Here is a 221,604-nt window from a genome sequence, read left to right as displayed (position 1 = left end):
CGAAACCCCTGTTTGCTAACGCGAACAGGGGTTTTGTTTTGTCCGCAGGAAAGTGGCCGCAGCATCACCTTATAGCCTTCAAGCTGTCACCGCCTGCCGACAATGCTAAGGTCTGCCCCTAGCATTTGTATTTTTCCAAGGAAGCCTTTATGCCGGACGCGACGTCCCTCAATGCTGGTTTTATGGTGGTTCATGGGAACCGCCTCGACGAGTTGCGCAGCTTGGTTGTGAGCTGGATGCGACGTTACCCGTTGGCTCCCTTGGAAAACGAAATAGCCCTGGTACAAAGCAACGGCATCGCCCAATGGCTGAAGCTGGCGTTGGCTGAAGACCCTGAAGAAGATGATATGGGTGGCTGCGGAATCGCCGCTGCGATTGACGTGCAGCTCCCCGGCAGCTTTATGTGGCAGCTCTATCGCATGGTTCTTGGGCGCGATGAAATTCCCGCCAAGTCCTTGCTTGATAAAGCCCCACTGACTTGGCGGTTGATGCGCCTGCTTCCACAGGTGATCAATCAGCCACATTTTGAGCCCCTTCAGCGCTTCCTTACCCATGACACCGACTTGCGCAAACGCTATCAACTGGCTGAGCGTCTGGCGGACCTGTTCGACCAATACCAGGTCTACCGGGCCGATTGGCTTGAAGATTGGGCAGAGGGCCGTCATCAGCTGCGAAATGTCAGAGGCGAAGGAGCGCCGCTGGCCCCTGCCAACTGTTGGCAAGCGGAGTTGTGGCGTGCACTGTTGCTCGATGTGGGTGAGCAAGGCATGGCGCAGAGCCGGGCAGGCGTCCACCAACGGTTCATTGAACGCATCAACAGCCTCGAAGCAGCGCCCCCCGGATTGCCTTCACGGGTGATCGTTTTCGGGATTTCCTCGCTTCCGGCCCAAGCCCTGGAAGCACTCGCCGGACTGGCCCGTTTCAGCCAGGTTCTGCTGTGTGTCCATAACCCATGTCGTCACCATTGGGCTGACATCGTCGCCGATAAAGACCTCTTGCGGCACCAATACAAGCGTCAGGCTCGTAAGAGTGGCATGCCGGTTGTGCTCGATCCGCAGACACTCCATCAACACGCTCATCCGCTGCTGGCTGCATGGGGCAAGCAGGGGCGTGACTACATCAACCTCCTCGACAGCTACGACGATCCCAGCAGTTATCGATCTGCTTTCCGAGAGGGCCGGATTGACCTGTTCAGTGACATTCACCCCCTGAACATGCTCAATCAGTTGCAGGACGATATTCTCGAATTACGCCCTTTGAACGAAACACGCGAGCGTTGGCCAGCTGTCGATCTTGATGATGACAAGTCGATCCGTTTTCACATTGCTCATAGCGCCCAGCGTGAGGTGGAAATCCTCCACGACCAATTGCTCGCACGCTTCAGTGCTGATCCCGATTTGAGACCGCGGGACGTCATCGTGATGGTGCCGGACATCGACAGCTACGCGCCGCATATCCGCGCCGTGTTTGCTCAACTTGAACATAAAGACCAGCGCTTCATCCCGTTCACGCTCGCAGACCAGGGGCAACGCGGCCGTGATCCGCTGCTGATCGCTGTCGAGCATCTGCTTAAACTCCCCGACAGCCGTTTCCCCGTCAGCGAAATTCTTGATCTGCTCGACGTTCCCGCGCTGCGTGCGAGATTCGGCGTTGAAGAGCGCGACTTGCCGACCCTGCATCGCTGGATCGAAGGCGCCGGAATCCGCTGGGGCATGAATGCCGAACAGAGAGCAGGCCTCGGTCTGCCCACGGAACTGGAACAGAACAGCTGGCGTTTCGGCCTGCGACGGATGTTGCTCGGTTATGCCGTGGGAAGCGCCAGTGCCTATGAAACCATCGAGCCCTATGACGAAATCGGCGGTCTGGACGCCGCGCTCATTGGCCCGCTGGTCGCACTGCTGGATGCGCTTGAAATCGCTCATCATGAACTCACCCAACCCGTCGCACCTCAGCAATGGGCTGTTCGTTTGCAAGCGCTGCTGCAACTGTTTTTCCAGGCCAGCAACGAGCATGACGACTACCTGCTGGGCCAGCTTGAAGAGTTGCGTGAAACCTGGCTGGAGACGTGTGAGTCCGTCGGCCTGCATGACGAGTTGCCGCTGACCGTCGTTCGTGAAGCCTGGCTGGCCGGTCTTGATCAAGGCCGTTTATCCCAGCGGTTTTTGGCGGGCGCGGTCAACTTCTGCACGCTGATGCCCATGCGTGCGATCCCGTTCAAACTGGTCTGTCTGCTTGGAATGAATGACGGGGATTACCCGCGCGCCCAACCACCCCTGGACTTCGATCTCATGGGCAGTGATTACCGCCCTGGCGATCGTTCCCGGCGCGAAGACGATCGCTATCTTCTTCTAGAGGCGCTGCTGTCGGCGCGTGATCAGCTCTATATCAGCTGGGTCGGCCGCAGCATTCGCGATAACAGCGAACGTCCGGCTTCGGTGCTGATTGGCCAACTCCGTGATCATCTTGCCAGTGGGTGGCGACTGAAAGATGACCGGGAAAACCTGCTCGAAGCCTTGACTCAGGAACACCCACTGCAACCCTTCAGCGCCCGTTACTTCCTGGAAGGCGATGAGCTATACAGCTACGCCAACGAATGGCAGGCGCTCCATCAAGCCCGTGAACAAGTCTCCGATGTCGAAGTGCTTGAAGCCTACACATTGGACGAACCGCTTAGCCTTGGCCAGCTGCAGGATTTCCTGCGAAACCCCGTGCGACATTTCTTCAGCCAGCGCCTGAAGGTCTTCTTCGAAGCCGCCGAAGTGCCCTTGGCTGATGAAGAGCCGTTCGTGCTCGACGCTTTGCAGCGCTACAGCCTGAGCAGCAGTTTGCTCGATGCCGCGCTCAGCCAGCCCGATCAGTCTGATCAGACACTGGCGTCGCACGCTATTCGCCTGCAAAACAGTGGGCTGCTGCCAATGGCAGGCTTTGGTGAATACTTGCAACGAGAGCTGATCGAACCCCTGCCGGATCTGCTGCTGCGCTATCAGCAACTTCTGACGTTGTGGCCAACCCCGCTCACCAGTGCGCTGCCGGTTAATCTGGAGTTGCAAGGTATGCGACTGGAAGGTTGGCTCAGCGGTCTTCATCAGCGCGCAGACGGTGGGCTGCTTTCAGTCACCACAATTCCCAACAGCATCGGCGCGATCAAGTCGCGCAAATGGCATCGCCTCATACGGCCTTGGGTAAATCATCTGGTCGCTTGCGCCAGTGGCCTGCCGATGACCACCGCTCTGGTGGCCAGTGATGACAGCCTGCTGCTCGCCCCTCTGGAGGAGACGCAAGCAGTGCGATTGCTCGAAGACCTGCTGCTCGCCTGGAAAAACGGTATGCGCCAACCTCTGCCGATTGCCGTGAAAACAGCCTTCGCCTGGCTCGGGCAAACCGATCCCGTCAAAGCGGATGCTGCCGCTCGCAAAGCCTATGAAGGTGATGGCCTGACGACTGATGGCGAACGTCGTGAGAGCCCGGCGTTGGCTCGTCAGTTTGCCGACTACGACGCCCTGATCGGCGACGAATCATTCCCTGGATGGTGCGAAGCGTTATACCGACCACTGCTGCAAGCTCCATGGCGATCATTGACCAGCGAGGAGGCTCGTTCATGAGCACAAAACCACCCCTCGCCCTGGCGTTCCCGTTGCGCGGCAGCCAACTGATCGAGGCCAGCGCCGGGACCGGAAAGACCTTTACTATTTCTGCCCTTTATCTGCGCCTGGTCCTTGGTCACGGTGGCGAAGCCAGCGGTTTCGGCCGCGAGTTGCTGCCGCCGCAAATACTCGTGGTGACCTTCACCGACGCGGCTACCAAGGAGCTGCGCGAACGTATACGTACGCGTCTGGCGGAAGCGGCAAGGTTTTTCCGTGACGAAATAACCGCTCCCGATACGCTCATTGCCGACCTTCGCGATGAGTACTCGGAACAGCAGTGGGCTGGTTGTGCAAATCGTCTGGACATCGCCGCACAATGGATGGACGAAGCGGCCGTCTCGACCATCCACAGTTGGTGCCAGCGGATGTTGCGCGAGCATGCCTTCGACAGTGGCAGCCTGTTTACCCAGACCCTGGAAACGGATCACAGCGATTTGCTCGGCGAAGTCTTGCGCGATTACTGGCGGCTGTTTTGCTATCCGATGCAGGGCGATGCATTGAGTTGGGTGCGCGGCAATTGGGGAGGCCCGGCCGCACTTCTGCCTCGATTAAGAGGTTTGTTCGCCAGCGAGCGTGAAAGCGCTGAAGGCAAGGAGCCTGCCGAGCTGATCATCGAGTGTTTGCAGGAACGTCGCGCTGCGCTGCTCGAGCTCAAGATGCCATGGCAACAATGGGCGGACGAGTTGCTCGCGATCTGTCACCAAGGCGTTGCAAGCAAGAGCGTCGATGGGCGCAAGATGCAGGCTCGTTACTTCGAGCCCTGGTTTGAAAAAATCAAAACGTGGGCCGAGGACGAACTGGCTGAACAGCTGGACATTGGCACCGGCTTCACGCGGCTGACGCCCGACGGCATGGCCGAAGCGTGGAAGGGCGAAGCCCCCCGTCATCCGGGGCTGGACGCCATGCCTGGCTTGAAGGCCAGCCTCGATGGATTGCCGACACCTGACGCAGCTGTGCTGCAACACGCCGCCCATTGGGTCGGTGCACGGTTCGAGGAAGAAAAGCGTCGCCGGGCAGAAATGGGTTTCGACGACATGCTGCTGCGTCTGGATGCAGCCTTGCAAGCTGAAGGCGGCGAGCGTCTTGCCACGTTGATCCGCGAACAGTTTCCGGTGGCCTTGATCGACGAGTTTCAAGATACCGATCCGGTGCAGTATCGAATATTCGAAACCATTTATCGCATCGAAGACAACAACCCTGAGTGCGGCCTGTTCCTGATCGGTGACCCGAAGCAGGCGATTTATGCTTTCCGCGGCGCCGACATCCACACCTATCTGCGCGCCCGCCAGGCCACGACTGGCCGGCTGCATACCCTGGGTACCAACTTCCGCTCCAGCCATGGCATGGTCGGCGCGGTGAATCACGTGTTCGAGCGTGCGGAGTCGCGCGTGACCGGGCGCGGCGCGTTCCTGTTCCGTGAAAAAGATGGCACGAATCCGGTGCCCTTCCTGCCGGTGGAATCCCAGGGACGTAAAGAGACCCTGTTCGTCGATGGCGAAGGCGTTCCCGCTTTGAACATTTGGCACCTTCCTGCCGAACAACCACTGTCCGGTGCGGTTTACCGGCAACATCTGGCCTCGGCATGCGCGAGTCAGATCACCGCGTTGCTCAACGGCGGGCAACAAGGACAGGCGGGATTTGTCCAGGAAGGTAAAGACTTCAGAGGTCTGCTGCCCGCCGACATCGCAATCCTGGTGCGCGACGGCAAAGAAGCCCAGGCCGTGCGCGCTGAACTCTCGGTGCGTGGCGTGCGCAGCGTTTACCTGTCGGACAAGGACTCGGTGTTCGCCGCCCAGGAAGCGCACGACGTGTTGGCCTGGCTGAAGGCCTGTGCCGAACCGGATGTCGAGCGCCCACTGCGTGCCGCACTGGCCTGCATCACCCTGAACTTGTCCCTGGCAGAACTCGAGCGATTGAATCAGGACGAGTTGGCCTGGGAAGCGCGGGTCATGCAGTTCCGCGGTTATCGCGAGCTGTGGCGCAAGCAAGGCGTGCTGCCGATGCTGCGTCGATTGCTGCACGACTTCAAATTGCCTCAGGCATTGATCGCCCGCAGCGACGGCGAGCGGGTGTTGACCAATCTGCTGCACCTGTCGGAACTGTTGCAACAAGCCGCCGCAGAGCTCGATGGCGAGCAGGCGCTGATCCGTCATTTATCCGAGCATCTGGCATTGTCCGGCCAAGCGGGAGAGGAACAGATCCTGCGCCTGGAGAGCGATGAACAGTTGGTCAAGGTCGTGACCATCCACAAGTCCAAGGGCCTTGAATATCCCCTGGTGTTCCTCCCGTTCATTTGCTCGGCCAAACCGGTGGACGGCAGTCGTCTGCCGTTGCACTACCACGACGCCAACGGCAAGGCACAGGTGACGTTGAAGCCAACCGCCGAATTGATTGCGCTGGCGGATGATGAGCGTCTGGCCGAAGACTTGCGGTTGCTCTACGTGGCGCTCACCAGGGCGCAACATGCCTGCTGGCTTGGCGTGACCGATCTCAAACGCGGCAATAACAACAGCTCGGTGCTGCACTTGTCGGCACTGGGCTATCTGCTGGGTGGCGGTGCTGTACTGGCCGAATCCGCCGGCTTGAAACGCTGGCTGGAAGACCTTCAGCAAGATTGCCCGGCACTCCGCTATGCAGAGATGCCCGAGGCCACTGCCGAGCATTATCATCCGCCGCGCAACGATGCACGCTTGCTCGCTCCGCTGATTCCCAAGCGTAAGGCCAGTGAAAACTGGTGGATTGCCTCTTACAGTGCTTTGCGCATTGGCGACAGCCTGAGCATCGGCAGCGACGAAGCGCCCGAAAACCCGCAAGCGCAAAAACTTTTCGACGACGAACGCCTGGATCCGAACGCACCACGAGAAGTGGCGGCCGGTGGCGCGGACATCCATCGATTCCCCCGTGGTCCAGGCCCCGGCACCTTTCTCCATGGTTTGCTGGAGTGGGCCGGTGATGAAGGTTTTTCTGTCAGCCCGCAAGCGGTCGAGGATGCGATCGGGCGTCGCTGCAATCGACGAGGCTGGGAAGGCTGGATCATCACGCTGAGCGACTGGCTGCAACACCTGCTCAAATCGCCGCTGCACCTTGGCGCCGGGCAATCGCCGGTGGTGTTCGAGCAGTTGACGCAGTATCGCGTCGAGATGGAATTCTGGTTCGCCAGCCATAAAGTCGACGTGCTTAAACTCGATGAACTGGTGCGCCAATACACCCACAACGGTGTGGCGCGGGTGGCGGCCGAACCGGTGATGCTTAACGGGATGTTCAAAGGCTTCATCGACCTGACGTTCGAACACGAGGGTCGCTATTACGTCGCCGATTACAAGTCCAACTGGCTCGGTGTCGATGACACGGCCTACACCGATCAGGCCATGGAGCAATCGATTCTCGACAACCGATATGACCTGCAGTACGTGCTGTATCTGCTGGCCCTGCATCGCCAACTCAAGGCGCGGCTTGCCGATTACGATTACGACCGACATGTCGGTGGTGCGTTGTACCTGTTCCTGCGCGGCACGCGTGCGTCCAGCCAAGGTGTATTTTTCGCACGACCGCCCCGTGAGCTGATTGAACGACTGGATCGTCTGTTCCAGGGCAAACCAGAGCCCAAGGCCGAGCCAGCTTGGGAACAGGGAGTATTGCTATGAGCCGCACCTTCGCCGATCTGCTGCCCACCTCACTGGCAGCAGACAGTCTCGCGGAACTTGATCCGCTCCGTCGGGCCGATGACTTGCTCCTGTTGCTCACGCGCTGGGTCGAGCGCGGCTGGTTGCGCGCACTCGACAAAGCGTTTGTGGCCTTTCTGCATGAACTGGCGCCCGATGACGATCCCTTGGTGCTACTGGCTGCCGCGTTGACCAGCCACCAGTTGGGCCATGGTCATGTGTGCCTTGATTTGTTCGAAACCTTGAAAGAGCCGGATTTTGCCCTGTCGCTGCCGCCGGAAGGTGATCTGCAAGGCGGTGCGATGGTCTTGCCCTCGCAGTTGCTCGAGGCGCTGGACGGTGCGCATTGGTGCAAGGTGCTGGCTGCCAGTCAGCTGGTCGCACTGGCGGCCGATGGTAGTAAAACGGCGCAGCAAAGACCTCTGGTGCTGTCGGGCAAACGCTTGTACCTGCGCCGTTACTGGGCTTATGAAAGACGCATCGACCAGTCGTTGCGCCAGCGTCTGGCCGAGCACGAAACAACGCCGAGTGATTTGTCCGAGCGTCTCACGGGGCTGTTCGGTCCCGCCAAACCGGATGACGTCATTGACTGGCAGAAGCTCGCCTGTGCGCTGGCTACTCGCAGCGCGTTCAGCATCGTCACCGGCGGTCCCGGAACCGGCAAGACCACCACGGTCGTGCGGTTGTTGGCATTGTTGCAGGCGCCCGCGGTCGAGGCGGGAAAACCGCTGCGCATCCGTCTCGCCGCACCCACGGGCAAAGCCGCTGCACGGTTGACCGAGTCCATCAGCCAGCAAGTTCGAACACTCAAAGTCAGCGAAGCCGTCAGGGAGAAAATCCCCTCGGACGTCACCACCGTGCACCGACTGCTCGGTAGCCGTCCCGGTACCCGGCACTTCCGTCACCACGCTGGCAACCGCTTGCCTTTGGATGTGCTGGTGGTGGATGAAGCGTCGATGATCGACCTGGAAATGATGGCCAATCTGCTCGATGCCATGCCAGCCCACGCACGCCTGGTGCTGCTCGGCGACAAGGATCAGCTGGCGTCGGTAGAGGCCGGCGCCGTGCTCGGCGATTTGTGTCGCGATGCGGAGGCCGGCTGGTACAGCCCGCAGACTCGCCAGTGGCTGGAAGCGGTCAGTGGTGAAAGCCTGGCGGGCAGCGGTTTGCACGAAGACGCCCACGGCACTCACCCACTGGCCCAGCAGGTGGTGATGCTGCGCCACTCCCGACGGTTCGGCGAGGGCAGCGGCATCGGTCAATTGGCGCGCTGGGTCAATCAGCAACAGCCTGATGAGGCGCGCAAGCTGTTGACCGCGCGTAGCCATGACGACGTGTTCTCGCTGTCGCTCAAGGGCGAGCAGGACCGTGCACTGGAACGCCTGCTACTCGAAGGTCATGGCGATGGTCCATTAGGTTATCGGCATTACCTGAGTCTTCTGCGCACCCAGCGCCCGGCACTTGGCCGGCCACTTGATGATCCGTGCTGGACCGAATGGGCTCGCCAGGTCCTGGAAGCCTTCGACGCATTTCAGTTGCTGTGTGCTGTACGTAAAGGTCCTTGGGGCGTGGAGGGTTTGAATCAGCGAGTGACGTCAGCGCTGCTCAAGGCTCGACTGATCGACAGTGATCACCAATGGTACGAAGGCCGCCCCGTGCTGATGACGCGCAACGACTACGGTTTAGGGTTGATGAACGGCGACATCGGCATCGCCCTCAAGCTGCCGGAACGTGACGGACCCGAGGCGGGAGCACTGGTGCTGCGCGTGGCGTTCCCGCGAAATGACGGTCAGGGCGGTGTGCGATTCGTACTGCCGAGCCGGCTCAATGATGTCGAAACCGTGTACGCCATGACCGTGCACAAATCCCAGGGCTCGGAGTTTGCTCACACCGCGTTGATCTTGCCGGACGCCCTCAATCCCGTGCTCACCAAAGAGCTCATCTACACCGGGATCACCCGAGCCAAAAACTGGTTCACGTTGATCGAGCCCCGTACAGGCGTGTTCGAAGAAGCGGTTCGGCGCAAGGTCAAGCGCTTGAGCGGTTTGATGCTGGAGCTGGAAGAGGGGCCAACCCAAACGATTGACCCGTAACGGAATCTGTCCGATGTGGCGCAGCGCTTGCCCTCGCTGGCAACAGGGCACTGTGCTATCGTTGCGGCATCATTTCGCTACATCACGAGAATCCCCGCATCATGAAGCTGGCTGTCTGGACGACAGGACGCGTCGCTGTCTGCAAGCATCTGTTGCTCGCCGGGGTTCTCTGTTTCTTGACCAATCTCGCTTTCGCACAGCCGCAAGCACCGGTAAGCATGGCAGACCAACGGGCCAGCGCCGTTACTCAAGTCGTGCTGGGCATCCTCAGCTATGCCCGCTGGCCGGTTGAACCTGCGCAACTGCGCCTGTGCATCGTAGGCCCCACCGAGTACACCGACGACCTGGTCAAGGGCACCACTCAAGCCACAGGCCGTCCCGTTGCCGTGCGCCGGTTACTCGCCGCCAATCCGTCCATCGCTACTGAATGCAATGCCGTCTACATCGGCAAACTGACCAGCGACGAACGCAGTCGACTGTTTGCTTCGCTGGCCGGGCTTGCGGTGTTGAGCATCAGCGAAGCCGACGATCCATGCACCGTTGGCAGTCTGTTCTGTCTGCGGGTCAGCGATGATCAGGTGTCTTTCGAGGTCAACCTCGACTCCGTCGCCCGAAGCGGTGTACGCATTCACCCGAGCGTGCTGCAACTGTCGCGCCGCAAACCGGCGGCGCCATGAACCTGTTTAAAGCTGACACCCGTCCCACGTTGCGCTCGGTCATTGGCCGCGGTCATTTGGTTGTCGCGCTGGTGGCCCTGGCCATGGCCAGCGTCTCGCTGACCCTGCTCGGCGTATTGGCCTTGCGGGTCTATGCCGACCACAACCTGCACCTGATCGCACGCTCCATCAATTACACCGTGGAGGCGGCCGTGGTGTTCAACGACAAGGCCGCAGCCACCGAAGCCCTGGCGTTGATAGCCTCCACCGAAGAAGTCGCCGATGCTCAGGTGCTGGATAGTCACGGTCGGTTGCTGGCGCGTTGGCAGCGACCTGAAACAGGTCTGTTTTCCGAGCTGGAAGTCCAGATTGCCAAGACCTTCCTGGAAAAACCGATCAGCATGCCGATCGTCCATCAAGGCCGGGAGGTCGGCAGCATCGAACTCACCGGTCATGGCGGCAGCTTGTTGCGGTTCCTGCTCAGTGGCCTGATGGGCATCATGTTGTGCACCGCCGTCAGTGCGTGGGTGGCGCTCTATCTTGCCCGCCGGCAACTGCGCGGGATCACCGGTCCATTGCGCAGCCTGGCGTCTGTGGCGCACGCGGCTCGCAGCGAACGCGCCTTCGACCAGCGCGTCCCCCCGGCCGACATTGCCGAACTCGACGACCTGGGCAACGACTTCAATGCCTTGCTCGATGAACTCGAATCCTGGCAAACCCATTTGCAAAGCGAGAACGAAACCCTCGCCCACCAGGCCAGTCATGACAGCCTCACCGGATTACCCAACCGGGCCTTTTTCGAAGGTCGCTTGATGCGCGCACTGCGCAACGCCAGCAAGCTCAACGAGCGCGTCGCCGTACTGTTCCTCGACAGTGACCGGTTCAAGGAAATCAACGACAACTTCGGCCACGCCGCGGGCGATGCGGTGCTGGTGGCCGTCGCCAACCGGGTGCGTGCACAGCTGCGCGAAGACGATCTGGTCGCGCGCCTGGGCGGTGACGAGTTTGCTGTCCTGTTGACGCCGCTGCACAAAACCGCAGACGCCGAACGGATCGCCGACAATATCCTCGCCAGCATGGAAGAGCCGATCCTGATTCCGGGCGATGCCCACGTATTTACGTCCCTCAGTATTGGCGTCGCCGTTTTCCCCGATCATGGCGTCTCGCCGGGTGCGCTACTGCATGCCGCCGACGCCGCCATGTATCAAGCCAAGCGCCTTTCCCGAGGCGCGCAACACACCGCAGAGTCGGAGCACTCTGCCGTCGCAGTTCAAACCAGGAGCTAACCCCCGTGTTCTCAATGACCCAACGATCCCTTCATTTTTTCACCGTTACGCTGTTCATGGCGGTATTGGCGTTGACCGGTTGCCAGACGGCACCCCAGAAAGGCCTGACACCTGCGCAGATTGCGGTACTGAAACAACAAGGGTTCGAATTGACCGACGAGGGTTGGGCCTTTGGTCTGTCCGGCAAAGTGCTGTTTGGCAGTGACGACGACAGTTTGAATAGCGCCAGCACCGACATCGTTGAGCGCATCGGCAAGGCGCTTCTAGGCGTCGGAATCAATCGGGTTCGGGTTGACGGCCACACCGACGCGTCGGGCAAAGAGGCCTATAACGAACAGCTTTCCGTGCGTCGCGCCACAAGCGTCGCCAAGGTCCTGAGCACCGTCGGCATGAAGGAAGAAAACATTCAATTACGCGGCCTGGGCAGCAGCGTCCCGGTCGCCACCAACACCACCACCGCTGGCCGAACCGAGAACCGCCGCGTAGCAATCGTCGTGTCCGCCGACTAATCGGCGAACAGCGTTTCCCGACTCTCGCCCATCAACAAGCCCTGATTCTGCTCAGTCACCGCGCGGATGTAATCCCACAACAGGGTGATCCGCTTGAGCTTGCGCAGGTCTTCGCGGCAGTACATCCAGAACTGCCGGGTGATGTTGATTTCTTCCGGCAACACCGGCAGTAACCGTGGGTCCTGGGCTGCTAGGAAGCACGGCAGAATCGCCAGTGACCGTCCTTGCTGCGCTGCCACGAACTGCGCGATCACGCTGGTGCTGCGCAGGTTGGCGCTGGCGCCGGGCAGTGCGTTCGCCAGATACAACAGCTCTGAACTGAACGCCAGATCATCCACATAACTGATGAAGGCATGCTTGCCCAGGTCTGCCGGGCGGCGTATCGGTGGGTGTTTGTCGAGATAGTCCTGGGTCGCGTAAAGCTGCAATCGATAGTCGCAGAGTTTGCAGCACACATAAGGACCGTGCTCCGGTCGTTCCAGGGCGATGACGATGTCTGCTTCGCGCTTGGACAAGCTGATGAAGTGCGGCAGCGGCAGGATGTCCACCGAGATCGCCGGGTAGGCATCGACGAAGTGGCTGAGCTGCGGGGTAATGAAAAAGCTGCCGAACCCTTCGGTGCAACCCATGCGCACGTGACCCGACAACGCCACGCCCGACCCCGACACCTGCTCGCACGCCATGTGCAGGGTGCTTTCAATCGATTCGGCGTAACCCAGCAGGCGTTGGCCTTCTGCGGTCAGGACGAAACCGCTGGTCCGGGACTTTTCGAACAGCAACGTGCCCAATGCCGATTCCAGCGAACTGATGCGCCGCGAGACGGTGGTGTAGTCCACCGCCAGACGCTTGGCGGCGGTGCTGGCCTTGCGGGTGCGGGCGACTTCGAGGAAAAACTTGAGGTCATCCCAGTTCAACGAACCTAGAGACGTGATGTTTTTTTGCATGATGGACCGGCTTTTATGTGCGTTCTTATTAGAAGTTTGCACATCTATACTCCAAAAACCGTCCGATCACCAATTCGCGACACACGCCTCATCTCAAGGCGACTTTCTCGCCTTGGCTCCCTGATAACAACAAGTCCAGGAGACCCAACATGAACGCATCGCTCACGCCTAACGAAACCACCGTGCAAAAGGTCAAACTGTTGATCAACGGCGAGTGGGTCGAATCCCAGACCACCGAATGGCACGACATCGTCAACCCGGCGACCCAGCAAGTGCTGGCCAGGGTTCCGTTTGCCACCGCCTCCGAAGTCGACGCCGCCATTGCTGCCGCCCATAGCGCCTTCCAGACCTGGAAGCTGACGCCGATCGGCGCACGCATGCGCATCATGCTCAAGCTACAGGCCTTGATCCGCGAACACTCCAAGCGCATCGCGGTGGTGTTGAGCAACGAACAGGGCAAAACCATCGCCGACGCTGAAGGCGATATCTTCCGCGGCCTGGAAGTGGTCGAACATGCCTGCTCCATTGGCACCCTGCAAATGGGCGAGTTCGCCGAAAACGTTGCCAGCGGCGTCGATACCTACACCTTGCGCCAGCCCATCGGCGTGTGCGCCGGCATCACCCCGTTCAACTTCCCGGCGATGATTCCGCTGTGGATGTTCCCGATGGCCATCGCCTGCGGCAACACTTTTGTCCTGAAACCTTCCGAGCAAGATCCATTGTCGACCATGCTCCTGGTTGAGCTGGCACTCGAGGCGGGTGTGCCGGCGGGCGTCCTCAATGTCGTGCATGGCGGCAAGGACGTGGTGGACGCGCTGTGCACCCATCAGGACATCAAGGCTGTCTCCTTCGTCGGCTCGACGGCGGTGGGCACTCACGTTTACGACCTTGCCGGCAAACACGGCAAGCGCGTGCAATCGATGATGGGCGCGAAGAACCACGCGGTGGTACTGCCGGACGCCAATCGCGAGCAGACCCTCAACGCCTTGGTCGGTGCCGGTTTCGGCGCGGCCGGTCAGCGTTGCATGGCGACCTCTGTGGTGGTGTTGGTGGGCGCGGCCAAGCAATGGCTGCCGGACCTGAAAGCACTGGCTCAGAAACTCACGGTGAATGCCGGCAGCGAGCCAGGCACTGATGTCGGGCCCGTTATCTCCAAGCGTGCCAAGGCGCGGATTCTTGATCTGATCGAAAGCGGCATCAAGGAAGGCGCCAAGCTGGAACTGGACGGTCGTGACATCAGCGTCAAGGGATACGAGCAAGGCAACTTTGTCGGCCCGACCCTGTTCTCCGGTGTGACCACCGACATGCAGATCTACACCCAGGAAATCTTCGGCCCGGTGCTGGTGGTGCTGGAAGTCGACACCCTCGACCAGGCCATTGCGATGGTCAACGCCAATCCGTTCGGCAACGGCACGGGCCTGTTCACCCAAAGCGGTGCGGCGGCGCGTAAATTCCAGAACGAAATCGATGTTGGCCAGGTGGGTATCAACATCCCGATTCCAGTGCCGGTCCCGTTCTTCAGCTTCACCGGTTCACGCGGTTCCAAACTCGGCGACCTCGGTCCGTATGGCAAGCAAGTGGTGCAGTTCTACACTCAGACCAAGACTGTCACCAGCCGCTGGTTCGATGACAACAGCGTCAACGACGGTGTGAACACCACCATCAACTTGCGTTAAGGAGCCGGACATGAAAATTGCTTTTATCGGTCTCGGCAACATGGGCGCGCCGATGGCGCGCAACCTGATCAAGGCCGGCCATTCGCTGAACCTGGTCGACCTGAACAAAACCGTGCTGGCTGAGCTGGAGCAACTGGGCGGCAGCATCAGCGCCTCGGCGCGTGAAGCCGCGCAAGGTGCTGAACTGGTGATCACCATGCTGCCGGCTGCTGTGCATGTGCGCAGCGTGTGGCTGGGTGAAGATGGCGTGTTGGCGGGAATTGCCAAAGGCGTGCCTGCGGTGGATTGCAGCACCATCGATCCGCAGACCGCGCGTGAAGTGGCCACCGCCGCCGCCAAGCAAGGCGTGGCGATGGCCGATGCGCCGGTGTCCGGCGGAACGGGTGGTGCGGCTGCCGGTACGTTGACCTTCATGGTCGGTGCCACACCTGAGCTGTTCGCCACCTTGCAACCGGTGCTGGCGCAAATGGGCCGCAACATTGTCCATTGCGGCGAAGTCGGCACCGGTCAGATCGCCAAGATCTGCAATAACCTGCTGCTCGGCATCTCCATGGTCGGCGTCAGCGAAGCCATGGCCCTGGGTGATGCGCTGGGTATCGACACGGGCGTGCTGGCCGGCATCATCAACAGCTCCACCGGGCGTTGCTGGAGTTCGGAGATGTACAACCCGTGGCCAGGCGTGGTCGAAACTGCACCAGCCTCGCGCGGCTATACCGGCGGATTCGGAGCCGAGTTGATGCTCAAGGATCTGGGACTGGCCACTGAAGCGGCACGTCAGGCGCACCAGCCGGTGGTACTCGGCGCGGTGGCCCAGCAGTTGTATCAGGCGATGAGCTTGCGCGGTGAGGGTGGCCAGGACTTCTCGGCGATCATCAATAGCTATCGCAAGCCGCAATAAAGCAGCTGCTGTTTTAATCAGGGTTGTTGTGGCAGGGGAGCTTTTGTGGCGAGGGAGCTTGCTCCCGCTCGAGTGCGCAGCACTCGCAAATGCCAGGTCCGCTTCGCGCCCCAGCGGGAGCAAGCTCCCTCGCCACAGGGTGATCTATCAATCCTAAATAACCAATTTTCCGGGAGACCACGTCGAGTGATCTCCCGGTTTTTTTGCATCAAGCAAACACGAAATACTTGCGCACGGTCTCAACCACTTCCCACGTGCCTTTCATGCCCGGCTCGACCACGAAAATGTCACCCGCGCGCAGATGGATCGGCGCCATGCCTTCCGGGGTAATCACGCAGTAGCCTTCCTGGAAATGGCAATACTCCCACTTCACGTATTCCACATACCATTTGCCCGGCGTGCAGATCCAGGTGCCCATGATCTTGCTGCCGTCTTCGCTGGTGTAGGCGTTGAGGTTGACGGTGTGCGGATCGCCTTCGAGTTTTTCCCATTTGCAGGCGTCGAGTACCGGCAGCGGGTGAGTGTCGCGAAGAACGGTAATAGGTGCGGTCATGTGGACTCCAGGCAATGGATGCAAGAACGAAGTCGCACCCTATAGCGCCCCTCGCACGATCAGTTGTCTGTGCTCGACATCGGGGTGTCCAGAAACGCGCAGTACCCTTAAAGACTCTCCAGCGGGCAATCGGCTCTGGCCTGTTCGATGCTGTGTTCGAACGCGACCAATTGAGCATGTTGCCGCCCTAACACCTCGATCCGTTCGCTGATTTCGAGCTTTTTGCTCGCGATGGCCTGATGCGCCAATGCCCAAGGCACTTCCTGACCTTGATGGCCGCTGAAGACCGCTTGCAACTCCTTCAACTTGAAGCCCAGTTGCTGAGCGCATTTGATGAAGATCAGCAGATCGATACTTTGCTGGTCATACACGCGGTATTTCCCCTGACGCAGGGGAGCAGGCAGCAGGCCGATTGCTTCGTAGTGACGGATGCTTTTGATCGTGGTACCGGAACGTTGCGCCGCTTGGCCGATGTACATGAAAAATCCCTTTTATCGAGTCGGCTGCATTATCGGCAGACTCAGCCGCAGGCGATAGCCTCGGCTTGCTTGAGCCACCGCTCGCGCTGCGTCGGCTTGGAACCGAGGATCGGACCGAAGGTGAGGGTTTTGGTGGGTTTGATGCCACAGAGTTCCAGGGTGGTCTTGCGCATTTGATGCAAGCCGGGCATGCGATAGAACCAGCGGTAGTACCAGGGCGGTGTGTCCATGGTCACCAGCAAGTGCGCGCTACGGCCGCGCAGAAGCTTGTCGGGAAATGCTTTGCCTTCGCGGTATTTGAACGCGAAACCTGGCAGGAACACCCGATCGAGAAAACCCTTGAGCAAAGCCGGAATCCCGCCCCACCAGATGGGATAAACCAGCGTCAGTTGTTCCGCCCACAGGATGTCCGCCTGGGCCTGGCGCAAGCCGGCTTCCAGCGGTTGGACCTGTTGATAGCCTTCCCGCAGTACCGGATCGAAATCCAGTTGACCCAGAAACAACTGGCGCACTTCATGTCCGGCGCTCAACGCCGATTGGGTGTAGCGCTCGACCAGTCCCGCGCAAAAGCTGTTGCTGGAAGGATGGCCGAGAATCACCAGAATACGCTTGCCCATTGTCACCGACCTTGAAGAGGAAAGCGCAAGGGTAAAGTCTGCCCCTCAGGGGAGAGTCAAGGCGTTCAGCAGCGCCTTCGCGTATCCGGGCAGCAGCGCAAAATCCCGGGCGCACAGCAGCAGTTTGCGCTGGGCCCAGGGTTCTTGCAGCGGGACGCTTTTGAAGGGGCGTTCACCTGTCCAGCGGGTGACGGCGGCACGAGGCACGACCGCCAACCCGACGCCGCGAGCCACCATGCGCAGCACACCGTCGAAGCCATCGGCACGGATGCGGATCTGCAAGCGTGAACCGCTGTGCAGGGCTTGTTCTTCCAGGTAAATCGCCAAGGCGCTGCCGGCATTCAGACCGACATAATCGTGCTGCAAGGTGTCGCTGAAGCTCAAGGCTTCGAGGTCGGCCAAGGGGTGGGTGAGGGGCATGATCAGTACCAGCGGATCGTCACGAAACGCGCGGGTCTGCAAGTCATGAGTGTCGACGGCGTCGGAGATGATTCCGAGCTCCGCCGCGCCCTGGCGCAAGGCGTGGGTAATGCGGGCGCTGGGCAGCTCTTGCAGGTCAATGTCGAGGTTGGGGTGGGTGCACAGAAAATCCGCGAGCAATTCCGGCAGGTACTCGGTGATTGCCGTGGTGTTGCACAACAATCGAACCTGGCCTTTCACGCCCTTGGCGTACTCCGCCAGGTCTTGCTGCAGGCGCTCGGCCTGTTGCAGCAGGAGCCGGGCGTGATGCGCCAGTGCTTTACCGGCGGCGGTCGGCGTGACACCCCGGCGACCGCGTTGCAGGAAATCAATCCCCAGTGACGCCTCCATGGCGCGGATCCGTGCACTCGCCGCCGCCAGGGACAAATGACTGCGCGCGGCACCGGCGGTGATGTTGCCGGTGTCTAGGACGTTCAGGTAGAGGCGCAGGTCGGTGAGGTCGAAGTGCATGGTTTTTCCCTTGAGTTGTCTGTTGCGCACACCTCTGTAGGAGCTGCCGAGTGAAACGAGGCTGCGATCTTTTGATCTTGCCTTTCACAATCAAGATCAAAAGATCGCAGCCTCGTTTCACTCGGCAGCTCCTACAGAGAGCGGGGTTGCTCGCGCTGGCAGGCCTGCAGAAATCCAAGCCTCAATCAAATCAAGAGGCAACCTCAGTATAAACCAGCTTTTCAACTCCCCCATCCAGCCCCACGATAACCCCATGAATACTCTCGTCGCGTTCTACCAGAATCTCGGCCTGGCCCTGTCGCTGATGGTCATCGCCACCTTCCTCCTGGCCGGCACGATCAAAGGCGTGATCGGCCTCGGCCTCCCGACCATCGCCATGGGTTTGCTCGGTCTGGCTATGGCTCCTTCGCAGGCTGCTGCGCTGTTGATCATTCCTGCGACATTGACCAACGTCTGGCAACTGGCATTCGGTGGTCATCTGCATCGATTGATCAAACGGTTGTGGCCGATGTTGCTGGCGATTTTCATCGGCACGGGCGCGGGCACGCTGTGGATCGGCATGGCCGGTGGGCATTGGGTCGTACGAGGATTGGGCGCGGCGTTGCTGCTGTATGCGTTGAGCGGCTTGTTGCTGCCGACCTTGCACGTCGCCCCGCGCACCGAGCGCTGGCTGGGTCCGCTCTGTGGCGTACTGACGGGCGTCATCACCTCGGCCACCGGCGTGTTCGTGATCCCAGCCGTGCCGTATCTGCAAGCGCTGGGGTTGAACAAGGATGAGTTGGTGCAGGCACTGGGGCTGTCATTCACCGTCTCGACCCTCGCGCTGGCCGCCGGCCTGCTGTGGCGCGGCGCCCTCGGTGGAGGCGAGTTGAGCGCGTCGCTGCTGGCGTTGATCCCGGCAGTCGCTGGCATGCTGCTGGGTCAATGGTTACGCCAGCGCATCAGCGCCGTATTGTTCAAGCGTGTTTTCTTCATTGGCCTCGGCGTGCTCGGCGGCCATTTGCTGATTAACGGCTAGCGGATGACGGGCTGAGCATATCAATGGCGCGGATGTCGAAATCCCGCTCCAGATACTCCATGCGCATCTCCCGAAACTTCGCCATGTGCGGCAGGTTCGAGTGCACGTCGAGGTGAGCCTGGGACTGCCAGATCTCATAGAAGATAAACAGTGTCGGGTCCTGTTTATCGCGCAGCATGTGGTACTCGATGCAACCCGGTTCGGCGCGACTCGCTTGCACGTAGCCGCTGAAAAGTGCCTCGAACGCGTCCGACTTTTCCGGACGGGTCTTGGCCTGCAGGATGAAGCCTTGAATCTCACTCACTAAAAAATCCTCGATTAAGAATGAGTGCCAGTCTAAAGCAACAATACGCGGTCGATTCGTGCGCTCAGGTCAAATGAGTTTTGCGAATTCAGCGGTTACTCCGCGCGAGGCCGGTCGATATTCTGCCGCCATCGAATTCCAGACTTTATGAGAACTCCCCATGAAAAAAGTCCTGTTGCTCAATGGCGGTAAAAAGTTTGCTCACTCCGATGGCCTCTACAACACCACCCTGCATGAAGCCGCACTGAGCGTGCTGGACCGCGGCGGCATCGACGTCAAAGCCACTTACATCGATGAGGGGTACGACGTCGCCGAAGAGGTCGCTAAATTCCTTTGGGCCGACGTGATCATTTACCAGATGCCCGGCTGGTGGATGGGCGCTCCGTGGACCGTCAAAAAATACATCGACGAAGTGTTCACCGAAGGCCATGGCAGCCTGTATGCCAGCGACGGTCGTACCCGTTCAGATGCCTCGCAGAAATACGGCAGCGGCGGCCTGGTGCACGGCAAGCAATACCTGTTGTCGCTGACCTGGAACGCGCCGCAGCAAGCGTTCGACGATCCGACCGACTTCTTTGAAGCCAAGGGCGTAGACGCGGTGTACTTCCCGTTCCATAAAGCCAACGAGTTCCTCGGCATGACTCGCCTGCCGACGTTCCTCTGTGTTGACGTGATGAAACGCCCCAACATCGAGGCGGATGTGGCGCGTTATGAACAGCATCTGGCCGAGGTGTTTGGCCTGTCAGCCTAAGTGTTTCAGGCTACTATCGGTCGCAACGATTGAAGAGATCGCAGCCTGCGGCAGTTCCTACAGAGTGATCATTTCCCTGCAGGAGCTGCCGCAGGCTGCGATTTTGGCGATAAGTGCAACGCTGAGAGGACACACGTGAAAGCCAGATCCGATGAATTGCAGATTTTCGTCTGCGTGATTGAATGCGGGTCGATTTCCGCTGCCGCCGAGCAGGTCGGGCAGACGCCCTCTGCCGTCAGCCGCACACTGTCGCGGCTGGAGGCCAAGCTCGACACCACCTTGATCAACCGCACCACGCGGCGCATGGACCTGACGGAGGAGGGCAAGTACTTCTTCGAGCATGCCAAGCGGATTCTCGATCAGATGGACGAACTCGAAGAGCGCCTGACCTCCCGCCAGCAAACGCCGTCCGGGCGTCTGCGCATCAACGCCGCGTCGCCCTTCATGCTGCACGCGATCGTACCGTACATCGACGAATTCCGCCGCCTCTACCCGGACATCCAGCTTGAGCTCAACAGCAATGACCTGATCATCGACCTGCTCGAACAAAGCACCGATATCGCCATTCGCATCGGCACCCTGGCCGACTCGACGCTGCACGCCCGCTCCCTGGGTTGCAGCCCGCTGCACATCGTCGCCAGCCCGGCTTATCTGGAACAGCACGGCGCGCCCTTGGCGGTTGCGGACCTGACCGAACATAACCTGCTGGGCTTCACCCAGAACGAAGGTTTGAACCAATGGCCGTTGCGCTACGTGCATGGTGACCGCTGGCCGATCCAGGCCTCGATCAGCGCCTCCAGCGGCGAGACGATCCGGCAGCTGGCACTGGAAGGTCAGGGCATCGCCTGCCTGTCGCACTTCATGACCATCGAGGATATTCGCGCCGGTCGCCTGCACGTGCTGCTGGCGGATTTCAACAGCGGCTATCGCCAGCCGATCAACGCCGTGTACTACCGCAACTCGCAACTGGCCCTGCGGATTCAGTGCTTCCTCGACTTCATCCAGGGGAAACTGGCCGCGTACGCACTTGCAGATTTCAACGGCTGATTCGTGATCCCTGCGCAAGAGTGATTTGGGCTGCACCGTCTGTTTCCAGAGGGCCAGGTCCTCAATACTGGACACATCACTTATTCACGCAGGGAGTTTCTCCATGAACGTATTCGTTACCGGCGCTGCAGGTTTTATCGGCGGTTCTATCGCTACCGGTCTGGTCCGGGCTGGTCATACCGTCACGGGGCTGGTTCGCAGCACTGAACAAGCCAATGAGTTGAAGGCGCTGGGGATCACTCCGGTCATCGGGACGCTTGATGACAGCGCACTGCTGACCGAGCAAGCCCAGGCGGCCGACGCCGTCATCAATGCCGCCAGTAGCGACCATCGCGGCGCAGTGCAAGCCTTGCTCGACGCGCTGCGCGGTTCCAACAAAGTGTTCCTGCACACCAGCGGTTCGAGCATCGTCGGCGATGCGTCGGGCGGCAAATCCAGCGACGTCATTTACTTCGAAGACAACCTGCCGGAGCCTACCGTCGACAAGGCGGCGCGCGTGGCCATCGACAACCTGATCCTCGCGGCAGCGAAAGACGGCGTGAACTCGGCCGTGATCTGCAACACCCTGATTTACGGCCACAGCCTGGGCGTCAATCGCGACAGCGTGCAATTGCCGCGCTTGCTGAAACAGGCGCGTAAAAGCGGTGTGGTGCGTCACGTCGGCAGCGGCCAGAACATCTGGTCCAACGTACACATCGAAGACGTGGTGGCCCTTTATTTGCTGGCGCTGACCAACAACGTTCCGGGTACGTTCTATTTCGTCGAAAGTGGTGAAGCGTCGTTCATCGACATGACCACGGCGATGGCCGAAGCGTTGAAACTGGGCGCGCCGCAAGACTGGCCGCTCAAGGACGCCGAAGCCGAATGGGGCTATGAAATGGCCAACTATGGCCTGGGCTCCAACAGCCGTGTGCGCGGCAAACATGCGCGCGAATTGCTGGGCTGGGTACCGAAACGCACGTCGGTGGTTGAATGGATTCGTGACGAAATGGTGTGAGTTCGCTGTAGACCGCGTCATCGTTCATCGCTAGCAAGCTAGCTCCCACAGGGGGCTTTGTTGAACACAAAATCTGTGTTCGGCAGAGATCAAATGTGGGAGCCAGCCTGCTGGCGATGGCATTTTCAGCCTCCCCGCAACTGGCCGAATTGCCCCCAATTCCGTAACATCCCCACCCTCGTTTCCGGCCACGTCCTGCGGCCCGTACAGTCTGGGTAACCCATGAAACCACAACGTCTGCGCGCCGATGTCCTGGCCGGACTCACGACCTCGTTCGCCTTGCTGCCTGAATGCATCGCCTTCGCGCTGGTAGCCCATCTCAACCCATTGATGGGCCTGTATGGCGCGTTCATCATCTGCACCCTGACCGCACTGTTCGGCGGCCGCCCGGGCATGGTCTCCGGAGCCGCCGGATCGATGGCGGTGGTCATCGTCGCGCTGGTGGTGCAACACGGCGTGCAGTACTTGCTGGCGACCGTGCTGCTGGGGGGGCTGATCATGCTGGCCTTCGGTCTGCTCAAACTGGGCAAGCTGGTGCGCATGGTGCCGCACCCGGTGATGCTCGGCTTCGTCAACGGCCTGGCGATCATCATTGCCCTGGCGCAACTGGAGCATTTCAAGAGCGGTGAAGCCTGGCTGAGTGGCGCGCCGCTGTACCTGATGACCGGCCTGGTGGCTGCGACGATGGCGATCGTCTACCTGCTACCACGTCTGACCCGCAGCGTGCCGCCCGCGCTGGTGGCGATTCTCGGCGTGGGGCTTGCGGTTTATCTGCTGGGCCTGCCGACCCGCACCCTCGGCGACATGGCCCACATTGCCGGCGGCTTGCCGACCTTCGCGCTGCCTGACATTCCCTGGAATCTCGAGACCCTGCGCATCATCGCCCCTTACGCCCTATTGATGGTCATGGTGGGGCTGCTGGAAACCCTGCTGACACTGAATCTCACCGATGAAATCACCGAGAGCCGTGGCTACCCGGATCGGGAATGCGTGGCGCTGGGGGCGGCCAATATGGTCTCAGGGCTGTTTGGCGGCATGGGCGGTTGCGCGATGATCGGGCAGACCGTGATCAACCTCAGTTCCGGCGGACGTGGGCGGTTGTCCGGGGTGGTGGCCGGCGTACTGATTCTGTTGTTCATCCTGTTTTTGTCGCCGCTGATCGAGCGCATTCCGTTGGCCGCGCTGGTGGGCGTGATGTTTGTGGTGTCGCAGCAAACGTTCGCCTGGGCGTCGTTGCGGGTGCTGAACAAAGTGCCGCTGAACGACGTGCTGGTCATCGTCGCCGTGACGGTCATTACGGTGTTCACCGACCTTGCCACCGCCGTGCTCTGCGGCATCGTCATCGCAGCACTCAACTTCGCCTGGCAGCAGGCCCGCGAACTGTACGCCGACGCGCACATCGAGGCCGACGGCAGCAAGCTTTACCACCTGCACGGCACACTGTTCTTCGCCTCGACCACGCCCTTTCTCAATCAGTTCGATCCCGCCAATGACCCGGCCGTGGTGACGATCGATTGCCGTCACCTGAGATTCGTCGACTACTCGGCCATCGCCGCACTGAAAACCCTGCGGGAACGTTACGCCAAGGCCGGCAAACACCTGCGCGTGTTTCACCTCTCGGAACGCTGCAAGCAAATGCTCAAGCGCGAAGGTGCCGAGTTCGCCTGACACGAGAACGCCAAACATTACAGCAGACAGTCATCGCGAGCAGGCTCACTCCCACGATGGATCTCTGTCGAACACACAATCTGTGTCCACTGAAGATCCACTGTAGGAGTGAGCCTGCTCGCGATGAACGATGACGCGGTGACCCCTGTTACTGATGAAAATCCGCAGCGTCTATTTTCATTACCTGCGACGCCGCATGCCTCTAAACGACAATCCATATCCCTGAACGAAAATAAATTTCATGCGGTTTGAAAATCACGTCTCGAAATGATTTAAGAGTTTCACAACCCATTCGACGTGACCCTTTCGAGGAGTACCGCATGACACCGTCCTTCGGCTATTGGCTGCTGGTTTACGCCGCCATCGCCATCATCGCGCTGATCGTTCTGATCGCCCGTTACCGTCTTAATCCCTTCATCGTAATCACCTTGGTGTCTATCGGCCTGGCCTTGCTGGCCGGGATGCCACCTTCCGGTGTGGTCGGCGCTTACGAGGCCGGCGTCGGTAAAACCCTGGGGCACATCGCGCTCGTGGTCGCGCTGGGCACCATGCTCGGCAAAATGATGGCCGAGTCCGGCGGCGCCGAGCAGATGGCGCGCACGCTGATTGATCGATTTGGCGAGAAGAACGCGCACTGGGCGATGGTCTGCATTGCATTCCTGGTCGGACTGCCGCTGTTTTTCGAGGTCGGTTTTGTCTTGCTGGTGCCGATCGCCTTTACCGTAGCGCGGCGTGTGGGCGTGTCGATCCTGATGGTCGGCTTGCCGATGGTCGCCGGCTTGTCCGTGGTGCACGCCCTGGTGCCGCCGCACCCGGCCGCCATGTTGGCGGTACAGGCTTATCAGGCGTCCGTGGGGCAGACCTTGCTCTATGCGATTCTCATCGGTATTCCGACGGCGATTATCGCCGGTCCCCTGTACGCCAAATTCATTGTGCCGCGCATTCAACTGCCGGCGGATAATCCGCTGGAGCGCCAGTTCCTCGACCGCGAACCGCGGGACCGTCTGCCGGGTTTCGGCATCACCATGGCGACCATTTTGTTGCCGGTGGTCCTGATGCTGATCGGCGGCTGGGCGAACCTGATTTCAACGCCAGGCAGCGGCTTGAACCAGTTTCTGCTGTTCATCGGCAACTCGGTGATCGCCCTGCTGCTGGCGACCGTATTGAGTTTCTGGACCTTGGGCATCGCTCAGGGCTTCAGCCGCGAATCGATCCTCAAATTCACCAACGAATGCCTGGCACCCACCGCCAGCATCACCCTGCTGGTCGGCGCCGGTGGTGGCCTTAACCGGATTCTGGTGGACGCGGGCGTCACCGACCAAATCGTCGGCCTGGCCCAGGAGTTTCATCTGTCGCCACTGCTCATGGGCTGGTTGTTTGCAGCGCTGATGCGCATTGCCACGGGGTCGGCGACGGTGGCCATGACCACCGCTTCCGGCATCGTAGCCCCGGTGGCCATTGGTCTGGGATATCCCCATCCGGAGTTGTTGGTGCTGGCGACGGGCGCGGGGTCGGTTATCTTTTCCCACGTGAACGACGGCGGCTTCTGGTTGATCAAGGAATACTTCAACATGACCGTCGCCCAGACCTTCAAGACCTGGACCGTACTCGAGACCATCATCTCGGTGGTTGCTTTCGGTCTGACCGTGGGTCTTTCCTACCTGCTTTGACCGGAGCCGCCCGCCATGGACATCCTCTACCACATCCGAGCCCGTCAGGATTCCTTCAGCGCTGGCGAAGGACGCATCGCCCGGCTGATGCTCGATGACGTAGGGTTTGCCGCGTCCGCCAGCCTCGATGAACTGGCGCAACGCGCCGAAGTGAGCACCGCGACGCTGTCTCGTTTTGCCCGCACGGTGGGCTGTCGCGACCTGCGTGATTTGCGCCTGCAACTGGCCCAGGCCAGCGGTGTCGGCAGCCGTTTTCTCGACCCGGCGGGCACGCCAGAGCAGTCGGCGTTCTACGGGCAAATCGTCGGCGATATCGAGTCGACGCTGCGCCAGCACTTGTCGGCGTTCGACGAGTCGCGCTTCGCCGATGCGGTCAAGTTGCTCGGCCAGGCGCGGATGATTCACGCCTTCGGCATGGGCGGCTGTTCGACCTTGTGCTGTGACGAGTTGCAAGTTCGACTGGTGCGTTTCGGTTACCCGATCGCGGCGTGCCACGACCCGGTGATGATGCGCGTCACCGCCGCCAGCCTGGGTGCGGAACACACGGTTATCGCCTGCTCCCTGACCGGCATCACCCCCGAATTGCTTGAGGCCATTGAACTGGCGCGCAACTACGGCGCGCGGATTCTTGCCATCACCCGGGCCGACTCGCCGCTGGCGCAATTGGCCGATGTGGTGATACCGCTGCAAGGCGTTGAAACTTCATTCATCTACAAACCCACCGCAGCGCGCTTCGGCATGTTGCTCGCCATCGACGTGCTCGCCACCGAGGTGGCACTGGCCAATCCTGAAGACAATCAAGAGCGTCTGCGGCGGATCAAACTCGCCCTGGACGATTACCGCGGCGGCGATGACCATTTGCCGCTGGGAGACTGACATGAAGTACGACACGCTGATTCGCAACGCCCTGATCATCGACGGCAGCAACAGCCCTGGCTACACCGCCGACGTAGCGATTCTGAACGGGCGCATCGAGCGCATCGGTGACTTGCAACACGACTCGGCCAACGAAGAAATCGACGCGGCAGGTCGGGTGTTGGCCCCAGGATTCATCGACGTGCACACCCACGATGACACCGTGGTCATCCGCCAGCCGCAGATGCTGCCAAAACTCAGCCAGGGCGTGACCACGGTGATCGTCGGCAATTGCGGGATCAGCGCCTCGCCAGTGAGTTTGCGCGGCGATCCGCCCGATCCGATGAACCTGCTCGGCACCGCGTCAGCGTTTGTTTACCCGACATTTCGCGATTACCGCGCCGCCGTCGAAGCAGCGCAAACCACGCTGAACGTCGCCGCGCTGGTCGGCCACACGGCGTTGCGCAGCAACCACCTCGACGACCTGTTCCGCACCGCCACGCCGGATGAAATCAGCGCCATGCGCGAACAGCTGCGTGAAAGTCTGCAAGCCGGTGCCCTGGGTTTGTCCACCGGTCTGGCCTACGCCAGCGCCTTCTCGGCCTCCACCGATGAAGTGATGCAACTGGCCGAAGAACTGACCGCCTTCGGCGCCGTCTACACCACCCATTTGCGCAGCGAATTCGAACCGGTGCTGGACGCCATGGACGAGGCCTTCCAGATCGGCCGTCATGCAAAAACGCCCGTGATCATCTCCCACCTAAAATGCGCTGGCGCCGGCAACTGGGGACGCAGTCCGCAACTGTTGGCAGCGCTTGAAGAGGCGGCGAAGACTCACCCGGTGGGCTGCGATTGTTATCCCTATGCGGCCAGCTCTTCGACCCTGGACCTCAAGCAAGTCACCGACGCCCATCGCATCACCATCACTTGGTCGACGCCGCATCCGGAGCTGGGTGGTCGCGACCTGATGGACATCGCTGCCGACTGGGGTGTGCCACTGCTGGACGCCGCCCGCAAGTTGCAACCGGCGGGTGCGGTGTACTACGGAATGGACGAGGCCGATGTGCGCAGAATCCTCGCGCATCCGCTGTCGATGGTGGGCTCTGACGGATTGCCGGAAGACCCGTTTCCGCATCCGCGTTTGTGGGGCGCTTTTCCAAGGGTGCTTGGGCATTTCAGTCGCGACGTCGGTCTGTTCCCACTGCACACCGCCGTGCACAAAATGACCGGGCTGTCCGCCGCACGATTCGGCTTGAAGGAGCGGGGTGAAATCCGTGAAGGGCACTGGGCGGACCTGGTGTTGTTTGATCCCCTGACGGTTCGCGATGTCGCGGATTTCACTGATCCGCAACGCGCGGCGCAAGGGATCGACGGCGTGTGGGTCAACGGTGTGTTGAGCTATCGCGACGGCCAGGCGAATGGCCGTAGGGAAGGGCGGTTCTTGGCGCGGGAAGGAGACCTGCGGGTGGGTTTTAAATAAGCGCAGTGGAGTCAAAAGATCGCAGCGTGCCGCAGCTCCTACATTGACCGGGTCCAGCCGGTTGTCCACGATCCCCGTAGGAGCTGCGGCACGCTGCGATCTTTTGATCTTCTACTTACACTGTCATGCCGGCGATTCGATGCGATCCAGCACCCGATTCACCGCCAGCTCGCCCAGCATGATGACTTGCGCAATTCCCAACAGCGCATTACGCGACGTCCCCTCCAGATGATCCACCAGATCAGTGGCCATGACATTGGCCGACGCCAGCGACTCGCAGGCATAGGCCAGCAGGGTTTCGGTATCGGCCTCGGGATTGACCGTAAAGAGGGAGCAGAGTTTGTGTGGGGTGGCTTTGATGTCGGCGAACGAGGGTGTGTTGTTTGGAGTATCTGAGACGGGTTCGTCTGATGGTGCTGCCGGATCTGCGTCTGGCGGATTGGGGGTAACTTTGACCATGGGATCTTTCCTTTAGTAGGCCGCAACCGTCTCGCGACTAAACGAAAGGGAGGCGGCTGTGCGCAAGTTAGTCGACCGGTAAAGAACCCAAATCCGGCGCATCCGAAGACGCCTCGCGCACAGCCACCATCAAGTGCAGGTAGATGCCTGACTGATGAACGTGTGCAACCGTTGGGAACTATCCGGGCGACTAAACCCGATCACTGAAAATCAGTGACCCGAACCAAGTTACCGACCCACCCCAAGGCGCACAAGCCGGCGGATTCTGGCGTACCTGTAGGTATCCACGCAAGAAACTGTAGCTTTCAAGACGTGAAGCTGACACCGATTAAACAAGCCCCGCGCGCTCCAGAACACACATGCCCAACTGTGAGCGCGAGCCTGCTCGCGATGAGGCCCGAACACCCAACTCAATCAACCAGGCAAGCCACATAATGCTGACCCACACCCGGATTCATCCTACGTATCAAACGGAAAACTCCTGCCGTCCACTGCTTGAAAGTTTCAGTCATCAACCGCCACCCGATGAGTCTGCCGAAATTCCCCCGGCGGTATCCCGCGACGGCTCTTGAACGTGCGATGAAATGAGCGCGGTTCGGTAAACCCCAAGTACTGGGCAATGTCCTGAATCGGCAGGGCGCTATTGAGCAGGTAGTGCTCGGCCAGCTCCTGGCGCAAATCATCGAGGATCTGCTGGTACGACGTGCCCGCCTGATGCAGCTGGCGTTGCAGCGTGCGAACTGACACGGCGAACTGTTCAGCAACCTGTTCTTTGCGTGGCAGCCCTTCCTTGAGCAACTGGCGCAGGATGCTTTTGACGCGTTGCTCCAGCGACGCGTCTTCCAGCGTGGCCATCAACCCCTGCGCATGTTCTTCCAGGGTACGCAGCAATTGCGCATCGGCCTGGCGCAATGGCAGCTGTAAATAGGGCAACGGCACAATCAGCGCCGAATAGGGCTGCTCGAACAACACGGGGCAGTCGAAGAATTCCTCGTACTGCGCCAGCGTTGTGTCGTGGGGCTGTGAATGTTCAAGCCAGACAGCAGCCGGAGACAGCTGGGTATCGGCAATCCAGCGCGCATATTGCAGCCACGAACCGAGGACATTCTCCACCAGGTGCCGGCGGATTCGCGGGCGTTGATGGCGGCACGTCCAGATCAGGTGCACGTGTGGGTCTTGCACTTCGGCGCGGCTGACGCCCATGTCCCCCACCAGTTTCTCGAACGGCATGATGCGGCTCATGGCGTCGCCCAATGTCGCGCAATTCATGGTGATGTAGCCCAGTACGCTCCAGGAGTTGGGCAATACAAAACGCGCTGCATTGAGGCCGAACAGCGGGTCATTCGAGTGTTCACAGAAATAATCGAGCAACCGTTCATGGACCTCGCCCGGCAACCGCAGGCTGTTGTCGCTCAACTGGTGCGACTGCAACCCGGCGGCCGTCAGCGCAGGCTCAATGGCAACGCCCAGCTGCTCGGCGTAGCGCAGGTACTTGAGCAACGGGGGAACTGAAGTGAAGCCGAGGGATTGCATGATCGTGTTCCTTTGATCAAGGCCCGCTTGCGCGGATGAATGCCCTGAAAGGTAGTTTGAAACCACAGCTAAAGTAAATGACTTAAACCGGCGCGGGTTTGACTCAATTGGCTACTCGAACTGGCCGGATACGACCGTGACACTTTCCAGCGGCTGGCTAGTATGGGGGCCTGAAAGATCACTGATAAAAACGATAAAAGGACACACGCATGCGACGCTGGAACGGCTGGGGAGATGCAACCACGGTGGTCGAGCTGCCGGCTCAGGGCGCGGGATTTCTCGCCGAGCGAGTGGGTGCCGGTCGTGCATTGCCCGATGCAACGCTTGAGGCAGCACTGGCCAGGGTGCCGGTCTCGCGATTGGCGGCGCACGGGCTCTACAGCGTCGAACCGCATGATCGCCTGCTGCATGCCCGAGGCCAGAGCCTGCCGGACTGGCTGGCGTTGCGCGAAGGAGCACCGGGGATTTATCCCGACGCCGTGGCGTTCCCTGAAAGTGCCGAACAGATCCGCCAGTTGCTGACACTCGCCGAGACCCGGGACCTGTGCCTGATTCCTTATGGCGGGGGCACGTCGGTGGCCGGGCACATCAACCCTCCGAACTCCACGCGGCCCGTGGTTACGGTGTCCCTGGCCCGCATGAATCGCCTGACCGACCTTGATGAGCAGAGCTTGCTGGCCACCTTCGGTCCCGGCGCCAGTGGCCCGCAAGTGGAAAGCCAGCTTCGTGCCCGTGGTTATACCCTGGGGCATTTTCCGCAGTCGTGGGAGCTGTCGACATTAGGCGGTTGGGTCGCCAGCCGCTCCAGCGGCCAGCAATCGCTGCGCTATGGGCGAATCGAGCAACTGTTCGCCGGTGGCACCCTGGAAACGTTTTCCGGCCCCCTGGAAATCGCCACGTTTCCGGCCTCGGCTGCCGGTCCCGACATGCGCGAAGTGGTGCTGGGCAGTGAGGGTCGTTTCGGGATCATTTCCGAGGTCAAGGTGCGGGTCAGTGCGCTGCCCGCCGATGAGCGTTTCTACGGGGTGTTTTTGCCCGACTGGCCGCAGGCGCTGCAGGCGATCCGGCAGTTGGCCCAGGCGCGCGTTCCACTGTCGATGCTGCGCCTGTCCAATGCCGTGGAGACCGAAACCCAGCTGGCACTGGCCGGTCACCCTCAGCAAATTGCCTGGCTGGAAAAATATTTGGCCCTGCGTGGCGCCGCTGCAGGCAAATGCCTGCTGACGTTCGGCGTGACCGGCAATCGGCGGCAAAATGCGCTGTCCCTCACTCAGGCCCGACAGCACCTGAAAGCCTTCGGCGGGGTGTTCACGGGCACCTTGCTGGGCAAGAAGTGGGCGCAAAACCGTTTTCGTTTCCCGTACCTGCGCGAGAACCTGTGGAACGCCGGCTATGTGGTGGACACCCTGGAAACCGCTACCGACTGGAGCAATGTCGACAACCTGCTGAACCGTATCGAAACCAGCCTGCGCGATGCCCTGGCCGCTGAAGGCGAGCGTGTGCATGTGTTCACTCACCTGTCCCATGTCTACGGCGAAGGTTCGAGCATCTACACCACTTACGTGTTTCGCCCGGCGGCGGATTACCCGGCCACGCTTGCACGTTGGCAGGCGCTCAAACAGGCGGCCAGCCAGACGATCGTCGACAACCACGGCACCATCAGTCACCAGCATGGCGTGGGCAAGGACCACGCGCCGTATTTGCTGCGGGAGAAGGGTTTTCTGGCGATGGACACGTTGCAGGCCCTGAGTCGGCACTTCGATCCGGCCGGGCGGTTGAACCCTGGCACGCTGTTGCAGGAGTGACGGCATGAGCCATGACTGGAATGCCGCGTGGCGACAGCGCGTGCTGCCGACACTGGGGGATGAAACCTGGGACCTGATCGTCATCGGCGGTGGTATCAGCGGCGCCGGCATCCTGCGCGAGGCCGCACGCCGTGGCTGGCGTTGCCTGCTGCTGGAACAGCGCGATTTCGCCTGGGGCACTTCCAGCCGTTCTTCGAAAATGGTCCACGGCGGCTTGCGTTATATCGCCAAGGGGCAGTGGCGCCTGACCCGTGACTCGGTCCATGAACGCCAGCGCCTGCTCGACGAAGCGCCAGGACTGGTGGAGCCCATGAGTTTCATGATGCCGCATTACCGTGGCGGCTTTCCCGGGCCACGGGTGATGGGCGGTTTGTTGACCGTCTACGACGCACTGGCCGGGCGACGTGACCATCGTTTTCACAATGCGCAACAGCTGCGTTATCTGGCGCCGGGTGTGAGGGAAGATGGCCTGTTGGGCGGCACCTGTTTCGTCGATGCCCTCACCGATGACGCGCGTTTGGTGATGCGTGTCCTGAGCGAGGCCCGGGCCGATGGCGCTACGGTGATTAACGGCCTGCGGGTGCAGCAGGTTGTACGTGAGGAAGGGCGGGTGTGCGGGGTTCAGGTCGAGGATTGTGAAGGCGGCGGATCGATGCAGCTGCGTTGTCGCGTCTTGGCTGTGGCGACGGGCGCCTGGGCCGAACGTCTTCGCCCATCCGACGTCCCTCGCCAGTTGCGTCCGTTGCGCGGCAGCCATGTGTTGCTGCCGGGCTGGCGCTTGCCGGTGGCTCAGGCGTTTACCTTTTTGCACGACAGCGACCGTCGCCCCGTGTTTGTTTTTCCTTGGGAAGGCGCCACGGTGGTGGGCACCACGGACCTGGACCATCACGAAGACCTGGACCAGAGCGCGAGCATCAGCGCTGAGGAACTCGACTACCTGCTGGCCGCCTGCACACAACAGTTTCCACAGGCCCAAGTGATCGCCACCGATGTGCTGTCGACCTGGTCGGGCGTGCGCCCGGTGGTGGGCAGCGCCGCAGGTGAGCGCCAAGGCAAACCCTCGAATGAAACCCGCGAGCATGTGCTGTGGCAGGAGCCCGGTTGCGTGACGCTGGCCGGTGGCAAGTTGACGACCTTTCGCCCGCAGGCCATCGAAGTGCTCAAGGCGTGCGCGTTGATGCTCGAACGACCTTTCGAAGATGACGGCGCACCGGTGTTCGCCGCCGTCCCTGACCTGTTGATTCCGGGGCTCAGTGGCAGCCAGTGGCGACGCCTGGCCGGGCGTCATGGTCGTGACCTGCCGAGGCTTGCGCGACTCATCGAAGCGTTGGGTCATGACACCGTTGGCGCGACGGACACCTTGTGGGCTGAACTGGCCTTTGCCTGTGACACAGAGATGATTTTGCACCTGGATGACCTGCTGTTGCGTCGTACCCGCCTGGGCCTTTTGCTGGCCCGAGGCGGCGAAGATTTCATGCCCGCCATTCGCCACCTCTGCCAGCCCCGGTTGGGCTGGGACGATGAGCGATGGCATCAGGAGGAACAGCGCTACCAGACGTTGTGGCAACGCCATCACGGCTTGCCCGGCACCCCGTTGTTGAACCAATAGGACCACTGCATCTGTTGCGCTGACACTCCCGAACACCTGTAGCCGCTGAGGAGCGAAGCGAGGCTGCGTTCGGCTGCGAAGCAGTCGTCAAATGTTGGATGGCGAGGACGTTGTCCTCGAACGCAGCCTCGCTTCGCTCCTCAGCTGCTACAGGTTCAACGGCTGCCCTCAACTGCAACCCCAGCATTTCAGGAACGTGCGTCACCCATGCCCATTGAAGAGAGCTCCATGGATAACCACTCGAACAAGCGTTACCTGCTGGCCATCGACAATGGAACCCAAAGCGTGCGCGCGTTGCTGTTCGATCTTCAGGGCAATCTGCTGGGCAAAGGCAAGGTCGAGCTGCAAGCCTATTACTCCACGCAACCCGGCTGGGCTGAACAGGACCCGGATTATTATTGGGCGAAATTGGGGGAGGCGTGCCAGCAGGTGTGGGCGCAAACCGGGATCGATCGCACACAGATTGCCGGCGTATCCCTGACCACCCAGCGCGGCACGCTGATCAACGTCGACGCCGAGGGCAAAGCGTTGCGCCCGGCCATCCTGTGGCTCGACCAACGTCAGACCGAGGTCGAAGGCGGCATCAAAGGCCCTTGGGGCTGGTTGTTCAAATTGGTCGGCGCCCAAGCCACTGTGGATTATTTTCGCGCCCAGGCCGAGGCTAACTGGATTGCTCGCCACCAGCCTGATGTGTGGGCAGCGACCGACAAATTCCTGCTGCTCTCGGGGTTTCTCACCCATCGATTGTGCGGACGCTTTGTCGATTCGGTGGGCTGCTGCGTGGGCTATCTGCCTTTCGACTTCAAGCGCTTGCGCTGGGCCGCGCCCTCCGACTGGAAATGGCAGGCGCTGGCCGTGCGTCCCGAGCAACTGCCCACGCTGCTCAAACCTGGTGAGACCCTGGGCTACATCAGTGCCGAAGCGAGCCGTCACACCGGCATTCCCGAAGGACTGCCCTTGATTGCCGCCGGTGCCGACAAGGCGTGTGAGGTGTTGGGGGCCGGCGTGGTCGACACCAGCACGGTGTGCCTGTCCTACGGCACCACAGCCACAATCACCAGTACCCGGTCGCGCTATCTGGAAATCGTCCCGCTGATTCCTCCTTACCCGGCGGCGGTGCCGGATCAATACAACTGCGAGGTGATGATCTATCGCGGCTACTGGATGGTCAGTTGGTTCAAGAACGAATTTGGCCTGCGGGAAATGCAGCAGGCCAAAGAGCAGGGCGTGGAGCCGGAGCAACTGTTCGATGCCTTGGTCAACGCCGTGCCGCCGGGCTCCATGGGCCTGATGCTGCAACCCTACTGGTCGCCGGGCATCCGCGAGCCGGGTGTGGAAGCCAAAGGCGCGATGATCGGCTTCGGCGATGTGCATACCCGCGCGCACATTTATCGGGCGATCCTCGAAGGCCTGGCGTATGCCTTGCGTCAGGGCATGGAGAACATCGAGAAGCGCTCGAAGACTCCCATCAAGTGCTTGCGGATTGCCGGTGGCGGTTCGCAAAGCGATGCGGCCATGCAACTCACGGCAGACATTTTCGGCCTGCCGGCGGAGCGTCCGCATGTCTACGAAGCGTCCGGTCTTGGCGCCGCGATTTGCTGCGCCGTCGGCCTTGGCCTGCACGCCGATTTCCCTTCGGCGATCGCCGCGATGACCCGGGTCGGCGCGGTCTTCATGCCTCAGCCCGAAGCGCATCAGACCTACGAACGCCTGTACAAGGACGTGTATTTGCGCATGTACCGTCAGCTTAAACCCCTGTACCAGAGCATCCGGGAAATCACCGGCTATCCCGCCTGAAGTACCTGCCTGCACGCATCACCGAATACTGTGGGAGCCCATGTGGCGAGGGAGCTTGCTCCCGCTGGGTCGCGAAGCGGCCCCAAAAGCTTCGCGTCTGCTCCGCAGCCGAGCGGGAGTAAACTCCCTCGCCACATGGGCTTGCTTCCACAGGTGATCTGATTGTTTCCATGCATCATCGCCTTCGAAGGAAAGGTGGTTTTTTGCGCCTTAGGGCGTGGCGCTATCGGAGAGTTTTTTTGGCGAGATTGGACAGTGTCAGGGGTGGGGGCGGTTGTTAGGCTCAACCCACTGCACATCCAATAAGAATTAAAAGCGATGAAGCTGACATTTTTCCTGCTACTGCTGTGTGGAACGGCTCCGGCGGCTTGGGGTTGGTCCAATCACACGGTGGGCAGCTACCTGGCCTTGCAAGACCTGCCCGCTTTGCGCGAAGCACCCCAGGTGGACGTTGAAACCCTGGAACAGTTTCTCGCTCAACAATACGGCGCGGTAGCCGAGTTGCTGGAAGAACAGGAGCGCTTCGCCCGTCAGCACTTCGCTCAATACCCGCCACGCCCCGACAGCCTCAAGCTGCCCGCCGTGCCAGGGGACCATCTGCAACAGGCATTCCTCAACGCCCTGCGCATCAACCCGCAGATTCATCTGGCCATGGTCATTCAGCCGATGCCGGGCAAGGATTTGCCAGAACGCGAACACCTGAAAGCCGAGCAGGTGATGGTCGAGCAGACCCTCTCGCCCTGGAATCGCCAGCGTTTTATCCGCGTGGCACACGGCGAAAAAGTATCGGCCCTGGCGGTGCTGGCCAGTGCCGCCGACGAGCCGGATTACGGTCACGACATCAACCTGTTCAGTGATAACCCCGGTGAGGTCGCCGGGCGGTATGGCTTCGGCCCACAGCCTTTCGGTGATCCGCGTTTTCAATACAGTTCTCAGGCGCCCTTCCACATGGGCTTTTTCCATGAGAACCCGGTGGTGTACGCCGCCGCCGATTTCCTGCAGCGCAGCTGGCCGGACTGGCGTGCCTATCAGTACATGGGCCTGGCGCGCCTGGCGTTCGCCACGGGTCATCCGTATTGGGGTTATCGCTTTCTCGGCTGGGGCCTGCACCACATTCAGGACCTGACCCAGCCGTATCACGCCAAACCGCTGCCAGGCGTAGAGCTCGCCAGCATGCTGTTGATGGAAGGCAAAGCCCTGGCGGGTTTTGACAGCGACAAACACGCGGCCATCGAGCGCGTCGCCACCCGCCATATGGAAGTGGAAAAGTATCAGTCCGCCTGGCTCCGTCGTTTGCTGCGGGCCGGTCAGGCACACCCGATGCTGGAGGCCTACGTCAATCTCACAGAGGACGCCAGTTACCCGCCTTACTCGGTGGATTACTTGCGCGAGGTGGTCAGCGCACAGTCCGCTGAACAGTCCGCTGCGTTTGATGAGGCCATTGGGCAGTGGCTGGAAACAGCGCCGGTCACCACCGATTTCAGCGCCGGCAATCAGGTCCAGCGCGAAGACTACAACCATCCGGCTCTCAATCAGCAGCTGTTCAGGTTACTCGGGCATTTCGGTGCGCACAGCCGGATTTACGTCAGCGCGGGACTGGTGCCGTAGTCGTTGCGGCGTCGTTGTCCAGGCAAACAAAAACAAGATCAGGGAAGGGAGAAAGATGATGAGGACTCGACTGCGCCTGTCCGGCGCGGCAATACCCGGCGTGGGCCTGGCAGGACTGCTGCAATTGTGCACGGTCGAAGGAGTGCAGGCGGTGGAGTTCAGCGTGCTGGACCAGCAGGTCACCGGCTCGTTCGACAGTACCTTGTCTTACGGGCGCTTGTGGCGGGTGCAGGGGCGGGACAAGACCAATGATGACGTCAACACCAACGACGGCAATCGCAACTTCGATACCGGGCTGGTTTCCGAGGTGTACAAGATCACGTCGGAGCTGGAGGCCAACTACCAGAACTACGGGTTGTTCATGCGTGGCACGGCGTTTTACGACACCCAGCTGATGGATAAGCGCAACGATTATTACCGCAACAACAGCCCTTCGCAGCCGAGCCAGAGTTACCCGCAGGACAACCATTTCACCGACCAGACCCGCGACATCGCCGGTAACCGGATTGAGATGCTCGACGCCTACCTTTATGGCAATTGGGACGTAGCGTCGATGCCGGTCACGGCGCGGGTCGGGCGCCAGGTGTTCAACTGGGGCGAGGGCATTTTCTACCGCGGCGGGATCAACACCACGAACCCGGTGGACGCCGCCAAGTACCGCTTGCCGGGCGCCGAGGTCAAGGAAGTGCTGATACCGGTGGAAGCGCTCAGCTTCAACATCGGCCTGACCGATTCCCTGACGGTGGAAAGTTTTTACCAGACCAACTGGAAGGAGACACGCATCGATCCGGTCGGCACGTTCTATTCCCAGACCGACTTGTTCGCCGATGGCGGCAACACCGCTTACAACAACTTCACCGGCACCGCGCTGGACACACCGGTACCGGGCTTCGGCAATGTGATCGATCTGTACACCGCATTGGGCAACAACCCATTGCTTAACCAGGCCCTGAGCACGACTGGCCTGTACGCCAACGGCGTGACCCCGTCCTTCGGCAATACCCTCAAGGTCGCCTCGGTGGGCAAGGACTACAACGCCCGCAACGACGGCCAGTTCGGCTTTGCCTTTCGCTACATCGCGGAAGCACTCAACAGCACCGAGTTCGGTCTGTACATGGTCAATTACCACGCCAAGGAACCGACCATCTCCGCCGATCTGGGCGGTTATCAGGGGATCGACATGGCCGCCCTGACCAACCTGTTGTCCGGTGTCGCCGGCAGTCAGGCCGGGCAACTCGCCAACGGTCTGGCGACGGCGGATGTGCTGGGCAATATTCAGGCGCATCGCCGCTATGCCGAAGACATTCGCATGTATGGCTTCAGCTTCAACACCACGGTGGGTCAGGCGTCGGTGTTCGGTGAAGTGGCTTATCGGCCGAACCTGCCTATCGGTGTCGCGGCAACCAATGACCTGATCGGCGACCTGGCCAATGGCGCTGCTGCAGCGGCTGGTGGGCAGACCATCAACATTGGCGGGCAGATGGTCACGCTCGATAGCCAGATCAACAACGCGGAGCGGGTCGAGGCGTTCAACACCTCCCTGGGCACCATCTACAACTTCGGCCCGGGCCTGTCGTTCGACTCGATGTTCGGAGTGTTCGAACTGGCGTCCGAGCACCTGCGCGGCAGCAGCCTGCATTACACCGCGTATGACGGCAGCACTCGTTACTACGCGGGCACCGGTAACTATTCCTACGTGTCCGGCGGTGATCGTGGCGATCAGGTCAACCGCGATTCCTACAGCTATACCGCGATGGTCAACGGCACCTGGAACGATGTGTACGCCGGGGTCAACGTCTCTCCGTATGTCGTCTACAAGGACGACTTCAAGGGCAACAGTTATCAGGCGGGCAACACCATCGAGGGGCGCAAGGCTTACACCCTCGGGATCAAGGCCAACTACCAGAACAAGCTGGAAGCCGAGCTGCAGTACACCGAGTTCTACGGCGGTGGCCAGAACAACGGTATTCGCGACCGAGACAACGTCGGCTTCAACCTCAAGTACTTCCTGTAACGGCTGCACGCAAAACAAGTGTGGGAGCGGTCTTGTGTGGCGAGGGGATTTATCCCCGTTCGGCTGCGGAGCAGTCGCAAACATCTGATGCATTACGGAGTTTGGGGCCGCTACGCGACCCGACGGGGTGGTGCGGCATTCCGATAAATCCCCTCACCACAAAGGCTCGCTCCCACAGGTTTCCATTTCGGAGAACGTTCATGTTTCCTACGTCACGACTGATTAAAACCACACTGTCACTGGTCCTGAGTCTGGCGGCCGGCAGCGCGCTGGCGGCGATTACGCCCCAGGAAGCGCAGCAACTGAAAACCACGCTGACCCCGCTGGGCGCCGAACGCGTGGGCAACGCGGCCGGCACCATTCCGGCGTGGGACGGTGGCATTACCCAGGCGCCCAAGGGCTATACGCCTGGCAAGCATCACCTTGATCCGTATGCGACAGACAAGCCGTTGTTCACCATCACCAAGGCCAACCTGGAGCAATACAAAGCCCATCTCAGCGCTGGCCAGATTGCGCTGTTCAACAGTTACCCCGACACCTTCCAGATGCCGATCTACCCCTCTCGCCGTTCGGGCTCGGCGCCGCAGTGGCTGTACGACAACACGTTCAAGAATGCTACGTCGGCGAAGCTGCTCGACGGCGGCACCGGTTTTGCCGATGCCTATGGCGGCGTGCCGTTTCCGGTGCCCAAGGATGGGGTTGAAGCACTGTGGAACCACATCACCCGCTATCGCGGCATCTACGTGGTCCGCCGCGCGTCCGAAGCACCGGTGCAGCGCAATGGCAGCTTCGCGTTGGTGACCTCGCAGCAGGAAGCGCTGTTCAACTACTACCGTCCGGGCGGGCAATTTGCGGACCTGAAAAACATCCTCTTTTACTACCTGGCCTTTGTTAAGAGCCCGGCCCGTCTTGCCGGTGGTGCGGCGCTGATCCATGAGACCCTGGACCAGCTCAAGGACCCGCGTCAGGCCTGGATCTACGACGCCGGCCAACGCCGGGTGCGCCGTGCGCCGAACCTCGCGTATGACACGCCAATCGCCTCGTCCGACGGCCTGCGTACCGCCGACGATACCGACCTGTTCAACGGCTCGCCGGATCGCTACGACTGGAAGCTCAAGGGCAAACAAGAGATCTACATTCCCTACAACAGTTACAAGGTCGGCAGTCCTGATGTGAAATACGCGGAATTGCTGACACCCGGCCATCTCAACCCGAAATACACCCGTTACGAGCTGCATCGGGTCTGGGTGGTCGAAGGCACGCTCAAGCCCGGCTCGCGGCACATTTATTCCAAGCGTGTGTTGTTTCTGGACGAAGACAGCTGGGGCGCTGCCCTGGTGGATCAATACGACGGACGAGGGGAGTTGTGGCGGGTGTCGATGGGTTACCTGAAAAACTTCTACGACCTGCCGACCACCTGGAGTGCACTGGACGTGTTCCACGACTTGCAGGCGCGCCGCTACTACGTGCAGAACCTGGATAACGAAGAACCCGCCACCGTGGATTTCGCCCAGCCGATTCCGGAGGACGCGTATTTCATGCCGTCGGCGTTGCGCCAGCGCGGGACTCGCTAAAAGCAGACTGGCCGTTCGGGAGATTGTCCGATATTGGCAAGAGAGGGTGTGCTAGCCTGCAATCAATGATTTCATTGATTGCAGGAGGCGTTATGGCCAGCATCACCATTCGAAACCTTGATGAGGCGCTCAAGGAGCAATTGCGTATCACGGCGGCGCATAACGGACATTCCATGGAAGAAGAGGCTCGCCTGATTCTTGGCCGGGCCTTGGCAACTGTTGATCGCTCCGGTGGACTTGGAAGCCGGATCCGCAACAGATTCAGCGCTGTCGGTGGATTGGACCTCGAGCTGCCAGAGCGATCAGAAAAGGCTGCTGCGGTGGACTTCTCTGAATGATAGTGCTCGATACCAATGTTCTATCTGAGTTCATGCGCGTTGAACCCGATGCAAAGGTTCTGGATTGGGTCGATGCGCAACCGACGATGGAACTGGCGATCAGCGCCATCACGGTGGCTGAGATTCTTCACGGCATTGCGCGTCTGCCGTCCGGCAAGCGCAAACAGAAGCTTGAGTCTCATGCGATGGCAATGTTTGAAGAGGACTTCGCGGGAAGGATATTGCCGTTTGATGCTCATGCTGCCGTCGAATACGCGACGCTGGCCGCAGGCGCCGAAGCAAAGCGTCGAACGGCGGCCATGGCTGATGCGCAAATTGCCGCCATTTGCCTGAGTCATGGCGCTTCGATTGCCACGCGTAATGTGCGGGACTTCGAGTTTTCCGGAGTCGAAGTGATCAATCCGTGGGATGCCTGAAGGTTAATGCCGTCCGTTTAAACGCACTCACACGCAGCGCCGCTTCGACATGTGATTTGTGAGTGAACGCGATCCCTGTAGGAGCTGCCGCAGGCTGCGATCTTTTGACCTTGCTTTTGATTGTTCAAAGCGAGAATCAAAAGATCGCAGCCTGCGGCAGCTCCTACATGACGTGTTGAATTTTGCGGGCATGCCGCTGATTTCACACGTTGATGAAAATTAGACGCGGAAGTGGCTCACCATCTGTTGCAACTGACCACCCAAACGCGCCAGTTCAACGCTCGACTTTGCCGTTTCATCGCTGGCGGCGGCGGTCTGTTCGGAGACGTCGCGCACGTTGACGATGCTGCGGCTGATCTCTTCGGCGACGGCGCTTTGCTGTTCGGCAGCCGCGGCGATCTGCTGGTTCATCGACTGGATATTCGACACCGTACGGGTGATGTTCTCCAGTGACAGGCCGGCCTTGCGCGTCAGTGCGACGCTGCTGTCGGTCAGGGTGCGGCTGTTGTGCATCACCGTCGACACTTGCTGGGTACCGTTCTGCAAACCGGCGACCAGGCCTTCGATTTCCTCGGTGGATTTCTGTGTGCGTTGGGCCAGGCCCCGCACTTCGTCGGCCACCACGGCGAAACCACGACCGGCTTCACCGGCGCGGGCGGCTTCGATGGCGGCGTTGAGGGCCAGCAGGTTGGTCTGTTCGGCGACGGCCTTGATCACGTCCATGACACTGCCGATCTTGTCGCTCTCTTGCTGCAGCACACTCATCGCTTCAGTGGAGCGCGCCACTTCGGTGGCCAGGCGTTCGATCTGTGCAATGGCTTCACTGACCACCTTGTCGCCTTCACGCGCTTCGCCGTCAGCAGCCGCTGCCGCCTGGGAGGCTTGTTCAGCATTGCGCGCGACTTCCTGCACCGTGGCGGTCATTTCGTGCATGGCCGTGGCCACCTGATCGGTCTCGATTTTCTGGCTGTTTACACCGGCGCTGGTTTGTTCGGTCACGGCGGACAATTCTTCAGCGGCGCTGGCGATCTGCGTGACGCCATCGCGGATACCGCTGATCAAGTCGCGCAGGGTCACGCCCATCCGTGCGATGCCTTGCTGTAACACACCGAGTTCGTCCCGGCGCGTGACCTTGACGTCCTGGGAGAGGTCGCCGCTGGCGATGCGCTCTACCACGGCCAGGGTGTCCCGCAGCGGACCGGTGATCTGGCGGGTGATGAGCACTGCAGCAATGACGCCCACCAGCAACGCCAGCAAGGTGCTGATCAGTTGCAGGGTGCGGGCTTGTGCGCTTTCGATGTCGCGGCGGTCAAGCTGGATCTGATACAGCTGATCGCTCAGGGACACGATGGCGGCGCCCTGGTCGGTCATTTCCTTGCGCGCCTGCACGGCATCGTTGCTGGCATTTTTATAGGCCAGCAAAGAGCTGCGGTAGTTGCCCAGCGCGGTCTCCAGCTGACGCAAGGCGTCGAGTTGGGTGTCGGCAAAATGCACATTCAGCGATTTCAGGCTGGCAATCGCCGCGTCCAGTTGGTTGACGGCTTTTTGTTCGGTCTCGGCATTGGTGGTCGCGGTGTAGCCGCGCACTTCGTAACGAGCCAGCAGGAACGCTTCCTTGGCGGCAGTGATGGCCAGGAATTGTTCGAAGCGCTGATCGCTCAGCGGCGTTTGCTGCACGTGGGTGTAAAGGGTGTTGATCAGCGTGTTGGCGGTTTCAGCGTTGGCGCCCATGGCGTCGCGGGCGCTGTTGCCGGTGCGGTAGGCGCTGCGCATTTTGTTCAGGGACGTCTTATAGGCATCGATCTCGGCGCCTTGCTCCCTGAGCAACTTGAGGTTTTCCGGGCTCTTGAATTTCGCCAGCAGCGCTTGTTGCTGGGCGGAAAACGCATCAAGCGTGGTTTGTACATTCTGTGCGGCGGTTTCGTCGCCGTTGGTCAGCATGTACTGCAGGCGAACCACACGCAGCTTGGTCAGGCCGGCGTTGAGTTGGGTGATATCGCTCATCCAGTTGCTGCGGTCAATCAGCCCGCCAAGGCTGGTCCAGCCGGTCAGAGCGAGGACGCAGGTCAGCGCCAGGACCAGGCCAAAACCCAGGCCCAGTTTCAGGTTGACGCTGATGTTACCGAACCAGCTATTCATCAAATTCCTCCAGGAACGTTGTCTGTCTTGATCGTCGGTTGGCTGGAAGATTGTTGTTTTTGAGAGCCAGCAAAAATGGGTAGCAGGTGTGTATCGGCCGCACGTTGGGTAACTGAAGATCAAAAGATCGCAGCCGATCTTTAAGCTTTTTTTCACAACCGTTTCACTCCCCGCCGACGCGGCCCTCTCTACCCTCGCGGCATCGAATGAAAGTGGTGCATGCCGACGGGGCGGCTTGATGTGGAATTAAGACTGAGTCTGTTCGGGATAAAACGCTCGATTGATGTGGGCTGGCTGAGCCGTTATCGAAACACCGCCGTAGTGCTGGCCTCGGCGCTGCTGGTCATCCCGTTGACGATATGGCTGTTGGCGCCGGCTGCCGCGCCGGACCTGTCCCACGGTAACGTCGCGGGCGCCCGGACATTGGTCGACGGGTGGGCCAAAGGCGACATGATCGTGCTGGTGCGCCACGTCGAACGCTGCGATCACTCCAGCGCCGTGTGCCTGAATGGTTTCGACGGCATTACTGATCGCTCCCGCAGCGTCGCAGTGAGCGTTGGGGCGCGGTTCGAGCAGTTGGGGCTGGAAAAAGCCGATGTCTACAACAGCCCGTTGCTGCGCACGGCGCAAACGGCCGGGTACATGTTCAATAAAGTGGGCGTGGGCGAAGACTGGCTGATCAATTGCCGGGGCACCATGCTGCGCGATGCGCTGAAGCACAAAGTGCCGGGTCGAAATCTCATTCTGGTTACCCACAGTGAATGCATGTCGCAACTGGAAAAAGACCTCAAACTTCCGGCCTCGACACTCGGTTATGGCGCGTCTTTGTTCATCACGGCAGAAGCGTTCAAAGCTCCGCGCATGCTCGGTTTCGTTGAAGCGTCGGATTGGCAATCGGTGTCCACTCAATGAGCAAATCCATGCGCTTCTATGGCTTCAATTTCGGTATTCCGCTGGCGCTCGCCGTCGTGGTGTTCCTGCTGTTCGACCTGACCCGAATCGACATCGCCTTCAACGATCTTTTCTATGACCCGGTCACGCAGACATTCCCGCTGGACCATGTGCACTGGTTCGAAAAAATCACCCACAAGTGGGCGCGCATCATTCCGAACTGGACCGGCGAAATTGCCATCATCGGTGCCTTGCTGTCGTTTTTATGGCCGCGCCTGAAGGCTGAGAAGCATTCGAAAATCATCGCGTTCCTGGAGAAGATCAACGTTGGCCCGGTGCTGCGGTTTGCCACCAGACACCGTCGGGACTTTCTGTATGTGGTGTTCGCGTTCTCCATCAGTACCGGCGTGATCCACTACCTCAAGGGTCACACCAGCGTGTACTGCCCCATTGAAACGACGCAGTACGGTGGGAAGATCGAGCACAAGGAGTGGTATCAGAATTTCGACTTGCTGAAAGTCGCGGGTGACGGGCGCTGCTGGCCGGGCGGACATGCCTCGGGTGGCTTTACCATGCTGGCGCTGTACTTCGTCGCGCGTCGCTATCGCTGGCGCTATTCCAAAGCGCTGATGTACGGCTCGCTGGCGCTGGGCTTCGTCTACGGCACCACACGTGTCCTGCAGGGCTGGCACTACATGTCCCACACATTCTGGGCCGGGATCTTTGTGTGGCTGGCGTGTTTGCTGACGGCGCTGGCGTTTTACGGGAGAGCACGCTTGGAGCTGCCGGTGGAGCACGCATCCGTGCACTCTGCTGGTCATGCGTTATCGCAAGCAGGCGCACTTCCACGGTAGAGATGTGTTGCGCAAGAAGGCTTCGTCGAACAAGCCGGTAATGCTCAGGCGAGACGTCGCGTCCAGCGCTGATCCGGTGTTTCAAAACGCTGATTGACCAACGCGGTCAGCACGTGATCTTGCCAACGCCCGGCGATGCTTAAAAAAGCCTTGGCGTATCCCTCTCGTTCAAAGCCCAGGCGCTCCAGCAGTTGCGCACTGCGCTCGTTGCCGGGGATGTAGTTGGCCATGATCCGGTGCAGGTTTTGTTCATCAAACATGTAATCGATAGCCCTGACCAAGGCTTCGCGCATCAGGCCCTGGCCTTCGTGTGATACGTCGATGTGGTAACCCAGGTAGCAGGCCTGAAAAGCGCCACGCACGATACTGCTGAAGTTGCAGGCCCCGATCATTTGGTTGCCGTCGTTGTTCAGTACAGCGAAATGCACCGCCAGGCCGGCTTTGAACGCGCTGGCCTGAATTTCAAGCCGTCCGCGGGTTTTTTCAGCGCAGTGATAGTCCGTCGGACGAATTGGCGACCAGGGTGCAAGGTGTTTTTGGTTGCGTTGGTAGAAGTCGCTTTCCAGGTCTGCCTGGTCGGGGCTTAGCACCGCCAGCGTCAGGCGTTGGCAGGGGAGGGTCAGCAGTGACATGGAGCGCTCCGCAAGTGAGGGGTGCCCCAGAATTGCCTAAGCGGTTGTAAAACTCAAATGACAAGCTGGTTTTCTCCAGGCAAAAAAAAGCCCGCGGGAGGGCGGGCAAACCGTAGTTTCTTGAATGAGCGAGGGCAATGTACCGTTTGACGAGGCGCGATGGGGTGAAGAAAAATTCATCTGCACGGCGCACCGTTTGCACAATGCGCTCGCTCATTCCCGTTGGCCGCTATCAGAAGTCGTACTTGAAACTGGTCATGATATTGCGCGGTGCGCCGTAGTTGGCCGACAGGGCTGGGGAGCTGTAGTACTCGCGGTCAAACACGTTGTTCACGTTCACCGACGCCGTCAGGTTACGGGTGATGTCATAGCGCGCCAGCAAGTTGGTAATCGCGTAGCTGCCTTGGGTAAAGGTGTGCAAGTCGTTGCCGGTTTTGCTCTGCCAGTTGACGCCACCGCCGAGGGTCAGCTTGTCCAGCGGGCCGTGCAGGCGATAGCTGGTGAACGTCTTGACGCTGTTGCGGGGCATCATGGTGCTGATGCGGGCGTCGTCCGCGTCGGTGGTCACCGAGTAGGCATAGCCTGCAGACGCTTGCCAGCCTTCAGCCAGTTCACCGTTGAGCTCCAGCTCGATGCCTTTGGACGTGGTGTCCTGCTCGGAGCTGTACACGTTGTCGTGTTGCCAGATCGCCAGGTTGTCCTGCTCCAGTTTGAAAAGCGCAACGCTGGAGTTCAGCTTGCCGTCAAGGTGCGTGCCTTTCAGGCCGATCTCGTAGCCCTTGCCTTCCATCGGGTCGAGGGGTTTGTTGTCTTCGTTTGTGACCCACGAGGCTTGCGGGCTGAAAATGCTGGTGTAGCTGGCGTACACCGACCAGGTGTCGTTGAGGTCGTAAACCACGCCGGCGTAAGGAATGAACACGCCGTTCTCTTCACGATTGACCTCGGTTTCGGGTGCGCCATAAGGGCGGTCCGTGGTGTCGCGTTTCCAGTCGATCAGTCGGCTGCCGAGGATCAGGCTCAGGTCGTCGGTCACGCTGAAACGTGAGGTCAGGTAGGCCGCGTATTGGGTTTCGTCCATGGACGATTTGCCACTTTCGATGAAGTCGGGCTTGGGTGAGTTGCCGTCCCAGGTGAACAGGTTGTCGATGGCGCCTCCCGCAGAAGAGGCGTAGTCGTATTGCCAGCCGCCCCAGCCCGGAACACTTTCCTTGTATTTGGAAAGGGTCATCCCGCCGATCAACTCATGCTCGCGACCAAACAGTCCGAACGGGCCGGTGACGTACAGGTCGAGGTTGTCCTGCCTTGGCGTACCGGAGAACCGCACGGGCAATTGTGAAGTGCCGCTGCCGTCCTTGTTGAGATCGCCCATCACATAGTTGAAGGCTTCATCGAATTTGTTTTCCGCGTGGGTGTACTCGATCTTGCCGCTCCAGCCGTTGGCGAATTGCTGCTCGATGGAGGTGAAGAACGTGGTCTGTTCGTGATCGTTATAGGACCAGTCCGGCGCCCCGTTGATCGAGCGCTTGAGGTCGGTGCGTTCGCCGGTGCTGAAGCGCGAGGGCAAGCCCGTGCGCAGCGGCGAGTCGACGTCGGTGCGCTGGTAGCTGAAGCCCATGGTCAGCAGGGTGTCTTCGCTCAGGTCGAATTCGCTGATGCCGTAGAGCAGTTGCGATTGCAGGTTGAAGCGGTCGATCCAGGCATCCTGGGTCTTGTAGTCCGCCACCAGGCGCCCACGCACGTTGCCGCTTTCGGTCAGGGGGCCGGACACGTCGAAGCCGCTGCCGTAGCGATCCCAGTTACCGGCTTCACCGGTGATGCTGGCCCGGGCCTCGGCGGTCGGGCGCTTGCGAATCAGATTGATGGTCGCCGAGGGGTTGCCCATGCCGCTGATCAGGCCGGTGGCGCCGCGAATGATCTCGACGCGGTCGTACATCGCCATGCTCTGGGTGTAGTTGTCCAGACGCGTGTTGGTGGGCACGCCGTCGATCTCGTAGTTCTGGATAACGAAGCCGCGGGAATAGTAGGTGTCAGTCTCCGCACCGAGGCCGTCACGAACGACGGTGATGCCTGAGGTGGCATCCATGGCGTCGGTCAGGGTTGTCAGGTTCTGGTCATCCAGACGTTGGCGAGTCATCACCGTCAACGACTGCGGGGTTTCACGCGGGGTGAGGTTGAGCCGGGTCGAACTGCTGGACGAGTAGGTGGTGTACAGGCCGGTGCCTTCGGTGGTCGACCCCGGCGCCTTGCCGGAAATGGACACCGCGCTCAGCTGCAACGCATCGCCGGAACTGGCCACCAGCGAATAGTTGCCGTTGGCGCCACGGCTGGCTTCCAGGCCAGTGCCCGCCAGGAGCATCGCCAGGCCTTGGTCCACGTCGTACTGGCCGTTGAGCCCTGGTGTTGTCTGGCCTTCGGTCAACGGGGTGGAGTAGGACAGCAGGATGTGCGCCGTTTGACCAAAGCGCGTCAGGGCAGGTGCCAATGGCCCGGCTGGAATATCGAACGACTGCAACGTTTGTTCGGCGGCCTGCGCCCAGTTCGGGGCGATCATCAATGATGTGGTTGCCGTCATGCAGGCGATACCTTGAACCACGGCGCCGGCCAGTTTTTGCTTGAGGGATAAGTGCCAGAGCTGGCCGTTGCGAGCGGTGAAGTCCACGAGTTGTTCCCCATTGAATATAAGTGTCTGGGGTTTAAGTCTCGCGAGATTCGAAAACGGACCACCCAATCGCAAAAAAAAAGTGGTGTCAGGTCAGCCGTGGTTTCAGCGTGACCCAATAGCGGGTGAACTGCTGAACGTCGAGTTGCAGGGTGTCGGCGACGGCGAAAATGATCCGCTCGGTGTTGGCCAGGGGAAATGTGCCTGATACGCGTACGTCGGCCAGGCTCGGATCACAGGCCAGATGCCCGCGCCGGTAGCGGCTCAGTTCACCGAGGAAGTCTTGGAGTGGCTGCCCCTGGGCAACCAGCATGCCCTGGCTCCAGGCGGGAGGCGTGAGTGCCACGGCTTGACGGGTAATCAGGCCCTGGGCGTTGAAGCTGAGCTGTTCGCCTGCCTGTAAAGTCATTGCCAGTTGGCGTTGCGCCGACGGATTAATGACCAGCGAGCCCTGATAAACGCTGACCTGTGTAATGCCCGAGCGCTGCCGGACGCTGAACCGTGCCAGCGCCACATCGAGACGACCTTCGGCAGTTTCTATCGACAGGGGACGGCCGTCGGCAATCTTGTCCCGGGTGATCAATATCTCCCCGCGCAGCAGCTTGATGCGTCGTACTTCTCGTTCGAACACCACGTTGATCGCACTGTCGGTGTTGAGCTGTACGTGTGTGTTGTCCGCGAGCGCGATACGTAGTTGCTCGCCGATTCGACTGTGGTAGTCGGCGGTCAAGTCCTGCAGGAGCGCGGCGTCCTTCATGCTCCAGGCTCCCGCGCCTGCAGCCATCAATACACCGAGTTGCTTGATCGCCGTGCGCCGAGACATCGTCGGGCGAAGGGCGGCGTGGGCCAGCGGGCGCTGGTTCGGGGAGCGGATATCGCTCATGCGTTGAGAGAATGCTTCGGCACGCTGCCATGCGTGCTCGTGAACGGGGTGTGCCTGGCGCCAGTTCATCCAAGCAGCCAGGGTGTCTTCGCTGACGTCGCGTTCCTGCAGTTCCAGATGCCAGTGCATCGCTTGTTCGGCGACGTCGCCGGGGATGGGCGGCTTCACTGCAAATCCAGGCTGTCATCGAACATGATGCACAGGGCGCCTGCTTTGACGATGTAGCGCTTGACGGTGGTGATGGAAATGGCGAGCCGATCAGCGATTTCGCCATGGCTCAGCCCATCCACCTGCGACCACAGAAAAGCTTCGCGAACCGGGCGCTCAAGGCATTCCAGTGCGGCATCGAGGGCGATCAGGGTTTCCAGCAGGATGGCCTGCGTTTCAAGACTGGGTGCGGTGAGCTCTGGCATGGCTGCCAGTGCTTCAAGATAAGCGCGTTCAAGTTTTTGCCGGCGGTAATGATTGGATAAAACGCTTTGTGCCACCTTCGCCAGAAACGTGCGTGGCGCATGCAACTCCGGTACCTGCTCTTTGGCCAGCAGTCGCATGAAGGTGTCCTGTGCCAGGTCAGCTGCACTTTGCGAACAGTTGAGCCGGCGCCGTAACCAGTTCTGCAACCAACTGTGCTGTTGTCGATACAGCACGGCCACGTCGCAAAAGCCGGTTTGAGAGGGTGAGGACATGATCTGATAGCGCCGGATGAGTAAATATCACAAATGATAATACTTATCATATAGATCGGCCGGGTGTGGCTGCAAGGGCGGTGTTTGATTGCTCGGGCAAATGGTCGGTCGCATGCGCCTGTTGACCCGTCACAGGAATGTCAGGGCAGGAAATAGGGCGTTACCCAGGATAAAATCTTTAGGTCGCGCGAATGTTATGTATGCGGTACATTTATTGACAAATGTTACGGATATTGAACATGGATTACGCTCTTCTTGTAGATCGTCTCGGCGAACAGATACGCGAAAAGCGCATCAATCGCGGCTTGACTCAGGCACAGGTCGCTCAACTCGCCGGTTTGACACGGCAGAAAGTCATTGCTGTAGAGAAGGGTACATTGTCGGTGAGCATGCTCGCGTTTGCCCGGGTGTTGGGTGCGCTGGATTGTGAGTTCGAGGTGGTTCCAGCCCGCATGCCCACTCTAGAAGAACTGGGGGACATGTTCTAATGAAAATGACCTCGCTGAACGTCAGTACTCCCGAAGGCAATAGCGGGAGGGTCTTCGCCAGTGCAGCAGATTTTGTGTTCCGCTACGACGACGATGCGCGCTCCGAAAGTGCGATCAGCTTGTCGATGCCTGTGCGACTAGACGATTTCCGTCGGCGGGATCTGCATCCTGTTTTCCAGATGAACTTGCCGGAAGGGTATGTGCTGGAGCAGTTGCGTAATCGCCTGGCTAAAACAACCAATGTTGATCCGTTTCTGTTGCTCGCGCTTTCCGGTAGCAGTGCACCCATTGGTCGGGTTCACGTGCGCTCAAAAGCAGTTGATGCGCTGCTGGGGGAGCAGAGATTTGCCGGGGAAAATCTCGAAGAGATTCTGACGTGGGACGGCACGGAAGATATTTTTGCCGACCTGCTGGATCGCTACATTCTGCGGGCAGGCATTTCAGGTGTTCAGCCCAAAGTCATGGTTCCTGAATATCAAGGAGTTGACTTGCCACGCGTCACCTCCAAAACCTCTGACTTGATTATTAAAAGTGGCCGTGATGAGTTTCCCGGGCTGGCAATCAACGAGTTCCTCTGTATGTCGATGGCCAAGGAGGCGGGCATCCCCGTCCCGCCGTTTTACCTTTCGGAAAACGCCAAGCTCTTTGTCATGCGTCGATTAGATCGTGACGATCAGCTCAACCCGATTGGATTCGAGGACATGGCGGCGCTGATGGGGCTTTCAGCCGATCAAAAGTACAGCAAAAGCTACGCAGCGATTGCCAAGGCAGTCCGAGTATTTTGCCCGGCGGTGCACATCAGATCGTCATTGGACCAGCTATTCGATAGCGTCGCGTTGAGTTGTATTGTCGGAAATGGTGATGCGCATTTGAAAAATTATGGCTTGCTCTATTCCGAGCCGACCCAACGCGACGCGCGACTGGCGCCGGCTTATGACATCGTCAACACAACGGCCTACATCCCGGAGGATGTTCTGGCGCTGGATCTGGCGGGTAACAAATCACTGTTTGCTTCACGCCAGGGGCTATTGGAGTTCGCGCAGACATGCGAGGTCGAGCGACCTCAGGAGCGAATTCAGCACCTGCTTACGGCTGTTGAAGGGGTGCTAGAGCGCTACCCCCAGTATCGGGAGCAGGCGCCTAATGTAGTGGGAGCAATTCAACGAGCGGCAGCACCTTTCGCACTCACGTTCGGGTAGTGTTTGGTCGACAGCCAGTTTAAAGGACGGCTCACCTGGTTACTTGGATGCACCGAGCCCGAATTTCAGCCCGCCCCAATTCCACTCCTTCGATTGCTTCACATAGCATCCGGGCTGATTGGCGGGGGTAGCATCACAAGCGATACGACCACCCTTGCTGGTGTCGGCCGTGCGGTCGTTGTAGTGCGCGCAGCCGGAGGCCATCGAAAATAACAGCGCGACGATCAGGGTTTTTAGGGGCATGACAGCATCCTTGCAGGTGGATCTGAAGCATAGGTCCTGATGTGTCGGGCCGTCCAGGGACTCTTCGAAAGGTAGGGACGCCCCGGGATTACAAACCTCCAGATGCAACAAAGCCCGCACTGGGCGGGCTTTGTTGGTGCTTCGTATTTGGTGGAGCCGGGGGGATTTGAACCCCCGTCCGCCAGTACTCCGCTGTCGGTACTACATGCGTAGCCGTTTCTATTAAGTTAACCCTCAGCGACCCGAAGAGCAGGGTGCTTTGGGCGAGTTGTGTAAGTTTTAGCCGCTTCGTCCACAACGTACTGCACGGCGATTCTGTTCTATATGACAATCACTTCGGGTTTACAGACATCCCCTAGTGATTGCTGGACCCGAAGGTACCAGAAGCTCAGGGCTAAGGCTGCTTACGCAGCGAGAGCGAATTCCTGGCCGTAGTTTTCGTCATTGGCAACTATAAGTAGTTGCAACAGTGGATTTACGAGTTCTGTTACCAACTCGGCATGCACCTAAAGTTTCGCAACCGGCGTCGAATCCTAAACGGCCCCGAGTCTGTTGCTCGGTGTATCAAGTGAGCAACAGACCTGCGCAGTGTACGCCAACGCGACTCAGAAGGCCAACCCGAAGGTTGGCCGCGAGTGATTATGTGCTCGCTGCTCAGTTTGCCATCGACAATGCCTGGGTGGCCTCAGTGGCGCATTTTTTTTCATCATTGGCAGCCTGTGAAGCTTTGGCGCTGGCCAGCAACCTCCTGATCTCCGGTGCGTTGGCGGAGGTCGCTGGCAGCGAATTCACTTTGGCTTCGAGTTCCTGCAGCTTGCTCGTACACAGGTTGTTATCCGCAGCAAATACAGGAGAGGTCAACATTGCAGCGGACATGAACAGACCAGCCAGTGCGGTACGTTTCATGGATATCTCCTAAGAATGATGGTCTCGTTGCTATCGCATGAGCGGGCTCGGCCGAGGTCGATCGACCGGCCGCGATGCTTGAGGCCTACTCAAAAGACCACGCCACTGCAAAGTAATTCGGTTTTAGAGAATCGTGAACGACGACAGGCCTGTTGCTCTGTCAATCGAGATGGGCAACAAGCCTGTGTGATTTACATCAGCGTCGGCGAAGCAGGCCATCCCAAAGGTTGGCCTTGTCGGGACTACTGCTTGCCGCCATCACTGGACTTCTGAATATCCTGAATCGTTTGGGTCGTTTCGGCGATGCAATCTTCCGTGCCTTTTTTGGTACCCGTCGCGTGATCAGCTTTGGCTTTTTCGACGGACGCCTGCACCTGTTCAGTCATCTCCGGAGAGATTTGCGACTTGGCATTTTCGATAGTTTTCAAATTGACCGCACAGAGGTCTTCGGCTGCGAACGAAGTGGACGCCATCATGGAAGCAGTAACGAACAGACCTAACAGTACAGAACGTTTCATGTGTATCTCCTTGAGCTGAGGGTCCAGGCATTTGCTGGCCATCAGGACGGGCTGCCGATTGGGGGAAGCCCGGCGATGTCCGGGCTTAATCTGTGGACTACAGCGGCGCGTCAGGGTTCTATTTTTTCTTCAGGTGACCTCGACCGTGTCACCCGGTCCACCAGATAGACAAGGCTGTGGTAGTCAATTCCACCGTGTTGTGTCAGACCAATCTCACAGGTGCGGCTCGTGGAAATCCCTTCGCTGCATTGTTGCACCGCATCCTTGAGCGTTCGCAGTGAATGAGCGTTCAGCTCCGGGGTGGTAAAGCCTTTGTCGCCGGCGAACCCACAGCAGTGAATGCCTTCGGGAATGACCACGTTTTTGCTGCACTTGCGCGCCAGATCGATCAGCGCCTGGCTCTCGCCCAGGTGCTGGGTGCTGCACGTGACGTGAACGGCGATCGGCGCTTCCTGTGGGGTGAAGTCGAGGCGATCCATCAGGTGGGTGCGGATAAAACGTACCGGGTCGTATAGGTCCAGGCGCACATCGCCCACATCCTGGACCAGGCGCAAGGTGCAGGGGCTGGTGTCGCAGTAGATGGGATCGAGCCCACCTCGACTGGCGTGCAGCAGCGCGCCGATCAGTTCCTGGCGTTTGTGCTCGGCCTGCTCTGCGTAGCCTTTGGATGCGAAGGGCTGGCCACAGCAGAGGTTGTCCTGATTGTCCGGAAAGACAACCTGGTAACCGGCTTTTTCCAGCAGCCCACGGGTTTTGTCGTACAGCGACATTTGTTCGCTATCGCCAGCTGCCGGTCCCATGACTCGCGAAACACATGCCGCCAGATAAACCACCCGAGGGCGCTCGTCCGAGACGGTCGGACTGAAGCGAATGGCTTTTTCCGGTTGCGGCATGGCGCTGGTCCATTGCGGGACCTGGCCTTTGGATAATCGGTTCAGCGTCGCCGACAGCTTTGCCAGGCGCGGCGCCCCCAGCATCATTCGTGCACCATTGGCGACGTGCAGGGTAAAACGCGCCCCTTGCAGTGCCGTGGCGAAATTACCTTCAAGCCAGTTGGCAGTTTTCGTATGCGTCGCCTTACGGCTGCGGAGCTTTTTCACCAGCTCGCCGGTATTGATTCCTACAGGACAACGCTGCGCACACAGCCCGGTGGCGGCACACGTTTCGATGCCTTGGTATTCGTAGGCCGCTTCCAACTCGGTAGTGTCCACGCCGGCACGCTTCTTCGCCTGAATATCGCGCCATATCACGATGCGCTGGCGCGGGCTCAAAGTCAGGCCCTTCGACGGGCAGACGGGTTCGCAGAAGCCGCACTCGATGCACTTATCCACAATCTCATCGGCGGCCGGCAGCGGCTTCAAGTGCTTGAGATGAATTTGCGGATCGTTGCTGAGCACAACGTCGGGGTTGAGAATCCCATGGGGATCGAGCAGACGTTTGAGTTGCCACATCAACTGGTAGGCGTCGCTGCCCCATTCCAGTTCGACGAAGGGGGCCATGTTGCGCCCGGTACCGTGCTCGGCTTTTAAAGAACCGCCGAATTCCACTGCAACCAGCTGTGCAACGTCGTCCATGAAGGCCTGATAGCGTGCGACTTCTTCCGGGCTGTTGAAGCCTTGGGTGAAGACGAAGTGCAGATTACCTTCCAGTGCGTGTCCGAAAAGGATGGCTTCGTCGTAGTGATGCTTGTCGAACAGCTCGATCAAGCGGTTCACGCCGATCGCGAGTTGTTCCACCGGGAACGTCACGTCTTCGATGATCACCGTCGTGCCGGTTTGGCGTACGGCGCCAACGGCGGGAAAGGTGTCTTTGCGGATCGCCCAGAGGCGCGCGTTTTCGACCGGATCTTCAGTGAAATCGACTTGCTTCTCTACGGGAAAACCGGCCAGCGACGCCATGATTTGCCCGAGCTGTTCCTGCAACAGCGAGGACGATGCGGCGCGGGATTCGATCAACAGAGCGCAGGCACTATTCGACAGTTGTTGTACGAAAGCGGGCATGCCGGGTTTTTCCTGCACTGAGCGCAGGCTGCGACGGTCCAGCAGTTCCACGGCGGACACCGGTTGGGTTTTCAACACGGTGACAGCGTTGCAACAGGTTTCCACGTCCGGGAACACGATCAGCGCCGACGCCTTGTTTGGGTGGTCGATGACGGTGTCGTAGGTCACAGCGCTGATGAAACCAAGGGTGCCTTCGGAGCCGACCAGCAAATGGCTCAAGATATCCACAGGCTCATCGAAATCGACCAAGGCATTGAGTGACAGGCCCGTGGTATTTTTCAGACGGTATTTGTGGCGAATTCGTGCGGCGAGTTCGGTATTGGCGCGTGTCTCACGGCCCAGGGTTGCCAGACGTTCCAGCAATTGCCCATGGCTTGTGCGAAAGGCTGCAACGCTGGTTGCATCCTCGGTGTCGAGACGGCTTCCGTCTGCCAGCACCAAACGAATGCCAGCCAGCGTGTGGTAGGTGTTTTGCGCAGTGCCGCAGCACATGCCGCTGGCATTGTTGGCAACGATGCCGCCGATTTTGCAGGCGTTGATCGACGCCGGGTCCGGCCCGATCTTGCGTCCGAAGGGGGCCAGCCAGGCGTTCGCCTGCGCGCCGATAACGCCCGGTTGCAGGCGGATCTGCAGACCCTCGCCGCGGATCTCGCGCGCGTTCCAGTTATCCCCGAGGACGATCAATACCGAGTCGCTGATGGCCTGGCCGGAGAGGCTGGTGCCTGCGGCGCGAAACGTCACCGGGACCTGATCCCGTTGCGCCAGTTTAAGCAGCGCCACTACCTCATCTTCGGATTCGACGCGGATCACCAGTTTCGGAATCAATCGGTAGAAACTGGCATCGGTGCCGAAGGCCAGGGTCGACAGCGGATCATCGAAACGCCGGTCCTGGGGAATCAGTTGCTGCGTATCTCGCAGGAAAGCCGTCGGTAAACTCATTGATCCTCCAGGATCAGCACCACAAGGTCTTTCGGCCCGTGCGCGCCGTACGCCAGCACTTGTTCGATATCGGCAGTTTTCGAGGGGCCGGACACCAGCAGCGCGTTGGTCGGCATGCCCTTGGCCCATTCGAACTCTTGCTGCACCTGATAGAAGTTGTCGCGGATTTCGCTGGCCTTGAGCAGGGCGAAATGCACCGGCGGTACCAGGCTCATCAAGCGCGGTTCTTCTCGCGTCGGCCAGATAATGAGGCTGCCCGTGGCAGCGATTGCACCGAGTGTAGTGGTCAGGCTGGCCGGAGTGTCGTTGAACAATTCGGCTTTCCATTCCTCGACCGGGCGGTCGTAGGCTTTGAGCGTTGGAAGCGTGGGATTGTTCGCCCAGTGCTGAGTGACACGTTCGCCGTGGGGCGTCGTGGGTGCGATCAGCAGGCTCGGCAATTGACGATCCTGCAGCAATTGCGCGAGCAGTGTTGGCCACTCGGCACCTGAAGTCAGGTGGATTTCCGTGTGCACCGCTTCCATCTGTTTGCGCAGTTGCGCGATGCGTTGTTCGGGGGCGTAGGTGTAAGGCGCTGTCACCAGTTCGACGTCGAAGTTGTCAGCCACCGGCGTGGTGCCGGTCAGACTGTTGCGCAATTTGGCGAGGATGTTGTGCTTGGCGCTCATCAACGGTCTCCCTGTTTGGCCAGGTGCGCGCGGGCCATGTCATGCAATGAGCGGGCGGCGGGTTTGGGTGCGCTGTGGTTTTGCGTCCAGGGCCCGACATTGTTCGGCGTCAGCGCGCGCAGGCGTGTGGCGAAGAAACCGAACAGCCGATAGAGCGTCGGCGAGCTATTGAGCCTTGCCCAGGCATTCCAGATAAACCGTTCCTTGCGTGAATATTTGCTGCCTTGGCCGCGCATCACTTTATGGGGCGTATCCGGGGCTTTCACGTTCTCTTCCCGTAGGCGCCTAAGCAAGGCTGGGATAGGAATTTTTACCGGGCAGACTTCGCCGCAGGCGCCGCACAGTGACGAGGCACTGGGGTGGTCCGGAACTTTTGCCAGCCCGACCATGTGAGGGGTGATGATCTTTCCGATAGGACCCGGGTAGACCTCGCCGTAGGCATGACCGCCGATTCGGGTATAGACCGGGCAATGATTCATGCAGGCGCCGCAGCGGATGCAGTTCAAAGTCTGGCGCAACTCACTGTCGGCAAAGGCCTGGCTGCGACCGTTGTCGAGCAAGACCAGGTGCACTTCCTGCGGGCCGTCGAGTTCATGATCCTGGCGTGGGCCGGAAATCATATTGACGTAGGTGGTGATCGGCTGGCCGAGGGCGGAGCGGGTCAACAGGGACAACAGCGGGACAACGTCGCGCAGGTTTTCGACGACTTTTTCTATGCCGGTGACCGCGATGTGAACCGGCGGCACGGTGGTCGACATGCGCCCGTTGCCTTCATTTTCCACCAGCAGCAAGGTGCCGGTTTCGGCCACTGCGAAGTTGACGCCGGAGACGCCGATGTCCGCTTCGAAGAATTTCTGCCGCAGGACTCTGCGACCGATTTGAATGAGTTGGTCAACGTCCTTGGTGTATTCCACGCCAAGTTTGTCGTGGAACAAGGACGCGACCTGACCGGCATTCTTGTGGATCGCCGGCATAATAATGTGTGAAGGCTTCTCGTGGTCGAGCTGGACGATGTACTCGCCCATGTCCGATTCCAGGCATTCAATGCCACGATCAGCGAGGAAATGATTCATTTCCATTTCTTCGCTGACCATCGATTTGCCCTTGATCACTTGCCGCGCCTCGTGAGCCCGGATGATCGAGAAGACGATGCCATTGGCTTCGTCCACCGTTTCCGCCCAATGCACTGTCACACCGTTGCGGGTCAGGTTGTGTTCAAGCTGCTCGAGCAGGTCGGGCAGCTTGGATAACGCACGAGCGCGGACAGCGTTGCCCAGCGCTCGCAAATGTTCCCTTTCGTGGGCATCGCTGAAAGACGCTGCCCGTTTTGTCATCAGTGAATCCATCGCCGAGCGAAAGTTGTTTCGCAACTGCGTGTCACCCAGAGCCTCGTGAGCCCGAGTGCGGAAATCTTCTTCTACGGCAACCGTAGGAATAATCGCGGAAGCGTTCATAGAACACCTCCGGTTCGTTGCCAGAGGAAGCTGGCCAGGTGTTGGCCGCGCAACGCTTCCTGCTGTTTTTCCAGCGAGCCGTTGATGTTCATCAGGCAACCGCAGTCGGCACTGAGTACCTTGTGCGCACCGGATTCCTTCAACGACCGGGTCTTGTCAGCCACCATCGCGCCGGAAATGTCTGGCATACGGACGCTGAACGTCCCACCGAAGCCACAACATTCGCTTTCGTGACCGTGCTCGACCCGCTCCACGTTGCTCAGTTGCGACAACAGCTCGCGACCGTGCAGGTGGGTGTTCATCTCACGACGCGCCGAACACGAGGTGTGCAGCGCCACTTTGATCGGCGCACCGCTGTCCTTGAGCTGCACCTTGCAAACGAACAGCAGAAACTCGGCCAACTCGTAGGTCCGTGCCGCCAAGGCCTGGACCTGTTTCAACGTGTGCGGCTCATCCTTGAATAAGTCGGCGTAGTGCTCGCGCAACATACCCGCGCAAGAACCTGACGGCACCACCACCGGGTAGTCTTCGGCGAACAGCGCCAGCTGCGAGCGCGCTACGGTCCGGGCCTGTTCGGTGTAACCCGAGGTGTAGGCCGGTTGTCCGCAGCAGCTTTGCCCTTGCGGATACTCGACACGAATGCCTTCGCGCTCCAGCAGGTGGATCGCATCCATCCCGGCTTCGGGGTAGAACAAATCCACCACGCACGTCCCGAACAGGTAGACCCGCTGCGGTTTTTCGCTGGGGTATTGCCGTGGCTCGGGCAGTGGCGGGGCGACTCGGGTCGCGTTCGGCACAGCGTTGTAAAAAAGCTCGCTCATCAGGCGTGTCTCCGGGTTGTCCCGGTTATCCGTCCGCTGAGGCTGCTGAATATAGTGAGGGAAGCTTTCAGCAGCCTTACAGACCGGGTTGTGAATAGCTGACGCCGTAGTCGTGGTACGGCGTCGGTTTAATGCGTGCAGCGTGTAGTCCTTAGTGCACCAGCATGCCGGTGAACCAGTAGGCCTGGGCCAGGGTGATCAAGCCGACAATCGTTGCAAAGAACAGGCTGTGCTTGAGGGTGAACCGGAACAGGTCGGATTCCTTGCCCACCAAGCCGGTCGCGGCGCAGGCCACGGCGATCGACTGAGGCGAGATCATCTTGCCGGTGACGCCACCGCTGGTGTTCGCGGCGACCAGCAACACATCGCTCACGCCGATTTGGTGTGCCGTGGTGGCTTGCAGCGAGCTGAACAGTGCGTTGGAAGACGTATCGGAACCGGTCAGGAATACGCCCAGCCAACCGAGGAACGGCGAGAAGAACGGGAACGCTGCGCCTGTACCGGCCAATACCAGTGCCATGGTCGAAGACATGCCTGAGTAGTTGGTGACAAAGGCGAAGGCCAGCACCATGCCAATGGATAGAATCGGCCAGCGCAACTCGTAGAAGGTCTCGCGCAAAGTGGTCAGACCAGTTTTGAAGTTGATCTTCAGCACCAGCATCGAGATCAGCGCGGAGAAGAATATCGCCGTGCCGGTGGCGGAAATCGGGTCGAGCTTGAACACGGCGGGAAGAGCGGTCGGAGCGGTCACGATCGGAGCGACCTTGATCACCATCTGGTCCAGGTGCGGAATGGCGAAGTTGAACACCCAGCTGTACATCGAGCCGCCCGCCGCGAACATCGCCTTGAACGGTTTCAGGGTCCAGATAGTCACCAGCACGGTGAGGATCAGGAAGGGAGACCAGGCTTTGAAAATCTCACCCAGGCTGTAGGGAGAGGCCACGGTGCTGCGCGGCAAGCCGAAACCACCGGCGCTGGCGGTTACGACAGACGCGGAGACTGCACCGGCGATGTGTTGGCCGGCGGTGCGTTTCGGCTGCCAGACTTTCAGGAACAGCGTCAGGGAAATCAGGCTGGCGAGCGCCGAGGTGATGTCCGGCAGCTCAGGCCCGATGAAGTTCGACGTGAAGTATTGGGTGACAGCGAAGCTCAAGCCCGCCACCAGTGCCGCAGGCCAGGTTTCGCGGACGCCACGCATGCCGTCCATCATGAACACCAGCCAGAACGGCACGAATAGCGACAGCAGCGGCAGTTGGCGACCGGTCATTGCGCCGATCTTGAAGGCGTCGATGCCGGTAACTTGCCCGGCGACAATAATCGGAATGCCCAAGGCGCCGAAGGCCACTGGCGCCGTGTTCGCAATCAGGCATAACCCGGCAGCGTACAGCGGGTTGAACCCCAGTCCTACCAACAGCGCGGCGGTAATCGCCACAGGTGCGCCGAAACCGGCTGCGCCTTCCAGGAAGGCACCGAAGCAGAAGCCGATCAACAGCACCTGCAGCCGCTGATCGTCAGTGATCGACAGCACGGAGCTGCGGATCACTTCGAACTGGCCGCTTTTGACCGTCAATTTGTAGAGGAACACCGCTGCCACGATGATCCACGCGATGGGCCAAAGGCCGTAGGCGAAGCCATACCCGGCTGCGGCGAACGCCATGTCGACCGGCATCTGGAAGGCAAAGATCGCTACTGCAATCGACAGGGCCAGCGTAATGCTGCCTGCCACATGGCCTTTGAGGCGAAACACTGCCAAAGCGAGGAAGAAAAACACGATGGGAATGACGGCGGCGAGTGCGGACAGGCCGAGGCTGCCGAGCGGACTGTAGAGCTGTTGCCAGGTTTGCATATGGGGTGGCCCCTAATTGTTGTTGGTCAGGCACTGATGAGCGTTCTTGGTTAATTGGTAATACCAATTTACAATCGCTGTTGGCTAGGGTAAAAGCCTTGTAGGCGGTGTGTCAATTTGTCGCCCTAAAACTTTTGTCGCAGGCAGGGTGCAGAGGCTGATTTGTTTACGCTGTCGAGCGTCGTCTGGTAGGTGCTGCTGCAGCGCGGATAGGCCAGAATAGAGACCCCGGCGAGCTGCCGGGATCGTGGAGAATTGAGTTATGGGGTTTGATCAGATTCGTCAGCGCCGTTTGTCTGACGATATTGTCGAGCAACTCGAGGAGATGATTCTTGAGGGGACGCTGAAGTCCGGCGAGCGTTTGCCTGCCGAACGTGCACTCGCCGAACAGTTCGGGGTGTCACGTCCTTCGTTGCGTGAGGCGATTCAAAAACTGGCGGCCAAGGGCTTGCTGGTCAGTCGCCAAGGCGGTGGCAACTATGTGGTGGAGTCGCTGGGGTCGACATTCAGCGATCCGCTGTTGCACCTGCTGGAGAGCAATCCCGAAGCCCAGCGCGATCTGCTTGAATTTCGCCACACGCTGGAAGCGTCCTGCGCCTATTACGCAGCGTTGCGCGCCACTGATGTGGATCGTGAGCGGCTGACTGCTGCGTTCAATGAACTGCAGGATTGCTATACCCGTCACGACGAAGTCAGCCGGGCGGAGGAGGGGGCCGCTGATGCGAAATTCCACCTCGCGATTGCCGAGGCCAGTCATAACGCGGTTTTGCTGCACACGATTCGTGGGCTGTTCGATCTGCTCAAGCGCAACGTGGTGACAAACATTGGCGGGATGTACAAGCAGCGAACGGAAACGCGCGACATGTTGATTACTCAGCACCGTGAGTTGTACCTGGCGATTGTCGAGGGACGGGCGGAGCAGGCGCGGGAAGTGTCCAGTCGGCACATTTTGTACGTGCAGGAAGTGCTGGAGGAGGTGCGGCAGGAAGTTCAGCGCATGGCTCGAGCGGAGCGGCGCAAGGGGACGTAGTCAGTCAGAGTTTGTGTCGGGTTTGCAATCGCCATCGCGAGCAGGCTCGCCCCCACATTTGTTTGTGTCGTTCACAAATCCACTGTGGGAGCGAGCCTACTCGCGATGGTGGCCTCAGGCAAAAGGAGGATTAATCTTCCTTGCCCTTGTTCCGCACTGCACGCTGCAGCTCTCGGCCGGCATCGCGTTCGCGCTCGGTATCACGCTTGTCGTATTCCTTCTTGCCCTTGCCCAGAGCGATCTCGCACTTGACCATGTGCTTGCTCCAGTACCAGGACAGGCATACGCAGGCATAACCCTTTTGCTGCACGGCAGAGGCCAGCTTTTCCAGCTCGCGCCGGTTAAGCAGCAATTTGCGGGTGCGGGTCGGATCGGCGATGACGTGGGTGCTTGCGGTCATCAGCGGCGTGATATGACTGCCGAGCAGCCAGGCTTCGCCATCCTTGAGCAGTACATAACTGTCAACCAGTTGCAGCTTGCTCGCCCGCAAACTCTTTACTTCCCAGCCGGCCAGGACCAGACCAGCCTCGAACCGATGTTCGATGAAGTAATCGTGTCGCGCCTTTTTATTTTGCGCGATGGTCCCTGTGGGGTGTTTCTTCTGTTTAGCCATAGGGGCGGCATTATAGGGAGTTGCGCGCGAGTCGGCTACGGTATCGCTACGTGCTTGAGCAGGTTGATTGAATCCCGGACAATGCGCCCTCTTTTTTGAACGCTTGGGCGTGATAACGATGTCGACAGACAAGGTTTCTGTCCACGGCAGTTGGGCTAGCCGCTGGGTCTTCATACTCGCCGCGACCGGTTCGGCCGTGGGCCTGGGTAGCATCTGGAAATTCCCTTACATGGTCGGCGTCTATGGCGGCGGCGCCTTCGTGCTGATGTTCCTGGCCTGTATCGCGCTGATCGGTGTGCCGGTCATGCTGGCTGAAACCCTGATCGGCCGTCGCGCCCGGCAAAGTCCGGCCAATGCCTTGAAGGTGCTGGCAATAGAAGCGGGGCATTCGGGCAAGTGGTCCTGGGGGGCATTCGCCGGGATGATCACGGCGTTGCTGATCCTGTCTTTCTATAGTGTGGTGGGCGGCTGGTCGCTCGATTACATCATCGATATGGGGCGTGGGGACTTTCAGGGCGTCACGCCAGACCAGGTCGGCGCGTACTTTGGCAATGTAATCGCCGACCCTTGGCGCCTGACACTTTGGCACACGGTTTTCATGCTCCTGTCAGCCGTTGTGATCGCCAAAGGCGTGGTTGCCGGGCTTGAGCGCAGCTTGCGGATCATGATGCCGTTGCTCTTTGTGATGATCCTGGTGCTGTTGGGTTACAGCATGACCACCGGGCATTTCATGGAAGGCGTACATTTCATGTTCGACTTCCATCCTGAAAAAGTACTCGATGGCTTGCTGCCAGCGATGGGGCACGCCTTCTTTTCCCTGAGTGTCGGCGTTGGCTCGATCATGATCTACGGCGCCTACATGCCGAAGAATTCGTCGATTTCCGGTACGGTTGTGGGTGTGGCGCTGCTGGATACGTTCGTATCCCTTGTCGCTGGTCTGGCATTGTTTCCAATTGTGTTCGCTGCGGGCTTGAACCCAAGCGAAGGCCCGGGCCTGATGTTTGTCAGCCTTCCTTTTGCTTTTGGCAACGTGGCTTTCGGTCAGTTGATGGGCGTCGTGTTCTTCGTGCTGGTCGCAGTTGCAGCCTGGAGTTCGGCGATTTCGTTGCTGGAGCCGATGGTGGCTTATCTGGTTGAACGAACCAAAGTCCGACGCGCCTGGGTGACTTTCTGGTTGGCGTTCACCTGCTGGTTTGTAGGGTTGGGCACGGTTTTTTCTTTCAATATCTGGAAGGAAGCCAAGTTTTTCGTGAACGAAGGCGGAATGTTCCACCTCTATCAATGGGGTGCGGCAGGCGGTCTGGACTTCTTCGGCGTGATCGATTTCTTCACCTCGCGGATCATGCTGCCTCTCGGTGGTTTATGTTTCGTGGTGTTTGCAGGCTGGGTGATGGGCCGTGAGGCCGTGCGTGATGAGTTGTCGATCCGCAGTCCGGTACTGTTTAACCTGTCCTTGTTTTTGATGCGCTATGTGGCGCCCATCGGCATTCTTGTAGTGTTTGCCGCCCAGCTGTGGAAGTGACGCTGACATGACGACACATATTCAACGTTCGGCCCTGCTGCCTTACCCGGCACAAGCGCTGTACGACCTGGTAAACGACGTGGCGCGTTACCCGGAGTTCTTGCCGTGGTGCTCGTCAGCGGAGGTGCTGGAAAGCTCGCCCGAGCATATGCGCGCGAGTGTCGGTGTAGCCAAAGGTGGCCTCAGCCAGCATTTCGTAACGCGCAATACGTTGGTGCCCGGTCATTCCATCGAGATGAATCTCGAGGAAGGGCCATTCAATCAGCTGCATGGTGTCTGGGTCTTCAAGCCTTTGAGCGATAAAGCCTGCAAGATCAGCCTGGACTTGTCGTTCGACTACGCCGGGCCGATTATCCGCGCGACCTTGGGACCGTTGTTCAATCAGGCGGCTAACACGTTGGTGGATGCGTTCTGTCAACGTGCCAAGCAAATGCATGGTTGAGGACATGATCGAGGTCGAGGTGGTTTACGCCGCCATTGATCGTCAGGTGCTTCTCAGTGTGAAGGTGCCGGCGGTGGCGACAGTGCGAGAGGCGTTGCAGCAGTCAGGTGTTGGAAAGGAATTTCCAGAGCTGAATCTCGCCGATTGTCCTGTCGGGATATTCGGCAAAGTGATCAGCGATCCGGACAGCCGTTTGGTGAAAGCGGGTGACCGGATTGAAATTTACCGACCATTGCTCGCCGATCCGAAAGAAGTTCGCCGGTTACGTGCAGCCAAGGCCGCCGAGGCCAAGGCTCGAAACCAGTGATCTGCTAAACACCAGACAATAAAAAACCCGGACAAGCCGGGTTTTTTAATGCGTCGCAAATTATTGCGGCGTGGTGTCCAGTGGTTCTGGAGTCGGGACTGGTACGGTTTCTACGCCGTCCACGTCCTTCTGGATCTGATCCAGCAACGAACCTGGTTTGACCGGTTTTTCCGGTTTCGGCTTCTCGACGTTTTCTGCAGGCGCGGTCACATTTGTGTCGCTATCCTTACCGAGAATGGCTTCGTCACGGCTCACGCCCGGCATGAAATCGCCGGAGAGGCTGACAAGTTGATCATTTGGGTTGAAGATAACGCTAATGCGTTCCTGTTGGCGTTCACCGCCACCCGGTTGCAGGCTGTACAGATAATCCCAGCGATCGGCATGGAACGTGTCGGTCAGCAGAGGGTTACCCATGATAAACCGTACTTGCCGACGGGTCATTCCCGGGCGTAACTGGTCTATCATGTCCTGCGTGACGACATTGCCCTGCTGGATGTCGATTTTGTAAACCCCGGGGAATGAACAACCGGCGAGTGCGAGCAGTCCCACAAAGGTGAAACTGGTTAGCAAGAGCTTGGTGTTTTGCATCGGTGGGCGACTTCCACTATCTTGGCTGGGACAACGTAAACGCCGATCATACCCGCATTAAGAGAAGCTGCGAAGCAGCATCGCGAGAAAGCTGACCATGGTTGAAAATAGCGAACTACGCAAAGCCGGCCTCAAAGTGACCCTTCCACGGGTCAAAATTCTGCAAATGCTCGATTCCGCCGAGCAACGCCACATGAGTGCCGAGGATGTTTACAAGGCGCTGATGGAGGCTGGTGAGGACGTCGGTCTGGCCACGGTTTACCGTGTACTGACTCAGTTCGAGGCAGCTGGCCTTGTGGTGCGGCACAACTTCGACGGAGGCCATGCGGTCTTCGAGCTGGACGACGGCAAGCATCACGACCATATGGTCAACGTCGAAACCAGCGAAGTGATCGAATTCTTCGACGAAGAAATCGAGCGTCTGCAGAAAGCCATTGTCGATAAGTATGGCTTTGAGATGGTTGATCACAATCTTGTGCTGTACGTACGCAAGAAAAAGTAAGCATGTCGCGCGAACTTAAGGTTCGCGAAACGAGCGAAGGCGACCCCAGGGTCGCCTTCGTGCTGTCTGCCTTCTTTAAATTTTCGCGGTAACTACCATCTTCTTAGCGTGTGCCAGGGATTCCTTGGTCAGGTCGATGCCACCCAGCATCCTCGCCACCTCTTCGACACGGTCATTTTTGCTTAGCTTGGAGACGGCTGTACGGGTTGCATCTTCGCCACGCACCTTATGCACGAATAGATGCTGGTGTCCTTGGGCTGCGACTTGCGGCAAGTGAGTCACGGTCAGTACCTGGCCACGTTCTCCGAGGCGTCGCAGCAACTGGCCGACAATCTCGGCTGTTGGTCCACCGATTCCCACGTCCACTTCGTCGAACACCAGCGTAGGCACGCGTGAGGTCTGGGCAGTGATGACCTGAATGGCCAGGCTGATTCGTGACAACTCGCCGCCAGATGCTACTTTCGCCAGCGCTTTAAGCGGCTGCCCGGGGTTGGCGCTGACCAGCAGTTCAACCTGTTCAAGTCCATTGGGCAGCAATTCATCGCTGGTGTTGGGGCGCAGTTCAATGGTGAAGCGGCCGCCGGGCATGCCCAGTCGCTGGATCTCCTGCTCCACGGCAGCAGCGAGACTGCTAGAAGCTTGATGGCGAAGGTCGCTGAGCTCCCGGGCTTTTTCCTGGTAGTGACGGGCGTAGGAAGCGAGTTCGTCGCTCAGTCGCTCGATGGATTCATCGTTGGCATTCAATGTTTCAATTTCATCCAGCAGGCGCTGCTGCATCTCGGCCACTTCGGTCGGCTGGATGCGATGTTTGCGTGCCATGGTGTAGATCGCATCAAGGCGCTCTTCCAGGTACTGAAGGCGCGCCGGGTCGGCATCAAAGTTATCGAGGAAGCGGTTCAGTTCGCCCACGGCTTCTTCAACCTGAATCTGCGCACTGGTCAATAAGCTGCTGGCCTCGCCGAGCGCGCCGATCGAATTGTTCACGCTGGACAATCGATTAAGGCTGGCGGTAAGGGCGTTCAGGACATTGCCGGAGTCACTCTCGCTGCACTGTTCGACCACTTGCCGACAGATGCCCAGCAAGGTTTCGGCGTTGGTGAGGTTCTTGTGCTCGTGCTCCAATTGCTCCAGCTCGTTCTCGCCGAGGCCCAGATTTTCAAGCTCTTCGAGTTGGTAGCTGAGCAATTGGTGGCGGGCGCGCTGTTCGTCACCGGAGTTGGAAAGGCGTTCCAGCTCCTGTCGTGTCTGGCGCCATCGCTGGGCGGCCAGTTGAACGTGGCGGGCAAGATCGGTAGCGCCCGCGTACTCGTCAAGCAGGCGGCGGTGTGTATCGGTCTTCAGTAGAGACTGGTGTTCGTGCTGGCTATGAATATCGATCAACAGCTCGCCCAGGGACTTGAGGTCGCCAAGCGGGCACGGAGTGCCATTGATGTAACCGCGCGAGCGTCCTTCGGCTGTGATCACCCGGCGCAGGATGCACGGACCGTCACTGTCGAGGTCGCGCTCAGCGAGCCAGGCGCTTGCTTCTGGAATGTCGACCAGGTCAAAGGTCGCCAGGATATCGGCCTTGTCTGCTCCGGGGCGGACTACGCCACTGTCGGCACGATCACCGAGGGTCAAGCCCAGCGCGTCGAGCATGATCGACTTGCCGGCGCCGGTTTCCCCTGTGATCACGCTCATCCCGCGATCAAGTTCAAGATCGAGATGTTCAACGATGGCGTAGTTGTGTACAGACAGGTGCACCAGCATAGAGGCCGCTCCCAGGTGTTAGGTCTGGTTATTTATACAGTGTTTTCAAGCGGGCTGACAATGCCCTCGCTTAGCTCGATTTGTTTGAATGGGAGCAATCCTTAGGCCGCCATGAATTCACAATGCAGCTCTTTTTGTAGGGTTAATACGACTCGACCCCTTGAAGCTTAATTTTGCGGCCCCATATAGCTGGGCAGAAGCGCGAGTTGAGCTCGCGGACGATATTGAAAGGAGAAATCTATGGCTGACGAACAGACAGTGGATACGCAAAATCTAGACGCCAATAAGGGCCCCGAGGCTTCGGGTGAAGACCTGGCGGCACGTGTACAAGTGCTCGAAGAGCAGCTGGCAGGCGCGCAGGATCAGGCTTTGCGTGTTGCCGCCGATCTGCAGAACGTCCGCCGTCGCGCCGAGCAGGACGTAGAGAAAGCTCACAAATTTGCGCTGGAAAAATTCGCCGCTGACCTGCTGCCGATTATCGACAGCCTGGAGCGCGGCCTGGAGTTGTCCAGCCCGGATGACGAAAGCATTCGTCCAATGCGTGAAGGCATTGAGCTGACCCTGAAGATGTTCCAGGACACCCTCAAGCGTTATCAGCTGGAAGCGATCGACCCGCATGGCGAACCGTTCAACGCCGTTCATCACCAGGCGATGGCCATGCAGGAAAGCGCTGATGTCGAGCCGAACAGCGTCCTCAAGGTATTCCAGAAGGGCTACCAGCTTAATGGCCGCCTGTTGCGCCCGGCCATGGTCGTGGTCAGCAAGGCTCCATCACCAGTTGCGCCTTCGATTGACGAGCAGGCTTGAAATTAGCCGCAAGGCCCCCATTTAGAAGTCAAGCGTTTAAGTACTACCGCAGTTAGCCATCACTGCTGCGGCAACCAAATCCAAAGTTTCGGGAGAGTGAACATGGGCAAAATTATCGGTATCGACCTGGGGACTACCAACTCCTGCGTCTCCGTGCTTGAAAACGGCGTAGCCAAAGTTATTGAAAATGCTGAAGGCGCGCGTACCACGCCGTCGATCATCGCTTACGCCAACGATGGCGAGATCCTGGTTGGCCAGTCCGCCAAGCGTCAGGCAGTGACCAATCCGCACAACACCCTGTATGCGGTGAAGCGTCTGATCGGTCGCAAGTTCGACGAAGAAGTCGTACAGAAAGACATCAAGATGGTCCCTTACAAAATCGCCAAGGCTGACAATGGCGATGCTTGGGTTGAAGTGAACGGCCAGAAAATGTCGCCGCCACAAATCTCGGCTGAAATTCTGAAGAAAATGAAGAAGACCGCCGAAGACTACCTCGGCGAGCCAGTGACTGAAGCGGTGATCACCGTTCCGGCCTACTTCAACGACAGCCAGCGTCAGGCGACCAAAGACGCCGGCCGTATCGCGGGTCTGGACGTTAAACGCATCATCAACGAACCAACCGCAGCCGCTTTGGCTTACGGTATGGACAAGGCGAAAGGCGATCACACCGTGATCGTTTACGACCTGGGTGGCGGTACGTTCGACGTTTCCGTGATCGAAATCGCTGAAGTGGATGGCGAGCACCAGTTCGAAGTTTTGGCCACCAACGGTGACACGTTCCTGGGCGGTGAAGACTTTGACATTCGTCTGATCGACTACCTCGTCGACGAATTCAAGAAAGAAAGCGGCATGAACCTTAAAGGTGATCCGCTGGCCATGCAGCGCCTGAAAGAAGCCGCTGAAAAAGCCAAGATCGAGCTGTCTTCTGCTCTGTCGACCGACGTTAACCTGCCGTACATCACTGCAGACGCTACCGGTCCTAAGCACTTGAACGTGAAAATCTCCCGCGCCAAGCTGGAAGCGCTGGTAGAAGACCTGGTTCAACGCACTATCGAGCCTTGCCGCATTGCTCTGAAAGACTCCGGCATCGACGTTGGCGCTATCAACGACGTGATCCTGGTAGGCGGTCAGACCCGTATGCCACTGGTTCAGAAGCTGGTAACCGAGTTCTTCGGTAAAGAAGCTCGTAAAGATGTGAACCCGGACGAAGCCGTTGCCATGGGTGCTGCAATCCAGGGCGCAGTATTGGCCGGTGATGTTAAAGACGTTCTGTTGCTCGACGTCAGCCCGCTGACTCTGGGTATCGAAACCATGGGCGGCGTGATGACTGCGCTGATCGAGAAAAACACCACGATTCCTACCAAGAAATCGCAAGTGTTCTCGACTGCCGACGACAACCAGGGCGCTGTGACCATTCACGTGCTGCAAGGTGAACGTAAGCAAGCAGCTCAGAACAAGTCCTTGGGCAAGTTCGACCTGGCCGAGATTCCACCAGCACCACGTGGCGTGCCACAAATCGAAGTGACCTTCGACATCGACGCCAACGGCATTCTGCACGTAGGCGCCAAAGACAAGGCCACTGGCAAGACTCAGTCGATCGTCATCAAGGCTAACTCGGGTCTGTCCGAGGAAGAAATTCAGCAGATGATTCGTGATGCTGAAACCAACGCTGACGAAGACCGCAAGTTCGAAGAACTCGCAGCTGCCCGTAACCAGGGCGACGCACTGGTTCACTCGACTCGCAAAATGGTCGCAGACGCTGGCGATAAAGTGAGCGCTGAAGAGAAGACTGCAATCGAAGCGGCAGTGGTTGCCCTGGAAGCCGCCGTTAAAGGCGACGACAAGGCTGCCATCGAAGCCAAGGTTGAAGAACTGTCGAAAGTCTCCGCTCCAGTGGCGCAGAAGATGTACGCCGAACAGGCTCAGCCTGCTGAAGGCGCTGCACCGCAAGGCGAGTCGGCTGAGAAGGCTGATGACGTTGTCGATGCCGAGTTCGAAGAAGTCAAAGACCAGAAGTAAGTTGTTGGTCGCCCGGTTGACTGCCTTAAGGCGGTGACTGGTAGGATGTCGCCGCGCGGGAGCCTGCTCCCGCGTTGGCGTGTCTGGAGTACACGAATTTTTACAGCATGCGACAACGCTCGCGCGCTGGTGGTATGGCCGAAGATGCTCCTGCTTTTCGAGCTGAAAGTACCGCAATGAATCAAAGACCAGGATCGTTGAATTGACGTGAGTTGGGTCCGGGCCTGTATTGGGGCTCAACGAGTTTGGCGAGGTTCAGGAGAGCTTTGTCGAACGTCCTTAAGAGTGCAAAGACTTATGGCAAAGCGTGACTATTACGAAGTATTGGGTGTTGAGCGTGGCTCAAGCGAAGCAGACCTGAAGAAGGCCTACCGCCGCCTGGCAATGAAGCACCACCCAGACCGTAATCCCGATGACAAAGCATCGGAAGAGCTGTTCAAAGAGGCCAACGAAGCCTACGAAGTACTGTCCGATTCCGGTAAGCGTGCGGCCTACGATCAGTACGGTCATGCCGGTGTCGACCCGAGTATGGGTGGCGGTGGTGCCGGGTTTGGTGGGCAGAATTTCTCCGACATCTTTGGTGATGTCTTCAGTGATTTCTTCGGTGGCGGTCGCGGCGGTTCCCGTGGCGGCGCTCAGCGTGGCAGTGACCTGCGGTACACGCTGGAGCTGAACCTGGAAGAGGCGGTGCGCGGTACGACGGTGAATATCCGCGTTCCGACATTGGTTAATTGCAAACCGTGTGACGGCTCGGGTGCCAAGAAAGGCTCCTCGCCAGTCACGTGCCCGACGTGTGGCGGTATCGGTCAGGTTCGTATGCAGCAGGGTTTCTTCTCTGTGCAGCAGACCTGCCCGCGCTGTCATGGTCAGGGCAAGATCATTTCCGATCCGTGCGATTCCTGCCACGGCGAAGGTCGTGTCGAAGAGTACAAAACCCTCTCCGTCAAAGTCCCGGCCGGCGTTGATACCGGCGATCGCATTCGTCTGTCCGGTGAAGGCGAGGCGGGTGCTCAGGGCGGCCCGACGGGCGACCTGTATGTGGTGATCAACGTGCGCGAGCACGCGATCTTCCAGCGTGACGGCAAGCATTTGTTTTGCGAAGTGCCAATCAGCTTCGTTGATGCCGCGCTGGGCGGCGAGCTGGAGATTCCAACCCTGGATGGTCGGGTCAAACTGAAAATCCCGGAAGGAACCCAGACCGGCAAGCAGTTCCGTGTTCGTGGCAAAGGCGTCGCGCCGGTGCGTGGCGGTGGTGCAGGTGATCTGATGTGCCGTGTAGCGGTGGAGACTCCGGTCAACCTGGGTCGTCGTCAGCGTGAATTGCTGGAAGAGTTCCGCAGCTCGCTGGAGGACGACAATAGTCACTCGCCGAAAACCACCGGTTGGTTCGAAGGCGTGAAGCGCTTCTTCGGCGATTTGTAAGGAGACAGGCATGCGACGTATTGCAGTGATGGGCGCCGCGGGGCGCATGGGTAAAACCTTGATCGAAGCTGTTCAGCAGGCGCCGGGCGCGGGTTTGACGGCGGCTGTCGATCGTCCTGACAGCACCTTGGTCGGTGCGGATGCCGGTGAGCTGGCGGCGCTGGGTCGTATTGGCGTACCGCTGTCCGGTGATCTGGCTCGAGTCGTCGACGAGTTCGACGTGCTGATCGATTTCACACACCCGACAGTCACCCTGAAAAACCTCGCGTTCTGCCGCAAGCACGGTAAAGCGATGATTATCGGTACCACCGGTTTCAGCGTTGAAGAGAAGCAGTTGCTGGCTGAGGCGGGCAAGGACATCCCGATCGTCTTCGCGGCCAACTTCAGTGTCGGCGTCAATCTGTGCTTGAAGTTGCTCGATACTGCTGCTCGTGTGTTGGGTGATGATGTCGACATCGAAATCACCGAAGCTCACCATCGCCATAAAGTCGATGCGCCTTCAGGTACCGCTGTACGCATGGGTGAAGTCATCGCCGATGCGCTGGGGCGTGACCTGAAGAAGGTGGCGGTCTATGGTCGAGAAGGCCAGACCGGTGCCCGCGAGCGCGAAACGATCGGTTTCGCAACTGTACGTGCGGGTGACATCGTTGGTGATCACACCGTGCTGTTCGCCGCCGATGGCGAGCGTGTCGAGATCACTCACAAGGCTTCCAGCCGGATGACCTTCGCCAAGGGTGCTGTTCGTGCCGCATTGTGGCTCGATGGTCGCGAGCCAGGCCTCTACGACATGCAAGACGTGCTCGACCTGCGTTAATATGCATCCGGAATCGGGTTCAAACATCGTGTTTGAGCCCGGTTTTACTCCGCCAAGCGACGACCTGTCGCATTCTCCAGCCTTTCGGGCTCATTGGCGGTAGACCAAAATTGCCTTTTTCTGTAAGCTACAGCTTTAGTGTGTTCACTAAAAGCGCGCAGAATAATTCAGTGAATGAGCGGAGTGACGTGTCCATACGTCACTCCGCTTTTTTACACCTGCGATCGCCCTTTCAGGCTTTATTTACGGGAGGTCTTCTTGACTAAGCCAGCCATACTCGCCCTTGCTGATGGCAGCATTTTTCGCGGCGAAGCCATTGGAGCCGACGGTCAAACCGTTGGTGAGGTGGTGTTTAACACCGCAATGACCGGCTATCAGGAAATCCTTACCGATCCTTCCTACGCCCAACAAATCGTTACCCTGACTTACCCGCATATCGGCAACACCGGCACCACGCCGGAAGACGCCGAGTCCGACCGCGTATGGTCCGCTGGCCTGGTTATCCGTGACCTGCCGCTGGTTGCGAGCAACTGGCGTAACACGATGTCCCTGTCCGATTACCTGAAAGCCAACAATGTTGTGGCTATCGCCGGTATCGACACTCGCCGCCTGACCCGCATCCTGCGTGAGAAAGGCGCACAGAACGGCTGCATCATGGCCGGTGACAACATCTCCGAAGAAGCCGCCATCGCCGCTGCCCAGGGTTTCCCTGGCCTGAAAGGCATGGACCTGGCAAAAGTCGTCAGCACCAAAGAGAAGTACGAGTGGCGTTCGACTGTCTGGGACCTGAAAACCGACAGCCACGCGACCATCGATGCCTCCGAGCTGCCGTACCACGTGGTTGCCTACGACTACGGCGTCAAGCTGAACATCCTGCGCATGCTGGTCGAGCGCGGTTGCCGCGTCACCGTAGTGCCGGCACAGACGCCTGCTGCTGACGTACTGGCGATGAAGCCGGACGGCGTGTTCCTGTCCAACGGCCCTGGTGACCCGGAGCCTTGCGACTACGCGATCCAGGCGATCAAGGACGTGCTGGAAACCGAGATTCCGGTGTTCGGTATCTGCCTCGGTCACCAACTGCTGGCCCTGGCCTCCGGCGCCAAGACCCTGAAAATGGGTCATGGTCACCACGGTGCCAACCACCCGGTCCAGGATATGGACACAGGTGTGGTGATGATTACCAGCCAGAACCACGGTTTTGCGGTAGACGAAGCAACCCTGCCCGCCAACGTACGTGCGATTCACAAGTCGCTGTTCGACGGCACCCTGCAAGGGATCGAGCGCACCGACAAGAGCGCCTTCAGCTTCCAGGGTCACCCTGAAGCCAGCCCTGGCCCGAACGACGTAGCGCCTCTGTTTGATCGCTTCATCAACGAAATGGCCAAGCGACGCTAATCGCCAGCCCTGATGCAGCAAAGCTTGAGGGTGGTCCCGAGATCGGCGGCCCCCTCAAGTTTCACAGATTGAACAAGACGGCTTGCCGACTGACCTGCGGATTTGAGTGACAAACCCATGCCAAAACGTACAGACATAAAAAGCATCCTGATTCTCGGCGCTGGCCCGATCGTTATCGGCCAGGCCTGTGAATTCGACTACTCCGGCGCCCAGGCCTGCAAAGCCCTGCGCGAGGAGGGTTACCGCGTCATCCTGGTGAACTCCAACCCGGCAACCATCATGACCGACCCGGACATGGCCGACGCCACGTACATCGAGCCGATCAAGTGGCAGACCGTTGCCAAGATCATCGAGAAAGAGCGCCCGGACGCGCTGCTGCCGACCATGGGTGGCCAGACCGCTCTGAACTGCGCACTGGATCTGGAGCGCGAAGGCGTTCTGGAGAAGTTCGGCGTAGAGATGATCGGCGCCAATGCTGACACCATCGACAAGGCAGAAGACCGTTCGCGCTTCGACAAGGCAATGAAATCCATTGGCCTGGACTGCCCGCGTTCCGGTATCGCCCACAGCATGGAAGAGGCCAATGCGGTTCTCGAGAAGCTTGGCTTCCCGTGCATCATTCGTCCGTCCTTCACCATGGGCGGCACGGGTGGCGGCATCGCTTACAACCGTGAAGAGTTCGAAGAAATCTGCGCCCGTGGTCTGGATCTGTCGCCGACTAAAGAGTTGCTGATCGACGAATCCCTGATCGGCTGGAAAGAGTACGAGATGGAGGTTGTCCGCGATAAGAAAGACAACTGCATCATCGTCTGCTCCATCGAAAACTTTGACCCGATGGGCGTCCACACCGGTGACTCGATCACCGTTGCGCCAGCACAGACGCTGACGGACAAGGAATACCAGATCATGCGTAACGCCTCGTTGGCGGTACTGCGTGAAATCGGCGTGGAAACCGGCGGCTCCAACGTCCAGTTCGGCATTTGCCCGGACACTGGCCGTATGGTTGTCATCGAGATGAACCCGCGTGTATCCCGCTCTTCGGCGTTGGCCTCGAAAGCCACCGGTTTCCCGATTGCGCGAATCGCGGCCAAGCTCGCGATCGGCTACACCCTGGACGAGTTGCAGAACGAAATCACCGGCGGCGCTACTCCAGCGTCCTTCGAGCCGTCCATCGACTACGTCGTGACCAAGCTGCCACGCTTCGCCTTTGAGAAATTCCCGAAAGCCGACGCGCGCCTGACCACTCAAATGAAGTCGGTGGGTGAAGTCATGGCCATCGGCCGGACTTTCCAGGAATCCCTGCAAAAAGCCCTTCGCGGTCTGGAAGTGGGTGTCTGCGGCCTGGACGAGAAGCTCGACCTGAGCAACCCGGAAAGCATGAGCATCCTTAAACGCGAACTGACCGTGCCGGGTGCCGAGCGTATCTGGTACGTGGCTGACGCCTTCCGCGCGGGCCTGTCGGTCGAAGATATCTTCGGCATGAACATGATCGATCCGTGGTTCCTGGTGCAGATCGAAGATCTGATCAAGGAAGAAGAGAAGGTCAAGACCCTGGGTCTGGCCAGCATCGACCGCGACTTGATGTTCCGCCTCAAGCGCAAAGGCTTCTCGGACATGCGTCTGGCCAAGCTGCTGGGTGTAACCGAGAAAAACCTGCGTCGCCACCGTCACAAGCTGGAAATTTTCCCGGTCTACAAGCGCGTTGACACCTGCGCGGCCGAGTTCGCCACTGACACTGCTTACATGTACTCGACTTACGAGGAAGAGTGCGAGGCCGCACCAACGGGCCGTGACAAGATCATGATCCTGGGTGGCGGTCCTAACCGCATCGGCCAAGGCATCGAGTTCGACTACTGCTGCGTACACGCGGCACTGGCCCTGCGCGCCGACGGTTACGAGACCATCATGGTCAACTGCAACCCGGAAACCGTCTCCACTGACTACGACACCTCTGATCGCTTGTACTTCGAACCAGTCACCCTGGAAGACGTGCTGGAAATCGTTCGCGTCGAGAAGCCAAAAGGCGTGATCGTTCAGTACGGCGGCCAAACCCCGCTGAAACTGGCGCGTGCCCTGGAAGAGGCCGGCGTGCCGATCATCGGTACCAGCCCTGACGCTATCGACCGTGCAGAAGACCGCGAGCGCTTCCAGCAGATGGTTGAACGCCTGAACCTGCGTCAGCCACCGAACGCTACCGTGCGCAGCGAAGACGAAGCGATTCGTGCTGCCAGCAAGATCGGGTATCCGTTGGTGGTTCGTCCGTCCTATGTACTGGGCGGCCGCGCGATGGAAATCGTGTACGAAGAAGAAGAGCTCAAGCGCTACCTGCGTGACGCGGTGAAAGTGTCCAACGACAGCCCGGTGCTGCTGGACCACTTCCTGAACTGCGCCATCGAGATGGACGTCGATGCAGTTTGCGACGGCACCGATGTGGTGATCGGCGCGATCATGCAGCACATCGAGCAGGCCGGCGTTCACTCCGGTGACTCCGCGTGCTCCCTGCCGCCTTACTCGCTGCCTGGCCATATCCAGGACGAGATGCGCGAACAGGTCAAGAAAATGGCTCTGGAACTGGGCGTTGTCGGCCTGATGAACGTTCAGCTGGCGCTGCAGGGCGAAGACATCTATGTCATCGAAGTCAACCCGCGCGCTTCCCGCACCGTACCGTTCGTGTCCAAGTGCATCGGTGTTTCCCTGGCCATGATCGCAGCCCGTGTGATGGCCGGTAAGACCCTGAAGGAAATCGGTTTCACCAAGGAAATCATCCCGAATTTCTACAGTGTGAAAGAGGCAGTGTTCCCGTTTGCCAAATTCCCTGGTGTGGACCCGATCCTGGGCCCAGAGATGAAGTCCACTGGTGAGGTGATGGGTGTCGGCGACACCTTCGGCGAAGCATTCGCCAAGGCCCAGATGGGTGCCAGCGAAGTGCTGCCGACCGGCGGTACTGCGTTCATCAGCGTGCGTGACGACGATAAGCCGTTGGTTGCAGGCGTAGCCCGTGATCTGATCAACTTGGGCTTCGAAGTGGTTGCCACCGCCGGCACTGCCAAGCTGATCGAAGCCGCAGGTCTGAAAGTGCGTCGTGTGAACAAGGTGACCGAAGGTCGTCCTCACGTGGTCGACATGATCAAGAATGACGAAGTTACGCTGATCATCAACACGACTGAAGGTCGTCAGTCGATTGCTGATTCGTACTCCATTCGTCGTAATGCCTTGCAGCACAAGATCTACTGCACAACCACCATTGCTGCTGGCGAAGCCATCTGCGAAGCGCTCAAGTTCGGTCCCGAGAAGACCGTGCGTCGCTTGCAGGATCTACACGCAGGATTGAAGGCATGATCAAATACCCAATGACTGTCCAGGGCGCCAAAGCCCTGGAAGAAGAACACGCTCACCTGACCAAGGTCGTCCGTCCGAAGCTCAGCCAGGACATCGGTACGGCCCGCGAGCTGGGTGACTTGAAGGAAAACGCCGAATACCACGCTGCTCGCGAGCAGCAGGGGATGGTCGAGGCGCGGATCCGGGACATTGAAGGCCGGATTCAGAATCAGGTCATCATCGATGTCACGACTATTCCTCACACCGGCAAAGTGATTTTCGGCACCACCGTTGAGATTGCCAACGTCGAGACTGATGAAAGCGTCACTTACCACATCGTTGGTGAAGACGAGGCTGACTTCAAGCTGGGCAAGATTTCGGTGGGTTCGCCGCTGGCCCGAGCCTTGATCGCCAAGGAAGAGGGTGATGTGGTTGCGGTAAAAACGCCCGGTGGCGTTATCGAGTACGAGATTGTCGAAGTACGCCACATCTAAAAGAAGGCGCCCGCTACGTGCGGGCGCTGTTCTTTGGCAGCTGACCCAGATGCTTTGGGTTGGCGGCCTGTGGCTGTTGCATATCGGCCTGCTGCCGGTGCTGGGGCAAATTGGCTTGGCACCGCTGTTGATTGATGAAATTGCAGGCGTGTTGAACGGGCTGTTGGTCGCTTTTGCCACAGCTTGTGTGATTTTTCAGGCTTTGGTGCTGGTTCAGGCCGAGGGCCTTGCCAGTCTATGGCGCGATATTCGCGGGCAACTGCTGATGATAGCGTTCTACGCGTGCGGGATGTTTTTCGCGGTACGCTTCGGATGGCCGGATGCCGTGCGTTGGCAGGTTTTCAGCTATCTGGTGCTAGGTTTTTCCGGGCTTGTGCTGGTTTTACAGCCGGTGCCGGGATGGAGTGGCAGGGTGCGCGAAGCACACCCCTGACCCTTGCCATCACTTGAAGCGATGAACGTTCGACAGCTGCTTGTTGACGCTGAAGTTCTTGCGGTAAATCAGTGCCATCTTGCCGATGACCTGAACCAAATCGGCTTTGCCGACCTTGCAGAGTTCTGCAATGGTCGCCAGGCGCGATTCGCGATCGAGGATGTTGAGCTTGATTTTGATCAGCTCGTGATCCGCCAAAGCGCGTTCAAGTTCGGCTAACACACCTTCAGTCAAACCGTTGTCAGCCACGATCAAAACCGGTTTCAGATGGTGGCCAATGGATTTGTACTGTTTCTTCTGCTCTTGAGTGAGCGGCATAATCTGACCCCTGCGTCTGATCTTGTAAAAAGCGGCGGCCAGTTTACCCGAGCGAGTCCGGGACCGCCCAGTTAATCACGACCCGTTTTATTTTCGAGGTGGCCCGTGGCCCGTTCCAAGACAAGCCTTAAGTGGCTGCAAAGACATGTTAATGATCCCTATGTGAAGCAGGCGCAGAAAGATGGTTACCGTTCGCGTGCGAGTTACAAGCTTCTGGAGGTTCAGGAGAAATACAAACTGATCCGTCCAGGTATGAGCGTTGTCGACCTGGGAGCGGCGCCCGGCGGCTGGTCGCAGGTCACTAGTCGGCTGATCGGTGGTCAGGGGCGTCTGATAGCCTCGGACATCCTGGAAATGGACAGCATTCCGGATGTGACTTTCATCCAGGGTGACTTCACCCGGGACGACGTGCTCGCTCAGATCCTTGAAGCCGTGGGTAATTCGCAGGTGGACCTTGTGATTTCCGATATGGCCCCCAATATGAGTGGTACGCCTGAGGTGGACATGCCAAAGGCCATGTTTCTATGTGAGCTGGCTCTTGATTTGGCAGCTCGGATTCTCAAGCCGGGTGGTAATTTCGTGATCAAGGTGTTCCAGGGCGAAGGGTTTGATGCTTACGTGAAGGACGCTCGTCAGAAATTCGACAAGGTCCAGATGATCAAGCCGGACTCTTCCCGCGGCAGCTCCCGTGAGCAATACATGCTGGCTTGGGGCTACCGCGGCCGTAGTGAGTAAATCGCAGTTTTTTAGCGGGTCGATAGGATTTTCGTATTTCGCCCCGTGAGCATTAGCGAATATTGTGTAGAAAGTGTTTCACAAAGGGTTACAGACGGCGCCTGCCAGAGCCGTAGGTAATGTAGTAAGTTAGGCCGGTGAATATCATGCGAAGCGCGCGCCATTAGCGGAGCTTGCTTCAGAGGGTAGTTAATTGAACGATATGGCAAAGAATCTGATCCTGTGGTTGATCATCGCGGCTGTCCTGGTGACAGTGATGAACAACTTCTCCAGCCCTAACGAGCCGCAGACCCTCAACTATTCCGACTTCATCCAGCAGGTCAAGGATGGCAAGGTCGAGCGCGTAGCGGTTGACGGCTACGTCATTACCGGTAAGCGCAGTGATGGCGACAGCTTCAAGACCATTCGTCCTGCAATTCAGGACAACGGTCTGATTGGCGACCTCGTGGACAACCATGTGGTCGTTGAAGGCAAGCAGCCTGAGCAGCAAAGCATCTGGACTCAGCTCCTGGTGGCGAGCTTCCCGATCCTGGTGATCATCGCCGTGTTCATGTTCTTCATGCGCCAGATGCAGGGTGGTGCGGGAGGCAAGGGCGGTCCGATGAGCTTCGGCAAGAGCAAGGCGCGCCTGCTCTCCGAAGATCAGGTGAAAACCACTTTGGCTGACGTTGCCGGTTGCGACGAAGCCAAGGAAGAAGTCGGCGAGCTGGTCGAGTTCCTCCGTGACCCGGGCAAGTTCCAGCGTTTAGGCGGTCGCATTCCTCGCGGTGTGCTGATGGTGGGTCCTCCTGGTACTGGTAAAACCTTGCTGGCCAAAGCGATTGCCGGTGAGGCCAAAGTGCCGTTCTTCACCATTTCCGGGTCCGATTTCGTCGAAATGTTCGTCGGTGTAGGCGCAAGCCGTGTCCGTGACATGTTCGAACAAGCCAAGAAGCACGCTCCTTGCATCATCTTCATCGATGAAATCGACGCCGTTGGTCGCCATCGTGGCGCTGGCATGGGCGGCGGTCATGATGAGCGTGAGCAGACTCTCAACCAGTTGCTGGTAGAGATGGACGGCTTTGAAATGAATGACGGTATTATCGTCATCGCCGCAACCAACCGTCCTGACGTTCTGGACCCTGCGCTGCTGCGTCCGGGCCGTTTCGACCGTCAGGTCGTGGTCGGTTTGCCGGATATCCGCGGTCGTGAGCAAATTCTCAAAGTCCACATGCGTAAAGTGCCAATGGGTGACGACGTCGCTCCAGCGGTTATCGCTCGTGGTACTCCTGGTTTCTCCGGTGCTGATCTGGCCAACCTGGTAAACGAAGCGTCGTTGTTTGCTGCTCGTACTGGCAAGCGCGTCGTTGAGATGAAAGAGTTCGAGCTGGCTAAAGACAAGATCATGATGGGCGCTGAGCGCAAATCCATGGTCATGTCCGAGAAAGAGAAGCAGAACACCGCTTATCACGAAGCGGGCCACGCCATCGTTGGTCGCGTCGTGCCTGAGCACGACCCGGTTTACAAGGTGTCGATCATTCCGCGCGGTCGTGCGTTGGGTGTGACCATGTTTCTGCCCGAAGAAGATCGTTACAGTCTGTCCAAACGAGCATTGATCAGCCAGATCTGTTCGCTGTACGGCGGTCGTATTGCCGAAGAGATGACACTTGGGTTCGACGGTGTTACCACCGGTGCCTCCAATGACATCATGCGTGCCAGCCAGATTGCACGGAATATGGTGACCAAGTGGGGTCTGTCCGAAAAGCTGGGTCCGTTGATGTATGCCGAAGACGAGGGTGAAGTATTCCTCGGTCGTGGCGGTGGCGGTCAGAGTGCAAGCTTCTCCGGTGAGACTGCCAAACTGATCGACTCCGAAGTGCGTAGCATCATTGACCAGTGCTACGGCACCGCCAAGCAGATCCTCACGGATAACCGTGACAAGCTTGATGCGATGGCTGATGCACTGATGAAGTACGAGACGATCGATGCTGAACAGATCGATGACATCATGGCGGGTCGTACGCCTCGCGAACCTCGCGACTGGTCTGGTGGCACCGGGACTTCCGGAACACCTCCGGTAGTGCAGGGTGAGCGTCCTGAAACACCGATCGGCGGTCCTGCTGCTGACGTTTAAGGTTTGAAATGACTTTTGTTCAGTCCTCAACCCGGTTGCCTTGCGGCAACCGGGTTCTTGATTTGGCCCAGACGCATGTCATGGGTATTCTCAACGTGACTCCTGACTCCTTTTCTGACGGCGGCCAATATAGCCAGCTGGATGCGGCCTTGCGCCACGCTGAGGCGATGGTGGTCGCGGGTGCAACACTGATCGATGTGGGTGGCGAGTCTACGCGGCCAGGTGCCAGAGCGGTGTCGCCACTCGAAGAGCTTGAGCGCGTGGCATCTGTCGTCGAGCGAATACATCGCGAGCTGGATGTGATCATCTCGGTTGATACTTCCACGCCTGCGGTCATGCGCGAAACAGCGCGACTTGGGGCGGGGTTGATCAACGATGTGCGTTCATTGCGACGGGATGGGGCTCTTGATGCGGCTGCGGACACCGGTCTTCCGGTCTGTCTGATGCATATGCTCGGGGAGCCTGGTGACATGCAGGATGATCCGCAGTATCAGAACGTAACCCAGGAGGTGGGAGCGTTTCTGGCTGAGCGAATGGTTCAGTGTGCGCGGGCTGGAATTCCGTCCGAACGGATCATTCTCGACCCGGGATTCGGCTTCGCCAAAACCCTGCAGCACAATCTAAGCTTGTTTAAGCACATGGAAGCTCTGCATGCCTTGGGGCGGCCCCTGCTGGTCGGGGTTTCGCGCAAAAGCATGATTGGTCAGGCGCTGAATCGTCCGGTCGGGGAGCGCCTGTTTGGCGGTCTTGCTCTCGCGGCGCTGGCTTCGACCAAGGGGGCGCGTATATTGCGCGTCCATGACGTAGCTGAAACAGTTGATGTAGTGCGGATGATCGCCGCAGTGGAATCAGCCGAATAAGAATGATGGAGCACTTATGACTAAGAAATATTTTGGCACCGACGGCATTCGCGGTCGGGTCGGTGAATACCCGATCACTCCTGACTTCATGCTCAAGCTCGGTTGGGCCGCGGGCATGGCGTTTCGCAAAATGGGCGCCTGCAAGGTGCTCGTTGGCAAGGACACGCGGATCTCCGGTTATATGTTCGAGTCTGCTCTCGAGGCCGGTTTAACGTCCGCAGGTGCTGATGTGATGCTGCTTGGCCCGATGCCAACTCCAGCCATCGCTTACCTGACACGTACATTTCATGCTGAAGCGGGTATCGTGATCAGTGCTTCGCATAATCCCCACGATGACAACGGCATCAAGTTTTTCTCGGGGAAAGGCACCAAGCTGCCGGACGAAGTCGAGCTGATGATCGAAGAGCTGCTGGACACTCCGATGACCGTGGTTGAGTCGAGCAAGATTGGCAAGGTGTCGCGGATCAACGATGCGTCGGGTCGCTACATCGAGTTCTGCAAGAGCAGTGTTCCGACTGGCACCAGCTTTGCTGGCTTGAAGATCGTGATTGATTGCGCTCACGGTGCGACCTACAAGGTGGCCCCCAGCGTTTTCCGCGAGCTTGGGGCTGAAGTTGTCGTCCTTTCTGCTCAGCCGAACGGCCTGAACATCAATGACAATTGCGGTTCGACCCATATGGGCCAGCTTCAGGCTGCTGTATTGGCCGAGCATGCCGACCTGGGTATTGCCTTTGATGGTGATGGTGATCGAGTTCTGATGGTCGATCACACAGGTGCAATTGTCGACGGTGATGAATTGTTGTACATCATCGCTCGCGATTTGCATGAGCGCGGCAAGTTGCAGGGCGGCGTAGTTGGAACATTGATGAGTAACCTGGGCCTGGAGTTGGCCTTGGCTGATTTGTCCATTCCCTTTGTTCGCGCCAATGTCGGTGATCGCTACGTCATCGCAGATCTGTTGGAGCGTAATTGGCTGGTGGGTGGTGAGAATTCGGGGCATATCGTCTGCTTCAGTCACACTACTACCGGTGATGCGATTATTGCCGCATTGCAGGTTCTGATGGCGCTGAAGAGACGCTCGGAAGGTCTGGCTCAAGCTCGTCAGGCATTGCGTAAGTGCCCTCAGGTGCTGATCAACGTGCGTTTTGGCGGCGGTGCGAATCCACTTGAGCATCCATCAGTTAAAGAGGCCAGTGAGGCTGTCACCCAGGCAATGGCAGGTCGTGGGCGGGTGCTGTTGCGCAAGTCTGGTACTGAGCCTTTGGTGCGCGTCATGGTCGAAGGTGAGGACGAAACACAGGTTCGTGGCTACGCCGAAGAACTGGCAAAACTGGTAACTGAAGTTTCTGCCTGATTTCGGCTTGCCAGCCATGATTGTCTTGGGTAACATCTGCGCCCACTTTGACCGACGAGGTACAGCATGCGTCGCCCTTTGGTAGCTGGTAACTGGAAGATGCACGGTACCCGCGCCAGCGTCGCTGAGCTGATCAACGGCCTACGTAATCTGGCCTTGCCGAGCGATGTTGATGTTGCGGTTTTCCCGCCTTGCTTGCATATCAACCAAGTGGTTGATGGTTTGAAAGGTCGGCCGGTCATGATCGGCGCGCAGAACTCTGCGGTGGAATCCATGCAAGGTGCGTTGACCGGTGAAGTTGCACCGAGTCAGTTTGTGGATGCAGGTTGTTCCCTGGTCCTTGTTGGGCATTCCGAGCGCCGCCAGATAATGGGTGAGCAGGACGGAATGCTGATCCGCAAGTTTGCGGCGGCACAGGCTTCCGGCTTGATTCCGGTGTTGTGCGTAGGGGAAACTCTCGAGCAGCGCGAAGCCGGCAAAACTCTTGATGTTGTCGGGCGTCAGCTGGACAGCATCATTGACGAGTTGGGTGTCGAGGTATTTGCAAAAGCAGTAATTGCTTACGAGCCGGTCTGGGCCATTGGTACCGGGCTGACTGCTTCGCCGCAACAAGCGCAGGATGTGCATGCAGCCATTCGCGCTCAGTTGGCGGCAAAGAATTCTGAGGTCGCACAAGGTGTGCGGCTTCTATACGGCGGCAGCGTGAAGGCGGCCAATGCGGTCGAACTGTTCGGCATGCCGGATATCGATGGGGGGCTCATTGGTGGGGCTTCCCTGAATGCAGATGAGTTCGGTGCGATTTGTCGCGCCGCGGGAAACTGAAAAAATGCTGGAAACAGTCGTAGTCGTTTTTCATCTGCTGGGTGCATTGGGCGTAGTTGCTCTGGTTTTGCTGCAGCAGGGTAAAGGTGCGGATGCTGGTGCGTCTTTCGGTGCAGGTGCTTCAAATACTGTGTTCGGAAGCCAAGGTTCCTCTACCTTTCTTAGTAAGTTTACTGCTATACTTGCCGCAGGTTTCTTCATAACCAGCTTGGGGTTAGGTTACTTTGCTAAAGAGAAAGCTCATCAGCTGACTCAAGTAGGTTTGCCAAATCCAGCAGTGTTGGAAGTTCCAAAGCAACAACCGGCTTCTGATGATGTACCGGTGCTTCAAGAGCAAAAGTCGGCTACTCCAGCGACTGACGTGCCTCCAGCTCAAGAGCAAAAGTAAGAAGGGTTTCACACGTAGTATTGCCGAGGTGGTGGAATTGGTAGACACGCAACCTTGAGGTGGTTGTGCCCATAGGGTGTAGGGGTTCGAGTCCCCTTCTCGGTACCAATTATCAGGAGAGCCCGCTGTTGCGGGCTTTCTTGTAGGTGGAAGGTTACATTGACCCTGTCAGGGATCGGTCGTATACTTCCGCCCCAGCTTTGTCGCGGGGTGGAGCAGTCTGGTAGCTCGTCGGGCTCATAACCCGAAGGTCGTCGGTTCAAATCCGGCCCCCGCAACCAGTTTAAGGAGCCCCTTTTCAGGGGCTTTTTGTTAGCTGGACACTTTATAACGCCGCTGTTCGACGGCGTTTCAAGGGTGGGCGTTTCGCCCATTTTTTTATTTTGCATAGCATGCACATACATGCACGAGGGGGTTCAGGTGTCGAGCAAGCTAGAAGAGTTGCAGGCCTTGCTGGCCCCGGTGGTCGTGGCCCTAGGCTATGAATGCTGGGGTATTGAGTTTTCGGCTCAAGGTCGCCACTCAATGTTGCGCGTTTATATCGATAAAGAGGGCGGTGTGCTGGTGGACGATTGTGCCATTGTCAGCCGTCAGATCAGCGGTGTCCTGGATGTTGAAGATCCGATCGCTGTGGAGTACACCCTAGAAGTTTCCTCGCCTGGCATGGAACGCCCGCTGTTCACTATTGAGCAGTTTGCAAAATTTGCCGGTGAACAAGTGAAGATCAAGCTGCGCTCGCCTTTTGAAGGTCGACGCAACTTTCAGGGCCTTCTGCGCGGTGTAGAAGAGCAGGACGTCGTGGTGCAGGTTGAAGACCATGAGTTCCTGTTGCCGATCGATATGATCGACAAGGCCAACATTATTCCCAGTTTTGACTGAGACGCGGATCCCGCGGATCCAATGGCTTGCGAAAGGCGAGGCGTACGATGAGCAAAGAAGTACTGCTGGTTGTTGAGTCGGTATCCAATGAAAAGGGCGTACCGGCAAACGTAATTTTTGAAGCGCTGGAGCTGGCTCTGGCCACTGCTACCAAAAAGCGTTTCGAGGACGAAGTCGATCTGCGTGTGGAAATCAATCGCCACACGGGCGCTTACGAGACATTCCGTCGCTGGACGGTCGTCGAAGAAGACGACCTGGACGATCCGGCGATCGAAACCTGGCCGAGCAAGGTTGCAGAAACGCATCCTGGTGCTCAGGTCGGTGACGTAGTCGAAGAAAAGATTGAATCCATCGAGTTCGGCCGCATTGCTGCACAGACTGCGAAGCAAGTCATCGTGCAGAAAGTTCGCGAAGCCGAGCGCGCTCAAGTCGTTGATGCCTACCGCGAGCGCCTGGGAGAAATCATCTCCGGCACCGTGAAGAAAGTCACCCGCGACAACGTGATCGTCGACCTGGGCAACAACGCTGAGGCGCTGCTGGCTCGTGAAGACATCATCTCCCGCGAGACTTTCCGGGTTGGTGTGCGCCTGCGTGCACTGCTGAAGGAAATCCGCACCGAGAACCGCGGCCCGCAGCTGATCCTGTCGCGTACCGCGCCGGAAATGCTGATCGAGTTGTTCCGCATCGAAGTGCCGGAAATCGCAGAAGGCCTGATCGAAGTAATGGCTGCGTCCCGTGACCCGGGTTCGCGCGCCAAGATCGCAGTCCGTTCCAAGGACAAACGCATTGACCCGCAGGGCGCTTGCATCGGTATGCGCGGTTCGCGCGTCCAGGCAGTGTCGGGCGAGTTGGGCGGTGAGCGTGTGGATATCGTCCTGTGGGATGACAACCCGGCTCAGTTCGTAATCAATGCAATGTCGCCGGCTGAAGTGGCGGCAATTATCGTTGACGAGGATGCCCATGCAATGGACATCGCCGTTGGCGCAGACAATCTGGCTCAGGCCATCGGTCGCGGTGGTCAGAACGTGCGTCTGGCTAGCCAGTTGACTGGCTGGACCCTGAACGTGATGACCGAATCGGACATCCAGGCTAAGCAGCAAGCAGAAACCGGCGACATCCTGCGCAACTTCATCGACGAGCTGGAAGTCGACGAAGACCTGGCGCAGGTTCTGGTAGATGAAGGCTTCACCAGCCTGGAAGAGATTGCCTACGTACCGTTGGAAGAAATGCTCAACATCGACGGCTTTGACGAAGAAACCGTCAACGAGCTTCGCGCTCGTGCCAAGGATCGTTTGTTGACCAAAGCCATCGCTACTGAGGAAAAGCTGGCAGACGCCCATCCGGCCGAAGACCTGCTCTCGCTTGAGGGTATGGACAAGGATTTGGCGATGGAACTGGCGGTGCGCGGCGTAATTACCCGCGAAGACCTGGCCGAGCAGTCTATTGACGACCTGCTCGACATCGACGGCATTGACGATGATCGTGCCGGCAAGTTGATCATGGCCGCCCGAGCCCATTGGTTCGAGTAATTAGGCGCGGCCTGAGGAGAGAAGTGCATGACGCAAGTCACGGTGAAACAACTGGCCGATGAGGTCAAAACACCGGTAGAGCGCCTGTTGCAGCAGATGCGTGAGGCAGGTCTGCCGCACACCGCCGCCGAAGAACATGTGACTGACAGTGAGAAGCAATCTTTGCTGACTCACTTGAAAAGCAGCCACAAGGCGAAAGTGGAAGAACCACGCAAGATCACGCTGCAGCGTAAAACCACCAGCACCCTGCGTGTTGCTGGCAGCAAAAGCATCAGCGTTGAAGTACGCAAGAAGAAAGTCTTCGTACAGCGCAGCCCGGAAGAAATCGAAGCCGAGCGCAAACGCGAACTGGATGAACGTCGCGCAGTAGAAAATGCTGCACGTCAGAAGGCTGAAGAAGAAGCCAAGCGTCGCGCCGAAGAAGAAGCGCGTCGCCAGCCTGCTGGTACGCAAGCCACTGCTAACGACGCTGTCGCAGCGCCTGCTGCGGCAGTCGAGCCAGTGCGTGAAAGCGCGCCGGTTGTGGCTGCTGCTCCAGCACCGTCTGCTGACGTTCGCAACAAGCAGAACGAACAGCGCCGTCCGGACAAACCACGCGCCGACGATAACAATCGTCGTGGCAGTGGCGATGGCGAGCGCAAAAACGCTCCACATCGTGCTTCGGTCAAAGAGAAAGCGCCTGCTCCACGTGTTGCGCCACGTACTACCGACGAAGAAAGCGATAGCTTCCGTCGTGGTGGTCGCGGCAAGGCCAAGCTGAAGAAACGCAACGCTCACGGTTTCCAGAGCCCAACCGGCCCTGTCGTGCGTGATGTGCAGATCGGCGAGACCATCACTGTTGGCGATCTCGCCAATCAGATGTCGGTCAAGGCTGCTGAAATCATCAAGTTCATGTTCAAACTGGGAACTCCAGCGACCATCAACCAGGTGCTTGATCAGGAAACTGCTCAGCTGGTAGCCGAAGAACTGGGCCACAAAGTGACCCTGGTCAGCGACACCGCCCTGGAAGATTCCTTGGCCGAGTCCCTGAAGTTTGAAGGTGAGACGTTCTCCCGTGCACCAGTCGTGACCGTAATGGGCCACGTCGACCACGGTAAGACGTCGCTGCTCGACTACATCCGTCGTGCCAAGGTAGCTGCTGGCGAAGCCGGTGGTATCACTCAGCACATTGGTGCATACCACGTTGAAACCGAACGCGGCATGGTCACGTTCCTCGATACCCCAGGTCACGCCGCGTTTACCGCAATGCGTGCCCGTGGTGCCAAGGCGACTGACATCGTGATTCTGGTAGTTGCAGCGGACGACGGCGTGATGCCGCAGACCATTGAAGCTGTCCAGCACGCCAAGGCCGCTGGTGTTCCGCTGGTTGTTGCAGTGAACAAGATCGACAAGCCGGGCGCCGATCTCGATCGCATCCGCAGCGAACTGTCGGTTCACGGCGTGACCTCGGAAGAGTGGGGCGGCGACACCCCGTTCGTATCGGTTTCGGCGAAAGTCGGTACTGGCGTGGACGAGTTGCTCGAAGCTGTCTTGCTGCAAGCTGAAGTTCTCGAATTGAAAGCAACCCCATCGGCCCCAGGTCGCGGTGTTGTGGTTGAATCGCGTCTCGACAAAGGTCGCGGCCCGGTTGCAACCGTTCTAGTTCAAGACGGTACCCTGCGCCAAGGCGACATGGTGCTGGTCGGTTCGAACTATGGCCGTGTACGTGCCATGCTCGACGAGAACGGCAAGCCAATCAAGGAAGCCGGTCCGTCCATCCCTGTCGAGATCCTCGGCCTGGACGGTACCCCGGACGCTGGCGACGAGATGAGCGTGTTGTCCGACGAGAAGAAAGCCCGTGAAGTGGCTCTGTTCCGTCAAGGCAAGTTCCGCGAAGTCAAGTTGGCTCGCGCTCACGCCGGCAAGCTGGAAAACATCTTCGAAAACATGGGTCAGGCAGAGAAGAAGACGCTCAACATCGTCCTCAAATCCGACGTCCGTGGTTCGCTGGAAGCGTTGAACGGTGCCTTGAACGGCCTGGGTAACGACGAAGTGCAAGTGCGTGTTGTCGGTGGCGGTGTCGGTGGTATCACCGAGTCCGACGCCAACCTGGCACTGGCCTCCAACGCTGTACTGTTCGGCTTCAACGTGCGTGCCGATGCTGGCGCTCGCAAGATCGTCGAGCAGGAAGGTCTGGATATGCGTTACTACAACGTGATCTACGACATCATCGAAGACGTCAAGAAAGCCCTCACCGGTATGCTGGGCAGTGATGTTCGCGAGAACATCCTGGGTATCGCTGAAGTCCGTGACGTGTTCCGCTCGCCGAAGTTTGGCGCGATCGCCGGTTGCATGGTTCTCGAAGGTGTTGTTCACCGTAACCGTCCAATCCGTGTACTGCGTGAAGACATCGTTATCTTCGAAGGCGAGCTGGAATCCCTGCGCCGCTTCAAGGATGACGCTTCCGAAGTACGTGCCGGCATGGAATGCGGTATCGGCGTGAAGAGCTACAACGACGTCAAAGTCGGTGACAAGATCGAAGTCTTCGAGAAGGTTCAGGTTGCTCGCAGCCTCTAACTCGCGCACTTCAAGGGCCACGCCGAGCCGCCGCATGCAGATGCGCGGTCAGGCGTCAGGACTCTAAACGCAACGCCCGGTCTGGCTTCTGTCAGGCCGGGCGTTTGCCGCTTTCAGACCACACGGGTTTCACCGTGGGGCAGTAACAGGTAACAAGACATGGCAAAAGAATACAGCCGTACCCAACGTATCGGCGATCAGATGCAGCGTGAGCTGGCACAGCTGATCCGTCGTGAAGTCAAAGACCCACGCGTAGGCCTGGTGACTATTACCGCTGTTGAAGTCAGCCGTGACGTCGGTCACGCCAAGATCTTCATCACCGTGATGGGCCAGGACAACGCCGAAGACATCGCACAGAGCATCAAGGTGCTCAACTCCGCTGCCGGCTTCCTGCGTATGCAGCTAGCGCGTGAAATGAAGCTGCGCAGTGTTCCGCAGTTGCACTTCCACTACGACGAAAGCGTCGTGCGTGGCGCGCATCTGTCGGCCTTGATCGAGCGTGCGGTGGCTGAAGACAGTCAGCGCCCGGAAGCGGCTGAACCCGAAGACGCCAAGGAGTAATCGGTGGCTCAGGTCAAACGTATCCGTCGTAACGTCAGCGGCATCATCCTGCTCGACAAGCCGTTGGGCTTCACTTCCAACGCGGCGTTGCAGAAGGTTCGCTGGTTGCTGAACGCCGAGAAGGCCGGTCATACCGGCAGCCTCGATCCGCTGGCCACTGGCGTGTTGCCGTTGTGCTTCGGTGAGGCGACGAAGTTTTCGCAGTACCTGCTTGATTCCGACAAGGCCTATGAAACCCTGGCGCAGTTGGGCAAAACCACCACGACGGCGGATGCCGAAGGTGAGGTTTTGCAGGAGCGCCCGGTGACCGTTGGTCGCGCCGATGTCGAAGCGGCACTGCCGAATTTTCGTGGGCAAATCAGTCAGATACCGCCGATGTACTCGGCACTCAAGCGTGATGGCCAGCCGCTGTACAAGCTGGCTCGTGCAGGCGAAGTAGTGGAGCGCGAACCGCGTTCTGTTACTATTGCGCGCTTGGAATTGCTGGCCTTCGACGGTGATACTGCGCGGCTGGCAGTGGATTGCAGCAAAGGCACCTATATCCGCACCCTGGTGGAGGATATCGGTGAGCAACTCGGTTGTGGCGCTTACGTTGCAGAATTGCGACGTACCCAGGCCGGGCCGTTCACGCTGGCGCAGACGGTTACGCTTGAAGAGCTGGAAGCCGTACACGCCGAAGGCGGCAACGAAGCGGTAGATCGCTTCCTCATGCCATCGGACAGCGGTCTGCTGGATTGGCCGCTGTTGCAGTTCTCGGAGCACAGCTCGTTCTACTGGCTTAACGGCCAGCCAGTACGCGCCCCGGATGCACCGAAGTTCGGCATGGTACGGGTACAGGATCACAACGGTCGCTTCATCGGAATCGGTGAAGTGAGCGAAGATGGGCGCATCGCGCCGCGTCGACTGATTCGGTCAGAATGACCGGACGAGGGTGGCTGTTAACAGGCACGGTCACTACTCATTTTTAGATACAGGGATTTGTCCCTGGCCTGTTGAAGCTGTTTCTTTGAAACAGTTTCCTGATAAAAGGATTGCCTCATGGCTCTCGACGTTCAAGAAAAAGCTCAAATCGTAGCTGACTACCAGCAAGCTGTTGGTGACACTGGTTCGCCAGAAGTGCAAGTTGCACTGCTGACCCACAACATCAACAAGCTGCAAGGTCACTTCAAGGCCAACGGTAAAGATCACCACTCCCGTCGTGGTCTGATCCGCATGGTAAACCAGCGTCGTAAGCTGCTGGACTACCTGAAAGGCAAGGATCTGGGTCGTTATCAGGCTCTGATCGGTCGCCTGGGTCTGCGTCGCTAATAAGCGATTGCGCTAGAGGTTGGTTGTCTGTCGTACGTCAGTGGGATTCCCGCTGGCGCATGGCAGGCTCCCAGCCTCAAGTTTTATCTGGATACACAGTTTTACCCTGGACAGGCGTTGGGCCGATTCCCGACATTGCCCAAGAATTTCGCAAGAAGACAAGTTCCCCAAGAGCCACAAAAGAAGGTAGGACACCGTGAACCCGGTAATCAAAAAATTCCAGTTCGGTCAGTCGACCGTTACTCTCGAGACTGGCCGTATCGCCCGTCAGGCCTCCGGCGCAGTATTGGTCACCGTTGACGACGACGTCAGCGTGTTGGTAACTGTAGTCGGCGCCAAGCAAGCCGATCCAGGCAAGGGCTTCTTCCCTCTGTCCGTTCACTACCAGGAAAAAACTTACGCTGCCGGTAAGATCCCTGGCGGTTTCTTCAAGCGTGAAGGCCGCCCTTCCGAGAAAGAAACCCTGACTTCCCGACTGATCGACCGTCCGATCCGTCCGCTGTTCCCAGAAGGCTTCATGAACGAAGTGCAGGTTGTCTGCACCGTCGTTTCCACCAGCAAGAAAACCGATCCGGACATCGCTGCGATGATCGGTACCTCGGCTGCACTGGCCATCTCCGGTATTCCTTTCGATGGCCCGATCGGCGCTGCCCGCGTTGCGTTCCACGAAAGCACCGGCTACCTGCTGAACCCGACTTACGAACAACAGAAAGCTTCGAGCCTGGACATGGTCGTTGCCGGTACGTCGGAAGCCGTGTTGATGGTTGAATCGGAAGCCAAAGAGCTGACCGAAGACCAGATGCTGGGCGCGGTACTGTTTGCTCACGACGAGTTCCAGGTTGTGATCAACGCTGTTAAAGAACTGGCTGCCGAAGCTGCCAAGCCAACCTGGACCTGGGCTCCACAGCCTGAAGCCACTGCTCTGCTGGGCGCTATCCGTGCCGAGTTCGGCGACGCGATCTCCCAGGCTTATACCATCACCATCAAGGCCGACCGTTACGCTCGCCTGGGTGAGCTGAAGGACCAGGTTGTTGCCAAGCTGTCCGGTGAAGAAGGCCAGCCTTCTTCCAGCGAAGTCAAAGCCGCTTTCGGCGAAATCGAATACCGCACCGTTCGCGAAAACATCGTAAACGGCAAGCCACGTATCGATGGTCGCGACACCAAGACCGTACGTCCTCTGAACATCGAAGTCGGCGTTCTGCCAAAGACCCACGGTTCGGCGCTGTTCACCCGTGGCGAAACCCAGGCCCTGGTCGTTGCAACGCTGGGTACTGCCCGTGACGCGCAGCTGCTGGACACCCTGGAAGGCGAGAAAAAAGACCCGTTCATGCTGCACTACAACTTCCCTCCGTTCTCGGTAGGTGAGTGTGGTCGCATGGGTGGCGCTGGTCGTCGCGAAATCGGTCACGGCCGTCTGGCCCGTCGTTCGATTGCCGCCATGCTGCCTGCTGCCGACGTGTTCCCGTACACCATTCGTGTTGTGTCGGAAATCACCGAGTCCAACGGTTCGAGCTCCATGGCTTCGGTCTGCGGCGCTTCCCTGGCCCTGATGGATGCCGGCGTTCCGATGAAGGCACCGGTTGCCGGTATCGCCATGGGTCTGGTTAAAGAAGGCGAGAAGTTCGCCATCCTGACCGACATCCTGGGTGACGAAGACCACCTCGGCGACATGGACTTCAAAGTAGCCGGTACCGCCAAAGGTGTTACCGCGCTGCAGATGGACATCAAGATCAAAGGCATCACCGAAGAAATCATGGAAATCGCTCTGGGCCAAGCCCTGGAAGCGCGCCTGAACATCCTCGGCCAGATGAACCAGATCATTGGTCAGTCCCGTACCGAACTGTCGGAAAATGCTCCGACCATGATCGCGATGAAAATCGACACCGACAAAATCCGTGATGTTATCGGTAAAGGCGGCGCGACCATTCGTGCGATCTGTGAAGAGACCAAGGCTTCGATCGACATCGAAGACGACGGCTCGATCAAGATCTTCGGCGAAACCAAGGAAGCTGCTGAAGCTGCACGTCAGCGCGTTCTGGGCATCACCGCAGAAGCTGAAATCGGCAAGATCTACGTGGGTAAGGTTGAGCGCATCGTCGACTTCGGCGCATTCGTCAACATCCTGCCAGGCAAGGACGGTCTGGTTCACATCTCGATGCTGAGCGACGCTCGCGTTGAAAAAGTGACCGATATCCTGAAAGAAGGCCAGGAAGTGGAAGTACTGGTACTGGACGTGGACAACCGCGGCCGTATCAAGCTGTCCATCAAAGACGTAGCAGCAGCCAAGGCATCGGGCGTTTAATTACCCCCTTCGCTTGAAAGCTTCAACGTTGTAAAAAATGCCCCGTAGTGAAAGCTGCGGGGTTTTTTTTGCCCTGTAGAAAAAGGTCAAAAGATCTTTGTAGCGCCGTCAGTTGCCTGACCCCAAAGTCAGTGCTAGGTTTAGCCCACCGCCCGTGTAGCTCAGCCGGTAGAGCAGCGCACTCGTAACGCGAAGGTCGCAGGTTCGATTCCTGTCTCGGGCACCAGCGACACGTTGTTTTCAGATGATCCCGAATGGTTCTGAAGGCCAGACAAGCCGGGTTTCAAACGGCTTTTTGCGTCAGAGAGATCCTTGATGATCCAGATCCATCTTCCATTCCCCAGATCAAAGAGAACGCCATGACCGTTAAAGAATTGACCCAAGAAGCCAGACACCAAGAAGCGCTGAAAAAGTATTTGCTGGATTCCCCCCAGCTGGCCGAAGAGATCAAGGACTTGCCCTCCGACGATCAGAAAGACCAGATCCAATGGGCATTCGAGGACGAGGCTGAATCCCAGGGATTGCAGCCTTGGGAGCTGACGCTCAAGTACACCTCAACACCTGCAGAGTTTGAGGAGGCGCGCCTGGTTTTGCACAAGGAGGCGGCCGAAGTGCTGGGCGTCGAGTGGGAAGAGTACTGCGAGATGAATAATCTAGTGGTGTGATCGCCGTCTCATGCATGCGGCCGCAAGCCACAAGTTGAAGCGAGATTGCTTATGGCTTGTGGCTTGCTGCTTTAGGCTTGCAGCTTCTTAAAGACTAAGGCGCATCGACAGATCAACGGCCTTTACATCCTTGGTCATCGCACCGATCGAAATGTAATCCACGCCCGTTTCAGCGATCGGCAGCAGCGTACTTTCGTTGATGCCACCACTGGCTTCCAGTTTCGCCTTGCCGTCGTTCAGGCGTACCGCTTCGCGCATGTCATCCAGGCTCAGCTCATCAAGCATGATGATGTCCGCACCTGCTGCCAGGGCTTGCTTCAACTCCTCAAGACTTTCCACCTCGATCTCAACCGGTTTGCCTGGAGCAATCTTGTGCGCGGCGTTGATGGCCTCTGGGATCCCACCACAAGCCGCAATATGGTTTTCCTTGATCAGGAACGCGTCATACAGGCCGATGCGATGATTGTGGCAACCGCCACAGGTCACGGCATATTTTTGCGCCAGACGCAGCCCGGGAAGGGTTTTGCGGGTGTCGAGCAATTTGACCTGGGTCTCGGCAACGTAATCCGCCAGGTACTGCGCGCGAGTGGCCACCCCTGAAAGCAGCTGCAGGAAGTTCAGTGCGCAGCGCTCGCCAGTGAGAAGCGAGCGTGCCGGCCCTTCGAGGTGGAACAGCGCCTGATTGGGTTTCACCCGTTCGCCATCGCGCACTTGCCAATGAACGGCCACTCGAGGGTCCAATTGCCGGAATACAGCATCGACCCATGCGGTGCCCGCGATAACGGCAGCATCACGGGTGATGATGGTCGCTTTGGCCAGGCGTTCAGCCGGGATCAATTGTGCGGTGATGTCGCCGCTGCCGATGTCTTCGAGCAACGCACGGCGCACGTTGGCTTCGATTTCGGCAGTCAAATCGGCGAGACGTAGATTCGGCATAACGGACTCCACAAACAAAGTGATCCGATTATAGGGGCATGGCACGCGGCAACCCAAGGCATCAGAGGCCTTTCCTGGGTGATGAAAGGTGTATTTGGTCGATTCTCCAGTGACATCAATTGTGGCAAGTGATCGCGTCGCGAGGGTCTATCGCGGCATACTGGGCGCCAATACAGTCGATGCTCAAGGAACCGGTATGCACTTGGATCCCGCAAGTGGTTGGTGTCAGGGCGTGCAGGTCTGCCCTTCGCCTAACTTCAATGCGCGCCCCACGGGCGAAATTTCCCTGCTGGTGATCCACAACATCAGCCTGCCGCCCGCGCAGTTCGCCACCGGTAAGGTGCAGGCGTTTTTCCAGAATCGCCTGGACGTCACAGAGCATCCCTACTTTGAAGGGATAGCTGATCTGCGCGTGTCCGCGCATTTCCTGATCGAACGTGACGGCAAGGTCACCCAGTTTGTCTCTTGTCTTGAGCGCGCCTGGCATGCGGGTGTCTCGGTTTTCGAAGGCCGGGAAACCTGTAACGATTTTTCCGTGGGCATTGAGCTGGAAGGTACGGATGATCTGCCGTTCACCGATGCTCAATACACTGCATTGACGGCCCTGACCCGACAGTTGCAAAGCGCCTTCACGGCCATCACGGCACAGCGTATCTGCGGTCATAGTGACATCGCACCCGGACGTAAAACCGATCCGGGTCCAGCGTTCGACTGGGCTCGCTATCGCGCGGCCTTGGCAAAAGAGGAACAACAATGAGTTTTCTGGTGTTGCTGTTGGCGGTCTGGATCGAGAAATTCTCGGCCCTTCGTCATCGTGTTCAGCGCGACAGTGGTTGGGTAAGCGAACTGAACAAGCTTGAAGCAAGCCCACGCTTTGCCAGCCACCCATGGCTGATCTTGATCGTGCTCGTGTTACTGCCGGTCGCGGTGCTGGGGTTGCTGTTGATCGTGCTTGAGCCGGTGGCCTACGGTCTTTTGGCGTTGCCAGTGCATTTGCTGGTAGTGATCTACAGCCTGGGTCGTGGCGATTTGCTGGCCGGTCTTGGCCCGTTTCGCGATGCCTGGCGTCGGGAAGATCTGCAGGCGGCAGCACACGTTGCGAACCGCGATCTGGGCATTTGTGCCGACAACGGCGAACAACTGCTGGAGCGCGTCGAAGGTCACTTGCTGTGGGAGGCTTACCAAAGCTTTTTCGCTGTAATTTTCTGGTATTTCCTGCTGGGGCCGGTCGCGGCACTCAGCTATCGCCTGTTAGCGTTAGCCGAAGAACACGGGAAAAACCCGGCGGTCACCGAACGTGCTGCGCAATTGCGGCATGCGTTCGACTGGATACCGGTGCGCCTGCTGGCGGCGAGTTTTGCGCTGGTGGGCAACTTTGTCGCGGTCAGTCGGGTGATGCTGCATGAACTGCTCAACTGGAACATCAGCGCTGCCCAATTGATCGAGAAGGTCGGGCTGGTGGCCGGTGAAATACCGGCACCGGTGGTCGGGCCCGACGGTATCAACAGCCTGGACCGCATTTGGGAACTGCTGCTGCGCGCAGCGTTGCTTTGGTACGCCGGGTTCGCCTTGTGGACTGTCCTTCCCTGAACACAACCACCTTGTAGCAGCTGGCGAAGCCTGCGTTCGGCGGCGAAGCCGTCGCAGGTTGCCAAATCCAATGACGGCTTCACCCGCTGCTACACGAATCCCTCCTCCGTTAACCTTAAGTTACAAAACCTCCTGCCGATTTAAGCTATACAGAGATAGCGCCCAATAGTGGCTATCTGCTTTCTCTGTGCGCCTGCCAATAAAAATAAGAAATCCAAGGGAGACTTCACAGTGAAGAGCTTGCTCTATCCCGCCGTTGCGCTAATGAACCGCCTGAGCTTCGGCATGAAGTTCAGCCTGATCAGCGTGCTGTTCCTCATACCGATGCTGGTGACCAACTTCTATCTGGTGCGAGATTCCTATCGCGAATTTCAGGGCACCCGAATCGAACTGCAAAGCATCGACTTACTCGGCAACAGCCTGGCACTTCGTCGCGATCTCGAGACTCTGAACAACCTGGTGCAGATCAACGTCACCCTGGGTCAGTCAGGCAAAGCCGGCAATGTCGAATCGAAAATCAGCGCGCTGGAACAAAGCGTACTGGCTCGTCTGCAAGGTCTGGCCGCAATGTCCACGGACCCCGAGCAGATCGCGGTATTCGATGCCAAGCGCGATGAGATGATTGCGGCATTCAAAGCCCAGCAAGCGGAAAGCTCCCTGCAAAGCAAAAGCGGGATGATTGGCAAGTTACTCGGCAGCGCACAAATTTTCAGCCAGATCATTGCCAGTCAGGCGGGCCTGAGTCGCGACACTCAAAGCGACATGCGCCAACTGACTGAACTCATCACCACTGTCACCCCACCGGTCACCCAACTGTTGGGTGAAGGCCGGGCGATGGGCTCTTTTTCCCTGGGGCAGGGTTTTCTCAACTCGGCATCGAGCACCCGATTTGATGAATTGCTGGTGCAGATCGAAAAGCTCCAGGCTGAGTACGGCCTGAAATTGCAGGACACACTGGGCTCGAGCAAAGCGGCCAAGGACTCGCTGACGGCTCTGGCCGACACCAGCAACGCCTCGCTTAAAAAAGCCAGTGAACTGTTCGAAGAACAGGTGGTGATGGCCGATACGCTTGATGCGCCGTGGCAAGGTTTTTACGACACCGTCACTGGCCTGATGGACCAAACCTACCAACTCAACGAAGCCACGCTGAAATTTCTCGGCACCCAGTTACAGCAACGACTGGAGCAGAATCGCACGCATATGATCCTTCAGGCCGTGGCGCTGTCGGTGGTGTTCGTGTTGATCTTTTACCTATACGGCGGTTTCTACGCCTCGACCCGCACCACCCTCAAGCGCCTTGGCGCCGTGATGGACAAAGTCGCGGCGGGCGACATGACAGTGACGTTCAGTGCCAACAGTCGCGACGAACTCGGCGAGTTGGGCGAAGTGTTCAACGGGACCGTGAAGAAAATCCATGACCTGATCGAGCGCGTCGGACAAACCGTCAGCGAGGTCGAGCGCCAGGCCGGTCAGGTCGAAAACGTTTCTGCCCAAAGTAACCAGGCAGTGGCGGGACAGCGCTCGCAGATCGAGCAGGTCGCCACGGCCATGAACCAGATGTCCGCCACCTCTCTGGAGGTAGCGCGCAGTGCCGCCGCCGCGGTTAGCAGCGCGCACAGCGTCAACGATGAAACCCTCAACGGCCGCGGACTTGTGCAGTCACAGCAGGGCAGCATCGCAGCCCTTGCCGGCGAAATTGATCAATCTGTCCTGGTGATCAATCAACTGGCCAGCGACAGCCAATCCATCAGTCGTGTGCTGGAAGTGATCAAAAGCATCGCCGAGCAGACCAACCTGCTGGCACTCAACGCGGCAATTGAAGCTGCGCGGGCGGGTGAGCAGGGCCGTGGATTCGCGGTGGTGGCCGATGAGGTCAGGACACTGGCCAAGCGCACGCAGCAATCGACCGAAGAAATCGAGCAGATGATCACCAGGCTGCACAGCGGCGTAGGCGCAGCGGTGAAAGCCATGGGCACCAGTCATCAGATGGCCAGCGGCACTGTCGGGCAGTCGGAGAAGGTCCAGCAAGCGTTGGAAAATATTCTTGGCGCTGTGGGCATGATCGTCGATCAGAACCAGCAAATCGCCGCCGCCGTGGAGCAACAAACTGCCGTGGCCCACGACATCGACCAGAACATCGTCGAGATCAATCGGGCAGGTGAGCGTACTGCCGAAGGGGCCCACCAGACCGAAGATGCCAGCCGTGCATTGTCGGCTCAGGTGGTGGAGTTGAAACAGCTGATCAGTGCGTTCCGGGTCTGAAAACACCGCAGCGCCTACAAGGCGCTACGTTGGTCACCAGCGGAACACTTCACGCGCATTGGCACTGCTGACCGCTGCCAACTGCTCGGGGCTGATCCCCATAATTTGCGCCAATGCGGCGCAAATGTCCGGCAAATGCGCCGGACTGTTGCGTTGACCGGCGAACATCGCGGGCGCCATGTCCGGTGAGTCGGTTTCCAGCACCACGGCGTCCAGTGGCAGTTCAGCAAGTACGCGGTGCATGCGCAGCGCCTGCGGCCATGTTGCAGCGCCACCCAGGCCGAGTTTGAAACCCAGCTTGATGTACTCGCGAGCCTCCTCCTTGCTTCCCGCAAACGCATGGATAATTCCCGCGCGTTTCAAGCGAAACCGTTTGAGCGTAGCAATCACTGCCGCATGGCTGCGACGCACGTGGATCAGCGCCGGCAAGTCAAAGTCCACCGCCAGTTGCAGTTGCGCATCGAACAGCGCTTGCTGGCGTTCGCGGTCCAGGGTCTTGATGAAGTAATCCAGACCGATCTCACCCACCGCGCACAGCTGCCGATGACCGGCTAACCGTGTCAGCCAGTCACCGAGTTCAGGCAAATCCTCTGGCTGATGTTGATCCAGGTACACCGGATGCAAGCCGAACGCCGCGTGCAAGTCAGGATCGCTTTGCACCAGGTCCCAGACCCGTTGCCAATTCCCCTGATAAACCCCCAGCACCACCATCCGCTGAACACCGAGCGCACGACTCTCGGCCAGCAACGCCGTGCGATCGGCGTCGAAGTCGGGAAAATCCAGGTGCGTGTGGGTGTCGATCAGCTCCACGGTTCAGTCCTGGCGAATACGCTGCTTGAATGTCCGCGCGATGGCTTGCACGCCGGGCTGGTAGTCCGACTGTTCAATCGCGGCCAAGGCCAGCTCCAGCGCCTTGTCGGCAATCAGTTGATGCTGCTGGGCCATGGCATTGACCGGTAACGGCAAGAAGTCCAGCAACTGCGTGTCACCAAAGGTGCCAAGGCGCAGCGGCCGGGATTTCAGCGGGAAGTCGTGCAAGGCATCGAATACGCCCTGCAACAACACGTAGGACGTCGTGACCAGAGCGTCCGGCAAATGCCCCAGGCGCTGAAGCATTTCGTCCATCAACTGCTTGCCACATTCGCGGCTGAAGGATTCGCCGTGTTCGATCAGCACCTCGCCTTTGAACCCGGCCAAGGCCTCTTTGAACCCGGCGGCGCGCTCCTGGCTGATACTCAGTTCGGGGCGAGCGCCAATCAGGGCGATCTGTTTGGGCACAGGGTCCAGTAGACTGCGGGTCAGTTGCAGACTGGCTTCCCGGTCGTCACTGATTACCGAACAGAAATGCTCGGGTTCCATGACCCGGTCGATCGCGATGATCGGAATGCCTTTGGCCTGTAATTGGCGATAGCTGTCGTCGCTGGTCGGCAGGCAACTGGCAACGATCAACGCGTCGCAACGCCTCGCTCGAAACAGTTGCAGCAGTTGCCGTTCGCTGTCAGGCGCGTCGTCCGAGCTGGCGATCAGCAGCTGGTAGCCGCGAGCACGAGCGCCTTGTTCCAGCAGCTTGGCAATCCGCGCGTAACTGGGGTTTTCCAGGTCCGGCAGAATGAAACCCAGCGTGCGGGTGTGCCGGCTTCGCAGTCCGGCAGCCTGTGGGTTGGGCGTAAAGCCATGCAGTTCGACGACCGCGCGGACGCGCTCGACCGTGGCGCTGCTGATCCGCTGCTGTTCAGCCTTGCCATTGATGACATAACTGGCGGTGGTCACGGAGACACCAGCCAACTGTGCGATATCACTGAGTTTCAACTCGGGATTTCCTTGTTTGTTCGAGCGTGCCCCGACATTTTCGTCAATCCTACCCGATTCCGGCAGACGACCATTGTCGCAACGTAACCGACAAGTTGCGCTTCAAGGATGAGACATTATCGAGTAACGTGCCGATCATTATAGATTAAACGTTTCAGCAGGCGTATTTTCTACGTTTTAGGTGCCTTTGCCAGTTCTGCCGCGAAACTGCCAAATAAGATGAACAAGCGCCTAAGCTGAATCCTCAAAAACAATACCTGGCCTCCCAAAGGGTGCCAAAAGGAGAAAGCATGCTCGAGCTCACCATAGAGCAGATTTCCATGGGCCAATCAGCCGTGGATAAGCCTGCAGCGTTGGACTTGCTGGCCCGGCACCTGGTTGCCGATGGCCTGGTCGCCGAGGGTTACCTCGCCGGCTTGCAAGCACGTGAAGCCCAGGGCTCGACCTTTCTCGGTCAAGGTATTGCCATCCCCCACGGAACGCCGCAAACCCGCGATCAGGTGTTTTCCACCGGCGTGCGGCTGATGCAATTTCCTGATGGGGTGGACTGGGGCGACGGTCAAATTGTCTACCTGGCGATTGGTATTGCCGCCAAGTCCGATGAACACCTGCGTCTGCTGCAACTGCTGACTCGAGCCCTCGGCGAAACCGATCTGGGCCAGGCCCTGCGTCGTGCCAGCTCCGCCGAAGCCTTGTTGAAACTGCTGCAAGGCGCACCGCAGGAACTGGCACTGGACGCGCAGATGATCGGCCTTGGCGTGTCTGCCGATGATTTCGAAGAGCTGGTTTGGCGTGGCGCACGTTTGTTGCGCCAGGCTGATTGCGTGAGCAACGGCTTTGCCGCGGTGTTGCAGCAGGTAGAAGCGCTGCCCCTCGGTGATGGCCTGTGGTGGTTGCACAGTGAACAAACGGTGAAGCGTCCAGGCCTGGCCTTCGTCACGCCAGACAAGCCGATACGCTACCTCGGGCAACCGCTGAGCGGACTGTTCTGCCTGGCCAGCCTCGGAGAAGCGCACCAGGCTCTGCTCGAACGACTTTGCGCGCTGTTGATTGAAGGTCGCGGCCATGAATTGGGTCGCGCTACCAGCAGTCGCGCCGTGCTTGAAGTCCTTGGCGGCGAGCTGCCGGCCGATTGGCCAAGCGCGCGTATCGCCTTGGCCAACGCCCATGGATTGCATGCCCGTCCGGCGAAAATCCTGGCTCAGTTGGCGAAAAGCTTTGAGGGCGAGATTCGTGTACGCATCGTCGATGGTCACGACAGCGCCGTCTCTGTGAAGAGCCTGAGCAAGTTGCTGAGCCTCGGTGCGCGTCGTGGCCAGGTGCTGGAGTTCATCGCCGAGCCCATCATTGCGGCAGACGCCTTGCCGGCCTTGCTGGCCGCCATCGAAGAGGGCCTGGGTGAAGAAGTCGAACCGTTGCCAGCCGTGAGCCAGCAGAGCACCGTGTTGACCGACTTCGCCGAAGTGCTGCTCGCACCAGTCTCCGGCAGCGTCATCCAGGCCATCGCCGCCGCACCGGGGATTGCCATCGGCCCGGCGCATATCCAGGTGCTGCAAACCATCGATTACCCGTTGCGCGGAGAATCCGCCGCCATCGAGCGCGAACGTCTCCAGCAAGCGTTGCAGCAAGTGCGTCGCGACATTGAAGGCCTGATCGAACGCAGTCAGTCCAAGGCCATCCGCGAGATCTTCATCACCCACCAGGAAATGCTCGACGACCCGGAATTGACCGATGAAGTCGACACGCGCCTCAAGCAAGGCGAAAGCGCCGAAGCGGCGTGGATGGGCGTGATCGAAGCGGCGGCCAGACAACAGGAGTCGCTGCAGGACGCCTTGCTCGCCGAACGCGCGGCCGACTTGCGTGACATCGGTCGTCGCGTGCTGGCGCAACTCTGTGGGGTCGAAACCCCGAGCGAGCCGCAGGAACCGTACATCCTGGTGATGGATGAGGTCGGCCCCTCCGATGTGGCGCGTCTCGATCCCGTGCGTGTCGCCGGCATTCTCACCGCGCGTGGTGGCGCGACGGCTCACAGCGCGATCGTCGCCCGTGCCCTTGGCATCCCGGCGCTGGTCGGTGCTGGCGCCGCCGTGTTATTGCTGGCACCGGGCACGCCGCTGCTGCTTGATGGCCAGCGTGGTCGATTGCATGTCGACGCCGACAGCGCCACGTTGCAGCGCGCGACGGAAGAACGCGACACCCGCGAAGAACGCCTGAAGATGGCCGCCGAGCAGCGGCATCAGCCGGCACTCACTACCGACGGTCACGCGGTCGAAGTGTTCGCCAACATCGGTGAAAGCGCGGGGGTGACCAGTGCGGTGGAGCAGGGCGCCGAAGGCATCGGCCTGCTGCGCACCGAATTGATTTTCATGGCCCATCCGCAAGCGCCGGACGAGGCGACCCAGGAAGCTGAATACCGCCGCGTGCTCGACGGGTTGGCGGGGCGGCCATTGGTGGTACGCACCCTCGACGTTGGCGGCGACAAACCCTTGCCGTATTGGCCGATTGCCAAGGAAGAAAATCCGTTCCTCGGTGTGCGCGGCATTCGCCTGACCCTGCAACGTCCCAAGGTCATGGAAGCGCAATTGCGCGCCTTGTTGCGCGCTGCCGATAACCGTCCGTTGCGCATCATGTTTCCCATGGTCGGCAGCGTTGATGAGTGGCGCCAGGCCCGAGACATGACCGAGCGCCTGCGGCTGGACATTCCGGTCGCGGACCTGCAACTGGGGATCATGATTGAAGTGCCGTCGGCGGCATTACTGGCGCCGGTGTTGGCCAAAGAGGTCGACTTCTTCAGTGTCGGCACCAACGACCTGACCCAGTACACCCTGGCCATCGACCGTGGTCATCCGACCTTGTCGGCACAGGCTGACGGCTTGCATCCGGCCGTGCTGCAACTGATCGATATCACCGTGCGCGCGGCCCATGCCCATGGCAAATGGGTGGGGGTTTGCGGTGAGTTGGCGGCCGATCCGCTGGCAGTGCCTGTACTGGTCGGCCTCGGCGTCGATGAGCTGAGCGTTTCTGGCCGCAGCATCGCCGAGGTCAAGGCGCGCATTCGCGAACTCGACCTGACTCAGGTGCAAACCCTCGCTCAACAGGCCCTGATCGTGGGCAGCGCGAATGAAGTGCGCGCATTAGTGGAGGCGCTGTAATGGCCCGGATCCTGACCCTGACACTTAATCCGGCGTTGGACCTCACCGTTCAGATGTCGCGTATGGAACCCGGTCAAGTCAACCGCAGTGACGCGATGCACACCCACGCCGCAGGCAAGGGCGTGAACGTGGCGCAAGTACTGGCGGACCTCGGGCATCAGCTCACCGTCTGCGGTTTTCTCGGTGAAGACAATCTCCAGGCTTTTGAAACGCTGTTCGCCAAACGCGGTTTCGTCGACGCCTTTATCCGGGTGCCCGGCGAAACGCGCAGCAACCTCAAACTGGCGGAAGCCGACGGGCGCATCACCGACATCAACGGCCCCGGACCACTGGTGAGCGCAGCGGCGCAGCAGGCGTTGCTTGATCGACTCGATCAGATTGCGCCCGGTCATGATGCGGTCGTCGTTGCCGGCAGCTTGCCCAAAGGCATCAGCCCTGCGTGGTTGCAGGCGTTGATCGAGCGGTTGAAAAATCTCGGGCTGAACGTTGCCCTCGACACCAGTGGCGAAGCTTTGCGCGAAGCGCTCAAGGCCAGCCCTTGGCTGATCAAACCCAACACCGAAGAACTGGCCGACGTGCTCGGTTGCGAGGTGGTGTCGGTGGCGGCTCAAGCTGAAGTGGCGAGCCGCCTGCATGCACAGGGCATCGAGCACGTGGTGATTTCCCACGGCGCCGACGGGGTGAACTGGTTCAGTGTCGGCTCGGCGATGCACGCCACGCCGCCCAAGGTCAGCGTCGTCAGTACGGTGGGCGCGGGTGATTCATTGCTGGCGGGCATGCTTCACGGTTTGCTCAGCGCCGACACGCCTGAGCAAACCTTGCGAACCGCCACTGCAATCGCCGCCATGGCGGTGACACAGATCGGTTTCGGCATCGGTGATGCCGCGCAACTGGCGCGGCTTGAGCAGGGTGTGCGCGTGCGCCCCCTGACAGAACAATAAGAGGGATTGTCATGAAGTTAGCCATTGTTACGGCCTGCCCGAATGGCATGGTCACCAGTGTGCTGTGCGCGCGCTTGCTCGATGCCGCCGCGCAGCGTCAAGGCTGGAGCACCAGCGTCGAAGTCAATGATGCTGCGCACCCGGAACGTCAATTGTCGGCCGCCACGATCGAGGCAGCCGAGTGGATATTGCTGGTGACCAGCGCGCCCGTGGACATGTCGCGATTCGTCGGCAAGCGTGTATTCCAGAGCACTCCGGCCCAGGCCCTGCAGGACGTTGAAGCCGTGCTGCGCAAGGGAGCGGAAGAGGCGCAGGTCTATGTCGCCCCTGCCGCCGTTGTCGAGCCGGTGGCCACAAGTCAAAACGCTCCCCGAATAGTCGCAATCACCGCGTGCCCGACCGGTGTTGCACACACCTTCATGGCCGCCGAGGCCCTGCAACAAGCGGCCAAACGTTTGGGCTACGATTTGCAGGTGGAAACCCAGGGCTCAGTTGGCGCACGCAACCCGTTGAGCGCTGCCGCCATTGCCGACGCCGATGTGGTGCTGTTGGCCTGCGATATTGAAGTCGCCACCGAGCGTTTTGCCGGCAAGAAAATCTACCGTTGCGGCACCGGGATCGCGTTGAAGCAGGCCGAGGCGACGCTGAAAAAAGCTTTGGCCGAAGGCCAGCAGGAAAGTGCTGCGAGCGGCGCCAAGGGACCTGCGAAACAGGAGAAGACCGGTGTCTACAAGCACCTGTTGACCGGCGTATCGTTCATGCTGCCGATGGTGGTGGCGGGCGGTTTGATGATCGCGTTGTCGTTCGTGTTCGGCATCACCGCGTTCAAGGAAGAAGGCACCCTGGCGGCCGCCCTGATGCAGATCGGCGGCGAGACCGCGTTCAAGCTGATGGTGCCGCTGCTGGCGGGTTACATTGCCTACTCCATCGCCGACCGTCCGGGCCTGGCGCCGGGGATGATTGGCGGGATGCTCGCCAGCACCTTGGGCGCGGGTTTTATTGGCGGGATCATTGCCGGTTTCATCGCCGGTTATGCAGCTCAGGCGATCAATCGTTATGCGCGCTTGCCGCAAAGTCTCGAAGCCCTGAAACCGATCCTGATCATTCCATTGCTGGCGAGTCTGTTCACCGGTCTGGTGATGATTTACGTGGTCGGCAAACCGGTCTCCGGGATGCTCGAAGGCCTTACCCATTTCCTCGACAGCATGGGCACCACCAATGCCATTCTGCTGGGTGTACTCCTGGGCGGGATGATGTGCGTCGATCTTGGCGGTCCGATCAACAAGGCGGCTTACGCATTTTCGGTGGGACTGCTGGCGTCGCAAAGTTATGCGCCGATGGCCGCGACCATGGCGGCGGGCATGGTGCCGCCGATAGGGCTGGGCATCGCCACGTTCATTGCCCGCCGCAAGTTCGCCCAGACCGAACGCGAAGCGGGCAAGGCGGCCTTGGTGTTGGGGCTGTGCTTCATTTCCGAGGGCGCGATTCCATTCGCCGCCAAGGACCCGCTACGGGTGATCCCGGCCAGCATCGCCGGTGGGGCGTTGACCGGCGCGCTGTCGATGTACTTCGGCTGCAAACTCATGGCGCCGCACGGTGGATTGTTCGTACTGGCGATCCCGAATGCGATCAATCACGCGTTGCTGTATCTGTTGGCGATTGTCGCGGGAAGTCTGCTGACGGCAGTGACGTATGCACTGCTCAAACGGCCGGAAGTGGTTGAGCTGGCCGTAGAGCCCGTCAACGCCTGACCCGACCCCTGTAGGAGTCGGCTTGAGCTGGCGATCAAGGTGTGGCAGCCAACATAGAAGTTGAATGTTAAACCGCCATCGCCAACAAGCCGCCTCCCACAGGTACAGCCGATACATCAAAGCTTGCACGATCCTGTGGGAGCGGGCTTGCCCGCGATGGCGGCTTCACATTCAAAAATCAAGTTGGATGGAAGTCAGCTATCGCGAGCAAGCTCTGCTCCCACAGGTGATCAGGCGTGGTCAGTAAACGTCGCGGCGATAGCGGCCTTGCTCAATCAACCGGTCAACCTCGGATATCCCCAACACTTCGTTGAGTACGTGATCCACGCCCGACGCCATGCCCTGCAAACTCCCGCAGATGTAAATCACCGCACCGTCAGCCAGCCACTTCTTCAATTCTTCCGCTGATTCGCGCAGTCGATCCTGCACATAAATCTTCTCCGCCTGATCCCGCGAGAACGCCAGGTCCAGGCGCTCAAGATCACCCGAAATCAGCCACTCCTGAAGCTCGTCACGACAGAGGAAATCGTGCTCGCGATTACGCTCGCCAAAGATCAGCCACTGCCGTTGCTGGCCGTCGGCAATCCGCGCCTTGAGCAGGCTGCGCAAACCCGCCAGACCGGTGCCATTGCCCAACAAAATCATCGGCGCCGGCTCGACCGGCAGATGAAAACCGCTGTTGCGACGTACCCGCAGGCTGACAGCGCCGCCCACAGGGGCGTGCTCCGTCAACCAGCCGGAACCGACGCCGAGGCTGCCGTCAGGATGGACTTCCTGGCGCACGATCAGCTCGAGCACGCCATCGGCCGCGATCGAGGCGATGGAGTATTCACGCATGGCCAAAGGCACCAACGCATCCGCCAGCGCCTGGGCATGCAAGCCGACCAGGTGGGTTCGGTTCTCGGGCAGTTGGCGGCTGGCAAGGGCCTGATCCAGTGTTTGCGACAACCCATCAAGTTCCACGGTGGCACGCCCGTCGATCCCCAGGCCGTCGAGGAAGTGCTCGATCGCCCACGGGCAATTACGTGGCATCACTTCCACCAGATCTCCGGCCAGCCAACCGCTAGGAGCAGGGGGCGTCATACCCAACAGGTAAACCGGTGAACCTGTGCTGTCCGGATTCATCAATTCCCGGCGGGTCAGCGTCCAGTTGTCATAGCTGGGCGCTTGCCAGGTGTCCACGGGCGCCTGACCGGTCACCACGCCGAGCTGTTGCTGCCAGTGACGCAAGGCGTAAGGGTCGCCGCTGTCGACTTCCACGGGCGCAAACAGCGTCTTGCCGCCGTGCTCACCCAGCCAGCCGTGCAAGCGTCGGGCGAATCCACAGAAGTGTTGATACTGCCGATCACCCAAACCCAGTACGGCGTAGTTCAAGCTGTCCAGGCTCGACGCGCGACCCAGCACTTTGCGCTCGAAACCCCGTGCACTGTCAGGCGCTTCGCCGTCGCCAAAGGTGCTGACGACGAACAGTGCATTATCCGAATCCCGTAAGTCCTGCTCGCTGACAGTGGCCAGCGGCTGAACCTTCACGGGCAGACCGGCAGCCTGCAATTGCCCGGCGGTCTGCCAGGCCAACTGCTCGGCAAATCCGCTTTGGCTGGCGAAACCGATCAACCACGCCGGCGTATCGCTACCGGGTTGTGTCAGGCCTTGGCGCGCATTTTTGATCTGCTTTTTCTTGCGACGACGATCGAGGTACAGCAACCAGCCGGTGACAAAAAACAGCGGCATCATGAGTGCGGAAATTGTCAGGATCACGCGTCCGACAATGCCGAAATAGCTGCCGACATGCAGGGCATAAATGCTGGTCAGCAATTGCGCATTAAGGCTCTTTTCGCTGTAGCGATCATGGCGCTTGACGATGCCGGTCGCCGGATCGAGGGTGATCTGGTTCAGGGCACGGTCGTGGGGCGAGGTGTTAAGCAGGTAGAACACGGTCGCCGGTTGGCCAGCCACCGGCGGCATACGAATGTTGTAGGCGGACAGGTTCGGACCGGCAGCGCTGTAGATGCTGCTCCACATGGCCGCGTAATCCGCTGTCGGCGCCGGACCGCTTGGGGCTGGACCACGACCGCCACGGACGCGTTCGTTTTGCGGCGAGTCGGAGAGCAATCGGGTGAGGCCCTTGTTGTACCACTCGTAAGACCAGGACAACCCGGTCAAAGCCGCCAAAAGGTAGAACACCAGGCACCAGGTGCCGGCAACCGAATGCAGATCCCAGTTGAAGCTGCGGCCCTTTTTCTTCCAGTCGAGGGTCAGCCAGGCACGCCAGCTTCGCCACTGCCGGGGCCAGCGCAGGTAAAGTCCGGACAGGCAGAAGAACACCAGAATCAGCGTGCAGGCACCGGTGATCTGCCGGCCGGTATCGCCCATGGCGAGGAAGCGGTGCAGTCGCAGCATCAGGCCAAAGAAGTCCTGGCCGGAGGCATCGCCCATGAACTCGGCGTTGTACGGATTGAAGTAGCGCATCTCGCCGCGACGCTCACCCGGTTTCGGCGTGAACCACACCTTCGCCGCCGCACCGCTGTCCGTCTCGACGGTGAGCATCGAGACCTTTTTTCCGGAAGCGGCTTCGATGTGCTCCACCAACTCGGCGGGCGGCAACACGCCGGCCACCTGCTTTTCGACCTGCAGCACCGACGGATTCAGTGCGCTCAGGATTTCATCCTGAAACGATACCGTCGCCCCGGTAATGCCCATCAGGGCCAGGACCAGCCCGGCGCTGATGCCGAAAAACCAGTGCAACTGGAACAGGGTTTTCTTCAACACGTCGCTCGCCTTGTTCGTTCGAAAATGAAAATCACGGCGTGCATTATGCCGTGGGTTATCGAGAAGCCTTCTTTATTACGCACAAAAGCCCCGTTCATCTGGATGAACGGGGCGTTTGAAAATCAATAGTGCTTTTGTGGCGAGGGAGCTTGCTCCCGCTAAGCAGTCATGCGGTTTAACTGATAGACCGCACTGTCTGGTATTGGGGCGGCTCCGCCACCCCCGCGGGAGCAAGCTCCCTCGCCACAGTTATGCATTCGACCACCGACTGATGATCAGAAGTGGAAGTTGGTGCTCAGCAACGCTGTACGGCCCGCCGCCTGGTTGGCGAAGTGGGTCGAGAACGCTTTGTCGTAGTAGGTTTCGTCGGTCAGGTTTTGCACGTTCAGCTGCAGGTCGACGTTTTTGGTCAGTTTGTAGGCGACCATGGCGTCGTAACGCACGTAGTCATCAACCATCGTGGTGTTGGCCACGCTGCCGAATACGTCGTCGACGTAGAACGCGCCGCCACCGATGGTCAGCTTCGGCGTGACCTGATAGGTCGTCCACAGGCTGGCGCTGTTTTTCGGCGTGTTAGGCAGTTCGTTGCCATCGTTGGCTTTGTTGGCCGGCAGGTCACCACCGTCGATTTGCTCGCTGTCCATGTAGGCGTAACCGGCGAAGACTTGCCATTTCTCGGTGATCTTGCCGGTGGCCGACAATTCAACGCCTTGAACACGGGTTTTACCGGCGTTTTCATACGACGTGGTGTCGACTTGAACGCGGGCGTTGTCTTTCTCGGTGCGGAAGATATCGGCGGTCAGGGACAGGCGATCGTTCAGCAGATCCCACTTGGTACCGATTTCGTAGTTCTTGGTGGTTTCCGGCTCCATGTCGCTGCTCAGCAAGTTGCCGTTGCGATCCGGGGTGCCGCCCAGCGGGTTTCCGTCCTGGCCTTCGCCAAGCGTGGCGCCAGGAGGTGTCGCGGACGTTGCGTAGGACGCATAGATGCTGCCGTTTTCCGCTGGTTTGTAGACTACACCGAACTGACCGGTGACGAACTCGCTTACGTCATCGCCCTTGGACGTCGTGGTGCCAGCGGCGTTGTAGGTCTTGTAGTCGGTGTCGAAATGGTCGTAGCGCAGGCCCATGTTCACCAGCCACTGTTCGGACAACGTCAGGGTGTCGAACACGTAAAGCGCGTAGGTTTTACCTGTGGTATCGGTGCCGGCGTAGTTACGTGCGATCGAACCGTTCCATGGATCGCTCGGGGTCGGGTTGGACAGCGAGGTGCAGTTATAGCCACTTGGCGCGCCGATCAATGCCGGGGTGCAGTTGGTGGTCGCAGCAGCGGTGCCCGGCGTGGTGTCGGTGTTGACGGTGTACGAGGACTTCTTGCTTTCCTCGCGGCTCAACTCGATCCCGGTGGCGAAGCTGTTCTTGAACCCGGCAATGTAAACGTCACCAAACAGATCTGTCTGGTTGGTGGTGGTGTCGGTGTTGCTGACACGGGTGTTGGCCCGCCGCCACACGCTGCCGTTGTTGACGTTGCCCTTGGAGTCGTCCGGCTGGGTCAGGATGTAATCCTGCATGCTGCTGCCGTGGCGCAAGGTGTTCTTGACGGTCAGTGCATCGTTCAGGTCGTGCTCGATGGCGATGGTTGCGGTGTCGGTACGACCCTTGCGGAAGTCGCGGCCGTCGAGACCGTAGAAGTTACTGCTGTCGCCGCCGTCGTCCGGCGTGCTCGGATTGGACTTGGTGCGCGCGGCAGAACCGGCCACCGGAATGCTGTACGGAATACCCGAGTCCGGGGTGTCGTTGCTTTCCAGATGGTAGTAATCAAGGTTGACGCGAGTGTCGGTGCCCAGGCCGAAGGCCACGGATGGCGCGATGCCCCAACGGTCGTAGTCGACGCTGTCACGGCCAGCGACGTTGCTTTCGTGGCTCATCAGGTTCAGGCGGCCAGCAGCGGTGTCAGTGAACTGGTAGTTGCCGTCGAAGGTGTAGCGCTGGGTCTGGTCCGAACCCCAGGTGAATCCGCCGTCGAGCGAATCGCCCAGGTGTGCTTTCTTGCTCACCAGGTTGATGCTGCCGCCGGCCGCGCCGCGACCGCCAATGGCCGAGTTCGGGCCTTTGCTGACTTCGATCGATTCGACCGCGAAGATCTCGCGGCTTTGCGAACCGGTGTCGCGCACGCCGTCCAGGTACGTATCGCCCTGAGCATCGAAACCGCGAATGAATGGACGGTCACCTTGTGGGTTGCCCCCTTCACCGGCACCAAAGGTGATGCCCGGAACGGTGCGCAGCGCATCCTGCATATTGAGGGCGCCAGTGTCCTTGAGGACTTGTTGCGGAATCACGGTAATCGAGCGCGGCGTGTCGACCAGCGGCGCGGTGTACTTGGGCGAGGAGGCTTTCTCGACGTTGTAGCTGGTAGCGTCCTGCGCTTCGCCAGTGATGGCGGTAGCATCCAGGGAAATTGCGTTGCCCGGTGCTTTGGCGTCGGTCTTCTCAGCAGCGAAAACCATTTGGCCAGCCGAGCCGGCGGTGATTGCCACGCCAATTGCAGACGCGAGCAAACGCGGTGAACTGACAGGTAATTGTGGTTGTTGGCGTGACATCGGAATTCCCCTCCCCAAGGATTTGAGGTCGCGGAATATAGGGTAGACGCGTATTTGTATCAATTGCGAAACGTTACTATTCGCGAAGAATTTACATTCTTTACAATTTACCCTTACGGTTTTTGGTGTTTCATTCGTCTGGGGGGTTTTACACAGGCAATAAGAATCAATACCATTGCCGCCCCTTTGTCTTCAGGTGTCTTCCCATGCTGCTGCACATTTCCGGCTTGTTCGCGAAAGAAGAAGTGCAGCGCATCAGAGAGGCACTGGAGCAGGCTGATTGGGCGGATGGCAAAATCACGGCGGGTTTTCAATCAGCGAAGGCCAAGCACAATCTGCAACTGCCCGAAGGTCATCCCCTGGCCAAGGAAGTCGGCGCGGCGATGCTGGAACGGTTGTGGAAAAATCCGCTGTTCATGTCCGCCGCGTTACCGCACAAGGTCTTTCCGCCGTTGCTGAACTGTTACACGGCGGGTGGCAGTTTCGATTTTCATATCGACAACGCCGTGCGCCAGCCTAAAAACAGCATTGAACGGGTGCGCACCGATCTGTCGGCGACGCTGTTTTTCAGCGAGCCTGAGGACTATGACGGCGGAGAGCTGGAGATCCAGGACACCTTCGGCACCCAGCGAGTGAAGTTGCCCGCTGGCGACATGGTCCTGTACCCCGGCACCAGCCTGCACAAGGTCAATGCCGTCACTCGCGGAACACGCTTCGCCTCATTCTTCTGGACCCAAAGCCTGGTGCGTGAGGACAGCCAGCGCGCCTTGCTGTTCGAAATGGACGGGGCGATCCAGCAGCTGACCCAGGACATGCCCGACCACCCGTCGCTTATTCGCCTGACCGGCACTTATCACAATCTGTTGCGTCGCTGGGTCGAGGTGTAAGTGGCGGACTTCCGTTTACGCCGCGAAGAAGTACTCGACGGTGACGGCCTCAAATCCATGCTCGACGAAAGCCCGGCGCGCGCCGCTCAGGCGATTCTGAGCGCTGCCCGCGAAGACATCGTCGATGCTCAGGCGCTGCTCGGTCAGATCCTCCTGGACGGGCAAGGAATCGAGCAGGACCCGCCGCTGGCCGTGCGCTGGTTCGAGATCGCCGCACAGCGTGGGCATCTGATGGCGCGCAACATGCTCGGTCGTTGTCATGAGCACGGCTGGGGGTGCAACGCCGATGCATCATTGGCGGCGCGGCATTATCGAATCGCCGCTGAAGCGGGCCTGGATTGGGCGATGTATAACCTGGCCAACCTCCTGGCGACCGGTCGCGGGGTGGTCGAGGATCAAGTGCAAGCCTTGGGGTTCTACCGCCACGCCGCCGAGCTCGGTCATGCGAAATCGATGAATTTGCTCGGGCGTTATCTGGAAGAAGGGCAGTTCTGTTCAGCGGATCCGCAGGCGGCGCGCAACTGGTATCGGCGCTCGGCCGTCGGCGGGGATTTTCGCGGGCAGTTCAGTTATGCCGCCGTGCTGGCGGCCGAGGGGAATATCGAGCAAGCGCTGGACTGGTTGCGTCAGGCACTGGCTGGCGGGAATCTGAATTTCCTGCGGGTGGCGAGTAAAGAGCTGATGAACGCAACCGATCCGCAAGTTCGAGCCTTGGCAGCAAAGTACGCCCGGCGCCACGCCGAGCTCGAACAGGAAAGCAATCTCCCGTAGGAGCTGCCGCAGGCTGCGATCTTTTGATCTTGCCTTTAAACACATGATCAAAAGATCGCAGCCTCGTTGCACTCGACAGCTCCTACAGGTGTCGGGTCGTTCCGGAGCGAATGGCAGACACAAAAAAGCCCATGACATGTCATGGGCTTTTTGATGGCTGCGCCGACGTTTACACGTAGAACGATTTCAGTGGCGGGAAGCCGTTGAATTCAACAGCGCTGTAGCTGGTGGTATAGGCACCGGTCGAGAGCCAATAGAGGCGGTCGCCAATGGCCAGGTTCAGCGGCAGGCCGTACTTGTAGTTCTCGTACATGATGTCGGCGCTGTCACAGGTCGGGCCGGCGATGACCACTTCTTCCATCTCGCCTTTCTTCTCGGTCCAGATCGGGAACTTGATGGCTTCGTCCATGGTTTCGATCAGGCCGGAGAACTTGCCCACATCCGTGTACACCCAGCGCTCGACGGCGGTACGGGATTTGCGCGCAACCAGCACCACTTCGCTGACCAGAATACCGGCGTTGGCAATCAACGAACGGCCTGGCTCCAGAATGATTTCCGGCAGTTCGTCACCGAAATCTTCCTTGAGGAAGCGGATGATTTCTTCGGCGTAGGTTTCCAGGCTGTTGGTGCGGGTGATGTAGTTGGCCGGGAAGCCACCGCCCATGTTGATCAGCTTCAGGTGGATACCGTCTTCTTCTTTCAGTCGCTCGAAGATCACTTTGACCTTGGCGATCGCCGCGTCCCACACGCTGATGTCGCGCTGTTGCGAGCCGACGTGGAACGAGATGCCGTAAGGCACCAGGCCCAGGTCGCGGGCGAGAATCAGCAGGTCCATGGCCATGTCGGTCTGGCAGCCGAATTTGCGCGACAAAGGCCAGTCAGCCGTGGTCGAGCCTTCGGTGAGGATGCGCACGTAGACTTTTGAACCCGGCGCGGCCTTGGCGATGTTGCGCAGGTCGGCTTCAGAGTCGGTGGAGAACAGGCGCACGCCCTTGTCATAGAAGTAGCGGATGTCTTTGGATTTCTTGATGGTGTTGCCGTAGCTGATACGGTCGGGGCTGACGCCACGGTCCATCACTTTGTCCAGCTCATAGATCGACGCGATGTCGAAGCTCGAGCCTTTCTCTTTGAGCAGGTCGATGATTTCGACGGCCGGGTTGGCCTTGACCGCGTAATAGACTTTGGCGAATTCGAAACCGGCGCGCAGGTCGTCATAGGCCTGGCTGATCATCGCGGTGTCGATCACCACGAACGGGGTTTCTTGCGTGTCGGCGAACGCCTTCAATTTGTTGAAGGTATCGCGCGCGTAATAGTCTTCGACGTTGATCGACATGCTGGGAACTCCTACTGGCAAACTAGATTAATCAATGGGTGCGAGGGTGTGTCATCAATGAAATCGCGAGTGCGTTGCGCCTGAGCGCGGGCCAGGCAAGGCGTAGGCCGCTGCTCATGGTCATTCCCTTCGCAAGGCCTGCAACGCAGCATGGCGCGCGCTCAGGCACAACCCGAAGGGCCGGGCCTGCTTTTGCGCAGGGCTGCGTTGCTCGTCCCTTATTTGGAACAACCAAACCGCGGGCCTCGCGCCTTGCCCTGCACAAAAGCAGGCTCCGGCGCACTCGTGATTTCATTGATGACACACCCTCCTGAACGTCCTCCGTATCCCCACTTTGGTTCGCCTACTTCCCAAGGCATGTCGCCGAAAGCAAAAAGGCCACGGGAGGTGCAGCTTCCCTTGGCCTTGCTGTCTCGTCGTCAGTACTTGAGCCGGATGGATCGTTTCCAGCATGGACGTTCGGCGCGAACTTTAGGGCGTGAGGGGCTTGAGATCAACAAAAAATGTCGCGTTTTTGCACGCTTCCGTCGTGCGGTCCCTGACAGCTACTGATGTAACCGACCTGCATGACAGTGTGATGTTCCCCGAATGGGGATTTTCGAAGGGATTGGTGGTGCTGTTGTGGCGAGGGGATTTATCCCCGTCCGGCTGCGAAGCAGTCGTAAAACCTTAGCGTGCGGTATATCAGGTACACCGTGGGTGCCGGTTTCAGGGCTGCTCCGCAGCCCAACGGGGATAAATCCCCTCGCCACAGGGTCGTCAGGCCAGCGCAGTCTCAGCTGGCGAAACAATACTGGTCTTGCCACCACGGGACTTGCCGGAGCTCAGATACTCGGCAATCGATTCCTGGGTCACTTCACCCAGGAACACCCGATCGGCATCCATCACCGGCAGCCACGAGCGATTGAACTCGTACATGCGCGACAGCAGGATGCGCAGATGTTCGTCGTACGCCGCCGTGGCGTTGAACTCGCGCAGGTACTGCGCGCACGTACCGGTCTGACGGTGCAGATCGCGACGTCGTACGTACCCGAGCGCCTTGTTCTCACCGTCGGTGACGACGACATAACGACGGTCATGCTCGTCCATCAGCTCCAGCGCATCTGCCACCGGCGTTTCCGGGCTCACGGACGGGGCGTTGTCCGCGGCGTCTTCGGCTTTTACCAGCAACAGACGCTTGAGCGTGCTGTCCTGGCCGACGAAATTACTGACAAATTCATCTGCCGGGTGCGCCAGCAACGTGTCCGGATGATCGATCTGCAACAGTTTGCCGGCACGGAAAATCGCAATCTTGTCACCCAGCTTGATCGCCTCGTCGATGTCGTGGCTGACCATGGTCACGGTCTTGTTCAGTGCACGTTGCATCTCGAAGAATTCGTTCTGGATCATCTCGCGGTTGATCGGGTCGACCGCGCCGAACGGTTCGTCCATCAACAGCAGTGGTGCATCTGCTGCCAGGGCGCGAATCACGCCGATCCGCTGCTGCTGGCCACCGGACAGTTCACGCGGATAGCGATTCAGATACTGCTTGGGCTCGAGCTTGATCATGCTCATCAACTCGCGGGCGCGGTCGTGGCATTTCTGTTTGTCCCAGCCCAGCAGGCGCGGAACGATGGTGATGTTTTCCTCGATGGTCATGTTCGGGAACAGACCGATCTGCTGGATCACATAACCAATGTTGCGACGCAGGGTGACGGCGTCGAGGTCGGTGGTGTCTTCGCCATTGATCAGGATCTTGCCGGAGGTCGGCTTGATCAGGCGGTTGATCATTTTCAGCGTGGTGCTTTTGCCGCAACCCGATGGCCCGAGGAACACACAGATCTCGCCTTCATTGACGGTCAGGCTTACCGAGTCCACGGCTTTTACGTCTTTGCCGTTGCTTTGGAAGGTCTTGCTGAGGTTTTGAAGTTCGATCATTTCAGGAGTCCTTTTGGAGTCAGCGTGCGTTGCAGCCATTGCAGTAGCAGGTCGGCGAAGATGGCCAGGAGACTGACCAGCACGGCGCCGACGATCAGCATCGACATATCGCTGCGGCTGATTGAAGCGAGAATAAGTACACCAAGGCCACCGGCACCGATGGTCGCGGCGATGGTCATGACACCAATGTTCATGACCACGGCGGTGCGCACACCGGCGAGGATTACCGGCACGGCGATCGGCAGTTCGACCATGCGCAGGCGCTGGCCGAAGGTCATGCCGATGCCGCGGGCGGCTTCGCGGATGCCCGGCTCAACGCCGGTCAGCGCCAGGTAGGTGTTACGCATGATCGGCAGCAGCGAGTACAGGAACACGGCGGTGATCGCTGGCATCGGGCCCAGGCCCTGGCCGAATTTCGAGTAGAACGGCAGCAGCAGGCCGAACAGGGCAATCGACGGCACGGTCAGCAGCACCGTGGCGCTGGCTTGCAACGGACCGGCGAGGCTCGGGAACCGGGTCATCAGGATGCCCAGCGGCACGCCGACGAGGATCGCCAAGGTCACCGCAATGCCGACCAGGGTGATGTGCTGCCAGGTCAGGTGCGCGACCTGCGCCCAGTCGAGATGGGAAAAGGCGTTCAAAAATTCCATGTCTTTTCCTCCTCAGTTGAGTGGGTGCTGGCGCAGGAAATCTGCGGCAACGGATGAAGGGCTTTCGTGGCCGACATCGACCCGCGCATTCAGCGTACGCATGGTGGCGTCATCGAACAGCTCAGCCAGCGGTTTGATTTCTTCCGCCAGTTTCGGATGGGCGCTCAAGTACTCCTGACGCACCACGGGTGCCGCGGTGTAGTCCGGGAAGTAGTGCTTGTCGTCCTCCAGCAGTTTGAGCTTGAAGGCGTTCAAACGACCGTCTGTGGTGTAGACCAGACCGGCAAACACCTGACCATTACGCAAGGCGGTGTAGACCAGCCCGGCGTCCATCTGGCGGGTGTTTTTACGGGTGAGGTTCATGCCGTAGAGGTCGACCATGCCGGCCATGCCGTCGGAACGGTTGGCGAACTCGGTGTCCAGAGCCACGAGGTGGTTGGTCTTCGCCTCAGCCTGCATCACCGTGTTCAGCTCGCTGATGGTGTTGATCTGCGGATAAGCCTTCGCGGTTTTTTCCGGCAGGGCCAGGGCGTAGGTGTTGCTGAACCTCGACGGCGTCAGCCAGACCAGGCCTTTTTTCGCGTCAAGTTCTTTCACCTTGGCGTAGGACTGAGCGCTGTCGAGTTTGTCGGTGATGTGGTTGTAAGCCACCAGCGACACGCCGGTGTATTCCCATATCAGGTCCAGTTGGCCGCTTTCCTGAGCGCTGCGGGCGAGGTTACTACCCAGACCACCAGTCACCTGGGTGTCATAACCCTTGGTGCGCAGGTACTGGGACGTGATTTCCGCGAGCAGGGTTTGCTCGGTGAACACCCGGGCGCCGATACGGATCACGGGTTTCTCTGCGGCTTGGGCAACTCCTGCAAACAGCAGGGCACAGCCCAGTAACAAGCCGAACTTCTTTGAAAAGTAGGTCTTCATGATTATTCCTTTGCCGAGGCTTAAGACGGGCGTAGGCCGCGTTCGAGCCAGAGACGACTGGCCAGTATCACCAGGCCGTCGAGCAGCAAGGCCAGCAGGGCGGTGCAGGCCGCGCCGAGCATTAGTTGCGGCTGATTGTTCAGGGCGATGCCAGGGAAAATCAGACTGCCCAGGCTATTGGCGCCGATCAGGAACGCCAAAGGCGCAGTACCCACGTTGATCGCCAGGGCGACACGCACACCACCAATGATGATCGGCACCGCATTCGGCAGTTCAACCCGCCACAGCACCTGAGCCGGTGTCATGCCGATGCCGACGGCCGCTTCCTTGAGTGAACCCTGGACGTTTTTCAGCCCTTCGTAGGTATTGCGCACAATCGGCAAGAGCGAGGCGAGGAACAGGGCGAAGATCGCAGGGCCGCTGCCGATGCCGAGGATACCCAGGGCGATGGCCAGTACGGCGAGAGGCGGCACGGTGTTGCCGATGTTGAAGATCTGCATGAAGCGTTCGGCGCGTCCAACCATGGTCGGGCGGCTGAGGAAGATACCGGCGGGTATGCCCACGACAAGGGCGGCCAGCATGGAGACAATCACAAGAATCAAATGAGCTTGCAGGTAAAACAACAAATCGTCGCGGTAATGTTCGATCGTGTTGATGCCGATCCAGTGGACCAGCAGGGCCAGAAGGGCGACGACAACCGCTCCTCCTATCAGCCCTTTGCCATAGCGAATAGCCACAGGCGGACTCCTTTTTTTCTTTGTCGGCGAACGCAGTCCCGTGTGGCAATGCCATTCCTGGCTGCCGGGTGTTTGGCGTTCGCGAGAAGCAGCTCGTTCTATGTCCGCAAAGGGACATGAATCGGGCCATAAGCGCAGCCTCGTCAGGCTAACTTGCTGATTTATCAGCCCCTGGTACGAGTGCAGTAACAGGGGAGTGGACGTCTGCACCTTTTAAAAGGTTCCATATTTAGCAGCAATTAGCCACCCTTGATGGCCCAACGGTCCCGTTAATCGCCGTGGGCGACTGGGTGAACGGTGGTCTGTCGAGGTCGGTTTGCGCTATACTCGCCGCCCTTTTTTGAATCACCGCCAGGCGATTTCCCATGACCAAACAGGCCGCCGAAGTCGCGAAACGCCGCACTTTCGCCATTATTTCCCACCCCGATGCGGGTAAGACCACCATCACCGAGAAGCTCTTGCTGATGGGCAAGGCGATTGCGATTGCGGGCACGGTGAAGTCGCGTAAATCCGACCGCCATGCCACCTCCGACTGGATGGAAATGGAAAAGCAGCGGGGTATCTCCATTACCACGTCGGTCATGCAGTTTCCGTATCGCGATCACATGATCAACCTGCTCGACACCCCGGGCCACGAAGACTTCTCCGAAGATACCTACCGCACCCTGACGGCGGTCGACTCGGCATTGATGGTTCTCGACGGCGGTAAGGGCGTAGAGCCACGGACCATCGCGCTGATGGACGTCTGCCGTCTGCGTGACACGCCCATTGTCAGCTTCATCAACAAACTCGACCGTGACATCCGCGACCCGATCGAACTGCTCGACGAAATCGAAGCCGTCCTGAAGATCAAGGCCGCGCCAATCACCTGGCCGATCGGTTGCTACCGCGACTTCAAAGGCGTTTATCACCTCGCCGACGACTACATCATCGTGTACACCGCCGGCCACGGCCATGAGCGCACCGAGGTGAAAATCATCGAGAAGCTCGACTCCGATGAAGCCCGCGCGCACTTGGGCGACGAGTACGATCGCTTCGTCGATCAGCTGGAGCTGGTGCAAGGCGCCTGCCATGAATTCAATCAGCAGGAATTCCTCGACGGCCAGCTGACGCCGGTGTTCTTCGGTACCGCACTGGGTAACTTTGGTGTCGATCACGTGCTCGACGCGGTGGTCAACTGGGCGCCGAAACCGCTTGCCCGTGTCGCCAACGAACGCACCGTAGAGCCGATCGAAGAGAAATTCGCCGGCTTCGTGTTCAAGATCCAGGCGAACATGGACCCGAAACACCGCGACCGTATTGCCTTCATGCGTATCTGCTCCGGCAAGTACGAGAAAGGCATGAAGATGCGCCATGTGCGTACCGGCAAAGACGTGCGGATCGGCGATGCCCTGACGTTCTTCTCCTCCGAACGTGAGCAGCTTGAAGAAGCCTTCGCGGGCGACATTATCGGCCTGCACAACCACGGCACCATCCAGATCGGCGACACCTTCACCGAAGGCGAAGTCCTGGGCTTCACCGGTATCCCGCACTTCGCCCCGGAACTGTTCCGCCGCGTACGCCTGCGCGATCCGCTGAAATCCAAGCAACTGCGCCAGGGTTTGCAGCAACTGGCGGAAGAGGGCGCCACCCAGGTGTTCTTCCCCGAGCGCAGCAACGACATCATCCTCGGCGCCGTCGGCGTGCTGCAGTTCGATGTAGTCGCCAGCCGCCTCAAAGAGGAATACAAGGTCGAATGCTCCTACGAGCCGATCACCGTGTACTCCGCGCGCTGGATCGATTGCAGCGATAAGAAGAAGCTCGAAGAGTTCAGCATCAAGGCCGTGGAAAACCTCGCCATCGACGGCGGCGGTCACCTGACCTACCTGGCCCCGACTCGGGTCAACCTGGCGCTGATGGAAGAGCGCTGGCCGGACGTGAAATTCCGCGCGACGCGTGAGCATCACTAAGCGCTGATCCGAAACACCAAAACCCCGTTTCGAAAGCTGCGGGGTTTTTTGTGGCTGAACACAATCCCTGTAGGAGCGAGCCTGCTCGCGATGGCAACGGATCATTCAACATTCATGTTGACTGACACTCAGTCATCGCGAGCAGGCTCGCTCCTAGACGTTTTATGTTGACAGTCGTTACGGGGAATCAATGTTCCTTGATGAAAAACCATCTGCCATCGATCACCCTGCAGGCGCCAGATCGAGCTACGCAAGCTTGTGACGGGAGTGATGGAGCCGGTGTGACAGTGATAGGTCACCAATGCCGTGTTGGGTGAGAGCTGCTTGACTGCGAACTCGCTGATGGTCCGTGGGGTAAAGGGTTGATCAGGCAGGTGCTCGACGATGTCGGCTTTGTACCAGACGCCGCCGCTGGCGCCGAATTCCGTGAAGTCGTCGGCGATCAGGCCCGAGATAACCTCGGCATTGCTTCGAGTAGCCTGCGACATCAGGCATTGCTCCTACGAGAATCCCTTCCTTCGTAAATAACCAATCGCCCTAATGATTATGCAAAACCAGTCTGGCGATCATTGGCATTTCCACCCATTCGTTAGCGTCCTATCTGGAGAACCGAGTCAATCGGAACTAGATTTCATTCAGCGCCCACACAGGCACTTCCATGCTTCACCCTTAAAAGGATGGATTCAGCTATGAGCATTTTTCAACGCATTGTGCTGTTGCTTAAGGTTTTGGTGATGCTGGCCGTCGGCATGTCAGCGGCGTGGGCCGAATGCCCGGAAAAGGGTGAGCACGCGTCGAGCGGGCAGGTGGTGCATACGGGCATGATGATCGCCAAGTCCGAATCGGAACCGGGGGATAAAGGCCAGGGTGGCAGCGCGGACGATGATGACTCCACCACCGATGAGCCGGACTCCGATGACCCGGATGAAGGCGATAGCCAAACGTAAATCCCAGGCAAAAGAAAACCCCTTCTCCCCCGACTGATGCGCAGCCGGGGTGGAAGGGGGTCGTGGAGAATTCAAGTTAAATTGTGTTTGCGGGCTTGCTGTGACAAACCGTTGGATTGCTCGGGGAAACGACACACAAACCACATGTTTTGAGGTTTGAGAGCATCAGATGTCGAATTGAGTAGGGCTTGTCTGTAGGGCTTTTTTCCAAAATTCGTAGCCCGACTCTTTTTCTGAGTGATTGAAGCGTTTTAACCCAGGACAACGAAATTGTTGGCGTCTAGCTTTCAGAAGACATCGCATTTAGCGACTATTCATGGGAGCGAAGAACAATGGATGTAGTGAAATCAGATAAGTCCGCGCAGGTAACGCTCGAGGTTAATACGCCAATTTCCGTTTTAGAGCGTTATTACGATCTGATCGTCAGCAGTGCGACTAATTTTGAAGTCGACCACTGCAGCGATGCATTTGAGCCAGCTATGAAGTTGCCTCAGCTGGATAGCCGCATGCAAAGCTTTCTCTCTGTCGCTACCGCGCAATTTTTTGAGATAGGCTGTTACCGAGGGATACCACTCCGATTGTTCGATTTGAGACAAAATGTTAGCACTCAAACAACAAAGACCTTCGCCTCTACACTGATTGTTGCGCGCGCTATTCGTCATATCCAGGACACCGGCGACAGCATTTTGTTGTTTTCTCCTTCGTCCGGTAACAAAGCCATTGCGCTCCGCGACGCAGTTCTACGTGCATTAAAAGCCAAACTTGTGCATCCAGAGCAATTGCGCATTGTTACGTTAACTCCTTCGCAAACCATCGGGAAAATTCGTAGAACTGAACTTTATGATGACGATCAGTTGCGTGCATTGAACCCGGTTTTCATTCTGGATGCCACTTCGCCTGAAGCAGTTAAGGTTGTGGGGCAGCAGTTCAAAGAACTCTTCAGTCATAATCCTTTAGGTGAGTTGAAGCTGTGGCACTCCCTCCGGCTTGAGAATTACCGGTTCTCTGATCAGGCTCGGGCTTTCTTCGACTTTGAGTATGGTGATGCATGGGACACTGACCGGAAGACAGTACATGTGCATGCAGTGTCGAGTGCATATGGTCTTCTAGGATACTGTTCAGGCGTTGAGGTACTAAAACAACAGAACAAACCGGTGTCTACACCTTCATTTCTGCTGGTTCAGCATCTCGCTACTAGTGACATGGTGCTTCATTTACTCGACGGGAACTTCGAAGGTGCATCTACGCCAAGTTACAAGCAGTCTTCAAACGGTCTATGGACTCAATCGGGTTCTCCATATTTCCCTACGACAACCTGGAGCCCCGACGAAATTCTGGAACCTACGTTTTATACGCACCTTCCGGCTACCGCCACTGAAATGTCTGGATTGGTGAAAGCCAATGGGGGGGCGGGAATTGTCGTATCGCTCTATGAGTGCATGCAGCGCTACAGCGAGTGTGCCCAGTTGCTGACGAGTACGCCTGTCAAACTCCCAGCGGACCCAAGAGATCTAAAAGAGTGGTCATTGGTGATGGCGCTGACAGGTTGCTTGAATGCAATTGACCGACAGTTACTGATAGGTATGGACGGATGCACTATTCATGCATCTGGCTCCTATTGTCGACAGGATTACGAAGCCATGCCCACAGATGGACTATCATTCGTGAGCAGTGCAGAAGAGATGATGGAAAAGCTCTGCGGTACCTATAAGTCATGATTGCTGATCTTTCAGTAAGTCAGAAGTCACTCTGCCATTTTCGCATCTACACGGGGAGCACCAAAGCTGGAATGCCGGCGCGCCTTGTATATGTCGGGATGGTAGAAGGACTTCTCTACATCGCGCCATTTGTGGATGAATGTTTTTTTGAACACTCATCTGTAGATCAGGAAGGTATTTTGGAATGGGAACATCTTTCGTTGTTTATTGACGAGAAACAAGCCGATATGACCTTGTTAATGGCCGTGTCAGATGTAGTGAAGCAATGCCAGCGGCCAGGTGATGTTATAGGGCTTAGCAGAATTCACCAAAGCGTTGATGTTTCTACTGGGTGGAGCGCTGTGTTGGATGAGTTCTCCAATCGAGAGAACAAGCGCCACGCTCAATTGGTTGAGCAAGGTTTCTCTTTCGATGTGTCACTTGAGGATAAAGATTTCTTCTCCTTTTACCATTCTATGCATACCCCAACGATGAACGCTCGCTATGGACCATTTGCACGGAGTGTACAAGAGCAAGTGGCTTATCTGGACTTGTTCAAGCGCGGCATGCTGTTCCGTGTACATTTGAATGGTAAATGGGTCGCTGGGAGTGTTTCGCAGCTAGATAAACCGAAGCGCACCTTGAATGCACGCTTGATAGGGGTCGATGGTGGTGCCGCGATTTTTCGGAGAAATGGAGCTCAGAATTTTGTTTATCACGCGATTTTGGAGTGGGCGTCCAATCAACCGCTTATTGATCGTGTTGACTTCCAAGGCTGTGAACCGTTTTTGAGTAAAGGGACTTTCCAATACAAGAAACGCTTCGGGGCACGGGCTGTCATCCCAGATAATGTGTTCGGTCAATCTCGATTACTCATTCGAGTGCCAGCGCTTTGTGCTTCATCCAGACAATTCCTGATAAACAACCCTTTGATTGGCCTTGATGCTCAAGGGCAGTTGCAAGCGCAGTACTTTTTCGATGCCGATCACGGGATCCGCTCGGACATTCCTTTTGCTTCAAAGGGTATTCATAGCCAAGTGAGCCACAACCTGGACCGGTGGCATGACTAATCGGCTTGTTCATTTGATACGGCTGGATGGCTATTTCTGTGCGATGGCCTGGATGCTTGCTGCGTTGATTTTCATCAGCCGGTTGAGTGCCATGGTCAAACTGTTCATGGCGTTGTATCTACGTCAGGAACTCGGGCTGACAATCGAGACTGTTGGCTGGTTGTTATCCGGTTACGGCGCCGGGTTGCTGATCGGGTCAATGGGCGGAGGACTGCTGAGTGATCATTTTTCAACCACCCGCCTGACTGCTTTGCTGTTTTTTGTCTCGGTATGGATATTGGTCTTGCTGGGGCTGATTACCGATGTGTCATTGCTGGCGGGATTGCTGCTGGTAAGCGGTGCACTCGATGGTGCGATTCGTACGTTGCATCAACGTTTGATTATGGAGTATTGCCAGTTAGCGCAACGCGCTCGTGCGCAGTCGTTAAGTCGTGTTGCCAGCAATCTGGGTATGGCGGTAGCCGGTGCGATGGGCGGAGTTCTGGCGCAGTCTGATTTCCGGTTAATATTTTTCCTCAGTGCAGGCATGACGCTGATGGCGTTGGTCTGGTTTGTCCGGGCAACCCTCCATCGTGCAGTTCTGATCCATGATGAAACCACTGGCACGCCTTCGGGTTCCTCCGCCCCTTTCAGGGACAAGCCTTTTCTCTGGCTGTTGGCGGCTTCTGTGGTACTCGGCCTAGCCTTCGAGCCGGTCTACAGCATGCTGGGTAACTATCTACTCGACTACTATCGGTTGGGTACTGAAGTCATAGGGTGGCAGTTTGCACTCAATGCCGTATTGGTCGTGCTGCTGCAAATCCCGTTATCACATTGGAGCGAGCAGTGGGGCGCGCGACGACAGTTGTTGGCTGGCAGCGTGTTGCTGGCTTGCGGCTTGGGAATGCTTCCTTTAGGTTCCGGGATACTCTACGTCTGCCTCTCGACCACGATTTGGACGCTTGGCGAAATACTGTTCATGCCCACCCTGAACGTGCTGGTTATGCAACGTGCCCAAGCAGGGAAAAGTGGTCATTACTTCGGTCTTTTCTCCACGTTCTGGAGTGCTAGTGTGCTGCTATCACCCGCGCTTGGAGGGCAGTTGTATGGCCATTTCGGTGGGCATAGCGTCTGGTTCGCAAGTTCGACTCTGGCGCTGTTCTCCATGCCACTGATTTATCAAGCCACTCGCTTATCGAGAGTGGGATCGCAACGATGATTGCGGGGTGCCGGTTCCGGCCAACGACAACGAACGGGTTTAGACGGCAATAGCCATGTAAAGCGAAGCCAAAAGAAAACCCCTTCAACCCCGACTGATGCGCAGCCGGAGTGAAAGGGGTTAGTGAAGCATGCAACTACCACTGTGGGAGCGGGCTAGCCTACGCCCACTTTTTACGCCGCGCCGTCCAGGAACTGCTCGGCGTAGTGGCAAGCCACCTGCCGGCTGTCGAGCAGGCGCAGGGCCGGTTCTTCAGTGCTGCAGCGCTCGGTGGCGTACGGGCAGCGCTTGTGGAAGGCGCAGCCGGAAGGCGGGTTCAGCGGGTTGGGAAGTTCGCCGACAATCTTGATCTTCGGCTTGTTCGGGTCCGGGTGAATGGTCGGGGTGGCCGACAGCAATGCCTGGGTATACGGGTGCAGAGGACGGGCATAGATGTCGTTCTTCGGGCCCATTTCCACCGGGCGACCGAGGTACATCACCATCACGTCATCGGCGACGTGTTGCACGACCGCCAGGTTGTGGGAGATGAACACGTAGGCGGTGTTGAACTCCTGCTGCAGGTCCATGAACAGGTTTAGTACCTGAGCCTGAATCGACACGTCCAGTGCGGAAGTCGGTTCGTCCGCCACCAGCACTTTCGGCTGCAGCATCATGGCGCGCGCGAGGGCGATCCGTTGGCGCTGGCCGCCGGAGAACATGTGCGGGTAACGCTGATAATGCTCAGGGCGCAAACCCACTTGCTTCATCATCGCCTGCACTTTCTCGCGACGTTCAGCCGCCGACAGATTGGTGTTGATCAGCAGCGGTTCGCCGAGTTGATCACCGACTTTCTGCCGGGGGTTCAACGACGCGTACGGGCTTTGGAAAACCATCTGCACGTCTTTGCGCAGTTGCTTGCGCTGAGCTTTGTCAGCACCGGTGACTTCTTGCCCGGCGATTTTCAAGGAGCCGGAAGATGGCTCCTCGATCAGCGTCAACGCACGCGCCAGGGTGGACTTGCCGCAACCCGATTCACCCACGACAGCGAGGGTCTTGCCGGCTTCCAGTTCGAACGACACACCGTTGAGGGCGCGTACGGTCGCATGGCCCTTGAACAGGCCACGGGACACTTCGTAGTGACGGGTCAGGTCGCGGGCGGTAAGTACGACGGCCATTACGCCACCTCCTGGTTCAGCGGGTAGAAGCAGCGGGCGAGGCTGTTGCTTTTCGGGTCAAGGGCCGGGCGTTGGGTGCGGCAATTCTCTTGCACATACGGGCAGCGCGGCGACAACAGGCAACCCTGCGGGCGGTCGTAACGACCAGGAACGATGCCCGGCAATGTCGACAGGCGTGACGCGCCGAGACTGTGTTCCGGAATCGCCTTGAGCAGCGCTTCGCTGTACGGGTGTGCCGGGATGTCGAACAACTGCGGTACCTGACCGACTTCCACCGCCTGACCGGCGTACATCACGCACACACGCTGAGCGGTTTCGGCCACGACGGCGAGGTCGTGGGTGATCAGCACCAGGCCCATGTTCTGCTCTTTCTGCAACGCCAGCAGCAAGTCCATGATCTGTGCCTGAATCGTCACGTCCAGTGCCGTGGTCGGTTCATCGGCAATCAGCAGTTTCGGTTCGCCGGCAATCGCCATGGCGATCGCGACACGCTGGCTCATACCGCCGGAGAGTTGATGCGGGTAGGCGTCCATACGGCTCGCAGCGCCCGGGATCTCAACTTTTTCCAGCAGTTCGATGGCGCGTTTGCGCGCTTGTTTGCCTGACATTTTCAGGTGCAGGCGCAGCACTTCTTCGATCTGGAAGCCGACGGTGTAGCTCGGGTTCAGCGCGGTCATCGGGTCCTGGAAAACCATCGCCAGGTCTTTGCCGACGATTTGCCGACGCTGTCGGTTGCTGAGCTTGAGCATGTTCTTGCCATCGAAATTCAGGGCGTCGGCGGTGACGATCCCTGGATGTTCGATCAGGCCCATCAGCGCCATCATGGTCACGGACTTGCCGGACCCTGATTCGCCAACGATGGCCAGGACTTCACCCTTGTCCACAGAAATGTCGAGACCGTCGACCACCGGAACAGCGTTCTTGTCGCCAAAGCGAACGTTGAGATTCTTGATTTCTAGCAATGACATTTGAATCTCCTCAGGCGGCGTTCTTGAGTTTCGGGTCCAGCGCATCGCGCAAGCCGTCACCCATCAAGTTGATTGCCAGCACGCTGAGCAAAATGGTCAAACCAGGCAGACTCACGACCCACCAGGCGCGTTCGATGTAGTCGCGAGCCGAAGCCAGCATGGTGCCCCACTCAGGGGTTGGCGGTTGTACGCCAAGGCCGAGAAAGCCCAGTGCAGCGGCATCGAGAATCGCCGAGGAGAAGCTCAAGGTCGCCTGAACGATCAGTGGCGCCATGCAGTTAGGCAGCACGGTCACGAACATCAGTCGTGGCAGACCGGCACCGGCAAGGCGCGCGGCGGTCACGTAGTCGCGGTTCAGTTCGCCCATTACCGCAGCGCGGGTCAGACGAACATAGGACGGCAACGAAACCACGGCGATCGCAATAATGGTGTTGATCAGGCCAGGGCCGAGGATGGCGACAATCGCCACTGCCAAGAGCAGGGACGGCAGGGCCAGCATGATGTCCATCAGACGCATGATGGTCGGGCCAAGCAAACGCGGGAAGAACCCGGCGAACAGACCCAGGAGGATGCCCGGAATCAGCGACATCACTACCGATGACAAGCCGATCAGCAGCGACAGGCGCGAACCATGGATCAGCCGCGACAGCAGGTCGCGACCCAGTTCATCGGTGCCGAGCAGGAACTGCAACTGCCCACCTTCCAGCCACGACGGCGGGGTCAGCAGGAAATCACGGTATTGCTCGCTCGGGTTATGCGGCGCAACCCACGGCGCGAAAAGCGCGCAGAAGACCACGAGCAGCATGAACAACAAGCCGGCAACAGCGCCTTTGTTCTTGGAGAACGCTTGCCAGAATTCTTTGTACGGAGACGGGTACAGCAGGCTTTGATCGACTGCTACCGCTTGATTTGCAGTTGAAGCTGGAGTGGTCATGGTCATGATCTCAGCGCTGGTGACGGATGCGTGGGTTGGCAAAGCCGTAGAGGATGTCCACTACGAAGTTGACCAGAATCACCAGGCAGGCGATTAACAGGATGCCGTTCTGCACCACGGGATAATCCCGTGCGCCAATGGCTTCGATGAGCCATTTGCCGATGCCGGGCCACGAGAAAATGGTTTCGGTCAGGACCGCACCGGCCAGCAGTGTGCCGACTTGCAGGCCGACCACCGTCAGTACCGGAATCAGCGCGTTACGCAAACCATGGACGAACACCACGCGCGAAGGCGACAGGCCTTTGGCGCGGGCGGTGCGGATGTAGTCTTCACGCAGCACTTCGAGCATCGAAGAACGGGTCATCCGCGCGATCACAGCCAGCGGGATGGTGCCGAGCACGATGGCCGGCAGGATCAGGTGGTGCAGGGCATCGAAGAATGCGCCCACATCATCGGCCAGCAGGGTGTCGATGAGCATGAAACCGGTGCGGGGCTCGATGTCATAGAGCAGGTCGATCCGTCCGGACACCGGGGTCCAGCCCAGGGACACCGAGAAGAACATGATCAGGATCAGGCCCCACCAGAAGATCGGCATCGAATATCCCGCCAGGGAGATGCCCATCACCCCATGGTCGAACAGGGATCCTCGCTTGAGTGCCGCGATCACCCCGGCCAGGAGGCCCAGGATGCCGGCGAACAACAGGGCGGCCATGGACAGCTCCAGGGTCGCAGGGAATAGAGAAGTGAATTCACTCCAGACGCTTTCACGGGTACGCAGGGATTCGCCGAGATCGCCGTGGGCCAGTTTGCCAATGTAATCCAGGTATTGGGCATACAGGGGTTTGTTGAGACCTAGGCGTTCCATTGCCTGAGCATGCATTTCGGGGTCGACTCTGCGTTCGCCCATCATTACTTCCACGGGGTCGCCTGGAATCATGCGAATCAACGCGAAAGTCAGCAAGGTGATGCCGAAGAACGTGGGGATCAGTAACCCCAATCGGCGGGCAATAAAACTAAACATCTTGTGGTGTACCTCATCAGCCGGTTAGGCGTGCCCGGTATCCCTGGGGTCAGGGACACCGGGAGTTTTCTTATCTACTTCACCTGGGTGGTGGCGAAGTTATTAGTGGTGAGAGGGCTGATGTGATAGCCCTCTACGTTCTTGCGCATTGCAGTAAACATACGGGTGTGTGCCAAGGCGATCCAAGGCTGGTCCTGGTTGAAAATCTCCTGTGCCTGCTCATAGAGCGCTGCGCGTTCGTCCGGGTTCACTTTAGCCCGGGCTTCGTCGAGCAGCGCCTGAAACTTCTCGTTACACCAGCGCGCGTAGTTTTCGCCGTTTTTGGCCGCCTCGCAACTGAGCATAGGCGTCAGGAAGTTATCCGGGTCACCGTTATCACCCGCCCATCCGGCTGCCACCATGTCGTGTTCGCCATTTTTGGCGCGCTTGAGCATCTCGCCCCATTCCATGACGCGGATGTCGAGCTTGATCCCGACCTTGGCCAGATCCGCCTGCATCATCTGCGCGGCGAGCATCGGGTTAGGGTTGGTCGCACCCCCGCCATTGCGCGTGAACAGGGTAAATACAGTGCCCTCTGGCACGCCGGCTTCCTTGAGCAGGGCGCGGGCCTTATCCAGGTCGCGAGGCGGGTTGGTCAGTTTGTGGTTGTAGCCCAGCAGGGTGTCAGGGTACGGGTTGACCGCCACGGTGGCATTGCCTTTGCCAAACAGTGCGTTGACCGCTGCGGCTTTGTCGAAGGCGATGTCGATGGCTTTGCGTACGCGTACATCACTCATGTACTTGTGCGAGGTGTTCATGGCGATGTACGAAACGGTCATCGCGTTCATTTCATCAACCTTCAGGTTGGTGTCTTTCTTGATGCTCGGGATGTCATCCGGTTTTGGATACAGCGCGATCTGGCACTCGTTGGCCTTGAGCTTTTGCAGGCGCACGTTGTTGTCGGTGCCGATAGCCAGGATCAGCGCGTCTGCCGGAGGCTTGCCACGGAAGTAGTCCGGGTTGGCCTTGAAACGGACCTGGGCGTCCTTGTTGTAACGCTGAAAAACAAACGGGCCAGTACCGACCGGTTTGTTGTTCAGGTCGCCCATCTTGTCGGCCTTGACCAACTGGTCGGCGTACTCGGCAGAGTAGATCGACGCGAAGGCCATGGCGACGTCGGCCAGGAACGGTGCTTCGCGGCGGGTCAGGGTAAACTTGACGGTGTTGTCGTCAACCTTCTCGACGCTTTTGAGCAGCTCTTTGAAGCCCATGCTTTCAAAGTAGGGGAAGCCCACGGTCGACTGTTTATGCCAGGGGTGATTCGGGTCCAGCTGGCGCTGAAAACTCCAAAGCACGTCATCGGCATTCATGTCGCGGGTCGGCTTGAAATAGTCGGTGGTGTGGAACTTGACGCCTTTGCGCAGGTGGAACGTGTAGGTCAGCCCGTCTTCGCTGATGTCCCAGGACTCGGCCAGCGCCGGAATCACTTCAGTGGTACCCGGCTTGAAATCGGCCAGGCGATTGAAGATGGTTTCAGCTGCGGCGTCGGCGGTGACTGCAGTCGTGTACAGGGCCGTGTCGAAGCCTTCCGGGCTGTTCTCGGTACAAACCACCAAGGGTTTGGCCGAGACGCCGACAGCGACACTCAGCAACGCGGCAGCGATGGCCGCACGTAGGGGAAGCATTTTCATCAAGAACCCTCTGCAATCAGGTGAAAGGCAAACGCCGAACGGTCGATTCATCGCTGAATCAGCCGTTCGGCAGGCGCATTACAGAATGTTGAACGGGATGGTGGTCACGAGACGGAACTCGTTGATGCTGCCATCAGCCTGGTTTTCGCTGGCACGGTGAGCGGTGTAGGTCGCACGAATCGCGGTGGCCTTGAGCGGGCCGCTCTGCACGGCGTACGCAGCGCCGATGCCGTATTCGTAGTGAGTTTCGCCGTCCATAGCCTGCACGCCATCGTAGCCGCCACCTTTGTAGTGGGTACCGTCGATGCCCCAGCCGCGAGCCTGGTAGATGTTGAACTTCAGGCCTGGCACGCCGTATTCGGCCATGTTCAGACCGTAGGCGATCTGGAAGGACTTCTCGTTCGGGCCGTTGAAGTCCGACAGCAGGGAGTTGGCCAGGTAGATGCCGTTGGTTTCGTGCAGGTAATCGAAGTACTCGTTACCGTTCACTTCCTGATACGAGAAGGTCAGGCTGTGGGCCAGGTGGGTCAGGCCGAGCGACAGGGAGTAGGTGTCGTTGTCGATTTCGCCCAGCAGCTTTTTGCCTTCGTCGACGGTCTTGTAGTAGTTCAGGCCGGTGGTCAGGCTCAGTACCGAGCTGTCACCCAGCACGTGGCTGGCGCCGAAGTAGTACTGGTTCCACAGGTCTTCGGCTTGCGTACCCCAAAGGCTGGTGGTCAGGCTGGCGAACGGCGTGTATGTGATACCGGCGGTGTTCACGTGATCCGCTTCGGCGTCGATCGAGCCGTATTCGGAGCGGAACTTGCTCAGGCTTTCTTCGGTACGCGGTGAGTTGCGATCGAAGGTGGCCAGGTCGAAGGACAGGTTGTTCAGTTCTTCGCTGTGGATCGCGATACCTTCGAAGCTCGAAGGCAGGGCACGGTTGCCGATAACGTCGACTTGCGGGCTGCTGAAGTTCATGCGGCCGGCGGTCAGGGTGGTGTTGGAGATACGCGCCTTGACGTTGGCCAGGCCCAGTTTGCTCCACTGACCTTGAGCGTCGCCGCCTTCTTTTGTCAGGGTACGGTTGTTGCCCGCGCCTGGACGGGTGCCCGGTGCGCCGCCGTTGTTGGAAGCCAGGTTCTCGCGGTCGCGCTCCAGCGCAATGGCGTTGTAGGCAGCGACTTCAGTGCTGAAGCCAACGGTGCCTTCAGTGAAACCGGAGTTGTACTTGATGATGGTGCCTTGAACCCAGTTGATACGGCGATCAGTCGGGGTCGAAACGCCGTCTTTCTTGTAAGCGAACTTGCCGCCGCGTTTCAGTTGCTCGTTGGCGTACCAGTTACGGGTCGTGCCGCTGATCGACTGGCCTTCAACAAAGCCAGTGGCTTCGGCTTGGGCGCTTTTGGTGTTGACCGATACCGGGGTGAATTCCTGGCTTTGGGTCTCTGCGTACGCCGTGGCGGTGATGCTGCTGATGGCCAGGGCCAATAACGCGGTGCTGCTCAGTTTCATGGGTGAAGCTCCTTTCTTTCTTTTTTTTATGCCGGTCTTTTTTTGTGATCCGGCTTTTTGGTTTTGAACTCATTCGACGCATGCAAACGTTTGCAACAAGCCTGATAGGCGAATTAAGGCAATACGCTTGCGTGGGGGCGGAATCCGCCCCCAGCGTTTTTCGGCTAATCGGTTATTTTTCTATGCTGACACCCGAGAACACGTTACGACCGAAAGGACTGACCTTGAACCCTTCGATTTTGGCGCTCAACGGCTGGTTGACCGTCGAGTGGGCGACTGGCGTGATCGGCACTTGCTGCTTGAGCAACTGCTGCGCCTGTTTGTAAAGCACGGTGCGCTGGTCGCGATCGGTGACGATCTTGGCCTGCTTGATCAGCTTGTCGTAAGCCGGATCACACCACATGGAGTAGTTGTTGCCGCCAATGGCGTCGCAGCTGTAAAGCGTGCCGAGCCAGTTGTCCGGGTCCCCGTTGTCACCGGTCCAACCGATCAGGCTGATGTCGTGCTCGCCGTTTTTGGTGCGCTTGATGTACTCGCCCCATTCGTAGCTGACGATCTTCACCTTGAGGCCGATTTTCGCCCAGTCAGCCTGAAGCATTTCGGCCATCAACTTGGCGTTGGGGTTGTAGGGACGCTGGACCGGCATCGCCCAGAGGGTGATCTCGGTGCCTTCCTTCACGCCGGCAGCCTTGAGCAATTCCTTGGCTTTTTCCGGGTTGTAGGCGGCGTCCTTAATGGTTTCGTCGTAGGACCATTGGGTCGGCGGCATGGCATTGACTGCAAGCTGGCCGGCGCCTTGATAAACCGCGTTGAGAATCCCCTGCTTGTTCACCGCCATGTCCAGCGCCTGGCGCACTTCGAGCTGGTCGAATGGCTTGTGGCGCACGTTATAGGCGATATAGCCAAGGTTGAAACCGGGCTTTTCGATGAGCTTGAGTTTCGGATCGTTCTTCAGGGCCGGGACGTCGGCTGGGCGCGGATGCAGGGTGATCTGGCACTCGTTGGCCTTGAGTTTCTGCACGCGTACCGAAGCGTCGGTATTGATCGCGAAAATCAGGTTGTCGAGTTTGACCCGGCTCGGGTCCCAGTACTGCTTGTTGCCGGTGTACCGGATGTTCGAGTCTTTCTGATAACTCTTGAACACGAACGGCCCGGTGCCAATCGGCTTCTGGTTGATGTCGCTCGGCTTGCCACCGGCCAGCAGCTTGTCGGCGTACTCGGCGGAGAGGATGGCGGCGAAGCTCATGGCGATGTTCTGGATGAACGCGGCGTCGACACTGTTGAGCGTCATGACCACGGTCAGCGGCCCGGTCTTTTCGACCTTGGCGATGTTCTTGTTGAGGCTCATCCCGTTGAAGTACGGGAACTCGGTTGGATAGGCCTTACGAAAAGGCTGTTGCGGATCCAGCATGCGATTGAACGTGAAGAGCACGTCATCGGCGTTGAAGTCGCGAGTAGGGGTGAAGTACTTGGTCGTATGAAATTTCACCCCTTCGCGTAGGTGAAAAGTGTAGGTGAGGCCGTCCTCGGAAATATCCCAGCTGGTCGCCAGGCCCGGCACGACATTGGTCGCGCCTTTTTCGAACTCTGCCAAGCGGTTGTACAGCGGCTCGGCGGCGTCGTTATCGGTCGCGGTCGTGTACTGCGCGGTGTCGAAGCCAGCGGGGCTGCCTTCGGAACAGAACACCAGGCTGTCAGTGGCGGCCTGGCTGATGGAAGTGGCGGCCAAGAGGCCGGTGCCCAGCAATGCGGATAAAACCAAGGTATGGCGCATGACGCTCCCTCTTGTTCTCGTAGTGTTTTTCAATGAGCCCGCCGTCCCGTCCGGGGAGGAGGAGGTCTCTTTGAATCCAGACCGTGCATGCAGCAATAACCGAGAGCCCACGCATGGACTGGTCGGATCCCCCGACGGTATGAGCCGTGGGGGCCGGCAGTAAATGCGCAGAGTCCTAAAAACTCGTAGGAAAAGTCGACGCGTCGCACCTCGCTGCTGTAGTCCTCAGCGGAAGTCGACGTAGGGCGTTTCCTGCTTTCTCGGTAGATAAAGCAACGGCGACGTCAAAGACGTCGCCGTTGCCAGATCTTATTTGCTGACGCTGACGCCGTAGAAGGAGTTCAAGCCAAACGGGCTGATCTTGAAGTCCTGCACGTTGTTGCGCATGGGTTGGAACACCGTCGAGTGAGCGATAGGTGTCATCGGAACGGCGTCTTTGAGGACGTGTTGCGCCTGCTTGTACAGTTCGGTGCGCTTGGCCTGGTCGGTTGTGCGCTTGGCTTCCTTGACGATGCCGTCAAATTTCTTGTCGCACCATTTCGAGAAGTTGTTGCCTTCCAGCGAGTCGCAGCCGAACAGCACGTTGAGCCAGTTGTCCGGGTCACCATTGTCACCGCTCCAGCCGATGATCATCGCCTGGTTCTCGCCGCCCTTGGAGCGCTTGATGTACTCGCCCCATTCGTAGCTGACGATTTTGACTTTGAGACCGATCTTGGCCCAGTCGGACTGCAGCATTTCAGCCATCAGCTTGGCGTTCGGGTTGTACGGACGTTGCACTGGCATCGCCCACAGAACGATTTCAGTGCCTTCCTTGACGCCAGCTTCCTTGAGCAGCTCTTTGGCTTTCTCAGGGTCGTACTTGGCATCCTTGATGGTGGTGTCGTAGGACCACTGGGTCGGCGGCATGGCGTTAACGGCCAGCTGGCCCGCGCCCTGGTAAACCGAGTCGATGATCTGCTGTTTGTTGACGGCCATGTCCAGTGCCTGACGCACTTTCAGCTGGGCCAGCGGGTTCGCGTCGTTGCTGCCCTTGACCTTGTCCATCACGTTATAGGCGATGTAACCCAGGTTGAAACCAGCCTGGTCAGGCACTTTCAGGGCTTTGTCTTCTTTCAGCGCCTTCAGGTCCGCCGGACGCGGGAACAGAGTGATCTGGCACTCGTTCTTCTTCAGCTTCTGGATGCGTACCGACGGGTCGGTGGTGATGGCGAAGATCAGGTTGTCGATCTTGACGTCGTCAGGCTTCCAGTAGTCCTTGTTCCCGGTGTAGCGGATGTTGGAGTCTTTCTGGTAGCTCTTGAACACGAACGGACCAGTGCCGACCGGCTTCTGGTTGATGTCGGCGGCCTTGCCGTCCTTGAGCAACTGGGCAGCGTACTCGGCGGACTGCACGGATGCGAAGCTCATCGCCATGTTCTGAATGAACGCGGCGTCTACGTCTTTAAGGGTGAACTTGACGGTGTGGTCGTCGACTTTATCGATCTTGGTGATGTTGGTGTCCATCCCCATGTCGGTGAAGTACGGGAATTCGGTCGGGTACGCCTTACGGAACGGGTCGTCCTTGTTAATCATGCGATTAAACGTGAACAACACGTCGTCAGCGTTGAACTCACGAGTCGGCTTGAAGTACGGAGTGGTGTGGAACTTGACGCCTTCACGCAGGTGGAAGGTGTAAGTCAGGCCATCGTCGGCAATGTCCCAACTGGTCGCCAGGCCAGGAATCACGGCGGTGCCGCCGCGCTCGAACTGGGTCAGGCGGTTGAACATGGTTTCTGCAGAGGCGTCGAAGTCGGTTCCGGTGGTGTACTGACCAGGATCAAAACCGGCCGGGCTCCCTTCGGAGCAAAACACCAGGTTAGTCGCCGCAGAGGCGAAAGGAGCGCTAGCCAACAGGCTGGCGCCGACTAAAAACGGAATGACCGCGTGTTTAAGCATGGTGGCCTCATGATTTGTTGTCATTTTTGGAATTAGAGGACGACCTCGTGAGTCGTGCCTGCGGATACTTATGCAGGGGCCATACCCATTGCAAGATGCTGGGTGGCTACAAGCCTTAAACAGTGGCACGAACGTACCTTAATGTCGCATATGTATAAATTCACGCGCATTTGACCGTTTGCGCCGGTTTTTTTCGGTGCAGATCGCGCACCTGACGGGTGCAACCATGAGAGCGGATGCACCCGGTTGGCGCGGGGTGTTACCTATTTATACCCACTCCGTAGAAGGGCGTCAGTCCAAAAGGACTGATCCTGAAGTCGGTCACTTCCTTGCGCAGTGGCTGGAAAACGGTCGAGTTGGCGATCGGCGTGATAGGTACTTGTTGTTTAAGGATTTGCTGTGCCTGTTGGTACAGTTTGATCCGTTGCTGCTTGTCGGTGGAGACCTTGGCCTGCTGCACGAGTTTGTCGTAGGCCGGGTCGCACCATTTAGCATAGTTACTGCCTTTCACCGCCGCACAGCTGTAAAGCACGCCGAGCCAGTTATCCGGATCACCGTTGTCGCCGGTCCAGCCGTAGATCATCGCGTCATGTTCGCCATTTTTGGCGCGCTTGATGTATTCGCCCCACTCATAGCTGACGATGTTGGCTTTTATCCCGACTTTTTCCCAATCCTGCTGGATCATCTGCGCCGACATCCGCGCGTTGGGGTTCGATGCGCGCTGCACGGTCATGGCCCACAAATTAATAGTGGTACCGGGTGCAACCCCTGCTTCTTTGAGTAGCGCTTTGGCCTTGGCCGGATCGTGGGGCGCGTCCTTGATGCCAGGGTCATACGACCATTGCGCCGGTGGCAGGGCGTTCTGCGCCAGTTGTCCTGCGCTTTGGTAAACCGCTTTGATGATCGCCGGTTTGTCGATGGCCATGTCCAGAGCCTGGCGTACCTTGAGTTGATCCAGCGGCGGATGCGTCACGTTGTAGGCCAGGAACCCGAGGTTGAAACCTGCTTGCTTGAGCACCCGCAGATTCGGATCTTTTTCCATGACGTCGATATCGGCCGGGCGTGGGTAGCCGCTGACCTGGCACTCACCGGCCTTGAGCTTCTGCAAGCGCACGGCCGCGTCCGGAGTGATCGAGAAGACCAGGTTGTCGAGCTTCACGTCTTCGGGCTTCCAGTACGACCGGTTGGCGGTGTAGCGGATCTGCGAGTCTTTCTGATAGCGCTTGAATACAAAAGGGCCCGTGCCGATGGGCTTCTGGTTGAGATCGGCGGCCTTGTTTTCTTTGAGTAATTGCGCAGCATATTCGGCCGATTGCACCGAGGCGAAACTCATGGCCAGGTTTTGCACGAATGCGGCATCGACATTGTTCAGGCTGAATCGCACGGTGTGATCGTCGATTTTATCGACGCTTTTTATCGTCGTGTTCAGGCCCATGTCGGTGAAGTAGGGCGATTCGGCGGGGTAGGCTTTGCGGAACGCATTTTGGGGGTCGAGCAGGCGCTGGAAGGTGAACAATACATCGTCGGCGTTGAAGTCGCGGGTGGGGGTGAAATATTCCGTGGTGTGGAATTTCACACCGTCGCGCAGGTGGAAAGTGTAGGTGAGGCCGTCCGTGGATACGTCCCAGCTTGTGGCAAGGCCGGGTTCGATTTCCGTGCCGCCGCGCTTGAATTGGGTGAGGCGGTTGAAGACGGTTTCAGCCGAGGCGTCGAAGTCGGTGCCGCTGGTGTATTGACTGGGATCGAATCCGGCGGGGCTCGCTTCGGAGCAGTAGACCAGTGTTGTGGCTGCCTGGGCGAACGGGGCGGTGGAGGCTAAGGCGAGAGCGAGTAACAGCGGTTTGACGGTGGTTCTTTCCATGGAGTCCCCGAGGATGTGGGCAGCGATGTTTTCCTCAGGGTAGCGTTGTTGGCGGGATTCGAGGAAATACCTGTTTTTGAGGACGACCCTCAATAACGGCATACATCGATCTCCCTGTAGGAGCAGCCTCCGGCAGCTCCTATAGGGGGGGCAACGCGGGTTAAGGCATCAACACTTCTATAGACCCATCCGCCGTCATGCTGACCTGGCTGGTGCCGGCCTCGACTTCCGGGGTCACTGGGGCGGCATCCATGCTGGCTGCTTTCATCATCATCGGGCCGCGCATGTACGGTTGTGGATAACCGTTGCTGTTGAGGTTCAGGTTAACGATTTTATAGCCCTTGCCACCCAGGGCATCCGTGGCCAGTTGCGCACGGGCCTTGAAAGCGGTCACGGCTTCTTTAAGCAATGCGTCTTCGCTGGCCTTGCGGGTTGGCGTAGCGATGGCGAAGTCCATGCCACCCATTTTCAGGTCGGTCAGCAGCTCGCCCGTCAGTTTCGACAGGGCGGCGAAATCCGAGCTTTCCAGGCGCAGTTCGGCACGTTCGCGCCAGCCGGTGATTTTCTGGCCCTTGGTGTCGTAGATCGGGTAGCTGTTGCGGCTGCCCTGGCGCAGCGTGATGTCTTTGACTTGTTTGGCCTGGGCCAGCGCCTTGTTCATGGTGGTGCTGACGTCGGCGGCGAGCTTGGCCGGATCGGTGTTTTGATCTTCGGTATAGAGGGTCACGATCATCAGGTCGCGTGCCACTTCCTGACTGACTTCTGCGCGCAGGGAAATCTGGTTGTAATGGAGCTCATCGGCGGCCAGGGCCGGAAGGCTGGCGACGGTGCCAACGGTCAGGGCGAGAAGGGCGGCGCTGCGGCGAAAAGTGTGCATGAAAACTCCTTGGACGGTGCGCAGGGGTTAAGGTCCGAGCCTGCGTGAAACCATCAGACTCTAGCTTTATTGATCCGGTTCGCACAGTTACAACTTCAATACAGATCGACGCGATCCCCTGTAGCAGCTGCCGAAGGCTGCGTTCGACTGCGAAGCAGTCGCTAAACCCGGCGCTGCGGTCCATCAGGAAAACCGTGCATACCGGATATGCGTCTGCTTCTCAGCCGAACGCAGCCTTCGGCAGCTGCTACAAGGGTTGTGCAGTGCCCAACAAGCATGTGGCCGTTTGCCGCACTTTTGCCTGTCAGGCCCTACGCTTGGTTATACTCCCGGCGATCCGCCTGGAGCGCTCATCAGGAGAGCTCATGCTCGCCCCCGTCCAAATTACTTCCGCGACTCGCCAGAACCTCTGGCGTCTGACGTTCATCCGCACTTTGGTGCTGGCTGCCCAGGCCGGCTCCGTTGGTTTGGCTTACTGGCTTGACTTGCTGCCGCTGCCCTGGTTTCAACTGGCCGCCACCCTCGGCTGCTCGATGCTGCTGTGTGCATTCACGGCCATTCGCCTGCGCACTTCGTGGCCGGTGACCGAGCTCGAATATGCCGTGCAACTGGCCTGCGACCTGTTTATCCACAGTGCGCTGCTGTATTTCTCCGGTGGCTCGACCAACCCGTTCGTCTCGTATTACCTCGTTCCGCTGACCATCGCCGCCGTGACCTTGCCATGGCGCTATTCGGTGATTCTGTCGGGTATAGCGTTGACGATGTACACCCTGTTGCTGGCGCGTTTCTATCCGCTGCAAACCTTCCCCATCGCCCGGGAAAACCTGCAGGTCTATGGCATGTGGCTGAGCTTCGCCCTGGCGGCGGCGGTGATTACCTTCTTCGCCGCGCGGATGGCCGAAGAGCTGCGTCGTCAGGAAGAGTTGCGCGCGATTCGGCGCGAAGAGGGTTTGCGCGATCAGCAGTTGCTGGCTGTCGCGACCCAGGCCGCCGGCGCCGCCCATGAGCTGGGCACACCGTTGGCGACCATGAGCGTGCTGCTCAAGGAAATGCAGCAGGATCATCCGGACCCGATGCTGCAGGACGACCTGAAGGTGCTGCAGGATCAGGTCAAGGCGTGCAAGGACACCTTGCAGCAGCTTGTTCGGGCGGCGGAAGCCAATCGGCGCCTGGCGGTGGAAATGCAGGACGTCACCGACTGGCTCGACGAAGCCCTGAACCGCTGGCACCTGATGCGCCCTGAAGCCAGCTATCGCTTCCAGCGCCTGGGGCAAGGAACGGTGCCGCGCATGGCGCCGCCACCCGACCTGACTCAAGCGTTGCTGAATCTGCTGAACAACGCTGCCGATGCTTGCCCAGAAGGGTTGCAAGTCACGCTGGACTGGAATGCCGAAGATCTGACCATCAGCATCCGTGACCACGGTGCCGGTGTGCCGCTGGCCATTGCCGAACAGATCGGCAAACCGTTTTTTACCACCAAGGGCAAAGGTTTCGGCCTGGGCCTGTTTTTGAGCAAGGCCAGCGTGACACGCGCTGGCGGCTCAGTGAAACTCTACAGTCATGAGGAAGGTGGCACGCTCACCGAGCTGCGCCTGCCCCGTGTCGCCCGAGGAGACGAACATGAGTGACGATATCCAAGTCGAAGGTGAAGGCGAAGAACTGCCGCATTTGCTATTGGTTGACGACGACGCAACCTTCACCCGCGTCATGGCCCGTGCCATGGCTCGCCGTGGCTTTCGCGTCAGCACCGCCGGTTCCGCCGAAGAAGGCCTGACCATCGCTCAGGCTGATCTGCCGGATTACGCGGCGCTGGACCTGAAAATGGACGGCGACTCCGGCCTGGTGTTGCTGCCCAAGCTGCTTGAACTGGACCCGGAAATGCGCGTGGTGATCCTCACCGGTTACTCGAGCATCGCCACCGCTGTCGAGGCGATCAAGCGCGGCGCCTGCAACTACCTGTGCAAACCGGCGGACGCCGATGACGTACTGGCCGCATTGCTCTCCGAGCACGCCGACCTCGACACGCTGGTGCCGGAAAACCCGATGTCGGTGGATCGCCTGCAGTGGGAACACATCCAGCGCGTACTGACCGAACACGAAGGCAACATCTCCGCCACTGCCCGCGCCCTGGGCATGCACCGTCGCACGCTGCAGCGCAAATTGCAGAAGCGTCCTGTCCGCCGCTGAACCGGTGCTGAACAATTGTTGTCACACCGCGTTACAACACGAGCTGATCATCTATGATCGGTTCGTGTGTGTTCTTTTCTCCAATGAGCCTTTTCCATGAATCAGAACGCTGAATATTCCGCGGTCAACGATGCCGTGCACGGGCAGTTTTTTCGCAAAGTCTGGGCAATGATCACGCCTTATTGGCACAGTGAAGAGAAGGTCAAAGCGTGGACGCTGCTGATCGCGGTGATTGCGCTGTCGCTAATCAGCGTGGGGATCTCGGTGTGGTTCAACACCTGGTACAAGGATTTTTACAACGCCCTGCAAAAGAAGGATGAAGCCGCGTTCTGGCAGCTGATTCTGTATTTCTGCGCGATTGCGGCAGTGGCGATTGTTGGCGCGGTTTACCGGCTATACCTGACGCAGATGCTGACCATCCGCTGGCGGGCCTGGCTGACCGAAAAGCATTTTGCCCGCTGGCTCGGCAACAAAAATTACTACCACCTGGAGCAGGGCGGTTACACCGATAACCCGGACCAGCGAATTTCCGAAGACCTCAACAACTTCACCTCCAACACCCTGGAACTGGGCATTGGTTTGCTGCGCAACGTCGTCAGTCTGGTGTCGTTTTCGATCATTCTGTGGGGCGTGTCGGGCAGTATTGAAGTCTACGGCTTCACCATTCCCGGCTATATGTTCTGGTGTGTGCTGGTCTACGCCGTGATCGGCAGCCGGCTGACGCACTTGATCGGTCGCCGCTTGATCGGCCTGAACAACAAACAACAACGCTTCGAAGCCGACCTTCGCTTCTCCATGGTGCGAGTGCGCGAGAATGCGGAAAGTATCGCGCTCTACAACGGCGAGCCCAACGAGAATCGTCGCCTGAGCCACCGCTTCGGGATGGTCTGGCACAACTTCTGGGACATCATGAAGGTGTCCAAGCGCCTGACGTTCTTCACGGCCGGTTACAGCCAGGCGGCGATTATCTTTCCCTTCATGGTGGCCGCGCCGCGTTACTTCGCCGGCAAGATCGAACTCGGTGAGCTGATGCAGATCAGCTCGGCGTTTGGCAACGTGCAAGAGAGTTTCAGCTGGTTTATCAACGCGTATCAGAGCCTCGCCTCCTGGCGCGCGACCTGTGATCGTCTGTTGAGCTTCCGCCAGGCCATGACTGACAACGAGCAGCGCCCACCGGCGATCGATGTGCAGAACGCGGGCTCGGTGTTGAAAGTGCACAACCTTGGCCTCGATCTCGCTGACGGCCGTCATCTGCTGACCAGCGCCGATATGACAGTGGAAGAGGGTGACCGCGTGATGATCAGCGGCCGCTCCGGCAGTGGTAAATCGACGTTGCTGCGAGCGATGGGGCATTTGTGGCCAGCGGGCCATGGCAGCATTCGTCTGCCAACGGCGCGCTATCTGTTCCTGCCGCAAAAACCTTATCTGCCGATTGGCACCCTGCGTGAAGCGCTCAGTTATCCACAGACGGGTGATACCTATCCGGATGAGCGTTACGCACACGTGCTGGAAGTCTGTCGTTTGCCGCATCTGATTTCCCGTCTGGATGAAGCCAATCACTGGCAGCGCATGCTGTCTCCGGGCGAACAGCAACGCCTGGCATTTGCCCGAGCGCTGCTCTACGCGCCGCAGTGGCTCTATATGGACGAAGCGACGTCGGCAATGGACGAAGAGGACGAAGCGTCGATGCATCAGGCGTTGATTGACGAGATACCGGGCCTGAGCATCGTCAGCGTCGGGCATCGCAGCAGCCTGAAGCGCTTCCACCCACGGCATGTGCGTATCGAAAATGGGCACCTCAATGAACAGCCCGTAACGGCGTAAATTCCTCCGCCCTGCCTTTGGGTGGATCTTGTGGCGAGGGGATTTATCCCCGTTCGGCGGCGAAGCCGTCGCAAATCAGCTTCCTCGGTGTATCAGTTACACCGAGGGCTGCGGTTCTGCGACGGCTTCGCCGCCGAACGGGGATAAATCCCCTCACCACGGTTGCTCCCAAAGGGGCTAGGTGATCGTACAACCGCGTTGAGCTATGATGCGGTTTCAGCCGAAATTTTCGAGACCGATGCACACCATGGAAAATCCGATCGACGCACCACGCCTCCCTCGCAAGCGCCGCAGCCTCGCACAGGAACTGGTGACGGTGCTGTCCGAGCAGATCCGCGACGGGCACCTCAAGCGTGGCGACAAATTGCCCACCGAGTCGGCGATCATGGATGCCCATGGCGTCAGCCGCACCGTGGTGCGCGAAGCGATTTCCCGTTTGCAGGCAGCAGGGCAGGTGGAAACCCGCCACGGCATCGGCACCTTCGTGCTGGACACACCGAGCCCGAGCGGTTTCCGCATCGACCCGGCAACCGTGGTGACCTTGCGTGACGTGCTGGCGATTCTGGAACTGCGCATCAGCCTCGAAGTGGAGTCCGCCGGCCTCGCTGCACAACGTCGCAGCCCCGAGCAACTGGCAACCATGCGTGCCGCCCTCGATGCGCTCAACGAAAGCGCATCCCACGCCAGTGACGCAGTCGCCTCGGATTTCGCCTTTCACCTCGAGATCGCCCTGTCCACCGGCAACCGCTACTTCACCGACATCATGACGCACCTGGGCACCAGCATCATTCCGCGAACACGCCTCAACTCCGCGCGGTTGGCCCATGACGACCAGCAGCACTACATGAGTCGGTTGAGTCGTGAACACGAAGAGATCTACGACGCAATTGCCCGCCAGGATTGCGATGCGGCGCGGGCGGCGATGCGTCTGCACCTGACCAATAGCCGTGAGCGGCTGCGCCATGCCCATGAAGAAGCTGAGGCGCAGCGCGGATAGGTAATCTGTCCGTGTCATTCATCGTCTGAATTACCGCTATCGCGAGCAGGCTCGCTCCTACAGTAGATCTCGCCACACTGAAGATCCCTGTAGGAGCGAGCCTGCTCGCGATAGGGCCATAAGCCATAAACTAAAACCTCCACATCTTCCGACAACGTATCTCTGAAACGATCTTTTATTACGTCGCTCGGACCGGTCCTCTCTGCGCCGAAACCGGCTAAAAATCTAAGTCGTAGCCTTTTTTGTCGAACAATTTTCACCCGGCAGCGATGAAATGCAGTTGACGATTATATTTTAAGTTGTACGATGACCTACAACTCGGCGAAGGCTGAACGGTTTTCCCAACAACTTAGACGTCGCTACTCAGGGTGTTCGAATAATGAATCCACAAGAACTGAAGTCCATCCTCTCCTCCGGCCTGCTGTCTTTCCCGGTAACCGATTTCAATGCCCAGGGCGATTTCCATCGAGCTGGCTACATCAAGCGTCTCGAATGGCTGGCCCCATACGGCGCCTCGGCTCTGTTCGCCGCAGGCGGCACCGGTGAGTTCTTCTCTCTGGCGGCCAGCGAGTATTCGGAAATCATCAAGACCGCCGTCGATACCTGCGAAACCAGCGTACCGATTCTGGCCGGTGTTGGGGGTTCGACCCGTCAAGCCATCGAATACGCACAGGAAGCCGAGCGTCTGGGCGCCAAAGGCCTGTTGCTGCTGCCGCACTACCTCACTGAAGCCAGCCAGGACGGCGTTGCCGCCCACGTTGAAGCCGTGTGCAAATCGGTCAAAATTGGCGTCGTGGTCTACAACCGCAACGTGTGCCGCCTGACCGCTCCGCTGCTGGAACGTCTGGCCGAGCGCTGCCCGAACCTGATCGGCTACAAAGATGGCCTGGGTGATATCGAGTTGATGGTGTCGATCCGTCGCCGCCTCGGTGATCGCTTCAGCTACCTGGGCGGTTTGCCGACCGCCGAAGTCTACGCCGCTGCCTACAAGGCGCTGGGTGTGCCGGTCTACTCCTCGGCGGTGTTCAATTTCATCCCGAAAACCGCGATGGATTTCTACCACGCCATCGCCCGCGAAGATCACGCCACCGTTGGCAAGATCATCGACGACTTCTTCCTGCCCTACCTGGACATCCGTAACCGCAAAGCCGGCTACGCGGTGAGCATCGTCAAGGCCGGGGCAAAAATTGTCGGCTACGACGCAGGTCCTGTGCGTGCACCGCTGACCGATCTGCTGCCAGAAGAGTACGAAGCTCTGGCCGCACTGATCGACAAGCAGGGCGCGCAATAACAACCGACTAAGCAAGGCCGCTGAGTAATCAGCGGCCTTTTGCGTGAGGAGATAGAACAGTGGCAGATGCAAAGCGTTTCGATAACTACATCAACGGCGAATGGGTTGCCGGTGGCGATTATTCCGCCAACATCAACCCGTCCGAACTGACCGACACCATTGGCGACTACGCCAAAGCTGACCTGGCTCAAGTCCATGCCGCCATCGACGCCGCCCGTGCAGCGTTTCCGGCCTGGTCCACTTCGGGTATTCAGGCCCGTCACGATTCCCTGGATAAAGTCGGCAGCGAGATCCTCGCCCGTCGTGAAGAGCTCGGCACCTTGTTGGCTCGGGAGGAGGGCAAGACCCTGCCTGAAGCCATCGGTGAAGTGACTCGTGCCGGCAACATTTTCAAATTTTTCGCCGGTGAATGCCTGCGCCTGTCCGGCGACTATTTGCCGTCGGTGCGTCCAGGCGTCAACGTTGAAGTGACTCGCGAAGCCCTGGGCGTGGTCGGTCTGATCACCCCGTGGAACTTCCCGATTGCGATCCCGGCGTGGAAAATCGCCCCGGCCCTGGCTTACGGTAACTGCGTCGTGCTGAAACCGGCGGACCTGGTACCGGGTTGCGCCTGGGCGCTGGCTGAAATCATCTCCCGCGCAGGCTTCCCGGCCGGCGTGTTCAACCTGGTGATGGGCAGCGGTCGAGTGGTCGGTGATGCGCTGGTGCAGAGCCCGAAAGTCGACGGCATCAGCTTCACCGGTTCCGTGGGTGTCGGCCGTCAGATCGCCGTCAGCTGCGTGTCGCGCCAGGCCAAGGTTCAGCTGGAAATGGGTGGCAAGAACCCGCAGATCATTCTCGACGATGCCGACCTCAAGCAAGCGGTCGAACTGTCGGTACAGAGCGCGTTCTACTCGACCGGCCAGCGTTGCACCGCATCGAGCCGCTTCATTGTCACTGCTGGTATTCACGACCAGTTCGTTGAAGCCATGGCCGAGCGCATGAAATCGATCAAGGTCGGTCACGCGCTGAAAACCGGTACCGACATTGGTCCGGTGGTTTCGCAGGCTCAGCTTGAACAGGATTTGAAGTACATCGACATCGGCCAGTCCGAAGGTGCACGTCTGGTCAGCGGTGGTGGTTTGGTGACTTGCGAAACCGAAGGCTATTACCTCGCGCCCACGCTGTTTGCCGACAGTGAAGCCGCGATGCGTATCAGCCGCGAAGAGATCTTCGGCCCGGTGGCCAACATCGTTCGCGTCGCGGACTACGAGGCTGCACTGGCCATGGCCAACGACACCGAATTCGGTCTGTCGGCGGGCATCGCCACCACGTCGCTGAAGTACGCCAACCACTTCAAGCGCCACTCCCAGGCCGGGATGGTGATGGTCAACCTTCCGACGGCAGGCGTGGATTACCACGTTCCGTTCGGTGGGCGTAAAGGTTCATCCTATGGATCCCGCGAGCAAGGTCGCTACGCACAAGAGTTCTACACGGTCGTGAAGACCAGCTACATCGGCTCGTAAACGCATTACCCCTGTAGGAGCGAGCCTGCTCGCGATGGTCTTGAGGTCGCGGCGGTAAACTTGATGCCCCGCGTCATCGTTGACCTCCATCGCGAGCAGGCTCACTCCTACAAGAACCAAAGATTCACCCGCGCATAAAAATAATCAGTGGGAGTACATCTACATGCAAGCGACCAAGCCGACCCATGTCCGCTATTTGATTTTGCTCATGCTTTTCCTGGTGACCACGATCAACTACGCCGACCGGGCTACTATCGCCATCGCGGGCTCCAGCCTGCAAAAAGACCTCGGCATCGACGCGGTCACACTCGGTTATATCTTCTCCGCATTCGGTTGGGCCTACGTGGCCGGGCAAATCCCCGGTGGCTGGCTGCTGGACCGTTTCGGCTCGAAAAAAGTGTATGCACTGAGCATTTTCACCTGGTCGCTGTTCACGGTGCTACAGGGCTACGTCGGTGAATTCGGCATGTCCACGGCGATCGTTGCGCTGTTCATGCTGCGCTTCCTGGTGGGCCTGGCCGAAGCGCCGTCCTTCCCCGGCAACGCGCGCATCGTCGCGGCCTGGTTCCCGACCGCTGAACGCGGCACCGCCTCGGCGATCTTCAACTCGGCGCAATATTTCGCCACCGTGCTGTTCGCACCGCTGATGGGCTGGATCGTTTACTCCTTCGGCTGGGAGCACGTGTTTATCGTCATGGGCGTGATCGGCATCATCTTCTCGGGTATCTGGCTGAAGGTTATCCACAGCCCGCGCCAACACCCGATGATCAACGAAGCCGAGTTCAAGCACATCGCCGACAACGGCGGCATGGTCGACATGGACCAGGACCAGGACAAGGGCAAAGGCAAAAAAGTCGACGGCCCGAAATGGGACTACATCCGTCAGCTGCTGACCAACCGCATGATGCTCGGCGTGTATCTGGGCCAGTACTGCATCAACGGCATCACCTACTTCTTCCTGACCTGGTTCCCGGTGTACCTGGTGCAGGAGCGTGGCATGACCATTCTCAAGGCCGGTTTCATTGCCTCGTTGCCAGCCATCTGCGGCTTTATCGGTGGCGTGCTCGGCGGGGTGATTTCCGACTACCTGCTGCGCAAAGGCCACTCCCTGACCTTCGCCCGCAAGGCGCCAATCATCGCTGGCTTGCTGGTTTCGAGCAGCATCGTGGCCTGCAACTACGTTGACGTTGAATGGATGGTTGTCGGCTTCATGGCGCTGGCGTTCTTCGGTAAAGGCGTGGGTGCGCTGGGCTGGGCCGTGGTGTCTGACACCTCGCCCAAACAGATCGCCGGTCTCAGCGGTGGCTTGTTCAACACCTTCGGCAACATCGCGTCGATCACCACCCCGATAGTCATCGGCTACATCATCAGCTCCACCGGATCGTTCAAATGGGCGCTGGTGTTTGTCGGTTGCAACGCCCTGGTCGCGGTGTTCAGCTACCTGGTGATCGTCGGCCCGATCAAGCGTGTGGTGCTCAAAGAGCCGCCAGTCAGCGGACCCGAAACACACAACAAATTGTCTCAAGCGCATTCCTGAGGAGCGGCGTCATGCAGTTGATTGAACATTCCGACTCGCCGCGCTACATCCGCCTGCACGAGCGGGACAACGTCGTGATCGTGGTCAATGACCAGGGCGTGCCGGCCGGCACGGAATTTCCCGACGGCCTGGTCACCGTGGACTTCGTGCCACAGAGCCATAAGGTCACTCTGGAAGACATTCCCGAGGGCGGCCAGGTGATTCGTTACGGGCAGACCATCGGTTATGCACTGTTGCCGATTCCTCGGGGTAGCTGGGTCAAGGAAGATCAACTGCGCATGCCCACCGCACCGCCGCTGGACAGCCTGCCGCTGTCCACCGAAGTGCCGGCGGCGCAGGCACCGCTGGAAGGCTTTACGTTCGAGGGTTATCGCAACGCGGACGGCACCGTCGGCACGCGCAATATTCTGGGTATTACCACGACTGTTCAGTGTGTCACCGGGGTGCTGGACCATGCGGTCAAGCGCATCAAGGATGAATTGCTGCCGCTTTATCCGAACGTCGATGACGTGGTCGCGCTGACCCACAGTTACGGCTGCGGCGTGGCAATTACGGCCACCGACGCCTACATCCCGATCCGCACCGTGCGCAATCTGGCGCGAAACCCGAACCTGGGCGGCGAAGCCTTGGTGATCAGTCTGGGCTGCGAGAAATTGCAGGCCGGGCAGGTGATGCACGAGAACGACAGCTCCGTGGATCTGAGCGATCCGTGGCTTTACCGCTTGCAGGATTCGAGTCACGGTTTCACCGAGATGATCGAGCAGATCATGGCGCTGGCCGAGACGCGTTTGAAGAAGCTCGATCAGCGTCGCCGGGAAACCGTGCCAGCGTCCGAGCTGATTCTGGGGATGCAGTGCGGCGGTAGCGATGCGTTTTCCGGCATCACTGCCAACCCGGCGCTGGGTTATGCCTCGGACCTGTTGCTGCGTGCGGGTGCGACGGTGATGTTCTCCGAAGTCACCGAAGTGCGCGACGCGATTTACCTGCTGACCTCCCGAGCGGAAAACCGGGAGGTGGCTCAGGAACTGGTGCGGGAAATGGATTGGTACGACCGTTACCTGGCTAAGGGAGAAGCGGATCGCAGCGCCAATACCACGCCGGGGAACAAGAAGGGCGGGTTGTCGAACATTGTCGAGAAGTCACTGGGCTCTATCGTCAAATCCGGCAGCAGCGCGATCAATGGCGTGCTCGGCCCTGGCGAACGCTTCAAGCGCAAAGGCCTGATCTTCTGCGCGACACCCGCCAGCGATTTCGTTTGCGGGACGTTGCAGTTGGCGGCCGGTATGAACCTGCATGTGTTCACCACCGGACGCGGCACGCCGTATGGGTTGGCCATGGCGCCGGTGGTCAAGGTGTCGACCCGGACTGAACTGGCGCAACGCTGGCCGGATTTGATCGACATCGATGCCGGGCGAATTGCAACCGGGCGGGCGTCGATCGAGGACCTTGGCTGGGAGTTGTTCCACTACTACCTGGACGTGGCCAGTGGCAAGAAACAGACATGGGCTGAAAAGCACAAGCTGCATAACGACATCACCTTGTTCAACCCGGCGCCGATCACCTGATACCGCGTTTTCGTTCATCGCCAGCAGGCTGGCTCCCACAGTGATCTTCGGTGTTCACACAGTGTGTGCAACAAAGAAGATCCCCCGTGGGAGCTAGCTTGCTGGCGATGGATCTACCAGACGCCGACGATCGTTCCCACGCTCTGCGTGGGAAAGCAGCCCGGGACGCTCCGCGTCCCTTTCAGAGCAGACGCGGAGCGTCCACTGAGGTATTCCCCCGCAGAGCATGGGAACGATCAGGGCGAAAGTGGCTTATCATTAGCCCCCTAACGACGCCCACCAAGGTATACCCCGGCATGCTGGCAATCTTCCTCGAAACCCTGAACATCACCGCGCCGGTGTTTGCCATGCTGTTTCTGGGTGTGCTGCTCAAGCGCATCGACTGGATCAACGACAACTTCATTCATACCGCGTCGGCTCTGGTGTTCAACGTCACCATGCCGGCGTTGTTGTTTCTGGGCATCTTGCATGCCGACCTGCACGCCGCTTTGCAGCCGGCGCTGCTGATCTATTTCTCGGTCGCGACCCTGGCGTGTTTCGCCATCGCCTGGGGCTGGGCGATCTTGAAGTGCCCGCGTGAGGATCGCGGGATTTACACCCAGGGCGCGTTTCGCGGAAACAATGGAGTGATCGGGCTGGCGCTGGCAGCGAGCATGTACGGCGATTACGGGATTTCCCTCGGGGCGATCCTCGCCGCGCTGGTAATCCTGTTTTACAACACGCTTTCGACCATTGTGCTGGCGGTGTACAGCCCGGTGATCAAGTCCGACCCTTGGAGCATCTGCAAGAGCGTGATGGTCAATCCGCTGATCATCAGTGTGATTGCGGCGGCCCCCTTTGCGTATTTCAAGATCGGCTTGCCGGGATGGCTGGAAACGTCCGGTCAGTACCTTGCGCAAACCACCTTGCCGCTGGCTCTGATCTGCATCGGCGGCACGCTGTCGCTGGCATCACTGCGTAAAAGCGGAAACATGGCGCTCAGTTCAAGCCTGGTGAAGATGATCGGCCTGCCGGTGCTGGCGACGCTAGGTGCGTGGTTGTGGGGATTTCGCGGGGCGGAGTTGGGGATTCTGTTTCTGTACTTCGGCAGCCCGACCGCTGCAGCCAGTTTTGTCATGGCCCGGGCGGCCAATGGTAATCATGAACTGGCCGCGGCGATTATCGTGATTACTACGCTGATGGCGGCGGTTACCACCAATCTCGGGATTTTCCTGTTGCAGTGGGGTGGGTGGATTTAACCTCGAGAGCAGGGGCGTTCTCCAGGGCCTCATCGCGGGCAAGTCCGCTCCCACAAAGGTATTTGGTGTACATGCAATGTGTGCAACAAAGCAGAACCCTGTGGGAGCGGGCTTGCCCGCGATAGCGATCTCACTGTCACTGCAAAAGCCAGGCTATTACGCCGGTTTCTGGTAGGTATCAATTACTTCCTGCGCCGCCCGGAACGCATCGATGGCCGCCGGTGCTCCGGCATACACCGCACAATGCAGCAGCGTTTCACGAATCTCCTCCACGGTGCAGCCGTTGTTCAGCGCACCGCGCACGTGGCCTTTCAATTCCTGCGGACACTTCAACGACGTCAATGCGGCGAGGGTGATCAGGCTGCGGGTTTTCAGTGGCAAGCCTTCACGGTTCCAGACCGCACCCCAGGCGTGCTCGTTGACGAAATCCTGCAGCGGCTGGCTGAACTCGGTGGCATTGCCCAGCGCGCGGTCGACGAAAGCGTCGCCCATTACTTGGCGGCGGACTTCAACGCCGGGTTTTTTATTGTCGGTCATGGCGATTCCTTTTTGTGGTGTTGGCGACGCCAGGCGCGCAGCGACGTGAACAGCAAAAACGCCACCAGCGCCGGCAGGACGAAAAACAGCATCAGGTGTTCGAGCTTGCCAGCCAGCGGCATTCCGGTAGTGAACGACACCACATGCAGGCCGTAAGCCAGGTACAAACCCAAAAACAGCAAGCCTTCGGCGCGCGTCACCCGATACCCGGAATAAAACACGGGCAGGCACAACGCCGCGACGCCGAGCATCACGGGCAGGTCGAAATCCAGGGCATTGGGCGATACCGACAAGGGCGTCGGCGCGACCAATGCGGTGACGCCAAGCACACCCAGAAGGTTGAACAGATTGCTGCCGATCACGTTACCCACGGCGATCTCCCGCTGGCCGCGCAAGGCGGCAATCAAGGAAGTCGCCAGCTCCGGCAGTGAGGTGCTGACTGCAACGATCGTCAGGCCGATGATTCGCTCCGACAGCCCAAGATCCGTGGCCACCGCGACCGCCGCGCCCAACAGCAAGTGGCCGGCGTACACCAGCATTGCCAGCCCGGCGACGATCATCAGCAGGCTGCTGATCCATGGCGTATGGCGCGTCGGGTCGTGAGATGGCGGGCGCGCCGAGTGCCGTGACTGGCGCAGCAGCAACGCCAGGTACAACACCAGGGCTGCCAGCAGCACCATGCCGTCGACGCGGGTCAGTTCTTCATTCCACGCGAGCACGAACACCAACAGGCTGGCGCCGATCATCAGCGGGATGTCCAGCCGCACCAGTTGCCGGGAAACCCGCAGCGGGATGATCAGCGCCGACAGGCCAAGGGTTACCAGGATGTTGAAAATACTGCTGCCGATCACGCTGCCGACCGCGATATCGGCGTTCTGCGCCAAGGTGGCTTGCAAGCTGACCGCCATTTGCGGCGCGCTGCTGCCGAGGGCGACGATGGTGAGACCAATGATCAGAGGTCGCACTTGCAGGCGTGCGGCCAGGCGCACGGCGGCGCGAACCATGAGTTCGGCGCCGGCGATCAGTAGAAACAGGCCGCTGAGCAATTCAATCACGCTGCTCAGGGGTAAATCGGCAAGTCCGAAAATAGTCAGCGCTCCGTCAGTCGTCGAGGGCTTGCACACGAACCCGCGCAGTGCCGCTGCGCACCATGCCCAATCGCTCGGCTGCTTCGTGCGACACGTCGATAATGCGCCCACGCGTGTGCGGCCCGCGATCGTTGATACGGACCATGCAGGACTTGTTGTTATTCAGGTTGGTGACCTTCACTCGCGTGCCAAAGGGTAACTGGCGATGGGCGGCGGTCAGGGAGTTCTTGTTGAAACGCTCGCCACTGGCGGTGCGTTTGCCTTGGTGTTTGGCGCCGTAGTAAGAGGCGGTACCGGTCTTGTCGTAGCCGTGTGGATCAATGATGTCGTTGCTGGCACAACCGGCCAGAAGAGATATGAGGGCGCAAAGGCCGAGCAGACGCTTCATTCAAGGTTTCCCGAAAACAAATGTGGGAGCGAGCCTTCGTGGCGAGGGGACTTGTCCCCGTTGGGTCGCGAAGCGGCCCCAAACTGTGAGTTCGCAATGTATCTGACACACCGAGAACTCAGGTTTTGGGCCTGCTGCGCAGTCCAACGGGGACAAGTCCCCTCGCCACAAAAGCTCGCTCCCACAAGGGTGGAGCCAGATTTGACGGCTGGCTCCATTCTCATCAGCCTTCGAGCTTGCTTTTCAGCAGTTCGTTGACCTGTTGCGGGTTGGCCTTGCCTTTGGAGGCTTTCATGGCCTGGCCGACGAAGAAGCCGAACATTTTGCCGCGCTTGGCTTCGTCTGCCGCGCGGTATTGCTCGACCTGCTCGGCGTTGGCCGCGAGCATTTCGTCCAGCACCGCAGAGATCGCGCCGCTGTCGGTCACTTGCTTGAGGCCGCGCTTGTCGATGATCTCGTCCGCACTGCCTTCGCCATTGGCCATCGCTTCAAAGACCACCTTGGCGATCTTGCCGGAGATGGTGTTGTCCTTGATGCGCAGCAGCATGCCGCCCAGTTGCTCGGCCGAAACCGGCGACTGATCGATGTCCAGGCCCTGTTTGTTGAGCAAACTGCCCAGCTCTACCATCACCCAGTTCGCTGCGAGCTTGGCGTCACCGCCGATGCTCACGACCTTCTCGAAGTAATCGGCTTGCTCGCGGCTGGTGGACAGAACGCTGGCGTCGTAGACCGAAAGACCGAACTGCTCCTGGAAGCGCTCGCGTTTCTGCGGTGGCAATTCCGGAAGGGTGGCGCGCACCTCATCGAGGAACGAGTTTTCGATCACCACCGGCAGCAGGTCCGGATCCGGGAAGTAACGGTAATCGTTGGCTTCCTCTTTGCTGCGCATCGGACGGGTTTCGTCCTTGTTCGGATCGTACAGACGGGTCTGCTGGATCACCTTGCCGCCGTCTTCGATCAGTTCGATCTGACGCTGCACTTCACTGTTGATCGCCTTCTCGATGAAGCGGAACGAGTTGACGTTCTTGATCTCGCAGCGGGTGCCGTATTCAACCTGGCCCTTCGGACGGATCGACACGTTGCAGTCGCAACGCAGCGAGCCTTCGGCCATGTTGCCGTCGCAGATGCCCAGGTAACGCACGAGTGCGTGGATGGTCTTGACGTAAGCCACCGCTTCCTTGGCGCTGCGCATGTCCGGCTCGGAAACGATTTCCAGCAGTGGCGTGCCGGCACGGTTCAGGTCGATGCCGGTGGCACCGTTGAATTCTTCGTGCAGGCTTTTGCCGGCGTCTTCTTCCAGGTGCGCACGGGTCACGCCGACACGTTTGATCGTGCCGTCTTCCAGGGCGATGTCCAGGTGGCCCTTGCCAACGATCGGCAATTCCATCTGGCTGATCTGGTAGCCCTTGGGCAGGTCCGGGTAGAAGTAGTTTTTACGGGCGAACACGTTGTGCTGGCCGATCTCGGCGTCAATCGCCAGACCGAACATCACGGCCATGCGCACCGCTTCCTGGTTCAGCACCGGCAATACGCCGGGCATGCCGAGGTCAACCAGGCTGGCCTGGGTGTTCGGCTCGGAACCGAACGTGGTGGAACTACCGGAAAAGATTTTCGACCGGGTGGTGAGCTGGGTGTGAATCTCCAGCCCGATCACGACTTCCCATTGCATGTGTTTCTCCTCAGAAGCCGGTTGGGGTGCGGGTGTGCCAGTCAGTATTCAATTGATACTGGTGGGCAACGTTCAACAGGCGACCTTCCTGGAAATACGGAGCGAGCAGTTGCACGCCGACCGGCAGACCGTCGACAAAACCTGCTGGCATGGACAAGCCCGGCAGACCGGCAAGGTTGGCAGTGATGGTGTAGACGTCTTCCAGGTACGCAGCGACCGGATCGCTGTTCTTGGCGCCGAGCTTCCAGGCCGGGTTCGGCGTGGTTGGGCCGAGGATGATGTCGACCTCATTGAAGGCCGCCATGAAGTCGTTCTTCACCAAACGGCGGATTTTTTGCGCCTTCAGGTAGTAAGCGTCGTAGTAACCGGCCGACAGGGCGTAGGCACCGACCATGATCCGGCGCTGAACTTCCGGGCCGAAACCTTCGCCGCGGGAGCGTTTGTAAAGGTCTTCCAGGTTCTTCGGATCTTCGCAGCGATGGCCAAACCGCACGCCATCAAAGCGCGACAGGTTGGAGGACGCTTCTGCCGGGGCGATCACGTAGTACGCAGGGATCGCGTGCTGCATGTTCGGCAGGCTGATTTCCTTGATCACGGCACCGAGCTTTTCCAGCTCCTTGATGCTGTTGTGGATCAGCTCGGCGATGCGCGGATCGAGACCGGCGCTGAAGTATTCCTTCGGCACGCCGATGCGCAGGCCTTTGAGCGATTCGTTGAGGCTGGCGCTGTAATCCGGCACCGGCTCGTCGATGCTGGTGGAGTCATTGGCGTCAAAACCCGCCATGCCCTGCAGCAGGATCGCGCAGTCTTCGGCGGTGCGGGCAAGCGGGCCGCCCTGATCGAGACTGGAGGCATAAGCGATCATGCCCCAGCGCGAAACACGACCGTACGTCGGTTTCAGGCCTGTCAGGTTGGTAAACGCGGCTGGCTGACGAATGGAGCCGCCCGTGTCGGTTGCGGTGGCGGCCGGTAGCAGACGGGCGGCCACGGCAGCTGCCGAACCACCGGACGAGCCGCCGGGCACGTGTTCCAGGTTCCACGGGTTTTTCACGGCGCCGTAGTAGCTGGACTCGTTGGCCGAACCCATGGCGAATTCGTCCATGTTGGTCTTGCCAAGGGTCACAGCGCCCGCAGCGGCGAGCTTCGCAACGACGGTGGCGTCGTACGGCGCCTTGAAGTTATCGAGCATCTTCGAGCCGCAGCTGGTGCGGATGCCCTGGGTGCAGAACAGGTCTTTGTGGGCGATCGGCGCGCCGAGCAGGGCGCCGCTCTCACCATTGGCCCGGCGTGCGTCAGCGGCTTTCGCCTGCTGGAGCGCCAGGTCTTCGGTGAGGCTGATGAAGCTGTTGAGCTGCGGATCGAGCTGGGCGATGCGCGCCAGCAGGACTTTGGTCAGCTCTTCGGAGGAAAACTTTTTATCGGCGAGTCCGCGGGCGATCTCGGCCAGAGTCAATTGATGCATTGCAGGCTCTTTCCCTTTAGTCGATGACTTTCGGAACCAGGTACAGGCCGTTTTCGACCGCTGGTGCGATGGACTGATAGGCCTCGCGGTGATTGGTCTCGGTCACGACGTCTGCACGCAGGCGCTGGCTGGCTTCCAGTGGGTGGGCGAGCGGCTCGATACCGTCGGTATTGACCGCCTGCATTTCGTCGACAAGCCCGAGAATGCTGTTCAGGGCCGAAGTGATGTGTGGAAGATCGGCATCATTGAGGCCAAGGCAGGCCAGATGAGCGATTTTTTCCACGTCGGAGCGTTCAAGCGCCATGGGAATCTCCAGTGGAAAACAGAACGGACGGCGTCCGTGTGTTAGATTGTCGGAACACTACCGCATTTCTACGGTCATAAGGCCGCGATTGTGGGGGTTGGTGCACAGAAAAGCGGCCAATTTAACATATTGGCGCCTTGCCCAAAATCCCTGTCGTTGTTAGAGTTTGCCGCACTTTTTTACCCACGCGTTGCCTAGGGTCCTTTCCCCATGTTCAAGAAACTGCGTGGCATGTTTTCCAGCGATCTCTCCATTGACCTGGGCACTGCCAACACCCTTATTTACGTGCGCGAGCGCGGAATCGTCCTGAATGAGCCATCGGTTGTGGCCATTCGGACACACGGTAACCAGAAAAGTGTCGTTGCCGTTGGCACCGAGGCCAAGCGCATGCTCGGCCGTACGCCGGGCAACATTGCTGCCATTCGTCCGATGAAAGACGGCGTGATCGCCGACTTCAGCGTCTGCGAAAAGATGCTGCAATACTTTATTAACAAGGTTCACGAAAACAGCTTTCTGCAGCCTAGCCCGCGTGTGTTGATCTGCGTTCCATGCAAATCCACTCAGGTTGAGCGTCGCGCCATCCGTGAATCGGCCCTGGGTGCCGGTGCTCGTGAAGTGTTCCTGATCGAAGAGCCAATGGCCGCTGCGATCGGTGCCGGCTTGCCGGTTGAAGAAGCCCGCGGTTCGATGGTTGTCGACATCGGTGGTGGTACGACCGAAATCGCACTGATCTCCCTGAACGGTGTGGTTTACGCTGAATCCGTGCGAGTTGGCGGTGACCGCTTCGACGAAGCAATCATCACTTACGTGCGTCGCAACTACGGCAGCCTGATCGGCGAATCCACCGCCGAGCGCATCAAGCAGGAAATCGGTACGGCCTACCCGGGCGGCGAAGTGCGCGAAGTTGATGTTCGCGGTCGCAACCTGGCAGAAGGCGTTCCTCGTGCCTTTACCCTGAATTCGAATGAAGTGCTGGAAGCTCTGCAAGAGTCTCTGGCTACCATCGTTCAGGCTGTTAAAAGCGCGCTGGAGCAATCGCCTCCGGAGCTGGCTTCCGATATCGCCGAGCGTGGCCTGGTGCTGACCGGTGGTGGCGCCTTGCTGCGTGACCTCGACAAGTTGCTGGCCCAGGAAACCGGTCTGCCAGTCATCGTTGCCGAAGACCCGCTGACATGCGTTGCTCGCGGCGGCGGCCGTGCATTGGAAATGATGGATAAACACACCATGGACCTGCTTTCCAGCGAGTAAATCGTTGGCATGCATCTATGCTGTTGAGCGCGCAGGCAGCACTTTGCAGTGCTGCCTGTTGGCGTTTATCTTCTGTCAGTCTGCATCCAGGCCGGTTTGATGCCGTATGAATAAAGAAAACATTTGCCTGGGAGGAGCGGCTTATTAAACCGCTTTTCACCAAAGGGCCTTCACTGGGCGTGCGCTTGTTGGTGCTGGTCGTGCTATCGGTCGCGCTGATGGTGGTCGATGCCCGCTTCACACTGTTCAAGCCAGTGCGTAGCCAAATGTCGCTGGTACTGATGCAGTCCTACTGGATCACCGACCTGCCACAGCGGTTATGGCAGGGTGTGGCCAGCCAGTTTGGCAGCCGGACCGAACTCGTCGCCGAAAACGAAAAACTCAAGACTGAAAACCTGCTGTTGCAGGGCCGCATGCAGAAGCTTGCCGCCCTCACCGAGCAGAACGTTCGGCTGCGCGAGTTGCTCAATTCCTCAGCATTGGTCAACGAAAAGGTCGAAGTCGCCGAGTTGATCGGCATGGACCCCAACCCCTTCACCCATCGCATCATCATCAACAAAGGTGAGCGCGACGGTGTGGTCCTCGGCCAGCCGGTGCTCGACGCCCGTGGCCTGATGGGCCAGGTGGTGGAGTTGATGCCCTACACCTCCCGCGTCCTGCTGCTGACCGACACCACCCACAGCATCCCGGTGCAAGTGAACCGTAACGGTCTGCGGGCGATTGCCAGCGGCACCGGCAATCCGGAACGCCTGGAACTGCGTCACGTGGCCGACACCGCCGACATCAAGGAAGGTGATCTGCTGGTCAGCTCCGGCCTGGGTCAGCGCTTCCCGGCGGGTTATCCCGTAGCGACGGTCAAGGAAGTGATTCACGACTCCGGTCAACCCTTCGCCATTGTTCGCGCCGTACCCACTGCCGCATTGAACCGCAGCCGCTACTTGCTGCTGGTGTTCAGCGACGGTCGTACGGCCGAAGAGCGTGCCAATGAAGCCGCCCAGGCTCAGGAGGCGCTGGATCAGTATGGTGGTGGCCCGGTTATTCCTCCCGCCGTATCGAAGCCGGCCATTGTGCCTGCAGCGGTGGCGGCTCCTGCCGCTCCTGTAGCACCGGCTGCCGCAACACCGGCCGCACCGGCCACACCGGCCACACCGGCCACACCGGTCGCGCCGACCCCGGCCAAACCTGCCGCATCCAAACCTCCTGCCAAACCACCCGCTGCCGCCAAGCCTGCTGCCAAGCCGCCTGTCTCCGCGCCGGCTTCCACTGGGGGACGAGAATAATGGTCGGTACGACTGCTTCCCGAAATGGCTGGATTGTCTGGCTGACGTTTGCCATCGGCATGCTGCTCAGCGTTTCACCGCTGCCGCAGTTCATGGAAATTCTCCGTCCTTTGTGGCTGGCACTGCTGCTGGCCTTCTGGGCATTGGCGATGCCGCAGAAAGTCGGCATGGTCACTGCGTGGTGCCTGGGCCTTGCTGAAGATGTGCTGTATGGCACCTTGCTGGGGCAAAACGCGTTGATCCTGACGCTCATCACCTTCCTGGTGCTGTCGCTGCAACAGCGCCTGCGGATGTTCCCGATGTGGCAGCAAAGCCTGGTGATCCTGGTGATCTTCGGCCTCGCACAACTTGTTCAATTGTGGCTCAGTGCCCTGACCGGCAATCGTCAGCCAACGTTGGCGCTGGTATTGCCGGCACTGGTCAGTGCCTTGCTCTGGCCATGGATCAGCTACGGTTTGCGCGGTTTGCGTCGACGCTACAAAATCAATTAATCCGGTCAGGCATTGGCCTGCACCTGTGACCTGTCTCGCCAATAAGGAACAGCATTTGTGAGACAGGGCACTGGACAGGGAGATGTCGTGATGAAACAGCTTTACCTCGCCTCAGGCTCGCCACGTCGCCGTGAACTGCTCACGCAGATTGGTGTGCCGTTCTCCGCCATCAGCGCGGACATCGATGAAACCCCTCTGATTCATGAATCCCCCTCGGCGTATGTCGAGCGCCTGGCGCGCGGCAAAGCCGAGGCCGGGCGCGGCACAGTCCTGTCCGCCGCAGAGTGTTGCGTGCTGGGCGCCGATACTGCCGTGGTACTGGACGGGAAAATTCTTGGCAAGCCGGTGGACGAAGCTGACGCGTGCGCCATGCTTATGATGTTGTCCGGACGTGAACATGAAGTTCTGACAGCCATCGCACTGCTTGATGGAGAGCGATGCGAGTCGAGGGTAGTGCGCAGTCAGGTGCGTTTTCGCAACATCGGTCCTGAAGAAGCTGCGGCCTACTGGGTCAGCGGTGAGCCTCGGGACAAGGCGGGTGGCTATGGCATTCAGGGGCTCGGCGCGGTGTTTGTTGCCCAGCTCAATGGCAGCTACTCGGCGGTGGTCGGATTGCCGCTGTGCGAAACCGCAGAACTGCTGGGCCATTTCGGCATACCCTGTTGGCAAACCCTTAACGCGCTCTGAGCGTCGTAATGACAAGATGCGGCCATTATCGTGAACATGCCTGAACGAGACCCTGCCATGAGTGAAGAGATCCTGATCAACATCACGCCGATGGAATCGCGCGTGGCGGTGGTTGAAAACGGTGTTCTGCAAGAAGTTCATGTCGAGCGCACGCAAAAGCGCGGGATCGTCGGCAACATCTATAAAGGCAAGGTCGTACGGGTCCTGCCAGGTATGCAGGCGGCCTTCGTCGACATCGGCCTGGACCGTGCCGCCTTCATTCATGCTTCGGAAATTTCCCTGCGCGAAGGCCCGGCGGTCGAGAGCATCAGCGCGCTGGTTCACGAAGGCCAAAGCCTGGTCGTGCAAGTCACCAAAGATCCTATCGGTTCCAAAGGCGCGCGCCTGACGACGCAATTGTCGATTCCATCGCGTTACCTGGTGTACATGCCGCGCACCGCGCACGTCGGTATCTCGCTGAAAATCGAAGACGAAGCCGAGCGTGAACGACTCAAGCAAGTGGTGACCGATTGCGTGGCCAAGGAAGGTATCAAGGAAGCCGGCGGATTCATTTTGCGGACCGCGGCTGAAGGCGCCGGCGCCGATGAAATCCTGATGGACATCCGCTACCTGCGCAGGCTCTGGGACCAGATCAACGACCAGATAAAAACCATCAGCGCACCCAGTGTGATCTACGAAGACCTCGGCCTGGCGTTACGCACCTTGCGCGACCTGGTCAGCCCGAAGATCGAAAAGATCCGCATCGATTCCCGGGAAACTTTCCAGAAAACCACACAGTTCGTCGCCGAACTGATGCCGGAAATTGCCGATCGTCTGGAACACTACCCTGGCGAACGGCCCATTTTTGATCTGTACGGCGTTGAGGACGAAATCCAGAAAGCCCCTGAGCGTAAAGTCCCGCTCAAATCCGGTGGCTACCTGGTGGTGGATCCGGCGGAAGCCATGAGCACCATCGACGTCAACACCGGGGCATTCGTCGGTCATCGCAACCTCGAAGAAACCATCTTCAAGACCAACCTCGAAGCGGCGACGGCCATTGCTCGACAACTGCGCCTGCGCAACCTCGGCGGGATCATCATCATCGATTTCATCGACATGGAAGATGAAGAGCACCAGCGTCAGGTATTGCGCACGCTCGAGAAGCAGCTGGAACGCGATCACGCCAAGACCAACATTATCGGCATTACCGAGCTGGGCCTGGTGCAGATGACCCGCAAGCGCACCCGCGAAAGTCTCGAACAAGTGCTGTGCGAGCCCTGCAGCAGTTGCCAGGGTCGCGGCAAGCTCAAGACGCCGGAAACCGTCTGCTACGAAATCTTCCGCGAAATCCTCCGTGAGGCTCGCGCCTATCAGGCGGAAGGCTATCGTGTATTGGCAAACCAGAAAGTTGTCGATCGTCTGCTCGATGAAGAGTCGGGCAACGTTGCGGAACTGGAAGGATTTATCGGTCGCACCATTCGGTTCCAGGTAGAAACCATGTATTCCCAGGAACAATACGACGTGGTGCTGCTCTGAAACGCTGTGTTGCAAACCAAATAGAACAGCTGGTCTCAGCTTTTAGCAGTTTTAACGCCATGGGAGCCAACTGACATGGACCGTCTGACACGCATATTGGCCGCACTGACCCGCTGGGGTCTGGGCCTGTGCGCGTTGGTTCTGGTGTTGATGGCGCTTTACGTCAGCCTCGGCCGGGAGCTGACACCGCTGGTGGCCGAATACCGGGCCGAAGTCGAGGACAAGGCTGGTGCTGCCTTGGGCATGCCGCTGCACATCGGTGAACTGGAAGGAAACTGGAGCGGTTTTGCGCCCATCCTGCTGGCTCACGATGTGATGGTAGGTGAAGGCGCCAATTCGCTGCGTCTGGATCAGGTGCGCGCCGTGCCTGACCTGTGGGCCAGTTTGCTGGCTCGTGAAGTGCGCATCGCTCATCTCGAACTGAACGGCCTGAAGATCAGTCTCAAGGAAGGCGAGGACGGTCATTGGGCGCTGGAAGGTTTGCCGGTCCAGCAGGATCAACCGCTGGATCCGGAGCAGTTGCTCAATCGCATGCAGATGGTTCAGCAGCTGTCGATTCTCGACAGCCAAGTGACTTTGCAGCCACTGGATCATCCTCCGCTCACCTTGACGTACGTCGGCGTAAATCTGAAGACCGGCGCTTCACGCCAACGAATCGATGCCCGACTGACCCTGCCCGATGGTCAGCCAGTTGCCCTGAGCCTGCGCACCCGCATACGCGCCAGCGATTGGCAGAATGGCGAGGCCGATGCCTACCTCAGCCTGCCGCAAAGTGATTGGTCGAAGTGGCTGCCCGAGCGTCTCACCCAGCAATGGAATTTTTCCGAGATCAAGGCCGGTGGAGAGCTCTGGTTCAATTGGAACAAAGGCGCTCTGCAACGTGGTGCCGTTCGGTTGAATGCACCGCAACTCAAGGGTGCCTACGCCGAGCGCAAACCGGTCCAGATCAACAATCTGGCGCTCAACGGCTATTTTCAACGCAGTTCCCAAGGCATCCTGGTGACGCTGGACTCTTTGTCGATGAACCTCGGCGAAACCCGTTGGGAGACCCGCCTGCAGCTCAAGCAGACCTCCGCCAGTGGCAAGTCCGATGAACTGTGGCACCTGCAAGCCGATCGCCTGGACCTCACCCCGCTGACCCCGTTATTGAATGCGCTGGGGCCACTGCCCGAAGGCGTGGCGACGGCGGTCGAGCGTCTCAAGGTCACGGGTGGTCTGCGTAACATGCTGATCGACTTCCGGCCCAACGCGACAGACAACAGCAAGTTCAGCTTTGCCGCCAACCTCGACCGCGTAGGCTTCGATGCCTACCACGGCGCTCCAGCGGCGCGTAATGTGAGTGGCAGCATCAGCGGCGACCTGGGTCAGGGTGAGCTGCGCATGGACAGCAAGGATTTTTCCCTGCACCTCGATCCGATTTTCGCCAAGCCGTGGCAATACATTCAGGCCAACGCCCGATTGACCTGGAAGCTCGATAAAGAAGGTTTCACCCTGATCGCGCCCTACCTGAAGGTCCTGGGCGAAGAGGGAAAGATTGCCGGCGATTTCCTGATCCGCCTGCATTTCGACCATACCCAGGAAGACTACATGGACCTGCGGGTCGGCCTGGTGGATGGCGATGGCAAATACACGGCGAAATACTTGCCTGAGGTGCTGAGCCCGGCCCTGGACGAATGGCTGCGCACTGCCATTCTCAAAGGGGCCGTGGACGAAGGATTCTTCCAGTATCAGGGCTCGCTGAACCATGGCGCCGCTGACACTGCGCGCAGCATCAGCCTGTTCTTCAAGGTTCACGACGCAGAACTGGCCTTCCAGCCGGGATGGCCACATGTAAGCAAGGTCAGCGGCGACGTGTTCATCGAAGACAGCGGCGTGCGGATTCTCGCCAGCAAGGGGCAATTGCTCGATACCCAGGTTCGCGATATCTACGTCAACATTCCCCATGTTCTTGCAGGCAAGAACAGTCATCTGTTCCTTGATGGCGCGTTCTCTGGCGTACTGGGCGATGGCCTGAAAATCCTCCAGACAGCACCGATAGGCACTGCGGAAACCTTTGCCGGTTGGGAAGGCGAGGGCGAGCTGCAAGGTAAGTTGAAACTGGATATTCCTCTGGCCAAAGGCGAGCAGCCGCAGATTCTTGTCGACTTCAAGACCGCCAAGGCACGACTGAAATTGCGCGACCCCGCCTTGGAGCTGACGCAGCTCAAGGGGGATTTCCGTTTCGACAGCGCCAAGGGGCTGAGCGGGCAAAACATTTCGGCGCGCGCTTTCGATAAACCGGTGAGTGCACAGATTTTTGCGGACGGCAGCGCGGGTAATCTCAAGACCCGTGTGACGGCATCGGGTCAGGTGGAGGTCAAGAAACTCACGGACTGGCTGAGCGTCACCCAGCCATTGCCGGTGTCCGGCCTGATTCCTTATCAACTGCAACTGAACATCGGCGGCCCTGACAGCCAGTTACTGGTCAGCTCCAACCTCAAAGGCGTCGCCGTTGATTTGCCGGCTCCCTTCGGCATGACGGCTGAAACGGGGCGCGACACGACATTCCGCATGACCCTGCAAGGCACGGATCGGCGTTACTGGGTCAATTACGGCGAGCTGGCGAACTTCACCTATGAAGCGCCGGCCGGAAACTTCAACGACGGTCGCGGTGAGTTGCTTCTTGGTGGCGGACGAGCGGTTGTTCCGGGCGCCAAGGGGCTTCGGGTACGGGGCACGCTGTCGGAACTGGATATCGGCCCCTGGAAAGACCTGGCGGACAAATATGCCGGCCAGGATCCGGGTGGTAGTGCCAAACAGTTGCTCAGCAGCGCAGACTTGAAAATCGGCAAGCTCAGCGCTTTCGGCACGACCCTTGATCAGGCGTCGGTGCAGGTCAATCGCAAACCGGCCGCGTGGGCGTTGCAACTCGACAGTCAGCAGGTAAAGGGTTCGGTCGGTCTTCCCGATGCGAAATCCGCACCGATTGCGATCAATCTGCAAACCGTACGTTTGCCCGCACCGGATCCGACGGTCCTCGCCGACGAAAATTCGCCAGACCCGCTGGCCTCAGTGGACCCGACGAAAATCCCGGCACTGGATATCACCATCAACCAGTTGTACCAGGGAAAGGACCTGGTGGGCGCCTGGTCGCTGAAGGTCCGTCCGACGGCCAAGGGCATTGCGCTGAATACGCTGGATCTTGGGCTCAAGGGGATCTTGTTGCAGGGTAGCGGCGGCTGGGAAGGCACGCCCGGTGCTTCGAACAGTTGGTACAAAGGCCGGATCAGCGGCAAGAACCTCGCTGATGTGTTGAAGGGCTGGGGGTTTGCGCCGAGTGTCACCAGTGAAGATTTCCATATGGATGTCGACGGTCGCTGGCCAGGCTCACCCGCTTGGCTGGCCACCAAGCGCTTCTCCGGCACCCTCGATGCGTCGTTGAATAAGGGGCAGTTTGTCGAGGTTGAAGGCAGTGCCCAGGCCTTGCGAGTGTTTGGCCTGCTCAATTTCAACTCGATCGGTCGACGCTTGCGCCTGGATTTCTCCGACCTGTTTGGCAAAGGCTTGAGTTACGACCGGGTCAAAGGCCTGTTGGTGGCGACCAACGGTGTGTACGTCACCCGTGAGCCGATCCGGATGACGGGACCGTCCAGCAACATCGAACTCAACGGGACGCTGGACCTGGTGGGTGACAAGGTCGACGCCAAGCTGATGGTCACCTTACCGGTCACCAACAACCTGCCGATCGCGGCGCTGATCGTCGGCGCACCGGCTATCGGCGGCGCTTTGTTCCTGATCGACAAGCTGATCGGTGACAGTGTGTCGCGGTTCGCCAGCGTCAAGTACACCGTCAAAGGCCCGTGGAAAGAGCCGAAGATCACCTTCGACAAGCCTTTTTGAAATCATGTCTTTGGTCCGATGGAGTAGCATGGCAGCTCCTGTATTGATTTCAAGTAAGGAAAAGGCCATGTCCATAGCGGTGATTCAGATGGTCAGCCAGAGCGATGTACTGGCCAATCTGGTCCAGGCTCGACGTCTGCTTGAACAGGCGGCTGAAGGTGGCGCGCGCCTTGCGGTGCTACCGGAAAACTTCGCCGCCATGGGCCGTCGAGACATCGCTGACATCGGTCGCGCCGAAGCATTGGGCGACGGACCGATCCTTCCCTGGTTGAAACAGGCCTCCCGCGACCTCAAGTTATGGATAGTGGCCGGCACCTTGCCGTTGCCGCCGGTGGATCAACCGACGGCAAAAGCCAATGCCTGCTCATTGCTGGTGGACGATCAGGGCGAAACAGTGGCGCGCTACGACAAACTCCACCTGTTCGATGTGGATGTGGCAGACACTCGCGGGCGTTATCGCGAATCCGATGACTATGCTTATGGCAGTGGCGTCGTGGTGGCGGATACACCTGTCGGCCGAGTTGGCCTGACGGTGTGTTACGACTTGCGCTTCCCGGAGCTGTACAGCGAATTACGCGCTGCCGGTGCGGAGTTGATCACCGCGCCGTCAGCCTTTACCGCCGTGACCGGGGAAGCACATTGGGACGTGTTGATCCGGGCCCGGGCTATCGAGACACAATGCTACGTGCTCGCGGCGGCTCAGGGTGGAACGCACCCCGGCCCCCGAGAAACCTGGGGCCATGCCGCGATCATCGATCCTTGGGGGCGTGTGTTGGCGCAGCAGGATAAAGGCGAGGCCGTGCTGCTGGCCGAACGCGATAGCAGCGAACAGGCGTCCATCAGGGCGCGGATGCCGGTGTCCAGTCACCGGCGCTTTTTCTCGCAGGGCGCACAGCGACCTGCCTCAGAACGACGAATTTAAGGCGTAAAGCATATGAGCGAGTTGTTGTCCTCAGTCAGTGAACACCTCCTGGCGCCCGGCGGCGTAACCATCGAGAGCCTGCAAGGTGTGCTCGGGGATCTGGCCGGCCCGGGCATCGATGCCGCGGACCTGTATTTCCAGGGCCAGATCTCCGAGTCCTGGGCGCTGGAAGACGGCATCGTCAAGGAAGGTAGCTTCAACCTCGATCAAGGCGTCGGCGTGCGTGCACAATCGGGGGAGAAAACCGGTTTCGCCTACAGCAACGCCATCACCCTCGAAGCCCTCGGCGCAGCAGCCCGCGCGGCGCGTTCGATTTCCCGCGCTGGGCAGAACGGCACCGTGCAAGCGTTCACCACGCAAGATGTGGCGCAGTTGTACGGTCCCGACAACCCGTTGGAAGTGATGAGCCGTGCGGAAAAAGTCGAATTGCTCAAACGTATCGACGTCGCGACCCGGGCCCTTGATCCGCGTATCCAGCAGGTTACGGTGAGCATGGCCGGTGTCTGGGAGCGCATCCTTGTAGCCTCTACCGACGGCAGCCTGGCGGCAGATGTGCGGCCGCTGGTGCGTTTCAATGTCAGTGTGATTGTCGAGCAGAACGGGCGTCGAGAGCGTGGCGGTCATGGCGGCGGTGGTCGTACCGATTACCGTTATTTCCTCAGTGATGACCGAGCCATGGGGTATGCCCGTGAAGCGCTGCGTCAGGCGTTGGTCAATCTCGAAGCTATTCCTGCGCCTGCGGGTACATTGCCAGTGGTATTGGGTTCCGGCTGGTCCGGCGTGCTGCTGCACGAGGCAGTCGGTCACGGTCTGGAAGGCGATTTCAACCGCAAGGGCAGTTCGGCATACAGCGGGCGGATGGGCGAGATGGTTGCATCCAAGCTCTGCACGATCGTGGATGACGGCACGCTGGCCGGCCGTCGCGGGTCGCTGAGTGTCGACGACGAAGGTACGCCGACCGAGTGCACCACGTTGATCGAAAACGGCGTACTCAAAGGGTACATGCAGGACAAGCTCAATGCGCGACTGATGGGCGTAGCCCGCACCGGTAACGGTCGTCGCGAATCCTACGCACACTTGCCAATGCCACGCATGACCAACACTTACATGCTGGCAGGCGAAAGCGATCCGGAGGAAATCATTGCTTCGGTAAAACGCGGTATTTACTGCGCCAACCTGGGTGGCGGTCAGGTCGACATCACCAGCGGCAAGTTCGTGTTCTCCACCAGCGAAGCGTATCTGATCGAAGACGGCAAGATCACGGCCCCGGTCAAAGGCGCAACGTTGATCGGCAACGGACCTGAAGCCATGAGCAAGGTGTCGATGGTCGGTAATGACCTGTCGCTGGACAGCGGCGTAGGGACGTGTGGCAAGGATGGGCAGTCGGTGCCGGTGGGTGTCGGCCAGCCAACGTTGAAGATTGATGCGATCACCGTGGGTGGCACAGGATCGTAAGAAACATGCATCTCCCGCATAGGAGCTGCCGAAGGCTGCTCCTACAGGGGATGTGGTTGGTCGTTACTCAGCGCAGACCGCGTTGAGTCTCGTCCAGCTCACGGATGTACTTGAAGATTTTACGGCTCGAAGCCGGTGGCTTGTTGGTCGCCAATTCGTGCTGGGCCTGACGGATCAGGGAGCGCAGTTGTTGACGATCAGCCTCCGGGTAGTCGACCACGAACTTCTCCAGGACCGCATCGTCGCCCGCGATCAAGCGATCGCGCCAGCGTTCCAGGCCATGGAAACGTTCGTTGTACTGCCGGGTGGAGGCATCGAGTTGATCGAGCAGAGTCAGAATGGCGTCAGTGTCCTGGTCGCGCATCAGTTTGCCGATGAACATAAGGTGCCGTTTACGCGCGATATTCGCGGTGTGCTTGGGCGCATCGGCCAGTGCCCGGCGCATGGCGTCGGTCAAGGGCAGTTTTGCCAGCAAGTCAGGCTTGAGTGTTGTAAGGCGCTCGCCAAGATCAACCAGAGCATGCAGCTCGCGTTTGACCTGGGATTTGCTTTTTTCTCCCGTATCGAGGGAGTCGTCGTAAGAATCAACCATGGTGGCCGTCCGCAAAGAATCGCCGCCATGATAACCAGTCGGGGGCCGCTTGTCCGGCCCGGTCGATCGAAGACCCTCGCCGAAAGCAGAATTTGAGTGGAGAACAGCATGAGTGCAGTTGAAAGCGTCGGCCCACAAGCGTTGCCGGCACTGCAGGAACAAGTCGAGCAGATCATCGCTGAAGCCAAACGCCAAGGCGCCAGTGCCTGCGAAGTGGCCGTTTCCCTGGAGCAGGGCCTGTCGACTTCGGTTCGCCAGCGTGAAGTCGAAACCGTCGAATTCAATCGCGATCAGGGCTTCGGCATCACCTTGTACGTGGGTCAGCGCAAAGGCTCGGCCAGCACCTCCGCCAGTGGGCCGGAAGCCATTCGCGAAACCGTTGCTGCCGCACTGGCGATCGCCAGGCACACCTCCGAAGACGAGGCCTCGGGCCTGGCTGATGCTGCGCTGATGGCCAAGGATCTTAAGGACTTCGACCTGTTCCACGAATGGGACATCACTCCTGAGCAGGCCATCGAGATGGCGCTGACCTGTGAAGCCGCGGCGTTTGCCGCGGACAGCCGGATCAAGAATGCTGACGGCACGACCCTGAGTACGCACCAGGGCTGCCGCGTCTATGGCAACAGCCACGGGTTCATTGGCGGCTATGCATCAACTCGGCATAGCCTGAGCTGCGTGATGATCGCCGAAGCCGACGGCCAGATGCAGCGCGATTACTGGTACGACGTGAGCCGTCAGGGCAATTTGCTCGCCGACCCTGTGAGTATCGGCCAGCGTGCTGCTCAGCGTGCTGCGAGCCGGTTGGGTGCGCGCCCGGTGCCGACGTGCGAAGTGCCGGTGCTGTTTTCCGCGGAATTGGCCGGTGGTCTGTTCGGCAGTTTCCTCTCGGCGATTTCCGGCGGCAGTCTGTATCGCAAATCGTCATTCCTTGAAGGCACTTTGGGGCAGAAGCTGTTTCCGGAGTGGCTGACTATTGATGAGCGTCCGCACTTGATGCGCGCCATGGGCAGCTCGGCGTTTGACGGTGATGGTCTTGCCACCTACGCCAAACCGTTCGTCGAAAAGGGCGAGTTGGTGTCGTACATCCTGGGTACCTATTCCGGTCGCAAGCTCGGTATGCCGAGTACCGCCAACGCCGGAGGGGTACACAACCTGTTCGTCACCCATGGCGACGAAGATCAGGCTGCCTTGTTGCGCCGCATGGGCCGAGGCCTGTTGGTGACCGAATTAATGGGCCAGGGTTTGAATATGGTCACCGGCGACTACTCCCGTGGCGCAGCGGGTTACTGGGTCGAAAACGGCGAAATCCAGTTCGCGGTCCAGGAGGTCACCATTGCCGGCAACATGCGCGACATGTTCAAGCAGATCGTTGCCGTGGGTAACGACCTGGAACTGCGTAGCAACATTCGCACGGGTTCGGTATTGATCGAGCGGATGACGGTGGCGGGTAGCTAACCCTTACCGCAATGCCAAAAAGGCGCACCACCCAATTGGGTGGCGCGCCTTTTTTATTGGGCTCATGAAAAACCTTGTGGGAGTGGGCTTGCCCGCGATGGCGGTGTGTAAGGCGACATGGATGTGGGTATACGGGCCTCATCGCGTGCAAGCCCGCTCCCACAATGAACTCGCTATATCGCTGGGGTTGTGTTGGTTCTCATTATCATATAATAATAAATCTCATTACCGAATGAGCCCCGGATCATGAGTTCTGCCTTGCACGAGCAGCCCTATCAAGAAAGCTGGCGCTGGATGAGTCGCCAGATTCGTTGCGCAATGGACCCCGACGAGCCGCGCCTGATCGAGCATTACCTGGCTGAAGGCCGGTATTTGGCATGTTGCACGGCGACTTCTCCCTGGACCATCGCCGAAACCTCTTTTCGTCTCCTGCTCGATACCGCGGCCGATGTCGCGCTGCCGTGGCACTGGCGAAGCCTGTGTCTGGATCAGGCCTGGCGTCCATTGCGAGATCTGGAGCGCCTGTCTTTGTGCAAATGCCGACTCAAACGCTGGCAAAGCTACACCTGGCAACTGGCGACCTGCGAGTTGCAACCCTCGATTTCCCTTATAGAACTGGTGCAAGGATTTTCTGATGACCAAGACACGTATTGAGCGCGACAGCATGGGCGAGCTGCATGTCCCGGTAGATGCGCTCTACGGCGCACAGACCCAACGTGCAGTGGACAACTTCCCGATCAGTGGCAAGCCGATGCCCGTTCAGTTCATTCGGGCGCTGATCCTGGCCAAAGCGGCAGCCGCCCGTGCCAACGTTGAGCTCAAGCAAATCAGCGAATCCCAGGGCAAGGCGATTGTCGATGCCGCGCAAGGCCTGCTCGAAGGCGACTTCATGCAGCACTTTCCGGTGGACATCTTCCAGACCGGTTCCGGCACCAGTTCCAACATGAACGCCAACGAAGTGATCGCCACGCTGGCCAGCCGTTTGCTGGGCGAGTCGGTCAATCCCAACGATCATGTCAACTGCGGCCAGAGCAGCAACGACATCATCCCGACCACCCTTCACGTGAGCGCCGCGCTGGCGTTGCACGAGCAACTGCTTCCAGCGCTGTTGCGGCTTGTAGAGGTCATCGAGCGCAAGGCTGAGGAGGTCCATCACCACGTCAAGACCGGCCGCACGCACCTGATGGATGCGATGCCAGTACGCATGAGCCAGGTCCTCAACGGTTGGGCACAACAGCTCAAGGCCAACATCGGCCACTTGCAGGACTTGCTGCCAAGCCTTCAATCCCTGGCTCAGGGCGGAACGGCGGTCGGCACTGGCATCAACGCTCATCCCGAATTTGCGGCGCGGTTCAGCGAGCAGCTGAGCAAACTGACTCTCGTGCCGTTCACGCCGGGTAAGGATCTATTTGCGCTCATTGGCTCGCAGGACACTGCTGTCAGCGTCTCTGGCCAGTTAAAAGCCACGGCGGTGTCGCTGATGAAAATCGCCAACGATCTGCGCTGGATGAATTCCGGCCCGCTGGCCGGTCTCGGCGAAATCGAACTTGAAGCGTTGCAGCCTGGCTCTTCTATTATGCCGGGCAAGGTCAATCCGGTGATTCCGGAAGCCACTGCCATGGTCGCCGCCCAGGTGATCGGCAACGACACGGTGATCACCATCGCCGGTCAGTCGGGCAATTTCGAACTCAACGTGATGCTGCCGATCATCGCCCAGAACCTGCTCAGCAGCATCGAGCTGCTGGCCAACTCCAGCCATCTGCTGGGCGAGAAGGCCATTGCCAGCTTCAAGGTCAACGAAGCCAGGCTCAAGGAAGCGCTGTCACGCAACCCGATCCTGGTGACAGCACTGAACCCGATCATTGGTTACCAAAAAGCCGCCGAGATTGCCAAGAAGGCCTATCAGCAGGGCCGCCCGGTAATCGATGTCGCTTTGGAACATACCGACCTGACACGCAGCCAACTGGAAGAGCTACTCAATCCAGAGAAGCTCACTGCAGGCGGCGTGTAATCACCGCAATCGCTTTGGAGGCTCACCATGGAGCATTGGAAACGCACGATCGAAAGGGCAAACCGTTGTTTCATGCTGGGCGAACTGGTCGATGCCCGAGAGGCCTACTTGCAGGCATTGGCGCTGGCCCAAGTGTTGTTCGAACGCTGGCGGGACGCTGATGAAGCGGTTGCGGCCTGCGTGATCTCCCACCACAACCTGGCGGACTTGCATTTGCGTCTGAATCAGCCGGAGGAGAGCGCCGAGTACTTGTGCGCCATCCACCAGCGGCTGCTGCAGACCATGCAGAACGCGCGACTGGCACCGGCGCTGCGTGAAGCCGCGTTGCGTCAAAGCAGTAAAACCTATGTCGAGCTTTTGAACTTCATCAGTGAGCACGGTGAATACCCTCGTACTCATCGCCTGCTGCACATCGATGCCGCTTCAGCTGCCAATCCACCTGCGTCTCTTCATCATGGAGTTCACTGAAAATGGCTTTTACCTTGCCTGCATTGCCTTACGCCTACGATGCACTGGAACCGCACATTGATGCCAAGACCATGGAGATCCATTACACCAGGCACCACCAGACTTATATCAACAACCTGAACGCCGCCGTCGAAGGCACCGAATTCGCCGAGTGGCCAGTGGAGAAACTGGTGGCTGCCGTTCAGCAACTTCCTGAAAAACTTCGAGCAGCGGTCATCAACCAGGGCGGCGGACACGCCAATCATTCGCTGTTCTGGGAAGTGATGGCACCACAGGGTGGCGGCACACCTGAAGGTGCGCTGGCCAAGGCGATTGAAGAGCAGTTGGGTGGTCTGGACAGCTTCAAGGACGCGTTCACCAAGGCCGCACTGACCCGATTCGGCAGTGGCTGGGCCTGGTTGAGTGTCACCCCGCAGAAGACCCTGATCGTCGAAAGCAGCGGTAACCAGGACAGCCCATTGATGAATGGCAACACGCCCATCCTCGGCCTGGACGTCTGGGAACACGCCTATTACCTGCAGTATCAAAACCGCCGTCCGGAATACATCAATGCGTTTTACAACGTGATCAATTGGCCGGAAGTCGCAGCGCGCTATCAGGCTGCGCTGAGCTAAGTCTTCTATAAATACCAACCAAGGCTGATTATGGGCACTGAAACACTGGCGACCGGAAGTGGACGAATGTTTCGTTACGCGTTGGGATCGCTACTACTGCTGGCGGGCATGTCGTTGTTGTTTGTCCAGGGGCTGGCATGGCTGGATCTTGAGCCGAAACTGATGCGCGCATTGCAAGGCGGGGCTATCTGCGCCTTGGGTACGGCCTTGGGCGCGGTGCCGGTTCTGGTCATTCGGCGGATGCCTCAGACCGTGAGCGATACGCTACTGGGTTTCGGTGCCGGGGTGATGCTGGCGGCGACGGCGTTCTCGCTTATCGTGCCAGGCATCTCTGCTGCTGAAGGTCTGGGTCTGTCGCCTTGGGCCGCCAGTGGCCTGATCAGTTTTGGCATCATGCTCGGCGCGTTCGGGTTGTATCTGGTCGACCTGAAAGTCTCTGGCGCCAGTCCGGAAATGTTGGTCGGCACGCTGGAGCGACCGGTGATTCCGCCGCGGATCTGGTTGTTCGTGTTTGCCATCATCGCCCACAACATTCCCGAAGGCATGGCCGTCGGTGTTTCGGCAGGTGGTGGAATGCCTGATGCCGACAGCCTGGCGATGGGCATCGCGTTGCAGGACGTGCCGGAAGGGCTGGTAATCGCGCTGGTGTTGGCGGGGGCGGGCATGTCCAGGGTGAGGGCATTTCTGATTGGTGCAGCGTCAGGGCTGGTTGAGCCGGTTTTCGCACTGCTGTGCGCCTGGCTGGTCAGCCTTGCTGAGCTGCTACTACCGCTAGGACTGGCGCTGGCTGCCGGGGCGATGCTGTTGGTGGTCACGCACGAAGTCATCCCCGAGTCGCGCCGTAACGGTCACGACAAACTGGCCAGCCTTGGGTTGCTGATCGGGTTTTGTCTGATGATGGTGATGGATACGGCGCTGGCCTGAGGTTAAAGATCTTTTGGTTTTACTCGCCTTCGCCGAAGTAGTCGTTGATCAACGCTTTGAGATCATCAAGCGCCTTTTGCTCATCTTCGCCTTCGGTGCTGATGTAAATTTTGGTCCCCTTGCCGGCCGCGAGCATCATCATTGCCATGATGCTTTTGCCGTCGACCGTTGATTCCGGCGTGCGTCCTACTCTGATCGTGCAATCCTTGAACTGCCCGGCGACGCCGACAAATTTTGCAGAAGCGCGAGCGTGCAGGCCCAGCTTGTTGATGATTTCGATTTCCAGAGCAGGCATCGCGATGTGAATCCTTTAGCTGAGGTCGCGGTGGCGGACCTGGACGTTCTTCAGGGATTGTTGCAGGGTCTGACCCAGGCGTTCGGTCAGGTAGACGGAGCGGTGATGCCCGCCGGTACAGCCAATAGCGATGGTGACATACGCGCGGTTGCTCGCGGCAAATCTTGGTAGCCATTTGAGCAGGTAGGTGGAAATGTCCTGGAACATCTCCTCTACGTCCGGTTGCGCTGCCAGGTAGTCGGCAACCGGTTGGTCCAGCCCGGACTGCTCGCGCAACTCGGGCTTCCAGTACGGATTGGGCAGGCAGCGCACATCGAACACTAGGTCGGCGTCCACCGGCATGCCACGCTTGAACCCGAAAGACTCCACCAGGAACGCCGTGCCGGGCTCAGGCTGATTGAGCAGCCGCAGCTTGATGGTGTCGCGCAGCTGATACAGGTTCAGGTTAGTGGTATTGACCTTGAGGTCAGCCAGGTCGGCGATAGGGCCCAGTAAATTGGTTTCGTCGGAGATCGCCTCGGCCAGCGAGCGATTGGCGTTGCTCAGCGGGTGCCGGCGACGGGTTTCCGAAAAACGCTTGAGCAGTGTTTCCTCGTCGGCGTCCAGGTACAACACATCGCACTTGATGTGTCGGCTGCGGACTTCTTCCAGCAGCTCTGGAAACCGCGACAGGTGGCTTGGCAGGTTACGCGCGTCGATGGACACGGCCACCAGCGGTTGAGCCAGTTCCGTGTGAATCAGTGCGCGTTCGGCCAATTCAGGCAGAAGCCCTGCCGGCAAGTTGTCGATGCAGTAGTAACCGTTGTCTTCAAGGACATCGAGCGCGGTACTTTTACCTGAGCCGGAACGGCCACTGACAATGATCAAGCGCATGATTACTGACCGTTCTGCTCGTCCAGGACAACCTGATACAAGGCTTCATTGCTCGAGGCACTACGCAGTTTTTCGCGCACTTCCTTGCGATCGAGCATGCTGGCGATCTGACGAAGTAGCTCCAGGTGCGCATCGGTGGCGGCTTGCGGGACCAGCAGAACAAACAGCAGGTCAACCGGAGCGCCGTCGATGGCGTCGAAATCGATGGGTGCGTCCAGGTGCATCAATGCACTGATTGGACTTTCGCAGCCTTTGAGGCGGCAGTGGGGGATCGCGATGCCGTTGCCAAAACCGGTAGAACCGAGTTTTTCACGGGCGACCAGGCTCTCGAAGACATCCTGCATGGCCAGATCCGGCACTTCGCGGTGGATTAGGTTGGCAATTTGCTCGAGGGCTTTCTTTTTGCTGCCGCCCGGCACGTTCACGAGGGAACGGCCGGGGGTCAGGATGCTTTCAAGTCGGATCATGGGTTGGGAGTGTTAACGACCGGTTGCGCCCTGGAGGAGGCTCTGGGTCTTTTCCTTATGCTTTTTGAGTTGGCGATCCAGCTTGTCGGTCAGCAGGTCGATGGCGGCATACATGTCTGAATGCTCTGCGTTGGCGACCACTTCTCCGCCGGGGATATGCAGCGTGGCTTCGATTTTCTGCAGCAGCTTCTCGACAGTCATCGTGACTTGCACGTTTGTGATCTTGTCGAAATGCCTCTCTAACCGGTCGAGTTTTTCGCCGATATAAGTGCGCAGGGGTTCGGTCACTTCCAGTTGGTGTCCACTGATGTTGACTTGCATACAGCTTCTCCTTCGTTGCCAGTGCATAAAGCGGTAGATCAGATGATCTACCACTGGAACGCTGTGGCGTGGCTTACATCAACCGCTTACGTTCGCTCGAAGGCGCGATCCCGAGGGATTCGCGGTACTTGGCGACGGTGCGGCGAGCCACCTGAATGCCTTGTGCCTCCAGTAAACCAGCGATCTTGCTGTCACTCAACGGCTTTTTCTGATTTTCCGCGGCAACCAGTTTTTTGATGATCGCGCGGATCGCCGTGGAAGAGCATTCGCCGCCTTCGGAAGTGCTGACGTGGCTGGAGAAAAAATATTTCAGTTCATAAATGCCCCGGGGGGTATGCATGAATTTTTGCGTGGTTACCCGTGAAATCGTCGACTCGTGCATGCCCACCGCCTCAGCGATGTCATGCAGCACCAGCGGTTTCATGGCTTCGTCGCCATACTCCAGAAAACCGCGCTGATGCTCGACGATCTGGGTGGCTACTTTCATCAACGTTTCGTTGCGGCTTTGCAGGCTCTTGATGAACCAGCGAGCTTCCTGCAACTGATTGCGCATGAAGGTGTTGTCTGCGCTGGTATCGGCGCGGCGAACAAAGCCGGCGTATTGGGCGTTGACCCGCAGTCGAGGCACCGATTCCTGGTTGAGCTCGACCAGCCAGCGTTCGTTGTCCTTGCGCACGATCACATCAGGAACGACGTATTCGGCTTCACTGGATTCGATTTGCGAGCCCGGGCGTGGATTAAGACTCTGAACCAGTTCGATCACCTGGCGCAGTTCGTCTTCCTTCAGCTTCATGCGGCGCATCAGCTGGCTGTAATCACGGCTGCCCAGCAGGTCGATGTAATCGGTGACCAAACGCTTGGCTTCGGCGAGCCAAGGGGTTTTGGCGGGCAACTGGCGCAGTTGCAACAGCAGGCATTCACCCAGGTTACGGGCGGCGATGCCGGCGGGTTCGAATTGCTGGATGCGGTGCAGGACGGCTTCGATTTCATCGAGCTCGATGTCCAGTTCCGGGTCGAAGGCTTCGAGAATTTCCTCGAGGGTTTCGTCCAGATAGCCCTGATTATTGATGCAATCGATCAGGGTCACGGCGATCAGGCGATCAGTGTCGGACATCGGTGCCAGGTTCAGTTGCCATAGCAAGTGGCTTTGCAGGCTTTCGCCGGCGGATGTGCGGGTGGTGAAATCCCACTCGTCGTCATCGTTGCTAGGCAGGCTGCTGGCGCTGGTCTGGTAAACGTCTTCCCACGCGGTATCAACAGGCAACTCGTTGGGGATGCGCTCGTTCCAGTCACCTTCCTCGAGGTTGTCCACCGTAGGGGCGGTTTCCTGGTAGGAGGGTTCCGAAACATCGGCGTTAGGTTGCTGTTCGGCTTTGTCGGCCAAAGGATCGGCGTTGTCGAAGTCGTCGCCTTCTTCCTGGCGTTCGAGCATCGGATTGGACTCCAGAGCCTCCTGGATTTCCTGTTGCAGGTCCAGGGTCGACAATTGGAGAAGGCGGATGGCCTGTTGCAGCTGAGGTGTCATCGTCAGCTGCTGGCCCATTCTCAAGACTAGCGATGGTTTCATGGCAGGGGCTTAAACCTTATTCGCCGGCGCGCTTGCGCCATCCACTACAGGGCGCCGAGGCGCCAAACATAAGCAAATCATATGCCCGAAACCGCAGCGTTTGCCTAGAGCGCTGTAACAATAAAAAAACGTTGATTTTTTATCGGTACGAGCGCTCGGACGAATGACCAGGCACTTCCGCGCTTACAAGCGGAACTCGTGCCCCAGGTACACTTCCTTGACCAGGTCGTTGGCCAGGATCGTGGCGGAGTCGCCTTCGGCGATCAGTTGGCCATCGTTGACGATATACGCCGTTTCGCAAATATCCAGGGTTTCACGGACGTTGTGGTCAGTGATCAGGACGCCGATGCCCTTGGCCTTGAGGTGATAAATGATCTGCTTGATGTCACCCACCGAAATCGGATCCACGCCGGCGAACGGTTCGTCGAGGAGGATGAATTTCGGGTTGGTGGCCAGCGCGCGTGCAATCTCCACGCGGCGACGTTCACCGCCGGACAGGCTCATGCCGAGGTTGTCGCGAATGTGGCTGATGTGGAATTCCTGAAGCAGGCTTTCGAGCTCCTTCCGGCGGCCCGCCTTGTCGAGTTCCTTGCGGGTCTCGAGGATCGCCATGATGTTATCGGCCACCGACAGTTTGCGGAAGATCGACGCCTCTTGCGGAAGATAGCCGATACCGGCCTTGGCTCGGCCGTGCATTGGCTGATGGCTGACGTCGAGGTCATCGATCAGTACACGGCCCTGATCGGCCTGCACGAGGCCGACAATCATATAAAAGCAGGTGGTCTTGCCGGCGCCGTTGGGCCCGAGCAAACCGACGATCTGACCGCTGTCGATGGACAGGCTGACATCACGCACAACCTGGCGGCTCTTGTAGGCTTTGGCCAGATGCTGAGCTTTCAGAGTTGCCATTACTGGGCCTTCTGCTCGTCGGTTTTCTTTTTAGGTTGAATTACCATGTCAATGCGTGGACGCGACTCGGTCACCTTGCTACCTGTAGCGCGACCAGCGCTCGCCAGCTTTTTCTCGGTGTCATAGACGATTTTCTCGCCTTGAGTGACGTTGTTGTCCTTGTCGATGACCTTGGCCTTGTCGATCAGTACAACGCGGTTTTGCGTGGCGTGGTACTGGATGGTCACACCCCAGCCCTGAACGGGTTTGGCATCGCCGGCGGTTTGCAGTTGCTCGAAGTAAGCCAGGTTGCCGACCGAGGTGACCACGTCGATGTCGCCATTCGGCGCGCGGGTCATGGTTACCTTATTGCCGGTAACCTTCATCGACCCTTGGGTGATGATCACGTCGCCGGTGTAAGTGGCAACACCGTTCTTGTCGTCCAGTTGGGCATCGTCGGCCTGAATGCGAATTGGCTGTTGCTGATCGTTCGGCAGAGCCCAGGCGCTCACGCTTCCCAGTGCTGCGCCCAGACTGAGCAAAATAGGGAGGGTTTTAACGAGCCTCATACTGTCCTCTTACGTTCGATAGCAGGTGTATCCTGCTTTCTTTCAAATACGCTTTCATTCCCGTACCAGTCGAGACGCCACCGGCGCCGTCGATTCTAACGGGTTGCTCGGTCTGCGCATATTGCTCCTGCGGGAACACCGTCATGCGAGTACTGGTGATCAAGGTGTCGCGATTCTTCTCGTCGGTGCGTTTGACGCGGACGTTGTCAATCAGTTCGACTTCGGTGCCGCCTGAGTTCACTTCACCGCGTTCGCTGGTGACGTGCCACGGAAAATCGGTACCGCGGTACATGTTCAGGTCGGGTTTGGTAACCAGAGTAATGTCCGTGGCTTTCACGTGCTCGGCTTTCTCCGAGGTCATTTCATACTGCACTTTGCCGTCTTCGAGGTATTGCAGCGTGTGAGTGTTGGTCGCATACCAATCGATAGGGCTTTCTTCTGTATTGGTCGGAGGCTTGTCGAGGAAGCGTTCCGGGCTGATGTTCCAGTAGCCGACCGCGGCAAATATCGCCGCGATGCAACCGAACACCAATATGTTGCGAAACTTTTTGCTCAGCATAATGGGCTCACAGGTATGCAGCGTTCGCCGCATCGAGGCGGCCTTGGGCACGCAGGATCAATTCGCAGAATTCGCGAGCGGCACCTTCACCACCACGGGCATGAGTGACGCCATCAGCATGTTCGCGCACGAAACTGGCGGCATTGGCCACTGCCATGCCCAGGCCTACGCGGCGTATCACCGGCAGGTCCGGCAGATCGTCGCCGAGGTAGGCGACCTGTTCATAGCTTAGGCCGAGTTGGGCAAGAAGCTCGTCAAGCACCACCAGTTTGTCTTCGCGACCCTGGTAGAGGTGGGGGATGCCGAGGTTTTTTGCCCGGCGCTCAACCACCGGAGTCTTGCGACCGCTGATGATAGCGGTCTGAACGCCGGCTGCCATCAACATCTTGATGCCCTGGCCGTCGAGGGTGCTGAAGGTTTTGAATTCGCTGCCATCTTCAAGGAAGTAAAGGCGTCCGTCAGTCAGGACACCGTCGACGTCGAAGATCGCCAGCTTGATGTTCTTGCCGCGTTGCAGCAGATCGGTACTCATTACATGACTCCCGCGCGGAGCAGGTCGGAGAGGTTGAAGGCGCCGATCGGACGGTCCTCCTTGTCCACGACCACCAGGGCGTTGATTCGATGGTCTTCCATGATTTTCAGGGCTTCCGCGGCCAGCATGTCGGCGCGTGCGGTTTTGCCGTGAACCGTCATGACCTGGTCGATGGTTGCATTATGGATGTCGATGGCGCGGTCGAGGGTGCGGCGCAAATCACCGTCGGTAAAGATCCCGGCGAGTGTGCCGTCGGTTTCCAGGATCGCGGTCATTCCCAGGCCCTTGCGGGTCATTTCCATCAAGGCGTCCTTCAGCAGGGTGCCGCGCGGAACCTGCGGCAGCGCTTCACCCGCGTGCATGACGTTTTCCACTTTGAGCAGAAGACGACGGCCAAGGGCGCCACCTGGATGGGAAAAGGCGAAGTCTTCAGCGGTGAAGCCGCGTGCTTCCAGCAATGCGACGGCCAGCGCGTCACCCATGACCAGGGCGGCGGTGGTCGACGACGTGGGCGCCAGGTTCAGCGGGCACGCTTCATGTTCGACGTGGACGTTGAGGTTGACCTCGGCGGCTTTGGCCAGCGTCGAGTCAGGATTGCCGGTCATGCTGATCAGCTGGATGCCCAGGCGCTTGATCAGGGGCAGCAGGGTCACGATCTCGGAGGTCGAGCCGGAGTTGGACAGGGCAAGGATGACGTCGTCACGGGTGATCATGCCCATGTCGCCGTGACTGGCTTCAGCCGGGTGCACGAAAAAGGCCGTGGTGCCAGTACTGGCGAGCGTGGCAGCGATCTTGGTGCCGATGTGCCCGGATTTCCCCATGCCGACTACGACTACGCGGCCTTTGCTGGCCAGAATCATCTCGCACGCGCGTACGAAATCTGCATCGATACGTGGAAGCAAGCCTTGTACGGCTTCCAGTTCGAGGCGGATGGTGCGTTGTGCTGATTGAACAAGCTCGCTGGATTGGCTCATGTCGGGAATCGTATAGCCTGATGAAAAGGCGGCGATTATAGCGGTTATGATCGAAACCCTCACGTAAGTTCGTCGCGCTTTGTCACTCCCTGTTACTAATCCGCTCTGAATGAGGCTTTTGCCCCGTCATGTGTCTGAATATCGGCCGGCTTTAGCCTTGGGCGGCGAGCCGTTGCAGTGATATAGTTCGCCGCCAGTTCGGCCTGTCCGGGAGGTATGTGCTTTCGCCAGAAAGTCAGGCGTCCGAGTGTGAGGCTGCATCGCAAGGAGTTTAGATGAGTGCCGATAACGCCTACGCGGTCGAGCTGAAGGGACTGACCTTCAAGCGCGGTGCGCGCAGCATTTTCAATAACGTCGATATCCGTATCCCGCGCGGCAAGGTCACCGGCATCATGGGACCTTCCGGGTGTGGCAAGACCACGCTTTTGCGGTTGATGGGCGCCCAGTTGCGTCCCACCGCCGGTGAAGTCTGGGTCAACGGCCAGAATCTGCCGAAATTGTCTCGCAGCGATTTGTTCGATGCGCGCAAGCATATGGGTGTGCTGTTCCAGAGCGGCGCACTGTTTACCGATCTCGATGTATTCGAGAACGTCGCCTTTCCGCTACGTGTTCACACCGAGCTTCCTGAAGAAATGATCCGGGACATCGTCCTGCTCAAATTGCAGGCGGTGGGTTTGCGTGGGGCCATCGACCTTATGCCTGACGAATTGTCCGGTGGCATGAAGCGTCGTGTCGCGCTGGCCCGGGCGATTGCGCTGGATCCGCAGATTCTCATGTATGACGAGCCTTTTGTGGGGCAGGACCCGATCGCCATGGGCGTATTGGTGCGCCTGATCCGCTTGCTCAACGATGCATTGGGCATTACCAGTATCGTGGTTTCCCATGACCTGGCGGAGACCGCCAGCATCGCCGATTACATCTATGTAGTCGGCGACGGACAGGTATTGGGGCAGGGCACGCCGGACGAACTGATGAATTCGGATGATCCGCGTATCCGTCAGTTTATGACAGGCGAACCCGATGGTCCGGTCGCGTACCACTTTCCAGCGACGGATTACCGCGCAGATCTTCTGGGGAAGCGTTGATGCGCAAGATTTCACTAATAGAAAGAGTGCGCCGGTTCGGCCACGCGGCAATCGATGCCGTCGCGGTGTTCGGGCGTGCGACGCTGTTCCTGTTTCATGCCTTGCTCGGCCGTGGCGGCATTGGCGGCGGTTTCGGCCTGCTGATCAAGCAACTGCACTCGGTGGGCGTGATGTCCCTGGTGATCATTGTGGTCTCCGGGGTGTTCATCGGCATGGTGCTGGCGCTGCAAGGTTTCAACATTCTGTCCAGCTATGGTTCGGAACAGGCGGTCGGACAGATGGTTGCCCTGACGCTGTTGCGTGAATTGGGCCCGGTGGTCACTGCCTTGCTGTTCGCAGGACGCGCAGGGTCTGCGCTGACGGCCGAAATCGGCAACATGAAGTCCACCGAACAGCTGTCCAGTCTGGAAATGATCGGTGTCGACCCGCTCAAGTACATCATTGCCCCGCGCCTGTGGGCCGGCTTCATTTCCCTGCCGGTGCTGGCGATGATTTTCAGCGTGGTGGGTATTTGGGGTGGTTCGTGGGTGGCCGTCGACTGGCTGGGTGTCTACGAAGGCTCCTACTGGTCGAACATGCAAAACAGCGTGACGTTCACCGAAGATGTGCTCAACGGCATCATTAAAAGTATCGTCTTCGCCTTCGTTGTTACCTGGATTGCCGTATTCCAAGGTTATGACTGCGAGCCCACTTCCGAGGGGATCAGTCGTGCCACTACCAAGACCGTTGTGTACGCCTCGTTGGCTGTACTCGGCCTGGACTTTATTCTGACCGCCTTGATGTTTGGAGATTTCTGATGCAAAACCGCACCCTGGAAATCGGTGTCGGCCTTTTCTTGCTGGCTGGCATCCTGGCTTTGCTGTTGCTTGCGTTGCGGGTCAGTGGCCTGTCCCCTAGCGCAACAACTGATTCTTATAAACTTTACGCTTATTTCGACAATATCGCCGGTTTGACGGTCAGAGCTAAAGTGACCATGGCCGGTGTGACGATCGGCAAGGTGACAGCGATCGATCTGGACCGCGACAGTTTCACCGGTCGAGTGACGATGCAGCTGGAGAAGCGCGTAGATAATCTGCCGACTGACTCCACCGCATCTATCCTGACTGCTGGCCTGTTGGGCGAGAAGTACATCGGTATCAGCGTGGGTGGGGAAGAAGCCCTTCTCAAGGATGGCGGAACCATCCACGACACGCAGTCGTCGCTGGTGCTCGAGGACCTGATCGGTAAATTCCTGCTCAACACCGTTAGCAAAGAAGCCAAATGAGGAGCTTTTGAATGATCTCTATCTTGCGACGTGGCCTGTTGGTATTACTCGCGGCCTTGCCGTTGATGGCTAACGCCGTGGCGGCGCAGTCGGCGCACGATCTGGTGCAGGACACGACTACCCGGTTGCTGGCCGATCTGGCTGCCAACAAAGAAAAGTACAAGCAGAGCCCGAACGAGTTCTACAACGCCCTCAACGGGATTGTCGGCCCGGTGGTCGATGCTGACGGCATTTCGCGCAGCATCATGACCGTCAAGTATTCCCGTAAAGCCACGCCGGAGCAGATGCAGCGCTTCCAGGAAAACTTCAAGCGCAGCCTGATGCAGTTCTACGGCAACGCGTTGCTTGAGTACAACAACCAGGGCATTACCGTTTCGCCAGCCAAAGATGAAAGTGGCACCCGTACCAGCGTTGACATGCAGGTCAAAGGCAGCAGCGGTTCGATCTACCCTGTGTCCTACACACTCGAGAAAATCAACGGCGAGTGGAAAGTACGCAACGTGATCATCAACGGTATCAACATCGGCAAGTTGTTCCGCGATCAGTTCCAGGATTCGATGCAGCGTAATGGCAACGACCTGGACAAGGTCATCAACAACTGGGCCGGCGAAGTTGCCAAGGCCAAGGAAACCACCGAGCAAGCGGCCGAGAAGCAAGCCCAATGAGTGAGTCGGCGGTTCAGATGAGCGAAGCCGGCGAACTGCTGCTCAGCGGCACTCTGGATTACCGCAGCGGCCCTGTTTTGCGTAAGCAGGGTCAGGCGCTGATCAAGGCCAGCAAGGCTGCGGCATTGGTCGTGGATTGCTCGCAAGTGGTGAAATCCAGCAGCGTCGGATTGTCGTTGTTGTTGTGCTTCATGCGAGATGCCCAGGCGGCCGGCAAGGCCCTGAGCATCCGCGCGATGCCCGAAGATATGCGCGAAATCGCTCAGGTCAGCGAACTGACCGAGCTGTTGGCGCATCCCTAACCCGCATCTATAAAGAAGCCCCCCGTCAGAGTCCTGCTTAGCGGGGTTCGCAGGCGCGGGGCTTTTTTGTATGATGTCCGACCCGCGCGCACTAGGCGCCGATTGAGGTTGAGCATGCAGGCCGTAGAAGTGAAGAGCTTCCTTGAAGGAAAGCTGCCTAATACAAAGGTGGAAGTTGAGGGCGAAGGCTGCAACTTCCAGCTGAACGTGATTAGCGATGAACTGGCGGCGTTGAGCCCGGTGAAGCGTCAGCAGCAGGTCTATGCCCATTTGAACCCATGGATCACCGATGGCAGCATCCATGCGGTCACTATGAAATTTTTCAGCAGCGCGGCCTGGGCCGAGCGCACCTGAGCCCACGGGCGTCGAGATTCTTATGGATAAATTGATTATTACCGGTGGCGTTCGTCTTGATGGCGAAATCCGCATCTCCGGGGCAAAGAACTCTGCCCTGCCGATCCTGGCTGCAACCCTGCTGTGCGATGGTCCGGTGACTGTTGCCAACCTGCCGCACCTGCACGACATCACCACCATGATCGAGCTGTTCGGCCGCATGGGCATCGAGCCGGTGATCGACGAGAAGCTCAGCGTCGAAATCGACCCGCGCACCATCAAGACCCTGATCGCCCCGTACGAACTGGTCAAGACCATGCGTGCGTCGATCCTGGTACTGGGTCCGATGGTTGCCCGTTTCGGTGAGGCCGAAGTCGCACTGCCTGGCGGTTGCGCCATCGGCTCGCGTCCGGTTGACCTGCACATCCGTGGTCTCGAAGCCATGGGCGCGGTGATCGACGTGGAAGGCGGCTACATCAAGGCCAAGGCGCCTGAAGGTGGCCTGCGCGGCGCGCACTTCTTCTTCGACACCGTCAGCGTGACCGGCACCGAAAACATCATGATGGCGGCCGCTCTGGCCAAGGGTCGCAGCGTTCTGCAAAACGCCGCTCGCGAGCCTGAAGTCATCGACCTGGCGAACTTCCTGATTGCCATGGGCGCCAAGATTTCCGGCGCAGGTACTGACACCATCACCATCGATGGCGTTGATCGTCTGCACCCGGCCACTTACAAGGTGATGCCTGACCGTATCGAAACCGGCACCTACCTGGTTGCCGCTGCCGTGACTGGCGGTCGCGTGAAGGTCAAGGACACGGATCCGACCATCCTTGAAGCCGTTCTTGAGAAACTCAAGGAAGCGGGTGCTGAAATCACCTGCGGCGAAGACTGGATCGAGCTGAACATGCACGGCAAGCGGCCGAAAGCCGTCAACGTGCGGACCGCTCCATACCCGGCGTTCCCGACTGACATGCAAGCGCAGTTCATCTCCCTCAACGCCATTGCCGAAGGCACCGGTGCCGTGATCGAGACGATCTTCGAAAACCGCTTCATGCACGTTTACGAACTGCACCGCATGGGCGCCAAGATCCAGGTCGAAGGCAACACGGCCATCGTGACCGGCACCGAGAAGCTCAAAGGCGCGCCAGTCATGGCCACCGACCTGCGTGCATCGGCCAGCCTGGTCATCTCGGCGTTGATCGCTGAAGGCGACACCTTGATCGACCGCATCTACCACATAGACCGTGGTTACGAGTGCATCGAAGAGAAACTGCAGATGCTCGGCGCCAAGATCCGCCGCGTACCGGGCTAGTTTCTGCTGTATGGGCGCAGGGACGCGTCCGTTGAATTGTTCAGAGTCGAGCCGGTTTCCGGCTCGATGTGTGTCCGGCGCCGATTGCGACCGGGCATGAGTACCTTGATAAGGACTGACGTTTCCCATGTTGACCATCGCACTGTCCAAGGGCCGCATCCTTGACGACACCCTGCCGCTTCTGGCTGAAGCGGGCATCGTGCCGACCGAGAATCCGGACAAAAGCCGCAAGCTGATCATCCCCACGACCCAGCCTGATGTACGTCTGCTGATCGTTCGCGCCACCGATGTGCCGACCTACGTCGAGCATGGTGCGGCGGATCTGGGCGTCGCCGGTAAAGATGTGTTGATGGAATACGGTGGCCAGGGCCTGTACGAGCCACTGGACCTGCAAATTGCCCAATGCAAGCTGATGACCGCGGGCAAGATCGGGGCGATCGAGCCCAAGGGCCGTCTGCGCATCGCTACCAAGTTCGTCAACGTTGCCAAGCGTTACTATGCCGAGCAAGGTCGTCAGGTCGACATCATCAAGCTGTACGGCTCGATGGAGCTGGCACCGCTGATCGGTCTGGCCGACAAGATCATCGACGTGGTCGACACCGGTAACACGCTGCGGGCCAACGGCCTTGAGCCACAGGATTTCATTGCGGCCATCAGCTCCCGGCTGATCGTTAACAAAGCCTCGATGAAGATGCAGCACGCCCGTATTCAGGCGTTGATCGACACCCTGCGCAAGGCAGTGGAGTCTCGACACCGCGGCTGATTCACCTGCGCGACGTTAAGTCGCGCCCGTCTATCCGCCTCATAGCCAGAATTCTCAGGTGCCCAAGCGGAAACGACTGCTAAGTTAGGGCGCCTGAGTTTTTGCCATTCCTATGAGGCTCTCGCTATGACCGCACCGACTGCAATTCGCCGACTCAACGCTGCCGATCCTGATTTCGCACATCATCTGGATCATCTGCTGAGCTGGGAAAGTGTGTCTGACGACTCGGTCAATCAGCGGGTGCTGGACATCATCAAAGCCGTGCGCGAGCGTGGCGATGCGGCGCTGGTGGAATTCACCCAGAAGTTTGACGGCCTGGAAGTCGCCTCCATGGCGGACCTGATCCTGCCGCGCGAACGCCTGGAACTGGCCCTGACCCGAATCACCATTCCTCAGCGCGAGGCGCTGGAAAAAGCCGCCACCCGTGTGCGCAGCTACCACGAAAAACAGAAGCAGGATTCCTGGAGCTACACCGAAGCCGACGGCACGGTGCTGGGCCAGAAGGTCACGCCGCTGGATCGCGCCGGTCTATATGTGCCGGGCGGCAAGGCGTCGTACCCGTCGTCCGTGTTGATGAACGCGATTCCGGCCAAAGTCGCGGGCGTGACCGAAGTGGTCATGGTCGTGCCGACTCCGCGCGGTGAAATCAACGAGCTGGTGCTGGCGGCTGCCTGCATCGCCGGCGTCGACCGGGTGTTCACCATCGGCGGTGCCCAGGCCGTTGCCGCACTGGCTTATGGCACCGAAAGCGTGCCGAAGGTCGACAAGGTGGTGGGCCCTGGCAACATCTATGTCGCCACCGCCAAGCGCCACGTGTTCGGCCAGGTCGGTATCGACATGATCGCCGGCCCGTCGGAGATTCTTGTGGTGTGCGATGGTCAGACCGATCCTGACTGGATCGCCATGGACCTGTTTTCCCAGGCCGAGCACGACGAAGACGCTCAGGCGATTCTGGTCAGCCCGGACGCCGAGTTCCTCGACAAGGTTGCCGCGAGCATCAACAAACTAATGCCGACCATGGAGCGCGCCGAGATTATCGAAACATCGATCAATGGCCGTGGCGCCTTGATCCTGGTTCGAGACATGGAGCAGGCCATCGAAGTGGCCAACCGCATCGCGCCGGAACACCTGGAGTTGTCGGTGGCTGATCCACAAGCCTGGCTGCCGCAGATCCGTCACGCCGGTGCGATTTTCATGGGCCGTCACACCTCTGAAGCCTTGGGCGATTACTGCGCCGGTCCGAACCACGTGCTGCCGACTTCTGGCACCGCGCGGTTCTCGTCGCCGCTCGGTGTGTATGACTTCCAGAAACGTTCGTCGATCATTTTCTGCTCCGAGCAGGGTGCGTCCGAACTGGGCAAGACCGCTTCCGTGCTGGCCCGTGGCGAGTCGCTGACCGCCCACGCACGCAGCGCTGAATACCGCATCGTCGATGGCAAGCAGGGGAACTGAAATGAGTAAATTCTGGAGCCCGTTCGTCAAGAACCTGGTGCCCTACGTACCGGGCGAGCAGCCGAAACTGGCCAAACTGGTAAAGCTCAACACCAATGAAAACCCTTACGGTCCATCGCCCAAAGCCCTGGCGGCGATGCAGGCCGAGCTGAACGACAACCTGCGCCTGTATCCGGACCCGAACAGCGATCTGCTGAAAAATGCCGTGGCCAAGTACTACGGCGTACAGAGCAATCAGGTGTTCCTCGGCAACGGTTCTGATGAAGTCCTGGCGCACATTTTCCACGGCCTGCTGCAGCACGAAAAGCCGCTGCTGTTCCCTGACATCAGCTACAGCTTCTATCCGGTTTACTGCGGTTTGTACGGCATAGCATTTGATGCGGTGCCGCTGGACGAGCAGTTCCAGATCAATCCGGCCGACTACACCAAGCCGAACGGCGGGATCATTTTCCCGAACCCGAACGCGCCGACCGGTTGCCTGCTGGCGCTCGAGGCTGTCGAGCAAATCCTCAAGGCCAACCCGGATTCCGTGGTTGTGGTGGACGAGGCTTACATCGACTTCGGCGGCGCAACGGCTATCACGCTGGTGGATCGATACCCGAACCTTCTGGTGACCCAGACCTTGTCCAAGTCCCGTTCGCTGGCGGGTCTGCGGGTTGGGCTGGCAGTAGGACACCCGGACTTGATTGAAGCGCTGGAGCGGATCAAGAACAGCTTCAACTCTTATCCGATTGACCGTCTGGCCATCGTCGGCGCCGCCGCCGCGTTTGAAGATCGCGAGTACTTCGACAAGACCTGCCGTCTGGTGATCGAGAGCCGCGATAAGGTAGTTGGGCAATTGGAGACGAAGGGTTTTGAAGTGTTGCCGTCGGCAGCGAACTTCATTTTCGCCCGTCATCCGCAACACGATGCGGCCGGGCTGGCAGCGAAGTTGCGCGAGCAAGGTGTGATCGTTCGCCACTTCAAGCAAGAGCGCATTGCGCAGTTCCTGCGGATCTCCATTGGCACGCCCGAGCAGAATCAGGCACTGATCGACGGCCTGGGCGATCTTTGACCCGTACCTGATCCCGTAGAAGCATGCAGTGCAGCGATCCGGCTTGCCCGCGGTGTTCCCACCGCGGGCAAGCTTGTTTTTACAGATCGAGAGTCAGGCTGACAGTGAAATTGCGCGGCTCACCGGGGTTCACCCAGTAGTTGCTATACGAGCGCTCGAAGTATTTCTCATCGAAAAGGTTGTTCAGGTTCAGGCCTACGGTGACGGTGTCGCTGGCTTTGTAGTGCGCCAGCACGTCCACGGTGTGATAGGCCGGCAATTCAAAATCGCTGCCGGACTCACCCGAACGATCGCCGACATAGGTAAAGGCCGCTCCGACATCCGAGCCACGCAAACGACCCTCCTGAAACTCATAAACCCCCAACACGCTGCCGCTGCGTTTCGCTACGCCGAGGATGCGGCTACCAGTGGGAATGACGTTGTCGCCTTCGGTAACCTCGGCATCAATGTAGGCAAGCGCGCCGATCACTCGCACGGCGTCGGTCATTTGCCCGGTGACTTGCAGATCGAATCCCTGACTGCGGGCCTTGCCCATGGCGCGGCTGGTGTCGGTGCCCGGGTCGAGTGCGAGGACGTTTTCCTTTTCGATATGGAAGAGGGCAAAGGTGCTGCTCAAGCGATCGTCAAACAGCTCGCTCTTGATCCCGAGTTCATAGCCGACGCCTTGTTCCGGGTCGAAGGATTTCCCGCTGGCATCGAGGCCGTTGTTCGGCTTGAACGAAGTTGAGGCATTAGCGAACACTCCGACTTCGGGTGTCAGTTGGTAGAGCAGGCCGGCCCGTTGCGTAAGCGCGTCATGGCGCTGACGACTGTTGGCGCCTCGGGTGTGATCGTCGATGCGTTGCTCGAAATGCTCGAAGCGTATGCCGAGCATGCCGCGCAGTTTCTCGGTGAAGATAATCTGGTCCTGCAGGTTCAGCGCGTGGCTTTCGACGTGTTCGAAGAAGTCCGTGCCGGACCGTGTGCCGTCAGGTTTCGGCCGTCCATAGACCGGATGATAGATGTCAATGTCGTACGGGCCACCGGCAATTGTGGTCACGCGTTCGTTCTTGCGGTAGTTCTCGTATTCGCTGCCGATCAGCAGTTCGTGCTGCCAGCTGCCGAGGTCGAACAGGCCGCGCAGTTCGAGTTGCGTGATGCTGTCGTGCCAATCGTTGTCACGCTCGCGGTAGCGGCGATTGACCGTGTGCCCGTCGGCATTCAGCGGTCGAGCCTCCGAGGCGAAGCCCCAGAGTTTGCCTTCCTTGTAATGACTGGCGAGGCGCAGGCTCCAGCGGTCGTCGAGCTGATGTTCGAGCGCGGCTTGCAGCCTGTTGTTGTGGTTATCGATGTCACCATCGTTGGGCTCGCCCAGGAACGTCGAGCGCGACACACCGTTCCATGTGTTGTTCGGTGCGACGATGCCGCGGTCGAACGTCGAGCTGTGACGGACGAATTCGCTTTCCACCAGCAGGTGGGTGTCAGGGTTCAATTGCCAACTGAAGGAGGGTGCGACAAACACGCGCTGGCTGTCGACGTGATCGCGAAAGCTGTGGTTGTCCTCGACCGCCAGGTTCACTCGAGATAACACACTGCCGGCATCGTCCAGTGGCGTATTGACGTCCACTGCGGTGCGATAGCGATCCCAGCTGCCGGCACTGGTATGCAACGTGGTGAAGGCTTCGGGCTGTGGTTTCTTGGTGACGATGTTCACCGTGCCGCCAGGATCACCACGGCCATAGAGGCTGGCGGCGGGGCCTTTGAGCACCTCGATACGCTCGATATTGGCCACGTCCGGTGTGCTCGGATAGCCACGGTTGGCGCTGAATCCGTCCGTGTAGAACTCGGAGGTGGTGAAGCCGCGCACACTGTATTCGTAAAGCGTCAGGCCTCCGAAGTTGTTCTGTTTCGACACACCGCCGGCATAATCCAGTGCGCGCTCGACGCTGGTGCTGCCCAGATCCTTGAGCACGCTGGCGGGAATCACACTGATGGATTGCGGGATATCACGGATCGCCGTGTCGGTTTTGGTCGCACTGGAGGAGCGCGTGGCGCGGTAGCCTTTGACCGGCCCGGTGGGGGATTCGTACTCGGAGGTGACGCTGATGGCGTCCAGTTCGAGTGTGCCGGACTCTTCGGCGAAGACCGGATCACCCAGCAGGCTGAGGGTAAAACCTGCTACGGAAACCATTGTTCGAGACGACATGTTATGTTGTTCCAATAGTGATATTGAAACAATATAACATGTCTAATGAGAATGTCTGCCGTTAACCCGAGTGTCTCGGGTTAGTGCTTACTCTTCTTCTTTTTCTTTGACCGGGGCCGGTGGTGGGCGCAGGCCGATCTCGGCGGTGAGCTTCAACTCCTTGCCGTTACGCATCACTTGAATCGACACCTTGTCGGTCGGTTTGATCCGCGCCACCTGGTTCATCGAACGACGGCCATCTCCAGCCGGTTCGCCGTCGATGGCGAGGATCACATCACCCAATTGCAGGCCGGCCTTCTGCGCCGGGCCGTCACGGAAGATCCCCGCGACCACGATGCCCGGACGCCCCGACAGACCAAACGACTCCGCCAGTTCCTGAGTCAATGGCTGCACTTCAATCCCGAGCCAGCCACGAATCACCTGGCCGTGCTCGATGATCGACTTCATCACCTCCATGGCCAGCTTGACCGGAATCGCGAAGCCGATGCCCTGGGAGCCGCCGGACTTGGAGAAGATCGCCGTGTTGATGCCTGTCAGGTTGCCGTTGGCATCCACCAGCGCGCCGCCGGAGTTACCCGGGTTGATCGCGGCGTCGGTCTGAATGAAGTCTTCGTAGTTGTTCAAGCCCAGCTGATTACGTCCAGTGGCGCTGATGATGCCCATGGTCACGGTCTGGCCGACGCCGAACGGGTTGCCGATGGCCAGTGCCACGTCGCCGATGCGGATATTGTCGGAGCGGCCGATGGTGATCGACGGCAGGTTTTTCAGATCGATTTTCAACACCGCAAGGTCGGTTTCCGGATCGCTGCCGATGACGCGTGCGAGGGTTTCACGGCCGTCCTTGAGCGCGACCACAATCTGATCGGCGCCACTGGTCACGTGGTTGTTGGTCAGAATGTAGCCTTCCGGGCTCATCATCACGCCAGAGCCGAGGCTCGACTCCATGCGCTTCTGCTTGGGTGAGTTGTCGCCGAAAAAGCGGCGGAACTGCGGGTCCTCAAACAGCGGATGGTTCGGCTTGTTGATGACTTTGGTGGTGTACAGGTTGACTACCGCCGGCGCGGCGGTGGTCACGGCGTCTGCGTACGACACCGGGCCTTGTTGCACACTGGTGGTTTGTGGCGCTTGCTGCAGGTTGACGTCGAGGCTTGGAAGCCCGACCCATTGCGGGTAACGCTGGATTATCAACAGAGCGATAAGCACGCCGGCCAACAGCGGCCAGCCGGAAAAACGCAGCGCCTTGAGCATTAAGCACGTCCTGAAAGGTTGCAGGCGGTATGAGACCGCCCATAATGTCGCGCATTATACGAGGCCGAGCGCGCCTCTGAACGGGATATTTAGGAGTCTTTTATGGCCGTCGCCTTGAGCACCCTGGTCGAAGAAGCCGACCGTTACCTCGCCAGTGCAAAGATTGCCGATTATTGCCCTAACGGATTGCAGGTCGAGGGCCGCCCGCAAGTGATGCGCATTGTCAGTGGCGTCACTGCAAGCCAGGCATTACTGGATGCCGCCGTCGAAGCGCAGGCCGACCTGGTGCTGGTTCATCACGGTTATTTCTGGAAGGGCGAAAACCCGTGCATCACCGGCATGAAGCAACGTCGTTTGAAGACCTTGCTCAAGCACGACATCAGCCTGCTGTCTTATCACCTGCCGCTGGACCTGCATCCGGATGTCGGCAATAACGTGCAGCTGGCTCATCAGCTGGACATCACGGTCGAAGGTCCGCTCGATCCAGGCAACCTCAAAATCGTCGGCCTGGTGGGTTCGCTGAATGAGCCGATGACACCACGTGATTTCGCTCGTCGAGTTCAGGACGTCATGGGCCGCGAGCCGTTACTGATCGAAGGCAGCGCGATGATTCGCCGTGTGGGTTGGTGCACCGGTGGTGGGCAGGGCTATATCGATCAGGCGGTCCTGGCAGGTGTCGACCTTTACCTCAGTGGTGAAGCGTCCGAGCAAACCTTCCACAGTGCCCGTGAAAACGACATCAGTTTCATCGCCGCCGGTCACCACGCCACTGAGCGCTACGGCGTGCAAGCGCTGGGCGATTACCTGGCACGCCGTTTTGCCCTCGAGCACATCTTCATCGATTGCCCGAATCCGATCTGATTTGCGTAGCCCCGCTGCGATCTTTTGATCTTAAAATCAACGTCAAAAGATCGCAGCCTTCGGCAGCTCCTACAGGGGGCAGTCCCAACCAGTCAGAGTAATCCACGCCCAAACGAGGGGGTATATTCATATACCCTTTCGATCTAGCTGGCGTCCTGATTAGAAGCAGTCGCTGTGCTAGCATTCCCCGCTCGAACACGGCCCGCTGGCCGTCCATAAGATCGTTTTCGTGAGTAGCCATGGTCGACAAACTGACGCATCTGAAACAGCTGGAGGCCGAAAGCATCCACATCATCCGCGAGGTCGCCGCCGAGTTCGATAACCCGGTGATGCTGTACTCCGTCGGTAAAGATTCCGCCGTGATGCTGCACCTTGCGCGCAAGGCGTTCTTCCCGGGCAAACTGCCGTTCCCGGTGATGCACGTCGACACCCGGTGGAAGTTCAAGGAGATGTACGCATTCCGCGATCGCATGGTCGAAGAGCTCGGCCTGGACCTGCTGGTGCACGTGAACCCCGATGGTGTTGCGCAGGGCATCAACCCGCTGACCCACGGTAGCGCAAAGCACACCGACATCATGAAAACCGAAGGCCTGAAGCAGGCTCTCGACAAGTACGGCTTCGACGCTGCTTTCGGTGGTGCCCGTCGTGATGAAGAGAAGTCTCGCGCCAAAGAGCGCGTGTATTCCTTCCGCGATACCAAGCACCGCTGGGACCCGAAGAACCAGCGTCCAGAACTGTGGAACGTCTACAACGGCAACGTCAACAAGGGTGAATCCATCCGTGTGTTCCCGTTGTCGAACTGGACCGAGCTGGACATCTGGCAGTACATCTACCTCGAAGGCATCCCGATCGTGCCGCTGTATTTCGCCGCCGAGCGCGACGTCATCGAGATGAATGGCACCTGGATCATGATCGACGACGAGCGCCTGCTCAATCACCTGAGCGACGAAGACAAGAAGCGTATCGTCAAGAAGAAAGTCCGTTTCCGTACACTGGGTGACTACCCGCTGACCGGTGCGGTCGAGTCCGAGGCCACCAGCCTGACCGACATCATTCAGGAAATGCTCCTGACGCGAACTTCCGAACGCCAGGGCCGGGTCATCGACCACGATGGCGCAGGCTCGATGGAAGAAAAGAAACGTCAGGGTTATTTCTAAGGGGTTGTCATGTCGCACGTATCTGATTTGATCAGCGAGGACATCCTCGCCTACCTGGGCCAGCACGAACGCAAGGAAATGCTGCGCTTTCTGACCTGTGGCAACGTCGATGACGGCAAGAGCACCCTGATCGGGCGCCTGCTGCACGACTCCAAGATGATCTACGAAGATCACCTGGAAGCCATCACCCGCGACTCGAAAAAAGTCGGCACCACTGGCGACGATATCGACCTGGCGTTGCTGGTCGACGGCCTGCAGGCCGAGCGGGAGCAGGGCATCACCATCGATGTTGCCTACCGCTACTTCTCCACCGCCAAGCGCAAATTCATCATTGCCGACACCCCTGGCCATGAGCAGTACACCCGCAACATGGCCACGGGTGCTTCTACCTGTGACCTGGCGATCATCCTGATCGATGCCCGTTACGGCGTGCAGACTCAGACGCGTCGCCACAGTTTTATCGCCTCGTTGCTGGGTATCAAACACATCGTGATCGCCGTCAACAAGATGGACATCAATGGCTTTGATGAAACCGTCTTCGAGTCGATCAAGGCCGATTACCTGAAGTTCGCCGAAGGCATCGCCTTCAAGCCGACCACCATGGCGTTCGTGCCGATGTCGGCGCTCAAGGGCGACAACGTCGTGAACAAGTCCGAGCGCTCGCCGTGGTACACCGGCCAGTCGCTGATGGAAATTCTCGAGACCGTCGAAATCGCCAGCGACCGCAACTACACCGACCTGCGTTTCCCGGTGCAGTACGTCAACCGTCCGAACCTGAATTTCCGTGGTTTCGCCGGCACCCTGGCCAGCGGTGTCGTGCACAAGGGCGACGAAGTCGTTGTGCTGCCGTCGGGCAAAAGCAGCCGTGTGAAATCCATCGTCACCTTCGAAGGTGAGCTGGAACACGCAGGTCCAGGTCAGGCGGTGACGCTGACCATGGAAGACGAGATCGACATCTCCCGCGGCGATTTGCTGGTGCACGCCGATAACCTGCCGCAAGTGACCGACGCCTTCGACGCCATGCTGGTGTGGATGGCCGAAGAACCGATGCTGCCGGGCAAGAAATACGACATCAAGCGCGCCACGACGTACGTGCCGGGTTCGATCACCAGCATCGTCAACCGCGTTGATGTGAACACCCTTGAAGAAGGTCCGGCCAGCTCGTTGCAGCTGAACGAGATCGGTCGCGTCAAGATCAGCCTCGACGCCGCTATCGCGCTGGACGGTTACGCAAGCAACCGCACCACCGGTTCGTTCATCGTCATCGATCGCTTGACCAACGGTACTGTCGCCGCCGGCATGATCATCGCTCAGCCGCTGGCACATGGCAGCAGCACGCATCACGGAAAACTGGCTCACGTTGCCACCGAAGAGCGTGCCCAGCGCTTCGGCCAGCAGCCGGCCACCGTGCTGTTCAGCGGCTTGTCGGGCGCGGGCAAAAGCACCTTGGCTTATGCGGTTGAACGCAAGCTGTTCGACATGGGGCGTGCGGTGTTTGTGCTGGATGGCCAGAACCTGCGTCACGACCTGAACAAAGGTCTGCCACAGGATCGCGCCGGTCGTACCGAGAACTGGCGTCGTGCGGCGCACGTTGCGCGTCAGTTCAACGAAGCCGGCTTGCTGACGCTTGCGGCCTTCGTGGCACCGAGTGCCGAAGGTCGTGAGCAAGCCAAGGACCTGATCGGCAAGGAACGTCTGCTGACGGTCTACGTCCAGGCCTCGCCGACGGTCTGTGCCGAGCGTGACCCACAAGGTCTGTACGCAGCGGCCGGGGATAACATCCCGGGCGAATCCTTCCCGTTCGACGTGCCGCTGGATGCCGACCTCGTGGTCGATACCCAAGCGCTGTCGCTGGAAGAAAGCGTCAAGCAAGTGCTGGATCTGCTGCGCCAGCGCGGCGCGATCTAAGCGTTAGCCGCTAATAAGAAACCCGCCGATGAGTGATCATCCGGCGGGTTTTTTTGTTTCGGATCAACTCGGGCAACTGTAGGAGTGAGCCTGCTCGCGATAGCGGTGGATCAGTCGACGTAAACTCTGAATGTACGACCGCTATCGCGAGCAGGCTCACTCCTACAGGAGATCAGTGTCTGCCTGGATATTCGCGATGCATCTGCTCCAGCAACGCATCCTTGTCTTCCCACAGCTGATTGATCCAGCCCTGGAACTGCAATCGGTACTCTCCATCCTGGTCGTAATTCTTGCCAATGAACTGCGGCGGAATCTTCAGCTCCTGAAAATGCACCACCACGTCCTTGACGTTCCCGCACAACAGATCCCAATACCCCGGACGACCGCCTGGATAGTGAATGGTCACATTGACGATGGATTCGAGCTGCTCACCCATCGCATCGAGTACGAAGGCAATACCACCGGCCTTGGGCTTGAGCAGGTACTTGAACGGTGACTTCTGTTGCGCATGCTTGCCTTCGGTGAAGCGCGTGCCTTCGACAAAGTTGAAAATACCCACCGGGTTATTACGAAACTTGTCGCAGGTCTTGCGGGTGGTTTCCAGGTCTTTGCCTTTCTTCTCCGGGTGCTTTTCCAGGTACGTCTTGGAGTAGCGCTTCATGAACGGAAAGCCCAGGGTCCACCACGCCAGACCAATCACCGGCACCCAAATCAGCTCTTGCTTGAGAAAGAACTTCAGCGGCTGGATGCGACGGTTGAGCACGTACTGCAGCACCATGATGTCGACCCAGCTCTGGTGGTTGCTGGTGATCAGATACGAATGCTGATAGTCCAGCCCCTCGAGGCCACTCAGGTGCCAGCGAGTACGGCAGACGAGGTTCATCCAGGCCTTGTTGTTGCTGATCCAGGCTTCGTGCGTATGGCTCATCAGCCAGCGCGTGAATCGCTGGGTCAAGGCGAAAGGCAGTGCCTTGAAGATCGCCACGCAGAACAGGAATGAGCAGAGCAAAATGGTATTGAGTGCCAGCAGTATCGATGCAATCACACCGCGCACGGCGGCAGGCAGGAAATCCAGCATTTAAAGATCCATAGGTCGGTTGGCAGCTTGGATCGCGGTCAACGCGATGGTGTACACAATGTCATCGACCTGCGCGCCGCGTGGCAGGTCGTTCACCGGTTTGCGCAGGCCTTGCAGCATCGGGCCGAGGCTGACGCAATCGGCACTGCGCTGCACGGCTTTGTGCGTGGTGTTGCCGGTGTTCAGGTCGGGGAACACGAACACCGTGGCGCGACCGGCCACCTGGCTGTTCGGCGCCAGTTGCCGGGCCACGGTTTCGTTGGCGGCGGCGTCGTACTGCAACGGGCCGTCGATCAGTAGAGAATGCTGCTGCTCGTGGGCAAGCAACGTCGCTTCGCGCACCTTCTCGACTTCTTCACCGCTGGCTGATTCGCCACTGGAGTAGCTGATCATGGCTACCCGTGGCGTAATGCCGAACGCGGCCGCCGAGTCAGCACTTTGCAGCGCGATTTCGGCCAGTTCGCTGGCACTCGGATGCGGGTTCATCACGCAATCGCCGTACACCAGCACTTCTTCCGGGAACAGCATGAAGAACACCGACGACACCAGCGTGCAGCCCGGTGCGGTCTTGATCAACTGCAAGGCCGGGCGGATGGTGTTGGCGGTGGAGTGAATGACGCCAGAGACGAGGCCATCGACTTCATCCAGCGCGAGCATCATGGTGCCGATAACCACAGTGTCTTCCAGCTGCTGCTCGGCCATCGGTGCATTGAGGCTTTTGCTTTTGCGCAGTGCGACCATCGGTTCGACGTAGCGCTCGCGGATCAGGTCCGGGTCGAGAATTTCCAGTCCCGGCGGCAGCTCGATGCCTTGCGCGCGAGCCACCGCTTCGACGTCCTCGGGTTTGGCCAGCAGTACGCAGCGGGCAATCCCGCGTGCCTGACAAATCGCCGCCGCCTGGACGGTCAACGGCTCGCTGCCTTCGGGCAGGACGATACGTTTGTTGGCCGCCTGGGCCCGCTGGATCAATTGATAACGGAATACGGCAGGCGACAGGCGCATTTCCCGTGGCGTGCCGCAGCGCTGGTGCAGCCAGTTGGCGTCGAGGTGGCTGGCGACGAAATCGGTGATGATCTCCGCGCGCTCACGGTCGTCAATCGGGATTTCCTTGTTCAATCCGTTCAGCTGGTTGGCGGTGTCGTAGGAACCGGTGCTCACCGACAGCACAGGCAAGCCAGCCTGCAGCGCGCCTCGACACAAATCCATGATGCGCGGATCGGGCAGGGTATCGCTGGTCAGCAGCAGGCCGGCCAATGGTACGCCGTTCATGGCGGCGAGGCTGACAGCGAGAATGATGTCGTCGCGATCGCCTGGGGTCACCACCAGTACACCGGGCTTGAGCAGCTCCACGGTGTTGCGCATGGTGCGGGCGCAGATAATGATTTTGGTCATGCGCCGGGTTTCGTAGTCGCCGGCATTGAGAATCTGTGCGCCCATCAGATCGGCGACGTCGCGGGTACGCGGTGCATTCAGTTCCGGCTGGAACGGGATGCAGCCCAGCAGACGGAAATCGCCGCTGCGCAGCAACGGCGAGTGTTCTTTCAGGCGCGAGGCGAAGACGTCCATGCTTTCGTCGGTCTTGACCTTGTTGAGGATCACACCGAGGACTTTCGGGTCCTTCGGACCGCCGAACAATTGCGCCTGCAATTCGACGCGACCGGACAGTTCGGTCAACACCTCGTTTTCCGGCGCCGACACCAGGATCACATCAGCGTCCAGGCTCTTGGCCAGGTGCAGATTCACCCGCGCGGCGTAGCTGGCGCTGCGGGTTGGCACCATGCCTTCGACGATCAGCACGTCCTTGCCGATAGCGGCCTGCTGGTAGAGGGTGATGATTTCTTCGAGCAATTCGTCGAGCTGACCATCGCCCAGCATCCGCTCGACATGCGCCAGGCCCAGCGGTTGAGGCGGTTTCAGACCATGGGTACGCGCCACCAGTTCGGTGGAGCGTTCCGGTCCTGTATCACCAGGGTGCGGCTGGGCAATCGGTTTGAAAAAGCCGACCTTGAGACCGGCGCGCTCGAGCGTACGCACCAGCCCGAGGCTGATGGAGGTCAGACCCACGCCAAAATCGGTGGGGGCGATAAAAAAAGTTTGCATGCGGATTCTCTAAGGGAGCGCAGGGGTGACCCTCTATATCTGACGGTCTACCGAAATTCAGTCGCCAAGGTTATCGCTAACCGAGCCTTGTGCGCACCAACCACAATCAAAGGGTTGGCCTATTTTTTCATTACGCAGCGATGGGTCCATGACCCAGGCCCGGGATTGCCACGGCGGCTGGTGACGCAGGTGCTGGGTATGACCGCAGGAAAGCTCGGCCACCCAGTGGCCGTCCTCGTCCTGATGGAAACCTGTGACCGTAGAGTTCTGTGCTGCCATCCGTCTGTCCGGGTTGTGTTCGCTTTCGGGCGATTGCTTCGCTAAACTTGGTCTTTCTATATTCTTATGCAAAAGGTCTCGCCCCATGCTGATCGCCGCCAATAAGGCTGTCTCCATCGACTATACCCTGACCAACGATGCTGGTGAGGTCATCGACAGCTCCGCCGGCGGCGCGCCGCTGGTTTACCTGCAAGGCGCAGGTAACATCATCCCGGGCCTGGAAAAGGCACTGGAAGGTAAAGCCGTTGGTGATGAACTGACTGTTGCCGTAGAACCGGAAGATGCCTACGGCGAATACGCTGCCGAACTGGTCAGCACCCTGAGCCGCAGCATGTTCGAAGGCGTTGATGAGCTGGAAGTGGGCATGCAGTTCCACGCTTCCGCTCCGGACGGCCAAATGCAGATCGTGACCATCCGCGACCTGGACGGCGACGACGTCACTGTCGACGGCAACCACCCGTTGGCCGGTCAGCGCCTGAATTTCCAGGTCAAGATCATCGACATCCGTGATGCGAGCCAGGAAGAAGTCGCTCATGGCCACGTCCATGGCGAAGGTGGCCATCACCACTGATTTTCTGCGCTAAGCTCAGAGAACTGGAGAGGCGCCCGAGGGCGCCTTTTTTAGTCCGCGGTTGTCCATGGCAGCGCCGCCAGGTGGCTGTTTCGAGCAGAACACGGGAATTTGGAGTTCGTCATGAGTGCTTTTCACGACCTTAAATTGACAGCCCTGGATGGTCAGGAGCTACCTCTGGCGCCTTTCAAAGGGCGCGTCGTGCTGGTGGTCAATGTTGCCTCCAAATGTGGCCTGACCCCGCAATACGCGGCGCTGGAAAACCTTTACCAGCAATTCAAGGACAAAGGCTTCAGCGTACTGGGCCTGCCGTGCAACCAGTTTGCCGGACAGGAACCGGGTACCGAGCAAGAGATCCAGGATTTCTGCAGCCTGAACTATGGCGTGACCTTTCCGTTGTCCAGCAAGCTGGAAGTCAACGGGCATGATCGTCATCAGTTGTATCGTCTGCTGGCAGGCGAGGGTGCCGAATTCCCGGGCGACATCACCTGGAATTTCGAGAAGTTCCTGCTGGGCAAGGACGGCCGTGTGTTGGCCCGGTTTTCGCCGCGCACGGCGCCGGACGATCCGACGATCGTTCACGCGATTGAAAAAGCGCTGAGCTAGAAGATCAAAAGATCGCAGCCTGCGGCAGCTTCTACGGGGATACGCATTCCATGGTAGGAGCTGGCGCAGGCTGCGATCTTTTGTTTCTGCCTTTTGACTCTAAATCACCAAAATCAATAATACTTCCCATCCCATTGCGCCCTCCATATTATAGCCGTCATAAAGTCTATCCCGTGGAGCGTTCCCATGCCCGTAAAAGCCCTGTTCAAACCGTTCCACCTCGGCACCCTCGAATTGCCGACCCGCGTCGTCATGGCCCCCATGACCCGCTCGTTCTCGCCGGGTGGCGTGCCTAATTCCAAAGTCATCGAGTACTACCGTCGTCGCGCGGCGGCGGGCGTGGGCCTGATCATCACCGAAGGCACCACCGTCGGCCACAAGGCCTCCAACGGCTACCCGAACGTGCCGCATTTCTACGGCGAGTCGGCGTTGGCGGGCTGGAAGAAAGTGGTCGATGCGGTGCACGCAGAAGGCGGCAAGATCGTTCCGCAACTGTGGCACGTCGGCAGCGTTCGTCGTATCGGTACCGAGCCGGACGCCAGCGTGCCGGGTTATGGCCCGTCGGAAAAATTGAAAGACGGCCAGGTCGTGGTCCACGGCATGACCAAGCAGGACATCCAGGACGTCATCGCCGCCTTCGCCCAGGCCGCGAAAGACGCGCAGAGCATCGGTATGGACGGCGTGGAAATTCACGGTGCCCATGGCTACCTGGTGGACCAGTTCTTCTGGGAAGGCAGCAACCAGCGCACTGATGAATACGGCGGCAGCCTGGCCAACCGTTCGCGTTTCGCCATCGAATTGATCCAGGCCGTGCGCGCCGCAGTGGGTGAAGGTTTCCCGATCATCTTCCGTTTCTCGCAATGGAAACAGCAGGATTACACCGCGCGTCTGGTGCAAACCCCGGAAGCGCTGGGTGAGTTCCTCCAGCCGTTGTCTGACGCGGGTGTGGATATTTTCCACTGCTCGACACGTCGTTTCTGGGAGCCGGAGTTCGACGGTTCGGAACTGAACCTCGCGGGCTGGACACGCAAGCTCACCGGCAAACCGACCATCACCGTGGGCAGTGTCGGCCTGGACGGCGAGTTCCTGCAGTTCATGGTCAACACCGACAAGATCGCGCAGCCGGCCAGCCTGGAAAAACTGCTGGAGCGTTTGAACAACGATGAGTTCGATCTGGTAGCGGTGGGTCGTGCGCTGCTGGTCGATCCGGACTGGGCGCAAAAAGTACGCGACGGTCGTGAAGAAGACATCCTGCCGTTCAGCCGTGAGGCGTTGATGACGCTGGTTTAAGTCGCATTTGAACTGACGCCATCGCTGTCAAGCCAGCTCCCACAGGGTTTTGTGCCGGTCACATAACGTGTGAACATCCCGGAACACTGTGGGAGCGGGCTTGCCCGCGATGGCGGCGTCGAGGTCTACAAATAATCAAGGTACTGTCGGCGCATTCGGCACCACCAACTCCCCCACACAAGCCCCCCGCAACTGCCCTTCGAACTGTTCGATAATCGCCGGCCAACCCTGTCGACTGGCGTGCTGTCGGGCATTCAGCCTGACGCAACGCAAGGTTTCGCGCTCCTCAAGCAACCACGTCGCCGCATCGCAAAATGCATCCTCATCCCCTGGCATCGCCAGCACACCGTTGTAGCCATGACGAATATGTTGCGCCGCTGCGGCCTGATCGTAAGCCACCACGCCCAGCCCCGAAGCCAGCGCCTCCAGCACCACGTTGCCAAACGTCTCGGTCAGGCTGGGGAACAGAAATACATCCCCCGACGCATAGTGACTGGCCAGCGCTTCACCGCGTTGTGCGCCGCAGAAGATCGCTTCGGGTAATTCCTTTTCCAGCGCCACACGCTGGGGCCCGTCGCCAATCACGATCAGTTTGAGATTCCTCTGTGGATAACTTGCCTTCAGCGTGTCGAAACAGCGTTTGAGCAGACCCAGATTCTTCTCGGGCGCCAGACGGCCGACATGGATCACGGCGATGTCGCGCTCGGCCAGTCCCCACTGTTCGCGTAACGCCGTCAGCCGTTTGGTGGGATGGAACAATTGGCTGTCGACCCCACGAGACAACAACGCCAGGCGCTCGAAATGCCGACGCTCCAGCTCCATCCGCTGGCTCACACTGGGCACCAGGGTCAGGTTCGAGCGGTTATGAAACCAGCGCAGGTAATGAGTCAGCAACCGCGTCAACAGTCCAAATCCATACTGGCTGGAATACTGCTGAAAGTTGGTGTGAAAACCACTCACCACCGAAATGCCCAGACGCCGCGCAGCGCGCAATGCAGAGAGTCCGAGCGGTCCTTCGGTAGCGATGTAGAGCACGTCCGGCCGATGACGTTTCCAGCGGCGCAGCAACTTGTGCATCGACGACTGTCCCCACTGCAAACCCGGATAACCCGGCAAAGGCCAGCCCCGGCACAACAGAAGATCATCGTTGCTGCCGGTTTGCCGGTCACAACCCTGCCGGGGCCGCACCAGCTCCACTTGATGCCCGCGCGCGCGCAAACCGTCGCACAGACGGCCAAGGGTATTGGCCACGCCGTTTATTTCGGGAGGGAACGTTTCGGTGATCAGGGTGATATGCAGAGCTGTCGTCATGGCCTCAGTGTCGGCTGAGGCCATGTCGTCGTCATGACGGTGTGATGATGGATTTGTGACGGGATCAGCGTTGGGTCACCAGGTTTTCCGCGCCGCGTTCTCGCACCCAGAACAGGGTCGCGCCGGCCACGGCGGCCGGCATCATCAGAATGTTGACTACCGGAATCAGCAACACCAGATAAACACTGCCGCCGAAGCTCATGCTCTGCCAGCGTTTCTGGCGCAGCCAGGCGAGCATCTCGTTCCAGCCGAGCTTGTGGTTGTCCGCCGGGTAGTCGATGTACTGGATCGCCATCATCCACACCCCGAACAACAGCCACAGTGGCGCGGCAATAATGTTCACCACGGGGATAAACGACAGGATGAACAACCCGATTGCCCGCGGAAGAAAATAACCGAGCTTGCGCATTTCCCGAGCCAGGGTGCGCGGAATCATGGCAATCAGTTCGCCCCAGCTGAACGCCGGGAAGTCATCAGTGCCGCGCACCACCACTTCAACCTTCTCCGCGAGAAAGCCGTTGAAGGGGGCGGCAATGATGTTAGCCAGCATGGTGAAGGTGAAAAACACCATCAGCACCACCAGCACGACAAAGAGCGGCCACAGGACATAGCTTAGAAAACTCAGCCACTCGGGCAGGGACGGCATCAGCGTATCGACCCACAGGCTGAATTGATGGCTGGCCAGATAGATCAATCCGACGAACAGCACCAGGTTGATCACCAGGGGGAGCAACACAAACAAACGCAGACTCGGGCTCAGGACCAGCTTGAGGCCTTCGCGCAGGTATTGCGGGCCGGACAGAACGGGGGCGGGCATATCGTGCTCCGAGCAAAGGGAAAACGCGCCGACCTTACCGGCTTTGCCCAAGAGGCGAAAGCGCGGCAGCGACATCGACATCAACTGTAACAAAGGCGCCTGAATATGCGCGGCGATGGCATAGAGACCACCTATGAGCTGGATTGTTAATCCGTATTTCCTTAATCTTCGCCCCCTCGATACGCTGCACCCATTCTTTTTTCAGGACTGTCGAGTTCAAGCCTTCCCCAAGTGCTTTCAACGGTCCTTTTTTATTCCCGCCGGCAACCCGGCGTTCCGCGCCAGATGTTTCGGCCCGGTCAACAGGAGCAGGTCATGTCTGAAGTCCGTCATTCGCGAGTGATTATTCTCGGTTCCGGCCCTGCCGGTTACAGCGCCGCGGTCTATGCCGCCCGTGCCAACCTCAAGCCACTGCTGATCACCGGCATGCAAGCCGGCGGTCAACTGACCACCACCACTGAAGTCGATAACTGGCCGGGCGACGTCCACGGCCTGACCGGCCCGGCGCTGATGGAACGCATGAAAGAGCACGCCGAGCGCTTTGAAACCGAGATCGTTTTCGATCACATCAATGCCGTCGACTTCGCTTCCAAGCCTTACAGCCTGACTGGCGACAGCGCCACCTACACCTGCGACGCGCTGATCATCGCGACCGGCGCCAGCGCTCGTTACCTGGGCCTGCCGTCGGAAGAAGCGTTCATGGGCAAAGGCGTTTCGGCCTGCGCGACCTGCGACGGTTTCTTCTATCGCAACAAGCCAGTGGCTGTGGTCGGCGGCGGCAACACCGCTGTTGAAGAAGCCCTGTACCTGGCCAACATCGCCAGCACCGTGACCCTGATCCACCGTCGTGAAACCTTCCGCGCCGAGAAGATCCTGATCGACAAGCTGAATGCACGCGTGGCTGAAGGCAAGATCATCCTGAAGCTGAATTCGAACCTGGACGAAGTTCTGGGTGACAACATGGGCGTGACCGGTGCTCGCCTGAAGAACAACGACGGTAGCTTCGACGAGCTGAAAGTCGACGGCGTGTTCATCGCCATCGGCCACACGCCGAACACTTCGTTGTTCGAAGGTCAGCTGACGTTGAAAGACGGCTACCTGGTCGTGCACGGCGGCCGTGAAGGCAATGCGACTGCCACTAACCTCGAAGGTATCTTCGCGGCCGGTGACGTGGCTGACCACGTTTACCGCCAGGCCATCACCTCCGCTGGTGCCGGCTGCATGGCGGCACTGGATGCCGAGCGTTACCTGGACGACCTGCAGAACGCCAAGTTCTGAAATCGCTGAAATGAAAAAACCGGCCTCGGCCGGTTTTTTTCTGTCCACAAAATATGCGGCCTACACCAACCTTTGTGGGAGCTAGCCTGCTAGCGATGGCGTGTCAGTCACATCAATGTAGCTGACACACCATCGCTAGCAGGCTAGCTCCCACAAGGGGTATGCAGCGGCCTCAACCCTTGAAGCGCTCCTGCACGAAGTCCATGACCTTCAACGACTGATAGATCGCATTCGCCGCCACCCGTCCAAACGGACCGCCATTCCAGTCCAGCAGGTACGGCTTGAACAGTTCATATCGCAAACTCTCCCCGCACACCGCCTCGGCGATCACCCGGCCGCCGATCGAGCCGGTGTTCAAACCATGACCGCCAAACGAAGTGCACGCCCAGACGCCCGGTTCCAGCAAGCCCAGGTTAGGCATTTTGTTGGTGGAGTAACCCATCAGGCCGGACCAGGCGAGATCGATTTTCACTGCGGCCAGCTGCGGGTACACCGCAACCATGTCCGCCTTGAGCATGGCCGCCAGGGCTTTCTCGTTCTGTTCATTGCGCGTGGTGATGCGGCCACCCCACAGCAAGCGGTCGCCTTCTACGACGCGGTAATAGTCCGATGCACGTCGGTCGTCAGAGAACGCAGCACCGGAGTCCAACACTGTCTTGATCGAGTCACCCAGGTGTTCGGTCAGCACCACGTAGGTGGCGATAGGCAGGTAGGCGCGACTGAGTTTCTGCAGCTCCGGTCCCCCGTAGCCGCCGGCGCAGAACACCAGATCCTTGCAGCGCACACTGCCGCGCGTGGTCTTGACGATTTTGTCCGCACCTTCGCGCTGCCAGGCGAGCATCTTCGAATGTTCGAAAATCCTGCCGCCAGCTGCTTCAATGGCGAGGGCCAGGCCCAAACAATAATTCAGCGGGTGGAAATGCAGGGCGTTCGGATCTTCGACACCCTGGAAGTAGCGCAGCGTGTGAGCCCGCTCGCGGACCTGGGCAGTGTCGAGGAAATTGAGTTCATAGCCGAAGTCACGGCGCATGGTGTCGATGTGGTTTTTAATGCTGGCGCCATCGTCGTAGCGCTTGACCCGAATCGTACCGGCGGACGGCGCGCAGCCCGTCAGGGCGAGTTCCGAGATGTTGTGGCGGACGATCTCCACGCCTTCGACAGACATCTGGAACAGCGAGCGTGCGTGTTCCAGCCCGAGTTTTTTACGGATCGCGCCAGACCCTTCCGCCCAGCCCGGCGACACCACGCCGCCATTGCGACCGGATGCACCCCAGGCCACCTGATGGGCTTCGAGGATGATCACGCGTTTGCCGCGTCGGGTCAGTTCCAGTGCGGCGGTGAGGCCGGCGATCCCCGCGCCGATGATGCACACGTCGCAGGTTTCATCGGTGTTCAATTCGGCCCGGGCCGCGCGGGGCAGCGAGGTTTGGGAATACCAGGTGTTGGGAAAGGACATGGTCAATCCTTGAGAAATTAGTCGCCGTACATCAACACTGTAGGAGCGAGCTTGCTCGCGATGGACGTCAACGATAACGCGCACTGTCTGGATGTACGCGTCGCCCTTGAGTTTTTCGCGAGCAGGCTCGCTCCTACAGGGGGCAGAGTGTTTACTTGACGGTCGAGTAATCCACGCCATACCACTTGTTCGACAGCTTGGTCAGCGTGCCGTCCTTGTGCATTTCGCCGATGATTTCACCGAGCTTGGCCTTCAACTCCGGATCACCCTTGTCGGTGGCAACGGCCAGTGGCTCGTAGAACGCGACATCGTTGTCGACGGCGCGCAGCGGGTAGCCCTTCTTGACGGCGGCGTCCAGCGTGCTGCGTTGCGTGAGAATGGCGTCCAGTCGAGCGCCGTCGCCCAGGCGCAGATCGTCCAGCGGTCCGACGGAACCGGCGTAGGTCTTCATTTTTTCTGTTTTCACGTCGTAGACAACAGGCGGCACATCCGTGGTTTCAATGGCCAGCGCCTGGCTGAAATAGTCCTCGGACGTGGTGCCACCTTCGACGCCGATGGTTTTGCCATTGAGCGCCTTGTGGTCAGTGACCTTGGATTTGTCATGCACCGCAAAGACGTAAGGCACGTAGTAATAGGTGCCCGGGAAATCAAGAATGCGCGCGCGACTTTTGGTTGCGGTCATCGAACCCACGGACATGTCCCAGCGACCGTTCCACTTGCCGGCGGTGATCACGTCCCAGTCGGGCGTGATGAACTTGACCTCGACCCCGAGACGCTTGGCGATCTCCTTGGAAACGTCGATGTCAAAACCGTCGATTTCATTTTTGTCGTTGATAAAGCCCTGAGGAGGCCAGGTCGCCGACGTGGCGACGGTCATGGTTTTACTGCTCTGAATCTTGTCCAGCACTGCGCCAGCGTTGGCGGCACCAACGAACAACAGCGACAGTGCGGCGGTGAGGGTGATTACGCGTTTACTTCTGACCATGTCCATCTCCATGTCTCGTTATTGTTATGAGGGCAAAGCGGTCTTCAGTGGCCGATGATTTGCGACAGGAATTTCTGCGCGCGTTCGGTCTGTGGGTTATTGAAAAATTCGGCGGGGGTCGCTTGTTCGATGACCTGACCCTGGTCCATGAACAGCACGCGATCGGCGACCTTGCTGGCGAAACCCATTTCGTGGGTCACGCAAATCATGGTCATGCCATCGGTAGCCAGTTCGCCCATCACGTCCAGCACTTCGTGGACCATTTCCGGGTCGAGGGCAGAGGTCGGTTCATCAAACAGCATCACTTTGGGATTCATGCACAGGGCGCGGGCAATCGCCACGCGCTGTTGCTGGCCGCCGGACAACTGCGACGGGTATTTGTCGGCGTGTTCGGCGATCCGCACGCGCTCCAGGTAGACCTGAGCGCGTTTTTTCGCTTCCGCGCTCGACACGCCTTGCACCAGTTGTGGCGCCAGGGTCAGGTTGTCCATCACGCTCAAATGCGGGAACAGGTTGAAGCTCTGGAACACCATTCCGATCTCACTGCGCACGGCGCTGACGCTTTCTGCCTCGCTGGTGAGGGTGATGCCGTTGACCTGAATGTGGCCTTTCTGGAAATTCTCCAGATGGTTGATGCAGCGGATCATCGTCGACTTGCCCGAACCCGACGGCCCGCACACCACCAGGATTTCGCCGGTGGCCACGGTCAGGTCGACATCGCGCAACGCGTGGAAATTGCCGTACCACTTGTTCAGGCCAGAGATGGAAATCATCGCAGGGCTGGCTAACGCAGGGGACGCCAGGTCGAGTCGCTCAGCGGTATTGGTTCGAGTCATCACACATCAACCCCTTGCCGTGGATCGATTGACCCGTTTTTCGATTCGCGCCTGCACCCGTTCGAGGATGAACGACAGCGCCCAGTAGATCATCGCGGCAGTGATCAACATTTCCAGGTGGCGGAAGTCCGCACGGCCCTGGGTCTTGGCCAGGTACATCAACTCCCAGACGCCGATCACCGACACCAGGGAACTGTCCTTGAGCATGGCGATGAACTGGTTGCCGGTGGGCGGGATGATCACGCGCAAGGCCTGGGGCATGATCACCCGGCTCAACGTTTTGAACGGGCTGATGTTCAGGGCCCGGGACGCTTCCCACTGGCCGACCGGAATGCTCTGGATGCCCGCACGGAAAATCTCGGTCATGTAGGCGCCGTAGCACAGCGACAGGGCGAGGATGCCGGCGGGCACCGCGTCGACGACGTAGCCCAGTTGCGGCAGGCCGAGGTAGATCAGGTAAATCTGTATCAGCAGCGGCACACCGCGAAAGAACGAGGTGTAGAACGAGGCCAGTGCATTGGCCAGGCCGTTGCTCGACAGCTTGGCGACCGCGCCGATCAGCGCCAGGACGAAAGCAATCACGATCGCGACGGCTGAGATGTACAGCGTGGTGGCGGCACCCTGGATGATCAGGAAACCGATCTTGTCGAGAATGAAGCTGTAGGAGAGGTCGAAGGTATCGAAGAACGCCAGGAAAAGGATCAGCAGTTCGACCCAGACGACGGTGGTCTGGACCTTGAACTTCAATCGTCCGAGGACGTGGAAGTTCAGTGTGCCGAGTACGGCAATGGCCAGGCCGATGGCGATGTTGCGAGCGGTCAGGCTGTCCGGGGTATCGCCCAACAGGGGCTGGAGAAAGTGGCTGAGGGCGCTGTTACCGAGATTCATCAGGTAGGCGCCCAGGAAAAGCACTACGGCTACGCCGAGCAGGAACTGTGGATCATTGGACTTTTTCTTATAAATTATATTGTCGTGATACATGACTGCCTCAGCTGATAGGTGGTGATGATCTCGCTTGATAGAGGGGGGCGTTGGCTAATCCGATTGGTCGGTCGCCTCCGAGTATTGCGATGCATTTTCAGGGACTGCAAGCGAACATAATTCGCTACGTCAGTCCCTGAGCTCATTTTGCTATCAGCGCAGTTTCGCCAGGCACCGCTCGAGGATGTCCAGGCCTTCCTCCAGCACGGCGGCTTCTGTGGTCAGCGGCGCCAGCAAACGAATGATGTGGCGCGACTTGCCGCTTGGCATCAGCAGCAGGCCGGCGTCCCGGGCCATGACCAGTAGCTGAGTCAACTGGGCCGATGCCGGTGAGCCATCGGCATTGATCAGTTCGATTCCCCGCATCGCACCGACCCCGGTCAAGCGACCCAGGTAGGGGGAAAGCGTGTTGGCGCGCCAGGATTCGTAGCGGCTGACGATGGCTTCTTCCTGTTGCGAGCCCCAGGCCTGCAGGTTCGCATCGGTCATCTCGTCCAGGGTCGCCAGCGCGGCGGCGCAGGCGATCGGATTACCGGAATAGGTCCCGCCCAGTCCGCCCTTGGGCAATGTGTCGAGCAACGTCTTGCGCCCGACCACCGCACCCAGTGGTAGGCCGCCGGCGATACTTTTGGCGAGCAGGATCAGGTCCGGCTCGATACCCAGGCGCGAAAACGCGAAGCGCTGTCCGGTACGACCGAAGCCGGACTGGATTTCATCGGCGATCAACACAATGCCTTTCTCATCACAGAAACGTCTCAGCGCCTGGGCAAACTCCACGTCCATCGCCAAAAAGCCCGCTTCACCCTGCACCGGCTCGACGATAAAGCACGCCACATCCTCGACATCGATTTCGACGCTGAACAGACGGTCCATGGCTTTCAGGGCCTCGGCGCAGGTCACGCCGTTGTCCTTGCTCGGGAAGGGCAGGTGATACACCGGGCCAGGCAGCACGCCGACTTTCTGTTTGTAGGGTGCGACTTTGCCGTTGAGGTTGAGGGTGGCCAGGGTGCGGCCGTGGAAGGCGCCGTCGAAGGCGATCACCGCGGTACGACCGGTGGCGCCGCGCACGATCTTGAGGGCGTTTTCCGCGGCTTCCGCGCCGCTGTTGGTGAGCATGCCGCTGACCGGATAGCCCACGGGAATAAACGCCGTCAGACGCTCCATCAATTCAATGTAGGGCGAATGAGGGGCGGCATTAAACGCATAGTGAGTCAGCCGGGTGGCCTGTTCGCGAATGGCGTCGACGATGCGCGGGTGGCAATGGCCGAGGTTAAGCACGCCAATGCCGCCGACAAAGTCGATGTAGCGCTTACCCTGGGTATCCCAGACCTCGGCATTTTTGCCGTGGCTGAGGGTGACGGGATGGACGATGTTGATCGACTGACTGACGGATTCGCTGCTCATGGATGACCGACTCTGAAGAAGGGATGCTTCTTTTATCTAAGCCGTGAGCAGCGGTACCCGGCAAACGAAATAAAGTTGCCGGATCAATCTTAAAAGTCGGGAAGTGGGTTGAGAGATGAATTATTAAAGATCAAAAGATCGCAGCCTCGTTTCACTCGACAGCTCCTACAGGAAATGTGCGATCCCCTGTAGGAGCTGTCGAGTGAAACGAGGCTGCGATCTTGTGATGTCGAATCAGCGGCGGGTCAGTGGCTGCGCGGTGAACTTCACACCGGCCAATCCATGCGCCATCAACGCCCGAATATTCCCGTGATCGCTGCCTTCAGGCGTCGCAACCACCGAACGGTAATGCTCGCCGAACGCCAACAGGGCTTCTTCATCGCTCAAGCCTTCCAGCAGCGCCATGCCCAGGGTCTTGCACGATCCTTCGTTCTGCCCGGCAGCGTTCTCCACGCCACCGTTGTTGAACGCCTGGGGCTGATAGTCGTAACCGGCGGATATGAAGGACAGGGTGTCGGCAAAAACGTGTTCGCCGCTGTTGAGGCTGGCGCGCAGGGTGTTCAGATCACTCATGGGGTTTTCCTTTGGCAAACGCCGCGTGTTGTTCGGCGCTGGCTTCTTGCTGGTATTGGGCTTTCCACTCGGCGTACGGCATGCCGTAGACGACTTCACGGGCGTCATCGAGGCTGACATCGATCTGGCGTTCGTCCGCTGCAGCCTTGTACCACTTGGACAGGCAATTACGGCAGAAACCGGAGAGGTTCATCAGGTCGATGTTCTGCACATCCTTGCGGCTATCAAGGTGGGCGACCAGCCGGCGGAAGGCGGCGGCTTCAAGTTCGAGGCGTTGTTGCTCGGTCATGGGAGTCTCTGCGAGACAGCTTCAAGCGGCAAGCTTCAAGCTGAAGGATGGGTTTGCGGTGGCTGGAAGTTTACAACTTGCCGCTTGAAGCTAGTAGCTAGCGGCTCGCTGCAAGCGTAATCGACACTGACTCGGCGAAACGCAAGGCGTGGGGCTTGTCGACTTCGACCTCGGCGTACAGCACCGACTCGTTGACCATGATCAGATCGAGAATTTCCTGGGTCAGGCGTTCGAGCAGGGCAAAGCGGTTGCCCTCCACGTGAGCGATGATCGCTTTGGTGATGGTGCGGTAGTTCAGCGCGTGATCGATATCGTTGTCGCGCACCGCTTCCTGGGCCGCGTACAGGATGGTCAGATTGATCAGTACGTCTTGCTTGTTGAGGATCTCGTCCTCGTTGATTCCGATGAAGGTGCGCAGACACAGGTCCTTGACCCGGATGCGTGCCATTCCTGGCTGAATTTGTGGCATTGCTACTTGCTCCGTCCAATCAATTGCAGGAATTCCTGGCGGGTATTGCTTGAGTCGCGGAAGGCGCCAAGCATCACCGAGGTGTTCATGGTTGAATTCTGTTTCTCGACGCCGCGCATCATCATGCACATGTGCTTCGCTTCAATGACCACGGCAACGCCGGCGGCGTTGGTCACCTGTTGCACTGCGTCGGCGATTTGCCGGGTCAGGTTTTCCTGGATCTGCAGGCGACGGGCGAACATGTCCACCAGCCGCGCGATTTTCGACAGGCCCAGCACCTTGCCTGTAGGAATATAAGCCACATGGGCCTTGCCGATGAAGGGCAACAGGTGATGCTCGCACAACGAATACAGCTCGATATCGGCAACGATGATCATCTCATCGGTGTCCGAGGCGAACAGCGCGCCGTTGACGATCTCTTCGACACTTTGCTCGTAACCATGACAGAGGTACTGCATAGCCTTGGCGGCGCGTAGCGGTGTATCTCGCAGGCCTTCGCGTTCGGGGTTTTCGCCAAGACCGATGAGGATCTCGCGATAGTTTTGAGGCAGGGATAGCGTCATGGAACATCCTCGCGGGGCACTTACTTGAGGTGCCTTCCGCCATTGACGGTCAGAGTCGTGCCGGTGACATAAGGGTTGTCGAGCAGATAGCGCAGGCTTTGGTAGATCACTTCGCCGCCGGGTTCGATGCCCAGCGCGGACTTTGCCAGCGCCTTGGCGCGGTACGCTGCGTCGTCGTCAGGGTTGAACAGTAGCAGGGCCGGCGCGATACCGTTGACCTTGATTGCCGGCGCGTACTTTGCGGCGAAGGACAGTGTCAGGCTGTCGAGCCCGGCTTTGCTGGCGCAGTAGCCAATGTGCTTGCTGCTGCCCTTGCGGGTCACGTCATCGCTGATGTGCACGATGTCGGCGGGGCTTGAACGCTGGAGCAAGTCAACACAATGCAGGTTGATCAGGTATGGCGCCAGCATGTGAACGTTAAACATCCGGCTGAACGCCACTGCATCGGTGTCCGGGGTTTCGGCGAGCCATTCGGAGGCGTTGTGAATAATTGCCCGCAGGCAGTCGGTATGGGTTTTCAGTTCGGCGATGAACGCGAGGATGCCGGCTTCGCTGGAGAAATCCGCGAACACGGCCGTCGCGCCCAAGTCGCGCAAGGCCTGTACGCCTGGGCGTTCACTGCGGAAAGTGAAGATTACCGCGTGGCCGTCTTCGAGCAGGCGCCGGGCACAGTGCAGGCCAACACGCTGACCTGCGCCGGTAATGAGAATAGGAGCTTCGGAAGAGGTCATGAACGGCTCGCATCGCGGTGAGAGCAAAACTATACCAGCGACGAGGCAAGTCCACCCCTGTCCCGTAGGCGCAAAGCTTGCTCACGATAGCGGTTCCGCTTCAGCACCCGATGCCGAAAGGCTCAATGATTTTGCGTTGAGGTTTTCACGGACAAAGGTCGCGCCGGTGTGTTGTTCAGCCAGCCGGCCAGCAAACGGGTCGACAACGGAATGAAGAGGTAAACCATCAACGGCGTCAGGCACAGCGTGCTGATGAACACTCGCGGCAACAGGCTCATCTCGCCGAGCAACGGTCCCACTGCATAGTTGAACAGCAATGAAACCGGGAAGAACGCCAGCCAGATCGCCACCGCTTGTTTCCAGCGAGGCGGACGGGCGCCGACGGCACCAAACCAGCCTTCGATACCACTGACTCGATGCTCCGTGGGATGGGCGAACAAGTCGCTGCCGCGCTCAAGCCAGGCGGTGCGCGAGGCGGAGTGCTCCCATGCGTGCATGGTCTGCTCGTTTTCGAAGCGGAAGATGATCTGGAATTCGTTATCGCCGGGCGGCGGAGCAAGCACGCCTGAACCGAGATAACCCTGGAAGTCGGTGGCCAGCTGTTCGCCTTCGCGTAGCCAGGCCATCAGGTCCTGATAGCGGCCATCGGCGACGCGGCGCGCAACCATCAGCGTGACGGGTGAGGTAGACATCATGTATCTCCGTAAGACAAATGCGTCACTCCGGGTAGGAGTTTCGCCAGACTCAGCACCGGGGTATTGGGCTGCGCCTTGAAACAAGCAAGGATTATTCCTGATTCTGGATATTTCGCCAGTGTCTTTCATCGCTCATCAATGGCTTGGAAAGTCAGGGGCCTGGAGGAGTAGACTACGTTCGATATCGAACATGGAAGTGAACGCCAAATGCCTGCACACACTGACATTGCACCCGATGCGTTGCACGCGCGCTCATTGGAACAGGAAGAGTTGTTCCCTATTCGTGAAGTCGCACGCCTGACCGGCATCAACCCGGTCACTCTACGCGCCTGGGAGCGTCGCTATGGCCTGATTCAACCAACGCGCACCGAAAGCGGGCATCGGCTGTACTCGATGTCCGATATCGAAAAGGTTCGCAGCATCCTCGGCTGGATCGAACGCGGCGTTGCGGTCAGCAAGGTCGGCAAGATCCTGGCCAGGACCGAACCCCTTCAGGTGCTCGCGAAAATCATTCCGGATGAACTGATACAGGCCGATTACATTCAGTGGCAACAGCAAGTCCAGGCCGCGGTGAGTGCGTTTGACGAAGTGAAGCTCGAGCAGGTTTATGGGCAGATCTTCTCCAGTTACCCGCTTACGGTGGTCTTCCAGGACATCCTGATCCCGCTCTGGAAGCAACTGTTAAGGCGCCATGAGGCATTCGGTCAGACCAGCGAGTGGCTTTTTCTGGATGGTTTTCTTCGTTCCCGAGTGTTGCAACGGCTGCTGCTGGTGCGTGTGCTGCAACCGCGTCGGGTCATTGTGTGTGCCTTGGATGAGCAGGTCCGCGAACTCGATGTGCTGATCACGGCGCTGTATCTCAGCCATGTCGACTCGGCGATGCAGTTGCTGTCGATCGGTCAACCATTCGATGAACTGACGCTTGTCTGCGAAAGGGTAAAACCCCAGGCGCTGATCCTGGTGTCCAATCACGCCCCCGCTGCTGATTTGGCCCGTCGTCTGAACCGTCTGGTCCTGAGCCTGGATTGTCAATTGTTGCTGGCCGGTGATGCATCGGACCTGGCGCAGGAAAGCCTGGCCGGGTCGTCGGTCGGGTGTCTGGGTAATGAGGGGGCCGTGATGCGCCAGCGCTTGAAGCAGTTTCTGGCGGGTAATCTGGATACTTGATCGAACGATGCAGGATCAGAGATGCAGGGCGGGGTGAGTCAGCCGATGCTGTTGAAGGATGAACTGGCGCAGGCGCTCGGTTTCGTCCTTGTCGCTCTGGCTCAACTGATAAGCGAAGAAGCCATTCTCGGTTTCTCGCTCAAACGTGCCGCGCAACGCGATTCGTTCATAGCCTGAGGGGCTGAACCACAGCGAAAAATGCTTTGGCGGTTTGGTCTTGTTGCGCACTTCCAGCAAAATCCCTTTGAACGACACCTCATGCACCCACATCGTGCCGGGCTGGCCGTTGGCATTTTCCAGGGCCACCGGCTCCTCAAGGACCAGGCGCCACGGCCGGACCATGGGGCCATCTTCATAGATGCTGGGTACACCCAGGCGCAAATGCAGCGCGTGAAATTCGTCTTCCACCAGGTGCAGCGGAAAGGTCATTTGCTGATTTTCGAAGTTGGCCTGGATGGTGACTTGCTCATTCGCAGCAAGGCGCGTGAGCAAATCACGGATTTGCGAACCACCGTTAACGAGCAGGCTCGACGTCGCATCCCGCATATTGAGCTGCGGGTTGTGTTGCATGGTCTGGATGAAATCCAGCTCATCCTGGGTCAGGAGCGCGTCGCGGTGCATGATCCACTCGAAGGATATAGTTACAAAGTCACTGGTGATTGTAGTTAATGACAATTATTTCGCGATTTTGTTTTGGCCATTCGTCGCATTTATTGCAGCAAGCTGCGCCTGGACCTCGGCGAGCTGCGCTTCCAGCTGCGCTACACGCTGCTGCGCTTTGACCTGGACGCTCACATCTTTCTGTACACCCACGAAATAGGTCATCCCGTCGCTTGGATTTTTTACTGTAGAAAGCGACAGTTCATTCCAGAATGGTGTGCCGTCCTTGCGATAATTGCGCAGGATTTCCCGGCAAGACCCGCCGCTTTTCAATGTCTGGCGAATGATTTCAATGGCCTGCTGGTCACGGTCTCCAGACTGCAGAAAGCGGCAATCCTGATAAAGGATTTCTTCGCTGGTGTACCCGGTCAGCCGTTCGAAGGCCGGGTTCACGTAAATCAGGATGTTGTCCTGCTCACCTTCCTTCTCGGCAATGACGATACCGTCGTTGGAGGCGTTGATGACCAGTTGAAGCAGCTGTGCGTTGATCATTGAAGAATCCCTTCCTTTTTGATGACTAGCCGCATTCTAAAAGAACATTGCCAAGGCTGCTGTTAACATCCCGTTTTTTTATTCAGTACAGGATCAGATTGATGAAAGTCGCCATCCTTTCCGGCTCGGTGTACGGCACGGCTGAAGAAGTCGCCCGCCACGCTGCAGGTATTTTGAAAGCCGCGGGCCATGACGCCTGGTACAACCCTCGCGCCAGCCTGGCCGATGTCCAGGTCTTTGGCCCCGACGCTTTTCTGGCGGTGACGTCGACCACCGGCATGGGCGAGCTGCCCGATAATCTTCAGCCCTTGTACTTCGCCATCCGCGACCAGTTGCCGGCAGCCTGGCGTGGTTTGCCGGGGGCGGTGATCGGCCTGGGAGACGCGAGTTACGGCGATACGTTCTGCGGCGGTGGCGAGATGATGCGCGAACTGTTCGGCGAATTGGGCATTCGCGAAGTGCTGCCGATGCTGCGTCTGGATGCCAGCGAAAGTGTGACCCCCGAAACCGACGCCGAGCCTTGGCTGGGGGAACTGGTCGACGCATTGCGTAACTGACTCGTACGGCCATCAAGCTGGCTGCCAATGCAACTACGCGAACCTCGGGGGCTGACTAGACTGCTGACACGTGCAAAACAATAAGAACAGGAGTTCCTTGTCGTGAGCGTAGCCCCCGTCCAGTTCCCCCCTAACGTCAAAGAACAGGTCAGCGCTGCCGAGTGGCAGACTCGCGTCGATCTGGCTGCCTGCTATCGGTTGGTCGCCCAGCATGGCTGGGATGATCTGATCTTCACGCACATTTCGGCCAAGGTGCCCGGCACTGAAGACTTCCTGATAAACCCGTATGGGCTGATGTTCCACGAGATCACTGCATCGAGTCTGGTCAAGGTCGATCAGGCCGGGAACAAGCTGATGGACAGCCCCTACGAGATAAACCCGGCGGGATACACCATCCACAGCGCCGTGCATGAAGTGCGTCACGATGTTGTCTGTGTCTTGCACACCCACACGGCCGCCGGTGTCGCGGTGTCGGCGCAGAAGCAAGGCATTTTGCCGATCAGCCAACAGTCGTTGTTTGTCCTGTCCAGCCTGGCCTATCACGCCTACGAAGGTGTTGCGCTCAACCATGAAGAGAAAGCGCGGCTGCAGTCCGATCTGGGTGAAAGCAACTTCATGATGCTGCACAACCACGGGCTGATGACGTGCGGCAGCAGTATCGCTGACACCTTCCTGATGATGTTCATCTTCCAGCGCGCCTGCGACATCCAGGTGCTGGCGCAAAATGGTGGTGCCGAACTCATCGCCATCCAGCCGCAGATTCTGGCGGGGGCCAAGGCAATGATTGCAGGCGTCACCAAAAGTGCTCAAGGGATGGGTGGCGCACTGGCCTGGCCAGCGTTGCTACGCAAACTCGATCAACAAGACCCGGGTTATAAACTCTAATGCCACTCGCCGAGATTCCCCTGTGTGTCTGGCGCAAACGCGGCCAGACGTTTGATTTCCGTGGCCAATCCATTCGTTACTGGACGGCGGGGCAGGGTGAGCCGTTATTGCTCATCCATGGCTTTCCGACTGCCAGCTGGGACTGGCATTACCTGTGGCAGCCGTTGGCGCAGCGTTATCGGGTGATTGCGTGCGACATGCTCGGTTTCGGCGATTCGGCAAAACCGGCGAACCACGAATACAGCCTGTTGGAGCAGGCCGATTTGCAGCAGGCACTGCTGGCGCACTTGAGCGTCAAGCAACCGGTGCACCTGCTGGCTCACGATTATGGCGACAGCGTTGCTCAGGAACTGTTGGCCCGGCACTACGAAACGGGCATTGATCTGGCCAGCTGCGTGTTCCTCAATGGCGGCCTGTTTCCCGAAACCCATCGGCCGATACTCATGCAGAAGCTGTTGCTCAGCCCCTTGGGCTGGATGATCGGTCGCGCCTTTTCCCGGGATAGTCTGGTGAAGAGTTTTCGACAGATCTTCGGTCCACAGAGTCGACCCAGCGAAAGCGAGATGGATGATTTCTGGAGCCTGATCGACACGAATCGCGGGCCACGGATCATGCACAAATTGATCAGCTACATTCCTGAGCGACGTGCGCAGCGAGATCGCTGGGTCACTGCGATGCAGCGCAATGAAGTGCCGGTGCGGGTGATCGACGGTGAAGCCGACCCGATTTCCGGCGGGCACATGGTCGAGCGCTATCGGGAGCTGATTCCAGACCCTGACACGGTGCTGTTGTCCGGTATCGGTCATTACCCGCAGATCGAGGCGCCTGCGCAGGTGCTCAAGCATTATCTCGAGTTTCGCGACAACCTGGTTTCACCGACGCGCAAAGTGGCGTGTTCCTGAAAAGATCGCGGCCTCGATTTACTCTGTAGTTTTCCTGATGGACCCGGATCAAATTGTAGGAGTGAGCCTGCTCGCGATGGCGGTCTGATCGGCAACGGATTTTTTGCTGGTGTACATATCCTTCCTGCGGTTACGGCGGCTTCACCTGTGGGAGCCGAGCTTGCTCGCGATGGCGGCCTGATCGGCGGCGAGATTCTTGCTGGTGTACATATCCATTCCTGCGGTCACGGCTGCTATTGGTTTCGCCCTTACGGCGAGTCACTTGGAAGAGCGCCAAGTAACCAAACGCTCTTGCCCCTTTCGTCCGGTGCCTCGCCTGGGCTCGGCATACCCTCGCTCCGGTCCTGCTCCGTGGGCCCGCCGCGATCGGCCATCCATGGCCGTGCGCGGCTAACCCGGCATCCATGCCGGGTTACCCACTGCGCAAAACCTACGCTCGGCCTTCCCATGGGGCAAGAAGATCAAAAGCAGATCAAAAACAAAGCGAGGCGGCCTGACAGCCGTCCTGACTTTCGAAGCGCACGCGTTCTCCTGTGGGAGCTGGCTTGCCAGCGATGACGGCCTGACAGCCGATCGATATTTTCCTGATGGACCCGGATCAAACTGTAGGAGTGAGCCTGCTCGCGATGGCTGCCTGATCGGCGGTGAGATTCTTGCTGGAGTACATATCCATTCCTGCGGTCACGGCGGCTATTGGTTTCGCCCTTACGGCGAGTCACTTGGAAGAGC

At 58.9% G+C, this 221,604-nt stretch carries 196 protein-coding genes, 3 tRNA genes, 1 other RNA gene and 2 pseudogenes; 117 read left to right on the top strand and 85 right to left on the bottom strand.

What is annotated here, in order from left to right; genetic code table 11:
* The first annotated feature begins 149 nt into the window (after positions 1-149).
* From recC to yfiB, 6 genes are all read left to right on the top strand, one after another.
* On the top strand, positions 150-3,602 hold the full coding sequence (gene recC, locus AC3ZVB_RS12340) for an exodeoxyribonuclease V subunit gamma (protein WP_490146650.1): 3,453 nt from the start codon (positions 150-152) through the stop codon (positions 3,600-3,602).
* Positions 3,599-7,288 (top strand): exodeoxyribonuclease V subunit beta, encoded by a 3,690-nt coding sequence (recB, locus tag AC3ZVB_RS12335; protein ID WP_490146649.1) that lies wholly within the window; start codon positions 3,599-3,601, stop codon positions 7,286-7,288. Before recC ends, recB begins: the two co-directional genes overlap by 4 nt.
* Positions 7,285-9,399 (top strand): exodeoxyribonuclease V subunit alpha, encoded by a 2,115-nt coding sequence (gene recD / locus AC3ZVB_RS12330; protein WP_490146648.1) that lies wholly within the window; start codon positions 7,285-7,287, stop codon positions 9,397-9,399. Before recB ends, recD begins: the two co-directional genes overlap by 4 nt.
* Before the next feature lie 101 nt (positions 9,400-9,500).
* On the top strand, positions 9,501-10,076 hold the full coding sequence (yfiR, locus tag AC3ZVB_RS12325; RefSeq protein ID WP_490146647.1) for a regulatory sequestration protein YfiR: 576 nt from the start codon (positions 9,501-9,503) through the stop codon (positions 10,074-10,076).
* Complete coding sequence (gene dgcN / locus AC3ZVB_RS12320; RefSeq protein ID WP_490146646.1) at positions 10,073-11,341, top strand: diguanylate cyclase DgcN/YfiN; 1,269 nt, start codon at positions 10,073-10,075, stop codon at positions 11,339-11,341. The genes yfiR and dgcN overlap by 4 nt, the downstream gene beginning before the upstream one ends.
* Positions 11,342-11,355: 14 nt before the next feature.
* Positions 11,356-11,850, top strand: a complete 495-nt coding sequence (gene yfiB, locus AC3ZVB_RS12315) for an outer membrane lipoprotein YfiB (RefSeq protein ID WP_490146645.1) — start codon at positions 11,356-11,358, stop codon at positions 11,848-11,850.
* Here yfiB and AC3ZVB_RS12310 read toward each other — a convergent pair.
* Positions 11,847-12,794, bottom strand: coding sequence for a LysR family transcriptional regulator (locus AC3ZVB_RS12310; protein WP_194691469.1), 948 nt, complete (start codon positions 12,792-12,794; stop codon positions 11,847-11,849). The two genes, yfiB and AC3ZVB_RS12310, sit on opposite strands and share 4 nt — an antisense overlap.
* Before the next feature lie 149 nt (positions 12,795-12,943).
* On the opposite strand from AC3ZVB_RS12310, the gene AC3ZVB_RS12305 reads away from it, so the two are divergent.
* Complete coding sequence (locus AC3ZVB_RS12305) at positions 12,944-14,470, top strand: CoA-acylating methylmalonate-semialdehyde dehydrogenase (protein ID WP_490146644.1); 1,527 nt, start codon at positions 12,944-12,946, stop codon at positions 14,468-14,470.
* A gap of 10 nt (positions 14,471-14,480) precedes the next feature.
* On the top strand, positions 14,481-15,368 hold the full coding sequence (mmsB, locus tag AC3ZVB_RS12300) for a 3-hydroxyisobutyrate dehydrogenase (protein ID WP_162437852.1): 888 nt from the start codon (positions 14,481-14,483) through the stop codon (positions 15,366-15,368).
* A 208-nt stretch (positions 15,369-15,576) separates the two neighbouring features.
* On the opposite strand, the gene AC3ZVB_RS12295 is transcribed toward mmsB, so the two are convergent.
* The 4 genes from AC3ZVB_RS12295 to AC3ZVB_RS12280 all read right to left on the bottom strand — a co-directional run bounded on the left by AC3ZVB_RS12295 (position 15,577) and on the right by AC3ZVB_RS12280 (position 17,947).
* Entirely contained in the window at positions 15,577-15,921 is a 345-nt protein-coding gene (locus tag AC3ZVB_RS12295; protein ID WP_028624747.1) for a cupin domain-containing protein, read from the bottom strand.
* Positions 15,922-16,028: 107 nt separating this feature from the next.
* Positions 16,029-16,400: a MerR family transcriptional regulator gene (locus AC3ZVB_RS12290; RefSeq protein WP_490146643.1), complete on the bottom strand. Its 372-nt coding sequence runs from the start codon at positions 16,398-16,400 to the stop codon at positions 16,029-16,031.
* Between the two features lie 41 nt (positions 16,401-16,441).
* Positions 16,442-17,017 carry an NAD(P)H-dependent oxidoreductase gene (locus AC3ZVB_RS12285; protein ID WP_490146642.1) on the bottom strand — a complete coding sequence of 192 codons (576 nt, stop codon included), beginning with the start codon at positions 17,015-17,017 and terminating at the stop codon, positions 16,442-16,444.
* A gap of 45 nt (positions 17,018-17,062) precedes the next feature.
* Complete coding sequence (locus AC3ZVB_RS12280; protein WP_490146641.1) at positions 17,063-17,947, bottom strand: LysR family transcriptional regulator; 885 nt, start codon at positions 17,945-17,947, stop codon at positions 17,063-17,065.
* A 253-nt stretch (positions 17,948-18,200) separates the two neighbouring features.
* Here AC3ZVB_RS12280 and AC3ZVB_RS12275 point away from each other — a divergent pair, with 253 nt between their 5' ends.
* Positions 18,201-18,965 carry a sulfite exporter TauE/SafE family protein gene (locus AC3ZVB_RS12275; protein ID WP_490146640.1) on the top strand — a complete coding sequence of 255 codons (765 nt, stop codon included), beginning with the start codon at positions 18,201-18,203 and terminating at the stop codon, positions 18,963-18,965.
* On the opposite strand, the gene AC3ZVB_RS12270 is transcribed toward AC3ZVB_RS12275, so the two are convergent.
* Positions 18,955-19,269: a putative quinol monooxygenase gene (locus tag AC3ZVB_RS12270; protein WP_490146639.1), complete on the bottom strand. Its 315-nt coding sequence runs from the start codon at positions 19,267-19,269 to the stop codon at positions 18,955-18,957. The genes AC3ZVB_RS12275 and AC3ZVB_RS12270 overlap by 11 nt on opposite strands.
* 160 nt (positions 19,270-19,429) lie before the next feature.
* Between AC3ZVB_RS12270 and mdaB the strand changes: the two genes are divergently transcribed.
* From mdaB to AC3ZVB_RS12235, 7 genes are all read left to right on the top strand, one after another.
* Positions 19,430-20,020, top strand: a complete 591-nt coding sequence (gene mdaB / locus AC3ZVB_RS12265) for an NADPH:quinone oxidoreductase MdaB (protein WP_162437858.1) — start codon at positions 19,430-19,432, stop codon at positions 20,018-20,020.
* A gap of 135 nt (positions 20,021-20,155) precedes the next feature.
* Positions 20,156-21,067: a LysR family transcriptional regulator gene (locus tag AC3ZVB_RS12260; protein WP_162437859.1), complete on the top strand. Its 912-nt coding sequence runs from the start codon at positions 20,156-20,158 to the stop codon at positions 21,065-21,067.
* A gap of 103 nt (positions 21,068-21,170) precedes the next feature.
* Positions 21,171-22,064, top strand: coding sequence for an NAD-dependent epimerase/dehydratase family protein (locus tag AC3ZVB_RS12255; protein ID WP_162437860.1), 894 nt, complete (start codon positions 21,171-21,173; stop codon positions 22,062-22,064).
* A 222-nt stretch (positions 22,065-22,286) separates the two neighbouring features.
* A complete protein-coding gene (locus AC3ZVB_RS12250) occupies positions 22,287-23,732 on the top strand; it encodes a SulP family inorganic anion transporter (protein WP_490146638.1) in 1,446 nt (481 codons plus the stop codon).
* Positions 23,733-24,052: 320 nt separating this feature from the next.
* Positions 24,053-25,402, top strand: coding sequence for a GntT/GntP/DsdX family permease (locus AC3ZVB_RS12245; protein WP_162437862.1), 1,350 nt, complete (start codon positions 24,053-24,055; stop codon positions 25,400-25,402).
* A 15-nt stretch (positions 25,403-25,417) separates the two neighbouring features.
* Positions 25,418-26,278, top strand: a complete 861-nt coding sequence (locus AC3ZVB_RS12240) for a MurR/RpiR family transcriptional regulator (RefSeq protein ID WP_490146637.1) — start codon at positions 25,418-25,420, stop codon at positions 26,276-26,278.
* A 1-nt stretch (position 26,279) separates the two neighbouring features.
* A complete protein-coding gene (locus AC3ZVB_RS12235) occupies positions 26,280-27,737 on the top strand; it encodes an N-acyl-D-amino-acid deacylase family protein (RefSeq protein WP_490146636.1) in 1,458 nt (485 codons plus the stop codon).
* Between the two features lie 123 nt (positions 27,738-27,860).
* Here the strand turns inward: AC3ZVB_RS12235 and AC3ZVB_RS12230 are convergent, their stop codons facing one another.
* Positions 27,861-28,196 carry a DUF6124 family protein gene (locus AC3ZVB_RS12230; RefSeq protein ID WP_490146635.1) on the bottom strand — a complete coding sequence of 112 codons (336 nt, stop codon included), beginning with the start codon at positions 28,194-28,196 and terminating at the stop codon, positions 27,861-27,863.
* 504 nt (positions 28,197-28,700) lie between these two features.
* A complete protein-coding gene (gliR, locus tag AC3ZVB_RS12225) occupies positions 28,701-29,729 on the bottom strand; it encodes an AraC family transcriptional regulator GliR (protein ID WP_162437866.1) in 1,029 nt (342 codons plus the stop codon).
* A gap of 209 nt (positions 29,730-29,938) precedes the next feature.
* Here gliR and AC3ZVB_RS12220 point away from each other — a divergent pair, with 209 nt between their 5' ends.
* The 8 genes from AC3ZVB_RS12220 to AC3ZVB_RS12185 all read left to right on the top strand — a co-directional run bounded on the left by AC3ZVB_RS12220 (position 29,939) and on the right by AC3ZVB_RS12185 (position 40,890).
* Positions 29,939-31,534, top strand: a complete 1,596-nt coding sequence (locus tag AC3ZVB_RS12220) for an FAD-binding oxidoreductase (protein WP_490146634.1) — start codon at positions 29,939-29,941, stop codon at positions 31,532-31,534.
* A gap of 4 nt (positions 31,535-31,538) precedes the next feature.
* A complete protein-coding gene (locus AC3ZVB_RS12215; protein ID WP_490146633.1) occupies positions 31,539-33,143 on the top strand; it encodes a glycerol-3-phosphate dehydrogenase/oxidase in 1,605 nt (534 codons plus the stop codon).
* 228 nt (positions 33,144-33,371) lie between these two features.
* Positions 33,372-34,940 (top strand): FGGY-family carbohydrate kinase, encoded by a 1,569-nt coding sequence (locus tag AC3ZVB_RS12210; RefSeq protein ID WP_490146632.1) that lies wholly within the window; start codon positions 33,372-33,374, stop codon positions 34,938-34,940.
* Positions 34,941-35,258: 318 nt separating this feature from the next.
* Positions 35,259-36,548, top strand: a complete 1,290-nt coding sequence (locus tag AC3ZVB_RS12205; RefSeq protein WP_490146631.1) for a phospholipase — start codon at positions 35,259-35,261, stop codon at positions 36,546-36,548.
* A gap of 55 nt (positions 36,549-36,603) precedes the next feature.
* Positions 36,604-38,562 (top strand): DUF1302 domain-containing protein, encoded by a 1,959-nt coding sequence (locus AC3ZVB_RS12200; protein ID WP_490146630.1) that lies wholly within the window; start codon positions 36,604-36,606, stop codon positions 38,560-38,562.
* 200 nt (positions 38,563-38,762) lie between these two features.
* Positions 38,763-40,136, top strand: a complete 1,374-nt coding sequence (locus AC3ZVB_RS12195) for a DUF1329 domain-containing protein (protein WP_490146629.1) — start codon at positions 38,763-38,765, stop codon at positions 40,134-40,136.
* A gap of 92 nt (positions 40,137-40,228) precedes the next feature.
* Positions 40,229-40,474, top strand: coding sequence for a FitA-like ribbon-helix-helix domain-containing protein (locus AC3ZVB_RS12190; RefSeq protein ID WP_490146628.1), 246 nt, complete (start codon positions 40,229-40,231; stop codon positions 40,472-40,474).
* Positions 40,471-40,890: a type II toxin-antitoxin system VapC family toxin gene (locus AC3ZVB_RS12185; RefSeq protein ID WP_490146627.1), complete on the top strand. Its 420-nt coding sequence runs from the start codon at positions 40,471-40,473 to the stop codon at positions 40,888-40,890. Before AC3ZVB_RS12190 ends, AC3ZVB_RS12185 begins: the two co-directional genes overlap by 4 nt.
* Before the next feature lie 219 nt (positions 40,891-41,109).
* Here the strand turns inward: AC3ZVB_RS12185 and AC3ZVB_RS12180 are convergent, their stop codons facing one another.
* Together AC3ZVB_RS12180 and AC3ZVB_RS12175 are read right to left on the bottom strand one after the other, a co-directional pair.
* Positions 41,110-41,973, bottom strand: coding sequence for a methyl-accepting chemotaxis protein (locus AC3ZVB_RS12180; RefSeq protein WP_490146657.1), 864 nt, complete (start codon positions 41,971-41,973; stop codon positions 41,110-41,112).
* Positions 41,968-42,894: pseudogene (locus AC3ZVB_RS12175) on the bottom strand (methyl-accepting chemotaxis protein); the annotation flags it as partial. The gene AC3ZVB_RS12180 and the pseudogene AC3ZVB_RS12175, both read right to left, overlap by 6 nt.
* A gap of 375 nt (positions 42,895-43,269) precedes the next feature.
* Here AC3ZVB_RS12175 and pmrG point away from each other — a divergent pair.
* Both pmrG and AC3ZVB_RS12165 read left to right on the top strand, forming a co-directional pair.
* A complete protein-coding gene (pmrG, locus tag AC3ZVB_RS12170) occupies positions 43,270-43,941 on the top strand; it encodes a lipopolysaccharide core heptose(II)-phosphate phosphatase PmrG (RefSeq protein ID WP_490146626.1) in 672 nt (223 codons plus the stop codon).
* Positions 43,938-44,774 carry a phosphatase PAP2 family protein gene (locus AC3ZVB_RS12165; protein ID WP_247266903.1) on the top strand — a complete coding sequence of 279 codons (837 nt, stop codon included), beginning with the start codon at positions 43,938-43,940 and terminating at the stop codon, positions 44,772-44,774. Before pmrG ends, AC3ZVB_RS12165 begins: the two co-directional genes overlap by 4 nt.
* A gap of 44 nt (positions 44,775-44,818) precedes the next feature.
* On the opposite strand, the gene rimJ is transcribed toward AC3ZVB_RS12165, so the two are convergent.
* The 4 genes from rimJ to AC3ZVB_RS12145 all read right to left on the bottom strand — a co-directional run bounded on the left by rimJ (position 44,819) and on the right by AC3ZVB_RS12145 (position 49,634).
* Positions 44,819-45,406 (bottom strand): ribosomal protein S5-alanine N-acetyltransferase, encoded by a 588-nt coding sequence (gene rimJ / locus AC3ZVB_RS12160; RefSeq protein WP_162437877.1) that lies wholly within the window; start codon positions 45,404-45,406, stop codon positions 44,819-44,821.
* 232 nt (positions 45,407-45,638) lie between these two features.
* Positions 45,639-47,978 (bottom strand): TonB-dependent siderophore receptor, encoded by a 2,340-nt coding sequence (locus AC3ZVB_RS12155; protein ID WP_490146656.1) that lies wholly within the window; start codon positions 47,976-47,978, stop codon positions 45,639-45,641.
* 175 nt (positions 47,979-48,153) lie between these two features.
* Complete coding sequence (locus AC3ZVB_RS12150) at positions 48,154-49,116, bottom strand: FecR domain-containing protein (RefSeq protein WP_490146625.1); 963 nt, start codon at positions 49,114-49,116, stop codon at positions 48,154-48,156.
* Positions 49,113-49,634: a sigma-70 family RNA polymerase sigma factor gene (locus tag AC3ZVB_RS12145; protein WP_162437878.1), complete on the bottom strand. Its 522-nt coding sequence runs from the start codon at positions 49,632-49,634 to the stop codon at positions 49,113-49,115. Before AC3ZVB_RS12145 ends, AC3ZVB_RS12150 begins: the two co-directional genes overlap by 4 nt.
* A 239-nt stretch (positions 49,635-49,873) precedes the next feature.
* On the opposite strand from AC3ZVB_RS12145, the gene AC3ZVB_RS12140 reads away from it, so the two are divergent.
* Complete coding sequence (locus tag AC3ZVB_RS12140) at positions 49,874-50,122, top strand: helix-turn-helix transcriptional regulator (RefSeq protein ID WP_162437879.1); 249 nt, start codon at positions 49,874-49,876, stop codon at positions 50,120-50,122.
* Positions 50,122-51,321: a type II toxin-antitoxin system HipA family toxin gene (locus AC3ZVB_RS12135; protein WP_490146624.1), complete on the top strand. Its 1,200-nt coding sequence runs from the start codon at positions 50,122-50,124 to the stop codon at positions 51,319-51,321. The genes AC3ZVB_RS12140 and AC3ZVB_RS12135 overlap by 1 nt, the downstream gene beginning before the upstream one ends.
* 39 nt (positions 51,322-51,360) lie before the next feature.
* Here AC3ZVB_RS12135 and AC3ZVB_RS12130 read toward each other — a convergent pair whose 3' ends face one another.
* From AC3ZVB_RS12130 to AC3ZVB_RS12090, 9 genes are all read right to left on the bottom strand, one after another.
* Positions 51,361-51,564 (bottom strand): hypothetical protein, encoded by a 204-nt coding sequence (locus AC3ZVB_RS12130; protein ID WP_490146623.1) that lies wholly within the window; start codon positions 51,562-51,564, stop codon positions 51,361-51,363.
* A 148-nt stretch (positions 51,565-51,712) separates the two neighbouring features.
* Positions 51,713-52,109, bottom strand: a transfer-messenger RNA (tmRNA) gene (gene ssrA / locus AC3ZVB_RS12125).
* A 109-nt stretch (positions 52,110-52,218) separates the two neighbouring features.
* Positions 52,219-52,470 (bottom strand): PA2433 domain-containing protein, encoded by a 252-nt coding sequence (locus tag AC3ZVB_RS12120; protein WP_162437882.1) that lies wholly within the window; start codon positions 52,468-52,470, stop codon positions 52,219-52,221.
* 242 nt (positions 52,471-52,712) lie between these two features.
* A complete protein-coding gene (locus AC3ZVB_RS12115; RefSeq protein WP_162437883.1) occupies positions 52,713-52,988 on the bottom strand; it encodes a PA2433 domain-containing protein in 276 nt (91 codons plus the stop codon).
* A gap of 110 nt (positions 52,989-53,098) precedes the next feature.
* Positions 53,099-55,927: an FAD-binding and (Fe-S)-binding domain-containing protein gene (locus tag AC3ZVB_RS12110; protein WP_490146622.1), complete on the bottom strand. Its 2,829-nt coding sequence runs from the start codon at positions 55,925-55,927 to the stop codon at positions 53,099-53,101.
* Positions 55,924-56,595, bottom strand: a complete 672-nt coding sequence (locus AC3ZVB_RS12105; protein ID WP_490146621.1) for a LutC/YkgG family protein — start codon at positions 56,593-56,595, stop codon at positions 55,924-55,926. The genes AC3ZVB_RS12110 and AC3ZVB_RS12105 overlap by 4 nt, the downstream gene beginning before the upstream one ends.
* Positions 56,595-58,049, bottom strand: coding sequence for a LutB/LldF family L-lactate oxidation iron-sulfur protein (locus AC3ZVB_RS12100; RefSeq protein ID WP_490146620.1), 1,455 nt, complete (start codon positions 58,047-58,049; stop codon positions 56,595-56,597). The genes AC3ZVB_RS12105 and AC3ZVB_RS12100 overlap by 1 nt, the downstream gene beginning before the upstream one ends.
* Positions 58,046-58,870 (bottom strand): (Fe-S)-binding protein, encoded by an 825-nt coding sequence (locus AC3ZVB_RS12095; RefSeq protein WP_194691442.1) that lies wholly within the window; start codon positions 58,868-58,870, stop codon positions 58,046-58,048. The genes AC3ZVB_RS12100 and AC3ZVB_RS12095 overlap by 4 nt, the downstream gene beginning before the upstream one ends.
* Before the next feature lie 151 nt (positions 58,871-59,021).
* Positions 59,022-60,716 carry a lactate permease LctP family transporter gene (locus AC3ZVB_RS12090; RefSeq protein ID WP_162437888.1) on the bottom strand — a complete coding sequence of 565 codons (1,695 nt, stop codon included), beginning with the start codon at positions 60,714-60,716 and terminating at the stop codon, positions 59,022-59,024.
* A 262-nt stretch (positions 60,717-60,978) separates the two neighbouring features.
* Between AC3ZVB_RS12090 and AC3ZVB_RS12085 the strand changes: the two genes are divergently transcribed.
* The gene (locus AC3ZVB_RS12085; protein WP_162437889.1) at positions 60,979-61,746 is read left to right on the top strand and encodes a GntR family transcriptional regulator; all 768 of its coding nucleotides are present in this window, start codon (positions 60,979-60,981) and stop codon (positions 61,744-61,746) included.
* Between the two features lie 130 nt (positions 61,747-61,876).
* Here AC3ZVB_RS12085 and smpB read toward each other — a convergent pair whose 3' ends face one another.
* The gene (smpB, locus tag AC3ZVB_RS12080; protein WP_150580576.1) at positions 61,877-62,359 is read right to left on the bottom strand and encodes an SsrA-binding protein SmpB; all 483 of its coding nucleotides are present in this window, start codon (positions 62,357-62,359) and stop codon (positions 61,877-61,879) included.
* 118 nt (positions 62,360-62,477) lie between these two features.
* Between smpB and AC3ZVB_RS12075 the strand changes: the two genes are divergently transcribed.
* Genes AC3ZVB_RS12075 through AC3ZVB_RS12065 form a run of 3 tightly spaced genes read left to right on the top strand, consistent with a single transcriptional unit; the run spans position 62,478 to position 64,630 of the window.
* Positions 62,478-63,881, top strand: coding sequence for a sodium-dependent transporter (locus AC3ZVB_RS12075; RefSeq protein ID WP_162437890.1), 1,404 nt, complete (start codon positions 62,478-62,480; stop codon positions 63,879-63,881).
* A gap of 7 nt (positions 63,882-63,888) precedes the next feature.
* On the top strand, positions 63,889-64,323 hold the full coding sequence (locus tag AC3ZVB_RS12070; RefSeq protein WP_162437891.1) for a type II toxin-antitoxin system RatA family toxin: 435 nt from the start codon (positions 63,889-63,891) through the stop codon (positions 64,321-64,323).
* A complete protein-coding gene (locus AC3ZVB_RS12065; protein WP_490146619.1) occupies positions 64,316-64,630 on the top strand; it encodes an RnfH family protein in 315 nt (104 codons plus the stop codon). Before AC3ZVB_RS12070 ends, AC3ZVB_RS12065 begins: the two co-directional genes overlap by 8 nt.
* Before the next feature lie 60 nt (positions 64,631-64,690).
* On the opposite strand, the gene AC3ZVB_RS12060 is transcribed toward AC3ZVB_RS12065, so the two are convergent.
* Positions 64,691-65,218, bottom strand: a complete 528-nt coding sequence (locus AC3ZVB_RS12060; protein WP_162437893.1) for an outer membrane protein assembly factor BamE — start codon at positions 65,216-65,218, stop codon at positions 64,691-64,693.
* A 97-nt stretch (positions 65,219-65,315) separates the two neighbouring features.
* Between AC3ZVB_RS12060 and fur the strand changes: the two genes are divergently transcribed.
* Positions 65,316-65,720 carry a ferric iron uptake transcriptional regulator gene (gene fur, locus AC3ZVB_RS12055; protein ID WP_003197684.1) on the top strand — a complete coding sequence of 135 codons (405 nt, stop codon included), beginning with the start codon at positions 65,316-65,318 and terminating at the stop codon, positions 65,718-65,720.
* Positions 65,721-65,795: 75 nt separating this feature from the next.
* Here the strand turns inward: fur and recN are convergent, their stop codons facing one another.
* A complete protein-coding gene (gene recN / locus AC3ZVB_RS12050; RefSeq protein ID WP_194691439.1) occupies positions 65,796-67,469 on the bottom strand; it encodes a DNA repair protein RecN in 1,674 nt (557 codons plus the stop codon).
* A 240-nt stretch (positions 67,470-67,709) separates the two neighbouring features.
* Here recN and grpE point away from each other — a divergent pair, with 240 nt between their 5' ends.
* The 8 genes from grpE (at position 67,710) to AC3ZVB_RS12010 (ending at position 78,171) form a co-directional block, all read left to right on the top strand.
* On the top strand, positions 67,710-68,276 hold the full coding sequence (gene grpE / locus AC3ZVB_RS12045; RefSeq protein WP_162437895.1) for a nucleotide exchange factor GrpE: 567 nt from the start codon (positions 67,710-67,712) through the stop codon (positions 68,274-68,276).
* A 102-nt stretch (positions 68,277-68,378) separates the two neighbouring features.
* On the top strand, positions 68,379-70,295 hold the full coding sequence (dnaK, locus tag AC3ZVB_RS12040) for a molecular chaperone DnaK (protein WP_162437896.1): 1,917 nt from the start codon (positions 68,379-68,381) through the stop codon (positions 70,293-70,295).
* Between the two features lie 297 nt (positions 70,296-70,592).
* The gene (gene dnaJ / locus AC3ZVB_RS12035; RefSeq protein ID WP_194691438.1) at positions 70,593-71,717 is read left to right on the top strand and encodes a molecular chaperone DnaJ; all 1,125 of its coding nucleotides are present in this window, start codon (positions 70,593-70,595) and stop codon (positions 71,715-71,717) included.
* A 10-nt stretch (positions 71,718-71,727) separates the two neighbouring features.
* Complete coding sequence (dapB, locus tag AC3ZVB_RS12030; protein WP_490146618.1) at positions 71,728-72,531, top strand: 4-hydroxy-tetrahydrodipicolinate reductase; 804 nt, start codon at positions 71,728-71,730, stop codon at positions 72,529-72,531.
* Between the two features lie 258 nt (positions 72,532-72,789).
* Complete coding sequence (gene carA / locus AC3ZVB_RS12025) at positions 72,790-73,926, top strand: glutamine-hydrolyzing carbamoyl-phosphate synthase small subunit (protein WP_490146617.1); 1,137 nt, start codon at positions 72,790-72,792, stop codon at positions 73,924-73,926.
* 117 nt (positions 73,927-74,043) lie between these two features.
* Positions 74,044-77,265, top strand: coding sequence for a carbamoyl-phosphate synthase large subunit (gene carB, locus AC3ZVB_RS12020; protein WP_162437900.1), 3,222 nt, complete (start codon positions 74,044-74,046; stop codon positions 77,263-77,265).
* A complete protein-coding gene (gene greA / locus AC3ZVB_RS12015; protein ID WP_010463507.1) occupies positions 77,262-77,738 on the top strand; it encodes a transcription elongation factor GreA in 477 nt (158 codons plus the stop codon). Before carB ends, greA begins: the two co-directional genes overlap by 4 nt.
* Positions 77,739-77,787: 49 nt before the next feature.
* A complete protein-coding gene (locus tag AC3ZVB_RS12010) occupies positions 77,788-78,171 on the top strand; it encodes an MFS transporter (protein WP_162437921.1) in 384 nt (127 codons plus the stop codon).
* Positions 78,172-78,180: 9 nt separating this feature from the next.
* Here AC3ZVB_RS12010 and AC3ZVB_RS12005 read toward each other — a convergent pair whose 3' ends face one another.
* A complete protein-coding gene (locus AC3ZVB_RS12005) occupies positions 78,181-78,489 on the bottom strand; it encodes a YhbY family RNA-binding protein (protein WP_162437901.1) in 309 nt (102 codons plus the stop codon).
* 105 nt (positions 78,490-78,594) lie between these two features.
* Between AC3ZVB_RS12005 and rlmE the strand changes: the two genes are divergently transcribed.
* The 17 genes from rlmE (at position 78,595) to AC3ZVB_RS11920 (ending at position 94,561) form a co-directional block, all read left to right on the top strand.
* Complete coding sequence (gene rlmE, locus AC3ZVB_RS12000) at positions 78,595-79,224, top strand: 23S rRNA (uridine(2552)-2'-O)-methyltransferase RlmE (RefSeq protein ID WP_020299918.1); 630 nt, start codon at positions 78,595-78,597, stop codon at positions 79,222-79,224.
* Between the two features lie 202 nt (positions 79,225-79,426).
* Complete coding sequence (gene ftsH / locus AC3ZVB_RS11995; RefSeq protein WP_162437902.1) at positions 79,427-81,337, top strand: ATP-dependent zinc metalloprotease FtsH; 1,911 nt, start codon at positions 79,427-79,429, stop codon at positions 81,335-81,337.
* 8 nt (positions 81,338-81,345) lie between these two features.
* Positions 81,346-82,197 carry a dihydropteroate synthase gene (gene folP / locus AC3ZVB_RS11990; RefSeq protein WP_162437903.1) on the top strand — a complete coding sequence of 284 codons (852 nt, stop codon included), beginning with the start codon at positions 81,346-81,348 and terminating at the stop codon, positions 82,195-82,197.
* 16 nt (positions 82,198-82,213) lie between these two features.
* Positions 82,214-83,551 (top strand): phosphoglucosamine mutase, encoded by a 1,338-nt coding sequence (gene glmM, locus AC3ZVB_RS11985; protein ID WP_162437904.1) that lies wholly within the window; start codon positions 82,214-82,216, stop codon positions 83,549-83,551.
* Between the two features lie 66 nt (positions 83,552-83,617).
* Positions 83,618-84,373: a triose-phosphate isomerase gene (gene tpiA, locus AC3ZVB_RS11980; RefSeq protein ID WP_490146616.1), complete on the top strand. Its 756-nt coding sequence runs from the start codon at positions 83,618-83,620 to the stop codon at positions 84,371-84,373.
* 4 nt (positions 84,374-84,377) lie between these two features.
* Complete coding sequence (gene secG / locus AC3ZVB_RS11975; RefSeq protein ID WP_017336473.1) at positions 84,378-84,761, top strand: preprotein translocase subunit SecG; 384 nt, start codon at positions 84,378-84,380, stop codon at positions 84,759-84,761.
* A gap of 22 nt (positions 84,762-84,783) precedes the next feature.
* A tRNA-Leu gene (locus AC3ZVB_RS11970) sits at positions 84,784-84,869 on the top strand.
* 96 nt (positions 84,870-84,965) lie between these two features.
* Positions 84,966-85,042 (top strand) — tRNA-Met (locus AC3ZVB_RS11965).
* Positions 85,043-85,181: 139 nt separating this feature from the next.
* The gene (gene rimP / locus AC3ZVB_RS11960; protein WP_010463487.1) at positions 85,182-85,640 is read left to right on the top strand and encodes a ribosome maturation factor RimP; all 459 of its coding nucleotides are present in this window, start codon (positions 85,182-85,184) and stop codon (positions 85,638-85,640) included.
* Between the two features lie 47 nt (positions 85,641-85,687).
* Positions 85,688-87,169, top strand: a complete 1,482-nt coding sequence (gene nusA, locus AC3ZVB_RS11955; RefSeq protein ID WP_162437906.1) for a transcription termination factor NusA — start codon at positions 85,688-85,690, stop codon at positions 87,167-87,169.
* Between the two features lie 27 nt (positions 87,170-87,196).
* The gene (gene infB, locus AC3ZVB_RS11950) at positions 87,197-89,725 is read left to right on the top strand and encodes a translation initiation factor IF-2 (RefSeq protein WP_162437907.1); all 2,529 of its coding nucleotides are present in this window, start codon (positions 87,197-87,199) and stop codon (positions 89,723-89,725) included.
* 159 nt (positions 89,726-89,884) lie between these two features.
* The gene (gene rbfA / locus AC3ZVB_RS11945) at positions 89,885-90,286 is read left to right on the top strand and encodes a 30S ribosome-binding factor RbfA (RefSeq protein WP_162437908.1); all 402 of its coding nucleotides are present in this window, start codon (positions 89,885-89,887) and stop codon (positions 90,284-90,286) included.
* Between the two features lie 3 nt (positions 90,287-90,289).
* Complete coding sequence (gene truB / locus AC3ZVB_RS11940; protein ID WP_162437909.1) at positions 90,290-91,207, top strand: tRNA pseudouridine(55) synthase TruB; 918 nt, start codon at positions 90,290-90,292, stop codon at positions 91,205-91,207.
* Positions 91,208-91,324: 117 nt separating this feature from the next.
* Positions 91,325-91,594 (top strand): 30S ribosomal protein S15, encoded by a 270-nt coding sequence (gene rpsO, locus AC3ZVB_RS11935; RefSeq protein WP_003176135.1) that lies wholly within the window; start codon positions 91,325-91,327, stop codon positions 91,592-91,594.
* Positions 91,595-91,790: 196 nt separating this feature from the next.
* Positions 91,791-93,896, top strand: coding sequence for a polyribonucleotide nucleotidyltransferase (gene pnp, locus AC3ZVB_RS11930; RefSeq protein ID WP_007942868.1), 2,106 nt, complete (start codon positions 91,791-91,793; stop codon positions 93,894-93,896).
* 150 nt (positions 93,897-94,046) lie between these two features.
* Positions 94,047-94,122: transfer RNA gene (locus AC3ZVB_RS11925), tRNA-Thr, on the top strand.
* 133 nt (positions 94,123-94,255) lie between these two features.
* Entirely contained in the window at positions 94,256-94,561 is a 306-nt protein-coding gene (locus AC3ZVB_RS11920; RefSeq protein WP_490146655.1) for a DUF6388 family protein, read from the top strand.
* A gap of 87 nt (positions 94,562-94,648) precedes the next feature.
* On the opposite strand, the gene nadC is transcribed toward AC3ZVB_RS11920, so the two are convergent.
* Positions 94,649-95,497, bottom strand: a complete 849-nt coding sequence (gene nadC / locus AC3ZVB_RS11915; protein WP_162437911.1) for a carboxylating nicotinate-nucleotide diphosphorylase — start codon at positions 95,495-95,497, stop codon at positions 94,649-94,651.
* Between the two features lie 196 nt (positions 95,498-95,693).
* Between nadC and ampD the strand changes: the two genes are divergently transcribed.
* The 4 genes and pseudogenes from ampD to AC3ZVB_RS11895 all read left to right on the top strand — a co-directional run bounded on the left by ampD (position 95,694) and on the right by AC3ZVB_RS11895 (position 99,349).
* Positions 95,694-96,254: a 1,6-anhydro-N-acetylmuramyl-L-alanine amidase AmpD gene (gene ampD / locus AC3ZVB_RS11910; protein WP_162437912.1), complete on the top strand. Its 561-nt coding sequence runs from the start codon at positions 95,694-95,696 to the stop codon at positions 96,252-96,254.
* Positions 96,251-97,087 carry a regulatory signaling modulator protein AmpE gene (ampE, locus tag AC3ZVB_RS11905; RefSeq protein ID WP_194691433.1) on the top strand — a complete coding sequence of 279 codons (837 nt, stop codon included), beginning with the start codon at positions 96,251-96,253 and terminating at the stop codon, positions 97,085-97,087. The genes ampD and ampE overlap by 4 nt, the downstream gene beginning before the upstream one ends.
* A 264-nt stretch (positions 97,088-97,351) precedes the next feature.
* Positions 97,352-98,443 (top strand): annotated as a pseudogene (locus tag AC3ZVB_RS11900) (methyl-accepting chemotaxis protein); the annotation flags it as partial.
* Positions 98,420-99,349 (top strand): methyl-accepting chemotaxis protein, encoded by a 930-nt coding sequence (locus AC3ZVB_RS11895; protein ID WP_442966285.1) that lies wholly within the window; start codon positions 98,420-98,422, stop codon positions 99,347-99,349. The pseudogene AC3ZVB_RS11900 and the gene AC3ZVB_RS11895, both read left to right, overlap by 24 nt.
* Positions 99,350-99,382: 33 nt before the next feature.
* Here AC3ZVB_RS11895 and AC3ZVB_RS11890 read toward each other — a convergent pair whose 3' ends face one another.
* Together AC3ZVB_RS11890 and cra are read right to left on the bottom strand one after the other, a co-directional pair.
* Positions 99,383-100,159: a TatD family hydrolase gene (locus AC3ZVB_RS11890; protein WP_490146615.1), complete on the bottom strand. Its 777-nt coding sequence runs from the start codon at positions 100,157-100,159 to the stop codon at positions 99,383-99,385.
* Between the two features lie 3 nt (positions 100,160-100,162).
* Complete coding sequence (cra, locus tag AC3ZVB_RS11885; protein WP_490146614.1) at positions 100,163-101,158, bottom strand: catabolite repressor/activator; 996 nt, start codon at positions 101,156-101,158, stop codon at positions 100,163-100,165.
* 290 nt (positions 101,159-101,448) lie between these two features.
* On the opposite strand from cra, the gene ptsP reads away from it, so the two are divergent.
* Genes ptsP through AC3ZVB_RS11870 form a run of 3 tightly spaced genes read left to right on the top strand, consistent with a single transcriptional unit; the run spans position 101,449 to position 107,002 of the window.
* Positions 101,449-104,310 (top strand): phosphoenolpyruvate--protein phosphotransferase, encoded by a 2,862-nt coding sequence (gene ptsP / locus AC3ZVB_RS11880; protein ID WP_490146613.1) that lies wholly within the window; start codon positions 101,449-101,451, stop codon positions 104,308-104,310.
* Positions 104,310-105,251 (top strand): 1-phosphofructokinase, encoded by a 942-nt coding sequence (gene pfkB, locus AC3ZVB_RS11875; protein WP_490146612.1) that lies wholly within the window; start codon positions 104,310-104,312, stop codon positions 105,249-105,251. The genes ptsP and pfkB overlap by 1 nt, the downstream gene beginning before the upstream one ends.
* 11 nt (positions 105,252-105,262) lie before the next feature.
* The gene (locus AC3ZVB_RS11870) at positions 105,263-107,002 is read left to right on the top strand and encodes a PTS fructose-like transporter subunit IIB (protein WP_490146611.1); all 1,740 of its coding nucleotides are present in this window, start codon (positions 105,263-105,265) and stop codon (positions 107,000-107,002) included.
* Between the two features lie 240 nt (positions 107,003-107,242).
* Here AC3ZVB_RS11870 and AC3ZVB_RS11865 read toward each other — a convergent pair whose 3' ends face one another.
* Together AC3ZVB_RS11865 and AC3ZVB_RS11860 are read right to left on the bottom strand one after the other, a co-directional pair.
* A complete protein-coding gene (locus AC3ZVB_RS11865; RefSeq protein ID WP_490146610.1) occupies positions 107,243-109,771 on the bottom strand; it encodes a PepSY domain-containing protein in 2,529 nt (842 codons plus the stop codon).
* Between the two features lie 275 nt (positions 109,772-110,046).
* A complete protein-coding gene (locus AC3ZVB_RS11860) occupies positions 110,047-112,371 on the bottom strand; it encodes a TonB-dependent receptor (RefSeq protein WP_162440774.1) in 2,325 nt (774 codons plus the stop codon).
* 206 nt (positions 112,372-112,577) lie between these two features.
* Between AC3ZVB_RS11860 and AC3ZVB_RS11855 the strand changes: the two genes are divergently transcribed.
* Positions 112,578-113,258 carry a Fe2+-dependent dioxygenase gene (locus AC3ZVB_RS11855; RefSeq protein WP_490146609.1) on the top strand — a complete coding sequence of 227 codons (681 nt, stop codon included), beginning with the start codon at positions 112,578-112,580 and terminating at the stop codon, positions 113,256-113,258.
* 57 nt (positions 113,259-113,315) lie between these two features.
* On the top strand, positions 113,316-114,029 hold the full coding sequence (locus tag AC3ZVB_RS11850) for a tetratricopeptide repeat protein (RefSeq protein ID WP_490146654.1): 714 nt from the start codon (positions 113,316-113,318) through the stop codon (positions 114,027-114,029).
* Between the two features lie 169 nt (positions 114,030-114,198).
* Here AC3ZVB_RS11850 and AC3ZVB_RS11845 read toward each other — a convergent pair whose 3' ends face one another.
* The 5 genes from AC3ZVB_RS11845 to AC3ZVB_RS11825 all read right to left on the bottom strand — a co-directional run bounded on the left by AC3ZVB_RS11845 (position 114,199) and on the right by AC3ZVB_RS11825 (position 119,587).
* Complete coding sequence (locus AC3ZVB_RS11845; RefSeq protein ID WP_162440776.1) at positions 114,199-115,362, bottom strand: type III PLP-dependent enzyme; 1,164 nt, start codon at positions 115,360-115,362, stop codon at positions 114,199-114,201.
* 759 nt (positions 115,363-116,121) lie between these two features.
* Complete coding sequence (locus AC3ZVB_RS11840; RefSeq protein WP_490146608.1) at positions 116,122-117,279, bottom strand: osmoprotectant ABC transporter ATP-binding protein OsmV; 1,158 nt, start codon at positions 117,277-117,279, stop codon at positions 116,122-116,124.
* Positions 117,276-117,929: an ABC transporter permease gene (locus AC3ZVB_RS11835; RefSeq protein ID WP_162440778.1), complete on the bottom strand. Its 654-nt coding sequence runs from the start codon at positions 117,927-117,929 to the stop codon at positions 117,276-117,278. The genes AC3ZVB_RS11840 and AC3ZVB_RS11835 overlap by 4 nt, the downstream gene beginning before the upstream one ends.
* A gap of 12 nt (positions 117,930-117,941) precedes the next feature.
* Positions 117,942-118,850: a glycine betaine ABC transporter substrate-binding protein gene (locus tag AC3ZVB_RS11830; protein ID WP_490146607.1), complete on the bottom strand. Its 909-nt coding sequence runs from the start codon at positions 118,848-118,850 to the stop codon at positions 117,942-117,944.
* Positions 118,851-118,870: 20 nt separating this feature from the next.
* Complete coding sequence (locus AC3ZVB_RS11825) at positions 118,871-119,587, bottom strand: ABC transporter permease (RefSeq protein ID WP_162440780.1); 717 nt, start codon at positions 119,585-119,587, stop codon at positions 118,871-118,873.
* Positions 119,588-119,952: 365 nt separating this feature from the next.
* On the opposite strand from AC3ZVB_RS11825, the gene AC3ZVB_RS11820 reads away from it, so the two are divergent.
* Positions 119,953-121,536: a peptide chain release factor 3 gene (locus AC3ZVB_RS11820; RefSeq protein WP_162440781.1), complete on the top strand. Its 1,584-nt coding sequence runs from the start codon at positions 119,953-119,955 to the stop codon at positions 121,534-121,536.
* 128 nt (positions 121,537-121,664) lie between these two features.
* Here the strand turns inward: AC3ZVB_RS11820 and AC3ZVB_RS11815 are convergent, their stop codons facing one another.
* Positions 121,665-122,024, bottom strand: coding sequence for a nuclear transport factor 2 family protein (locus tag AC3ZVB_RS11815; protein WP_490146606.1), 360 nt, complete (start codon positions 122,022-122,024; stop codon positions 121,665-121,667).
* Between the two features lie 201 nt (positions 122,025-122,225).
* Between AC3ZVB_RS11815 and AC3ZVB_RS11810 the strand changes: the two genes are divergently transcribed.
* From AC3ZVB_RS11810 to AC3ZVB_RS11795, 4 genes are all read left to right on the top strand, one after another.
* Positions 122,226-122,483: a hypothetical protein gene (locus AC3ZVB_RS11810; protein WP_490146605.1), complete on the top strand. Its 258-nt coding sequence runs from the start codon at positions 122,226-122,228 to the stop codon at positions 122,481-122,483.
* Between the two features lie 332 nt (positions 122,484-122,815).
* A complete protein-coding gene (locus tag AC3ZVB_RS11805; RefSeq protein ID WP_162440061.1) occupies positions 122,816-124,201 on the top strand; it encodes a DUF6002 family protein in 1,386 nt (461 codons plus the stop codon).
* A complete protein-coding gene (locus AC3ZVB_RS11800) occupies positions 124,198-125,250 on the top strand; it encodes a hypothetical protein (protein ID WP_162440062.1) in 1,053 nt (350 codons plus the stop codon). Before AC3ZVB_RS11805 ends, AC3ZVB_RS11800 begins: the two co-directional genes overlap by 4 nt.
* Positions 125,243-126,448, top strand: a complete 1,206-nt coding sequence (locus tag AC3ZVB_RS11795) for an MFS transporter (RefSeq protein WP_490146604.1) — start codon at positions 125,243-125,245, stop codon at positions 126,446-126,448. The genes AC3ZVB_RS11800 and AC3ZVB_RS11795 overlap by 8 nt, the downstream gene beginning before the upstream one ends.
* A 173-nt stretch (positions 126,449-126,621) precedes the next feature.
* Here AC3ZVB_RS11795 and AC3ZVB_RS11790 read toward each other — a convergent pair whose 3' ends face one another.
* The 10 genes from AC3ZVB_RS11790 to AC3ZVB_RS11745 all read right to left on the bottom strand — a co-directional run bounded on the left by AC3ZVB_RS11790 (position 126,622) and on the right by AC3ZVB_RS11745 (position 140,136).
* Positions 126,622-127,602, bottom strand: coding sequence for a peptide ABC transporter ATP-binding protein (locus AC3ZVB_RS11790; protein ID WP_162440064.1), 981 nt, complete (start codon positions 127,600-127,602; stop codon positions 126,622-126,624).
* On the bottom strand, positions 127,602-128,570 hold the full coding sequence (locus AC3ZVB_RS11785) for an ABC transporter ATP-binding protein (protein ID WP_162440065.1): 969 nt from the start codon (positions 128,568-128,570) through the stop codon (positions 127,602-127,604). Before AC3ZVB_RS11785 ends, AC3ZVB_RS11790 begins: the two co-directional genes overlap by 1 nt.
* Before the next feature lie 10 nt (positions 128,571-128,580).
* Positions 128,581-129,504, bottom strand: a complete 924-nt coding sequence (locus AC3ZVB_RS11780) for an ABC transporter permease subunit (RefSeq protein ID WP_162440066.1) — start codon at positions 129,502-129,504, stop codon at positions 128,581-128,583.
* Between the two features lie 10 nt (positions 129,505-129,514).
* Entirely contained in the window at positions 129,515-130,525 is a 1,011-nt protein-coding gene (locus tag AC3ZVB_RS11775) for an ABC transporter permease subunit (protein ID WP_017336505.1), read from the bottom strand.
* Between the two features lie 74 nt (positions 130,526-130,599).
* Entirely contained in the window at positions 130,600-132,195 is a 1,596-nt protein-coding gene (locus AC3ZVB_RS11770; protein WP_194691421.1) for an ABC transporter substrate-binding protein, read from the bottom strand.
* A 78-nt stretch (positions 132,196-132,273) separates the two neighbouring features.
* Positions 132,274-133,689, bottom strand: coding sequence for an OprD family porin (locus AC3ZVB_RS11765; RefSeq protein ID WP_490146603.1), 1,416 nt, complete (start codon positions 133,687-133,689; stop codon positions 132,274-132,276).
* Positions 133,690-133,861: 172 nt separating this feature from the next.
* Positions 133,862-135,463, bottom strand: a complete 1,602-nt coding sequence (locus tag AC3ZVB_RS11760; RefSeq protein WP_194691419.1) for an ABC transporter substrate-binding protein — start codon at positions 135,461-135,463, stop codon at positions 133,862-133,864.
* A gap of 309 nt (positions 135,464-135,772) precedes the next feature.
* Positions 135,773-137,398, bottom strand: coding sequence for an ABC transporter substrate-binding protein (locus AC3ZVB_RS11755; RefSeq protein ID WP_490146602.1), 1,626 nt, complete (start codon positions 137,396-137,398; stop codon positions 135,773-135,775).
* Positions 137,399-137,657: 259 nt separating this feature from the next.
* The gene (locus tag AC3ZVB_RS11750) at positions 137,658-139,259 is read right to left on the bottom strand and encodes an ABC transporter substrate-binding protein (RefSeq protein ID WP_490146653.1); all 1,602 of its coding nucleotides are present in this window, start codon (positions 139,257-139,259) and stop codon (positions 137,658-137,660) included.
* Positions 139,260-139,419: 160 nt separating this feature from the next.
* Positions 139,420-140,136 carry an SIMPL domain-containing protein gene (locus AC3ZVB_RS11745; protein ID WP_162440071.1) on the bottom strand — a complete coding sequence of 239 codons (717 nt, stop codon included), beginning with the start codon at positions 140,134-140,136 and terminating at the stop codon, positions 139,420-139,422.
* 365 nt (positions 140,137-140,501) lie between these two features.
* Between AC3ZVB_RS11745 and AC3ZVB_RS11740 the strand changes: the two genes are divergently transcribed.
* The 9 genes from AC3ZVB_RS11740 (at position 140,502) to AC3ZVB_RS11700 (ending at position 152,280) form a co-directional block, all read left to right on the top strand.
* Entirely contained in the window at positions 140,502-141,764 is a 1,263-nt protein-coding gene (locus AC3ZVB_RS11740) for an ATP-binding protein (protein ID WP_490146601.1), read from the top strand.
* Positions 141,757-142,323, top strand: a complete 567-nt coding sequence (locus AC3ZVB_RS11735; protein WP_045061485.1) for a response regulator transcription factor — start codon at positions 141,757-141,759, stop codon at positions 142,321-142,323. The genes AC3ZVB_RS11740 and AC3ZVB_RS11735 overlap by 8 nt, the downstream gene beginning before the upstream one ends.
* A gap of 96 nt (positions 142,324-142,419) precedes the next feature.
* Positions 142,420-144,147 (top strand): ABC transporter ATP-binding protein/permease, encoded by a 1,728-nt coding sequence (locus AC3ZVB_RS11730; RefSeq protein WP_490146600.1) that lies wholly within the window; start codon positions 142,420-142,422, stop codon positions 144,145-144,147.
* A gap of 247 nt (positions 144,148-144,394) precedes the next feature.
* Positions 144,395-145,144 (top strand): FadR/GntR family transcriptional regulator, encoded by a 750-nt coding sequence (locus AC3ZVB_RS11725; RefSeq protein WP_490146599.1) that lies wholly within the window; start codon positions 144,395-144,397, stop codon positions 145,142-145,144.
* Between the two features lie 379 nt (positions 145,145-145,523).
* Positions 145,524-146,435, top strand: a complete 912-nt coding sequence (gene kdgD, locus AC3ZVB_RS11720) for a 5-dehydro-4-deoxyglucarate dehydratase (RefSeq protein ID WP_008148911.1) — start codon at positions 145,524-145,526, stop codon at positions 146,433-146,435.
* 59 nt (positions 146,436-146,494) lie between these two features.
* The gene (locus AC3ZVB_RS11715) at positions 146,495-147,940 is read left to right on the top strand and encodes an aldehyde dehydrogenase family protein (protein ID WP_162440076.1); all 1,446 of its coding nucleotides are present in this window, start codon (positions 146,495-146,497) and stop codon (positions 147,938-147,940) included.
* Positions 147,941-148,019: 79 nt separating this feature from the next.
* Positions 148,020-149,477: an MFS transporter gene (locus AC3ZVB_RS11710; protein WP_490146598.1), complete on the top strand. Its 1,458-nt coding sequence runs from the start codon at positions 148,020-148,022 to the stop codon at positions 149,475-149,477.
* Positions 149,478-149,488: 11 nt separating this feature from the next.
* Positions 149,489-151,042: a galactarate dehydratase gene (gene garD, locus AC3ZVB_RS11705; RefSeq protein WP_194691412.1), complete on the top strand. Its 1,554-nt coding sequence runs from the start codon at positions 149,489-149,491 to the stop codon at positions 151,040-151,042.
* A gap of 296 nt (positions 151,043-151,338) precedes the next feature.
* On the top strand, positions 151,339-152,280 hold the full coding sequence (locus tag AC3ZVB_RS11700) for an AEC family transporter (protein ID WP_162440079.1): 942 nt from the start codon (positions 151,339-151,341) through the stop codon (positions 152,278-152,280).
* Between the two features lie 156 nt (positions 152,281-152,436).
* Here the strand turns inward: AC3ZVB_RS11700 and AC3ZVB_RS11695 are convergent, their stop codons facing one another.
* The 6 genes from AC3ZVB_RS11695 to gatC all read right to left on the bottom strand — a co-directional run bounded on the left by AC3ZVB_RS11695 (position 152,437) and on the right by gatC (position 157,728).
* A complete protein-coding gene (locus tag AC3ZVB_RS11695; RefSeq protein ID WP_162440080.1) occupies positions 152,437-152,817 on the bottom strand; it encodes a carboxymuconolactone decarboxylase family protein in 381 nt (126 codons plus the stop codon).
* Positions 152,814-153,872 (bottom strand): calcium/sodium antiporter, encoded by a 1,059-nt coding sequence (locus AC3ZVB_RS11690; protein ID WP_162440081.1) that lies wholly within the window; start codon positions 153,870-153,872, stop codon positions 152,814-152,816. The genes AC3ZVB_RS11695 and AC3ZVB_RS11690 overlap by 4 nt, the downstream gene beginning before the upstream one ends.
* 46 nt (positions 153,873-153,918) lie before the next feature.
* The gene (locus AC3ZVB_RS11685) at positions 153,919-154,293 is read right to left on the bottom strand and encodes a septal ring lytic transglycosylase RlpA family protein (RefSeq protein WP_490146597.1); all 375 of its coding nucleotides are present in this window, start codon (positions 154,291-154,293) and stop codon (positions 153,919-153,921) included.
* A gap of 223 nt (positions 154,294-154,516) precedes the next feature.
* On the bottom strand, positions 154,517-155,962 hold the full coding sequence (gene gatB, locus AC3ZVB_RS11680; RefSeq protein WP_162440083.1) for an Asp-tRNA(Asn)/Glu-tRNA(Gln) amidotransferase subunit GatB: 1,446 nt from the start codon (positions 155,960-155,962) through the stop codon (positions 154,517-154,519).
* A gap of 10 nt (positions 155,963-155,972) precedes the next feature.
* Positions 155,973-157,424, bottom strand: coding sequence for an Asp-tRNA(Asn)/Glu-tRNA(Gln) amidotransferase subunit GatA (gene gatA / locus AC3ZVB_RS11675; protein WP_162440084.1), 1,452 nt, complete (start codon positions 157,422-157,424; stop codon positions 155,973-155,975).
* A 16-nt stretch (positions 157,425-157,440) separates the two neighbouring features.
* On the bottom strand, positions 157,441-157,728 hold the full coding sequence (gene gatC, locus AC3ZVB_RS11670) for an Asp-tRNA(Asn)/Glu-tRNA(Gln) amidotransferase subunit GatC (protein WP_007901429.1): 288 nt from the start codon (positions 157,726-157,728) through the stop codon (positions 157,441-157,443).
* 210 nt (positions 157,729-157,938) lie between these two features.
* On the opposite strand from gatC, the gene mreB reads away from it, so the two are divergent.
* The 8 genes from mreB (at position 157,939) to tldD (ending at position 169,205) form a co-directional block, all read left to right on the top strand.
* Complete coding sequence (gene mreB, locus AC3ZVB_RS11665; RefSeq protein ID WP_002555108.1) at positions 157,939-158,976, top strand: rod shape-determining protein MreB; 1,038 nt, start codon at positions 157,939-157,941, stop codon at positions 158,974-158,976.
* A gap of 143 nt (positions 158,977-159,119) precedes the next feature.
* Complete coding sequence (mreC, locus tag AC3ZVB_RS11660; RefSeq protein WP_490146652.1) at positions 159,120-160,256, top strand: rod shape-determining protein MreC; 1,137 nt, start codon at positions 159,120-159,122, stop codon at positions 160,254-160,256.
* Positions 160,256-160,747: a rod shape-determining protein MreD gene (gene mreD, locus AC3ZVB_RS11655; protein WP_045061471.1), complete on the top strand. Its 492-nt coding sequence runs from the start codon at positions 160,256-160,258 to the stop codon at positions 160,745-160,747. Before mreC ends, mreD begins: the two co-directional genes overlap by 1 nt.
* Positions 160,748-160,837: 90 nt before the next feature.
* The gene (locus tag AC3ZVB_RS11650; protein ID WP_490146596.1) at positions 160,838-161,434 is read left to right on the top strand and encodes a Maf family protein; all 597 of its coding nucleotides are present in this window, start codon (positions 160,838-160,840) and stop codon (positions 161,432-161,434) included.
* Positions 161,435-161,491: 57 nt separating this feature from the next.
* Positions 161,492-162,949 (top strand): ribonuclease G, encoded by a 1,458-nt coding sequence (rng, locus tag AC3ZVB_RS11645; RefSeq protein ID WP_490146595.1) that lies wholly within the window; start codon positions 161,492-161,494, stop codon positions 162,947-162,949.
* Between the two features lie 75 nt (positions 162,950-163,024).
* Complete coding sequence (locus tag AC3ZVB_RS11640; RefSeq protein ID WP_490146594.1) at positions 163,025-166,828, top strand: YhdP family protein; 3,804 nt, start codon at positions 163,025-163,027, stop codon at positions 166,826-166,828.
* A 67-nt stretch (positions 166,829-166,895) separates the two neighbouring features.
* Positions 166,896-167,750 carry a carbon-nitrogen hydrolase family protein gene (locus tag AC3ZVB_RS11635; RefSeq protein ID WP_490146593.1) on the top strand — a complete coding sequence of 285 codons (855 nt, stop codon included), beginning with the start codon at positions 166,896-166,898 and terminating at the stop codon, positions 167,748-167,750.
* 12 nt (positions 167,751-167,762) lie between these two features.
* Positions 167,763-169,205 carry a metalloprotease TldD gene (gene tldD, locus AC3ZVB_RS11630; protein ID WP_194691406.1) on the top strand — a complete coding sequence of 481 codons (1,443 nt, stop codon included), beginning with the start codon at positions 167,763-167,765 and terminating at the stop codon, positions 169,203-169,205.
* Between the two features lie 67 nt (positions 169,206-169,272).
* On the opposite strand, the gene yjgA is transcribed toward tldD, so the two are convergent.
* On the bottom strand, positions 169,273-169,797 hold the full coding sequence (yjgA, locus tag AC3ZVB_RS11625) for a ribosome biogenesis factor YjgA (RefSeq protein WP_033058015.1): 525 nt from the start codon (positions 169,795-169,797) through the stop codon (positions 169,273-169,275).
* Positions 169,798-169,905: 108 nt separating this feature from the next.
* On the opposite strand from yjgA, the gene pmbA reads away from it, so the two are divergent.
* From pmbA to AC3ZVB_RS11595, 6 genes are all read left to right on the top strand, one after another.
* Positions 169,906-171,252, top strand: coding sequence for a metalloprotease PmbA (gene pmbA, locus AC3ZVB_RS11620; protein ID WP_162439243.1), 1,347 nt, complete (start codon positions 169,906-169,908; stop codon positions 171,250-171,252).
* 246 nt (positions 171,253-171,498) lie between these two features.
* Complete coding sequence (locus tag AC3ZVB_RS11615) at positions 171,499-171,906, top strand: FagA protein (RefSeq protein WP_162439244.1); 408 nt, start codon at positions 171,499-171,501, stop codon at positions 171,904-171,906.
* Positions 171,887-173,263, top strand: a complete 1,377-nt coding sequence (locus AC3ZVB_RS11610) for a class II fumarate hydratase (protein ID WP_490146592.1) — start codon at positions 171,887-171,889, stop codon at positions 173,261-173,263. The genes AC3ZVB_RS11615 and AC3ZVB_RS11610 overlap by 20 nt, the downstream gene beginning before the upstream one ends.
* 27 nt (positions 173,264-173,290) lie before the next feature.
* Positions 173,291-173,731, top strand: coding sequence for a DUF2753 family protein (locus tag AC3ZVB_RS11605; protein WP_162439246.1), 441 nt, complete (start codon positions 173,291-173,293; stop codon positions 173,729-173,731).
* Between the two features lie 2 nt (positions 173,732-173,733).
* Positions 173,734-174,345, top strand: coding sequence for a superoxide dismutase (locus AC3ZVB_RS11600; protein WP_162439247.1), 612 nt, complete (start codon positions 173,734-173,736; stop codon positions 174,343-174,345).
* A 30-nt stretch (positions 174,346-174,375) separates the two neighbouring features.
* Positions 174,376-175,269, top strand: coding sequence for a ZIP family metal transporter (locus tag AC3ZVB_RS11595; RefSeq protein ID WP_162439248.1), 894 nt, complete (start codon positions 174,376-174,378; stop codon positions 175,267-175,269).
* A gap of 19 nt (positions 175,270-175,288) precedes the next feature.
* On the opposite strand, the gene AC3ZVB_RS11590 is transcribed toward AC3ZVB_RS11595, so the two are convergent.
* The 10 genes from AC3ZVB_RS11590 to AC3ZVB_RS11545 all read right to left on the bottom strand — a co-directional run bounded on the left by AC3ZVB_RS11590 (position 175,289) and on the right by AC3ZVB_RS11545 (position 182,314).
* The gene (locus AC3ZVB_RS11590) at positions 175,289-175,564 is read right to left on the bottom strand and encodes an HPr family phosphocarrier protein (protein WP_162439249.1); all 276 of its coding nucleotides are present in this window, start codon (positions 175,562-175,564) and stop codon (positions 175,289-175,291) included.
* Positions 175,565-175,579: 15 nt separating this feature from the next.
* The gene (gene rapZ / locus AC3ZVB_RS11585) at positions 175,580-176,437 is read right to left on the bottom strand and encodes an RNase adapter RapZ (RefSeq protein WP_162439250.1); all 858 of its coding nucleotides are present in this window, start codon (positions 176,435-176,437) and stop codon (positions 175,580-175,582) included.
* A 2-nt stretch (positions 176,438-176,439) separates the two neighbouring features.
* Positions 176,440-176,904, bottom strand: coding sequence for a PTS IIA-like nitrogen regulatory protein PtsN (ptsN, locus tag AC3ZVB_RS11580; protein ID WP_162439251.1), 465 nt, complete (start codon positions 176,902-176,904; stop codon positions 176,440-176,442).
* Positions 176,905-176,916: 12 nt separating this feature from the next.
* Entirely contained in the window at positions 176,917-177,225 is a 309-nt protein-coding gene (gene hpf, locus AC3ZVB_RS11575) for a ribosome hibernation-promoting factor, HPF/YfiA family (protein WP_025211856.1), read from the bottom strand.
* Between the two features lie 73 nt (positions 177,226-177,298).
* Positions 177,299-178,792: an RNA polymerase factor sigma-54 gene (locus AC3ZVB_RS11570; protein WP_162439252.1), complete on the bottom strand. Its 1,494-nt coding sequence runs from the start codon at positions 178,790-178,792 to the stop codon at positions 177,299-177,301.
* Between the two features lie 183 nt (positions 178,793-178,975).
* Positions 178,976-179,701, bottom strand: coding sequence for an LPS export ABC transporter ATP-binding protein (gene lptB, locus AC3ZVB_RS11565; RefSeq protein ID WP_162439253.1), 726 nt, complete (start codon positions 179,699-179,701; stop codon positions 178,976-178,978).
* Positions 179,701-180,249, bottom strand: a complete 549-nt coding sequence (gene lptA / locus AC3ZVB_RS11560; protein ID WP_162439254.1) for a lipopolysaccharide transport periplasmic protein LptA — start codon at positions 180,247-180,249, stop codon at positions 179,701-179,703. The genes lptB and lptA overlap by 1 nt, the downstream gene beginning before the upstream one ends.
* Positions 180,236-180,808 carry an LPS export ABC transporter periplasmic protein LptC gene (lptC, locus tag AC3ZVB_RS11555; RefSeq protein ID WP_162439255.1) on the bottom strand — a complete coding sequence of 191 codons (573 nt, stop codon included), beginning with the start codon at positions 180,806-180,808 and terminating at the stop codon, positions 180,236-180,238. The genes lptA and lptC overlap by 14 nt, the downstream gene beginning before the upstream one ends.
* Before the next feature lie 7 nt (positions 180,809-180,815).
* Complete coding sequence (locus AC3ZVB_RS11550) at positions 180,816-181,340, bottom strand: KdsC family phosphatase (RefSeq protein WP_162439256.1); 525 nt, start codon at positions 181,338-181,340, stop codon at positions 180,816-180,818.
* Complete coding sequence (locus AC3ZVB_RS11545; RefSeq protein WP_162439257.1) at positions 181,340-182,314, bottom strand: KpsF/GutQ family sugar-phosphate isomerase; 975 nt, start codon at positions 182,312-182,314, stop codon at positions 181,340-181,342. The genes AC3ZVB_RS11550 and AC3ZVB_RS11545 overlap by 1 nt, the downstream gene beginning before the upstream one ends.
* 275 nt (positions 182,315-182,589) lie before the next feature.
* Here AC3ZVB_RS11545 and AC3ZVB_RS11540 point away from each other — a divergent pair, with 275 nt between their 5' ends.
* From AC3ZVB_RS11540 to hisC, 10 genes are all read left to right on the top strand, one after another.
* Positions 182,590-183,399, top strand: coding sequence for an ATP-binding cassette domain-containing protein (locus AC3ZVB_RS11540; protein WP_162439258.1), 810 nt, complete (start codon positions 182,590-182,592; stop codon positions 183,397-183,399).
* Complete coding sequence (mlaE, locus tag AC3ZVB_RS11535; protein WP_162439259.1) at positions 183,399-184,196, top strand: lipid asymmetry maintenance ABC transporter permease subunit MlaE; 798 nt, start codon at positions 183,399-183,401, stop codon at positions 184,194-184,196. The genes AC3ZVB_RS11540 and mlaE overlap by 1 nt, the downstream gene beginning before the upstream one ends.
* Positions 184,196-184,663: an outer membrane lipid asymmetry maintenance protein MlaD gene (mlaD, locus tag AC3ZVB_RS11530; protein WP_162439260.1), complete on the top strand. Its 468-nt coding sequence runs from the start codon at positions 184,196-184,198 to the stop codon at positions 184,661-184,663. Before mlaE ends, mlaD begins: the two co-directional genes overlap by 1 nt.
* A gap of 11 nt (positions 184,664-184,674) precedes the next feature.
* A complete protein-coding gene (locus tag AC3ZVB_RS11525; RefSeq protein WP_162439261.1) occupies positions 184,675-185,328 on the top strand; it encodes an MlaC/ttg2D family ABC transporter substrate-binding protein in 654 nt (217 codons plus the stop codon).
* On the top strand, positions 185,325-185,630 hold the full coding sequence (locus tag AC3ZVB_RS11520) for an STAS domain-containing protein (protein WP_162439262.1): 306 nt from the start codon (positions 185,325-185,327) through the stop codon (positions 185,628-185,630). The genes AC3ZVB_RS11525 and AC3ZVB_RS11520 overlap by 4 nt, the downstream gene beginning before the upstream one ends.
* Positions 185,631-185,744: 114 nt before the next feature.
* Entirely contained in the window at positions 185,745-185,984 is a 240-nt protein-coding gene (locus tag AC3ZVB_RS11515; protein WP_007901566.1) for a BolA family protein, read from the top strand.
* A gap of 22 nt (positions 185,985-186,006) precedes the next feature.
* Positions 186,007-187,272 carry a UDP-N-acetylglucosamine 1-carboxyvinyltransferase gene (gene murA / locus AC3ZVB_RS11510; RefSeq protein ID WP_122837518.1) on the top strand — a complete coding sequence of 422 codons (1,266 nt, stop codon included), beginning with the start codon at positions 186,007-186,009 and terminating at the stop codon, positions 187,270-187,272.
* Between the two features lie 127 nt (positions 187,273-187,399).
* On the top strand, positions 187,400-188,035 hold the full coding sequence (gene hisG, locus AC3ZVB_RS11505) for an ATP phosphoribosyltransferase (protein WP_162439263.1): 636 nt from the start codon (positions 187,400-187,402) through the stop codon (positions 188,033-188,035).
* Positions 188,036-188,161: 126 nt separating this feature from the next.
* Positions 188,162-189,487, top strand: coding sequence for a histidinol dehydrogenase (hisD, locus tag AC3ZVB_RS11500; protein ID WP_162439264.1), 1,326 nt, complete (start codon positions 188,162-188,164; stop codon positions 189,485-189,487).
* A gap of 1 nt (position 189,488) precedes the next feature.
* A complete protein-coding gene (gene hisC, locus AC3ZVB_RS11495) occupies positions 189,489-190,541 on the top strand; it encodes a histidinol-phosphate transaminase (RefSeq protein ID WP_162439265.1) in 1,053 nt (350 codons plus the stop codon).
* Between the two features lie 79 nt (positions 190,542-190,620).
* Here the strand turns inward: hisC and AC3ZVB_RS11490 are convergent, their stop codons facing one another.
* Together AC3ZVB_RS11490 and algW are read right to left on the bottom strand one after the other, a co-directional pair.
* Positions 190,621-192,726, bottom strand: a complete 2,106-nt coding sequence (locus AC3ZVB_RS11490; RefSeq protein WP_490146591.1) for a TonB-dependent siderophore receptor — start codon at positions 192,724-192,726, stop codon at positions 190,621-190,623.
* A gap of 87 nt (positions 192,727-192,813) precedes the next feature.
* Complete coding sequence (gene algW, locus AC3ZVB_RS11485) at positions 192,814-193,974, bottom strand: Do family serine endopeptidase AlgW (RefSeq protein ID WP_162439266.1); 1,161 nt, start codon at positions 193,972-193,974, stop codon at positions 192,814-192,816.
* Positions 193,975-194,076: 102 nt separating this feature from the next.
* On the opposite strand from algW, the gene AC3ZVB_RS11480 reads away from it, so the two are divergent.
* The 3 genes from AC3ZVB_RS11480 (at position 194,077) to cysN (ending at position 197,900) form a co-directional block, all read left to right on the top strand.
* A complete protein-coding gene (locus AC3ZVB_RS11480) occupies positions 194,077-194,835 on the top strand; it encodes a Nif3-like dinuclear metal center hexameric protein (RefSeq protein ID WP_194691397.1) in 759 nt (252 codons plus the stop codon).
* Positions 194,836-195,074: 239 nt separating this feature from the next.
* Positions 195,075-195,992: a sulfate adenylyltransferase subunit CysD gene (gene cysD, locus AC3ZVB_RS11475; RefSeq protein WP_162439268.1), complete on the top strand. Its 918-nt coding sequence runs from the start codon at positions 195,075-195,077 to the stop codon at positions 195,990-195,992.
* 9 nt (positions 195,993-196,001) lie between these two features.
* Positions 196,002-197,900, top strand: coding sequence for a sulfate adenylyltransferase subunit CysN (cysN, locus tag AC3ZVB_RS11470; RefSeq protein ID WP_162439269.1), 1,899 nt, complete (start codon positions 196,002-196,004; stop codon positions 197,898-197,900).
* 172 nt (positions 197,901-198,072) lie between these two features.
* On the opposite strand, the gene yihG is transcribed toward cysN, so the two are convergent.
* Genes yihG through AC3ZVB_RS11455 form a run of 3 tightly spaced genes read right to left on the bottom strand, consistent with a single transcriptional unit; the run spans position 198,073 to position 201,474 of the window.
* Positions 198,073-198,978: a 1-acylglycerol-3-phosphate O-acyltransferase, YihG family gene (gene yihG, locus AC3ZVB_RS11465; RefSeq protein WP_490146590.1), complete on the bottom strand. Its 906-nt coding sequence runs from the start codon at positions 198,976-198,978 to the stop codon at positions 198,073-198,075.
* On the bottom strand, positions 198,979-201,078 hold the full coding sequence (gene pta / locus AC3ZVB_RS11460; protein ID WP_162439273.1) for a phosphate acetyltransferase: 2,100 nt from the start codon (positions 201,076-201,078) through the stop codon (positions 198,979-198,981). It abuts the gene before it with no gap.
* A 57-nt stretch (positions 201,079-201,135) separates the two neighbouring features.
* The gene (locus tag AC3ZVB_RS11455) at positions 201,136-201,474 is read right to left on the bottom strand and encodes a DUF3565 domain-containing protein (protein ID WP_162439274.1); all 339 of its coding nucleotides are present in this window, start codon (positions 201,472-201,474) and stop codon (positions 201,136-201,138) included.
* On the opposite strand from AC3ZVB_RS11455, the gene AC3ZVB_RS11450 reads away from it, so the two are divergent.
* From AC3ZVB_RS11450 to AC3ZVB_RS11440, 3 genes are all read left to right on the top strand, one after another.
* Positions 201,443-201,928 (top strand): FKBP-type peptidyl-prolyl cis-trans isomerase, encoded by a 486-nt coding sequence (locus AC3ZVB_RS11450; RefSeq protein ID WP_045061434.1) that lies wholly within the window; start codon positions 201,443-201,445, stop codon positions 201,926-201,928. The two genes, AC3ZVB_RS11455 and AC3ZVB_RS11450, sit on opposite strands and share 32 nt — an antisense overlap.
* Positions 201,929-202,051: 123 nt before the next feature.
* A complete protein-coding gene (locus tag AC3ZVB_RS11445) occupies positions 202,052-202,534 on the top strand; it encodes a glutathione peroxidase (RefSeq protein ID WP_162439275.1) in 483 nt (160 codons plus the stop codon).
* Positions 202,535-202,720: 186 nt separating this feature from the next.
* On the top strand, positions 202,721-203,824 hold the full coding sequence (locus AC3ZVB_RS11440; protein ID WP_194691392.1) for an NADH:flavin oxidoreductase: 1,104 nt from the start codon (positions 202,721-202,723) through the stop codon (positions 203,822-203,824).
* Between the two features lie 135 nt (positions 203,825-203,959).
* Here the strand turns inward: AC3ZVB_RS11440 and AC3ZVB_RS11435 are convergent, their stop codons facing one another.
* A complete protein-coding gene (locus AC3ZVB_RS11435; protein WP_490146589.1) occupies positions 203,960-205,159 on the bottom strand; it encodes a glycosyltransferase family 4 protein in 1,200 nt (399 codons plus the stop codon).
* A gap of 40 nt (positions 205,160-205,199) precedes the next feature.
* Complete coding sequence (cysZ, locus tag AC3ZVB_RS11430; RefSeq protein ID WP_162439278.1) at positions 205,200-205,952, bottom strand: sulfate transporter CysZ; 753 nt, start codon at positions 205,950-205,952, stop codon at positions 205,200-205,202.
* Between the two features lie 315 nt (positions 205,953-206,267).
* Here cysZ and trxB point away from each other — a divergent pair, with 315 nt between their 5' ends.
* Positions 206,268-207,230: a thioredoxin-disulfide reductase gene (gene trxB, locus AC3ZVB_RS11425; RefSeq protein WP_162439279.1), complete on the top strand. Its 963-nt coding sequence runs from the start codon at positions 206,268-206,270 to the stop codon at positions 207,228-207,230.
* 172 nt (positions 207,231-207,402) lie between these two features.
* Here the strand turns inward: trxB and AC3ZVB_RS11420 are convergent, their stop codons facing one another.
* The 11 genes from AC3ZVB_RS11420 to AC3ZVB_RS11370 all read right to left on the bottom strand — a co-directional run bounded on the left by AC3ZVB_RS11420 (position 207,403) and on the right by AC3ZVB_RS11370 (position 216,209).
* Entirely contained in the window at positions 207,403-208,686 is a 1,284-nt protein-coding gene (locus tag AC3ZVB_RS11420) for an NAD(P)/FAD-dependent oxidoreductase (RefSeq protein ID WP_490146588.1), read from the bottom strand.
* Positions 208,687-208,837: 151 nt separating this feature from the next.
* Complete coding sequence (locus AC3ZVB_RS11415; protein ID WP_194691389.1) at positions 208,838-209,671, bottom strand: transporter substrate-binding domain-containing protein; 834 nt, start codon at positions 209,669-209,671, stop codon at positions 208,838-208,840.
* 44 nt (positions 209,672-209,715) lie between these two features.
* Positions 209,716-210,444 (bottom strand): amino acid ABC transporter ATP-binding protein, encoded by a 729-nt coding sequence (locus AC3ZVB_RS11410; RefSeq protein ID WP_162439296.1) that lies wholly within the window; start codon positions 210,442-210,444, stop codon positions 209,716-209,718.
* A gap of 69 nt (positions 210,445-210,513) precedes the next feature.
* A complete protein-coding gene (locus AC3ZVB_RS11405; protein ID WP_162439282.1) occupies positions 210,514-211,488 on the bottom strand; it encodes an amino acid ABC transporter permease in 975 nt (324 codons plus the stop codon).
* Positions 211,489-211,641: 153 nt separating this feature from the next.
* A complete protein-coding gene (locus AC3ZVB_RS11400) occupies positions 211,642-212,892 on the bottom strand; it encodes a 2-aminoadipate transaminase (RefSeq protein WP_490146587.1) in 1,251 nt (416 codons plus the stop codon).
* Positions 212,893-213,126: 234 nt separating this feature from the next.
* Positions 213,127-213,465, bottom strand: coding sequence for a HopJ type III effector protein (locus tag AC3ZVB_RS11395; protein ID WP_490146586.1), 339 nt, complete (start codon positions 213,463-213,465; stop codon positions 213,127-213,129).
* A complete protein-coding gene (locus tag AC3ZVB_RS11390) occupies positions 213,458-213,754 on the bottom strand; it encodes a DUF1244 domain-containing protein (protein ID WP_162439285.1) in 297 nt (98 codons plus the stop codon). The genes AC3ZVB_RS11395 and AC3ZVB_RS11390 overlap by 8 nt, the downstream gene beginning before the upstream one ends.
* A 97-nt stretch (positions 213,755-213,851) precedes the next feature.
* Entirely contained in the window at positions 213,852-214,223 is a 372-nt protein-coding gene (gene folX, locus AC3ZVB_RS11385) for a dihydroneopterin triphosphate 2'-epimerase (RefSeq protein ID WP_490146585.1), read from the bottom strand.
* Between the two features lie 2 nt (positions 214,224-214,225).
* Positions 214,226-214,786 (bottom strand): GTP cyclohydrolase I FolE, encoded by a 561-nt coding sequence (gene folE / locus AC3ZVB_RS11380; RefSeq protein WP_490146584.1) that lies wholly within the window; start codon positions 214,784-214,786, stop codon positions 214,226-214,228.
* Positions 214,787-214,806: 20 nt separating this feature from the next.
* Entirely contained in the window at positions 214,807-215,517 is a 711-nt protein-coding gene (folM, locus tag AC3ZVB_RS11375; RefSeq protein ID WP_490146583.1) for a dihydromonapterin reductase, read from the bottom strand.
* 122 nt (positions 215,518-215,639) lie between these two features.
* Entirely contained in the window at positions 215,640-216,209 is a 570-nt protein-coding gene (locus AC3ZVB_RS11370; RefSeq protein WP_162439289.1) for a putative antibiotic biosynthesis monooxygenase, read from the bottom strand.
* Between the two features lie 210 nt (positions 216,210-216,419).
* On the opposite strand from AC3ZVB_RS11370, the gene AC3ZVB_RS11365 reads away from it, so the two are divergent.
* Positions 216,420-217,379 carry a MerR family transcriptional regulator gene (locus AC3ZVB_RS11365; RefSeq protein ID WP_490146582.1) on the top strand — a complete coding sequence of 320 codons (960 nt, stop codon included), beginning with the start codon at positions 216,420-216,422 and terminating at the stop codon, positions 217,377-217,379.
* A gap of 15 nt (positions 217,380-217,394) precedes the next feature.
* Here AC3ZVB_RS11365 and AC3ZVB_RS11360 read toward each other — a convergent pair whose 3' ends face one another.
* Together AC3ZVB_RS11360 and AC3ZVB_RS11355 are read right to left on the bottom strand one after the other, a co-directional pair.
* Complete coding sequence (locus AC3ZVB_RS11360) at positions 217,395-218,000, bottom strand: hypothetical protein (protein WP_162439291.1); 606 nt, start codon at positions 217,998-218,000, stop codon at positions 217,395-217,397.
* Between the two features lie 54 nt (positions 218,001-218,054).
* Positions 218,055-218,531 carry a PAS domain-containing protein gene (locus tag AC3ZVB_RS11355; RefSeq protein WP_162439292.1) on the bottom strand — a complete coding sequence of 159 codons (477 nt, stop codon included), beginning with the start codon at positions 218,529-218,531 and terminating at the stop codon, positions 218,055-218,057.
* A 101-nt stretch (positions 218,532-218,632) separates the two neighbouring features.
* On the opposite strand from AC3ZVB_RS11355, the gene AC3ZVB_RS11350 reads away from it, so the two are divergent.
* From AC3ZVB_RS11350 to AC3ZVB_RS11335, 4 genes are all read left to right on the top strand, one after another.
* On the top strand, positions 218,633-219,088 hold the full coding sequence (locus AC3ZVB_RS11350; protein ID WP_490146581.1) for a flavodoxin: 456 nt from the start codon (positions 218,633-218,635) through the stop codon (positions 219,086-219,088).
* Positions 219,089-219,190: 102 nt separating this feature from the next.
* The gene (locus tag AC3ZVB_RS11345; RefSeq protein ID WP_490146580.1) at positions 219,191-219,973 is read left to right on the top strand and encodes a class II aldolase/adducin family protein; all 783 of its coding nucleotides are present in this window, start codon (positions 219,191-219,193) and stop codon (positions 219,971-219,973) included.
* Positions 219,973-220,875 (top strand): alpha/beta fold hydrolase, encoded by a 903-nt coding sequence (locus AC3ZVB_RS11340; protein ID WP_490146579.1) that lies wholly within the window; start codon positions 219,973-219,975, stop codon positions 220,873-220,875. Before AC3ZVB_RS11345 ends, AC3ZVB_RS11340 begins: the two co-directional genes overlap by 1 nt.
* Positions 220,799-220,963, top strand: a complete 165-nt coding sequence (locus tag AC3ZVB_RS11335; RefSeq protein ID WP_490146651.1) for a hypothetical protein — start codon at positions 220,799-220,801, stop codon at positions 220,961-220,963. The genes AC3ZVB_RS11340 and AC3ZVB_RS11335 overlap by 77 nt, the downstream gene beginning before the upstream one ends.
* The last annotated feature ends 641 nt before the right edge of the window (positions 220,964-221,604 follow it).

The organism is Pseudomonas sp. MDV22-iso1 (genome assembly GCF_058145095.1).
This window is presented reverse-complemented; position numbering and strand designations above follow the sequence as displayed.

Bases quoted from the DNA above. Each gene is read 5' to 3' on its own strand.
- recC (WP_490146650.1), top strand. From the start codon at position 150: ATGCCGGACGCGACGTCCCTCAATGCTGGTTTTATGGTGGTTCATGGG.
- recB (WP_490146649.1), top strand. From the start codon at position 3,599: ATGAGCACAAAACCACCCCTCGCCCTGGCGTTCCCGTTGCGCGGCAGC.
- recD (WP_490146648.1), top strand. From the start codon at position 7,285: ATGAGCCGCACCTTCGCCGATCTGCTGCCCACCTCACTGGCAGCAGAC.
- yfiR (WP_490146647.1), top strand. From the start codon at position 9,501: ATGAAGCTGGCTGTCTGGACGACAGGACGCGTCGCTGTCTGCAAGCAT.
- dgcN (WP_490146646.1), top strand. From the start codon at position 10,073: ATGAACCTGTTTAAAGCTGACACCCGTCCCACGTTGCGCTCGGTCATT.
- yfiB (WP_490146645.1), top strand. From the start codon at position 11,356: ATGACCCAACGATCCCTTCATTTTTTCACCGTTACGCTGTTCATGGCG.
- AC3ZVB_RS12310 (WP_194691469.1), bottom strand. From the start codon at position 12,794: ATGCAAAAAAACATCACGTCTCTAGGTTCGTTGAACTGGGATGACCTC.
- AC3ZVB_RS12305 (WP_490146644.1), top strand. From the start codon at position 12,944: ATGAACGCATCGCTCACGCCTAACGAAACCACCGTGCAAAAGGTCAAA.
- mmsB (WP_162437852.1), top strand. From the start codon at position 14,481: ATGAAAATTGCTTTTATCGGTCTCGGCAACATGGGCGCGCCGATGGCG.
- AC3ZVB_RS12295 (WP_028624747.1), bottom strand. From the start codon at position 15,921: ATGACCGCACCTATTACCGTTCTTCGCGACACTCACCCGCTGCCGGTA.
- AC3ZVB_RS12290 (WP_490146643.1), bottom strand. From the start codon at position 16,400: ATGTACATCGGCCAAGCGGCGCAACGTTCCGGTACCACGATCAAAAGC.
- AC3ZVB_RS12285 (WP_490146642.1), bottom strand. From the start codon at position 17,017: ATGGGCAAGCGTATTCTGGTGATTCTCGGCCATCCTTCCAGCAACAGC.
- AC3ZVB_RS12280 (WP_490146641.1), bottom strand. From the start codon at position 17,947: ATGCACTTCGACCTCACCGACCTGCGCCTCTACCTGAACGTCCTAGAC.
- AC3ZVB_RS12275 (WP_490146640.1), top strand. From the start codon at position 18,201: ATGAATACTCTCGTCGCGTTCTACCAGAATCTCGGCCTGGCCCTGTCG.
- mdaB (WP_162437858.1), top strand. From the start codon at position 19,430: ATGAAAAAAGTCCTGTTGCTCAATGGCGGTAAAAAGTTTGCTCACTCC.
- AC3ZVB_RS12255 (WP_162437860.1), top strand. From the start codon at position 21,171: ATGAACGTATTCGTTACCGGCGCTGCAGGTTTTATCGGCGGTTCTATC.
- AC3ZVB_RS12250 (WP_490146638.1), top strand. From the start codon at position 22,287: ATGAAACCACAACGTCTGCGCGCCGATGTCCTGGCCGGACTCACGACC.
- AC3ZVB_RS12245 (WP_162437862.1), top strand. From the start codon at position 24,053: ATGACACCGTCCTTCGGCTATTGGCTGCTGGTTTACGCCGCCATCGCC.
- AC3ZVB_RS12240 (WP_490146637.1), top strand. From the start codon at position 25,418: ATGGACATCCTCTACCACATCCGAGCCCGTCAGGATTCCTTCAGCGCT.
- AC3ZVB_RS12235 (WP_490146636.1), top strand. From the start codon at position 26,280: ATGAAGTACGACACGCTGATTCGCAACGCCCTGATCATCGACGGCAGC.
- AC3ZVB_RS12230 (WP_490146635.1), bottom strand. From the start codon at position 28,196: ATGGTCAAAGTTACCCCCAATCCGCCAGACGCAGATCCGGCAGCACCA.
- gliR (WP_162437866.1), bottom strand. From the start codon at position 29,729: ATGCAATCCCTCGGCTTCACTTCAGTTCCCCCGTTGCTCAAGTACCTG.
- AC3ZVB_RS12220 (WP_490146634.1), top strand. From the start codon at position 29,939: ATGCGACGCTGGAACGGCTGGGGAGATGCAACCACGGTGGTCGAGCTG.
- AC3ZVB_RS12215 (WP_490146633.1), top strand. From the start codon at position 31,539: ATGAGCCATGACTGGAATGCCGCGTGGCGACAGCGCGTGCTGCCGACA.
- AC3ZVB_RS12210 (WP_490146632.1), top strand. From the start codon at position 33,372: ATGGATAACCACTCGAACAAGCGTTACCTGCTGGCCATCGACAATGGA.
- AC3ZVB_RS12205 (WP_490146631.1), top strand. From the start codon at position 35,259: ATGAAGCTGACATTTTTCCTGCTACTGCTGTGTGGAACGGCTCCGGCG.
- AC3ZVB_RS12200 (WP_490146630.1), top strand. From the start codon at position 36,604: ATGATGAGGACTCGACTGCGCCTGTCCGGCGCGGCAATACCCGGCGTG.
- AC3ZVB_RS12195 (WP_490146629.1), top strand. From the start codon at position 38,763: ATGTTTCCTACGTCACGACTGATTAAAACCACACTGTCACTGGTCCTG.
- AC3ZVB_RS12190 (WP_490146628.1), top strand. From the start codon at position 40,229: ATGGCCAGCATCACCATTCGAAACCTTGATGAGGCGCTCAAGGAGCAA.
- AC3ZVB_RS12185 (WP_490146627.1), top strand. From the start codon at position 40,471: ATGATAGTGCTCGATACCAATGTTCTATCTGAGTTCATGCGCGTTGAA.
- AC3ZVB_RS12180 (WP_490146657.1), bottom strand. From the start codon at position 41,973: ATGGGCGTGACCCTGCGCGACTTGATCAGCGGTATCCGCGATGGCGTC.
- AC3ZVB_RS12165 (WP_247266903.1), top strand. From the start codon at position 43,938: ATGAGCAAATCCATGCGCTTCTATGGCTTCAATTTCGGTATTCCGCTG.
- rimJ (WP_162437877.1), bottom strand. From the start codon at position 45,406: ATGTCACTGCTGACCCTCCCCTGCCAACGCCTGACGCTGGCGGTGCTA.
- AC3ZVB_RS12155 (WP_490146656.1), bottom strand. From the start codon at position 47,978: ATGACGGCAACCACATCATTGATGATCGCCCCGAACTGGGCGCAGGCC.
- AC3ZVB_RS12145 (WP_162437878.1), bottom strand. From the start codon at position 49,634: ATGTCCTCACCCTCTCAAACCGGCTTTTGCGACGTGGCCGTGCTGTAT.
- AC3ZVB_RS12140 (WP_162437879.1), top strand. From the start codon at position 49,874: ATGGATTACGCTCTTCTTGTAGATCGTCTCGGCGAACAGATACGCGAA.
- AC3ZVB_RS12135 (WP_490146624.1), top strand. From the start codon at position 50,122: ATGAAAATGACCTCGCTGAACGTCAGTACTCCCGAAGGCAATAGCGGG.
- AC3ZVB_RS12130 (WP_490146623.1), bottom strand. From the start codon at position 51,564: ATGCCCCTAAAAACCCTGATCGTCGCGCTGTTATTTTCGATGGCCTCC.
- AC3ZVB_RS12120 (WP_162437882.1), bottom strand. From the start codon at position 52,470: ATGAAACGTACCGCACTGGCTGGTCTGTTCATGTCCGCTGCAATGTTG.
- AC3ZVB_RS12115 (WP_162437883.1), bottom strand. From the start codon at position 52,988: ATGAAACGTTCTGTACTGTTAGGTCTGTTCGTTACTGCTTCCATGATG.
- AC3ZVB_RS12110 (WP_490146622.1), bottom strand. From the start codon at position 55,927: ATGAGTTTACCGACGGCTTTCCTGCGAGATACGCAGCAACTGATTCCC.
- AC3ZVB_RS12105 (WP_490146621.1), bottom strand. From the start codon at position 56,595: ATGAGCGCCAAGCACAACATCCTCGCCAAATTGCGCAACAGTCTGACC.
- AC3ZVB_RS12100 (WP_490146620.1), bottom strand. From the start codon at position 58,049: ATGAACGCTTCCGCGATTATTCCTACGGTTGCCGTAGAAGAAGATTTC.
- AC3ZVB_RS12095 (WP_194691442.1), bottom strand. From the start codon at position 58,870: ATGAGCGAGCTTTTTTACAACGCTGTGCCGAACGCGACCCGAGTCGCC.
- AC3ZVB_RS12090 (WP_162437888.1), bottom strand. From the start codon at position 60,716: ATGCAAACCTGGCAACAGCTCTACAGTCCGCTCGGCAGCCTCGGCCTG.
- AC3ZVB_RS12085 (WP_162437889.1), top strand. From the start codon at position 60,979: ATGGGGTTTGATCAGATTCGTCAGCGCCGTTTGTCTGACGATATTGTC.
- smpB (WP_150580576.1), bottom strand. From the start codon at position 62,359: ATGGCTAAACAGAAGAAACACCCCACAGGGACCATCGCGCAAAATAAA.
- AC3ZVB_RS12075 (WP_162437890.1), top strand. From the start codon at position 62,478: ATGTCGACAGACAAGGTTTCTGTCCACGGCAGTTGGGCTAGCCGCTGG.
- AC3ZVB_RS12070 (WP_162437891.1), top strand. From the start codon at position 63,889: ATGACGACACATATTCAACGTTCGGCCCTGCTGCCTTACCCGGCACAA.
- AC3ZVB_RS12065 (WP_490146619.1), top strand. From the start codon at position 64,316: ATGGTTGAGGACATGATCGAGGTCGAGGTGGTTTACGCCGCCATTGAT.
- AC3ZVB_RS12060 (WP_162437893.1), bottom strand. From the start codon at position 65,218: ATGCAAAACACCAAGCTCTTGCTAACCAGTTTCACCTTTGTGGGACTG.
- fur (WP_003197684.1), top strand. From the start codon at position 65,316: ATGGTTGAAAATAGCGAACTACGCAAAGCCGGCCTCAAAGTGACCCTT.
- recN (WP_194691439.1), bottom strand. From the start codon at position 67,469: ATGCTGGTGCACCTGTCTGTACACAACTACGCCATCGTTGAACATCTC.
- grpE (WP_162437895.1), top strand. From the start codon at position 67,710: ATGGCTGACGAACAGACAGTGGATACGCAAAATCTAGACGCCAATAAG.
- dnaK (WP_162437896.1), top strand. From the start codon at position 68,379: ATGGGCAAAATTATCGGTATCGACCTGGGGACTACCAACTCCTGCGTC.
- dnaJ (WP_194691438.1), top strand. From the start codon at position 70,593: ATGGCAAAGCGTGACTATTACGAAGTATTGGGTGTTGAGCGTGGCTCA.
- dapB (WP_490146618.1), top strand. From the start codon at position 71,728: ATGCGACGTATTGCAGTGATGGGCGCCGCGGGGCGCATGGGTAAAACC.
- carB (WP_162437900.1), top strand. From the start codon at position 74,044: ATGCCAAAACGTACAGACATAAAAAGCATCCTGATTCTCGGCGCTGGC.
- greA (WP_010463507.1), top strand. From the start codon at position 77,262: ATGATCAAATACCCAATGACTGTCCAGGGCGCCAAAGCCCTGGAAGAA.
- AC3ZVB_RS12010 (WP_162437921.1), top strand. From the start codon at position 77,788: ATGCTTTGGGTTGGCGGCCTGTGGCTGTTGCATATCGGCCTGCTGCCG.
- AC3ZVB_RS12005 (WP_162437901.1), bottom strand. From the start codon at position 78,489: ATGCCGCTCACTCAAGAGCAGAAGAAACAGTACAAATCCATTGGCCAC.
- ftsH (WP_162437902.1), top strand. From the start codon at position 79,427: ATGGCAAAGAATCTGATCCTGTGGTTGATCATCGCGGCTGTCCTGGTG.
- folP (WP_162437903.1), top strand. From the start codon at position 81,346: ATGACTTTTGTTCAGTCCTCAACCCGGTTGCCTTGCGGCAACCGGGTT.
- glmM (WP_162437904.1), top strand. From the start codon at position 82,214: ATGACTAAGAAATATTTTGGCACCGACGGCATTCGCGGTCGGGTCGGT.
- tpiA (WP_490146616.1), top strand. From the start codon at position 83,618: ATGCGTCGCCCTTTGGTAGCTGGTAACTGGAAGATGCACGGTACCCGC.
- secG (WP_017336473.1), top strand. From the start codon at position 84,378: ATGCTGGAAACAGTCGTAGTCGTTTTTCATCTGCTGGGTGCATTGGGC.
- nusA (WP_162437906.1), top strand. From the start codon at position 85,688: ATGAGCAAAGAAGTACTGCTGGTTGTTGAGTCGGTATCCAATGAAAAG.
- infB (WP_162437907.1), top strand. From the start codon at position 87,197: ATGACGCAAGTCACGGTGAAACAACTGGCCGATGAGGTCAAAACACCG.
- rbfA (WP_162437908.1), top strand. From the start codon at position 89,885: ATGGCAAAAGAATACAGCCGTACCCAACGTATCGGCGATCAGATGCAG.
- rpsO (WP_003176135.1), top strand. From the start codon at position 91,325: ATGGCTCTCGACGTTCAAGAAAAAGCTCAAATCGTAGCTGACTACCAG.
- AC3ZVB_RS11920 (WP_490146655.1), top strand. From the start codon at position 94,256: ATGACCGTTAAAGAATTGACCCAAGAAGCCAGACACCAAGAAGCGCTG.
- nadC (WP_162437911.1), bottom strand. From the start codon at position 95,497: ATGCCGAATCTACGTCTCGCCGATTTGACTGCCGAAATCGAAGCCAAC.
- ampD (WP_162437912.1), top strand. From the start codon at position 95,694: ATGCACTTGGATCCCGCAAGTGGTTGGTGTCAGGGCGTGCAGGTCTGC.
- ampE (WP_194691433.1), top strand. From the start codon at position 96,251: ATGAGTTTTCTGGTGTTGCTGTTGGCGGTCTGGATCGAGAAATTCTCG.
- AC3ZVB_RS11895 (WP_442966285.1), top strand. From the start codon at position 98,420: ATGACAGTGACGTTCAGTGCCAACAGTCGCGACGAACTCGGCGAGTTG.
- ptsP (WP_490146613.1), top strand. From the start codon at position 101,449: ATGCTCGAGCTCACCATAGAGCAGATTTCCATGGGCCAATCAGCCGTG.
- pfkB (WP_490146612.1), top strand. From the start codon at position 104,310: ATGGCCCGGATCCTGACCCTGACACTTAATCCGGCGTTGGACCTCACC.
- AC3ZVB_RS11870 (WP_490146611.1), top strand. From the start codon at position 105,263: ATGAAGTTAGCCATTGTTACGGCCTGCCCGAATGGCATGGTCACCAGT.
- AC3ZVB_RS11860 (WP_162440774.1), bottom strand. From the start codon at position 112,371: ATGTCACGCCAACAACCACAATTACCTGTCAGTTCACCGCGTTTGCTC.
- AC3ZVB_RS11855 (WP_490146609.1), top strand. From the start codon at position 112,578: ATGCTGCTGCACATTTCCGGCTTGTTCGCGAAAGAAGAAGTGCAGCGC.
- AC3ZVB_RS11850 (WP_490146654.1), top strand. From the start codon at position 113,316: ATGCTCGACGAAAGCCCGGCGCGCGCCGCTCAGGCGATTCTGAGCGCT.
- AC3ZVB_RS11845 (WP_162440776.1), bottom strand. From the start codon at position 115,362: ATGTCGATCAACGTCGAAGACTATTACGCGCGCGATACCTTCAACAAA.
- AC3ZVB_RS11840 (WP_490146608.1), bottom strand. From the start codon at position 117,279: ATGATCGAACTTCAAAACCTCAGCAAGACCTTCCAAAGCAACGGCAAA.
- AC3ZVB_RS11835 (WP_162440778.1), bottom strand. From the start codon at position 117,929: ATGGAATTTTTGAACGCCTTTTCCCATCTCGACTGGGCGCAGGTCGCG.
- AC3ZVB_RS11830 (WP_490146607.1), bottom strand. From the start codon at position 118,850: ATGAAGACCTACTTTTCAAAGAAGTTCGGCTTGTTACTGGGCTGTGCC.
- AC3ZVB_RS11820 (WP_162440781.1), top strand. From the start codon at position 119,953: ATGACCAAACAGGCCGCCGAAGTCGCGAAACGCCGCACTTTCGCCATT.
- AC3ZVB_RS11815 (WP_490146606.1), bottom strand. From the start codon at position 122,024: ATGTCGCAGGCTACTCGAAGCAATGCCGAGGTTATCTCGGGCCTGATC.
- AC3ZVB_RS11810 (WP_490146605.1), top strand. From the start codon at position 122,226: ATGAGCATTTTTCAACGCATTGTGCTGTTGCTTAAGGTTTTGGTGATG.
- AC3ZVB_RS11805 (WP_162440061.1), top strand. From the start codon at position 122,816: ATGGATGTAGTGAAATCAGATAAGTCCGCGCAGGTAACGCTCGAGGTT.
- AC3ZVB_RS11800 (WP_162440062.1), top strand. From the start codon at position 124,198: ATGATTGCTGATCTTTCAGTAAGTCAGAAGTCACTCTGCCATTTTCGC.
- AC3ZVB_RS11795 (WP_490146604.1), top strand. From the start codon at position 125,243: ATGACTAATCGGCTTGTTCATTTGATACGGCTGGATGGCTATTTCTGT.
- AC3ZVB_RS11790 (WP_162440064.1), bottom strand. From the start codon at position 127,602: ATGGCCGTCGTACTTACCGCCCGCGACCTGACCCGTCACTACGAAGTG.
- AC3ZVB_RS11785 (WP_162440065.1), bottom strand. From the start codon at position 128,570: ATGTCATTGCTAGAAATCAAGAATCTCAACGTTCGCTTTGGCGACAAG.
- AC3ZVB_RS11780 (WP_162440066.1), bottom strand. From the start codon at position 129,504: ATGACCACTCCAGCTTCAACTGCAAATCAAGCGGTAGCAGTCGATCAA.
- AC3ZVB_RS11775 (WP_017336505.1), bottom strand. From the start codon at position 130,525: ATGTTTAGTTTTATTGCCCGCCGATTGGGGTTACTGATCCCCACGTTC.
- AC3ZVB_RS11770 (WP_194691421.1), bottom strand. From the start codon at position 132,195: ATGAAAATGCTTCCCCTACGTGCGGCCATCGCTGCCGCGTTGCTGAGT.
- AC3ZVB_RS11765 (WP_490146603.1), bottom strand. From the start codon at position 133,689: ATGAAACTGAGCAGCACCGCGTTATTGGCCCTGGCCATCAGCAGCATC.
- AC3ZVB_RS11760 (WP_194691419.1), bottom strand. From the start codon at position 135,463: ATGCGCCATACCTTGGTTTTATCCGCATTGCTGGGCACCGGCCTCTTG.
- AC3ZVB_RS11755 (WP_490146602.1), bottom strand. From the start codon at position 137,398: ATGCTTAAACACGCGGTCATTCCGTTTTTAGTCGGCGCCAGCCTGTTG.
- AC3ZVB_RS11750 (WP_490146653.1), bottom strand. From the start codon at position 139,259: ATGGAAAGAACCACCGTCAAACCGCTGTTACTCGCTCTCGCCTTAGCC.
- AC3ZVB_RS11745 (WP_162440071.1), bottom strand. From the start codon at position 140,136: ATGCACACTTTTCGCCGCAGCGCCGCCCTTCTCGCCCTGACCGTTGGC.
- AC3ZVB_RS11740 (WP_490146601.1), top strand. From the start codon at position 140,502: ATGCTCGCCCCCGTCCAAATTACTTCCGCGACTCGCCAGAACCTCTGG.
- AC3ZVB_RS11735 (WP_045061485.1), top strand. From the start codon at position 141,757: ATGAGTGACGATATCCAAGTCGAAGGTGAAGGCGAAGAACTGCCGCAT.
- AC3ZVB_RS11730 (WP_490146600.1), top strand. From the start codon at position 142,420: ATGAATCAGAACGCTGAATATTCCGCGGTCAACGATGCCGTGCACGGG.
- AC3ZVB_RS11725 (WP_490146599.1), top strand. From the start codon at position 144,395: ATGGAAAATCCGATCGACGCACCACGCCTCCCTCGCAAGCGCCGCAGC.
- kdgD (WP_008148911.1), top strand. From the start codon at position 145,524: ATGAATCCACAAGAACTGAAGTCCATCCTCTCCTCCGGCCTGCTGTCT.
- garD (WP_194691412.1), top strand. From the start codon at position 149,489: ATGCAGTTGATTGAACATTCCGACTCGCCGCGCTACATCCGCCTGCAC.
- AC3ZVB_RS11700 (WP_162440079.1), top strand. From the start codon at position 151,339: ATGCTGGCAATCTTCCTCGAAACCCTGAACATCACCGCGCCGGTGTTT.
- AC3ZVB_RS11695 (WP_162440080.1), bottom strand. From the start codon at position 152,817: ATGACCGACAATAAAAAACCCGGCGTTGAAGTCCGCCGCCAAGTAATG.
- AC3ZVB_RS11685 (WP_490146597.1), bottom strand. From the start codon at position 154,293: ATGAAGCGTCTGCTCGGCCTTTGCGCCCTCATATCTCTTCTGGCCGGT.
- gatB (WP_162440083.1), bottom strand. From the start codon at position 155,962: ATGCAATGGGAAGTCGTGATCGGGCTGGAGATTCACACCCAGCTCACC.
- gatA (WP_162440084.1), bottom strand. From the start codon at position 157,424: ATGCATCAATTGACTCTGGCCGAGATCGCCCGCGGACTCGCCGATAAA.
- gatC (WP_007901429.1), bottom strand. From the start codon at position 157,728: ATGGCGCTTGAACGCTCCGACGTGGAAAAAATCGCTCATCTGGCCTGC.
- mreB (WP_002555108.1), top strand. From the start codon at position 157,939: ATGTTCAAGAAACTGCGTGGCATGTTTTCCAGCGATCTCTCCATTGAC.
- mreD (WP_045061471.1), top strand. From the start codon at position 160,256: ATGGTCGGTACGACTGCTTCCCGAAATGGCTGGATTGTCTGGCTGACG.
- AC3ZVB_RS11650 (WP_490146596.1), top strand. From the start codon at position 160,838: ATGAAACAGCTTTACCTCGCCTCAGGCTCGCCACGTCGCCGTGAACTG.
- rng (WP_490146595.1), top strand. From the start codon at position 161,492: ATGAGTGAAGAGATCCTGATCAACATCACGCCGATGGAATCGCGCGTG.
- AC3ZVB_RS11640 (WP_490146594.1), top strand. From the start codon at position 163,025: ATGGACCGTCTGACACGCATATTGGCCGCACTGACCCGCTGGGGTCTG.
- AC3ZVB_RS11635 (WP_490146593.1), top strand. From the start codon at position 166,896: ATGTCCATAGCGGTGATTCAGATGGTCAGCCAGAGCGATGTACTGGCC.
- tldD (WP_194691406.1), top strand. From the start codon at position 167,763: ATGAGCGAGTTGTTGTCCTCAGTCAGTGAACACCTCCTGGCGCCCGGC.
- yjgA (WP_033058015.1), bottom strand. From the start codon at position 169,797: ATGGTTGATTCTTACGACGACTCCCTCGATACGGGAGAAAAAAGCAAA.
- pmbA (WP_162439243.1), top strand. From the start codon at position 169,906: ATGAGTGCAGTTGAAAGCGTCGGCCCACAAGCGTTGCCGGCACTGCAG.
- AC3ZVB_RS11615 (WP_162439244.1), top strand. From the start codon at position 171,499: ATGAGTTCTGCCTTGCACGAGCAGCCCTATCAAGAAAGCTGGCGCTGG.
- AC3ZVB_RS11610 (WP_490146592.1), top strand. From the start codon at position 171,887: ATGACCAAGACACGTATTGAGCGCGACAGCATGGGCGAGCTGCATGTC.
- AC3ZVB_RS11605 (WP_162439246.1), top strand. From the start codon at position 173,291: ATGGAGCATTGGAAACGCACGATCGAAAGGGCAAACCGTTGTTTCATG.
- AC3ZVB_RS11600 (WP_162439247.1), top strand. From the start codon at position 173,734: ATGGCTTTTACCTTGCCTGCATTGCCTTACGCCTACGATGCACTGGAA.
- AC3ZVB_RS11595 (WP_162439248.1), top strand. From the start codon at position 174,376: ATGGGCACTGAAACACTGGCGACCGGAAGTGGACGAATGTTTCGTTAC.
- AC3ZVB_RS11590 (WP_162439249.1), bottom strand. From the start codon at position 175,564: ATGCCTGCTCTGGAAATCGAAATCATCAACAAGCTGGGCCTGCACGCT.
- rapZ (WP_162439250.1), bottom strand. From the start codon at position 176,437: ATGCGCTTGATCATTGTCAGTGGCCGTTCCGGCTCAGGTAAAAGTACC.
- ptsN (WP_162439251.1), bottom strand. From the start codon at position 176,904: ATGATCCGACTTGAAAGCATCCTGACCCCCGGCCGTTCCCTCGTGAAC.
- hpf (WP_025211856.1), bottom strand. From the start codon at position 177,225: ATGCAAGTCAACATCAGTGGACACCAACTGGAAGTGACCGAACCCCTG.
- AC3ZVB_RS11570 (WP_162439252.1), bottom strand. From the start codon at position 178,792: ATGAAACCATCGCTAGTCTTGAGAATGGGCCAGCAGCTGACGATGACA.
- lptB (WP_162439253.1), bottom strand. From the start codon at position 179,701: ATGGCAACTCTGAAAGCTCAGCATCTGGCCAAAGCCTACAAGAGCCGC.
- lptA (WP_162439254.1), bottom strand. From the start codon at position 180,249: ATGAGGCTCGTTAAAACCCTCCCTATTTTGCTCAGTCTGGGCGCAGCA.
- lptC (WP_162439255.1), bottom strand. From the start codon at position 180,808: ATGCTGAGCAAAAAGTTTCGCAACATATTGGTGTTCGGTTGCATCGCG.
- AC3ZVB_RS11550 (WP_162439256.1), bottom strand. From the start codon at position 181,340: ATGAGTACCGATCTGCTGCAACGCGGCAAGAACATCAAGCTGGCGATC.
- AC3ZVB_RS11545 (WP_162439257.1), bottom strand. From the start codon at position 182,314: ATGAGCCAATCCAGCGAGCTTGTTCAATCAGCACAACGCACCATCCGC.
- AC3ZVB_RS11540 (WP_162439258.1), top strand. From the start codon at position 182,590: ATGAGTGCCGATAACGCCTACGCGGTCGAGCTGAAGGGACTGACCTTC.
- mlaE (WP_162439259.1), top strand. From the start codon at position 183,399: ATGCGCAAGATTTCACTAATAGAAAGAGTGCGCCGGTTCGGCCACGCG.
- mlaD (WP_162439260.1), top strand. From the start codon at position 184,196: ATGCAAAACCGCACCCTGGAAATCGGTGTCGGCCTTTTCTTGCTGGCT.
- AC3ZVB_RS11525 (WP_162439261.1), top strand. From the start codon at position 184,675: ATGATCTCTATCTTGCGACGTGGCCTGTTGGTATTACTCGCGGCCTTG.
- AC3ZVB_RS11520 (WP_162439262.1), top strand. From the start codon at position 185,325: ATGAGTGAGTCGGCGGTTCAGATGAGCGAAGCCGGCGAACTGCTGCTC.
- AC3ZVB_RS11515 (WP_007901566.1), top strand. From the start codon at position 185,745: ATGCAGGCCGTAGAAGTGAAGAGCTTCCTTGAAGGAAAGCTGCCTAAT.
- murA (WP_122837518.1), top strand. From the start codon at position 186,007: ATGGATAAATTGATTATTACCGGTGGCGTTCGTCTTGATGGCGAAATC.
- hisG (WP_162439263.1), top strand. From the start codon at position 187,400: ATGTTGACCATCGCACTGTCCAAGGGCCGCATCCTTGACGACACCCTG.
- hisD (WP_162439264.1), top strand. From the start codon at position 188,162: ATGACCGCACCGACTGCAATTCGCCGACTCAACGCTGCCGATCCTGAT.
- hisC (WP_162439265.1), top strand. From the start codon at position 189,489: ATGAGTAAATTCTGGAGCCCGTTCGTCAAGAACCTGGTGCCCTACGTA.
- AC3ZVB_RS11490 (WP_490146591.1), bottom strand. From the start codon at position 192,726: ATGTCGTCTCGAACAATGGTTTCCGTAGCAGGTTTTACCCTCAGCCTG.
- algW (WP_162439266.1), bottom strand. From the start codon at position 193,974: ATGCTCAAGGCGCTGCGTTTTTCCGGCTGGCCGCTGTTGGCCGGCGTG.
- AC3ZVB_RS11480 (WP_194691397.1), top strand. From the start codon at position 194,077: ATGGCCGTCGCCTTGAGCACCCTGGTCGAAGAAGCCGACCGTTACCTC.
- cysD (WP_162439268.1), top strand. From the start codon at position 195,075: ATGGTCGACAAACTGACGCATCTGAAACAGCTGGAGGCCGAAAGCATC.
- cysN (WP_162439269.1), top strand. From the start codon at position 196,002: ATGTCGCACGTATCTGATTTGATCAGCGAGGACATCCTCGCCTACCTG.
- yihG (WP_490146590.1), bottom strand. From the start codon at position 198,978: ATGCTGGATTTCCTGCCTGCCGCCGTGCGCGGTGTGATTGCATCGATA.
- pta (WP_162439273.1), bottom strand. From the start codon at position 201,078: ATGCAAACTTTTTTTATCGCCCCCACCGATTTTGGCGTGGGTCTGACC.
- AC3ZVB_RS11450 (WP_045061434.1), top strand. From the start codon at position 201,443: ATGCTGATCGCCGCCAATAAGGCTGTCTCCATCGACTATACCCTGACC.
- AC3ZVB_RS11455 (WP_162439274.1), bottom strand. From the start codon at position 201,474: ATGGAGACAGCCTTATTGGCGGCGATCAGCATGGGGCGAGACCTTTTG.
- AC3ZVB_RS11445 (WP_162439275.1), top strand. From the start codon at position 202,052: ATGAGTGCTTTTCACGACCTTAAATTGACAGCCCTGGATGGTCAGGAG.
- AC3ZVB_RS11440 (WP_194691392.1), top strand. From the start codon at position 202,721: ATGCCCGTAAAAGCCCTGTTCAAACCGTTCCACCTCGGCACCCTCGAA.
- AC3ZVB_RS11435 (WP_490146589.1), bottom strand. From the start codon at position 205,159: ATGGCCTCAGCCGACACTGAGGCCATGACGACAGCTCTGCATATCACC.
- cysZ (WP_162439278.1), bottom strand. From the start codon at position 205,952: ATGCCCGCCCCCGTTCTGTCCGGCCCGCAATACCTGCGCGAAGGCCTC.
- trxB (WP_162439279.1), top strand. From the start codon at position 206,268: ATGTCTGAAGTCCGTCATTCGCGAGTGATTATTCTCGGTTCCGGCCCT.
- AC3ZVB_RS11420 (WP_490146588.1), bottom strand. From the start codon at position 208,686: ATGTCCTTTCCCAACACCTGGTATTCCCAAACCTCGCTGCCCCGCGCG.
- AC3ZVB_RS11415 (WP_194691389.1), bottom strand. From the start codon at position 209,671: ATGGTCAGAAGTAAACGCGTAATCACCCTCACCGCCGCACTGTCGCTG.
- AC3ZVB_RS11410 (WP_162439296.1), bottom strand. From the start codon at position 210,444: ATGATTTCCATCTCTGGCCTGAACAAGTGGTACGGCAATTTCCACGCG.
- AC3ZVB_RS11405 (WP_162439282.1), bottom strand. From the start codon at position 211,488: ATGTATCACGACAATATAATTTATAAGAAAAAGTCCAATGATCCACAG.
- AC3ZVB_RS11400 (WP_490146587.1), bottom strand. From the start codon at position 212,892: ATGAGCAGCGAATCCGTCAGTCAGTCGATCAACATCGTCCATCCCGTC.
- AC3ZVB_RS11395 (WP_490146586.1), bottom strand. From the start codon at position 213,465: ATGAGTGATCTGAACACCCTGCGCGCCAGCCTCAACAGCGGCGAACAC.
- AC3ZVB_RS11390 (WP_162439285.1), bottom strand. From the start codon at position 213,754: ATGACCGAGCAACAACGCCTCGAACTTGAAGCCGCCGCCTTCCGCCGG.
- folX (WP_490146585.1), bottom strand. From the start codon at position 214,223: ATGCCACAAATTCAGCCAGGAATGGCACGCATCCGGGTCAAGGACCTG.
- folE (WP_490146584.1), bottom strand. From the start codon at position 214,786: ATGACGCTATCCCTGCCTCAAAACTATCGCGAGATCCTCATCGGTCTT.
- folM (WP_490146583.1), bottom strand. From the start codon at position 215,517: ATGACCTCTTCCGAAGCTCCTATTCTCATTACCGGCGCAGGTCAGCGT.
- AC3ZVB_RS11370 (WP_162439289.1), bottom strand. From the start codon at position 216,209: ATGTCTACCTCACCCGTCACGCTGATGGTTGCGCGCCGCGTCGCCGAT.
- AC3ZVB_RS11365 (WP_490146582.1), top strand. From the start codon at position 216,420: ATGCCTGCACACACTGACATTGCACCCGATGCGTTGCACGCGCGCTCA.
- AC3ZVB_RS11360 (WP_162439291.1), bottom strand. From the start codon at position 218,000: ATGCACCGCGACGCGCTCCTGACCCAGGATGAGCTGGATTTCATCCAG.
- AC3ZVB_RS11355 (WP_162439292.1), bottom strand. From the start codon at position 218,531: ATGATCAACGCACAGCTGCTTCAACTGGTCATCAACGCCTCCAACGAC.
- AC3ZVB_RS11350 (WP_490146581.1), top strand. From the start codon at position 218,633: ATGAAAGTCGCCATCCTTTCCGGCTCGGTGTACGGCACGGCTGAAGAA.
- AC3ZVB_RS11340 (WP_490146579.1), top strand. From the start codon at position 219,973: ATGCCACTCGCCGAGATTCCCCTGTGTGTCTGGCGCAAACGCGGCCAG.